This window comes from Arthrobacter livingstonensis (assembly GCF_003219815.1).
GTDB classification, from domain to species: Bacteria; Actinomycetota; Actinomycetes; order Actinomycetales; family Micrococcaceae; genus Specibacter; species Specibacter livingstonensis.
Genome location: NZ_QJVD01000001.1, coordinates 1 through 229,070, shown reverse-complemented (window position 1 = coordinate 229,070; position 229,070 = coordinate 1). Strand labels below are relative to the sequence as shown.

The following is a 229,070-nucleotide window of genomic DNA, read 5'->3' as shown; positions in this document are numbered from 1 at the left end:
CGCCACAGCCAGAGGGCCACGATGCCGCCGGCCAACAGGGTGCTCAGCACAAAGGCCCCCGGGGACGCCCCGTTGCCGCCCTGGGCCATCATGCTGACGGCCCCCGTGAACAGGAACAGCACCGACAAACAAAGAAGGGGGACCCAGTTGTTCCCCACATGCCGTGTCTGCACCGCGCCTTGCCTTCCCCGATGGACCAAAAAATTTCAGGACGCCGTCCGGGTGCCGACAACCGGCCTGGAACAGCAAGGGCAACCATTGCCACTCCTACCGATAGATTACCGCGCCGCCCTGACACTTTAGGCCGCAGTTCGGCGCCCCGGGTGAATCGTTACCGTCTCGCATCAATGCCGGTGGGTGTGCGTCAGGAATATAGGTGGTCGCCTTTGAACCTGTGATCACGCTAGTCTGGTTGTGTATTCCATAACCACACAAAAGGTGGCAGTGATGAACCGGTCTTTGGAACAGATGGTGGCGGAGCGTGCCGGGCTGTATGAAGAGCTGGCTGCTACCGGTGATTTCCGCCGTGGCAGTGTGAGTGTGAATTACCGCCGGTGCGGGAAGGCCAATTGTGCGTGCGCGGCGCCGGAGCATCCCGGGCATGGGCCCAGGATGTTGTGGACGCGTACTGGTCCGGGAGGCAAGAGCCGGGGCCGGCAGTTGGCGGCGTTGGAGGTGGAGAAGGTCCGTGCCGAATTGGACGCCTACTCCCGGTTCGCGTCGTTGACCGCGGCGATCGTGGAAGTGAACGAGGCCATCTGCGAGGCCCGGCCGGTCACAGCGGCCACGGCCGCTGCCGCAGGGTCACCACCGGGTGTGGGTTCGCTCCAAGACCCCGCCGCGACAGACGGGGAAAAGGGGGCTCCTAAGCCGGATCCGGGACGACTTTACCACTGAGGTTGAGTCCCTGGCGGCGCTGGCAGCCCGCGGCGTGGGCGGCGTTACCGGTGGTGGACTGCCGGTGTTGGAGGAGGCGATCCGGGCCGGCATGACAGCGCTGGGTGCTTCGTTGCTGGAGGGTTTGCTCGCTGCCGACTCCGGCCACCGCGGCCCCCGGATCGAGTGTGGTTCCGGGCATCTGGCCGAGTTCGTTTCCTACCGGACCAAGGACATCGACACCGTTCTTGGTACCGTCCAGGTTCAGCGGGCGTACTACCACTGTCGGAAGTGCCGGGCCGGGGTGGTGCCACGCGATGCGGAACTGGGCGTGTGCGGCTCATCGATCTCGGGTGGGCTGGCCTCGATGATTGCCACCGCCGGTGCTGCGGTGCCCTTCGCCCAGGCGGCCGGGCTGATCAAGGACCTGGCCGGGATCGCCCTGGGCACTAAACGGGTCGAGCGTGCTGCCGAGGCCGTCGGCGCCGCGGCAACTGCATCGTTGAAAGCTGACACCGAGGCGGTCCTCGCCGGCCGAGTCGTGCCCCTTCCACCACCAGCCCCGCCACCGGAAATCCTATATCTCGCCGTGGATGGGACAGGGGTGCCGATGACCTTGGCCGAAACAGAGGGCCGGGCCGGGAAAGGCCCCGACGGGCGTGCCCGCACCCGCGAGGCGAAACTGGGTTGCCTGTTCACCCAAACCGGCCTCGACGATGAGGGTCGGCCGGTCCGGGACGAAGACTCCACCAGCTATTTCGCCACGCTGGAGCCGGTGGAGAAGTTCTCTGACCTCGTGGCTGCCGAAGCAAAGCGCCGGGGGTACGAACATATCCGCCAATTCGTCTTCCTCGGCGACGGTGCGCATTGGATCTGGAACATGGCCACCGCCCGCCTGCCAGAAGCAACCCAAATCGTTGATCTCTTCCACGCCCGCGAACACCTCCACGAACTCGCCAATCTGCTTGCGTTCATCATCACCGAGGACCCAAACGACTGGTACCAGGCACGACGGACCGAGCTGGACAGCGGCGACATTGACGCCATCACCAACGCCGCCATGATCTACCCGCTCGTCGGCTCCAAAGCTAAAGAACGCACCAAGGCGCTGGCCTACTTCCAGAGAAACGCCCACCGCATGCAATACGCCCGATTCCGCCGCTTGGGCATGTTCGTTGGCTCCGGCACCGTCGAAGCCGGCTGCAAAGCCGTCATCGGCCAACGGCTCAAACTCTCCGGCATGCGCTGGTCCGACCCCGGCGCCACCAGCATCATCACCCTGCGCTGCCAACACGCCAGCACCCACCGCAACCAGACCACCGCCGCCTAAACGCCACCCACAGCCCCAGCAACATGCCACAGCTCAATTACCTACAAATCTGACGCACACCCAATGCCGGTCCCGTACGCCCGGAATGTCGGTCCCGTGCGGCATGATGGAGCCGTGAACGCATTTTCGGACAAGGCCGCCCTGGACCTGTTCGCGGCACCCACCCGCGAGTGGTTTTTGGGTGCCTTCGGCTCCCCCACACCTGCCCAGTCCGGCGCCTGGACGGCCATTTCCGGCGGCGCGCACTCCCTGGTGGTGGCCCCCACCGGCTCCGGCAAGACCCTGGCCGCCTTCCTGTGGGCCCTGGACGGCCTGGTGGCCGGCGGAGGCTCCGCTCCGGCAGGCACGACGCCGGACTCCGGCCCGGGTGCCCCGTCCGGCAGCAAGTCCGGGGCCGGGTCCGAAAAGGCCGGCACGGTAAAGGGCGGCACCGGGGTCCTCTACATTTCCCCGCTGAAGGCCCTCGGCGTGGACGTGGAACGCAACCTGCGTGCGCCGCTGGTCGGCATCACGCAGACTGCCAGGCGCCTGGGCCTTGAGGCGCCGCACGCCAGTGTCGGCGTTCGTTCCGGGGACACCCCGGCCAATGAGCGGCGCCGACTGCTCAGCCACCCGCCGGACATCCTGATCACCACTCCCGAATCCCTGTTTCTGATGCTCACCTCCAAGGCCCGCGAAACCCTGACCGGTGTGCACACCGTCATCATCGACGAAGTCCACGCCGTGGCCGGCACCAAGCGCGGCGCCCACCTGGCCGTGTCGTTGGAGCGCCTGGATTCCTTGTTGGACAAACCGGCCCAACGGATCGGCCTCTCAGCCACCGTGGAACCGCGCGAAACAGTCGCCCGCTTCCTCGGAGGTTCAGCGCCGGTGACCATCGTGGCCCCGCCCGGCACCAAGAACTGGAACCTGACAGTCACGGTGCCCGTGGAGGACATGACGGAGCTGCCGGCGCTGGCCTCCGCGCACGAGGCCGGCCCTGCCTCCGGCCTGGCGCCCAACGCGTCGATCTGGCCGCACGTGGAGGAGAAAATCGTAGATCACGTACTCGCGAACAAGTCCACCATCGTCTTTGCCAACTCGCGCCGGCTCGCGGAACGGCTCACGGGCCGGCTGAACGAGATCTACACGGAGCGCCTGGAACTGGCCGCTTCCGAGCCGGGGTCACGCGGGGTCTGGACCAGCGGAGGCAGGGGGCCTGTGGGGCTCGACGCCGTTTCCCCCGACGCTGAACCGTGGCGGACCGCCCCGTCCCCCACGGCATCGGGCACCCCCGTGCCGGCTGGCACCCGGGCAGCCCATCCGGCGTCGCACGTGGGAGTCGCAAATAGGGCCAGCCCGCCCCGGCTGCCTGCGGAGATGATGGCCCAGGCAGGTTCCGTTTCCGGCGCGCCGAACGTGTTGGCCAAGGCGCACCACGGCTCCGTGTCCAAGGAGCAGCGGGCGCTGATCGAGGATGACCTGAAGTCCGGGCGGCTGCGCTGCGTGGTGGCGACGTCGAGCCTGGAGCTGGGCATCGACATGGGCGCCGTGGACCTGGTGATCCAGGTGGAATCGCCGCCGTCGGTGGCCAGCGGGCTGCAGCGGGTCGGGCGGGCCGGGCACCAGGTGGGCGAGATTTCCCAGGGCGTGCTGTTTCCCAAGCACCGGGCGGACCTGCTGCATTCGGCCGTTACCGTGGAGCGCATGCTGGCCGGCCACATCGAACCGCTGTTCATCCCGGCCAACCCGCTGGACATCCTGGCCCAGCAGACCGTGGCCGCCACAGCCCTGGGCTCCATCGACGTGGACGAGTGGTTCGACACCGTCCGGCGCAGCGCCCCGTTTGCCGCGCTCCCCCGTTCGGCCTACAACGCCACCTTGGACCTGTTGGCCGGGCGCTACCCGTCCGACGAATTTGCCGAACTGCGCCCGCGAATCATCTGGGACCGCGTGGGCGGCACCATCACCGGCCGGCCAGGCGCGCAACGGCTGGCCGTCACCTCCGGAGGGACCATTCCGGACCGGGGCCTGTTCAGCGTGTTTATTGTTGGCTCAGACGACGCCGGGTCCCCTGGTTCCGCCGGAAAGGCAGCCAAGGGCGGGCGGCGTGTGGGCGAACTCGACGAGGAGATGGTCTACGAATCCCGCGTGGGCGATGTCTTTGCGCTCGGCGCCACCAGCTGGAAGATCGAGGACATCACCTTTGACCGCGTCCTGGTCACCCCCGCGTTCGGCCAGCCGGGCAAACTGCCGTTCTGGAAGGGCGACTCCCTGGGCCGGCCCGTGGAACTGGGCCGGGCACTGGGCGCGTTCATCCGCGAGGTAAGCGCCGCACCGAAAAAGGAGGCCCTGGCAAGGTGCCAGGCCACGGGCCTGGACGCCTGGGCGGCCAACAACCTGCTCGGCTACCTGGAGGAACAAAAGGCCGCCACCTCCCAGGTTCCCGACGACCGGACCCTCATGGTGGAACGCTTCCACGACGAGCTGGGCGACTGGCGCGTGGTCCTGCACAGCCCCTTCGGCATGCCCGTCCACGCACCGTGGGCCCTGGCCGTCGCCGCGCGGCTGCACGAACGCTTTGGGCTGGACGGCTCCGCCATGGCCTCCGACGACGGCATTGTCCTGCGTGTTCCGATGATGGACGACGAACCTCCCGGCGCCGAGCTGTTCATCTTTGAGCCGGATGAACTTGACGGCATTGTCACCGGGGAGGTGGGCGGCTCGGCCCTGTTTGCCAGCCGCTTCCGCGAATGCGCCGCACGGGCCCTCCTGCTGCCGCGCCAAACTCCCGGCAAGCGCTCGCCCCTGTGGCAGCAGCGGCAACGCTCGGCCCAGCTGCTGGACGTCGCACGGAAGTACCCGCAGTTCCCCATCGTGTTGGAGACCGTGCGCGAGTGCCTGCAGGACGTCTATGACCTGCCCGCGCTGAAGGACATCGCCGCGTCCATCGAGCGGCGCGAACTACGGATCGTGGAAACCACCACGCAACAGCCCTCCCCGTTTGCCCGCTCGCTGCTGTTCGGTTACGTGGCGAGCTTCCTGTATGAGGGCGATTCCCCCCTGGCCGAGCGCCGTGCCGCAGCCCTGTCCCTGGACCCGGCGCTGTTGGACGAGCTGCTGGGCCGGGCTGAACTGCGCGAGCTCCTGGACCCGAAGGTCATCGCCGCCACGGAGTCAGAACTCCAGCGCCTGTCCGGCGGCAGCCAAGGCTCAGACCGGCGCGCCCGCGGCCTGGAGGGCGTGGCGGACCTGCTGCGCCTGCTCGGCCCGCTGGACATCGCCGAGGTTGCGGACCGCCTGGTCCCCGAGCCCTCCCCCGCCACCGGCTCGCCGGACACGAGCCCGCCCGTCACCATCCACGACGCCGGACCCGCGCCGGCGGCCCGGACGGACGATGCGGGCCTGACGGACGATGCGGGCGGGAATGAACCGGAGGGCACTGCGGTGGAACCGGACGCGCACGCGGAGGGCCGGAAACTCCATCTCGCCACGGCCGCCACGCACCTGGCGCAGCTGGTCGCCGCGAACCGGGCCCTGCGTGTGAACGTGGCGGGACAGGAACGCTTCGCGGCCGTCGAGGACGCCGCCCGGCTGCGGGACGCGCTGGGCATCCCGCTGCCCATGGGCGTTCCGCTGGCCTTCATTGAGCCCGTCGCCGACCCCCTCGGCGACCTCCTGGGCCGCCATGCCCGCACCCATGGCCCGTTCACCGCCGCGGAAGTCGCGGCAAGGCTGGGACTGGGCATCGCCGTCGTGCATTCCGGGTTGGCCAGGCTGGCGGCCGACAAACGCGTGTCCGAAGGCGAGTTTTTGCCGAACAGGGCCGAGTCCGGGGTGCCGGAGTGGTGCGATGTCGAGGTGCTGCGCCGGCTGCGGAGGCGGTCCCTGGCAGCCCTGCGGGCGGAGGTGGAGCCGGTGGATGCGTCCACCTTTGGGCGTTTCCTGCCGGCGTGGCAGCACGTGTCCGCCGCATCGGGATCGCCGGCGCTGCGCGGGCTGGACGGCCTGCTCACCGTGGTGGACCAGCTGGCGGGCGTGCCCGTTCCTGCGTCGGCATGGGAGCCGCTGGTGCTGGCCCAGCGGGTTGCGGACTACCGGCCGGCCATGCTGGACGAGCTGACGGCGACCGGGGAGGTGGTGGTGTCCGGGGCCGGCGCGCTGGGCGGGAGCGACGGCTGGCTGAGTCTCCACCTGGCCGAGTCCGCCGAGCTGACGCTGAATCCTGCCGACGACTTCGCGCCCACCGGTTTCCAGCACCGGCTGCTGTCCGGGCTGTCCGGCGGAGGTGCGTACTTCTTCCACCAGCTGCGGGAAATGGCGGCTGACGGGCCGGATGAGGTACCCGGTGACGACGAGCTGACCGCTGCCCTGTGGCAACTTTTTTGGGCCGGCCGGATCAGCAACGACACCTTCGCGCCGGTGCGCGCGCTGCTGGCCGGCGGGCATTCGGCGCACCGGCAGCGGCCCGAACCGTCACGCCTGAGGCCCGCACGCGCCGGACGGTACGGCCGGCTGCCCGGCCGCGCGCAGTCGGCCCAGCGCGGCGCGCCGCCGCTCGGTGCCGGGCGCTGGAGCCTGCTTCCGGTGACGGTGCCCGAAACCGGCCCGGGAGTCACCTCCGCCGCGCAGACAACCGCTGCCCAAACAACACTGCGCAGCCATGCCCTGGCCGAGCTGTTCCTGGACCGGTACGGTGTGGTGACGCGCGGCTCCGTCATGGCCGCAGGTCTGACGGGCGGATTCGGGCTGATGTACAAGGTGCTGGCGCGGTTGGAGGAGACAGGCAAATGCCGTCGCGGGTACTTCATCGAACACCTCGGTGCCGCGCAATTCGCGGTGCCGGCCACGGTGGACCGGCTGCGCACCTTCAGCGAGGACGCGGCGCTGAACCCGCGCCCGCCACAGGCCCTGGCGCTGGCAGCCACGGATCCCGCCAACCCCTATGGCGCAGCGCTGGCGTGGCCGCCGCTGGATTCGGGCCACCGCCCGGGCCGGAAGGCCGGTGCCCTGGTGGTGATGGTCGACGGCGCCCTGGTCCTGTACGTGGAACGCGGCGGCAAAACGCTGCTGTGTTTCAGCGACGACGGCCCTGCGGTTTCCCTGGCGGCCGGGGCCCTGGTGCAGGTGGTGAAGCGGGGCGGCGTGGACAAGCTGGCGATCGAAAAGGTCAACGGCGCCGGCATCCTGGACACCCCGCTGGCCGCTGCCCTGCTGGCCTCCGGCGCTTACAGCTCCCCGAGCGGGGTGCGGATCCGTGCCTGAGGGCGACACCGTCTGGCGGCAGGCCCGCGATCTCAACGCCGCCCTGGCCGGGCAGTTACTGACCGGATGCGACTTCCGCGTGCCGTCCCTGGCGACCGTGGATTTCGCCGGGTCTACGGTGCAGTCGGTGCAGGCACGCGGGAAGCACCTCTTGATGCACGTCCGCGGACTGTCCCCGGATGCCGCCTGGGTCATCCATTCGCACCTGGCCATGGAGGGCCATTGGGACATCTACGGATCCGCGGCCAACGGCAGGCCGCCCCGGTGGCGGCGCCCCGCCCACACCGCGCGGGCCATCCTCACCACGGAGCACGCTGTCGCCGTCGGCTTCTCCTTGGGCACGCTGGACGTCCTGACGGAAAAGGAGGCCGGGAACGCCGTCGGACATCTGGGGCCGGACCTGCTCGGGCCGGACTGGGACGCGGCGGAGGCTCTCCGCAGGCTCACTTCCGCTCCCGAACGGCCGGTCGGGCTGGCCTTGCTCGACCAGCGGAACCTGGCCGGGATCGGCAACATTTACCGCAATGAACTGTGCTTTTTGGGCCGGGTGCACCCGGACACCCCAGTGGCCGACGTGCCGGGGCTGCCGCGGCTGGTGGGCCTGGCGAAGCAGCTGCTGGAGGTGAACAAGGACCGCGCCGTCCGCAGCACCACCGGCGGGCCGGCGCGCCGCGATGCCGCCTTGTGGGTGTACGGGCTGGCGGGCAGGCCGTGCAAGCGCTGCGGTGCCGTGGTGCGGCACGGCAGGCAAGCCGACCCGGCCGCACCGACGCATGCCGCGCGGGACATTTATTGGTGTCCGCACTGCCAGCCGGATCCACCTCCGCCGGCAAGCAGTTGAGATGTCAGAAAAGTGGCTATCCCCGTATCTGGCGTGATGTAGGAGTTTTGCTTGGCCACGGTTAGCGGGCTCGTCGCCTGAAGGGTGTGCCCTGATGTCCTCAAGGGGTGTAGTACGTCAACGAGCATGGCAAGGGGTGCGTTGTGGTCATTCGCTGGCGTTGCGAACACCCCTGGTGGTTGCGGGGGTGGTTATTACCATTCGCGCACGGTGCACCGGGGGCCAATGACCACAGCTACCCCATGCACCCAAAAAGAATGCTGCCTGCTCGTTTTCCGGTCCGGATCCGGCGCCAAATGGCGGAGTGAAACCATGCCGGACCACCTGCATCACGCCAGACACATGGGCGGCCACTGTCAGAAAATCAGCTGCCCGCAGGTGCTTCCGGTCCGGATATCCGTTTCCTTCCCGGCCCATCCGCCGCGGGATCACGCAGAAAGGCGGACAGGATAAGGGCCAGGGCCGGCAGCCCAATGAGCACCACGAGGGTGAAGTGCAGGCTCGTGGCGTCGGCGAGCGCACCGAGCAGGGGATTGAACAGGCCGCCCACGGTGACTGCCAGACCAACGGTGACCCCGCTCGCCGTGCCGATCCTGTTCGGAAGGTAGTTCTGCCCCAGGATGACAAAGACGCTGAACGGCACGAAGACGCCCATCCCCGTCAGTACGACGAAAATGAGCGCAATGTGCCACTCCTGGGCCAGAACCAGGCCGACCATGGCGGGGATGCAAAAGGCAAAGCCGTAACGGATGGAGACCAGCGGACCGAAGCGGTCCGCGAGCCAGCCACCCAGCAGTGTCCCGCACGCCCCCGCCGCCAGGAACACGGTCAGGGCGGCCCCGCCGACCGCTGGCGAAGTTCCCAGCCCGTGGATGAAGTACAGGGCAAGGAACGAACTCAGCCCAAAAAAGACGATGGAACGCACCACGACGACGGAGGTCAGTTTCAGGAACTCCGGCCAGTTGTCCGTGCCCTTGGGCATGGTGGCCGGACGGCGGGCACCAACGGGTCCGTCGAGCACCGGGCCGAGCCACTTCACCAGGACCAACGCCATGACAACGGCCGGCAGGATCAACAGGGCGGTGCCCCTCAGTCCCATCCACAACAGCACCGGTGTTGCCATCAACGTGCCCAGCGCAAACCCGACATTTCCACCCAGCGCAAAGATACTCATGCCACGGTTGCTGTCGCCGGAGGCCCGCCGCGCCGCGCTGGCCGCCGACGGGTGGAAGGCTGCAATGCCCAGCCCGGAGATGGCGATCATCACCCAGGTCACCGCATATCCGGGGAACAGGCCCGCGGCGCCAACGCCGAGAGCCGCCGTCGCCATGCCGGCCGGAATGAGCCAGCGGCGCGGCTTCCGGTCAGTCCACACCCCAAATGCTGGCTGGACGACGGAAGAAAGCATGGTGGCGGCAAGGGTCAGTCCCGCCACGGCGGCGTAGCTGTAATGGCGCTCGGAGACGAAGAACGGCAGCATGGCGGGCACCACGCCCTGGTACAGGTCGTCGACCATGTGGGCCGAGGACATCATGGCAACACCGCGCCGGTTCACTGTCCACCCCATTTTCAAGTCCACCGGCCGCGAATACGCCGCCGCAGCGTCACCGGCCGTCACGATCGACTTTACCCCCGGCTCAGACCGGTACCGGTACCGGGCGGCCGTGGCCGGGGCGGCCGTGGTCCGGGCGGCCGTGGTCCGGGCGGCCGTGGTCGGGGCGTTCCGGAACGCTGGGTACCCTTGAAGGGTGATGAAATCCCCGCTTCCCGTGCGCAACGGGGTCAATGCGACCCGCATGAGAATGCCGGCGGAAGGCCCTTGGGGCACCGCCATGGAGTACGTGCTGGACAAGTTCAGCCATGTGGACCCTGCGGGAATCGTTGACCGTTTTGTCCGCGGGGAGGTCAAGGCCCTCGGGGGCGAGACAGTGACCCCGAAAACTCCGTTGCACGAGCACCTGTTCATTTGGTATTACCGCGAACTTCCGGTGGAAACCCGTCTGCCGGTGGAGTTGTCCATCCTGCACCAGGACGACGACCTGGTGGTCGTGGACAAGCCGCACTTTTTGCCCACCACGCCCGGCGGCATGTACGTGCAGGAATCCGCGCTGGTCCGGCTGCGCGTGCTGCTGGACCTGCCGGACCTGGTGCCGATCCACCGGCTGGACCGCATGACGGCGGGTGTGCTGCTGTTCTCCGCCAACCCGGAGACCCGCGGCAAGTACCAGCTGCTGTTTGAAAGGCGCCGCATCCAAAAGTCGTACCGGGCGGTGGCGCCCGTCCGCCCGGAGCTCGCATTCCCGCTGGTGGTCCGCAGCCGGATGGTCAAGTCCCGCACCTATCTGCTGGCCGAGGAAGTCCCCGGGGAGCCCAACGCGGAAACGCGGATCGAGCTGATGGACACGCGGGTTGACCCCGCCTCAGGCGAAGTACTCGGTTTGTACGATCTCGCGCCGCACACCGGCAAGACCCACCAGCTGCGCGTCCACCTGGCCACGCAGGGCATCGGTATCCTCAACGACCCGTTTTATCCGGTCCTCCACGAACAGTCCCCGGACGACTACACCAAGCCGCTCCAGCTGCTGGCCCACAGCATATCCTTCACGGACCCGCTCACGGGTCAGCCGGCGTCGTACTCCTCCAAGCTGCAGCTCTCCGCCTTCCCCAGCTAGACACCGATCGCGGCAATTTCCACAGCGGCGACCACCTCCAGTTCCGGCCGCTCCCGGCCCACGAATTCGCGGATGGCCGCGGCCACTCCGCGGGCCAGCGCCGGGGCCGGGACGCCGCCGTCGGTGCCGATCCTGATCTGCACCGTCATGACGGGCGTTTCGCCGTCGCCGTCCACCCGGCACACCACAAACGGCACCTCGGCGGCCTCCTCGCCGGCCGAGAGCAGCGCACCCACCTGTTTGACCACCGTCAGCCACAACGGGTCGGCCGAATACACCGTGGCCACCCCGTCCAGGCCAAGGACCAATTCACGGAGCTGTTCTTCCAGGCTCATGCCTCGCCCCTTTCGGCCGTATCTGTTTCGACAGCCACTTCCCGCATGTCGGTAAACGCCACGTTCACCGTGGCAACGTTGAGCTCGGTCTGGACCAGCAGCTCGGCCATGACCACCTGGCGCAGCTCTTCGGCCAGCGCGGGCAGGGGGTGGCCGTACAGGGCGGAGACGTTGATGTTCACGTCGACGGGGGCGCCCGCAACGTCAACGTCACCGTCCAGGCGGCACTTGCCGATCAGCACCCCGCCCAGGGAGTCGCCCACGTTCCGCACCAGGGCAATCACTGACCCTTCCGTCTCGGTCAAGGTCTCGTGCGGGCCGCCGGTGAGCGGAATCGAGCGCCCGGCCCGGGTTTCCAGCCGCAGGTTGGCCAGCATGGCATCAAGCCATCCGGGTTCGTCGGCGGCCGCCGAGGTGACATCGTCGTCCAGCAGCTCAAGCGCCGCGGCGTGCAAACCGCGCAACCCGGCAAGCCGCGCCTGGCATTGCGGGCAGTACTCAATGTGCAAGGCGTCGTCGGACCTGCCCGTCTCCAGGTAGTCGCTGAGGTCTTCGATGCTCCGGCCGCAATCACGGGTGGGGTTCATCGCCATTCCTCCAATTCCGTCACAAGCGTTGTCCGTGCCCGCGCCAACCGGCCGCGCACGCTGGCGGTGCTGATGCCCAGGGTTTGGGCAATGTCGTCATACGACTGGCCGCCGTACTCCTTCAAGACCCAACATCGCCGTTGTTCCTCAGGCAACTTGGCCAGGGCCCGGCTGAGTGCCTGGCCGGCGGATCCACTGACGGCCGCCCGTTCGGGGCCGGGGGCCCGGTCGGGTAGCTCGTGCTGGTCGGCCACGTTGCTGTGGGATTTTCGACGCCGGCCGGCATCGACCGCCCGGTGCCCCACTACGCGCATGAGCCATGATCTTACGGCGGTTCCGTCCCGCAGGTTCCCAATCTCTTTCCAGGCCGTGATGAGCGATTCCTGCACCACGTCGTCGGCCTCGGCCGGCGAACTCATCAGGCGGCGTGAATACGCCCGCATGAGCGGACCGTGCCGGCGCACGAGCGTTTCAAAGGCGGCCACGTCACCGTCGCCGGCACGCTCTGCCAGGACGGCGTCAGGGGCGTCGGCGAGCCGGTTGGCTGACGAATTGCTGGGCGTCATCGTCTTGCGTCCCTTCCGGGGTTCGGGTCCCGCGCTCCGCGCTGCTGGGCGGAGCGCAGACAGTGGTCCACAGGGGTGGTTATGAGCATATGCGCACTGTTGGCGCCGGAGTGAATGACTCCGCCGGCCAACAGTGGCAGCCTTGATTGCGACGCTTAGTTACGGCCCTTGATGGCGCCATAACCGAACGCCACCACCAGCCCGCCGACAATCGACAGCAGCCAGGTGCGCAGGTCAAAGAACGTTCCAAGGCTTGCGTGGAAGATGAGCGAGCCCAACAGCCCTCCAACCAGCGCCCCGACAATGCCCAGGATCAGGCTGGTGCCCCATCCGCCCCCGACCTTGCCGGGCATGAGGGCCTTGACGATGGCTCCGACAATCAGGCCAAGAATGATAAATCCAAAGAAACCCACGGTGTTCTCCCAAGGTGTGTGATGCTGCGTGCGTGATGTCCTGTGCGCTGCTGCGCGGAGCGTAGAGATGGAGCCTAGTGCTTGGTAAAGCCGTCCTTGAGCTTCTGGGCGGCGTTCTTGATGTTGAAGCCTGCCTCGGCGGCTGCATCCTTGATCTTCTCGCCTGCCTGCTTGGCTTCAGCGGATGCCTGCTCGCGCTGGCCTTCGTGTATCAGCTCGTCATTGCCGACGAGCTTGCCGGCCTCTTCCTTGGCCGAGCCGAGGCCCTTTTCCGCACTGTTGCCGATCTTGTCGTTCAGTCCCATGACGTACTCCTTATTAGTTGTGTTGTGTCTCCGGCCACACGTTTTTTACGTAACACGTTCGGTGCGGGCAAACCGTGACCGGGTGCCTGCCTTGATGCGGATCAAGACGGGGATCTCTTCGCCCAGAAGGACGTCTAGGCCGCCGACAAGTTCATCGAGCACCGCCATCAGCTCCCTGGGAGAGGCTCCCTTGCGGGCCTGCAGGCTGATCCTCAGTCCGCTGCCGCCCTTGAGCTCCCATGCCTGGACCGCGGTCGAGAGGACCTGCTTGTTGTCGGCCAGTGCCGCCTTGATGGCTTGGCCGGCGACGGCGGTTTCCACCGTGGTGGTGCCGGCGTCGTCGTCGCTGGTGCACAGCTGCTTGGTGCGCCCGCCACCCTGGGAGGCGATCCAGCAAACCAGCAGGACGCCGGCCACCAGGAGCAGTCCCATGACGGCCAGGGTCCACCAGCTGATGTCCTGGCCGGGAATCTTCGCCGATGCCAGCAGGTCCTGGATGCGGGCCCACCAACCGGTTCCGGTCCGCGTCCAGGCCTTCGCAAAGTCCGGCCCGGTTCCGGCCAACACGGCGAGTGCGCCCAAAGCGATGAGGACCAGTCCGAACGCCCCCAACAGTACGCGGTTTAGTCCGCGGCGGGTGCCGTTCATACGCCCACCGCCCCCTGCGGGGCAACCACGACGGTCACCTTCAGCGCCCGGGCCAGGGAATATCCGGAGACTTCCCGGTCCACGGCTTCCTGGATGGCCTGCTGGTCCACGGGCTTGCCCGAAGTGGGGTGAACCCGGACCTGAACGTCCCGGTGTCCCACGCTTGCCGTGACTTGTTCGGGTGCCAGGCGGGCCATGGTGCGGGCCGTCCGGGCCAACGCCGAAGCGAGCACTTCACGTTCCACCACAACGGCGGAACGCGGGTTTTCGATCACATGGCGGGGTTTGGTGCCGGGCAGGATTGCGGTCAATACATAGGCCACACCGGCCACGGCGATCACGATGCCGGCGGCGGTCAGTGCCGCCGGTACGGTAGCCGTTCCCAACGACGCGGTCCGCTGCATCAGCTCAGCCGGTGCAATCAGGAGCGCGGCGTTGCCTGTCGCGGACAGCACCAGCTCCAGGGCCAACCACAGCACTGCGGCCAGCAAGACGACTGCCGTCACAATGGACAGTGCCGAGCGGGGCGAATGTGTCTCCCGCCGGCCCGTGCGCCGCATGAATGGTGTCTGGCTCATTGGACTCTCTCCCTGTTTTCCACGTGCACTCCGGTAAAGCGGATGTCCACCTGTCCCACACTGCTGCCGGACAGGTCCTGGACGCGCCGGACAATGGTCTCCCGTGCGGTGGCCGCCCGGGAGAACACGGCCTGGTCGACGCCCGCCCGGGCACTGCCGGCCAGCTCGGAAAGCGGCACGGTGGCCAGCGCCAGTGCGAGCGAGACGCTGAGTTGTCCCTGCCCGTCACGCACCCCGGCACGCACCTGATTCATCGGCACCTTGAAGGCGTCGGCCGCAATGGCGGCGACCAACCGTTGCAAGGTTCCGGCGGAGATGGCGGTGTGCCCGGCACGCGTGTTTTCCAGCGTGCCCGCACTCATGACGAGGTCCGCTTGCCGCGCAGTGCGTCAAAGGCGCCGCGCAGGTCCAGCCGGCCCTCCATGGTCCGCCCGACGACGGCCCCGACAGCCATGAACAGCGCCACCAGGAGCATCGCCCAAAATCCGAACGCCAGGGCCGAAATCGCCAGGGTTGCCCCTACGGCGACGCCTGTGGTTGTCGAGCTCATGAAACGCGGGCCTCACGCGTCCGGGGCTCCACGGCGTCGTCAATGTTCCTAGTGTCGACGCGGCTGTCCTCGGCCTGCTTCTCTTCCGGCTCATCACCCGAGATGTGGATGTCGGTGATGGAGACGTTGACCTCGGTGACCTCCATACCCACCACGTCTTCGACGGCGGCGTAGATGGCGTCACGGACGTTGTCCGCGACCTTCTGCAGCGGGTGCGGGTACTCCACGACGAGTGTCACATCGACGGCCACCTGCGTCTGGCCGACCTCGACGCTGACGCCCTGGGTGAGGTCCCTCTGGCCCACGGCCTCGCGCAGCGTGCCAAGGGCACGGGCGGCGCCGCCACCGAGCGCGTAAACGCCGGCGATGTCCTGGGCGGCAATGCCGGCAACCTTGGCGACGACGCCGTCTGCCACCGTGGTGGTTCCGCGGCCAGTGGCCGTGGTGCTGGCGGCCGGCTTGGTGGCCGTGGCCTGTACTGTTGCCGGGGTCTTTCCCTGAGGCTGAGTAGTCAAAATAATCACTCCCGAAATTCTTCGTGTCCGATATTTGCTCAAGCTCGGTGCCGTGTGGCGCCTACACAAGTAAGGCGTGCCGGGGACTGCAATCGTCACGGTCAATTTGGAGTGATCTGCGTCACATTCACAGTGGGGTGAGTGCGCACTTAACGCGGCTTTCTGCCGCGGAAGGCGGCAATATGTGCGCACTCGACGTCGCATAGCGACTCAGGGCCAGGTTTTATGGGTGATCGCCGTATTAGAGGACGAGCCACTTTCCGGCCGAGCGGCGGAAGGTGCGCAGGGCACCTGTCAGGGCCACGGAGCGCAGGCCGTGCTGCAGGGAAACCGCGGCGTCGCGGGCAAGGCGATTCTCGGCGTCGTACTCGCTGGCCTCCACCATGAAACGCACTGTGATCCGCGGAATCCCGGCCACGACGTCGAGCTGGTTGGCTTCCACAACATGGGCGGACCCGACCACCGCGACGGCAGTGTCCATGACTTCTTCAGGGGCGTGGCCGGGACGCAGGCCGGTGATCTGGATCGTGGCGCGGAAGGAAGGCATTTGACCAGCTTAATGGGAAGCGGCCCCGCGCAAAAATGACACCGATCGCGCTTTCTGACACCGGGATCCCGGTGTCAGAAAGCGCGATCGGTGTCATTTAATCGGTGTCACATCGAAACGCCGCCTACCCGGTGTTGCGCAGGCCGGCGGCGACACCGTTGATGGTGATCAGCATGGCCCGCTGCAGGCGCTCGTCCACCTCGGACTTGCTGATGTCGGCCTCGCGGACGCGGCGCAGCAGCTCCACCTGCAGGTAGGAGATGGGGTCCAGGTACTGGTCGCGCACGTTGAGCGAGCGCTTGAGCAGCGGCTGCCTGTCCAGGAGCTCCCCCTCGCCGGTGAGCAGCCGGACCTCTGCGACGGTGAGCTCAAATTCGGCGCGGATGGTGGCGAAGAGGTGCTGCAGCGGTTCGGGCACCAGCGTGCGGACGTAGTGGGCGGCGATCTCCATGTCCGTCTTGGCGAGGGTCATTTCAACGTTGGAGATGGTGGAGGAGAAGAAGTGCCAGTGGTCCAGCATTTCCGCCAGCTCCGCACCCCGGCCGGCTTCGCGGGCCGCACGAAGACCGGAGCCAACACCAAACCAGCCGGGCACGATCTGCCGCGACTGCGTCCAGCCGAACACCCACGGGATGGCCCGCAGCCCGCCCAGCCCGGAGCCGGAGTCAGGGCGCTTGGACGGGCGGGAGCCGATGTTCAGGCTGCCCAGCTGCTCCACCGGGGTGGAGGCCAGGAAATAGGCGGGCAGGTCCGCGTCGTCAATCAGCGTCCGGTAGCCGGCGAAGGCCGCGTCGGAGACAATCTCCATGACCTCGCCGAAGCGGACCAGATCCTCCTCGGAGTGGCGTGGCGCCTGGTGCAGCGCCGAGCCCTGCATGACGGCGGCCAGCGAGAGCTCCAGGTTCTCGCGCGCCAACTCGGGCAGCGAGTACTTGTCGGAGATGACTTCACCCTGCTCGGTGAACTTGATGGCACCCTCAAGCACGCCGTTGGGCTGGGCCATGATCGCGTCGTAGGTGGGACCGCCGCCGCGGCCCACGGAGCCGCCGCGGCCGTGAAACATCCGCACGTTCACCCCGTGCTTGAGCGCCACATCCCGCAGCTTGCGCTGGGTCTTGTGGATCTCCCACTGGCTGGTCAGGACCCCGGATTCCTTGTTGGAGTCCGAGTAGCCGAGCATGACTTCCTGCACGTTGCCGCGCAGCCGGACCAGTTCGCGGTAGGCGGGGTCGGAGAGGAGTTCGTCGACGATTTCAGCGGAGGCGCGCAGCTCGTCGACGGTTTCCAGCAGCGGGGCAAAGCCAATCTTTGCGTACCGGTTTTCGCCCGTCAGCTGCACCAGCCCGGCCTCGCGCGCCAGCACGGCCGCTGCCAGGACGTCGTCCGCGCCGCGGGTCATGGAAATGATGTACGTCTCGATCACATCGGGACCGTAGGTGTGCAGGGCGCGCCGCACCACACGGAAGACGTCGTACGTGCCGTCCGCCCCGCCGTCGAGCTTGATCGGATGTCCGGAGAGCGGGCGGTGGCTGGCCAGCTCGGCAGCCAGGACCTTCATGCGCCCGGCCCGATCCAGCTCGGCGTACGGCGTGGCCAGCTCGCCGACGCGGTCCACAAGCTGGCCAACGGCGTCGTGGTGGTGGTCCGCGTGCTCGCGGATGTCCAGCGTGGCCAGGTGCAGGCCGAAGGAGGCGACGGCGCGGCGGACCGAGGCGAGCGCGCCGTCGGCCACGAGTGCGGCCGAGTTGTTGCGCAGCGAGGTTTCCAGCAGTGCCAGGTCCGCCAGGAGTTCGGCGGTGGCGCTGTAGTCGCGCCCGGGCTCGTGGTAGCCGTCCGCGGCCACGCGCCTGCGGGTGTTCAGCAGCTTGGCCTTGATGCACGTGAGCTTGAGGCGGTACGGCTCCTCGGCGTTGAGCTCCAAAACACGGGAGTCGATCCCGGGCAGCTTCGCCAGGTCCACCGCGATGGACTCCGTCAGCTCCGCGGCCGCGCCGTACAGCGAGCTGGAGTTGGAGAGGATGGATAGCAGCTCGTCGATCATGGCGATGCTGATCTTGACCGCGTTCGCATTTTGCAGGACCAACACGTCGCGGGTGACCTCGGAGGTGACGTTCGGGTTGCCGTCGCGGTCGCCACCGATCCAGGACCCGAAGCGCAGGGGCACGGCGTTCTCGGAAAGCGTCACGCCGTGTTCGCCGAGCAGCCCGCTGAGGTCGTTCAGGACCTGCGGCATGGCGTCGGTCAGGATGTTGCGCAGGTAGTAGATGGCGTTGCGGGCCTCGTCCAGGGGGGTGGGGCGGACCTTGCGGAGTTCGTCCGTCTGCCACATCTGGTCGATGATCTCCGCCAGTTTGCGGTCCTGGCGGCCGCGCGCGCTGCTGCCTTCCTCGGACGGCGTGGCCAGGATGTCCGAAAGCTTGCGCACCTTGTCCAGCACGGAACGGCGGGACGCCTCGGTGGGGTGGGCGGTGAAGATGGGGCGGACGTCGAGTTCGTTGACCACTTTTTGGAGCGCCCCGGGACCGGCCTTCTCGGCAATCTCGGTCACGGCCTTGGCCAGCCAGCCGTCCTTTTCGGGGCGCGTGCGCAGGCTGCGGACCCTGTGCACCTGCTCGGCCGCATTGGCCAGGTGGAAGTAAAACGCGAAGGCGCGGACCAAGTCGGTTGCCTGCTCCAGCGGCAGGGAGGCGAGGACCTCGCGGACCTGCTCCGCGACGTCGTTGGCGCTCCACGGTCCAGTGCCGGTCTCCCCGCGCGCCGCCTCCTTGGATTCCTTGGTCAGCAGGCGCACCTGCTCCACCATGGCCAGCAGTTCCGGGCCGTGCTGGCGGACCAGGGATTCCCCCAGGAGGGTGCTGACGCGGCGGACATCGCGGCGCAGATCGGTATCCTCCGCAGGGTCCGCGGCGTTGTCCGCGTTGTCCGCGGCGTTTCCCTGCGGGGCGAATGGCAGTTCAGAGCTCATGAGTCAGCGTCCTTACGGTCTGTGATTCTTGGTTGCTCGTATGCGGCGTTGAATACGGTGGGGGCGATGGTGGGGCCCGTTGGATACTACTGCGCCGGCTCCCACGCCCGCCAGTTTGTCTCAAAGCGTGTCAGTCGGCGGCGGTGTAGGCGGCGTGGATTTCCTCCCAGCAGGGGTAAAAGTCGTCCCACCAGTGCTGCCAGTCAACGCTTTTCCCCTCCAGCGCCTCCTGCAGGTGGTCCAGGTGGACGTGCCAGCCGGCCATGGACATCAAGATGACTTCCTCCGGCACGGAAATGACGTTGGTGAACACCAAGCGGGTACCCGTGCCGTTGGCCGTGAGCTCGGCGCGGATGGTGCCGTGCATGGCGTTGGTGATTTCCAGGACGTGCGGCGCTTCAGCTGTCACGACCCGCCCGTTCCACCAGTCGGTCTCAATGCCGTGGCCTTCGTCCTTGACGTTGAGCCACTTGAGGTCAAAGGAGGAACCGGTGCGCGCCCTGCCCCTCACCCGGCACCACCACATTTCCGTTTTGGCCGGATCCGTCAGCATGGCCCAGAGCTGCTCGACGGGCGCCGCAAAGTCTCGCGTGAGCGTCAGCTGCGTGCGGTCGCCATCCAAGGGAGTCACTCTACCCAATTCGAAACGGGACATATCCTTGTTCATCTCGGTATTGCTTGCCATCCCGCCATTCTTTCACCAGTTCGTTCCGGTGACGGCGCCTTCGGGTCATCGCCGCCCGGGAAGGTTTCCTTGTTGTGGCACGGACCACGACGCCACCAGGGTCACCGCCAACAGTCCACCCGTCGACAAGAGCCACATCGGGGTGCCTCCGATATCACCGCTTGCGCCATACCTACTGCCGTATGAAAGCATCAGCGAACTTGCAGCGACGGAAAGAATGGCCAGGAATCCGGAGCCGATGACCAGCCACCGAAGCTTGCGGTCTTGTTTCAACAACCGCCCCGTGACCACCAAAGTGAACGCCAGAGGAGTCGCCACGGCAAAGACAATTGATGCCACGAACCCTGGAACCCACCAGTGCCCAGGTTCATCCACAGGATCGAATTGCGGGAGGATCAGGCCGGCGACAACCGTCAAGATGGCGCATGCGGCGGGAAGCCCGCGGACCATGGATGGTGGTGAACTGTAATCGGCCATCGTTGCCCCCAGTGTGATCGCCTAACGTAGGGAAGCGGATACACCCCCACATTCAGGTCCACGTGCAAGCTATCCCGAATGGACGCCGATATGTGGGTTCGCTCAAATCTTGTCACCTTCGTTATGGAACCCAACCCGTCCGTGGCCGGCCAACGCCGGAATACGCCCCCGCCTGCCGCCGTTGTGGCAATTGTGGATCCACCGCTGATCCGCCGACAGGAGGACCATGAGCACGCAAACCCCGGAAGTCACCCGCCTGACCGAGCGCTGGGACCGGTTCCGCGCCGGCCGCAACACCGCACTTGCCTCCGAGCACGGCTGGCTGACACTCACCTCCTTCCAATGGCTTCCCGACGCGCCGTCCACCGTGGACGGCCTTCCCGGCCTGTGGAGCACTGATGGTACGACGGCGGCCCTTACGGCCGGTCCGGACGACTCCCTCACGCTGGTGGAGGGCGGCGCCCCGGTTTCCGGCATCATCACGGCCACCTTGCAGGATGAGGAGTCGCTCCTGTGGGTCCAGTCCGGCTCCGTGGTGGTTGAACTGGGCATGCGCGCCAACCGCTACATGATCCGCACCCGCGACTCCCAGTCCGCGACCTTGACGCAGTTCACGGCCGTGCCGGTGTTTGGCTACAACCCGGAGTTGGTCTTCACGGGCATCTTTGAGCGCTACCCCGAGCCTCGGGAAGTGGACATCACCACCGCAAATCCCGAGGTGCCCGGCACCGCAGTGCTGGTGGGCGACGTCGTGTTTGAACTGGCTGGCACCACTTACCGCCTCGCCGCTGAGCAGGGCCCGCTCGGCTCCCTGATAGTCACGTTCTTCGACGACACCAACAACGTCTCCAGCTCCCACTGGCGCAAGGTGGAACTCACCCGCCCGCGCCCCGACGGCACTGTCACCGTGGACTTCAACCGCGCCATCAACTACCCCAGCGCCTTTACCGACTACGGCACCTGCCCTGCACCCATGGACGGCAACCGCATTAACGCCACCATCGAGGCCGGCGAGCGCAACCCGCGGTAGCCCGAACCGCGGCGGTCCTGAACGGCTTCGCCGGGGCGAGCGACGACGGCAGGGCCGCCATTTCCTCGGCGACTTTCCGGCGATCGGCCGCGGGCGGCCTTTGGTCTCCCTGACGTCGCCTACGGAAACACCAGCTCTACCGCCTGGGTGCCCCTGTGGACGTTGCGCGCTACACGATCGCGGAGACGCCAGTGATCGCCCGGCCTGCGATCAGGGTGTTGATCTCATGCGAGCCTTCATAGGTATAGATGGCCTCGGCGTCGGCGAAGATCTTCGCCATGCGGTAATCGGTGACAATGCCGTTGCCGCCCAGGATCGACCGGCCCAGCGAGACAGTCTCCCGCATGGCCGCCGTGGTGTGCGCCTTGGCGAGCGCCACCTGCGCCATGGTCGCGTCGGCATCGCCGCCCCGGTCCTGCAGCCCCGCAATTCGCACCATCATGGCCAGGGACGACGTCGCGTTGCCCAGCATCTTCACCAGCTGCGCCTGGATCAATTGGAAGGACGCCAGCGGCTTGCCAAACTGTTGGCGTTCGACGGCGTACGCCCGGGCCACATCGAAGGCCGCCAACTGCTGTCCCACGGCCTGCCAGGCCACCGAGATGCGGGAGGCGCGCAGCAACTTGTTTGTGTCGCTGAAGGAGCCGATCCCGGAGAAGCGGTCCCGCTCCGCAACGCGCACGTTGTCCAACACGATGTGCGCGTTCTGCACGGTCCGCAGCGCGATCTTGTGTTCGATCTTGGTCCGCGTGACACCGGGCAGGGAGGCGTCGAGGATGAAGCCGCGCACCTCCCCGGTCCCGGCATCCTTCGCCCAGAGCAGCATGTGGTCGCAGAACGTCCCGTTGCCGATCCAGCGCTTGGCGCCGTTGAGCACCCAGGAGGTGACGCCGTCGTCCTCCACCCTGCGCGCGGTGGTGACCATGCCGCCAGCCACGTCGCTGCCGTGGTCCGGCTCCGTCAAGGCAAAGGCGCCAGTGGAGTTCAGCGCGATGGCGTCCTGGAGCAGACGTTGCTTTTGATCCTCGGAGCCAAAATCAATGAGGGCCTGGACGAAGAGGTCGTGGTGGACCAGGAAAAACGTGGCCAGCGAGGTGTCGGTGCGCGTCATCTCCGCCACCACCAGGCCCGTGAACAGGTGGCTGTACCGGCGGCGGTCCGGGGCCGCGAGACCCAGCGCCGCAATCTTGGGCAGGATGTGCGCCGGGAAGTCGGCGTTGTTCCACCACTCCGTGGCGTAGGGGGCCACCTCGGCGGCCAGGAACTCGCGCAGCTGCGCCAGCTTGGCGGCCTCAGGCTCCGTCAGCGCGGATTCGAAGTCGTAAAAGTCCGCCTTCGGCAGGCCAGGCACGGCGTCCATCATTTGGGCTGCATCCGGATGGCTCCGTCGAGCCGGATGGTCTCGCCGTTGAGCATGGCGTTCGCGGCAATGTGCTCCACCAGCGCGGCGTACTCGGCCGGCTTCCCCAGGCGCGACGGGTGCGGCACCTGCTGCCCCAGCGAATCCTGCGCGGCCTGCGGCAGCCCGGCCAGCATGGGCGTCTCAAAAATGCCGGGCGCTATGGTGACCACGCGGATCAGCGAGCGCGCCAGTTCACGGGCCAGGGGCAGTGTCATCGCCGCCACGGCACCCTTCGACGCGGCATAGGCGGGTTGTCCGATCTGTCCATCAAAGGCCGCCACGGACGCGGTGTTCACAATGACGCCGCGCTCCGGGCCGTACTCGCCGGCGAGCGGTTCGGCGGCCGCCATGGCCTCGGCACACAGCCGCACCACATTGAAGGTGCCGATCAAGTTGACCTGGACCACTCGGCTGAACTGCTCCAGCGGCAGGACGCCCTCGCGCCCCAGCACCTTGCCCGGCGTCGCGATTCCGGCACAGTTGACCACGATGCGCAGCGTGCCCAGTCCGGCCGCAGCCTTGATGGCCGCACGCACCTGGTCCTCATTGCTGACGTCCGCGGGGGCAAATACGGCGCGTTCGCCAAGTTCCGCGGCCAGCTCCGCACCGCTGGAGCTTGGCAGGTCCACCAGCACGACGCCTGCCCCCGCCGCATGCAGTCGCCTCGCCGTGGCGGCACCCAGGCCGGATGCGCCGCCGGTGATGAGCGCGACGGTGCCGTTCTGTGAAATTTCCATGTTTCCTCCTCGTTGAGGTCCGCCGGCCCGCTGCGGGCCGTGAAACTGCGTTAATGCATACTAACTGAAATCCACTGGATTCACGGCAAACAGTACGCTTTGTCTATGAGCGGCAACAGTGTGGGGCACAATGACGGCTCGGTGGGGCCCGAGGACTGGGACGTGCTCGCCGGCGACGCGTCCACCGCCGTCCACGCCCGCTTCGGACACCGGCTCATGGGACTTCCCGGCACGTGGATCGGTGCCATTGCAAGTCCCACCGCACAGGCTCCCGCTCCGTGGTCTGAATGGCACTACTGGTGGCAGGCGCACTACCTCGACGCCGTCGTGGACTCCGGGTTGCGCAACCTCCGCCATGGCAACAGTGGGGCCGCGGCGGTGGCGCTGTCACGGGCCGGGGCCCTGCTGCGCGGCATCATGGTCCGCAACTTTGGCCGCTTCCCCAACTACTATTACGACGACATGGCCTGGCTGGCACTCGCCGCCGGCAGGCTCAACGAGCTCCCGCGGGCAGCCGCTTGCGGGTCCGGACCGAGAGGCGGGTCCGGACCGAGAGGCGGGTCCGGACCGAGAGGCGGGTCCGGACCGCCAGTCCGGCACGCGGCGCTCGCCGGTTTCGCCTCCTCCACGCTGACCCACCAGCTGCACTCCGGCCACGACTACGTCCTGGGCGGCGGCATCCACTGGTCGCGGAAGCGGGACTACAAGAACACGCCGGCGAATGGTCCCGCGGCGCTGCACTTTGCGCGCATCGGCGAACTGGACCGGGCGCGGGCGGTGGCGGACTGGCTGCGCGCCGAGCTGTTCGACCCGGAACTCGGGCTGTACCTGGACGGAATCCACCCCCCCGCCTCGGGCCGCGACGTGGAGCGGACCATCTACACGTACAACCAGGGCCCCATCCTGGCCGCCCTGCTGGAACTGGACCACCCAAGGTATGCGGGCCAGGCCGCGGACCTCATCGACGCCGTCGAGCTTCAGCTGCGCGTGCAGGGAGGCGGGCTGCGGCTGGAGCCCGGCGGCGACGGCAGCCTGTTCACCGGAATCCTGTGCCGCTACCTGGCCATCGCGGCGGGGGACGAACGGCTACCGGCCCACGGCCGGGACACGGCGTCCCGGCTCGTGCGCGAAACTGCGGGACGCCTCATTGGCGCACCGGATCCCCGCAGGCTCTCCGCCGCCGTGCAGCGCTGGACGATCTTCGAGGCCGCCGCCACTCTCGGCAACTAGGTAGCTAGCAGTAGACGCAGATTTGACGCCTTGGACAGCGGTTTCTACTGCTGCCTGGTTGTTCAGGGGCGGCGCTTCTGCGGGTAGGGAGTCTCGCCCGCTTCGAGCATCTGAACGAAACGCGCGATGTTCGCGGCCCGGGCGGCCGGGGTCTTGACGTTGGCGATGCGGTAAATAAACGAATAACGGTTGGTGGCGGTGAGGACATCGAACATGGCCTGTGCGCGGGGACTGTCTGCAATCGCGGCGGCCAGTTCGCCAGGAATCTCCGCGCTTGCCTGCCCGGCATAGGCGGCCTCCCAGCGGCCGTCAGCCTTGGCGGCATCAGCCGCAGCCACCCCGGCTGGGGTCATCCGCCCGTCCAGTGACAATCTGTGGAAATGACCGACATTGATTTGGGACCACTTGCTGGACTTGGTGCGCGGGCTGAACCGGCGCACAAAGGATTCCTCGTCCCGCCGGCCCACCACGCCGTCGATCCAGCCAAAGCACAGCGCTTCATCCAGCGCCGCCGCGTAATCGAGCGCCGTGACGGTGCCGCCCTTCTTATGCAGCACCAGCCTGACGCCGGTGCTCGTCGTGTGGTTGCGTACCAGCCAGTCCCGCCAAGATGCCAGGTCGGGGACTAGGAGTTCAGGGAGTTCGGCCATGCCCCAAGCCTAGTTCCCGCCGGACGCAAGGCCGCCGGCCCGAGCGGGGCTGGCCCGAGCGGGGCAGGCCCGAGCGGGCTTGCTAGCCTTGGACACCACCGACCCTGGAGTTGCCATGCTGCGTGTCCGCCCCGTCCTTTTCACCTCCAGAATGGACGGCTATGCGGCGCTACTCGTTGCTTTGGGGCTGAAGTGCACGGAAAATTACGGCGACTGGCGCGTTTTTGACTGCGGCGACGGCAAGATTGGCCTGCGCAGGGTGGCCGAGGGTGAGCCCCGGGACGGCACCACGGCGATGAGCTTCGAGCTACGGGACCCGGACATCTTTGTCCGCCGCACGCTTGCCGACGGCACCCGCGCCACACTGCTTGACTCCGACCGCGACGCCGATGGCGGCCCTCTCGGCACAGGCACAGGTGCCGCGCTTGTCACCGCGCCCGGCGGCTTCAGCTTCCTGGCCGAGGCCGTCACAGATCTCGCGCCCCGCATCCCCGGCCCCCTGACCGTGGTTCAGTCGTGGCTCACCCCGGATGTCGACGCCGCGCGAAAGGTCCTCGCGGACATTGGCGCCCGGCCCACCGCCCGCCGACCCGACGGCCGCACCGCCTTCCAAGCCAGGAACGGCGGGCTGGTGGCCGTGCACCCCCACCAGGTGACCGGCGTCGAGCTGGGCCTTGAGTACGACGGCGACCTGACCGCCTTGGGTGCGCGGCTTACCCAGGAGGGCATTCAGGTGGCGTCGACTGCGAACGTTTTGACGGTGCGAACGCCCGACGGCGGCCGCCTGAGAATCCTGCGTTCGCCTGTTGTTTAGCATGCTGCGGAGAGGGGAGGATGTCCGCGCGGGGTTCATGGGGTAGAACTGATACATGAGTGTCCGTACCCCTGATCCGTATCCCGGCTGGCTGTCCAACGAGGACCTGTACGAGGCCCGGAACCGCCTTCCCATGGTCTATATCGAAGTGGTGCCCGTGCGCCTGGATCCCCTGGGCTACGTGAACGAGGTGGGCTTGCTGCTGCAGGCCGACGACGAGGGCAGCATGGTCCGCACCCTGGTGTCCGGGCGCGTGCTGTACCGCGAAACCATCCGGGCGGCCCTGGTGCGCCATGTGGAGAAGGACCTGGGACCGCTGGCCTTCCCCCAGCTGCCGGTCAGCCCCGTGCCGTTCACGGTGGCCGAATACCTGCCCTCCCCCTCGGAAACCGGGTTCACCGACGAGCGCCAGCACGCCGTTGCCCTCGTGTACGTGATCCCGGTGACCGGCGAATGCACCCCCCGGCAGGACGCACTCGAGCTGACATGGATGACGCCGGAGGAAGTGCTCAGCCCGGGCGTGCAGTCCGAGTTCGTGGGCGGCCGCGGCGCACTGGTCCGCCAGGCGATCTCCTACGCCGGGCTGGGACGGTAATCGAGCCCGCCGCCGGTGCCTGTCGATATCCAGGCCCGGCAACGCCCGGAGCCGTCGAAACCGCCATTACTGCCTTTGCCTGAACGTCATCGTTAATCACGTCCAACTGGCTGGTTGTCGACAATCTAGTGAAGCGGATCCGCATCGATCTGTATTGACCTGACAGTGCCGCTGACAAGTGTAAAGGTAACTTTGGTTCTCGGGCTTTGCACGTCAATAACGACCGCGTAAGCATGGTTCGCGTTCGGGTAGTAGGTCAGAATCCGCGAGGCGGACGGCTGGTCCTTCAGCACCGAAACGCCGTGTGTGCAATCGCGACTAAGGATCAGGAAGGTAGGCGTGTCCAGCACTAGATGCACCCTGTTACTCGTCGCAGCGTCTGCGATAACTGGGAGGTCGTACCCGGACGTGAAGCCGCAGTAGCGGTACGGCGTCGGGTACCTGCCGGGGACGGGAGTTGCCACAGCATCACCCGGACCGGCTGCTGTCGTTGGCACATTGGCTGGTCCAGCAGGGGAATGGCACCCCGCAACCATGCACACGATGCAGGCGCCAAGGGTCAAAGATGCTGCGAACCCCTTCATTCCATCAAATCTACCCTGCCACCCCGTAGGTCCTGCTGTGAGTTCACCGGGCCTGGCTGGGTCCGGTGCGTGGAAATCTGCGGACAATTTGAAGTGAGGGCCGGGACCTTCTGAATCACGGGGTCCGCGGATTGGCGCTATTCAACCTCCGGTGCCCAATTTAGATGAGACCGGACGGCAGGACGCACTTGAGCTGACATGGATGACGCCGGAGGAAGTGCTCAGCCCGGGCGTGCAGTCCGAGGTCGGGGACCGGGTGGCGAACTAGCCGGTTCCCCGGAACGGGCGTAGATTACGTTTCATGGACACGAATCAGCTCTCAGTCCTCGTCAATGCGGACGCGGAACAAGTATGGCGAATGCTGCGCGAACCGGCCAAAATCGCCCAGTGGCACGGCTGGGAAATGGAGGGCCTGGACGAGGAAATCCGGCAGATTTACTACGGCAGCGTCAAGGAAGGCGAAGACCACCTTCACCTTGACCTGTCCATGGGCGACGCCTTTACGCTCGAACCGCATCCGGACGGCACCTTGGTGACCATGACGCGCGGGAAAGCCACCGGGGAATGGGCCAAATACGACTCCGACATCACCGAGGGCTGGACCATTTTCCTCCAGCAGTTGAAGTTCGCCCTGGACCGCCATCCGCACACGCCCCGGCGCACCGTTTTCGTCGATGGCACCAGCGCCGCGCACACCAACCTGTGGGACGCCCTGGGGATCGACACCGGCTGGCTGCCCGATCCCGGCGAAGCCTACAAGGTCACGCTCAATACAGGCGCCACCCTCAGCGGCAAGGTCTGGTACCGCACCGACTCGCAGGTGGGGCTGACCGTGGCTGACTACGCCGAGCATGGCGACGGCCTGCTGGTCCTGGCCCAGCAGGCGCCCGTCGAGGGTCTCCGCGAACACCCCGGCGCCCAAATCATCGCCTCCACGTACGGCCTCGGCGCGGCCGCTTTGGCCGCCATTGGCGCCCAGTGGGACTCCTTCATGGAAACCCACTTCCCGGACGCGTAGCCCAGCCGGAACCCTTCGAACACCTTAATCAGGATGTACATCTCAAATGAAGAGACGTACATCCTTCATGTCAAACATCAACGTATCCGAGGCCCGCAAGCACCTGCCCGGGCTGATCGATCGGGCCCAGACGGAGGCCGTTTTCATTGAGCGTCGCGGCAAACTCGCCGCCGTCGTCGGCCCCGAGCAATACGGGCGGATGAGCCAAGCCCTTGAAGATGCTGACGACGTCGCCGCTTTCGACGCGGCCATGGCCGAGGCGGGCCCCGATATCCCTTGGGACCGGGTCAAGGCGGACCTCGGTGGGTGTGAGCCGCTACCGAATCGAGCTGCGTCCCGCTGCCGTCCGCGCCCTGCGGAAATTCGACCGGCGGGACAGGTCCAGGATTCAAGGGGCCACTGCATTACTTGGCGAAGACCCCCGTCCGCCCGGCGCGAAGGCCCGCAAAGGGCGCCCGGGACTGCGGGTGCGGGTCGTCAGCCATCGCATCATTTACACCACCGGGAACGACATACTTCGCATCGTCGTGGTCACCCCCGGCCACCGCAAGGACGTTTACGGGCGGTCGGAGCAGCGAAAAGGCGAGGGAACGACGGCGGCCAGCTGGCCGCCGTCGTTCCCTCGCCTTTTCTCCTTGAGCCAGTCGGGCTAAATCACCGGGCCGGCCCCGTCCACTGTCCTGGCGGCGAACGCCGTGACCTCGGGGTCGTCCTCGTTGGCGCCGAAGTCGGAGGGGCGGGTGATGTCCTTGCCGTCCGGAACCTTCAGCGCGCGCAGCACCAGCGTGACCACCACGGCCACGACCGCGTTCAGCACAAACGCCGTGATGGCTATGTACACCTTGGTGGTGGTGCCCGGAATGGCGGCAATGGATCCGCCAAAGTGAGCATGCGTGACGGGATTGACCACACTGTACGCGGTCCACGTGCCGTACACGATGCCCACGGCCCAGCCGGCAAACAACGCCCACTTGTGGAACCAGCGCGTATAGAGGCCGGCAACAATCGCCGGGAACGTCTGCAGGATCCAGATGCCGCCCAGCAGCTGCATGTTGATGGCCGCCGAGGCATCCAGGCCGATCACAAAGATCAACGCGCCAAACTTCACCACCAGGGAGGCCAGCTTGGAAACCTTGGCCTCCTGCCGCGGCGTGGCGTCCTTCTTGAAGAGGTCCCTGTAGATGTTGCGGGTAAACAGATTGGCGGCCGCGATGGACATGATGGCCGCCGGCACCAGCGCGCCCACGGCAATGGCGGCCAGCGCAACACCGGCAAACCAGGACGGGAAGTTGTCCAGGAACAGCTGCGGCACCACCAGCTGCGGATTGATGGTCTTGCCGTTCAGCTCCACCGGATGGGTTCCGGCGGCGATGGCTACATAGCCCAGCAGCGCCAGGAAGCCGAGCACCAGCGAGTACAGGGGCAGCACGGCGGCGTTCTTGCGGATGGTGTTGCGGCTCTTGGTGGCCAGCACGCCGGTGATGGAGTGCGGGTACATGAACAGTGCCATGGCCGAGCCCAGCGCCAAGGTCGCGTAGGCCGCGTAGCTGTCCGCGCCCGGGATGAACGGGCCGGGGACCTTGCCGGTTGCCGGGTTCACTGTGGTCATCTTTTCCTGGGCGGCACCGAAGATGTGCTCCCAGCCGCCAAATTTCGACGGCAGGTAGATGATGGCAACGATGACGGCCAGGTAGATCAGCACGTCCTTGACGACGGCGATCATGGCCGGGGCGCGCAGTCCCGAGGTGTACGTGTAAACCGCGAGCACCACAAAGGCGACAATCAGCGGCAGGTCGTTGAGGAACCAGTTGTCCGGGTTGCCCACGCCCAGCACCGTCAGCACCGACTTGATGCCCACCAGCTGCAGGGCAATGTAGGGCATGGTGGCGATGATGCCGGTCAGGGCGATGGCCAGCGTCAGCGGCCGGCTGCCATAGCGCCCGCCCACAAAGTCGGCTGTGGTGACAAAGCCGTGGCGCTTGGACACCGACCACAGCCGGGCCATCAGCAGGAACACGATCGGGTACAGCACAATCGTGTAGGGAACGGCGAAGAAGCCGCTCACCGAACCGGCCGCCCACATGGCCGCCGGCACTGCCACGAACGTATACGCCGTGTACAAGTCGCCGCCGAGCAGGAACCAGGTGATCCAAGAGCCAAACTTCCGCCCGCCCAGGCCCCACTCGTCCAGCGAGTGCAGCCCGTCCGTTCCGCCGCTGCGCCAGCGGGCAGCGTAGAAGCCCAGGATGCCCACCAGGACAAACAGGACAATGACGACGACGAGGGCCGTCACGTTGACCCCGCGCGTTGCCGTCGGGGCCGTGGCCAGCGCGCCCGCCAGGGTGCCCAGTGCGGTGCTCATTTGGCCTCACCGCCGGCGTCGTGCTTGCCTCGGTGACCGGGCTCCTGCCGCACTGCGGCGCGGCGGCGTTTGTCCTCGGCCGTCACCAGCCAGTAGGAAATCCCGATCAGGATGGCACAAATGGGCACCCACATCATCTGGTACCAGTAAAAGAACGGGAAGCCGAATAGGCGCGGGCCGTCCTTGGCATACATCGGAACCACCAGCGGCATGATGATGGCAGCCGCCAGGAGGATGCCGCTGATGACGTACGGCAGTGGTTTTGCAGGTCCCCGGGTGGGTGAATCGTGAGTGATGTTCGTTGCGGACATGAGCAGCTCCTTTGGGCTCTGAAGTCCTTGATATTTCTTGTCTCGTTCATGGTAAGGACTCCTAATGAGCGATCGGCAGGTTATTCGCGAAAGAACTTTCCGTGTCGCAACTCACACTCCCACTGAAGTTCGAGATAATCCCCACGCCCTCCCACCACTCGCTGTCCCGACCCGCGGCGGGGCCCTCGGGCGCGTGGGCCCACACCCCTCCACCCAACCCAGGCTCGCGGCGCGGCCCTCGGGCGCGTGGGCCCACAACGATTTTTCCGCCGGGCGGACAGTACGTGCCGCAAACACTGGCAAAATGGAACCCATGCCTTCCCCCGAACCCGCCACGGACCTGCTCTCCACTGACCCTGCCGCACCCCAGCGCATTCCCGGGCCGCCGGCGTCGCAGGGGGAATTTGGGTTTAAGGTGACCACACGTATGGGTGAGAGTTGCGCGCCGTCGGACGCCGCCGTCGAACTCAATGGTGGCAAGTTTCAGGGCCGGACAGGCGTCATCACCACCCCGCATGGGACCGTCAAGACCCCGGCGTTCATCGCGGTGGGCACCAAGGCGACGGTCAAGGCCGTGCTGCCCGAATCCATGGCGGAGCTCGGTGCCCAGGCACTGCTGGCCAACGCCTACCACCTGTACCTGCAGCCGGGCGCGGAGCTGTTGGACGCGGCGGGTGGCCTGGGGAAGTTCATGAACTGGCACGGCCCCACCTTCACGGACAGCGGCGGCTTCCAGGTCATGAGCCTGGGGTCCGGCTTCAAGAAGGTCATCAACATGGACGCCGCGGCTGCCTCCCCCCACGCCGGCGCGGACGATTCCGTGGCCGTGGGCAAGGAGCGGCTGGCGCACATTGACGACGACGGCGTCTGGTTCAAGTCGCACCTCAACGGTGACATGCACCGCTTCACCCCCGAGGTGTCGATGCAGGTCCAGCACCAGATCGGCGCGGACATCATGTTTGCCTTTGACGAGCTGACCACGCTGCTGAACTCCCGCGGCTACCAGGAGATGTCGCTGGAGCGCACCCGGCTGTGGGCACAACGGTGCGTCGAGGAGCATTTTCGGCTGACCCTTGACCGGACGGGCAAACCCTATCAGGCGTTGTTTGGCGTGATCCAGGGCGCCCAGTATGAGGATCTGCGCCGCAAGGCCTCCCGCGATTTGGGCTCCATGGACTTTGACGGCTATGGCATTGGCGGGGCGCTGGAGAAGGAAAACCTCGGCACCATTGTGCGCTGGTGCGCGGAGGAACTGCCCGAGGACAAGCCGCGCCACCTGCTGGGCATCTCCGAGCCCGATGACATTTTCACGGCCATCGAGAACGGGGCCGACACCTTTGACTGCGTCTCCCCCACCCGGGTGGCCCGCACATCGGCGTTTTACACCCCGGACGGCCGGTTCAACCTGTCCGGCGCCCGCTACAAGCGCGACTTTGGGCCCCTCGTGGACGGCTGCGACTGCTACGCGTGCGCCAACTACAGCCGCGCCTACATCCACCACCTGTTCAAGGCCAAGGAGATGGTGTCCGCGACCCTGGTGTCGATCCACAACGAACGCTTCGTGGTGAAAATGGTCGACGACGCCCGGCTTGCCATCGAAGACGGCACGTTCTTCGACTTCAAGGCCGAGACGCTGCGCCGGTACTACCCAAACCGGTAGGCAGGCCCGGCCCCACGAAGCCGCCCTCGTAGGCCGCGATGACGGCCTGGACGCGATCCCGGACACCCAGCTTGCCCAGGATCCGGGCCACGTGCGTCTTCACAGTGGCCTCCCCCACCACCAGTTCCGCGGCGATCTCGGCGTTTGAAAGTCCGCCCGCGAGCAGCCGCAGGACCGTTTGTTCGCGTCCGGTCAGGGCCCCCAGCGCCCTGGGCATGACGCCGGACACCGGCCGCTGGACGTAGCGTTCGATCAGCCGCCGGGTAATGGCCGGGGCCAGCATGGACTCCCCCGCGGCCACCGACCGCACCGCGTGGACCAGCTGCTCCCGCGGCGCGTCCTTGAGCAGGAAGCCCCGGGCGCCGTCGCGCAGGGCCTGAAAAACGTATTCATCCAGGTCAAAGGTGGTCAGCATCAAAATGGCGGCCGTGGTGTGCACAGCCGTGAGCCGCCGGACGGCCTCCAGACCGTCCATGACCGGCATCCTGATGTCCAGAAGCACGACGTCGGGATGCAGCTGCGCAGTCAGGGCCAGCGCCGCCCTGCCCTCCCCGGCCTCGCCCACGACCTCCAGGTCCGGCTCAAGGTTGAGCATCAGCGTGAAGCCATCCCGAATCAGCTGCTGGTCATCCACTAGCAAGACGGTTGTCACCTAGATCGCCGCCGTCGCGGGACCCGCTGATTGGGTGGGACGCGGCGCGGGGACGCGCGCAAAAACCCGCCAGCCGCCATCGTCCGTGGGGCCCGCCTCGAGGATCCCGCCTGCCAGCTGCATCCGCTCGCGTAGGCCTTGGAGTCCGTATCCGGTGCCAGGATCTTCCCCTGCGGCGATGGCCGGCCCGTTGTGGACCTCCACCTCCACGCCGCCGTCGGAGGGTTGCACGGACACGCTGGCCGGGACCAGGCCGGCATGCTTCATCACGTTGGTCAGCGATTCCTGCACCACCCGGTACAGGGCCAGGTCCGCGGCAGGGTCCAGGGCCGGAAGGCCCGTGCTGATCCTTTGCGTCACGGGCAGACCGGCCAAGGCATTGCTGTCCAGCAGTGCCTGCAGCTGGCGCAGGCCCGGCGCGCCTTCCCCGTCGTCGCCGCGCAGCATGTCCAGCATGGTGCGGATTTCGGCCAGCGACCCCCTGGCCGTGGAGTGGATGACGCGCAACGGCTCGCGGGCCAGTTCGGCTCGGCTCTCCAGCGCAGCTCCTGCGGCGTCGGCCTGCACGGCGATCACGCTCATGCTGTGGCCCAGGACATCGTGAAGTTCCCGGGCTATCCGCAGGCGTTCGTTGGCCACGGCCAGGCGGGAGGCATCGCGTTCGTGCAGCTGCTGGAACGTCAGGCGGCTTCGCCAGAGGCGGCTGGCACGTCCGAGGAGCCAGATGCCGCCAAACACCAGGACGATGAACAGGTAGTCGGGTCCGCGCCTCAGCCATTCCCCTCCCAGCAGGGCAGCCAACAGCACAGCCCCGCCAACAGCCGCGGCACCTTCGGAACTCCAGGCTGCCACCGAGTACATGGCGACGGCGAACACCACCAGCGACCACAGAGACCCGGGCGTTTCTGCCAGCCAGCCCTGGAAGAGGTTTGCGGCGGCACCGGCCACAGCGGGAAGCAGCGGGATTTTGCGCCGCCAGCAAAGGGATGCGGTTATCACGACGGCGGTGGGCAGCGTGACTGACAGCGGACCTTCGTTTGGCTGCCCGGCGGCAGTCGATGCCACTCCAATCACGAACAGCAACGCGGCCAGCGCAACGTCCGGGACCGGGAACCCTCCCGGCCGGGCGTGCCACCATACAGCCTGGCTGCCTGCCATGCCCTCATCATAGAACCGCGACGCGTCCGCCGTCGTCCCCCATTTGGCGGACGCACGGACCGCATTTTAGCCCGCAGTGCGGACGCGGCCGGCCGCGCGGCGGGTGCATCCTGAAGGTCCAGTCTTCACGATTTCGTTTGAAAGGTGATTTACGATGAACATTCCCTGGCTGACCCGAAATGTTGCCTGCGCCAGCATGCTGGCAGGCACGGCCACCCTGGTGGCCGGAAACCTGCTGGCCCTGGTGAACCAGCCGGCGGACGGCAGCTTTGCCGCCATGCTGTCCATGGTCTCCGGGGGCCCCGGTCTGTGGTTGTTGGCCGCCACGCTGGCCATTGCCGGCCCGCTCCTCTGGATTCCCGGGCTCATTGCGGCCGGAGCGTTGCCCGGTGCAGCAAGGGCCGCTCGTTCGCTGCCTGCCGGAGAGCTGCCGGCCAGGTCTCTCCCAGCTGAAAACCCGGCCGCCGCGAACCGCGGCCCACAGCGGGGCCGCACGTTGGCCGGGCTCGGGTCACTGCTGCTGGCCGCCGGCATGGCCGTCGGAGTGGGTCACTTTGCCTTGTTCTTTGGAGTCTTCGGCTCGGCGGCGGACATCGGCCTGCCGGCGGGCACCATTGAACAACTGGTCACGGCCGAGGACGGCTACGTACTGGGAACCGTGCTGCTGTGGGTGTTCCTGGCCGGCCTGACGCTGGGGACGCTGATGCTGTCCGTGGGACTGCGGATGGCCAGGGCGGTGCCCGTGTGGGTGCCCGTTGCCGCACTGGCTTTCGCGGTCACCAACTTCATGGGCGGTCCCGTGGCCACCGTGGTGGGCGCGGCGGCGCAGCTGGCAACGTTTGTCCCCATGGGCCTCGCCCTGCGGGCCGTTGCCCGGAATGTGGCATACCCGGACGCAACAACACAGCCGGCACCGGGAAATCAGGTTGCCGATTCGGTCCCGGGGCGTGACCCACACACGGGATGGGCTCGAGGACCACCAAGGGCGTGCCAAGCTGGCGAGACTCGGCTATTTCGCGTACGTAGGTTCGTGCCGCTTAAACCAGCCGATTACCAGCGTGGTGACCGGGATCAACAGGTACTGCAAGCCGACCTTGTACACGAAGCCGACCAGCACATAGTTGGCGAACATGCCGAAGCCGACAATCCCGATCACCGGTGCGGCGATGGTGCAGAAGATGACCGTGTCGATGAATTCGCCCACGCCGCTGGAGCCCATGAGGCGCATCCACAACTTCCGCTCCCCTTGCCGGGCCTTGAGCCGGACCATGATGAGCGAGTTGATGGTCTGCCCGGCCAGGAAGGCGAGCAGGCTGGCCAGCACAATCTGCGGCACCGGCCCCAGTGTTTCCACGAGGGCGTGCTGCTTGGCCACGCCGTAGTCATCGGTGAAGCCGGGCAACGCAATGATCACCCAATAGCTCAGCGAGGCAAAAATGGACAGCGCAAACGTGGTGAAAATGGCCTTCCGTGCCATCTTGAACCCGTAAATCTCGCTGATCACATCGCCCAGGATGTAGGCGAACGGAAACAGGAAGAAGCCACCGTCAGTCACGATCGGCCCAAACATCACGCCCTTGGAGGCTCCGATGTTGGAGAGGATGACGATGACGGCCATGCAGGCGAGCAGGATGCCGTAGTAGCGGCTTCCAACGTCGGCAAAGCGGGGTGCGGCTTTGGGGACGGCCGCGGTTTCAGGGGTGGCACTGGTTTTGGGTGCGGCAGCATTGTTTTGCAGCGATGGCATGGCAGGCAGTCTCAAATCCGTAGGTAAGTGGTTCGCCCAGCCGCCACCTGCTTGGGGCGCGGCCGGCTGTATTATCACTGGGCCCGTCTGCACCCGGGCCACCATCAATTCTGCCATGTTTGACGGCGGGCCGGGCTGCGTAATCGCCGCCGCGCCCGCGCCATCGTCCCGTACCCGGGACCGCCGGCCCCACTTACGGCTGCTGCGCCAGCATGAGCCTTTCATTCTCGGCAAAGCATTTGGTGGTCTGCTCATTGAACGCGCTGCAGCGGCGCCCCACCAGCCGGTTCACGGCGTCCTCGATGCGGTCGGTCTCGGCCGCCTGCCCGGCGCGGATGAGCCCCTCGGGGCCGACCACCACGTAACCCCATTCATACAGGGCATCACAGCCCAGGGCACAGGTGAGCATGGCGCATCCGGCATAGTCCATGCGCTCTTCCTCGGAACAGTGCGACCTCGGCTTGATGTACCCGGCAATGAGCAACCGTGCCGGCAGCTCCGCCCCGCAGATGGCACACGGCGCCTTCAACCGGCCGCGCAGCAGGTTCTGGCGCAGGTAGGCCTGTTCCAGGCGGATGGTGGTGAGCGTCTGGTCGTCCGGCTCATCGGCGCCCCACGCACTGCCGGGCAGTCCGCGCAGGCTTCCGGCAGAGGTTTGCGGCGCCGTCACGCCGCATTCGTTCAGCAGCGCCTGCCCTTCCTCATCGGTCAGGGCGGAAATGTATCTGTGGATCGGCTTGCCGGCGGCGTTCAGCGGTCCGGGCGCACCGTCGGCCGTGATGCCCGCTGCGCGCTCGCGGTGCACCCGGAGGCCCTCGGCCAACGGTGTGGTGCGCACCAGCCAGCCGTCGTCGCCCTCGCCAAGCTGCTGTTCATAGCCTTCGGGGCGGGGCGCGTCCTGCCATTTCTCGCTCACCACGCTCACGGCCCGGATATAGGGGCCGAAGTAGTTGAACACCACGTCGCCCCTGCGCATTTCCTTCAGGAATACCCTGTCGCCGTGCTCCTCACCAACGGGTCCTTGGCTGTTCCACAGCGTCCCCTCGGTGATGGCTTGTTCATAGTTCCGACCGTGGCTGGCCCACCAGTAGTGCATCTGCCGACTCCTTGCATGGACTTCGCTGTGTTGCTGATTTCCCAGGTATGCATGCCAATTCAGGGTAGCCCGTTTGCGCCGCACTCCGAAAGGGGCCTACGCACTCCGTCCGCGGCCCATTCCGCCAGTTTCCACGTACGACGCCGGACGCCCGCCTCCCATAGCGGCCTCCCCTGGCGCTTCTGCGCCGGGCCCGGCATGGGTTAGGCGCAGAAGCAAAACAACCCCTCAGTTTTGCCGGACCCGCCGCGCATCCCGTGCCACCGCCACCCATGCGCAGGCCCCGGCTCGACCGTCGCGCATAACTTAACTCCACTTCCGTTATGCGCAAGGCTCGGGGGCTGGCCCTGCGCAGGTGACCAAGCTGCGCAAGGCTCGGGGGCTGGCCTTGCGCATAGGCTAACTCCACTTCCGTTATGCGCAAGGCTCGGGGGCTGGCCTAGCGCATATGCGAAGTGCCTCTGCGCAGAAAACGCGGGCCCGGCCACCAGCCGGCACGGCCGCCGCTCACGCCCGGGCGACTGGCTCCTGCAGTTCGGTGATCCACTGCTCCGGATCCGCGCCCATGCCGTAGTCCAGGTACAGTTCCCGGTTCGGGCCGGTGGAAACCCAGCCGTTGGCGTCAATCCAACGGGCCAGGGCCTGCACTGATGGCATGACGTTGTCCATGACCCCGCGGTGGATCAGCGTCGCCGCCTGCTCCACCGCGGGCAGCTCCACCACGTCAAAGGCGCCACTGCCCTCGGAGGAGGGGATCTGGGCTCCGGCGTGCACCCGGACGCGTCCGCCGTCGAGCTCGTCGTAATAGGCGACGCCGGGCCCGGTGGGCGTGATGCCGGCGGCAGCCAGCGCGCCATACAACTTCTCATAGAGCGGCTGGATCACCGGGCTGATGGACTGCGGCTCGAAACTCTCCGCCTCCGCTGACAGCTCTGCGAGCCGGACGGCCGGGACAGGCTTGATGATGACTTCGTATTCAGGCATGGTGCCCTCACTTTCGATGACGTGGAGCCTCGCCTCGACCGACGTCAGCCGTGCCGAATCCGCTGCCAGCTGCTCTTCGAGCTCGCTGCGGCGCAACAGCAACATGCCGCGCAATTCCTCCACGCCAAGGCTGGAATCGAGAATCCGGGACACTGTTTCCAGCGTGAACCCCAGGTTCTTCAACGCCACAATCCGGTTCAACCGGGCCAGCTGCGGCCCTTCGTAAAACCGGTAGCCGGTGGAATCGACGCGGGCAGGGTGCAGCAGTCCGATGCTTTCGTAGTGGCGCAGCATGCGCACCGACACCCGGCCGACCCTGGCGAAATCTCCTATTTGAAACATGACATCTTCCGTTGTACGGCCTCACACCGTGTCAGGGTCAATCCCCAGCCCCTCCCAGAGCTCGCGAGCTCGCTCCGGGCCCCTCGGGGCTGTGGGCCCAACCAGCCATCCCAACTGCTCGCGAGCTCGCTCCGGGCCCCTCGGGGCTGTGGGCCCAACCAGCCATCCCAACTGCTCGCGAGCTCGCTCCGGGCCCCTCGGGGCTGTGGGCCCAACCAGCCATCCCAACTGCTCGCGAGCTCGCTCCGGGCCCCTCGGGGCTGTGGGCCCAACCAGCCATCCCAACTGCTCGCGAGCTCGCTCCGGGCCCCTCGGGGCTGTGGGCCCAACCAGCCATCCCAACTGCTCGCGAGCTCGCTCCGGGCCCCTCGGGGCTGTGGGCCCAACCAGCCATCCCAACTGCACGCGAGCTCGCTCCGGGCCCAGCCACCCGCACCCCAACCTCGTTCCTCAGCCGGTGTCACCGGGTAAAGGTGAGGATGTCCGCCGCCTTTGACCAGCCGTCGACGGCGGCAAAACGTTCGGCCTGGGCGGCGTCGGACACCAGGAACAGCACGTCGGCGCCGTGCAGGAAGGCCTCCTCCGCCAGGGCGGCTGCCATGGCTTGTTCAAACACGCCCTCGCGCTCCCCATGGCCGTCGTCGACGTGCAGCCCGCCCAGCACGGCCAGTCCCTCCGCCAGCTTGATGCGGCCGCCGGCCACGGGGCGGTCAAAAAGGGCCACCTCGACGGCCTCGTAGTTTTCCATGGGCGCTTCGGCCACATACGCATCGGCGGGCAGCGACGGCACCTGCTCGAGGTCGTCGGTTTGGGCGGTCAGCAGCACCAGTGCCCCTGCCGGCCGAAAGCCGAGCGACTCGGCAAACTGGCCGGCCGACTGTGGATCTTCGGTCACCAGCTGCAGCACCGTGCCCTCCGGGACGGAGCCGGCGTGTTCCTCGGCGCCGTCGCCGGGCCAGGGGGCCAGGCGTTCGGACACGAAGCCGGTGATGGCCACCGAGTTGTCCGCCGCAACGCCTTCCAGTCCCCGCACGGCGGCCCAGGCAGGGCCCCACACCATCAAAGATTCCTGCCAATGCGCCATTTTGCTCATCCTTTGCCTAGGTACCAGGTGTGGCCTTGGGCCAATACGGGCGGTCCGGGGGCCGCCGGTTTCGGCACTTCCAGCATAGGCACAGCGGGACCGGGGACGCAGCCCGGTAGCATCGGGCCATGACCCCATGGCAACAGGACGTCCTTGGACCGGACTTTGAGCAGCTGACACTCGAGTTGCCCACAAACTCCCCGGCCACGCTGGTCCGCTATTGCGGCAGCGCGGCGCAGCGGGCGCCCTCGGCCGTCACCGGGGCGGATGTGCTGTACGTCCACGGCTGGTCCGACTACTTCTTCCAGCGCGAACTTGCCGAGTTCTGGCACAAGGCCGGCGCTAACTTTTACGCGCTCGATCTCCACAACTACGGCCGCAGCCTGCGCCCCGGACAGCTTTGCGGACAGGTGTCCACACTGGACGAGTACGACGGCGACATCGCCGCCGCGCTGGACGCGATGGGGCGGCGCGCGGTTGGCCCGGTGGCCGGTGGTGGCTTTCCGACCGGTTCTTCCGTGAAACGCCCGGAGGAACCGGCCGCGGATCCGGAACCGGCAGCCGACCCGGTCGCGGAACAGGCGGCCTTTGAACATGACTTTTTGGCCACGGCAAGGCACCGCCTGGAGGCTGCATTCACGGCCCTGACCGGCCGCGACAATCCCGCACCACCGGAGGAAGCCGGTCGGCGCCCACTGGTGCTGCTCGGGCACTCGACCGGCGGGCTGACGCTCAGCCTGTGGGCCGACCGGCACCCCGGTGCGGCGGACGCCGTCGTCCTTAATAGCCCCTGGCTGGAATTCCAGGCCACCGAGGTGGGGCGCGCCATGGTGGCGCCGCTGATCCAGGCACGCAGCAGGTTCCGGCCGCTGGCTCCGCTCCCGCCGATCGATCCGGGGTTTTACACGCGGGCTGTGTCCTCGCGCTTTGACGGCGAGTGGGACTACGAGCAAAAGTGGCGTCCGGACCACGGCTTTCCCGTGATGCCCTCATTCCTTAGCGCCGTTTTCCAGGGCCAGTCACGGCTGGCGCGCGGCCTGGCGATCGAGGCGCCCGTGCTCGTGATGCTTTCGGACAAAAGCTACCTGCAGCCCAAGTGGTCGTCCGTGGCGCTGGCGGCGGATGTGGTGCTCAATGTCGATTCCGTCGCACGCCGGGCGGTGGATCTGGGGCCGGACGTCACCCTGCACCGCATTGCGGGCGCCTTCCACGATATCTTCCTCTCCCCCGCGGCCATCCGGGCCCGGGCGTTCGCCGGCATGGGCCGCTGGGTGGAGGCTGCCCTGGACTCCGCGGCGCAACGGCGCTGGGCAGGGCGCTGCTAGCTTCCGATCTCCGTGCGGACGGCGTACAGCTCCGGGAAGAACGTCAGGTCCAGGGCACGCTGCAGGAAGCCGACGCCGGAAGAGCCGCCCGTGCCGGACTTCATGCCGATAATCCGCTTGACGGTGGCCACGTGCCGGAACCGCCACAGCTGGAAGTTGTCCTCCAGGTCCACCAGCTCCTCACAGGCCTCATACAGGTCCCAGTGGTCGGCTGGCCGCTCATATACAACGCGGATCAGCTGCACGAGTTCGGCGTTGAAAACATGCGCCTTCGTGAGGTCCCGCTCCAGCAGTTCCGCGGGGACGGCTAAGCCGCGGCGCGAAAGCAGGGCCAGGAATTCGTCATAGATGCTGGTCTGCTCCAGGATCTTCGCCAGCATGGCCCGGGCCGGCGGGTTCGCCGCAAACACCTTCAGCATGCCGGCGTTCTTATTGCCCAACATGAACTCCACGGCCCGGTACTGGTATGACTGGAACCCGGACGCCGAGCCCAGGTCCCCGCGGAACTGCGCGTATTCGCTGGGCGTCAGCGTGGCCAGGACGCTCCATTGCTCCGTCAGCGAGCGCTGGATGTGCTTGATCCGCGCCACGCCCTTCATGGCCGCCCGCAGGTTGTCTGACGCCAGCTGGAGCCGCACGGCCCGCAGTTCGTGCAGCATCAGCTTCAGCCAGAGCTCGGAGGTCTGGTGCTGGATGATGAACAGCATCTCGTCGTGGTGCGAGCTGACCGGCTGCTGCGCGCTGAGCAGGGTGTCCAGCGCAAGGTAGCTGCCATAGCTCATCTTGTCGCTGAAGTCCGTCTCGATGCCGGACTCGATCTTCCGGGTGTTCTCTGACATGGCCGTTCCCCTTCGTCAAGCGGTTTGAACACACACTACGCCCGCGCCAACAACCCCAAGACCAGGTCCCGGCACACGGCATAGGCGCCGCTGGCCGGGTTGATGAGGTCGTAATGGTCGCCGGGAACGTCGATGAACTCCGCCTGGCCGCCCGCCGCCACTACGGCATTAACGTAACTTTGGCTTTGGGAGGCGGGGACGTCGTCGTCGTCCGCGGCCTGGACGGCATATACGGGGACGGGCAGCGGAATGGCGGCCATGGGATCCACCAGAGCCACATCATTGCCCAGTAGCGCCGTCACGGCATTGTTGCTCAGCCCCAGGTGCTGCGCCTGGGTCAGGTTGAGCAGCCCCGACTGGCTGACGACGCCGGAGACCTCCACCGCGGGCGCCCCTCCCACCGCCGTGGCCGGGAGGTCGGCACGCCCGGCCGCCCAGACGCCGAGCTGCCCGCCAGCCGAATGGCCCAGCACCACCACGCGCGAGAGGTCCAGGCCGTGGTCCCCTGCGGCCCGGGCCAGGGCGTCGATCCCGGCCGCGACATCCAGGAACGTTTCCGGCCAGCCGCCGCCATTGCCCATGCGCCGGTATTCCAGGTTCCAGGCGGCCACCCCGTGCGAGGCGAGGTCGCGGGCCAGCGGGGCGCCCAGGTCCGCCCCGTAACGGCTGCGCCAGTACCCGCCATGGATCACCACCACCACCCCGGCATGCCGCGGCACTTCCGGCAGATACAGCTCCGCCCACTGGGAAGGGTCTGGGCCGTAGGCATAGCGTTGGGGGGTCATGGAGGAAGCGTACCGTTGTGCGCCGGGAACGCCACGACCGCTGCGCAGAACCGTGTCCCGCGCAGCGCAGGGTCAGTCCGCGGCACAGGACGGTACGGGAATCTTCAGCGGCCGGTGCGGGTTGGTCCAAGGGAGAGCATTCCATAACCAGTAAAGGCGGATTACCCATGAAGGCCATGAGCTATGCACGCTACGGCGGCACCGAAGTCCTTGAACTCACCGAACGGCCCGCGCCGAAGGTGTCCCCGGGATCGGTCCTGATCCGGGTCAGGGCCGCCGGCGTGAATCCCGTGGACTGGAAGGTCATGGCCGGCTACCTGGACCCCATCATGGACGTGACCTTCCCGGTGGTGCCGGGCTGGGACGTGGCCGGCGTGGTGGAGGCGGTGGGCCTTGACACGCCGGAGTTTGCCGTGGGCGACGAGGTGTACTCGTACGGGCGCCGCGACACCATCCATGGCGGCACCTTTGCCGAATTCGTGGCGCTTCCCGCCGGCGCGGTCTCCCGCAAGCCGGCATCGCTGAATTGGGAGCAGGCTGCGGGGCTGCCCTTGACGGGGCTGACAGCCCTGCGCACGCTGGACGGACTTCAGATCCGCACCGGCGACACACTGCTGGTCCACAACGGCTCCGGCGGGGTGGGCCGTACGGCCATCCAGCTGGCCGTCCAAGCAGGCGCCCGTGTCATTGCCACGGCCTCCGCCAAAAACCACGAGCGGCTGCGTGAGCTGGGCGCCGAGCCGGTGGAGTACGGTGACGGCCTGGTGGCACGTGTCCGTACGCTGGCACCGGACGGGGTGGACGCCGTGGCGGACTTCGCCGGCGGCGTGTTGGAAGAAACACTGGCCGTGCTCAAGCCGGACGGCCGCCACGCCTCCATCGCCGACGGCTCCGTCAACGAAAACGGCGGCCGCTACGTGTGGGTCCGCCCCGACGCCCGCGGGCTGGACCGGCTCAGCGCACTCGCCGACGCCGGCACACTCACCGTTGACGTCTCCGCCAGCTATCCCATGGAGCAGGCGGGGGCCGCGTTCGAGGCCAGCATGTCCGGCCACGGCGGCGGTAAGATCGTGTTGACGCAGTTCAGCTAGGCCATAGGTGCAGAAAATCGGTCCGGACCCGCTAAAAAATTTCAGCTTCCGCCCCCAGGTTTTCAACGGGCCGGTGACGTATGACGCCGGGAGGGGCCTTCCCGGCACAGGTGCCCTCACGGCGTCGTGCTGCAGGCGGCTACGGTTAAGGGGATTATTTCCCTCCGACCGCAAGGAACCCTGTGGCCAAGAAGTCCAAGCAGTCCCGATTCGGCAACCCTGCCAAGGCTGCCGCCGATGTTGCGGCGCGGGCAAATGCGATGTCCCTGCGGGATGCTCGGCTGGACCGCGCCATGGAAGCGCTTTCGCCGGGATTTGCGCTGTGGCTCGAATCCCAAGGCAGCGACGATGCCGGCATTGACATGAGCTTGATGAACCTTGACGACTTCTTCGACATGTACCGCATCCTTGAGCCGCAAACCGATGCAATGTCGCTGGCGCCCGAGGCGGTGGGGCAAGTCTTGGACGCCGCAACCGCCGCAAGCCCACAGTCCACCTTTGCGTTGCGGAGCGCTGTTCGGGACTATGTGGGCTACCTCGCCCAGGCTTCACTTTGGACGGGGACGCACGGCGAACTGGAGGAGCTTGCGGAACTGTTCAAGCAGCCCGCGTGGCCCGGTTTGGACCCCACCCCCAACCGTGACGCCTTGGTGCCGCCACTTGAAGGCGCCGGCAATGACGACCTCCTTGAAAGGGACAGCGCCACCGACGGCGATTTGGTTGACCCCGAGGATTATGACTTTCCCGAGGTTTACGTCCCGGAGCTGACGGCTGAATTGGTCGCCGCCACCGTGGATGGCTCCCCGCTCTGGAAAAACATTGAATCGATCCTGGCCTGGGTTGGCGGCGGCAGGGACGTCACCACGAAGGGAGCCCTGCGGAAGAAGAACAGGGCGGAAGCTGCCGCGGCCCTCACCCACAGCGGTGCCGGGATCCTCGACGAGGCCATCAGGTCATCCGCCACCCCCGCCGAACTCGAGGCTGAAACCCTGAACAGGCTCAAGCTGTACTGGTACCTGCTGAGCAGCCTGGGGCTGATCAAGTTCGACGCCGGCCGAGCGGTCCTCCCGTCCCACATCAAGGAGCGCTTGGAATTTGAGGAATCCAGGCTTGAGCTGTTTCGAGACGTGCTTGGCCAGTTCATCTTCATCTCCACCCTGGCAGGATCCGAGCCCGGCAGCTACACCGGCTGGCATGTCGACATGGCCTCCTTCATGGCTGAATGCGCCACCGAAAACCCGCCCGAATCGGCACTGCTCGTCCATGCCCTGGAATCACCTGAAACCGTCCATCCGGACCTGTACATCCTCGCCAAAAACGTCGCAAGCTGGGCCGCGGAAGGGCTCGTCGCCGTTGACGACCACGTTACGGTTCCGCCCGCATTCCGCCCGGATCTGGTTGAAATGTTGAAGGAGGACTTTCCTGTCAAGGCTGTGGGCCCCGGCGCCGGCCTGGACCTGGCGGAACTGCGCAGCGCGGGCTGACCTCTGCCGCCCAAACGTTCGACGGCGGCGCCTGCCCTTCGAGCGAAAAACAAGTGCCGCCGTCGTGCTTCCGGCCCGGCGCTTCGGCCGGCGCGAGTGGCACAGCCGGACTGGATAAGGTGGAGCCATGACAGCTCATGGTGCCTTGCCCGGCATAAAGGGGCAGATTCGGCAGTTCACGGTTCAGGCACTCCTGTTCGACCTGGACGGAACCCTCATTGATTCAACCGCGGCCACCGAACGGGCGTGGCGGCGCTGGGGCGAGATGATGGGCCTCGACGGTTTTTCCTACGGCAGCCACGGCGTGCCGGCGCAGGCACTGGTGGAACGGCACGTTGCCGCTGACCGGCATGCCGAGGGCTTTGAACTGATCAAGTCGCTGGAAACCGCCGATACCGCCGGGATTGTGCGCAAGGCAGGGGCAGCGGAGCTGCTGGCTTCACTGCCCGATGACGCGTGGACCATTGTCACTTCCTGCACGCAGGGGCTGGCCGAGGCCCGCCTGGAAGCAGCAGGCATCCGCGCCCCCGCCCACATGGTCACGGCGGACCAGGTGGCGAACGGCAAGCCGCACCCCGAACCTTTTTTGTTGGGCGCCTCCCGGTTGGGTGCCGACATCCGGCATTGCCTGGTGGTGGAGGACGCCCCGGCCGGGCTGGCCGCCGGCAGGGCCTCCGGTGCCGTGACGCTGGCGGTTGCCGGCACCTCGGCTGTGCAGGACCTTGACGCGCACTACGTGGTGGACAGCCTGGCCGGCGTATCCGCCGTCGCGCTGCCGCACGGCCGGATCCAGGTCACGCTGCCGGGACTTTAACGCGCCCTGACGGGTGGTTCCAGGCATCCCGTTTGTGCCATCCGTCCCGCTGATTCCCGGCCCGGCGCCCTAGAGCCGCCCGGCCTCGTGCACGCGCAGCTGCATCTGTGCCAGGTCAATCAGCGGAGTCTCCAGGCCCAGCTCGCGGGCGCGGCGGGCAAAGTCGCCCAGGATGGGTTCGGCCTCGTTCGGCAGACCGGCCGTGACATCGCGGTAGAGCGAAGACGTGAAGGTGGAGCCCGGCAGTGTCAGGAACCCCAGCGACTCCGCGATGACCGGGTCCGGCACCGGAAAGCCGGCCTCGGTGGAGACGGCGATGGCCTCGGCCAGGGCCGCGTGGACAAATTCGATGCCGCCCGGGACGGACACGATGGCACCGACCGGTCCGCGCATCAGGCACGTCACCACCCCCGCCGTGGCGATGAAAACCCATTTGTGCCACATGGCGGCGAGCGCGTCGGGGACGGCCTGCGCGGCATAGCCGGGAACATCGATCTCGGCGACGATCCGGCGCACGCGTTCGGACGGCCCGCCCCGCAGCTCGCCGACGTCCCAGGTGGCCAGGGGGTTGAGCTGAAGGATGCCGCCGTCGCCGTCAAGGGTGGTGACCACCTTGACGACGCCGCCGAGCAGCCTGTCCTCCCCGAATGCCGCGGCGAGCGCATCCATGTGGGCCATGCCGTTGAGGAAGGGGATGATCACGGTGTCCGGGCCCACCGCCGGAGCAAGGTCGGCGATGGCCGCGTCAAGTCCGGCCGCCTTGACCGTGACCACGACGACGTCGAACGGGACGTCCAGCTGCCCTGCCGTGAGAAGCTGCGGCTCGAGTCGCACGTCCTGGCCCAGTCCCGAAATCCGCAGGCCCCTTTCCCGCAGCACAGCCGCGCGGCCCCCGCGCACCAGGAAGGTGACGTCGCGTCCGGCCTGGGCCAGTCGTCCGCCAAAGTAGCCGCCCGTTGCCCCGGCCCCCACTACAAGAATTCTCATGCCATCTCTTTTCCTCGTCTGCGGTGCCTGCGGTATTCGTGCCAGGTCAGCACCACGATCAGGATATCGAACACTGTCAGGACCACCAGTCCCAGCGACGGGGTGAGAGTGAGCTGGTAGAACTGGTACAGGATGAAGATGACCAGGACGCCGATCATCCACGGGTACGCCCACAGTTTGTCCATCAGCAGCGCCGTCACGAGGACCACTTTTACAATGCCGTGGGCGAGCAGGTAGACGGCGGTGAAGGTCACGACGTGATCGCTAAGTCCGGTGGCTGTGCGCAGCACGTGGGTGGCAATGAAGTCGTTGGGATCCTCGGAAAGCTCCGGCTGGGTGACGAGGACGGCGAGCTGGTGGATCCTGTCCGGTGCGATAAACAGCAGAAGGGTCCCTGCCACCAGTTCAAGGACGCCGTCGAGTCCCTTGAGAATGATGCCGATGGCGAAGAACCTGTCCCACCAGTCCGTAAACTTCAGTACGGCCACGCCGCCTCCCAACCAAAATGCTGTTTGGAGCGTAGCACTGTCAGCCGGAGGGCGGCTGTGTTCCAGGGTTGCTGAACGTATCGACGGTGAAGTCGAGAAGGGCCTGTGCCCGCGGGCTGAGCCGGAGGTGTTCGGGCCAAATGCCGGCCATGGTCGTCTGGCTGGCCGGCGGTTCGAGGGGGCGCACGGCCACGGGCAGTCCCTCCAGGCTGACCGGGGCCCAGTTGGGACGGGACATCAAAAGGCCGTAGCCCAGGCCACGGCCCACCAGGGCCTGGACCAGGATGATCTGCGGCATGTTCGCCACGATGGTCGGACTAAGCCCGCGGTCCGCAAAGACGCGGTTCGTGTTGGCCGTGCTGGGGCTGGAGTCGTACATGATCAGCGGTTCCGGGGCCAGCTGGGCGAGGTCGACGGTCTCCTGTTGCGCCAGCGGATGGTCAACCGGCAGCACCGCCTGCAGCTCGGTCTCGTAGATGGTTCGACGCCGGAATCCCGGCGGCAGTTCCATGTCGTAAACAATTGCCAGGTCCAGCCGGCCGTTCTCCAGCGCGGGCAGCAGCTCGTCGTGGGTGCCGACCACAACCTCCACGTCGACGCCTGGATGGAGCCTGGGGAAGCCATCCAGGATGGCGGGCAGCACGCTGGCGGCGAAGCTGGCGAAGCAGCCCAGCTTTACGGGCCCCTTCAACTGCCCCGTGGCGCCGCTCATCTCCGCCACCAGGTCCTCCGCCTCGTTCAGCAGTGCCCGGGCCCGTACCGCAAAGTATTCCCCGGCAGGGGTCAGCTTCAGCCCCCTCGCCTTGCGGCGGATGCACAGCTGCTCACCCACGGACCGTTCCAGCCGCGTGACCGCCTGGGAGAGCGCGGATTCGGAGAAGTGCAGGGATGCGGCTGCGTCGCTGAGCGTGGGAAAGTCCGCGAGTGCCACAAACAGCTCCAGCTGGCGGAAGGTGAACTTGGACAAGAATCTCTTCTTTCATAAAGCCGAATAAGTATGCCTATTTTTATAAGTTTACTCACGGAAGTTTTACTGTGACACTGACTACACCCCGTCAGCCCGGTCTACCGGCGCGTCCCGCGCGCGCAGGGCCGGCCGTGATCCCCGGATCAAAAAATCAAGGACTTTCGACCCATGAACACCACAGCAGCCGTTGACACACGGCGCACGCAGCGACGCGTCGCGTTTGCAACCCTCATCGGCACCACCGTCGAGTGGTACGACTACTTCATCTACGCCACGGCCGCCGGACTGGTGTTTGCCCACCTGTTCTTTGAGCCGGCCGGCGCCCAGATCGGGCTGCTGCTCGCCTTTGCCTCCGTGGGCATCAGCTTCCTGTTCCGCCCGCTCGGCGCTTTCCTGGCCGGCCACTTCGGCGACAGAATCGGCCGCAAGGCCATGCTCGTGCTGACTCTTTTACTGATGGGCCTGAGCACCATGTTGATCGGCGTGCTGCCCACCTTTGAGACGGCCGGCGTGCTGGCCCCGGTGCTGCTGCTGGTCCTGCGCATCCTGCAGGGTGTCTCCGCGGGCGGCGAATGGGGCGGGGCGGTCCTGATGGCTGTCGAGCACGCGCCCGCCAACAAGCGCGGGCGGGCAGGCTCGTTCCCGCAGCTCGGCGTGCCGCTGGGGCTGCTTCTGGCCTCCGGCATCATGGCGCTGATGACCGGCGTCATCGCCCCCGGCGAAGCATTCCTGGCGTGGGGCTGGCGCATCCCGTTCCTGCTGAGCTTTGTGCTGATCGGCGTGGGCTACTTTGTGCGCCGTGCCGTGGAGGAGAGTCCGGTGTTCCTGGAGATCGCGGAAAAGAAGCAGCAGCCCAAGGTTCCCATCGTCGAACTGTTCCGCAAGCACTGGCTCCTGGTCATCCTGGCAGCGCTGGTGTTTGTGGGCAACAACGCGGCCGGCTACATGGCCACGGGGGGCTTCATCCCCAGCTACGCCACCAACCCCGACGGCATCGTCGGCCTGGCGAAGACGCCCGTGTTGATCGCCATGACCTTTGCCGCGGCCATGTGGCTGGTCTTCACGGCGCTCGCCGGTTCCATGTCGGACAAAATCGGGCGCAAGCGCACCTACATTGTCGGTTACATCGCCATGGCCCTGACAGTGTTCCCGCTCTTCCTGTTGATCAACACCGGCGAACTCTGGGCCCTGTACCTGGCGCTGCTGCTGCTCACCTTTGGCCTGGGCCTGACCTACGGCCCGCAGGCGGCCTGGTACAGCGAGATCTTCCCGGCCTCGGTCCGCTTCTCCGGCGTCTCCATCTCCTACGCCATCGGCGCCATCCTGGGCGGCGCCTTCTCCCCCTTGATCGCCCAATGGCTGCTGCAGGCCACCGGCACCAGCCTCGCCATCTCCGGCTACCTGCTGCTCACCACGCTCATCGGACTGGCCGCGGTCTTGATGCTCAAGGACCGCTCCGGGATCAACCTCAGCATCACCAACCAGGCCGAACAGGAGGTTGGTGCCACCGTCTTTGACAAGCGCCAGCCCTCGGCCGCGGCGGCTCCCGGGCAGGCTTGACGCAAGCAGGAAGCACGACGGCGGCACCCTCCTTGGGTGCCGACGTCGTGCTGTGATCGCGGACCCATCGCGCCGGCAGGGCGCCAATCGGCGGGCGGGGTAATCTGGAATCGAGGTAAGGAGAAAGCCATGCCCGCGTTCGGAACACCGTCCCACATCGACCTGTCAGTTTCCGACGCCGAGGCGAGTGCAGCTTGGTACTGCCGGGTGCTGGGCTTAAGGCGCGTGCGCCGGGTCGATCTGGACAACCGCGCAATGATCGTGCTTTCGCATGAGCCAACCGGTCTGGTGATCGGCCTCAATCAGCACGCGGTGGTACCGATCGCCCGGTTTGACGACCGAAACGTCGGCCTGGACCACATAGGATTCAGTGTCAGTTCCCGCAGGGAGCTGGATGTCTGGGAAAAGCACCTTGCAGACCAGGACGTTTTCCATTCCCCGGTGGAAGAGACCCCCCATGGTGCTGCACTGGTGTTCCGTGATCCGGACAATATCCAGCTTGAATTCTGGTGGCCCCGCCGGCACTGAGCATCAGCCGTCCGGGGCGGGCGGACCGGTCCGGGGGTCAGGTCCGTACAACGACGTTCAGCGGCTCGTCACCGCGAAGCATGCCTTCGGCCTGACGGCGCAGCAGGCGCGCCATCCTTGGCAGCATGGCACTTGACGCGCCGCCAACGTGCGGGCTAATCAAGACGTTTGGCAAATCAAACAACGGGTGTCCGTCGGGCAGCGGCTCGGGATCCGTCACGTCGAGGGCGAACCGCAGCCGGCCGCGGCGGGCATGGTCAAGCACGGCGCGGGTATCAGCGACGGCACCGCGGGCGATGTTCACCACCAATGCGCCATCACGCATGAGTGAGAGGAACCCATCGTTGATCAAGTGCGTGGTGTCGGCGCTAAGCGGGACTCCGACCACGACGATGTCAGCCTGGGGCAGTAGCGACGGGAGCTCGTCGATGCCGTGCACGTGCCCGCCGGCTTCCTCGCGGGCACGTGTGGCGACACGCACCACGGTTGTCTCGAACCCGCGGAGCCGCTCCTCAATTGCCTTGCCAACGCCGCCGTGACCGACAAGCAACACGGTGCGGTCGGCGAGGGACGGCCGTCGCAGCGGCGCCCAGGTGCCCTGTCCGGCTGACCTGACAAATTCAGGCAGGCCACGTTGGGATGCCAGAATGAGCGCCACCGCCAGCTCCGCCGTCGAGGTCTCGTGCACGGAGACCGCGTTGGCGAACACGTTCCCCGGGGGGAGCGCGTCCGCAACGCCGTCGAAGCCAATGGACTGGCTTTGCACGAGCCTGGCCGTGACACCATTCAATGCTGCCAGCAACCCCGTTCCGCCCATGTATGGCGGCACCACGATGTCGATCGAGGCAGCGGGCGGAGGGCCGGCCATGTCCCATTCGACGATCTCGACACCCTCGGGCACCGCTCCGAACGCTTCCCGCAAGGCCGCATCGGGAACACTGACAAGTACGTGTTTCTGTCCCATCCCTTGAGGATAGCCCAGAGCGGTCGTACGATCAGGATAAGTCCCCACGCCCTCCCCGGCTTCGTTCCTCAGCCGGGGCCCCGCGGGCGCGTGGGCCCAACCACGCGCTCGCGGCTTCGTTCCTCAGCCGGGGCCCCGCGGGCGCGTGGGCCCAGCCAACAGGAAAGAGGTGGCCCGTGGAACTTGCGGGACGTTTAGACCGGCTCGGCACCGAGACCGCGTTTGCGGTCTCCCAGGCTGCCGCCCAGTGGGCTGCACAGGGACACCAAGTTTATCCATTCCACCTCGGTGACATCGATCTTCCAACTCCGCAAAACATCGTCGAGGCCATGGACAAGGCCATTGCCGACGGCTTGACGGGTTATTGCCCTGCGGCCGGAATACCGCTGTTGCGTGAAGCACTCGCCGACGACATCGGCGCCAAGCGCGGGATGACAATCGGCCCGGACCAGGTGACCGTGCATCCGGGAGGCAAGCCGGTGATCAACCGGTTCATCCAGGCGCTCATGGATCCGGCGGACGAGGTCCTCTACCCCAATCCGGGCTACCCCATCTATGAGAGCCAGATCGAATACTTCGGCGGCGTCGCCCGCCCGTACCGCTACATCCCCACGGACGACGGCTTCGCCATCGATCTTGGGCAGCTCGAGTCAATGATTGGCCCCAAGACCAAGGCCATCATCTTCAACGACCTGCAAAACCCCATGGGGGCGGAATCCACCGAGGCCGAACGCCGGGCCATTGCCGAGCTGGCCCTGCGGCACAATCTGTGGGTGCTCTCCGACGAGGCCTATTTTGAGATGCGCTATTCGGGTTCGTCCCACTCGATTGCGGCGCTGCCCGGCATGGCCGAGCGCACGGTCATCCTATACACCTTCAGCAAAAAGTTCGCGATGACCGGCTGGCGGCTCGGGTGTGCCGTTGCCCCGCGGAAGGTCTCCGAGGCGTTCGCCAAGCTCAACATCAACGACGAGTCCTGCACAGCCCACTTTGTCCAGCGCGCAGGGGTGGAGGCCATCCGCGGCGACCAGTCGGGCCCGCGGGCCATCCTCGCCGAGCTGGAGGCCCGCCGCGATGCCACCGCCGAACTGCTCAACTCCATGGCGGGAATCAGCGTTGCCAAACCGAACGCCACGTTTTACCTGTTCCCTGACGTCACGGGAGCCATGGCGGTGAAAGGCATCAAGGAGTTGCCGGATTTCGCCACGGAGGCACTGCATGCGACGGGCGTGTCGTTTTGCACCCGCCTGCATTTTGGCCGGCCCCAGCCAGGGGAAGACCGCTCCCATGCCCGGTTCGCATATTCCGGTCTGCCGGTCGCTGACATTCAAGAAGGTCTGGGTCGGCTCAAGGCGTGGCTTGAAATGTGAGCGACGGCGGCCGGCGGGTTCCCGGCAATAAAGCCGCGCACCCGCTTGGCGCCGCCGCTATTTCCCGTCGGACGCCCCTTCGGCGGACCCATCGGCGGCCAGGCGCACGAGTTCGTCATCGAGGTCCTCCACGTGCAGGTTGTTCCCGCGCGTCTCGCCAACCCACAGCACGGCGGCGACCGAGACTACCGTCAACGCCATGATGTATAGCGCGATGGAGCCGGACCAGCCGGTCTTCTGCAGCAAAACCTCGGCGACGGTGGCGGCGAAGGCCCCGCCGAGGATGGCGCCGATCGCGTAACCAATGGAGATGCCCGAGTAACGGATGTGCGCCGGGAACATCTCGGCGTACATGGCCGACTGCGGGCCGTAGGACAGACCCAGTCCGATCGTCAGGACAAAGACGCCCAGTCCGTAGAAGAACACGCTGCCGGTATCCACCAGGAGAAACATCGGGATCATCCAGACGAACACCAGCGCGTACCCGGCCAGGAACGTGGCGCGGCGCCCGATCTTGTCCGAGAGCCAGCCGCCGACCAGAGTGAAGATCAGCCAGCCGACGGAGCCGATGGTGGTGGCCAGCAGCACGGGGGCCACCGGCATGTGCAGGACCTTGGTGGTGTAGGCGATGAAGAACGCGATGACCAGGTAGCCTGCGGCATTGTTGGAGACGAAGATCAAGGCCGCCTGAATGACCTGCTTGGTGTTGGTCTGGAACAGCTGCTTGAGCGGGGTGTGCTCGGAGGCCTTGCGGAGCGCCAGCTGCTTGAAGATAGGAGACTCTTCCACCGCACGGCGGATCAAGTACCCGACAATGACGAGCACCACCGAGAGCAGGAACGGGATGCGCCAGCCCCAGGCAGTGAACTGCTCCGGCGTCATGATGGTGCGCAGGATGAACAGCATGCCCGTGGCCAGGATCATGCCCAGCGGCACACCGATCTGCGGGTAGGCGCCGAAGTAGCCGCGCCGGCCGGCCGGGGCGTGTTCGACGGCCATCAGCGCGGCACCGCCCCATTCACCGCCGGCGGAGAAGCCCTGGATGACCCGCAGCAGCACCAGCAGCAGCGGCGCGCCCAGGCCGATCTGGTCATAGGTCGGCAGCAGGCCGATCAAGGCGGTGGCCGCACCCATGAGGATCAGCGTGAGCACCAGGATGCGTTTGCGGCCATATTTGTCTCCCAAGTGCCCGGCAACGATGGCGCCGAGGGGACGGAAGAGGAAGGAGATGCCGATCATGGCGAACGCCAGGATCTGGCCGAGGCCGGGGTTGCTCTCGCTCAGGGGCTTGAGGAAAAGCGGGGTCAGCAGCGTCGCCGTGAGCTGGGCGAAGATGAAAAAGTCGTACCATTCGATGGTGGTGCCGACCAGTGTTCCGGCGAGGACCCGGCGGGCCTCGGAACGGCGGGTTGGTGTCGTTGTCGATGAGGGGGGCATGCGAACTCCATCGTTCGGCGCGGGTGCGCGGATTCTTCAGGTGGTAAATTACCGACCGTTCGGACGGTAATAAAGTTCGGGCCAGCGTACCACGAATTGTGGGCAAACTCACAACAAACCGTGGTAGCTACAGGCCACGGCCGGTCTGCCGGGGCTGATCCGCCCGGAGCCTGAGCGCCTGAGCCCAGTCAATCCGCGGCGCAGGCCCGCGAGCGCCGCATCACCCACGCGGCCAGCATGGCAACGGCCAGCTCCACGGCAACGATGCAGAGCATCGAGGTCGATTGCGGCATCGCGCCGACCATGCCGCCATCAGCCATGGATGACGTGGCGTCCATGGAACCCATGCCACCGTGGCCGCGCCCTTCCATGGAGCCCGGCGCCAGGAGCAGGACGGCATGCACGGCCACCATCGTCAGGGCCATCCCGTAGAGCAGCCGCACGCTCCGGCCGTGGCCGCGGCGCCACACGGCAACGGCACACGGCAGGCAGGCCGCGGCCATCAGGAGCATGAGCATGCCTTCCCACGGCATGGCACGGTGCTCCCACCCCATCCACAGGTGCGCTCCGACGGATGCAAGGGCAATGGCTGCGCACAGGCGGGCAGGCATCCCGGCGTCGGCCGGCCCAAGCACTCCGACACGGTTGCCGGCATCAGCAGTGGCAGTGGTCATCGCCCTCGGCCCCGCTGTGGTGGCTGGCGCCGGATTGGCTGCTGGCCGGCACGTCCAGCACCGGGCTGCGGTCAAAGAAGCCTTCGGGGCGCAGCTTGAACCCCACGGAGTCCACAGGCATGATCGGCCAGTCCTCCACGCGCGGGAAGTGCGTCAGGCCGAAGGTGTGCCAGAGTACGATGTCCTGGCCGTCCAACTCGCGGTCCGCCGCGATGTAGGCGGGCAGTCCGGCACCGCCGCCGTGCTGGTTGACGAAGTCGCCGGTCGGGTAGTGCTCGCCTTCGGCAAACTGTGTGACCCAGAGGTCCTTCGTGGCAAAGGCGGCGCGCCGGGCCACCGACGACTCCGGGTCGGCCAGCAGCATGGGCTGGCCCTGGGGGTGCAGCTTGTAGCCCACGGGCTCGCCCAGTCGGTTCAGGGACGTCGGGTTGGTGACCACCCACGTACGCCCCGCGCGCATGTCCGCCTCCCGGACGGCGTCGGACTCCCTGGCCAGGATGGTCCGCTTGCGGGTAAACGCGTTGCCGCGCTCGTTGCCCTCGCCCATGGGGACGCGCACCACGTCCTCCTCCTCGACGCGGTTGGCCAGCCCGTCCAGGGCCATGTCCAGGCGCGCCCCGAACAGGTGCTGGTGGTACGGCGCGCCCAGGCCGGGGGCGAGTTCCGAGGCGTAGGGGTAGCCCTTGCCGGGGTAGGCGCTGGTGAAGACGACGCCGGTGGCCTTGGCCTCGAACTCGATGGTGCCGTCCAGGTAGAGGTACCAGTAGAAGCCGTAATCGTAGTTGCCGATGGTGGTGAAGAAGGAGACCACCAGGCGGCGGTTGCGGCGCGTGTAGTCGATCCCGGTCCACAGGTCGGAGTGCTTGGAGAGGATGGACCAGTCCTCCTCGTGCATGCAGATGCCGTTGCGGATCTCGCGGGGGTTGCCGAAGGCGTCGCTGATGACCGGGCTCAGGTACGTGATTTCGCCGAGGCAGTCGCAGCCCAGTTCCAGGGAGTTGGCGTACTGGCCCACCAGGTATTCACCGGTGTCGAAGTAGTTTTGCCAGGACCGCACCGGGGAGGGGTCCCCGTAGGGCACCACCATTTCGGCGATCGAGGCGCGCTTGATGATGGAGCGGCGGCGGCCGCCGTCGTCGAACGCCAGGTTGTGCAGGATCACACCTTCGCGGGCATCAAAGCCCACATCAAGGCTCCACTTCTCCCACTCGATGTGGTTGCCGCCCGTGACGGTGAAGCTGGGCCCTTCGGACTGCGTGATGCTGATCGGCTTTTGCGTTTCCCGCAAGGGGCCCGTCAGCTCCGGGTCGGTGTAGTTGCCGTGCTCGGCCGGAACGGGGACCACGCCGTAGTCCAAAACGGCGTCGACGCTTTTGTTGGTGACGTCGACATACGCCACCAGACCATCCACCGGGTGCGCCCACGGGCTGTCCTCCGGGAAGTCCTGGACAAAAGCGAGCCCGCGCAGGATCCGGCGGCCCAACTCCAACGGGTACTCAAAGACGCCGGCGGAGAGCGGGGCCACGCGCACCTTGGCGACATCGAGATTCCGGGCCCCGAGCGCCTTGAGCCAGTCAGGATGCGTGGCAAGGATTTCCTCCACCACCGCGAACTCCTCCTCGAGCACGGGCAACTCACCCGTGACGGCCGTGTCAAGTTCGACGGCGGATTCCACGGTTCCGCGGGTCACGGAGACCACCACGTCCTTGGGGGCGGCGCCGGAAACGTCGTGCAGGAACACGCGGTAACGGCGGTTCACCGGCGAATCCTCCTGCTGTCCCCGGGGCGGGTCCAAAAGCCCCAGGTAGGCGATGCGTGCGGACTCCCCCAGCAGTCCGGCGTCGTGCAGGATGTCCCGCACTGAGATAATTTCGTCGGCGGAGGCCAGCGAGTGGGGTGCGACGTCGACGTCGGTGGTGGCTGTCATGGCTACTCTTTCCGTGGATGGCGGCCGGGATCCGGACGCCCGCATTTTTTATTCTATGATTGTAGAGAATACTCGCACGTAAGATGCATCACAAGGGGTCGGGCCACTTCGCTTGGCCCGCGCCGCCCGTCTGGAGAATTTAAGTGCCGAAGATTGTCAACCACGACCAGCGGCGGCTTGAGCTGGTCGACGCCACCTGGCGCATCATTGCCCGGCACGGGATCGAGGGCGCCACCATGCGCGAGATCGCGGCGGAGGCCGGCTTTGCCAACGGCGCATTGAAGCCCTACTTCCCCACGAAGGACGAGCTACTCACCTTCGCCTTCGGGCACGTCTTCAACCGGACCAATCAGCGCATTGCGGACATGTCGGCCGGCAAGGTCGGGATGGAGGCGCTGCGCGCCTTTTGCCAGGAGGTCCTGCCCCTGGACGAGGACCGGATCAACGAGGCCCGCATCGTCATCCCGTTCTGGCAGAAGGCCCTGACCGACCCCGCCAAGGCCGAGCTGCATGAATCGTCCATGAACCAGTGGCGCGCCGCCATGGAGGGATACCTTCGCCAGGCGCGGGACCGGGGGGAGGTCACCGCCGCCGTCGGTGACGAGGACATCGTCAACCAGCTGATGAGCATGCTCCTCGGAGCCCAAATCATCGCCGCCATGTCCCCCGGGGAACATCTGCCGGCCCAATTGAACGCCCAACTGGACGCCTATCTGCTGCTGCTAAACCCTGCGGATGAAACCGCACGGCGGCAGGGACAAACTTTTTATTCGACAATCGTCGAAAATAAGTGACAGCCGCCACGCAAGCAACTAGAGTGATTCAAAAGTGTTGTCCGCCACAGTTCCGCCCGGCCGCCGCCACGGCGCCGGGACGTCCGACGGCGGACAGCAAATTCCCGCCCACAGGCCTGGACCACACTAGGGACCTCGAATGCCCGTCACCGCCGCACCCGAAACCGCCGACGCCGTCCAAACCGCCGTCGCCCACTCCTTTTCCGCGTGGCACGATCTCATCTCCGAATCCTTCGTGCCGTTGCATGTCCGCTCCAGCGACCCCGACCATTTTCACGGCCGGCTGCGCTCCCGGCTCCTGGACGAGCTGGCCATCGTTGAGGTCACGGCCACGGGCCACAGCGTCCACCGCACACCGTCGCTGATCGCCCGTTCGGACCGCCCGTATTTCAAGCTCAACCTGCAGCTGGCCGGCAGCGGGATCCTGGTCCAAGACAACCGCGAGGCCGTCCTGCGCCCCGGCGACCTTGCCGTGTATGACACCCACCGTCCTTACACGCTGGCCTTTGAGTCCGATTTCCGCACGCTGGTGCTGATGTTCCCCCACGATGCCCTCGACCTTCCGGCCGGTTCGGTGGGCCGGCTAACGGCCACGCGGATGGCCGCCGACAAGGGACTCGGACGGATGATCAGTCCCTTCATGACCCAGCTGGCGGAAAATCTCGACGTGCTTTCCGGCCCGAGCGGGCACCGGCTGGCCCACAACACCGTGGACCTGCTGAGCACCCTGTTTGCCGCGGAGCTGGACCAGGCACCGGACGACCCAAGGCGCCCGCATGACGAACTTCTGGGCAGCATCCGCCGCTTCATCGAGGCAAACCTGGCCGACCCGGAACTGTCCCCGGCAGGCATCGCGGCGGCACACTTCATCTCCACCCGGCACCTGCACAACGTCTTCCAGGAGGCGGGGACAACGGTGTCCCACTGGGTCCGCACACGACGGCTGGAGAATTGCCGGAGAGAACTGCGCGACCCCCTCCTGGGACACCGCCCCGTCAGCGTCATCGCCGCCCGTTGGGGCTTCCTGGACGCGGCGCACTTTAGCCGCATTTTCCGCGCCGCCTTCGGCGAAACCCCCAGCACGTATCGCAGCCCTTCCGGGACCTGAAGCTGTTCGGCGCACGGCGGCAGGGTTGTTCGCCTTGGGACAACAGGCTTTCGCGCAATGACAAGACAGCGGGCCGGCGGTCAATCAAACTTGAGGCATCAAGGAACCACAGCATTGCCCCCACGGGCTTTGCACCTACCGATTCGGAGTGGAGTTTTCATGGAAACGTACGCTGACCTTCTCACGGCGATTGCACCGGCCTCCGGCGAAACCCGGACCATATTCGACCCGGCCACCGGTGATTCGGTGGGCGAGGCGCCGGTCCACACCGTTGAGGACCTGGAGCGAGCCGTCGACGCCGCCACTGCCGCCCAGCCCGCATGGGCGGCACTAAGCCACGAGGCACGCAGCGCGGCGCTGCTTTTGGCAGCCGACGCCGTCGAACGCAATGCCGAAGAGCTCGCCCGGCTGCTCTCCCGCGAGCAGGGAAAGCCACTCAACGGCCCCAATGCCCGCTTCGAAGTCGGTGCCTGCTCCGCCTGGCTGCGCACCGCCGCCGGAACCGAGCTGGCCGCCGAGACCGTGGTGGACGACGGCGAAACGCACGCCGAGATCCACTACCGCCCCATCGGCGTCATCGGCGCCATCGGCCCGTGGAACTGGCCCATGATGATCACCATCTGGCAGATCGCCCCGGCACTGCGCATGGGCAACGCCGTGGTCGTCAAACCGTCCGAGTACACCCCGCTGAGCGTGCTGGCCCTGATCCACGTACTGAACCAGGAACTTCCCGTGGGCCTGCTCTCGGTGGTCAGCGGCGGCAGGGAGGTCGGCGCCCGCCTGGCCGAACACCCCGCGATCGGCAAGATCATGTTCACCGGCTCCACGGCAACGGGGAAGGCCATCATCAAGTCCTCGGCCGGGACCGTCAAGCGCCTGACCCTGGAACTCGGCGGCAACGACGCCGGCATCGTGCTCCCCGACGCCGATCCCAAGGCCATCGCCGAGGACCTCTTCTGGGGCGCGTTCATCAACACCGGCCAGACCTGCGCGGCGCTGAAGCGCCTCTACGTCCACGAGGACATCTACGACGCGGTCTGCGAGGAACTCACCAAAGTCGCCGCTGCGATGCCCATGGGCGTGGGACTGGATGAAAACAACGTGCTGGGCCCGCTGCAGAACAAGGCGCAGTTCGACATCGTTGCCCGCCTTGTGGAAGCTGCCAGGAACTCCGGCGCGCGCGTGCTGTTGGGCGGCAACCCGGAGGCGGGACAGCCCGGCTACTTTTACCCCACCACGCTTGTTGCCGACATCGACAACAACAACCCGCTCGTGACCGAGGAACAGTTCGGCCCGGCACTGCCCATCATCAGCTACAGCACCGTCGACGAGGCAGTGGAGATGGCAAACGGGCTCGACGTCGGACTCGGCGCTTCCGTCTGGTCCTCCGACCTGGACCTGGCCCGCAGCGTCGCGGCACGCATCCAGGCCGGCACCGTGTGGATCAACAAGCACGGCGCCGTGGACCCCCGCATCCCGTTCGGCGGGGCAAAGCAGTCCGGCTACGGGCTCGAATTCGGCGTCGAAGGCCTCAAGGCCCTCGGCGTGCCCCAGGTGATCAACGGCTAAGGGCACCACCCAACCCTGCCGGGCCCACAGCCGAGGAGCCCGTTGCCCGGGCCCGCGTGGCCGGGGACTTGCGGGCCATGGGGGCGCCCGGGGAGGGGCCACCGCTGTGGCGGCGGCCCCTCCCCTGCCGCGTCCCGCGGCAACCCCGCCGTTGATGGGCCCGCTGAAGTCCTGCACTGACAGTCAATGGCGGTGCCGGGAATAACAAGCCACCACCTGTGATGGCTGACACACTCGGTGTATCGTTATTCTCCCAATGGAGGTTTTAATGTCACACGAACAAACCCTCCCGCCCACCGGCACCGTCGCCGGCGGCGGAAGCAGCAAAGGACTAAGCAAGCGCACGCTCGGTGTGCCCGCGCTCGTCTTCATGATCATCGCCGCATCCGCCCCGTTGACCGTGGTGGCTGGCGGCATCCCCAGCAACTTCGCCGTCACCGGAAACGTCGGGATCCCCCTGTCCTTCATCGTCCTCGGCGTGTGCCTGGCCCTGTTCGCGGTCGGCTACGCGGCCATGAGCGCCCACATCCGCAATGCCGGGGCGTTTTACGCCTACATTGCCCAGGGCATCGGCCGCGCCACCGGGGTTGGCGCCGCCTGGGTGGCATTGATCTCCTACAACGCGATGCAAATCGGGATCTACGGCCTCTTCGGCTTTGCCTCGGCGTCCTTCGTCAATGCCAAATTTGGGCTCAACGTCCCCTGGTGGGTCACCGCGCTGGTGGGCTTCGTCATTGTCGGCTGGCTGGGCATTAACAAAGTGGACTTGTCCGCCAAGATCATCGGCGTCCTCGTGGGGCTGGAATTCGTGGCCGTCATCGTCTTCGACGTGATCGCGTTCACCGTGAGCCCGGAAGGTGTCAGCGGTGCCGGATTGGCGCCGTCGAACTTGTTCACGGCCGGAGTCGGTGCGGCCCTGGCCTTTAGCATGGCTGCCTTCATGGGCTTTGAATCGGCCGCCATCTACAGCGAGGAGGCCAAGGATCCTGCCCGGTCCATTGCCCGGGCCACCTATATTGCCGTCGGCATCATTTCGCTCTTCTACGCCTTCTCCGGCTGGGCCATGACCATCGGTACGGGTCCGGGCCAGATCATTGCGGAGTCGCAGAAATTTGGTCCGGACCTGCTGTTCGTCTTCCTCTCCGGCCACGGCGCCGTGATCGTCTCCGACATTGCCCAAGTGCTGTTCATCACCAGCCTCCTGGCGGCGCTGATCGCGTTCCACAATGCGGTGGCCCGGTATGTGTTCTCGCTGGGCCGCGAAAGCGTGCTGCCACGCGGCTTTGCCCGCGTCAACGCCCGGCACGCCCCCGTGGCCGGATCGCTAACGCAGTCCGTGCTGGCCCTGGTCATGCTGGCCGTGTTTGCCATCGCAGGGATTGGCTCCCCGCTCGGGGAACTGTACCCGGTCCTGACGTTCTTCACGTGGCTGACCAACACGGCGGCCTTCGGCCTGGTGCTGCTCCTGGTCCTGATCTCGGTGGCGGTCATCGGCTACTTCCGCAAGCACACGGCCGGGTATTCCCTGTGGACCCGGGTCGTCGCGCCGGCCCTGGCCGCGCTGACGCTGGGCACGGTGTTCGTGCTGATCGTGGTGAACTTCAACGTCCTGATCGGCTCGGACGGGTTCTCCCCCCTTTCCTGGATCCTGCCGGCGCTGGTGGTGGTGCCCGGCATTGCCGGGCTGTTCTGGGGCCTCCGGCTGAAGAAGCACCGTCCTGAGATCTACCGGGGCATCGGCTTTGGCGGGGCGCCGGACACCTCCGCCTGACGCTTCATTCCACGCTGCCAAGGGCGGCCCGGCCTATGCCGGGCCGCCCTTGCGCGTCTTGGCGCATTCCACCTGACATGCCACAATCATGGCCTGCCTGCATGCGGCCAAGCTGACTGCACACGTCGCGGAAGTTCAATAGTTGAACCGGGTGTCCCAATACGGAACAATTGCAGCTGGGACCGCAGGCATCGCAGCCTGCCGGCCGGTCCCTGAAAAGGATGACGACGTGAGCACAGACGCAGTAGAGAGCCGTCCCACGAACGTGCCGGCCCACTCCCAGACACTTTCACGCGGCATCCGTGCCCTGGAAATTCTGGCCGAGGCCCAGTCCCCCATGACCATCGCCGAACTGTCCGCGGCACTGGGCGTGCACCGCTCCATCGCCTACCGGATCGTGCGCACGCTGGAGGACCATTCACTCTTGGTCAGGGACGACGCCGGCCGCGTCCAGGCCGGCCCGGGGCTGGCGGCACTCGCCCGCGGCGTGAACCGCGACCTCCAGACAGCAGCACTGCCGGAACTGACCGAGCTGGCCAACGAGCTGGAGATGACGGCTTTCATTGCCGTGTGGGACCACCGCGATTCCGTCACCCTCCTGACAGTGGAGCCCAGGCATTCCGGAGCCACGCTTGCCCAGCGTCCAGGGACCCGCCATTCCTTCAGCTCCGGCGCACCCGGCATCGCCATCCAGTCCGCCATCAGTGAGGACACGTGGGCGCGGCTGGCACCGGGCCTGCCCTACCGTCCCGAGGCGCGTGCAGCCCGGTTGACCGGATTTGCCACCAGCCACGACGAGGTCCTCCCCGGGGTCTCCGCGATCGCCGCTCCGATCCACAACCCCGGCGGCATGCCGGCGGCCATCTGCGTGATATCCCTGGGGCCAAGCACGGATCCAGTGGCCATCGGCTCACGGCTGGCCGCAAGCGCACGCACCATCGAGGCACAACTCCAGTAGTCCCGGACGCTTCGGCGCCTGGCTCGCCCCCGAATTGAAAAGACAGCACATGCGGGTGTCCATCCTGTCCGCCGAATTGAAAAGACAGCAGATGCGGGTAAGTTGACCACCAACCCACATCTGCTGTCTTTTCAATCGGCGCAATGATCCACGCGCCCAGTGGCGGCTCCGAAAAGACCTCCAGCCAGGGGTTGACGTGACCGGGACAACACGGCTAGGCTGATCGTATACGATTTCGTACTCGATATCCGGGGCCGCATGCAGGGGCCACACAGCAAAACCATCACAGGAGCGTTCCGTGGAACAAGTCACCGCAGCCACCGTCAAGCAGGCCGGCAAGGTCGTCGCCGTCCATCTGGCGTACCGGTCGCGTGCGGAGCAACGCGGGCGCATCCCGGCCAAGCCGTCCTACTTCCTGAAGGCGTCGTCGTCCCTGAGCCTGAGCGGTTCGGAGATCGAGCGTCCGGCCGGCTGCGAGCTGCTCGCCTACGAGGGCGAAATTGCCTTGGTCATCGGCACCGCGGCACGCCGCGTCAGCCCCGGGGACGCCTGGTCCCATGTCGGGCACGTCACCGCCAGCAACGACCTGGGCGTCTATGACCTCAAGTACGCGGACAAGGGTTCCAACGTCCGCTCCAAGTCCGGCGACGGCTTCACCCCGTTCGGCCCCGGCCTGATCCCGGCGGCCGACGTCGACCCGGCGGGCCTGCGCGTGCGCACCTGGGTCAACGGCGAGCCCGTCCAGGACGACACCACGGCGGGATTGATCTTTCCGTTCAGCCAAATCATTGCGGACCTGTCCCAGCTCATGACGCTGGAACCAGGCGACGTCATCCTCACCGGCACCCCGGCCGGATCCTCAGTTGCGGTCCCCGGCGACGTCATCGAGGTTGAAGTTGATGCCCCGGCGGCCGGGCTGAGCAGCGGACGGCTGCGCACCGCCGTCGCCCAGGGCACCACAGAACTGGCGGACTTTAGCAACGGGCCAAGGGCCACCGACGCCGACCGCGAAGATGCCTGGGGTTCCGCCGAAGCGGCGGGCCTGGCACCGAAGGGCCTCAGCGCCGAACTCAAGCGCAAGCTGACCAGCGTCGGCACCGCCACCCTGAGCGCCCAGCTCCGCAAGCGCGGGCTGAACAACGTCAGCATCGACGGCCTGAAGTCGACCCGCCCGGAGTTGCGGATCGCGGGCACCGCCCGCACCCTGCGCTACGTGCCCAACCGCGAGGACCTGTTCAAGACGCACGGCGGCGGCTACAACGCCCAAAAGCGCATCATCAACACCTTGAACGACGGCGACGTCCTGGTCATGGAGGCCCGTGGCGAGCCCGGCACCGGCACCGTCGGGGACATCCTGGCCCTGCGCGCCCAGATCAACGGAGCGGCGGCCATCGTGACAGACGGCGGCGTGCGCGACGTGGCCGCCGTGGCGGCACTGGACATGCCCACGTTCTTCACCGGCGCGCACCCCGCCGTCCTGGGCCGCAAGCATATTCCGTGGGACACCGACCTGACCATCTCCTGCGGCGGCGCCACCGTCCAGCCCGGGGACATCATCGTCGGCGACTCGGACGGCCTGCTGGTGATCCCGCCGTCGTTGGCGGAGGAAGTGGCCGACGACGCCATCGCCCAGGAGCACGAGGAAACCTACATTGCCGAGATGGTCGCCGCCGGCAACGGCGTGGAGGGCCTGTACCCGATGAATGCGGCATGGAAGGCGAAGTTCGCCGAATGGGCCGCCACGCACCCGAACCCGGCGGCGCAGCCGTGACCACGCCGACCGCGGGCGAAACGGCCGGCAGCAAGTCGGAGCGGGCCTACGCCGCCATCAAGGAGAAGATACTCGGCGGCGAGTACACCCCCGGCTACCGGCTGGTGCTCGCCAAGCTGGCCGGGGACCTCGGCTTCAGTGTGGTGCCGGTGCGCGAGGCCATCCGCCGGCTCGAGGCCGAAAACTTCGTCACGTTTGAGCGCAATGTCGGCGCCACGGTGGCCGGAATCGACCCCACCGAATATCTGTTCACCATGCAGACACTGAGCATTGTGGAGGGCGCCGCCACAGCGCTGTCTGCCCCGCTGATCACGGCGTCCGACATTGCCCGGGCCAGGGCCGTGAACGCCGCCATGCGCGAAAGCCTGGACCATTTCGACCCCATCCGCTTCACGGCCCTAAACCTGGAATTCCACAGCGTCCTGTTTGAAAACTGCCCCAACCCGCACATTCTGGACCTGGTCCACCGCGGCTGGAACCGGCTGCAGGCCCTGCGCTCCTCCACATTCAGCTACGTCCCGGGCCGGGCCAAGGAGTCCGTGGCCGAGCACGAGGCGCTGCTGGCCCTCCTCGAAAGCGGGGCCGGCGCGGACGACGTCGAACGCGCCGCCCGCGCCCACCGCGCCGCCACCCTGGACGCCTACCTGGCCCGCCGCAGCCCCGAACAGCGGGCCCATGTGCCCGTGTCCGCCTCCTACTAAACCCGACCAACCCGAGCACCCCCCAGCAAACCCCAGCAAAGGACATTCTCAATGGCTGAGCATTACCTTCCGGACAACCTGCCCACCCACATCCAGCACTACATCGACGGCAAAAAAGTCGATTCCGTCGGCGGCGAGACCTTCGACGTGTTGGACCCCGTGTCCAACAGCAACTACGCCACTGCCGCCGCCGGGCAAAAAGCTGACATCGACCTGGCCGTGGCCGCCGCCACGAAGGCCTTCAATGACGGCCCGTGGCCGCGCATGAAGCCGCGGGAACGCGCCCGCGTCCTGAACAAGATCGCCGACGCCGTCGAGGCCCAGGAGGGCCGGCTGGCCGAACTGGAGACGTTCGACTCGGGCCTGCCGATCACCCAGGCCCGCGGCCAGGCGCTGCGTGCCGCCGAAAATTTCCGCTTCTTCGCGGACTTGATCGTGGCCCAGTTCGACGACGCCATGAAGGTCCCCGGCGCACAGATCAACTACGTCAACCGCAAGCCGATCGGCGTCGCCGGGCTCATCACCCCCTGGAACACGCCGTTCATGCTCGAGTCCTGGAAGCTCGCACCCGCGCTGGCCTCCGGCTGCACCGTGGTGCTCAAGCCGGCCGAGTTCACACCCCTGTCCGCGTCCCTCTGGGCCACCATCTTTGAGGAAGCCGGCCTGCCGCACGGCGTGTTCAACCTCGTCAACGGCCTGGGCGAGGAGGCCGGCGACGCGCTGGTCAAGCACCCGGACGTGCCGCTGATCTCCTTCACCGGCGAAACCACCACCGGCCAGACCATCTTCCGCAACGCCGCCACTTCCCTCAAGGGCCTGTCCATGGAACTGGGCGGCAAGAGTCCCTGCGTGGTCTTCGCCGACGCCGACCTTGACGCGGCTATCGACTCCGCCCTGTTCGGCGTCTTCTCCCTTAACGGCGAGCGCTGCACGGCCGGCTCCCGCATCCTGGTGGAGCGGTCCATCTACGACGAATTCTGCGAAAAGTACGCCGCCCGGGCCAGGAACATCGTGGTAGGCGACCCCCACGACCCCAAGACCGAGGTGGGCGCGCTGGTTCACCCCGAGCACTACAACAAGGTCATGTCCTACGTGGAGATCGGCAAGTCCGAGGGACGCCTGCTCGCGGGCGGCGGCCGCCCCGAGGGCCTGGAGACCGGCAACTACGTGGCCCCCACGGTCTTCGCGGACGTCAAGCCCGACGCGCGGATCTTCCAGGAGGAGATCTTCGGCCCCGTCGTCGCCATCACCCCCTTTGAGAACGACGACGAGGCGCTCGCCTTGGCGAACGGCGTCAAGTACGGCCTGGCCGCCTACATCTGGACGCAAAACCTCACCCGTGCCCACAACTTCGCCCAAAACGTCGAGGCCGGCATGGTGTGGCTCAACAGCCATAACGTCCGCGACCTGCGCACCCCCTTTGGCGGCGTGAAGGCCTCCGGGCTGGGCCATGAGGGCGGCTTCCGCTCGATCGATTTCTACACCGACCAGCAGGCAGTGCACATCACGCTCGGCCCTGTCCACACCCCCAAATTCGGCGCCTCCGCCGCCAACTGACCACGCCACTCAAAGAGGAGTACCCCATGACTGACTTCATCCCCACCCCCTCCGTCCCGGCACCGGACATCGTCCGCTGCGCCTACATGGAAATGGTTGTCACCGACCTGTCCAAGTCCCGCGAGTTTTACGTGGACGTGCTGGGTCTCCATGTCACCGAAGAGGACGAGAACACCATCTACCTGCGCTCCCTGGAGGAGTTCATCCACCACAACCTGGTGCTGCGCAAGGGCCCGGTGGCTGCCATCGCGGTTGCCGCCTTCCGCGTGAAATCCCCGGCTGAGGTGGACGCCGCCGAAGCATATTACAAGGAGCTGGGCTGCCGCACCGAGCGCCGCAAGGACGGCTTCGTCAAGGGCATTGGCGACGCCGTCCGCGTGGAGGACCCGCTGGGCTTCCCCTACGAATTCTTCTACGAAACCACCCACGTGGAGCGCCTCACCCAGCGCTACGACCTCTACAACGCCGGCGAGCTGGTCCGCCTGGACCACTTCAACCAGGTCACCCCGGACGTGCCGAAGGGCCGCAAGTACCTGGAGGACCTGGGCTTCCGCGTCTCCGAGGACATCAAGGACTCCGACGGCGTGAGCTATGCGGTGTGGATGCACCGCAAGCAGACCGTCCACGACACCGCCCTGACCGGCGGCGACGGCCCCCGCATGCACCACGTCGCCTTCGCCACGCACGAGAAGCACAACATCATCCAGATCTGCGACAAGATGGGCGCCCTGCGCATCTCCGACCGGATCGAGCGCGGCCCCGGCCGCCACGGCGTCTCCAACGCGTTCTACCTGTACATCCTGGACCCGGACGACCACCGCGTGGAGATCTACACGCAGGACTACTACACCGGCGACCCGGACAACCCCATCATCACCTGGGACGTGCACGACAACCAGCGCCGCGACTGGTGGGGCAACCCCGTGGTCCCGTCCTGGTACACCGAGGCATCCCTGGTCCTGGACCTGGACGGCAAGCCGCAGCCCGTCGTCAAGCGCACCGAATCGTCCGAAATGGCCGTCACTGTCGGCGCCGACGGCTTCTCCTTCACCCGGGAACCGGGCGAGGAACGCGGCTTCAAAATGGGCAACCAACTCTAGATCCAAATGCATCCACCGGTACTGCAGCCGCCTTCGCCGGTGGGGCATTTGCCCCCCGCCCGCTTCGCGGTGCCCGAAGCCACTCCCTGGGGCAAAATGCCCCACCGGCTCCCGGCGGTTGCAACGCCGGGAGGCGGCACTAGGATCTAAGCCTTCGAATTTGAGGAGACACACCATGCTTGATGACGACACCATTGCACGCATTGCCGATGACCTGGTTGACGCCGGACGCACCCGGACGCCGATGCCGCGGCTGACGACGCGGTACCCGGAAATGACGGTGGAGGATTCCTACCGGGTGCAGAATCTGTGGCGGCAGCGCGGCGAGGCTGCCGGCCGGGTGCTGGGCGGCCACAAGATCGGCCTGACGTCCAAGGCCATGCAGGCGGCCACGGGCATCACGGAGCCGGACTACGGCATCATCTTCAAGGACATGATCCTGGAAAACGGCTGCACGGTTCAGTGGAAGCAGTATTCGCATCCACGCATCGAGGTGGAGCTGGCGTTCCTGCTCAAGGAGGACATCAGCGGACCGGACGCCACCATCTTCGATGTCCTCCGGGCCACCGAGTACGTTGTGCCGGCGCTGGAAATCCTCGATTCCCGGATCGAGATGGCGGGCCGGACCATCGTGGACACCATCAGCGACAACGCGGCCATGGGCGCCATGGTGGTGGGCGGAACGCCCGTCAAGCCGGACGCATTGGACCTGCGCTGGGTCTCGGCCATCCTGTTCAAGAACCAAACGGTCGAGGAGACCGGGGTGGCGGCCGGCGTGCTGAACCACCCGGCGCAGGGCGTGTCCTGGCTGGCCAACAAGATCGCCCCGCACGGGGACTTGCTCAAGGCCGGGGAACTCATCCTCGCCGGCTCCTTCACCCGACCCCTGTGGGTCAATGCGGGAGACACCGTTTTCGCCGACTACGGAAAGCTGGGGACCATCACATGCCAGTTCAACTGACACCGGAGCCGTCCTTCAAGGACACCCTGGCCGCGTCCGCCCGCCCGCTGGCCGGCATGTGGGTATGCTCCGGCAGTCCGCTGGTCGCTGAGATCTGCGCGGGGGCCGGGCTGGACTGGCTGCTCATCGACGCCGAGCACAGCCCCAACGGCCTGGAGGGGATCCTCGCGCAGCTGCAGGCCGTCCACGGCTACCCGGTCACGGCCGTGGTGCGCCCGCCGGCCAACGACACCGTGCTCATCAAGCAGTACCTGGACCTCGGTGTCCAGTCGCTGCTGATCCCCATGGTCCACACGGCCGACGACGCCGCTGCCGCGGTGTCCGCCGCCAACTACCCGCCGCGCGGCGTCCGCGGCGTGGGCTCGGCCCTGGCCCGCTCCGCCCGCTGGAACCGCATCCCCGGCTACCTGGCCAACGCATCGGAAACCATCACCGTGATCGTCCAGATCGAGTCGCGGGAGGCCGTGGACAACGTAGCGAAAATCGTGGCCGTGGACGGGATCGACGCCGTCTTCATCGGCCCGTCCGACCTCGCCGCGTCCATGGGCGTGCTGGGACAGCAGGAACACCCGGACGTCGTGGCCGCCGTCGAGCATTGCATCAAGGTCGCCAAGGCGGCCGGCAAGCCGGTGGGCGTCAACGCCTTTGCCGAGGCGACGGCGCGCCGCTACCTGGCGGCGGGCGTGGACTTCATCCTGGTCGGCGCGGACGTGGCCCTGCTGGCCCGGGGCAGCGAAGCCCTCGCCGCCAGTTACCTCCCGGCGGCCGGACCTGGACCCGCCACCAGCTACTGATCCCCAGCTCCGCTCACGTTCGCAGCGCTAGGGCGCTGACCACGAGGGGGCGCTCGGAGCTGTGGGCCGCACTGCTGTGGCGTGCGCTGCGGTAGCGTGGAAGGACAGGCGCCCGGCGACTCCGGGCCCGGAAGGAGCACCCATGTCCATCGTTGTCATTAATGCACTCAAGGTTCCCGTCGAAGCGGGGTCTGAACTGGAGGCGCGCTTCGCCGCCCGCAAGCACTCGGTGGACGGCTCCCCGGGCTTCGAGGGATTCCAGCTCCTGCGCCCCGTCGCCGGGGAGGACCGCTATTTTGTCTACACGCAGTGGGCCACCCGGGAAGATTTTGAAAATTGGCGTGCCCAGCGTGCCGGACACGACCACTCCGCCCAGGCACCGGTGGCCAGCGGCATGGACCTGCTCGAGTTCGAGGTCGTCGACCTGGGCTAACGCGGCGCGGACCTTTGAAGCTGCGCACCGTTCACCGCCAACACCGCGGCACTTCTCAAGTGGCACGGGCCCCACGGCCAACGGTGCGCAGCTTCAAAGCCCCTTTCGGAATAATGCCGGCAGAACGCCGGTTGGCTCGAATATGACGCAGATAACACATGGTGCTTCCGCACCGACCATCGACATCAAGGATCTCGGCACCGTCCAGCGGCTGGGGTACGGCGCCATGCGGATTACCGGGGAAGGCATTTGGGGCGAACCCACCGACCATGCGGCAGCCGTCGCCACGGTCCGCCGGGCCGTGGAGCTGGGCGTCGACTTCATCGACACCGCCGACTCCTACGGTCCCGACGTGTCCGAGCGCATCATCGCCGAAGCCCTCCACCCCTACCCCGCGGGTCTCCACATTGCCACCAAGGCCGGGCAGGCGCGGCCCGCACCCCACAAGTGGGTTCCCTTGGGCCGGGCCGAATACCTGCGCCAACAGGTCGAACTGAGCCTACGCAAACTCAAGGTGGAAGCCCTGGACCTGTTCCAGCTGCACCGCATCGACCCCAAAGTGGACGTTGAGGAGCAGTTCGAGACCATGCGCGCGCTGCAGGACGAGGGCAAGGTCCGGGCTCTTGGCCTCTCCCAGGTTTCGGTCGCGGAGCTGGAAACCGCGGCCGGGTACTTCACCGTGGCGAGCGTGCAAAACCGGTACAACCTCACCGACCGGTCCTCCGAAGACGTGCTGGACTACGCGGAGGCAAACGGCATTGCCTTCATCCCGTGGGCCCCCATTTCCGCGGGTAGGCTGGCCGGCCCCGGCGGCGCGGTTCAGGACGCCGCTGAGCAGTTGAGCGCCACATCCTCCCAGGTGGCCCTCGCCTGGCTCCTCCATCGCTCCCCCGCCATGCTCCCGATTCCGGGAACGTCCTCCGTAAAACACCTGGAGGAGAACCTTGGCGCTGCGGCGCTGCGCCTGGATGAGGAAATGTTTGCCGCATTGGACGCCGTAGGCCGTGCCGAACATGAGCGGTCGGCCACAACTTAAAGCACTCAAGGCGGCCCCGCCGTGAAATCACTGGGGGCCGCCTTTTTCGGCCGGACACGGCTAGACGCGGGCTCCCGAGTGGATCCGCGCGAAGAATTCGCCAAGCTCCGCGGTGGCCGTGAGCGGCAGGATGTTCGCCACGTACTGGTCCGGGCGGACGACGACGACCACGCCCTCGCGGGAGAGGCCCCGCTCGTCGAAGATGTTATTGCCCGGCACTGTCCCGTAGACCTTCTCCAGGTTGGTCAGCCTGAACGGGCCAACTTCCGGCTTGAAGGCATTGGGGACGGCGTTGATGTCGATGTCCTCGTGCGGCTGCTGGTAGATGACCTTCACATCAAACCAGGCATCGTCGTCAAGCCCGTCGGGCATGGCGGCCAGCGGCGAGTCCGGCGCGGCGGAGAGCCATTGCGCGAACCCGGCGACTGGTGAGGCGGCACCGGCGGGGGACGGGTCAGCGAAGACGTAGATGCGCCACCGGCCGTCAGCTGCGGCCTGGTGGCCCAGGTGCAGCGGGTTGGTGTCGCAGACGCGGCACGCGATCGCCGACTTGAAGCGCTTGCCCAGTGGGAAGCCTGTGGCCAGCCCCTGGTGGGTGGCTGCGCCTGTGATCAGCGAGGGGGCGTACTCAGTCATGAAGCCGGCCGGGAACTCCGCGGTGCGCACGTAGAAGTCCTCGAGCTCGGACGGATCGTCGAATTCCTCGGGCTTCTTGGCCATCATCGTCGACCACGTCTTGTCGAAGTCGATGAGGTTCTTGGCCACCACCTGGCGTTCGGCCGAATACGTCGACAGCAGGGACTGCGGGCTGCGGCCCTCGAGGACGTGGCCCAGTTTCCAGGCGATGTTGAAGCCGTCCTGCATGGACACGTTCATGCCCTGGCCGGCCTTGGCGCTGTGCGTGTGGCAGGCGTCGCCCGTGATGAAGACGCGGGGCGTCCGGGCGCCCACGTTCTCAGGCACGACGTCGTCGAACCTGTCCGTGAGGCGGTGGCCCACCTCGTACACGCTGTGCCAGGCAACGTTGCGGACTTCCAGGGTATAGGGGTTGATGATGGCGTTTGCCTTGGCGATGATGGCCTCCATGCTGGTCTTGCGCACCTGGCCGTTGTCGTCGTCGGGCACCACACCGAGGTCCACGTACATGCGGAACAGGTACCCACCCTCGCGCGGGATGAGCAGGATGGAGCCGCCGTCGTGGGATTGAATGGCGCACTTGGTGCGGATGTCGGGGAAATCGGTCTTGGCCAGGACGTCCATGACGCCCCAGGCGTGGTTCGCCCGGTCGCCGGCCATGGTGCAGCCGATCGAGGCCCGGACCTTGCTGCGCGCGCCGTCGCAGCCAACGACGTACTTGGCGTGCACGGTCTTCTCGGTGCCCTCGTCGGCGCCGGCGCTGCGGACCAGCGTGACTTTGACGGGATACTCACCGTCCTCGGCGACCTCCAGAGTCTGGAAGTCCCAGCCGTAGTCCGGACTCACGCGGGCCGGCGCGTGGGCCGCGACCTCGGCGAAGTAGTCCAGGACGCGGGCCTGGTTCACGATGAGGTGGGGGAACTCGCTGATGCCGGTGGTGTCGTCGACGGCGCGGCCGCCGCGGACAATGTTGTGCGGGTTTTCGGTGTCGGGGCGCCAGAACGCCATCTCGGTGATCCGGTAGGCCTCCGCGATGATCCGCTCGGCAAAGCCGAAGGCCTGGAAGGTTTCCACGCTGCGCGCCTGGATGCCGTCGGCCTGGCCGATGGCGAGGCGGCCGTCGCGGCGCTCGACGATGCGGGTGGTGATGTCCGGGAACTGGGCCAGCTGGGCGGCGGTCAGCATGCCCGCGGGGCCTGAACCGACAATGAGCACGTCCACCTCGTCGGGGAGCTCCTCGGGACGGTCGACGCCGGTCCCCGCCGCCGGTTGGATGCGCGGGTCTCCGGATACGTATCCGTGGTGGTGGAACTGCACGTGAATCTCCTCACTTCATTGTGGGCGGCGCATTCACCACCACTCCTTGGAATTCGCTATTTGAACACGTAGTTCCAATAACGCACACTAAGCATAATTGTGTGCGCCATCTCACGCAAGCCTGCGACAAGTCAACTAAAGTGCTCGCGAAATCTCTGCTCAGAGTCGGGCTGCTGGGATCACGGTGGACGGGTATCGGGATATCGATGGTGACCAGACGTGAGATAACGAAGAAGTTCGTTGCGGAGTATTCGCGGGCGTCGAAGAAAGACAAAGGCAGGATCCTTGGCGAACTGTGCGAAACGGGTGAAGTCCACCAAGACCGATCCGGAAATCGCTACCTCTACGGCATCCTGGGCGTCACCGACCTGTCCATTACTGGACACCCCAAAAACAGCTTCCTCGGGACACGCTATTAGCGGATGGTGGCAGGCCGCACCAAGATGAAAGCCATCGTCGTCACCGCCGTCTGGCACATGCTCGCCCAAGGCAAATGTTACCTTGACCCCGGACCGGACTTCTTCACCAAAAGGACCCCATCCGAACCAAGAACAACCCCGTCCACCCCCTTCAAACACTCGCCTGCAACCTCTCCTTGGGCACCCGGGAGGGTACCCGTGCACCCTATTTTCGTATTTGGTGCAGAATCAACTTCTCGACTGACCTCACAGCGCCGACACGATAGTGAACCCGCTCGGCCGGACGGGAATGTCCACGGTGCCAGCACGCACCACGTTCGTCGCCACCGGTTGCCCGGTGCTGTTGTATTGCCGAACCCTGGCTGCGGTCGCGAGCGTAGTGTGCACGTTTTGCGACAGACTCGACGCGCTCACGGACAGGTCACGTCCGGCCGGGCCCTCGACTCGCAGATGCGAGACGACCGGCTGGATGAGAAGGGCATCCAATTGGGCCGATCCGAGAACGAACGCCGCGATTGTTCTCGTTCCGGGTGTGATCGTCCGCTTGAGCGAGAGCGGTAGCAGCACGGAAGTGGTCCCAGCAATGCCCTGGGTACCGGCGGACCCATTCTGCGTCGAGCCAAGAAATGTCGGTTTGTGGTGCGGGGCGAATGCGGTCCAGAACGTCCGCCCCGAAGGGCCGGACGTTCTGCTCACCACAGGGTACACGTTGGACTCCCCAGCTGTCGTAACCGGAATCGAAACACTTGCCCGAAGCAGCGCGTTGACGTACGCACCACCGGACCAATTCGCGGAACCGGTCCACGCTTGCGGCGGTGTGACCACCGTGGCGCGTCCGGACAATCGTCCGGACTCTGCTTCGACCGTCGTGATGCCTTCAACCGCGGAGCGCGATGTCAGTCCGGTTGCTGTCGCACGCAACTGCGGATGTGAATCCAACGCCAGCATTGTCAGCTCGGTATGGATGGCCGATTCGGCGCCATAATTGTGGTTGACCTGCGCAGTCGCGGAAATGCCGTCGACGCAGACCCCGGTTGCGGCATCGTAGACGGGAGTGTTCGCGGGGTTGGCTCCGAAGAACCATCCAGCGGCGATGGATGCGAGGGCGAGCATCCCGCTATTGCCCGTGTTGTCGCCGACGGTAACGAGAGATTCCACGAGTGAATCCGCGCCGTACGCGATCTGCGTGCGCTCGAAGGGAGTCGGCGTCCACGCATTGTCCGGGCCGCCGGTCGTGAGTACCTGCGCCATGAACTGTGCCGTTGCCGCTTCGGCGGTGAGTTGCCAGTCACTGCGGTTCAGGGCGACGGCGGCGTTCGAGAGGGCCGCAGGCGCCATGCCGGCCCAGGCGTTCCATGTCGAGCGAGAGGTCGTGGTCGCGAGAAATGCGCCGTATGGCCATTTCTGCGCGCCCCCGCTCGCCATAGCGGCGATGCCACCGGCCTCTTCACTCAACGCGTTGCGGACGGTAGAGTTTCCGGGATCCGCCTTCAGATAGGCGGCGAGGCCGAGGGCGGCCTCGGCGGATGCGCCGGTGCTGTCACTGATGAGCCAGCCCGGTACTCTGGCACCGTTGGCGATCTGCCACACGCCGTAATGGGAAAGGGATTCGCGATTCAACGCGCCGATTACGAGCTCCAGCCGGTCCTTGAGGAAGGAGCCGAACGCGGGATCGCTTGCGCTGAACACGGGTATGACTCTCCCAGCGCCCAGATGGTGCGGGCAAGCCAGAACGAGTCGCTCGCGTCGCTCGGGTTGGGGGAGTCCGGCGGTGTCGGAGTCGCGTTGAGGCTGCCGTCTGATTGCTGCCAGAGCACTACGTTGCCCGCGTCGGGTCCGCTCGAGGTCTGCAGATAGGTCAGGTCGCGGAGGAGCCCATAGGCGTGTTGGCGGCTAGCCTCCGAGTGCGTTTGCTGCCAATCGCGCACGTAGACGACGACGGCACGCGCGATGTCGTCCGCGTCGAACGCACCCTGCGCGTAGTAACCTTTGGCGGCATTCGTCACGTCACCGCCGCCAACCCGGGTGAAGCTGCCGTTTTCGTTCCGATTCGCGTACACCCATAGTGCCTCAGCGGTCGGCGCGGCGGCCTGATCGTAGGTCCCGTGGTCTGGGACGCTAGGCACTAACGGTACAGAGTCGAGCAGAAAGTCGAGATGCGCAAGGTTGGTAACCGGCGCATTCGAGGTTGTGCTTGACGTGGCTGATGCCGCAACTCTTGCGGATGCCGACGGAGCAATCACTGCTTGTGTTGTGATGGTCGCCGCGGCCGCGCAACCAGCAAGCACGGCAAGCCGAAGGCGATGTGAGCGGTGCAAGTGCCGTGCTGTTCGACGGATGCCCTCAACCGTGTCTGGTGATGTCATTCGAGTCGCTCCAACCGTGCGACGCCGATCTTCGAGTCGGCCATTCCGTAGAAGACAAAGTGCGTGCCGTTTACTTCCTCGATTGCGGTCGGAAAGACCACGTTCGGCACGGTGCCGCTGCGTTCATCCGAGGTGTGCGCCGACAACAGCGGTGCGGGTGTGCGCTGCAGGATGCGCCAGGGCTCGTCTGCATCCAGAATCATGCCGCCGGCGGCGTAGTTGACGTTCTTTTGCTGCTCGATCCCGCGGGTGAGCGTTCCGGTCACGCCGTGGTGCAGCAGCAGCCACCCTTCCGGCACCCGCAGCGGGGGTGGGCCACTGCCGATCTTTAGTGCCTCGAATGCGAACTCAGGGGCCGCGAAGAAGCGGTGCTGGCCCCAACGGGTGAGCAAGCGCATGTCTTTTCGCACTGCATTCAGCGGCACGAAGCTGATCCAAATGCTGGGGCGGTCATCGGGTAACCACGACGGCAAAATGGGTGACTCGCCCTCGCGAATATCGCTCAAATCCCAGGACGGGCGGTGTAAAACCGCAAGCGATTCCGCCCCATCAGGCGCCACGATCGGCTCTGGGAAGAAGGTGGTGTCCTTGTTGTGGTAGAGACCGAGGTCCACATCAAGCGTATCGTCGTAGTCGAAAGTGACAGGGCCCAGTCTTCGCCAGTGGTGCAGATCCTCACTCGTCGCGATCGCCGTGTATGGCCCGAGCGGGCCGAACGCCACATAGGTCATCACGTGGAGGCCAAGTGCGGCAATATGGGTGACCCGCGGATCCTCCACCCCGGCGTTCTGTGCCCCGCGCTCCCAGGTTCGGTCGGGAGAGAGCACCACACCCTGCCGCTGGACAGAGGTGGGAACACCGTCCGTCACGACGACGCGTGCGATCGCGACGCGTGAGACGTTACCGGCCGCGACGATCCGCGGCAGCAGGTAAAGCCCGCCGTCCGGCCCACGACCACTGGCTGGATTGAGCACCCCTTCCGCCTCGAGCTTGTTGCCAGGCTCGGGCTCCATCAGCACGCCAACGCGCGTCAGTCGATAAGGGAAATCAGTGGTGGTCACGACAGCCTCCGGTGTATTTGAATGGTTGCGATGTCCGGCAGACTAGGCGCCGAGCTGCAGTGTAATTCGAGCGGTGTGATTTACCCCTTCACCGACGAGCCGAGGTCGGCTGAGATGAAGTAGCGCTGACCGAAGAGGAACACAACTACGACGGGTGCAGCCAGCACGCACGCTCCGGCGAGTATCGCGCCAAACGGGTTCGCCGCAGAGGATGCCACGTTGCTGATGTAGTTGGCCAACGAGACGGCGAGCGGCTGCATGCTCGTCTCTTTAGTTATGAGGAACGGCCAGAGGAAATCATTCCACGGCCCGATGAAAGTGACGAGCAACGCGGTCACCAACGCCGGACGCACGAGCGGAAGTGCCACTCCCCAGAGCAGCCGGAGTTCACTGGCCCCGTCGATGCGTGCCGCGTCGAACAGTTCGCGAGGCAGTTGCATGAAGTACTGGCGGAAGATCAGTACCGCCACCGAACTGATAGCAAAGGGCAGAATCATCCCCAAATAGTTGTCCGCCAGTCCATAGTCTCGGGCGATGAGCACATAGAGCGGAATCATGAGCAGCTGGAACGGCACCACCTGCACGAGTAGAACGAGCGCGAACGTCGCATCGCGTCCGCGCCACTGCAGTACCGCCAGCGCATACCCGGCGAGCACCCCAAACACGACGGTACCAAGCAGCACACCGCCGGTGAAGATGCCCGAGTTGACCAGCCCCGTCAGTAGCCCGATCCGGCTGTTGATCGCGGCGTAGTTGGCGAGTGTCAGGTTCCCTGGCTCCGGGAACGCGCCAGCGATCGTCGTATCGGGGCTGGTCTGCAGCGACCCGATGAGCATGTAATAGAACGGGAACAGGAACACGAACGCGCCAATGATCAGCACGACACCGCGGAGCAACGTCTGCCCTCGGCTGAGCGAGTTGGCGGGTCGGTGCTTGCGCTTACGCCTTAGAACTGGACGGGACGCTGCACTATTGGTGCCGTTTTGATCTGGGATGGCGGTAGGCTGGCCCATCATTCCCTCCCTCCGGCGAAGCGGTTTTGCAGTAAGGCGATGATCAGTACGAACACCACGAGTACGATCCCGATCGCTGCGGCATAACCGGGATGTCCTTGTTCGATTCCCTGTTGGTACATCAGCAGAACGGGCGACGTCGACGCCCCGTTCGGGCCACCACCGCCAGTCAGCAGATAGGGCTCTGTGAACAGGTTTGCCCCGGTGATGGTGGCCAGTAGCAGCACAAGCACTGTCGCCGGCCGCACACCCGGAACTGAGACCGAGAAGAATTGGCGCACTTTGCCTGCGCCATCTGTCGCCGCCGATTCGTACAACTCGCCGGGGACGCTTTGGAGCGCTGCCAGGAACAGCAAGATGTAAAATCCCAGCCCTTTCCAGGTGACGAAAAGGGCGATTGTTGGCATCGCCAGCACTGGGTTGATCAGCCAGGAGGGATCGGGGGCCAGTGGGCCGAGCAGCTGATTGACGAGTCCGTTCTGGTTGAGCAGGAACAGCCACACCCCGATGACTGCGACGCTTGCGGTCACGTAAGGAATGTAGAAGCTCACGCTGAAGAATGCCCGCGCGTGCACCACTGAATTCAGCGCCGACGCCAACACGATTGACAGCACAACGGTCAGTGGCACGTTGATCACGAGGAACACAAGCACGTTCAGGAACGACTGCATCACCGCCGGGTCCGTGAACACTTGCACGAAGTTGGCCAGACCGACGAATGGGCGGTTCACGTGAGCACCGGGTGCCGTGAAGAAGTAGTCGAAGAACGACATGTAGACCGCGAACCCGAGCGGGTAGGCGAACACAATGGCCACGAACACCAAGTAGGGCGCGCTGAACAGCGCACCTAGTGGGTTTCGCCCGAAAAGGCGGATGTGTAGCGGGTGTTTGGATCCACCCGTTCGGATACTGCTATCAGGCGCATGGCGAGCCCCGACAACCTCGCCACGTTCAAGCTCACCCTGACTCCGCTCGCCATCGCGGCCGGAGTCAGGGTGCGTGCCAGGACGCGTCATGGAATCACTTCCTATTCCACTCCGCCGTCATTGTCGCTGCCGCCTGGTCCAACCCCGACTTCAAGTCGCCTTGGCCCGAGATGACCGCCTTGGAGTAAAAGTTGCGGAGGTCCTGGAGGGTGGCAATCGCGTTGGGGCCATTGGGGTCATCCACGGTCCTGGAGGTCTGCGACGCGAACAGGTTGTATGCCGGATTCTTCGCAAAGAAATCCGGATAGTCACTCTTCAGGTCCGGCCGGATCGGCATCTGTCCGGTCACCTGCAGAAGGTCCCCGTCCTGGGCCTTGCTGGTTGCGAACTGCACCACATCCCACGCGGTCCCCTGGTTCTTGCACGAGGTGTACATCCCGATGTTCTTTGCATCCGGGAAGGTCCAGGTGTTCTCTGCGCTCGTTCCGCTCTTCGTAGGAACGGGCACTGATCCCCAGTTCACCTTCTTGTACACCGGAATTGCCCATGGCCCGACAATCGCCATAGCGGCCTTGCCGCTTGCGAACACGTCGCTTTGCACGGGATCCTTGCCAGCGAGATTGTCAGCGTAGATCGTCTTCCAGAAATTGGCGACGTCGTATCCTGCCTGCCCATTGATGGTGGCCTTGCCGTCCTTAATGATTGACTGGCCCTTCGTTTCCGCAGCGTACAGCGGGAGGAAGTCGAAGTTGGGCTGGAAGAACTCGCTCGTGGGTGAGGGGTAGATCGCATACGGTGCGGCACCACTGGAGACGAGCTTCTTCGCGGTGGCGAGGAAGTCGGTGTAGGTCGACAGCTTCGGGTTGGCAGGGTCCAGGCCTGCCTTGGTGAACAGGTCCTTGTTGTAGAAGATCACGACCGGGTTCGACTTCCACGGCATTTGGTAGAAGTCGCCGTCCGATGACTTGTACTGGTCAGCGGATGCTCCGCTCCGATCGGTGATGTACTTGTTTGCCCCCGGGAACTTCGACAAGTCAACCAGGCCACCCTGCTTCTGGAACTGGCCTGTCGCTGCGGGGAGGTTGTTGAAAACGAGACACGGGGTGGTACCCGCAGTGATCGCGGCGCCGATCACCGCCTCCGTCGTCTTGCCAGCCGGAACCTCCTGACCCTTGATCTGCTCCTTCGGATGCGTCGAGTTCCAGGAGGCCACCATGGCCTTGCCCCACTGCAGTTCTTGTGCGTTATTCGAATACCAGACAGTGATTGGTCCGTGCGCCTGCATGGCGTCGGCGCCGCCACCGCTTCCACCAGAGCATCCGGTAAGCGCGAGCGTTGCAACGGCCAGGGTAGCGATTCCCGCGATCCACGTGCGTCTTTTCATCATTGCTCCTTTGTCTTTCTTAAGGCCTTGGTACGAATCGATGAGTGGGAGCGGGTCTGTGCGCGGAAATACGCGACCGACGCAGCACGTGGAGCGCTATGGAGCGGCGCCGTGGTTGATTCGCGCGATGGGCGCTGCTGCCGGCAATGCGATGCCGTCGGCCCAGCAGCACTCCACGGCACGAGTGAGTCAGCGGATGCGCTACCCCAGCCCCCAGGTTCATTTTCGAGCATGGTCAGCGTCGGGTAGGTGTGGCGGCCTGTTTCCGCAGCATCCGTTCCCGCGGCCGAGGGCTCTCCAGACAGAATGGGCCCGCGTTCGTCCGCTATCCTCATACGAACGATTGCCATCGGATAGTTGGCGTGGAGCACAGCGGTGGCCGGATGCGCCTTTTTTTGCAACCGCCGGTGCGCGTTAGAACCCCGTTCCGGTGAGAAGTTGCCGCAATCGGCGATCGGCTCGACATCGAGCTCGTTGATGACTGAACGAAAAAGAGCGAGCCTGGCCCGCGTATGCCCAGTCGCAGGCAAGATGCGATGCCGACCGAGCGAGGCTGGGCGGCCAACAAGGTTGTAAACATCCGCCTCATACTCGCGCGTAATCGCGGGAGACGGGCTGACGGCATCCGGCCAGCGGAGGATGACCGCCGCGGCACCGAGAGAGTATGCACGGCGAGTGCTAAGGCCAAGCATGCGCCGTTTAGGTCGCCGCCCGAGAACCACCGCAGCTGCCCGGATGCGACTCCTCGTTAGACCTCCCACCGGGTTGGAACGCATCGTTACCGGCGACGACCCGACGTCCGTGGACAGTTTCGCTTCGGTCCGTCTGGAACCGTAGCCAATGAACCATAGATCATTTTCCACGCTGTCCCCAAGACAAGCTCTAGTAGCAGGCTGTCCCCAAGCCAAGCTCTAGCATTTAGGGCAACATGGTCTGGGGGAAACCAAGTAGAAATGATGCTACGCGCTCGGATAGCCGGTTACAATAGGCCGATTTGGCGATCACCTTGACATGATGCACCATGAGGGCGTGCAGCCTGAACGGGCCATTGGGGCATTCTCACGGAAACCTCCCAGCCGGCGGTTGGAGAATGCAACCATGCTCGAGGACTTTTCGCCGGATAAGACCATGCCCGCCGCCACGCGCACGCGGGCCCGCGCCCTCGTTTCCAAGGTGCCGGAGATTACGGCTTTGTTTTGGATCATCAAGGTGCTGACCACCGGGATGGGCGAGACCACCAGCGACTACCTTGCCCACACCCTCGATCCGGTGGTTGCCGTGGCCATTGGCAGCGTGTGCTTTGCCGCAGCGCTGGTGCTTCAGTTTTCGGTCAAGCGGTACATCCCGTGGGTGTACTGGCTGGCCGTGGCCATGGTCAGTGTCTTCGGCACCATGGCCGCCGACGTGCTGCACGTGGGGCTGGGCGTCCCATACCTTGTTTCCACCATCTTCTATGCCGTGGTCCTCGCAGCAGTGTTTTTCCTGTGGCACCGCACGGAGAAGACGCTGTCCATCCACAGCATCCACACGCCGCGGCGTGAAGTGTTCTACTGGGCCGCGGTGCTTTCCACCTTTGCATTGGGGACTGCGGCCGGAGACCTCACCGCCGTCACGCTAAAACTGGGATATCTGGGATCCGGCGTGCTTTTTGCCGTCGTCATCGCCGTTCCGGCGCTCGCGTACTGGAAGTTCGGGCTGAAGGCCATCTCCGCGTTTTGGGCCGCCTACATTGTCACGCGCCCGCTCGGGGCGTCCTTTGCGGACTGGATGGGGGTCTCCCATGAGCGCGGCGGGCTGGGTTGGGGCACCGCACAGGTCAGCATCGGCTGGGCCGTGGCGATCATCCTGCTCGTGGCTGTGCTGGCGGCCAGGCAGCGGCGGGCCAAGGCGCCGGCGGCAGTCAACCGATAGCCGCCCGGCACAATGCGTGCGCAGTTAGTGCCGTTTCCGGCGCTGGGAACAGCACTAACTGCGCACGCGATCAAGCGTTTGCTGCGGCGCTCCACCGCTACAGCCGCGCGGCGAAACCCTCGGCCGCGTCCAAAAGCCGGGGCACACCCTGCTCCAGCACGGCACCCAACCCCTGGCCGCCGTCGTCCCGCTCGCCGTTCATCCAGCGCGCGTAGATCGCCTCGCTGAAAATCGCGGCCTTCCACAGCGCCAGCGCCTGATACCAGGGCAGCGCGGACAGGTCCAGCCCGAACGACTGGTTGTACCGCTGCACCAGTTCCTCCCACGTCAGGTAGCCCGGCTGCGCCGTCACACCGGTCAGTTCCATGAAGGTCCCGGCCGATCCCGCCTGCGCGTAGGTGGCCGTCAGGTAGCCCAGGTCGGCCAGCGGATCGCCCAGTGTGGCCATCTCCCAGTCCAGCACCGCCTGCACGCGCACCGGGCCGGAACGGCGGAACATCAGGTTGCCCACCCGGTAGTCCCCATGGATCAGGGACGCCCGCTGCATTTCCGGCCGGTTGGCCTCCAGCCACGCCGCCAACGCCGCGACCTGCGGCAACTCCCTCGTGGCACCCTGCTCCCACAGCCCGGCAAACCGCTTGACCTGGCGTTGCAGGTAGCCGTCCGGGCGGCCGATCTCGGCAATCCCACCCTGCCGGATGTCCACCGAATGCAGCCGCACCAGCATGTCCGCCACGGCTTCACTGGTCTCACGGCGTTGCGCCAGCGCGTCCAGGTGTGTGGGAATCGTGTCCGTGACCACATCACCGTCCAGGAAATTCATCAGGTAGAACGGCACCCCCAGCACGTGGAGGTCCGCGCAGACGGCAAGGATCTTGGGCACCGGAACACCCAGTGGCGCGAGCAGGTGCTGGAGGTGGGCTTCGCGGACCATGTCGTGGGTGGACGGCGGCAGCGGCGGCCGGGGCCCGCGCCGAAGTACGACGTCGGCCCCGCGCCTTTTGATCCGGAAGGTCACGTTGGACTGCCCCCCGCCAATGCGCTGCCAATGCAGGGGCCCGGTGCCGATCCCCGAGGCGTCCAGGTATTCCTCCAGCCGGTCCACCACCAGCAGCGGCGGACGCTCCATCCGCTCCGCTTCGGCTGAAGTCCGGGCCACGTCCTGGCTGTCTGTCACTGCTGTTCCCCTTCGTCGATGCGGGCCGAGCCCTGAAACGGTTCGCCGGCCGCAACGTCGCGGCGGCGGGCCGAGGAGGCACGGCGGGCGATGGCCCACTTGTGGGTCTCGGTGGCGCCGTCGTAAATCCGGAACGGGCGCACCTCATTGAGGTACTGGGCCAGCGGAAGGCCGTCGGAGACCCCGTCGCCGCCGCACAGCTGCACGGCCCGGTCGATCACCCGGTAGACGGCCTCGGAGCAGTGCACCTTGGCCACGGAGGACAGTGCGGAACCGGCCTTCGCATCGATTCCGAGGAGCACCGCGCACTTGCTGATGATGGCGTCGGAGGTCTCAATGTCAATCACGGACGCGGCGATCATTTCCTGGGCAATGCCCAGCTGCGAGATGTGGCCCCCGAAGATCTCCCGGGTGTTGGCGCGGTCCAGGGCGATGTCCAGGGCACGGCGGGCCAGCCCCAGCCAGCGCATGCAGTGCGTCAGCCGCGCCGGGCCCAGCCGGAGCTGCGCATGCGGGAAGCCGAGCCCTGCCTTGCCCAGGACCGCATTTTCCGGGACGCGGACACTGTCGAAATGCACGTGCGGGTGGCCGCCGGGCAGGTACTTGTCCATGGTGTGGATGGGCGCCCCGAGCCGGACCCCGGGTGAGTCCATTGGCACCAGGAACATGGTGGCGCCGGCCGGGTCGGCGCCCTCCGCGGCGGTCCTGGCCATGACGATGGCAAAGCCGGCAAAGGTGGCGCCGCTGGTGAACCGCTTGTGGCCGGTGACCACCCAGTGGTTCCCCTCGCGGACTGCCGTTGTGGCCAGCGCGTCCGGGTCCGACCCCGCACCGGGATGCGGCTCGGTCATGGCAAAACAGGAGCTGACATCACCGGCGGCCAGCGGCACCAGGAAGCGGCGTTTTTGTTCCGGCGTGCCGATCAGGCTCAGCATGTGCATATTGCCCTCATCCGGCGCCATGCAGTTCAGCGCGGCCGGGCCGATCGGGGAATATCCCGCCTCCTGGAACACCGGGGAGCAATGTGCCAGGCTCAGCCCCTGCCCGCCAAATTCGCGCGGCACGTGCGGGGCGTAGACGCCCGCGGCCTTTGCGGCTTCGCCCAGTTCCCGCCGGACGGTCAGGTTCAACGCCTGCCCCGGGCGCGGTTCGGCGGGAATGACGGTGCCGCGGATGAACTCGCGCGTACGCAGGCGCAGCTCCTCGACGTCGGCCGGATAGAGGCTGGCCGGAGGGGGTGTGCTGATCATGCGGGGCTCCTTCGCTGGTTGGTTTATCCGAGTCCGCCGGTGTTGAGCAGACCGCCGTCGAGGGTGAGCACCTGGCCGGTCACCCAGTCCGCGTCCGGGGAGGCGAGGAAGGCGACGGCTGCGGCAACGTCGTCGGGGGTTCCCAGGCGCTTCAGGGGGTAGGCTGCGGCCACTTCTTCCTCGCGCCCCTCATAAAGGGCGCGGGCAAACTTGGTCTTGACCACGGCCGGCGCCACGGCGTTCACGCGGATTTCCGGCGCCAGTTCGACGGCCAGGGTCCGGCTCAGGTGGGAGATGGCGGCCTTGCTGATGCCGTACAGGCCCAGCCCCGGCGCCGGCACCTCGCCGCTGACGGAGGACAGGTTCACCACGTTGCCACGCCGCCCGCGGAACGCCAGCCCGGGGTGGGCCAGCACGGCCTGCGTCCAGGCGAGCGTGGCCAGCACGTTGACGTCAAAAATTTTCCGGGCCGCGTCCAGATCCGCCGTTTCCAGTGGGCCGTAGACCGGGTTGATGCCGGCGTTGTTGACCAGGACGTCCAGCCCGCCCCATTCGCGGGCGACGGCGTCGAGCACCTCCGCGCGGTGGCCGGGGTCGTCCGCGTGCCCGGCAAAGGTGACGGCCGAGCCTGCCGGAAAAGTCGCGGCCGCTTCGCTGAGCTGCTCCTCCCCGCGGGCGGTGATGGCGACTCGGGCACCCTCTGCCACCAGTCGTTGGGCGATGGCCAGGCCAATCCCCCTGCTGGCGCCGGTGACAATCGCCGTCTTGCCGTGCAGACGTTGGCATTCCCCGCCCATGATGTCCTCTCCGCCGTCCGGACCGCTTCCGGCCGGTAGTTGCCAGCATGCTGGGGATTGCGGCCAAGGTCAAGGGATCAGGGCGAGGCAGCACTCTCGTCCGCTACCGGTGGGGGAGTCCGTTGCAGGCGCTGTTGCCAATTTCGCCACTGCGGGTATTTAGCCTTTGTCACGAAGTGCGCCGCGTTGCGCGGCTGCGGCAGCTGCCGAGACGTGCAATTGCTCGGGCGTGTGGCCGTCGCGGTTCAAGGGTGGGCAAAGTTCGGCCCTCATGGCGTCTTCCAAACCGGCCACCAGTTCCAATTTTGGCACCACACAAAATGACGTGCCAAGGTTGCTGACCATCCAAGCACTGAGAAGTTCCTCGTCGGCATCCGTTAGCCGGGGATGCGCGGATTTTCCATGCCACTGAGCTTGGAGCCCCAGGATGGCCGCCAGGGAACGGCGAAAAGTAGATTTAGACGTTTGTACGTCGTGGTGCCGGGCCCGAATTTTCAGGTTCGTCGCCCGTCCCATATAGATCAGGTCCCCGCGCTTCAGGGGCTTCAATTCAGCGGGCCACTCCACGTTTTTGGGCAGTCCACCCGTCAGGTAACACTTGTAGATGCCGGGGGCGAAGGGCATCGCCGACCAAGCGGTTTTAGCAGGCGCCGTGACGGTCCATTTGAGTTCATCCATGCGTTGACCTTACGACACCTGGCAGCGACAATCCCTTTCCCGGTGGCCGGTGCCCCATAACTACGCGTCGGCGAGCTCGCCTGCCTCTTCAAAGTCGATGGACGCGATGATTTCGCGGGTTGACGGGTGAATCATGATGGCCTCGTCGGCCCCTTCAATCATGATGAAATCGCCATGATCGGTGGAAAAGTGCCAGGCCAGGACGGTGGCACCCCCGTGCGGGAAGTTGGGGTCGCCCATCGTGATCCTGACCAGCTCGTAACCGGCCATGTCACAAAGTTCCCGGATGAGGAACTCAAATTCAGGGGCGTCCTGGCGATCGGCTTCGGCGGCTTCCGCCTGCCGCTCGGCCAAGTTGGGGATCAGGGCCACGCGCTCTGCGATGTGCTCGTTGAGTTCCGAACCGCTGACCACAAGCAGCCCGTCCTGGCCGCGGAGCCACGCAGCGTTGAGGCCCGTCACGTTCTCCGCTTCAAGGAGCGTCTCAAACTCCCCGTCCAGCGTTTCCATGTTTTGGACTCCCTCGGAACGCCGGCCTTCCCCGTCGAATTCCCCGTCAAGATAGGCCTCGGCGTCGTCCTGGGACAGCGCGTCGAAGAGCGTGGTGGTGCGAATGAAAAGCTCCAGGTGCCCGTTGGCTCCCATGCCCTTGAAGCCCTCCCGGACATAGGCGTCCAGTTCGGCGCGGTCCGGGGACATGAAGACATACTGGGCGAATCCGCCGTCGAGCACCTGCGTCAGGTAAAAGTCGACGAAGTAACTGCTCAGGGCATTCGGGGCGATTTCCTCGAAACCGAGCAGCGCCCGGTACATGGCATTCACCACGGAGACATTGGCATTGACAATGTCCTCATCGCTGGCAGCGGTGTTTTCAACGGTCAAGACGACGGGGTACTGGATATCGGTCACGAGTATTCCTCACTGCAGGGAACCGGTGGTGCTGACGGACAACTCCACGCTACGTCCCTCGGGAGGCGCCTGCAGTGCTCATCAGATGAACGTCGGGCGACGATTGGGAAACCGTTCGCAGCTGCCGCCCCTCGTGCGCCGCCAGGAACTTGTACACCTCGGTCTCGTCCACCCCGGGGAACGCCCCCTGCGGCATGGCGGCCAAAAGGTGCGAGTACGCCCGGGTGAAGGGCCACACATTGCCGGCCCATTGGGCGGACAGGTCAGCGGGCGGGCGCCGGCAGTTCCGCGGGCCGAAAAATGCCAGCGTGCTGTGGAAGGGCTGTGGCCTAAGGTATGGGGGCGCTCCGTAAGGGCCGGTCAAGGGCTGCGCCAACGGGTGGGAAAGGCTAGAGCCAACCGAAATTGCCCGTGTCCGCCAGGGACAGGATCAGCAGCGCCGGAAGCGCCTGGGGCCCTGCCCCGGGAATGCTGAAAATTAGCTGGTCGCTGGCGGCGTCGGCCAACGACGTGGTCACGGAGTATTCGCTCTTCCATGTGCGAAGGACCACACGAAGGTGGACCTGGTTTCCGGCGATGGTTAGAAACATTTGTTCAGTGTCACTCTTGTCCTTGATGAACTGCTGGGTGTCCATGGGCGGTCCGGTGGGGTTGACGCCGCCCCGATCGCTGAACCAGACGTAAATGGAGGGAAACTCAAGGCCGACGGGAACCTGGGACGGCCCGTTGATGACTGCGCCGTCTATGCCCCAGCCGTAGCTGACGATGCCGGGATTCCAATGTTGCACCCCAACCCCCGGCCAGTGTTGCGCGGTAGTACGGGTGATGCTTGGCGCGCGCACGGCTGCTTTTCCGATCCATCGATTCAGGTAGTCAGTCGCCGTTGACATTTGGTCCCCCTAACGTTCGGCATTCCAACGTGGAGTTGCCCACGAACGGGAATCGCCTTCAGTGGCCCCGGAAGTTCCTGCCCCGCGGGATCCCAAGAAAACGGTAGCCAATCATGGCAGTTGCCGCTGACAACAACCACGTGGATTTCCCAACACCCAATAACTGGTTGGTTAATTCACCGCACACATGAATCGTATTTCTGGCTTCCCCACCGGGCATGGGCGCGCGTTGGCTCCTGGCATGCCCGTGCCGAGGCGGCGGTATCCGATTCTGGGCCGGGCACGGAGCTACCATGCCGTCACCGCCCCTCGTGCGCCGCCAGGAACTTGTACACCTCGGTCTCGTCCACCCCGGGGAACGCGCCCTGCGGCATGGCGGCCAAAAGGTGCGAGTTCGCGCGGGTGGAGGGCCATGCATTGCCGGCCCACTGTGCCGATAAGTCAGCGGGCGGGCGCCGGCAGCAGTCCGGGTCCGGGCACTTGGACTGCGAGCGCTCGGTGGTGTCGCGGCCGCGGAACCACTTCACGTGCTCGTAGGGCACGCCAATGCTCAGCGAATACTCCCCCGAGGAATGCCGCTCCGTCCGGGCCGTGCACCAAAACGTTCCCACCGCAGTGTCCGTGTACTGGTTGAAGGCACGAAACTTGTCCGGCACGTCAAACACCGCGCGGGAGGTCCAAAACCGGCAGACGGCCTGGCCCTCGATGGCTCCGGTGTGGTCGGCGGGGAAGTTCACGCCGTCGTTCTCATAGGCCTTGTGGATGATCCCGGATTCGTGCACCTTTTGGAAGTGCGTGGTGATGCCCAAGTGTTCGGTGGCCAGGTTGGTGAAGCGGTGGGCCGCAGTCTCATAGGACACGGCGAACGCGTCCCGAATGTCCTCGATGGCCAGCTCCTTGGCGGCCTTGGCCTCCTTCAGGAAGTCCACGGTGGCGCGTTCGGGCATCAGCAGCGACGCCGCAAAGTAGTTCGTGTACACCCGCTGCCGCAGAAAATCCGCGTAGTCGCGCGGCGTCTCATGCCCCAGGACGTAGTGCCCCAGCGCCTGCAGGAGCACCGACCGGGGGTCATGGTCGGAGCGCTGGCCGTGCGTGAGATAAATTCGGTGATTCTTCAAATCCGTCACCGAGCGGGTGGAATGCGGCAAGTCCCCCACATAATGCAGGTCGAACCCCAGGTGCTCGGCAATGTCGGCGGCCACGTGGTGGGACAACGGGCCACGGTCGTGGCCCACCGCTGCCAGGAGGTCCTGGGCCTGGTGCTCAATCTCCGGGTAATAGTTATTCCGCGCCTTCATCTCGCCCCGCAATTCCGAGTTGGCCCGCCGCGCCTCCTCCGGTGTAGCCGACTGCTCATCCAGGCGCCGCTCCAGTTCATGCTGCAGGCCCACCAGGGACTCCAGGATTTCCATGGAAAGCCGCGAACTTACGCGGACGGCGGGCAGTCCCAGTGACTGATACAAGGGTCCCCGCTGCGCCCGTTCCAGCTCGATTTCCAGGGCGGCCCGCCGGCTTGGCGGCTCGGCTCCGAGCATCTGTTCAAGCCCCACGCCAAGTGCCCCAGCCAGGTGTTGGAGCAGGGTCAGCTTGGGCTCCCGCTTGCCGTTTTCAATCAGGGACAACTGCGACGGCGCGGCGCCCACCTTGGCGCTGAGGTCATCAAGGGTCATGCCCAATTTTTTGCGCAGGTGCCGCACCCGCCGGCCCAGCGCAATCAAGTCCAGTTCTCCGTCGCCGGCAGGCCCTTTGCCGTCTCGGTCGCTCGCGCCACTTAGATTCCAACCCGCATTGTTCATTTCTTGATAATACGGGAAGAATTGCAAATCTTTCCACCATTTTACCCTAGAAACTCTTTGAAAAGCCCTGAATAGTAGAAATCACGAAGAAGGAACAAGGAACCATCGCAAGGGAGCGACCAACATGAGTGCAGCATTTGAACCCGCAACGACGCCGGAGCAGACCAACGCTGAGGCAGCCGCCGCCCTTCAACTCGAGTGGGAAGCCAACCCCCGCTGGGACGGTATCGAACGCTCCTACCCGGCCGCCGATGTCATCAAGCTCCAAGGCCGTGTCCAGGAGGAGCACACCCTGGCCCGCCGCGGTTCCGAAAAGCTGTGGGGCCAGCTGCGCAACGCCGGCACAGAGGGATACACCAACGCACTTGGCGCCCTGACCGGCAACCAGGCCGTGCAGCAGGTCAAGGCCGGACTGAAGGCCATCTACCTCTCCGGCTGGCAGGTTGCCGCGGACGCCAACTCCAACGGCAACACCTACCCGGACCAGTCGCTCTACCCCGTGGACTCGGTGCCCAAGGTGGTCCGCCGCATCAACAACGCCCTCCTGCGGGCCGACCAGATCGAGTTTTCCGAAGGCAAGCAGAGCGTTGAGGACTGGCTGGTGCCGATCGTGGCCGACGCCGAGGCCGGCTTTGGCGGCCCCCTGAACGCCTACGAGCTCATGAAGTCCATGATCGACTCCGGTGCCGCAGGCGTGCACTGGGAAGACCAGCTGGCCAGCGAGAAGAAGTGCGGCCACCTGGGCGGCAAGGTCCTCATCCCCACGGCCCAACATGTCCGCACGCTTAACGCAGCACGCCTCGCGGCCGACGTCGCCGGCGTCCCATCCGTTATTGTTGCCCGCACCGATGCAGAGGCAGCCACGCTGATCACCTCCGACGTCGACGAGCGCGATCAGCCGTTCCTCACCGGCGAGCGCACCGCGGAGGGTTTCTACAATGTGCGCAACGGGATCGAGCCGTGCATTGCCCGGGCCCTGGCCTATGCACCCTATGCCGACCTCATCTGGATGGAGACCGGCACCCCGGACCTGGCCCTGGCCAAGAAATTTGCCGACGCCGTCCACGCCCAGTTCCCCGACCAGATGCTCGCCTACAACTGTTCACCGTCGTTCAACTGGAAAAAGCACCTGGACGACGCCACCATTGCCAAGTTCCAACGCGAGCTCGGCGCCATGGGCTTCAAGTTCCAGTTCATCACCCTGGCTGGCTTCCACGCCCTGAACTACTCGATGTTTGACCTCGCCCACGGCTACGCCCGCAACGGCATGAGTGCCTACGTCGAACTCCAGGAGCGCGAATTCGGCTCCGAAGACCGCGGCTACACCGCAACCAAGCACCAGCGCGAAGTGGGCACAGGCTACTTCGACCTGGTGGCGACAGCGCTGAACCCGAACAGCGGCACCCTCGCACTGGCCGGCTCCACCGAAGCCCAGCAGTTCCACTAACCTCTTTCACATCTGTGTTGCAGCTGTTGGACCGATTTGCCCGGAAACGGTGGATTTTCGTCCAACAACTGCAACACAGATGAACCAGACTTGGAGCAACCCCATGAACTCAACGAACAGCCTGAACGGATTCACGTTCAACGGCATCACCTTGACCGCACCGCCCATCCACCGCCAGGACGAGATCCTGACCTCCGAGGCCCTGGACTTCATTGCCGCACTTAACCGTTCGACGACGGCGCGCCGCCAGGAGCTGCTGCAGGCCCGCCAGACGCGGCGGCGCCAGATCCTCAGCGGCACCGACCCACGCTACCTGCGTGAGACCTCCGGCATTCGCGAGGATCCCCGCTGGCGGGTGGCACCGCCGGCCCCCGGACTGGAGGACCGCCGCGTGGAGATCACCGGGCCCGTGGATGCAAAGATGACCATCAATGCCCTGAACTCCGGCGCCAAGGTTTGGCTGGCGGACATGGAGGACTCCTCCACGCCGACATGGGGCAACGTGATCCGCGGCCAGGTCAACTTGATCGATGCGCTGGAACGCCGCATCAACTTCACCAGCCCCGAGGGCAAGGAATACCGGCTGGCGCCTGCGGAGGAACTGCCCACCATCGTGGTCCGCCCGCGCGGCTGGCATCTGCCGGAAAAGCACCTGCTCATCAACGGCAAGCCGATGGCCGGCGGGATCGTCGACTTCGGCCTGTTCTTCTTCCACAACGCCCGCCGGCTGATCGCCCAGGGCAAGGGGCCGTACTTTTACCTGCCGAAGATTGAAAACCACCTCGAGGCACGGCTGTGGAACGACATCTTCGTCCAGGCCCAGGATTTGCTGGGCATCCCGCAGGGCACCATCCGCGCCACCGTCCTGATCGAGACCATCACCGCGGCCTTTGAGATGGAGGAAATCCTCTACGAACTCCGCGACCACGCCGCCGGCCTGAACGCCGGCCGCTGGGACTACCTGTTCTCGGTCATCAAGAACTTCCGCACCCGGGGCCCACGCTTTGTGCTCCCGGACCGCAACCAGATCACCATGACCGCACCGTTCATGCGCGCCTATACCGAACAGCTGGTCCGTGCCTGCCACCGCCGCGGCGCCATGGCCATTGGGGGCATGGCCGCCTTTGTGCCCAACCGCCGCGACCCGGAAGCCAATGCCAACGCCATGGAAAAGGTCCGCGCGGACAAGACCCGCGAGGCCAACGACGGCTTTGACGGCTCCTGGGTGGCCCACCCGGACCTGGTCCCCGTGGCCATGGAGGTCTTTGACGACGTCCTGGGCTGGAACCCGAACCAGATCAGCCGCCTGCGCGAGGACGTGGAACTGGACGACCGCGCACTGCTGGACGTTGCCGGCACCAAGGGCACCATCACCGAGCAGGGCATCCGGGACAACATCTGGGTGGGCATCCAGTACATCGAGTCCTGGCTGCGCGGCCATGGCGCCGTTGCCCTGAACAACCTCATGGAGGACGCCGCCACCGCGGAAATCTCCCGCTCGCAGATCTGGCAGTGGATCCACAGCCAGGCCATCACCGATACGGGCGAACTCATCACCTTCGACTGGGTAACGGAGATGCTGGAGGAGGAATTTGCCAAGATGCCCCGCTTCGACGCGGATCGCTTCGAGGACGCCCTGGAAATCTTCGAGGCCGTGGCCCTCGGCGAGGAGTTCCCCACCTTCCTGACCCTGTCCGCCTACTCGAACTACCTGGACGAGACCCCTGAGCGCGAACCCGCAAGGACCGCCCAGCTCGCCGCCGCCTGAAACAGGCACAAGTTTGGCTGGTTCCGCCGGACGCGTCGCCACTGCAGGCCCGAAATCCGGGTCCCGGCGGGCCAGCCTTAGCTTTCACCACGAAAAAGTACGACGGCGGTTGGCAGGTTTCCCACGAAACCCCGCCAACCGCCGTCGTACTTGTCCCCGGAATAACTGCCATCCGTTCCCCGTTGGCGCAAGTATGAAGATTGAGATTTGGTCCGACGTCGCCTGCCCTTGGTGCTACATCGGCAAGCGCCGCTTTGAAACCGCGCTGAACGCCTTCCCGCACAAGGATTCCGTGGAGGTGCAGTGGCGCAGCTACCAGCTGGACCCCACGCTCCCGGAACACTATGACGGCACCGAGATCAGCTACCTGGCCGAGCGCAAGGGCATGGACCCCGCACAGGTAAAGGGCATGTTGGCCCACGTCACCGAGCAAGCTGCGGGCGAGGGCCTGCACTACAAGTTCGACGACATGGTGGTTGCCAACAGCTTCAACGCCCACCAGCTGCTCCACCTGGCCGCCGCCCATGGGAAGGCCGACGCGGTCAAGGAAGCCCTGCTGTCGGCCCACTTTGAGCACGGCGAAGACATCGGCAGCCGCGAATTCCTGGTTCGCACCGGCACCTCGGCCGGCCTCGACGCCGCCGAAATCAACGATGCCCTGAACACTGACAAATACGCCGATGAGGTCCGCAATGACTTTGCCGAGGCCCGCGCGATCGGCGTCACCGGCGTCCCGTTCTTCGTCATTGACAGGAAGTACGGAATCTCCGGCGCCCAGCCCGCCGAATTGTTTGGCCAGGCCCTCGACGAGGCGTGGCAGGAAGCGAACCCGCTCACCATGGTGGCCGCAGCTGATTCCGAGGGCGCCGAGGTTTGCGGCCCGGACGGCTGTGCAATCTAGTCTCCCTCACTGGGAGTCGGAAAATGCATCAAAATCGTTGATTTTGGCGCATTTCACGCGGTTCCCGACCCACAGTTTTATTGGGTCGAAGGGCAGCACGCCGCCCCGTGTCGCAGCATTGGGAACCACACCGTAGTGCGGTTTTCCTGACGGGAGTACGCTCATGCCCCCACGTGTCCCCACTGCTTGGTTCCTACGGCACCGGATCGCGTGGATGATCGCGGCCGCAGCAGTGTTGATCGTCCTGGCGGGCTTCGCAGGTGGGTTGGCCGGCCACTCATGGGCGCGCCCCGTCGCAGCTTACGGCGGAAGCTGCGACGCCGTTCAAGTCGCCAGTCAGGTACTGCCCACCATTGTGACGGTGTCCATCAAGAACGGGGCCGCGAACGGTGTCGGCAGCGGCGAGATCATTCGAGCCGACGGACACATCCTAACAAACAACCACGTCATCTCGGCCGCCGCCGACGGCGGCACCATCACGGTCGTGTTCAGCGACGGCCACGGGACAGAGACGATATTGGTGGGCCGCGACCCCCAGTCTGACCTGGCCGTGCTCAAGGTGAGCGATCCCAAGCAGCTGCCGTTCATCGCGCACGGCGGCTCTTCCACACTTCACGTGGGGCAGCCGGTGGTCGCCCTCGGCGCACCACTGGGGCTGTCCAGTACCGTCACGGCAGGCATAGTCAGCGCCCTGGGCCGCAACGTGCCGGTCCCCAGCGACAACAACACGACCGCCACCCTGGTTGGCGCGCTCCAGACTGACGCATCCATCAACCCCGGAAATTCCGGCGGCGCCCTGGTCAACTGTGCCGGCCGGCTCGTGGGCATCAATACGGCCATTGCCACAGTGCCCAATGCGGAAGGCACCGCGGGCGGTGGCAGCGTTGGCATCGGATTTGCGGTGCCCGTCAACCTGGCGATGCGCATTGCCGGGCAGCTAATCGACACCGGCAAGGTCGCCTACCCCTACTTTGGCGTCACAGCCACTCCCCTCCCGCCCAGCGCGGCGAGCCGTTTTGGCGTTGACGACGGGTTGTATCTGCAGGCGGTGACACCTGGCGGCCCGGCCGACTCAGCGGGGCTGTTGCCCGGCGACGTCGTCACGCGCCTCGACGGCCGCCCGGCCACGGATACCGGGGTGCTCACGGAGGTCACCCTCGCCCGGAAAGCCGGCGACACCGTGGAGGCCACCTATGTGAGGGGCGGCAAGAGCTCAACCGCCACCATCACGCTGGGGGCAATTCCCTAAAGGAGCGCCGGGGTAGGCGAAGCGGACGGCTGCACGGCCCGGACCGCTGCAGCCAAACGGCGGCGTGCCAAACCGTCCAGGGCGTATGAAATTTCATACGCCCTGGACGGTTTGGCACGCCGCGACTTTTTAAAGCATCGGCGCTACTTCACGGCGCCGGCTGCTGCCACTGCCACCGGATTCTCCGCGTCAGTGCCTGAGCTCAAGCACGGCCACGCCGTACGGAGCCAGTGTCACAAATTCGACGGCACCGCCGTCGAGGGTGGAAATGGTGGAGCCGGGAACGGCCGCGGCCAGGGGCACATCCACGTCCTGGCCGTGCTGGCTGGCCAGGAACACAAACTCCCGGCCGTCGGCATGCGTCAGCGAATCCGCAAAGACCACCGGATCGCCCAGCTTGAGCGGACCCTGCACCCCGGCCACCTGCGCCAGTGCTCCATAGAGCTTGTAGGTGTCCTCGGGATTGATGCGTCCCTGCACCGACGCCATGTATTCCAACGGGTAGGTGCACAGCACCGTGCGCCCGGAACCGTGTTCCTTCACGACAATGGCCGGGTTGCCGTGCGCGTCCACGGCCACAACCGTACCGTCGGTGGCCGTCACGGGCAGGAACGCGCGCGCGTGCTCATTGCCGGCCGCCGCAAACCGCAACACCTCGCCGGTCCGCAGGGTGCCGAAATCGGCCGTGAAAGTCAGTTCCACCACGTCGTCGTCGATCGGGTTGTTCAACCCGTAGACCAATTCCCGGCGCACACCGAAGATTTCCTCCGTGTTGATCCACCAGGGGCCGCGCTGCGCCCCGGTCTCCCCCACGCAATATGAGGCGTAGATGGTGGCACCGGCGGCGGCCAGCCGGGGCAGCTGCGTCCACGACGGGCCCGCCAGCGCCTTGATCGAGGGCAGCAGGTACAGCGAATACCCCTCCGGCAGGCCGCCGTCCTCCGCCTCCCGCACCACGCCGACGGGCAGGTGGGCCTCGTGCGTTGCAACGTAGGCCTGCTCGGCGGTTTGCACCACCAGCCTGCGTTCCCCTTCCACCGTGAACGGGTAGTCCGCGGCCAGGTATGAGGTGAGCACCAGGGCGGCCGACACCTCGGTCCGGGCCGTGTTCGCCAGATCGACAGCCTCCAGGGTTCGGGCAAAGGAGGCCAGCTCCCGCAGGGCCGGCTTTGGCGCGCCGGCGGCGTCCGTGATGCCAAAGTGCAGTTCGAACGGGTGGTGGCTGTAGGGGCGCTGGCCCATGATGGCGTCGTAGTCAGTGTTGTTCCAGGCGATCCAGCCCGTGGCGCCGGCCAACAGCGTGTGGTGCAGCAGCTGGCGGTAGTAGTGGCCGGCGTTCTCGTCGGAGACGAAGTCGCTGGAGAGCCCAAATTCCTCCATCACCACCGGCTGGCCGGTCATGGCCGACATCTCGCACACGAACGCCGCCTTCAGGTGCTGGCGGATGACGTCGCTTTCCATCCGGTACACATGCGGGCCCACAAAATCCGTGAACGGTGCCAGGTCCATGAGGGAAAACCCGTTGTCGTGCCCGGTGGTCTCCAGGCCCCACGCGCCGTCGCCGATGGACACCGGCTGGGTTCCGCCGCCGGCGCGCACGGCGTTGACCATCAACTCGGACCACGCCGCAACCTGGTCCCGGGACGCCTCCCCGCCGTAGATGGGGACCTCGTTGGTGATGAGCCAGCCGGCGATGGCGGGGTGGCCGGTGAAGCGGGTCACGAGCTGCTTGACGTACCAGGCCTGCCGGTTCACAAACCACACGTCCGTGTACAGGTTCCGCCCGGCCCGCCACGCCGGATCCCAATTCTCCCCCGACATGTGCCCCACAATGAAGGTGGGAATCGTGGTCATGCCCGCCGCCTCGTGGGCGTCCAGGAAATCTGCAAAGTGTGCGCAGGCATCCTCGCTGATCACATCGGGTTCGGGCTGGAAGTCCGGCCAATAGTAGAACGACCGTGTCATGTTCAGTCCGTGCCGTGCCAGCACGTCGAGTTCCTCGCGGACCACGGCGGGGTCATAGTTGCGCCACATCAGCGGTCCGCCGGTGCGCGACCAGAAATTTGCGCCAAGCCAGTTCTGCTTCGCTCCTGGTGCGCCGACCATGCCAAAATTGCGCTTCATGCCGGACATTCCGTTCTGTTCGTTGCTTGAGTCTGTCGAAACCTGGATCGGCGGTGCAGCTCTTGCGGGTGCCGGTGCCTGAAACCACTGGTGCTGCACCGGCGGCGCAAGTGAGTCTGAAAAAGTACGACGGTGGCATCTGGATGAGCGGCAAGACTCACCCAGGTGCCGCCGTCGTCCGGGACTGGAAAACTCCACCGCCGGGGCGGGCAGCCGGCTCCACCCCAAGGGGAGGCTACTTGACGGCGCCCGCGGTCAGGCCTGCCACGAAGTTCTTTTGCAGGAGCAGGAAGCCGATGACGATCGGGATACTTACCACCACGGAGGCAGCCATGATCTGGTTCCAGTACACGTTGGTCTGCGTCGAATAAAGCTGCAGGCCCACGGCCAGGGTCCGGTTGGCGTCGGTGGTCATGACGGAGGCGAACAGGACCTCGCCCCAACTCGTCATAAAGCTGTAGATGGCGACGGCGACCAGACCTGGCCGGGCGGCGGGCAGGATGACCTGGATCAGGGCGCGCATCGGCCCGCAGCCGTCCACCTTCGCGGCCTCGTCCAGTTCACGCGGGATGCCGTCAAAGTAGCCGGCCAGCATCCAGATGGAGAACGGCAGCGAAAAGGTCAGGTAGGTGATGATCAGGCCGATGCGGGTTCCCACCAGCTGAACGCCGAAGTTTGTGTTGATGTTCACGAAGATCAAAAACAGCGGCAGAAGGAACAACACGCCCGGCAGCATCTGCGTGGCCAACACGGTGTTGGAGAACAGCGAGCGGCCGCGGAAGTTGTAGCGGGAAATCGCGTAGGAGGCGAAGATGGCGATGATCAGCGAGAGGACTGTCGCGGCGGAGGCCACGATCACCGAGTTCACAAAGTAGCTGGCCAGTGGAACTGTCCGCCACATGTCGATGTACGGCTGGATGGTCAGGGTGCTTGGCCACCAGGAGAAGGCACCCTGGACGTCCTTGAGGGGCTTGAGGCCGGAGATCACCATGACGTACACGGGGATGACGGTGAAAACGGTCAGGACTGCGATGACGACGATCCGGAAGGATTTGGCCGATGTTGTTTCACGCACGCTTGGACCTCCGGTTCATGACGAGCAGGTAGACGCCGCTGACCAGCAGCAGGAAGAGCAGAAGCAGCACGGACATGGCCGCTCCGGAGCCAAAGTTCCAGGTCAGGAAGGAGGCATTGTAAATATGGAACGAGATCAGATCGCCCGCCGGAGGCTGGGAACCGCCAAACAGCACGAACGGGGTGTTGAAGTCGTTGAAGGTCCACAGGAACATGACCAGCAGCAGGACCATGTTCACGGGGCGCAGCATGGGCAATGTGATCGCCGACCACTGGCGCAGCGGCTTGGCACCGTCCACCGCGGAGGCCTCGTAAACGTCGTTGGGGATGGACTGGAGCCCGGCCATGAGCATGAGGAAGGCGAACGGCCACAGGCGCCAGATGGCCACGATGACAACCGCCCAGAAGGCGTTGTCGCCGATGAGCCAGAACGGCTTGTCCCCCGGCAGGCCAAGGTTGTCGTACAGAAGGTGGTTGAGTGCGCCCGTGTCCTTTTGCAGCATGAACTTCCAGGCGATGACGCCGGCGTACATCGGCAGCGCATAGGGAATAAGGAACAGGGTGCGGAAGAAGCCGCGGCCAAAGAAGGATTTTTGGAGTGCAACTGCGGCGGCCATGCCAAACCCCCAGGAGATCCCCACCACGAGGATGGTGAAGGCCACCGTGATCAGGAAGGACTTGAGAAGTCCGGCTCCGACGGCGGAGTTGAAATCAAGGGCAACAGCATAGTTCTTGAGCCCGATAACGGGCGCGTTCCCCCAGTTGGAGATGAACATCTTGGTGAGCTTGAGGAAGCTCATCCAGATGCCGGTCGCCATGGGAATGACATGGATGACAACTTCAAAAATGATGGCGGGGGCAAGCAGTGCGTAGGGCAGCCACCAGCCGGCACGGCGCGGTTTGCGGGGTTTGCCCTTGGGCGGGCCGGCCGAGGGTCCGGACTTTTTTGTGGCGGTGGTTGCAGACACTGCGCTCACTCACCTTTCTTTCATGGTTGTTGGGAAAGCCGCAGGCCGGGTGCCGCATGGTGCGGCACCCGGCCTGCGGACTTTCATCAGCTCGAAGAGAGGGTCAGCCGGCCGCTTCAACCTGCTGCTGTGCCGTGGTCAGCGCGGTCTTGATGTCTGCCTTGGACACCGTGCCGCCGGAGGCGATGGTGGCGAACATCTGGTTCATGGCCTTGCCAACTGTGCTTTCAAACTGGTCCTCGGAAGGGACCAGGGGCAGTGGCTTGGACTTGTTGGCGTAGATGTCGCTGAAGGTCTTGGCTTCCTCGACATTGTCGGTGAATACTGCCTTGGCACCGGCGAGTACCGGCAGCGACGCAAACGGCTTGCCGAGTGCGGTTTGCGTTTCCGGGCTCGTCATGAACTTGACGAATTTCAGCGCGCCGTCCTTGTTCTTCGTGTTCTTGAAGATGGACAGGTTGATGCCGGCCACGTGGCTGGCCACATCCTTGGCGCCTGCCGGTGCGGGGAAGGCCACCACGCCGTACTCATCATTCTTCATGCCGTTGGCGACGATGCTGCTGTCGGCATTGTTTTGATTGAGGATCATGGCAACCTTGCCGGCTGCGAAGTCGTTGACGGCCTTAGTGCCGTTGTCGTACTGGGCGTTGCCCACGTTGACTACCTTGTCGGCCTGCATCAGGTCAAGGTAGCGGGAGATGCCGTCCACGACGCCGTCCGAGGTGAAGGTCGGCTTGCCGTCGGCGCTGAACAGATCGGCGCCGTTCTGGGCTGCGTTGATGAACGCAAAGTGTGCGTTTTCGGTGTAGCTTCCTGCGGCCAGGGCGAAACCGTACTTGCCGCCGGTGGTCAGCTTCTTGGCGTCAGCGACCATGTCGGCCCAGTTGGTGGGAGGGGTCAGGCCGGCGTCCTTGAACATGGCCTTGTTGTAATACAGTCCGTAGGCCAGCCCGTACAGGGGCACCGAGGTGGGATCCTGCCCGGGAACCCCGCCGGTGTCCATCGCCGTCTTGACGAACTTGTCCTTGCCGCCGATGGCGTCGAAGGCTGCCGAGTCAAACGGCATGAACGCACCGGTGGACTGCAGCGATGCCGCCCAGGTGTTGCCAATGTTCAGCACATCCGGCGCCTGTCCCGAGGTGACAGCCGTCTGGATGCGCGTCTGGAGGTCGTTCCAGCCAATAACTTCAAGGTTGACCTTGATGCCGGTCTGTTCCTCAAACTTCTTCAGCTGCGGGGTGAGGACCTCCTTGTCGTTGTCAAGGCTGGTGCCCTGGTTGCTGGCCCAGTAGGTGAGGGTCTTTCCGCCGCCGTCCGAGGAGCCGGAATTGCTGGTGCCGCCGCTACAGCCCGTGGCGGTAATTGCAAGAGCTGCGATTGCCGCCGCTGCGGCAAAAGTACGAATTTTCACTTTCGCGACTTCCTTGTCATTGTCGTTGGATACCCGAAAAATTGTTGATTGAGCGTTTCGGGCGGACTCGTTTCTCATCGTGAAACCAAACCTAGATGAACTTATGGCGAAGGTCAATCAAAAGTTGCCACAAGTTTTTCTGGCTATTGAAGCCTTGTCAACAGATCTTCCAGCAGCCGGTCGGCCTAAAATGCGAAAACGTCGTAAAAAACCCTTACAACACGTGAGCTTTAGAGCATTCAGCCGCACTCCTTGACTGTGACGATCCCAACTGAACCGGTTCAGTTAAGCTGGATTGTTACCGCTTTGTTATCACTTTACGGGCGCTTCCAGGCAGCCTCGGCCAGGCTTTCCCGGCTCTTCAGCACGCCTGCAGGCATGGCCACGTTAGCTGATTGGTGCCCCGCCAGCGTGTCCAGCAGCAAGGCCGCCGAGCAGCGCCCCAGCTCCATGGTGTTCCTGGCCAGGGCCGCCACCGTGGGGGAGCTGAGCTTGCACAGGATGGAATCATCCCAGCTCAGGATGGACACCTGGCCGGGGACGGAAAAACCCAGCCGCTTGAGGGACTGGAGTCCGCCAATCGCCATGAGGTCATTGCCATAGACAATGGCGGTCGGAAATTCCGGGGACCCCGGCGCCACCCCGGCAACGACGGCGATGGTGGCCTTGCCGCCGTCGTCCGCGGTGTAGTCCGAGGCGCTGAAGACAACCGTCATCCCGAGGCGTCCGGCATGGGCCAGAACCCCTGCGCTGCGGGCCGCCTCGTGCGTGAGCGCCAGCGGTCCTGAGATGTGGGCAATGTGCCGGTGGCCCAGCCGGTGCAGGGCCTCCACGACGGTGGCCGCGTCACGGCCCTGGTTCACGGTGGTGTTGGCGCCGAAGGGGGCGCTGCCAGCGTCCTCGGCGGCGCCCACCAGGACATGCGGCAGCCGCAGCCCGGCCAGCACCTGCGGGCGCGGGTCGTCGCTAATGTGGTCAAAGACGATAACGCCGTCCACGCGCCGTTCACCGGCCCAGCGCCTGTAGACAGCAAGGTCGCGGCGCGGCCCGGGTGTCCGCTCCGGAGTGACCATGCGCAGCATCAGGTTCATGTCGTGGTCGCTCAGCTCGGACTCAATACCGGCCAGCACGTTCATGTAAAAAGACTCCGAGCCCACCTCTTCCGGGGAGCGGCCCAGCACGATTCCCACGGCGTCGCTGCGCGATTGCGACAACGCGCGGGCGCTGGAGCTGGCGTACCAGCCAAGCTCGGCGGCGAGGGCCAGGACGCGGGCGCGGGTGGGCTCACTGACCCCCGGCTGGCCGTTCAGCGCGTAGGAGACGGATGCCTTGGACATGCCGAGACGGTCGGCAAGGCCGGCGATGGTCACCTTGCCAGCCGCCCCTCCCCCCGGACTGGTCACGGCTGCTGGTGCTCCGCCACCAGGCGCTCGACGCCGGACGGGGCCAGCACGTGGTCGATCACCATGCGCCCGGCCCCCAGGACACCGGCATGGTCGGCCGCCATGGACTGGACGATCCTCAGCCGCGCCGTGGCCAGCGGCAGGGAGCGCTGGTAGACAATCTCCCGGACGCCTGCCAGCAGATATTCGCCGGCGGAGGAGAGCCCGCCGCCGATGACAATGACGGACGGGTTGAGCAAATTCACGCAAGCGGCCAGTACGTCGCCCACGTCCCGGCCGGCCTGGCGCATGGCCGCAATGGCGGCGAGGTTGCCGCGACGCGCCAGCTCCAGCACGTCTTCGCCGGTTGATGCCGGGACGCCGCCGGCAGCCAGTGCGGCCGCCACGGCGGGTCCCGACGCCATCGCTTCCAGGCAGCCGTAGTTCCCGCACCGGCACAGCACGTCGCCGCCGCGGGGAACCCGGACGTGGCCGATGTCCCCGGCGGTGCCGTCCGCGCCGCGCTGGAGCAGGCCGCCGCTGATGATGCCGGCGCCAATGCCCGTGGCCACCTTGATGAACAGCAGGTTCTCGTCATCTGGCCAGTACACGGCCCGCTCCCCCAGCGCCATGATGTTCACGTCGTTGTCCACGAGCACGTTGGTGGCGAAACGCCGCTGGACATAGGCGGGCACGTCAAAGCCGTCCCAGCCGGGCATGATGGGCGGGCTGGCCGGCTTGCCCGTGGAGTGCTCCACCGGACCCGGCAGGCCGATGCCGATCCCCACCAGTTCGCGCTCGTGCCGGCCGGCCTGGACCAGCAGTTGTTCGCAGTGTCCCAGCACGGCGTCCAGCACGGGCACCGGCCCTGTGGAAATGTCAATGGATTCGCGCAGTTCGCTGAGCACCTTGCCACTGAGGTCCGTGAGCCCGATCAGCACGTGCGTGGCGCCGACGTCGACCGCCAGGATCACGCGCGTGGTGGGCAGGAAGGCAAAGCGCGAAGGCGGCCGCCCGCCCGAGGAGACTGCCTCGCCTGCCGGGCCGATGAGCCCCGAGGCCGCCAGCGCGTCAAGGCGTGCCGCCACGGTGGAGCGGGCCAGGCCGGTGATGTCGGCCAGCTCGGCCCGGGTCCTGGCATGGCCGTCGCGCAGCAGCTGGAAAACGTCACCGGCCCGCGAGGTTCCGACACCTGCCGAAAGGTTACCGCCGTTCAATCCGGAAGGTGCTGTGCTGGGCATTGCTGGTGACATCGACATCAACAATAAATAACACACAGGCTTCTATCTGTCACAATTCCGATGAAAGTGATTTCTTGCGCATCTTTTGCTTGACGCTCGTCAAAAGTTCCCCTAGCTTGGAGTAATCACCCATCCCGTGTTCTAGCAGGAGACCTCAATGACGTATTCACTACAGCTGTACACCGTGCGGAAACCACTGGAAGATGACCTGGCCGGCACCATTGCCAAGGTTGCCGCCATCGGCTTCACCAATGTGGAGCCGTACAACTTTGTTGCCACCGCGGATGAACTGGCGTCCGCACTGAAAGCCAATGGTCTTGCAGCCCCCTCCGGTCACGCGCCGCTGCTGCGCGCGGACCAGGATGAAATCTTCGCCGCAGCCAACAAACTGGGCATCGAAACAGTCATTGACCCGCATGTGGACAGCTCCCAGTGGAACACCGAGGAAGACATCAAGGCCACGGCCGCCGCGTTGAACGCAGCAGCCGTCAAGGGTGCCGGCTACGGCGTCCGGGTGGGCTACCACAACCACGAATTCGAACTCGAAGCGCAGATCAATGGCCGCTCCGGCCTGGAGATTCTTGCCGAGAACCTCAACCCGGAGGTCGTGCTGGAAGTTGACACCTACTGGGCGGCAGTGGGCGGCGAGGACCCCGTGGAACTGCTCAAGCGCCTGGGCGACCGGGTCCGCTTCATCCACATCAAGGACGGCCCGCTGACCAAGGTCGACAAGGACCAGGTCGCCGTCGGCTCCGGCAAGGTGCCGGTATGGGATGTCATCTCGGCAGCCTCGGCCCTGGAAGTGGGCGTCGTGGAATTGGACGACTTCACCGGAGACATCTTTGAGGCCGTCACCGACAGCCTCAACTACCTCAAGGCGGGAAAAAAATGAGCACTGCATCGGGTCCCGTCGGCGTAGCCCTCATTGGTGCCGGCGTCATCAGCAAGGAATACCTGAGGAACCTCACCAGCTTCCCCGACGTGAAGGTCCACATTGTGGCCGACATGTTCGAGCAGGTGGCCGCCGAGCGCGCGGACGAGTTTGGCATTGCCGCCTCCGGCAGCGTAGAAGACGCCCTCAACCACCCCGACGTCGAGATTGTGGTCAACCTGACCATCCCCGCCGCCCACGTTGAGGTGGCCACAAAGGCGATCAACGCCGGCAAGCATGTGTGGAGTGAAAAGCCGTTCTCCACGGACCGTGAAAGCGGCCTGGGCCTGCTGAAACTGGCCGACACCGCCGGGCTCCGCCTTGGCTGCGCCCCCGACACCTTCCTGGGTGCCGGTCTCCAAACGGCCCTCCGCCTGATTGCCGACGGCACGATCGGCACACCCCTGACCGCGCTGACACTGATGCAGTCCCCCGGACCCGAGTCCTGGCACCCGAATCCGGCGTTCCTGTTCCAGGAAGGAGCGGGCCCGCTTTTCGACATCGGCCCGTACTACCTCACCGCGCTCGTCCAGTCCTTTGGGGCCATCACCAAGGTTGCGGCCCTCAGCTCCAAGTCGAGGGAGACCCGCGTCATTGGTTCCGGCCCCAAGGCGGGCGAGGAATTCGACGTCACGGTGCCCACGCACGTCAGTGCCATCGCCCAGTTTGCCGGCGGTGAATCGTCCCAGAGCATCTTCAGCTTCCAGTCCCCCCTCAAGCGGGCCGGCTTCGTTGAAATCTCCGGCACGGAAGCCACCATCGCCTTCCCGGACCCCAATAATTTCGACGGGGACATCACGCTCCACCGCCTGGGATCCGACGAGCCGGAAATCATCCCGGCCGTCGGTGCCACCAGCACGCGCGGCTCCGGGGTGCTGGAAATGGCCCGGGCCATCCGCGCCGGCCGGCCCCACCGGGCCCAAGGTTCCATGGCCTACCACGTCCTGGACGCCATGGTGGCAATTTCCGAGTCCTTTGAAACGGGCGAGTTCGTGACGCTGCAGAGCACGGCAACCGCCGCGGATCCGCTTCCCGCGGACTGGGACCCCACCGAAGCAACCCTCTAGGAACCCTGCGATGACCTCCCTCCCGATACCGAACCGCCAGCCGGGCACGCCCCGCCCGCTGGGTGTGGCCGCGATTGGCTATGCCTTCATGGGCCAGGCACACTCCAATGCCTGGCGCACCGTGGCCAACCACTTCGATGTGCCGGCCTTTGAACAAAGGGTGCTGGTGGGCCGGCATGCGGAGGCCGTCGCCACGGCCGCCAAAAAGTATGGCTGGAGTGAAACCGCCACGGACTGGCGGGAGGTCATCGCCCGGGACGACATCGACATTGTCGACATATGCGCCCCCGGCTGGCTGCACGCTGAAATTGCGACGGCGGCCCTGGCCGCGGGCAAGCACGTCCTGGTGGAGAAGCCGCTGGCCAACTCCCTCGCCGAGTCCGAATCCATGGTCCGCGCCGCCCAGGCCGCCCGTGCCCTCGGCGTGCGCTCCATGGTGGGCTTCAACTACCGCCGCATTCCCGCCCTTACGCTGGCCCGCCGGCTGATAGCGGACGGGCGCCTCGGCACCATCCGGCAGGTCCGCGCGTCGTACCTGCAGGACTGGCTGGCGGACGAAGAGTCGCCCATGACCTGGCGCCTGCGCAAGGAAACCGCCGGCTCGGGTGCGCTGGGCGACATCGCCTCCCACGCCGTCGACCAGGTGCAGTACCTGCTGGGCGACACGGTCACGGAGGTCTCGGGCAGGCTGCACACCTTTGTCACCGAGAGGCCGGGACCCGATGGTCCTGAGCCGGTAACGGTCGACGACGCTGCCTGGGCCACGCTGTCCCTCGCCGGCGGCGCCGTGGCCAGCGTGGATGTCTCGCGGGTGGCTCTCGGGCAGAAGAACGCGCTCCGCGTGGAGGTTTATGGCACAACCGGATCATTAACATTCAACCTGGAGAACCCCAACGAGCTGTACTTCCTCAACGGCACCGAGCCCATCGAGGTTCAGGGCTTTCGCCGCATTCTCGTCACCGAACCAGAACATCCCTACATTTCAGGCTGGTGGCCGCAGGGTCATGTGATTGGCTGGGAACACAGTTTCACGCACCAGATCCGCGACTTCCTGCTGAACATCCAAAGCGGGACCGATCCGTCGCCGTCGTTCGAGGAGGGGATGGGCGTCCAGCATGTCCTGGCCGCCATCGAAGCCTCCTCCGCGGCTGGCGGCGCCACCGTGGCAATCCCTGCCCTCATCCCTCTTTCAAAGGACTGACGCCATGCCCCGCCCGTATACCCTGTTCACCGGCCAGTGGGCCGACCTCCCGTTCGAAGAAGTGGCGCGCCTGGCCTCGGGCTGGGGCTACGACGGGTTGGAGATCGCCTGCTCCGGCGACCATCTGGACCCGTGGCGCTGGGACGAGCCCGGCTACGTTGCCGGCAAGCTTGCGGTGCTGGAACGCTACGGTCTAAAGGTCTGGGCCATCTCCAACCACCTCAAGGGCCAGGCCGTGTGCGATGACCCCATCGACTTCCGCCACCAGGGAATCGTCGGCTCCAAGGTATGGGGCGACGGCGACCCCGAGGGTGTGCGCCAACGTGCCGCCGAGGAAATGAAGTTGACGGCCAAACTTGCCCAGGCGCTCGGCGTGAAGACAGTGGTGGGCTTCACCGGCTCCTCGATCTGGCAGTATGTGGCCATGTTCCCGCCCGTGCCGGCCTCCGTGATCGACGCCGGCTACCAGGACTTCGCCGACCGCTGGAACCCCATCCTGGACGTCTTTGACGAATGCGGCGTCCGCTTCGCCCACGAAGTCCACCCCTCCGAGATCGCCTACGACTACTGGACCACCGTGCGGACCCTGGAGGCCATAGGGCACCGTCCCGCGTTTGGGCTGAACTGGGACCCGTCCCACTTCATGTGGCAGGGCATCGACCCGGTCTCCTTCATCTGGGACTTCAAGGACCGGATCTACCACGTGGACTGCAAGGACACGAAGCTGCGCATGACCGGCCGCAACACAGTCATGGGTTCCCACCTGCCCTGGGGCGACCCGCGCCGCGGCTGGGACTTCGTCTCCGCCGGACGCGGCGACGTGCCCTGGGAATCAGCCTTCCGCGCCCTCACTGCCATCAGCTACGACGGCCCCATCTCCGTCGAATGGGAGGACGCCGGCATGGACCGCCTCCAGGGCGCCCCCGAAGCACTGGCCGCGCTGAAAAAGTTCAACTTCGCCCCGTCCGCACTCTCCTTCGACGCGGCCTTTAGCAACCAGGACTGAATTCTTGGTTTTCGACACCGATCCCGCTTTCGGACCCCGCGATCCCGGGCGCCGAAAGCGGGAACGGTGTCATTTTCGCGCGAAGGCACGGCTAGAGTGGATGGCACCATGAGCATTCCCAAATCTGCACCGGCAGCAGTGCGCATAGATGCGTGGCTGTGGGCCATTCGCGCCTACAAGACCCGATCCGCGGCCACCGCCGCGTGCCGCGCCGGGCATGTGAAACTCAACGACGTCAATGCCAAGGCCGCGCACACCGTGGTCCCCGGCGACACCATCCGCGTCCGCCAGCCCGGCTGGGAACGCATCCTGGAAGTCCGGGGCCTGATCAACAAGCGCGTGGGGGCCGAGGCGGCGTCGCACTGCTTCACCGACCACACCCCGCCCCGCCCGGTCCTGCCGGCTCTCGGCCTGCCCCAGCGCGACCGCGGCACAGGCCGGCCCACCAAGAAGGACCGCCGCGAGATGGACCGGCTCCGCGGCGAGGACTGACGCACTGCCCGGGGCAGGTGCCGGACGCAGGTGTTTGACGGCGGCCGCGGGGTTTAAGTGCGCGTGGCCGGTTACGCGCCGGCCGGCGTCCAGCCAATCGCCGGGGCGATGTATTTGGTGATGTTTTCCAGCATCTTGACGTTGTAGTCGACACCGAGCTGGTTGGGGACGGTGAGCATGAGCGTGTCCGCGGCCTGGACGGCCGCGTCGGCGGCGAGTTCCTGCGCCAGCACCCCGGGGTCCCCCATGTAGCTCTTGCCAAAGCGGGAAAGAAGCCCGTCGATCATGCCGACTTGGTCGCGGCTGTCCGTCTGCGAGCGCAGCCCGAAGTACATGCGGTCGGTGTCGTCGACCACGGGAATCACGCTGCGGCTGACCGAGACGCGCGGCGTGAAGCCATGGCCGGCCTTGGCCCATTCGTCACGGAACAGCTGGATTTGTTCGGCCTGCAGCTGGTCGAAGGGAACGCCGGTGTCCTCGGTGAGCAGCGTGGAGCTCATGAGGTTCATGCCCTGCTGTGCGGCCCAGACGGCGGTGGCACGGGAGCCGGCGCCCCACCAAATGCGCTGGGCAAGCCCGGGCGACTGCGGTTCGATGCGCAGCAGCCGTTCCCCTCCCATGTAGGCGTGTTCGCCAGGCTGGGCAACGCCGGCGCCGGAGATGGCATGCCGGAAGGCGGCCGTGTGGCGGCGGGCCATGTCCGCCGCGGTCTCGCCGTCGTCCGGGTAATAGCCGAAGTCCGCCGCACCGTTCAGGGCCGGCTCGGGTGAGCCGCGGCTCACGCCCAGTTGCAGCCTGCCGTCACTGATCAGGTCGGTCGCGGCGGCCTGCTCGGCCATGTAGAGCGGATTTTCATAACGCATGTCGATCACGCCCGTGCCGATTTCAATCCGGCTGGTGCGGGCGGCTATGGCAGCCATGAGCGGGAACGGCGACGCCTGCTGGCGGGCAAAGTGGTGCACGCGGAAGAAGGCGCCGTCGACGCCGATCTCCTCGGCGGCGACGGCCAAGTCAATCGCTTGGTGCAGCGAATCCCTGGCGGATGCCGTTTGCGAGCCGCGGCCGGTGCCGTAGTGGCCAAAGGACAGGAATCCTATGCGCTTCTTGAAATTTGTGTCCATGCCTGTCACAACGTGGCCCCGCTACGGGCTATTCCATGCATATGCATGAACAGCCAGTGCGGCGCGTTGCTGTGCATCTCGCCGCCGGGCGCACGCCGTCTGGCCACCGGCTCGCCGCCGGGCGCACGCCGTCTGGCCACCGGCTCGCCGCCGGGCGCACGCCGTCTGGCCACCGGCTCGCCGCCGGGCGCACGCCGTCTGGCCACCGGCTCGCCGCCGGGCGCACGCCGTCTGGCCACCGGCTCGCCGCCGGGCGCACGCCGTCTGGCCACCGGCTCGCCGCCGGGCGCACGGCGTCTGGCGCCCCGCCCCGCTGGGCACCGCGGCTCAATGCTTCTTGGTGATGTGCGCTACGGGATCGGCGCTCTCGTCGGTGGCGCCGCGGGCCTTCTTCTCGGCGCGCTTGGCCTTGATGGCGTGGCCCTTGTCCAGCTTCTTGTGGTCGTGGTGGTGTGGTTGTTTGTCAGGCATGGTGAACACTCCCTGTCCATAAACGGTGCCGGTCCGGGCCGTGCGGTCCAAATCGTTCCCCTCCTTGAACGTTACGCCGATATCAAGCGGTCCAACAGTGCCGGTGTGCCGGCGTCCACGGTCCTGTTATGCGCTGCGGTCGGGCTCGCCGTGCCGCACAACACCGTCCTGCGCCACAGCCGCCACGGCCGGTGCGCAGAACAGGTCACCGCCGGACCCGGTCAGGACTCCTGGCGCCAGGAATTCCACAGCGCGGCGTACGAACCGCCCTGTTCCAGCAGTTCATCGTGGGAGCCCAGCTCGGTGATGCGCCCCTTGTCGACCACCGCCACCCGGTCGGCGTCGTGCGCCGTGTGCAGGCGGTGGGCGATGGCCACCACGGTGCGCCCCTCCAGCACGGCGCTGAGTGAAAATTCCAGCTCGCGGGCCGCGGCGGGGTCAATCAGCGACGTGGCCTCGTCCAGCACCAGCGTGTGGGGATCGGCCAGCACCAGCCGCGCCAGCGCCAGTTCCTGCGCCTGCCCGGGCGTCAGGGTGTGGGCACCGGAGCCGACTTCGGTGGCCAGCCCGTTGGGGAGGGCACGCGCCCACGCCAGGGAGCCGACGTCGGACAGGGCCTTTTCCAGCTCCGCGTCCGTTGCGCCGGCCTTGCCCAGGCGGAGGTTGTCCGCCAGGGTGCCCACGAACACGTGGTGTTCCTGGGTCACCAGCGCCACCTCGCCATGGAGCTCATCCAGCGGCCGGTCCACCAGCGGCACCCCGCCCACCTTGACGCTGCCTCCCGTGGGCGGATGGATGCCGGCGATCAGGCGGCCCAGGGTTGACTTGCCCGCCCCGGACGGGCCCACCATGGCCAGCCGCTCCCCCGGCCGCAGCGTGAGGTCGATCCCGTGCAGCACGTCATGGCCCGGGCGGTAGGCGTAGCGGGCGGAATCGACCACCAGGTCCTCCCCGGCCGGGACGGCATCCGTGGCCGTCCTGTCCGCCTCGACGTCGCGGATGCCCACAATGCGCGCCAGCGACGACGCCCCGACCTGGATCTCGTCAATCCACATGATCAGCATGTCCACGGGGTCGATCAGCTGCATGGCGTACAGCGCAACGGTGGCCACCATGCCGGCAGTGACGGTGCCATGGGAGGCGAGCCAGCCGCCCCACAGCAGCACGGCCGCCACGGGGAGCCAGAAGGAAAATTCGGCCGCCGGGAACAGCACCGTACGCAGTCCCAAGGTGTATTTCTCGCGCTCAAAGCAGCCGCGCAGGGCAGCGTCAATGCGGCTGCGGCGGTGCTGGCCCAGGCTCAGCGCGTCGACTGTGCGGGCCCCTTCAATGGTTTCGGTGATGGCGCCGTTGAGCACGGCGTAGCTTTCGCGCTCCAGCAGGTAGCCGGCCGTGGCGCGCTTGAGGTACCAGCGGGTGACCGGTACCAGCAGAGGCGCACCGATGAGCAGGGCAAGGGCCAGGACAGGGCTGGTGAAGACCGCCGCCGCAATGGTCAGCACGATGGTGGCGACCGAGACCAGCACCTGCGGCACGCCAAAGCGCACCGTGTGGGAGACCGCGTCGACGTCGTTGGTGGTGCGGGAGACCAGGTCGCCGGTGCCGGCCTTCTCCACCGTGGACAGCGGCAGGGACGTCACCTGCTCCATGAATTCCTCGCGCAGCTGGGCGAAAACCTTCTCGCCCAGCACCATGCCGGTGCGCCGCGCCCAGCGGGACAGCACGCCCTGGACCAGGACAAAGCCGGCCAGGCCCAATGCCACCATGGCCACAAAGCCGGGTGTGGTGCCGTGGCTGATCGCATCGACCAGCCGGCCCAGCAGGAACGGGCCGGCCAGCCCTGCGACGGCGGCCAGGATGTACAGCCCCACCACGAAGGTGAGCGGCCTGCGGTGCTGGCCCATCAGGCGCAGTCCCTCGGCGCGGACCTTGGCGGAGTCCGCCACGGGAAGCTTGGTTTCACTCATTGCTTGGCCCCTTCCTGGACTGTTTCGTGGTTTTCGGCGGAAGGTTCGACGCCGGTCCTTGCCTTGGCGGCATCCGTTGCGTTGGTGCCGCTGGCGTCTGGCGCGGCGCCGTCATGGGCCGCGGCCGGGTCATTGGTTCCCGCGCCGTCAGGTGCCCCGCCGTGGCCTTCCATGCCTTCGCCGCGGATCACCACCCTCCGGTAGGCGGGGAGGCTGTCCAACAGTTCCCGGTGGGTCCCCTGGGCCCGGACGGTTCCGTTCTCCAGGAAAGTGACGGTGTCCATGGCGCCGAGCAGCAGCGGGCTGGCGGTCACCACCACGGTGGTGCTGCCGGCGGTTCCGCGCTTGCGGCGCAAGGCCGTGGCAATGCGCGATTCGGTGTGGGCGTCCACGGCGCTCGTGGGTTCAATCAACACCAGCACCTCCGCATCGGTCAGCATGGCACGGGCCAGCGTGAGGCGCTGGCGCTGGCCGCCGGAAAAGCTGCGGCCCTTCTCGGTCACTTCGTCGTCGAGCCCGTGTTCAAGCCCGTCGAACACATCGGCGGCGCTGGCCACCTCAATGGCGGCCATGATCTCCGCGTCGCTGTGCCGTCCCGCAGGGTCCAGTTCCTCGCGCAGCGTCCCGGTGAACAACTGCGGCTCGGCGTCGGAGACCACAATGCGCGAACGCACCTCGCGCAACGGCACCAGGTGCAGGGCGGCCTCGCCCCAGCGGACCTGTGCCTCTCGCAGCACTGCATCCTCAAACCGGCCCAGCCGCCGGGCCAGGTCCGCCGACTGTGCCGGGTCGCCCGAGACAACGGCGCTGAGCGTGCCGGGGGCAATCACCACGCCGGTGACCGAGTCCACCAGCGCGCTCGGTGAGGAGGGTCCTGGAACTGTCGTGCCGGCGTCGTGCACGGCGGACGGGGTGGCCAGGACATCGATGATGCGGCGGGCACCGACGTGGGCGCGGATGAAGCGGGACACGGCGTCGGCCGCGGTGCGTATGGGCGAAACCAGGAAGACGGCGTAGCCGTAGAGTGCCACGAGCTGGCCCGCCTCGATCTGCCCGGACACTGCCTGCAGGGCACCAATCCAGGTAAAGGCAACACTGAACGCACCCACCACCAGCACCTGCACGGCGTCCAGGTCGGCCAGTGAATAAGCCACCTTGTTGCCCGCCAGCTGGGTCTCCCGCGAACGCTCCCGGTAGCGTTCCACGAAGATGTGTTCGCCGCCGATGCCGCGCAGCACGCGCAGCCCGGCCACGGTGTCCGCGCCCAGGGCAGTCATCTTTCCGGCAGCCTCGCGCTGATCCTTTTGGCGCCGCTGCAACGGCCGGATGACGAACAAGAGCATGGCGCCGCACAGCGGCACGCCTAGCAGGACCACCAGGCCCAGTTGCCAGGACGTCTGAAAGACCAGGAACGTCACCAGCAGGTATCCGACCACAGAACCGGCCAACCGGGCGCACACATCGTAGATCTCCCCGATCCGCATGGCGTCGGAGGCCGAGGTGGAGACCACCTCGCCGGTGGAGAACTTTTGCGGGAGGGCGTCGCCGCTGCGCGTGACCTTGTAGCCGACCAGTTGCGCGGAACGGTACGCGGCCTGCATCCAGCTGCTCACGGCGGTCCGGTGGCGCAGGGTTGCCGAGGCGGCCTGGACCAGTGTCAGGCCCACCAGCAGCACCACCCAAAACGTCAGGCGGGAGAAATTGCCGGCCACAATCCCCTGGTCCACGGCACTGCCGAGCACAAACGGCGTCAGTGCCTGGCAGGCGGTCCACACGGAGCCGAACACAACGCCGGCCAAAAGCGTGCCGCGCTCGGCACGGGCCAGCCACCACAGGAAGCGGGCGGGCGAACGCAGGTCCGGGGAACCGGCGTCGGGATAGGGAAATGCACGCACAAGGGCCTTCTCATTAAGTGGTGGGGGCAGGCGGTCCGGACGCGATCCAGCAATCCGCAGGCGGCGGTACGACCAGGCGGCGGTACGACCAGCAGGCGGCGCGATCAGCGTTCAGTGGGGGACTGCGGTTCTCTATCTCACAATTACTTACCCTAACGCAAAATATCCTCCAGCGGGAAGCCCTTTCCCGGCCCCTTGACGGACAATCCGGCGGCCGTCTCCTAGAATCGTGGGTAGGCAATGGCGGAAAAGCCATCTGCGCGACCGGGAAAGGGGCACTGCCTTGGCCACAGACCACGCCCTGCGCCACGACCAGCTGGTACAAAAGGTGGCGCACCTCTACCACATGTCCGGCGCCACCCAGTTGGACATTGCCTCCTCGGAAAACCTGTCACGGGCCACGGTGTCGCGGCTGCTGGCGGAAGCCAAACGGCGCGGCGTGGTGCAGATCAGAATCGGCCCGCCCGTGGACAGGATGCCCGAGCTTGAGGCCCGGCTGCGCTCCACTTTCAAGCTGGCCGACTGCGTCATCTCCATGGACCGGCCCCGCTCCCTGTACGAAAAGAACAACCGGCTCGGCTATGTTGCCGCCCGCTATTTGGAGACCCACCTCGACGGCGTGAGGCAGCTGGGCGTGGCTGCCAGCCGCACGCTTTCGTCCGTGGCCAAGTCCCTGGGCCCCGGGGTCCGCAGCGGGCTGACCGTGATCGACCTGCTCGCCTGTCCGTCCCGCCTGGACCGCTCCGGCGACGAACGCATTCACGTCGGCGAGCACATCTGCCAGCAGCTGGGCGGAAACTTCATCCCCGTTTCGGCCAATTTCCTGTACCGCGACCCTGCCGCGAGGCTGAAGGCGCTGGAGACCCCGGAGGTGGCCTACGGGCTGGAGCTGGGTCCGCGCAGCGACCTGGCGCTGATCGGGCTGGGTTCCATGCAGCGCTTTGACGGCACCGGCACCTACAGCCCCGTCTCCCCCGCATCGCTGGCGGAGTTGGCAGCCGCCGGTGCTGCCGCCCACCTGTGCGGCCACTTCTTCGACCACGATGGCCGGGAAGTGGAATCGGAGGTGACGGACCAGCTCATTGGCATCACCCTGGCGGGCCTGCTGAAGATCCCGCGCCGCATGATGGTCACGGCAGGGCCGGCCAAGGTGGCGCCGCTGGCTGCCGCCATCCGCGGCGGCTTTGTGAACGAGCTCGTCACGGATGAATCCACGGCACGCGAACTTCTGGCCACACAGTAGACCCGCCGGCCCCGTGTCGGCGCCTGCCGCTTTCCGGGAGGCCGGTCGGACCTGCAGGCGGTGACCCGCCCTGCAGGCCGCCCGGACGGGAGGGATCGCAGGTACGACGCCGGCCCGGCCCGTTTCGCGGGACCCGCGCCACGGTGCAACCTGGGTTGGCGGCGGCAGGCGGGTGTCCGGCGTCGTGCTTGGGGCAGTTGAGCTTGGGGCCGTTGGGCATGGGTCAGCGGAAAAGCCCGCTGTAGGCGTTCAGGGCCAGCTGTCCGCCCAGGTGCGCGTATAGGACGTTGCTGGTTGCCGGGATTTCCTTTGTGCGCACCAGCTCGATCAGCCCGGCCATGGATTTTCCTTCGTAGACGGGGTCGATGATCATGCCTTCGAGCGAGCCGGAGAGGCGGATGGCCTCCATGGTGGATTCGACCGGGATGCCGTAATGGTCCCCGGCCCAGCCTTCCCTGACGTCGATTTCCTCGTCGCGCAGCTCGCGGTCCAGGCCGATCAGCTCCGCGGTGTGGCGGGCAATCCTGCCCACCTGATCCCGCGTCTTTTCGATGGTGGCGGAGGCGTCGATGCCGATCACGCGGCGGGGGTGGTCCTGGCCGGCGAACCCGGCGATCATGCCGGCGTGGGTGGAGCCGGTGACGGTGCAGACAATGATGGTGTCGAAGAAGATGCCCAGCTCCTTTTCCTGCCGTTCAACCTCGTAGGCCCAATTGGCGAAGCCCAGGCCGCCCAGGTGGTGCTCGGAAGCGCCGGCCGGGATGGGGTACGGCTTCCCTCCGGACTCCTCAACGTCCTTGATGGCCTGTTCCCAGCTGCTGCGGATGCCGATGTCGAAGCCGGCTTTGTCGAGGCGGACGTCGGCGCCCATGATGCGGGAAAGCTGGATGTTGCCGACGCGGTCGCTGAGCGGGTCGGGCCAGTCCACCCAGTTTTCCTGCACCAGGCGGGCCTTCATGCCGATCTTCGCGGCAACGGCGGCCACCTGGCGGGTGTGGTTGGATTGGTAGCCGCCGATGGAGACCAGCGTGTCCGCGCCCTGCGCGATGGCGTCAGGGACAATGTATTCGAGCTTGCGGGTCTTGTTGCCGCCGAACGCCAGTCCGCTGTTGCAGTCTTCCCGCTTGGCCCAGATTGTGGCGCCGCCGAGGTGCCGGCTCAGCCGGGGCAGGTCGTGGATGGGGCTGGGGCCAAAGGTCAGCGGGTAACGTTCAAAGTCGGTGATTGCCATGACGTCCTTCTTGGTTTGGGGTGCATCGATTGCAGTATGCAATATATTGCATCCCCGATTTGTGGTCTTGTCAAGAGATTCGCGTCCAGCCCGCGTGCACCCGCGGCCCGTTCATCCGCCCGCCACCCGCCCCGGCGATATATCCTATGTTGCATGCCCACTCCCCTGCCCCACGGAATCCACAAGCGGTCCCTGCTGCGTGACGATGTGTACGAATCCATTCGCGACGCCATAGTCGACGGCACTTTGGGCCCGGGCGAGCGGCTGCGTGATCCGGAACTGGAGAAATGGCTCGGCGTCAGCCGCACCCCCATCCGCGAGGCGCTGCTCCGGCTCGAACGTGCCGGGCTGATTATCGCCAAGCCCGGCCACGCCACCATCGTGGCCCCGCTGGACCCGGCCTCCACCGTCAGCGCGCAGCAGGTGGTGGCCGCCATGCACGAGCTGGCCACCCGCCTTGCCGTACCCTCCATGGCCGGAGACCAGCTCGCCGCCATGACCGAGGCGAACGGAAGGTTTTCGGACGCCCTGGGGCACGACGACGTCGAACTCGCCCTGGCTGCCGACGACGACTTTCACGCCGTGGCTGTCGGCGCGTGCGGCAATGACATGATTCCGCTCGTTTTGGAACAGGCGCTTCCGCTGCTGCGTCGTGTGGAGCGGCAGCGCTTTGGTTCCCAGGCTGCGCGGCACTCGGTGTCGGCGCACGCCGAGATCATCCGGCTGGCCGGCATGGGCGATGCCGAAGGCGCGGCACTGGCCACCCGCGAAAACTGGCTGTCCCTGGGTGCTGGCGCGGAACGCTGACCCGGCCTTGTTTCCGACATACCCGGCCCGGCGCGGGGAGTACCGGATGCTCTACCGCATCAATGCCCATGAAATAGTGATTGACCTCGTGAGCATCCAGCACCGCCCCCATGCCTGTCGAAAGCAGCTTCCGGCACGGAAAAGCCCTGCAACCAGCTGACTGCGGGCCTTTGGCAGGTGGATCTACTTAATTCCCGCCGCCACCGAGCATCTGCTCCACGGCCGCACACGCACCGAGGTCGTGGCTGCCGGGCTCCGGGGTGTGGCAGGCCACGCGGCGCAGGAGGGTACGGAAAACCTCGCGCTCTCCCGCGTCCAGCGCGGCCAGGACCACGTCCTCAACCTGTGCCATGCTGCGTTGGAGTTCAGCCAGGGCCTCCCCGCCCCGGGCCGTGGCCACCACAATGCGGGCCCTGCGGTCCGTCGGGTTGAGCTGGCGCTCCACCAGCCCGGCCGTCACAAAGTCATCAATCAGGTACGTCATGACGGTCCTGTCAATGCCCAGATGTTGGGCCAGGGCAAGCTGGTTGGGCAGTTCGCCGCCCACCACCGCCACAAGGACCTGATAGCCGCGGGCGCCATGCGGGAATCCGCCCATGACGGCGCCGGAGGAGTTTTGGTAGTTGCGTACCAGCACGCCCAATGTCCAGCCAAAATCCTCCTGGGCCCGTGCGGGCGCCGCCTGCGACGCGGAACTGTTACTCATAACACCCATCATAAGGCATCACAACGCTTTACAACAGATCATATGAGAGTAATATCGTCTGTATGACAACGTATACGGAAAGCGAGCCCCAGACCATCGGCATCCTCGGCGCAGGCAGGGTGGGGACCGCTGTCGCCCGCCAGGCTCTCCTGGCAGGCTACCGGGTCCTGATCGCCGCGTCGGGCGACTCGAAAGACATTGCGCTGATCATCCAGATCATGGCCCCGGGCGCCATTGCCGCCTCCGCGGAGCAGGTCATGGCCGAGGCTGACCTTGTAGTGCTCTCCGTGCCGCTGCACAAGTTCCGCACACTGGACCCCGCGGGCCTGGCCGGGAAACATGTCATTGACACCATGAACTACTGGCGCGACACCAATGGTGACATGCCCGAGCTGGAGGATGCGCCGTCGAGCTCGGAATTGGTGCACGCCCACATCCCCGGGGCGCACCTGGCAAAGGCCCTCAACCACATTGGCTACCACGAGCTGGAACTGGACGCCCGCCCCGCAGGCGCCCCGGTCCGCCGCGCGCTCGCCGTTGCCACGGACGACGACGGCACCCGCGCCCTGGTGCTTGAATTCATTGAACGCCTGGGCTTCGACGCCGTGGACGCCGGATCGCTGGCCAACGGCACCGCACTTGAAACCGACACCCCGATCTTCATCGGCTCCTATGACCGCGCAGGACTTCAGGCACAGCTGGCCGCACACGCCGCAGCGAAAAACGGGCTGGAGCTCGCCGGCGCCAGCTGAAAGCAACGGCGGTCAATTAACCGCCGCGGTTAGACCTTCGCCACCACGGCACTGACCGGGGTCAGGTTCGCGAACAGGTCCTGGACCGGGCAGCGGGTCTCAACGACGCGGGCCAGCTCCTCGTAGCGTTCCTGCGTTTCAGGCCCGGAAATGTTCACGCGCAGGCGGATGTCCGTGAAGCCGGAACGCACGGACTCGTCAATGCCGAACAGTCCGCGGACGTCCAAATCGCCCTCGGCCTCGATGCTGAGCTCGTCAATCTCGATTCCCAGCTGGTGGGCGTACAGCCGGTACACCACCACCTGGCAGGAGATGAGCGCCCCGAGCGCGTATTCGACGGGGCTGGCGGCGGCGCCGTCCCCGGCCAGTCCGGCCGGTTCGTCCACCGTGAACTGGTGCTTGCCGGCGCTGATGCGGGTGGCCACGGAACCCACGGCCACGCCTGTCGCCTTGTACGTCAGCCTGGCGTTGCCCGGGTCCTTGGCGATCCGCCCGCCCCAGAATTCGCCGGCCCCGGAGAGCCTGCCCGCCCGAATGTCGGCAAGGTCGGTGGCTGTGTTGGTTTCAGACATGTTGTTCCTTCGGTTTGAGGGCGCGGGAAGCGCCGTGGACTGGGGTTGCCGCCCGGCCGGTGCCGCGTGGCCGGGCGGCTTGATGCTGGGCACCAGTCTGACCTCCATGCCGCTGCCGCCCCAACGGTTTTGTCACCTGCCGCAACAATTCCGTGAATGTACGACGCCGGCCCCTTGCGTTGTCCCCGGCACCCTCCCCCGACGCTCCCCCAGCGTCGGGGCGTCTTTTGACGACGCTCCCTCACCTTCGGGGGTTGAACCACCGACGCTCCCTCACCCGGAGAGGGAGCGTTCCCGAATTTGATGCAAAAGGTGAGTGAGCGTTTGACGTCCCGCCGCGGCGGTCCGAACGGATCCGGAATCAAAATAGGATTGGTCCATGACCGCAACACTCGTGGCCAAGGACCTTTCCGGAGGCCACGCCCACCGAACCTTGTTCACCAACCTCAATTTCACCGTCGCCCCGGGCGACGTCGTCGGCGTGGTGGGCGCCAACGGCGCGGGCAAGTCAACGCTGCTGCGGCTTCTGGCCGGGGCCGACAAGCCCCAGGCCGGCACGGTCACCACAGCACCGCAGGACGCCTTCATTGGCTGGCTGCCCCAGGAACATGAGCGGATCGAGGGCGAATCCGTTGCCGCATACATTGGACGGCGGACCGGCAGCACCCAGGCAACGGAGGCCATGGAGTCCTCGGCGGAGGCGCTCGGCTCGGGTAATTCCGCCGACGACGACCGCTACGCCGCGGCCCTGGACCACTGGCTGGCCTGCGGCGCCGCCGACCTGGACGAACGCATCCCCGTAACCCTCGCCGAACTGGGCCTCGATGTGGGCCCGGACGCACTGATGACCGGCCTCTCCGGCGGGCAGGCCGCCCGCGTTGCGCTGGCCGCGCTCCTGCTGAGCCGATTCGACGTCGTACTGCTGGATGAGCCCACCAACGACCTTGACCTGGCCGGGCTGGCTCGCCTGGAGGAGTTCGTCAGGGGGCTGCGCGGCGGCGCGGTGCTGGTGTCCCACGACCGCGAGTTCCTCTCCCGCTGCGTCACCACCGTGGTGGAGCTGGACCTGGCGCAAAACAAGGTGGCCATGTACGACGGCGGCTACGACGCCTTTTTGGAGGAGCGGGCCATCGCCAGGCGCCACGCCCGCGAGGCCTATGACGAGTTTGCCGACAAGAAGGCGGACCTGGTTTCACGGGCCCGCACGCAGCGGGAATGGAGCTCCCAGGGCGTGCGGAACGCCATGAAGAAGAGCCCGGACAATGACAAGATCCGCCGCCGCGCCAGCATGGAGTCCTCCGAAAAGCAGGGCCAAAAGGTGCGCCAGATGGAATCCCGGATCGCCCGGCTGGACGAGGTGGAGGAGCCGCGCAAGGAGTGGGCGCTGCAGTTCACCATCGGCACGGCGCCGCGGTCCAGCTCCGTGGTGGCCACATTGAACGGGGCCACCGTGAAGCAGGGCGGATTTACCTTGGGCCCGGTCTCCGTGCAGGTCACCGCCGGGGAGCGGATAGGCATCACGGGGCCCAATGGCGCGGGCAAGTCCACGCTGCTGCGGCTCCTGCTTGGCCGCACGGAACCGGACGACGGCGTTGCCTCCCTGGGCGCGAGCGTCGCCGTGGGGGAGATTGACCAGGCGCGCAGCCAGTTCCCGGAGGCTGTGCCGCTGGGGTTCGCGTTTGAAGAACTGGTGCCCGAGCTGAACCAGGGCGAGGTACGCACGCTGCTCGCCAAATTCGGCTTGAAGGCGGATCAGGTGACCAGCCCCGTTGGCAGCCTCTCCCCCGGCGAACGCACCCGCGCGTCGCTGGCCCTGCTGCAGGCCCGCGGCGTGAATGTTCTGGTGCTCGACGAACCGACCAACCACCTGGACCTGCCCGCCATCGAGCAGCTGGAAGACGCGCTGGAAAGCTACGACGGCACGCTTTTGCTGGTCTCGCACGACCGCCGGCTCCTGGAAAACGTCCGCCTCGACACCCGCTGGGACGTGCACAACGGCCAGCTCACCGAGCTTTAGCCGGCAGCTAAGGACTCCGTACCCGCGATGGCGGGGCCAAACCGCGAACGCACCGACAAGATACACCGCCGTCGCGGGCTGGCCCCGTTTTCGGCATCCGGCGCCCCAGTGGCCGCGGGTTGGCCCCGTCGTCGGAGACCGGAAGCACACCATTTTGACTCACGCCGCGAAGGCAAACCGCGGGGCATGGAAAGCGGCCTGAATCCGACGCTTCACGTCCTCCGGATTCGACAGATCCCTCCATTCAAGGCGCACAAACCGCCAGCCGTCTTCCATGAGCCGTTTCTCGCGTTTGCGTTCCTCAAGAATTACCTCCGCCGTAGGCCGGTAGACGAAATACTTGTAGTCACCGTCGAATTCGACAATGAGCTTTTGCTCTTCCCACACAAAGTCTGGCCGGTAGACACGTCCGCCTGCGGTCAACTTCACCTGCAATTCGGGCTGCGGGATGTCCATTTCCGCGATGATCAGCCTGGTGCGTGTTTCGCCGGGCGACTCGCTCCGGCCATCCAGTGCCCGGAGCACCCCCCTGGCGCGGCGGACACCACGGCGGCCGGGCATCGCATCGACCATGCCGCGCATGACCTCGATTCTGGCGCCCTTGTACAGCGCGTGGTCGCCGATGATCACGGCTTCAGCAAATCCGCCGGTCCGGGCACAGGCAACAACGGTCCACTCCATGGTCGTCACCTGAACAGACCGGCCGTTGCGCAGGCTGAGGGACTGGACGTCGCAGGCTGCCAGGTCCTCGCGGTGCCCCATGACGTCCTTCGGATTGGAAGTTCCCGACACCGAAGACGCCGCGGTTAGGTGGACCCCGGGTCCGCAATGCCAGACAAACAGGCCGTGGAGACGGGCCGCACTGAAGTGCGAGTATGTCGGCGTTCCACGGACGGTGACGAGGTGGGCCAGCAGCCGCAACTTGTCCTGGTCCCAGGGTTTCAGTCCCCGCCAATGCTCGGCCTGGACGTAGGCTCCCCTGCGAAGCCGGTACACGATCCCATGTTTCAACGCCGCCGCAATGACGCGGTCGGCCAGGCCGGCCCCCACCAGCTGCGCGGTGGTGGCAACCGGTGTATTTGCCGGCCAGGCCTGGGCAAATCGTTCTTTCGGCGCTTGCTGTCCCATGGATCGAGTCTTGCCGGAGCACGCGGCCGCTACAAGGCCCGTCCCCGAGGCTGTGGATAACTCCATCGGCCACGGGCATGGGCGTCGAGGGCGGGGCCAACCCGCAGTGGTTTTCGCGAGGGCGGGGCCAAACCGCGAACGCACCGACAAGATACACCGTCGTCGCGGGTTGGCCCCGTTTTCGGCATCCGGCGCCCAAGTGGCCGCGGGTTGGCCCCGTTTTCGGCATCCGGCGCCCCAGCGGCCGCGGGTTGCCCCGTTTTCGACGTCCGGCGCCCCAGCGGCCGCGGGTTGACCCCGCCGTCGCGACAAGATGAGTTAGCTGAACTTACGGGTTGATTGACTTTGACTTGTGATTACTGTGATGTTGCAATGGGTAACAAGTGCGTTGCCGTTTTGGATCTGCCGCGTACTGCTTTCGAGTCCGGGATGCCCAACCCTGCGAGCATCCCCGCACCAGGCCTTTCTCTCCCCCAGCGGGATTGAGTCCACAGGCCTGGACGCCCACGGGGCCGTCCGCCACCTGCCGCAGATAATTCCTGCCGCCCGCGAACTACGCGCTTGAAGCTCCGCCACGGCGTGCCACCCGGGCCGCCCCTTATCGGGAGCGTGAACTCGCAGCGTCGCACAAAAGCGACCCCGAAGATCCGATGGATGAGGAGAGAGACATGGCATTACGAGTCGGAATCATTGGTGCGGGCCCCAGCGGCATGGCACAACTTCGGGCGTTTGAATCGGCACGCCAAAAAAGCGCCGCCATCCCCGAGATCATGTGCTTTGAAAAGCAGAACGACTGGGGCGGCCAATGGAACAACAGCTGGCGAATCGGCCTGGACAACCACGGCGAACCCGTCCACAGCAGCATGTACCGGCACCTGTGGTCCAACGGCCCCAAGGAATGCCTGGAATTCTCGGATTACTCCTTTGACGAGCACTTTGGACGCGCCATCTCCTCCTTCCCACCCCGCGAGGTCCTCTTCGACTACATCAAGGGTCGCGTGGAAAAGTCCGACGTCCGCAAGTACGTCCAGTTCAACACCGTGGCCCGCTTCACCAGCTACAACGAGGACACGCAGGAATTCACGGTGACCGTGGAGGACCTCAACACCGGCGCAACAAGGACCCACGTGTTCGACAAGCTCGTGGTCTCCACCGGCCACTTCTCCGTCCCCGCGGTCCCCGAGTTCAAGGGCATCAAAACCTTCCCGGGCGAGGTGCTCCATGCGCACGATTTCCGCGGCGCCGAGCGCTTTGCCGGCAAGCGCCTGCTCATGATCGGCAGCAGCTATTCCGCCGAGGACATTGGCATGCAGGCCCACAAGATGGGCGCCAAGTCCATCACCCTTAGCTACCGCACGGCACCCATGGGCTATCACTGGCCTTGGAACACGGTGGAGCGCCCCCTCGTCACGCACTTTGACGCCAGCACCGCGCACTTTAGCGACGGCAGCCAAGACGACTTTGACGTCGTCGTGCTCTGCACCGGATATCAGCACAAGTACCCGTTCCTGCCCAGTGACATGTCGCTGAAGTCGCCGAACGTGCTGTACCCGGCAAACCTGTACAAGGGCGTCGTCTGGCAGCAGAACACGAACCTGTTCTACCTGGGCGCACAGGACCAGTACTACACCTTCAACATGTTTGACGCGCAGGCCTGGTTTGCCCGCGACGTCATGACCGGAGCGATTGAGCTGCCGTCCCTGGCCGAACGCGAGGCGGACATCCAGCTCTGGCTCGAACGCCTGGCCGCACTGCCAGACCACGACGCCGAGGCCGACTACCAGTCCGACTACCTGCGTGAACTCATCGACGCCACCGACTACCCATCCTTTGACCTGGACGCCGTCTCCCAGCTGTTCAAGGACTGGATGCGCAACAAGCACAACGACATCCTCGGCTACCGCGACGCCGTCCACCGCTCCGTCGTCACCGGCACCGTGTCAGCCAAGCACCACACACGCTGGCTCAACGCCATGGATGACTCCCTGGAACGGTACATGCAGGGCCCTTCGCAGGACGTGGAAAACGGCACGCTGGCCGCTGTCACCGGCACCGTGACGGCCAAGTAATTCCAGGCACGACGGCGTGGGCCGGGGCGGGTGCCCCGGTCCACCTTGCGTTTGGGAGCGGATGGGCCCACAGCTGCGAGGGACCCTTGGCCGGCTCGCTCAGCGGGCCGGCCAAGGGAGAGCCTGGGGATTGCGGGCAGATGGGGATTGACAGGAGGACAATTCAGGCGCATTCTAAAAACATAACTTACGTTTTTAGATGGAGGAGTCATGGCTGCCAGTTCAATTCACGCCGCGTCCACCGGATGGACCTCGCACACCCTGCAGCGGGCCAAGGCCGAGCCCGCGTATGGGGCATTCCTGATGCTGTGGATCGGTTTCATCGCGATCCCGCTCATCATGGGCCTGGACAAGTTCACCAATGTCCTGACAAATTGGGTCGATTACCTGGCGCCCTGGATCGCGGACATTTCCCCGCTCAGCGCCCACGGCACCATGATGGCCATCGGCGTCGTTGAAATCATCGCTGCCATTGCGATGATTCTGCGGCCGCGCTACGCGGCATTCGTGGTTGCCCTCTGGCTGGCCGGGATCATCGTCAACCTGCTCACGTACTCAGGCTTCTACGACGTCGCCCTGCGTGACTTCGGCCTGCTGGTCGCTGCCCTGGCACTGGCCGTCCTGGCCCGGACCTACACCAAGCCGGGACTTCGCAAGGGCGGCATGAAGTAGACCCGCCCCCGGAGAACGGAGATGATGCCCCCATGAGGAACGAATGGGGGCATCATCTCCGTTCTCCGTCGGTCTTGCGTGCAGCGCCGTCGCGCGTAAAGATTGTAGGTGAACAGCACGTGGCTGATTCACAACTCGCAGAGGAGTTGTCATGCTCCCTTTGGACGCCATCGACCTGGACACCCTGGTGATGGCACTTGAAAACCACTTCATGGACTCTGACACGTTCTTCTGGCTAGACCCGGAGACGGGCCGGGTCGAACTGTGGGGCGAAGAGGTCTCCGACGAAGCCGATGCGGAGGGATGGGACGTCGATGAGCGCGGCGGCATCCGGATCGAACCGGTTGAATCCTTCGAGGGCTACCGTGACATGGAGGTCTACATCGGCAGCGTGAACGATCCCAAATGCCGGGACCGCCTCCAACAGGCGATCGACCGCAGCAGCCCGTTCCGCCATTTCAAGGACGCCCTCTACGAGTTCCCCGAGCAACAAACCGCATGGTACGAATTCCATGACGCCGTCATGAAGCGCCGCGGCATTGAGTGGCTGGCCGAATGGGACGTGGTGGACCCGGCCGAGGCCGAGGCGGCCATCGCCAAGCTGAACACCAGCACGACGGCGTGACGCCGAGCCGGGCCCGGGGCGCAAGTTTGCGTGCGCCGCGCCTGAGGCGCAAGTTTGCGTGCGCCGGGCCTGAGGCGCAAGTTTGCGTGGGCCGCGCCTGAGGCGCAAGTTTGCGTACGCCGTGGGAAGAAGGAACGCCGGGGCGCACCAAACGGTGCGCCCCGGCGTTCTGTCCAGTCCATGCAGGGACTGAACTCCCTGCGGGTCAGGCTTCGACGATGATGACCGTGTAGACCGGCTTGCGGCGCAAGGCACGGTCGGACCAACGCAGCAGTGCCTCGCCGATCGCCTTTTCAGCAACGGGGCCGGTCTTCTCGCCGCGGAGCCCGGAAATGGTTTTTTCCACGATTCCGGTGGCCTTGGCCATGTCCTTCTCGGTCAGGTTGAAGCCGACCGCGAAGTACTCGGGGTCTTCCTCGATCTTGCCGGTGTCCGGGTTGACGATCAACAGCACGGTCACGGCGCCGTCCTCGGCGAGCCGGAGGCGGTCCTGCAGGGATTCCTCCGTTGCCGCCCCTGGGATCATGTTCTCGACATAGACGTAGGCGGCCGGCACGGAACCGCTCACCTTGACGACGCCGTCCTTGAGGTCGAGCGAGGTGCCGTCCTCAACGATGAAGGCGTTCTTGGGGTCGACGCCGGTGCGAACGGCCAGTGCAGCATTTGCCTTCAGGTGCCGGTATTCACCGTGCACCGGCATCACGTTGCGAGGGCGGACCAGGTTGTAGCAGTAGACCAGTTCGCCGGCACTGGCATGGCCGGAAACGTGCACCTTGGCATTGCCCTTGTGAATCACATTGGCGCCCTGCTTGGTGAGGTCGTTGATGAGACGGTAGATCGAGCTCTCGTTGCCGGGTACCATCGAGCTGGCCAACAGGACGGTGTCGCCTTCGGTCAGGTTGATCTGGTGGTCGCCGTTGGCCATGCGTGCCAGCGCGGCCATGGGCTCGCCCTGTGAACCGGTGCAGATGAGGACGGCCTTGTTGGGTGTCATCTTCTCCAGTTCCTTGGCTTCAACGAGCATGCCGCGGGGGATCTTGAGGTATCCGAGCTCGCGCGCGGTGGTCATGTTGCGGACCATGGAGCGACCCACAAACGCGACCTTGCGGTTGTACTTTTGTGCAGAGTCGATGATCTGCTGGATGCGGTGCACGTGGCTGGCGAAGCTGGAAACCACCACGCGGCGCGGCGCCGTGCGCATGACCTGGTCAATGGCAGGAATGAGATCTGCTTCGGCCGCCAGGAAGCCGGGGACCTCGGCGTTGGTGGAGTCGGGCATGAACAGGTCCACGCCTTCCTCGCCCAGGCGGGCAAAGCCGGCAAGGTCGGTGATGCGCTTGTCCAGCGGGAACTGGTCCATCTTGAAGTCGCCGGTTTCCAGCACCAGGCCTGCGGGCGTGCGGATGGCCACGGCCAGGCCGTCCGGGATGGAGTGGTTGACGGCCAGGAATTCAACGTCGAACGGGCCGAACTTGCGGCGGTCGCCTTCCTTGACCTGGATCATCTTGCCCTTGATGCGGTGCTCTTCAAGCTTGGTCTTCAGGAAGGCCAAGGTCAGCTTCGCGGAGATCACGGGGATGTCGTTGCGGTGCTTGAGCAGGTACGGGACACCACCAATGTGGTCCTCGTGGCCGTGGGTCAGCACCAGGCCGACCACGTCCTGCCAGCGGTCCTTCAGGTAGGAGAAGTCGGGCAGGATCACGTCCACACCCGGGTGGTGCTCCTCCGGGAAGAGGACGCCGCAGTCAACGATCAGCAGCTTTCCCGCAAACTCGAAGACTGTCATGTTGCGGCCGATTTCCCCCAGCCCTCCGAGGGCAACAATGCGCATTGCCCCATCTTCAAGGGCGGGCGGGGTCTGGCGGGCGGTTCTTCTCATGGGTTCCGTTCTCTATATATATGGGCGGCAGGTGGCGCCGGGTTGGCGATGATGCACTGCCTTTTGTTGCGCAACGCGGTCGGCCTCGAGGCGGATCCAGCATCACTAAAAAATTATGGGCGTACTTACGTGTGATTTTACCACCGTGGCCGGCCATGAATTCCCTCTGGCGGCCCCGGCGCGCTTCCCGGCATACCGGGGTGGCGTGGGCCGCACGGCCGGGCAGCCCCCGGTGCGCCGCCGTCGCGCCTTGACAAATGAGGCACGACGGCGGGAACTCCCGCCCTAGGACGGACTTCTGTAGCGGTTCTCAGGCCGGCCTGCCCCGCCGTACCGCGGAGTCAGCGTGGCACGCCCGATGTCGACAAGGTGTTCCAGATAACGCCGTGCGCCCACGCGCGACATGCCCACACGCTCGGCCAGCTCGGCGGCCGAGAGGTCGGTGCCGGCGGACTGGAGGGCGATGTGCACACGCTGCAGGGTCGCATCCGAGAGGCCCTTGGGCGGCGGAGCGTACCGACCGCCGGTGCTGGCAATGATCGCGTCAACGCTGAGCTGGTCCAGGAGTTTCCCCCGGGAAGACCGGCGCATGGTGTCGAACTGCTTCAGGACTTCATCGAGCCGCTCAAACAAGGCGGAGGCCATAAACGGTTTCACCAAATAGTGGCGCACGCCCTTCGCCCGGGCCTCCCGCACGCTGTCCAGGTCCCTCGCGGCCGTGACCGCGATGACTTCCAGCTGGCTGCTGCGGTCCAGGCTGAGCCGGGAGAGGACCTCCAGGCCCGAGAAGTCCGGCAGGTAAAAGTCCAGCAGGACGACGTCGGGCCTCAGCTTCTCGATGAGGGCCACGGCCTCCGTGCCCGAGTGTGCCTCGCCCACAACGGTGAAGCCGGGGTGCGAGGCAACAAACTCCCGGTTGATCAGCGCCACGGCGATGTCATCTTCGACAATGACAACCCTCAGGTGGGCGCTCATGGCATTCCGCCTATGGACGATTCGATCCGCTCGGCCGACGCAATGTCCCCGCGGCTGACCGGCAGGGTCACGGTGATCCTTGCCCCGTGCGTCGCGCACCCCGCACCTGACTTGCCGGCCGCGGGCAGGCCGTCGCCGATCTCAACGGTGCCACAATACCGCGTCGCGATGCGTTTGACGAGCGTCAGGCCGATGCCGCGGCCGGTGGAAACCGCCCCCGGACGTGCAGCCTTTGACGAATACCCGGCGGTGAAGACCCGCTTCCGCAGCCCGTGCGGGATTCCCTCGCCGGAGTCGGCGACGGAGATAACCAGCGCCCCCGCGCCGTTGGCTGCCGCCTGCTCATGGACGGACACCGAAATCCGGCCGCCGGCCCCCGTGGCTTCAGCGGCGTTGTCGAGCAGGTTGCCGATGATCGTCACCAGGTCGGCGCGCAGGATTTCCGCCGACGGCCGCGATGTCAGCAGCGGCAGTGTGGAGTCCGGTTCGATGGTGATGGCGATGCCAAGCTCCTCCGCGCGCGTCTGCTTCATGAGCAGAAGCGCCGCGACCTCAAGTTCGCGGATGCCCGTCCGCCCCGTCACTCCGAGGAGCGTCCCGCCGCTCCGCTCATGCGAAATGAAGGAAACGGCCTGGTCCACCCGGCCGAGTTCAAGGAGTCCGGAAATCACGTGAAGCTTGTTGGCGAAACCGTGCGCCTGGGCGCGGAGACCGTCAGCCAGGCCCTGCACGCCGTCGAGGTCGCGGAGCAAGGTGTGCAATTCGGTGTTGTCGCGCAGGATCAGGATGGTGCCGATGGGACGGCCACCTATTTTGGCGACGTCGCGGCGCACCAACAGCACACGCTCCCCGGAAAGCGCCAGGGATTGCTCGGTGTCGCCGTCGTCCAGCAGCCCCACCAGCACATCGTCGAGGTGTTCCTTGGCGAGCGTGCCCACCAGGTCCGGCTCGTCTTCGAGGGAGAGCAGGCGGACGGCGGCGTCGTTGATCAACACGATGCGGCCAAATTCATCAACGGCGACCACGCCTTCCCTCACGCCGTGAAGTATGGCCTCGCGCTCCTCCAGCAGCCCGGCAATCTGTTCCGGTTCCAGGCCAAAGATGCGCTTGCGGATGACCACTGTCACCCAGGCGGCACCGATCACACCAAAGATCGCCGCGATCGCAATGGTCACAAACAACCACACGGAATTCGACAGGTACTCGCTGCGCAGGTCCGATTCCAGGACGCCGACGGAAACCGCACCGATCACGGAATGGCGGGTGTCGAAAATGGGCAGGCACCTTGACACGCCAGGACTCACCGAGGGTGCCCGTTTGGGTACCGACGTAGGTGTCCCCTGACAGCACTTCCGCTGGATCAGTGGAGACGTGTTTCCCGATCTCGTCGGGATCGGGATGCGAATAGCGGATTCCTTCCTGGTTCATGACCACCGCGTAAGCGATCCCGGATGCCTTGCTGATCAATTCGGTGATCGGCTGGATGGTGTGGCTTGGATCCTTTTCGGCGAAGGCATCGATGATCACCGGATTCGTCGAGATTGACTGGGCAACCCCAATCATCCGGTCGCGATAATTGGCCCTAAGCTGGTGCTCCTGCGTCAAGCTGGCGACGGCGCCCGTCCCCACGATGGTGATGAGCACGATCACGACCTGAAGCAGCAGCAACTGCGCCCGCAATGTCATCCGTCGTCTCATACCCCCATTTTGCCAGAGGAAGGGGCTGGGCCCACTGCCGCGAGGGACCCGCTGCGAGCTTGCGAGCAGTGGGAGCGGCTGGGGACTTGCGAGCAGTGGGAGCGGCTGGCTGGGCCCACTGCCGCGAGGGACCCGCTGCGTGGGCCCACTGCCGCGAGGGACCCTCTGCGAGCTTGCGAGCAGTGGGAGCGGCTGGGGACTTGCGAGCAGTGGGAGCGGCTGGGTGGGCCCACTGCCGCGAGGGACCCGCTGCGAGCTTGCGAGTAGTGGGAGCGGCTGGGGACTATTTGCTGGCTGGTACATCGTCCTCTTCCTCGCGTTCGGCCTCGCCGACGGCGGCCCCGGACCAGGCGCCTCCGAACAGCATGATGCCGGTTGCGACAAAGACGCCCGCTGCCCCTGTTGCGGCCGAAAGCGTCCCCAACAGGGACGGCAGCACGGTTTGTCCCAGGCGGTTGCTGGCAAGCCGCAGTGACATCGCCAGCCCGCGGGTGCCGGGGGTGGCCAGTTCGGCGATCCACGACATCGTGATGGGTTGGCAGGTGCCGATGGCGAATCCAAAGACGGCCGCGAGCACCATCAACATGGCGACGGGAAGGGGAAGGGCGAAGGCGGACAGCACAACGGCCGAGGCCGCAATGGTCCACACCATCAGCCTGCGTCGGCCCAGCAGCTTAACCATGCGGCCAAGGAACAGGCGCGAGAACATCGAGAACATCGACCGGACCACCAGCAGTGCGCTGATGACGACGGCCGCGATCCCGCGTTCGTGGCCGAGCGCCGGCAGGTAGGCCAGGAACAGGTCGACCGAAGCCAGCACGATGCTGCCGGCCAGGAGAGCGCGCACCAGGCCGGGGATGCGCAGCAGCGCCGCGGCCGCCGGCAGCATCCTGGCCCGTTTCCCCGTGGCGGACCGCTCAGAGCTTCGGACGAAGAAGGAGATGCCCAGCAGGACGACGCTAAGCGCGCCGCATACCATGAAGATGAGCCCCACGGGAGGCGTCTCCACGGTTCCTCCGGGCAGTGCCAGCAGGAGCGGCCCGATCGTTTGGCCGAGCGCCGAGGCAAACGTAAAGTACCCGAACTTGGAGTCAAACTGCCCCCGGCTCGTGGTATTGGCAACCATGGCCTGCTCCCCGATCACGGAGAGCAGGTGGCCCATGCCCAGGAACATGGTGGCCAGCAACAGCACGCCCACCGAGCTGCCGCCAAAGGAAGCGATCAACGCCGCTACGATCAGCGCGGCCGCGCCGGTGAGCAGTGCGGCCCGTTCACCGATGCGGTCTATGACGTGGCCGGCCGGCAGCGCCAGCAGGAGCGCCGGCACGGCAAAGGCGGCGACCACCACGCCCAACAGTGCCTGCGAACCGCCCACGTCCAGGACGGCATAGGACAGCGTTGGCCGCATGGCGAAGGTGATGACCTGGAGGACGACGGCGTGCGCCAGCACGAACATGACCGCCCGCGGCCGCCCCTTGCGCTCCGTCACCTTCGGTCCCCTCACGGTTGGCGGGTCACGAGGCGACCGTCATGAGTTCCTGGGCTTCGGCCGAGGGAACATTGGACCCCGCATAAAGGAGTGCGTCGTCGGCGTCGAACACGAGCCGGACATCGCCGTCGAGGTTTCCGGTCGGTGAGATGACCTGAACCACATTGGTGCCCAGCTTGAGTCCGTACTCGTAGCGGGAACCGACATAAGAACGGGTCAGCACCGAGGTGTCGAGCACATTGGCCCCCGTGACGTCCGCCGACGCCGGTGTGATGGTCAGGCGCTCGGGCCGTACCGCCACCGTCACGGCATCGCCAGGGCTGAGTGCAAGGGTGCTGGCGACTTTCACGACGAGCCCGGTGTTGTCGAGGCGGACGCGCGCGATGCCTCCCCGCGTCTCTTCCAGGCGCCCGGTGAAGAAATTGCAGCTTCCCACAAATGCGGCGACGGCGGCCGTGGCGGGCCTCTCGTAGATTTCGGCCGGCGCGCCGATCTGGGTCATGTTTCCCTCGAACATCACGGCGATCCTGTCGCTCAGGGACAGGGCCTCGTCCTGGTCGTGGGTCACGTACACGGTGGTGATGCCGAGCTCCACCTGCAGGCGCTTAAGCCACGCCCGGGACTGCTCGCGCAGCTTCGCGTCCAGGTTGGACAGCGGCTCGTCCAGCAGCAGGACCGACGGCGAATACACCAGTGCGCGTGCGAGTGCCACACGCTGCTGTTGGCCGCCGGAGAGCTGGTGGGGGTAGCGGTCCTTCAGGTGTGCCAGGCCCACGGTGTCAAGCGCCTCATGGATCCGTACGGCCTTTTCCTCCTTGGAGACCTTGCGGATGGCCAGCGGCATCACCAGGTTCGCCTCCACCGTCATGTGCGGCCAGAGGGCGTAGGACTGGAACACCATGCCGAGGTTGCGTTCCTCGGTGGGTACGTAAAGCTTCTTGGCCGTGTCGACAAAGGGCACGCCGTCCACGGTGATGCTGCCCGCTGTGGGCGACTCCAGCCCGGCGATGCAGTTCAGCGTGGTCGACTTTCCGCAACCGCTGGGGCCCAGCAGGGTGAAGAACTCCCCTTCACGGATGGTGAAATTGATGTCGTTCAGGACTGTTACGTCGCCAAACTTCTTATGCAGCCCTGAGACCTGTACTTCAGGCATCGGTATGTCCCTTCATGAACAGGTTCGCCACGGCGACGAACACGGCGGTGATTGCAATTTGGATGGTGGCCAGCGCGGCGACGGAACCGGTGTTGCCCTGCACCCACAGGTCGAGCATGGTGGTTCCAATCACGCCGGTGTTGGCCGAGGACAGGAACAGTGCGGCGGAGTATTCCTTCATCATGGTGACAAACACCAGGATGAGCGCCCCGACAAAGGCCGGGCGCAGCAGCGTGCGGAGGATGCGGAAGAAGGTCCCAAACCAGTCCGCGCCGGAGGTCCGGGCGGCGTCGTCGAGCTCGCGGCCAATCTGCATGATGGCCGGGGCAATGGAGCCGAACGCCGTGGGCAGTGCGCGGAGGCCAAAGGCGATGATGACCGCCATGAGCGTTCCCTGCACCCAGCCTCCGCCGGGGGTCAGGGCGAAGGCCCAGAAGAAGCCGATGCCCACGATGATGCCGGGCATCGCCTGGGGGGCCAGGGCCAGGTATTCCACGCTGCGGGCAAACTTGAACGGCGAACGCCGCGCAACCAGGACGGCAAGCAGGGCCAGCACGCTGACCAGGACCGCCCCCACCGCAGCCACCACAACGCTGTTCGTGATGGATTGGACGTAGACGGGGAACGTGAACACGCGCTGGTAGTTGGACAGCGTCAGGGTATCAAACGGGTTCTGCAGCGGGGTGAAGATCATGGTGAACGACCTGAAGACGAGCCCCAGGATCGGCAGGAGGGCGCCGAAGATGATGTAAATGACGATCGCTGCCGCAGCTACCCAGCGGATCCAGCCGAGGTCAAGCAGCCGCGGCCGGGTGGCCTTGCCGCGGACGGAAATAAACCGTTGCGCGTTTTTAAGGACCTTCGCCTGAATGGCCACGGTGCCAATCGTCACGGCCAGGATAAGGGTCGAGGCGGCACCCAGGATGCCGTAGTCGGGCGAGATGGATTGCAGCCCGTTCGTGTAGAGGAAGGTGGAGAACACCTCGATGCGCACCGGCGTGCCGTAGAGCAGCGGCACGCTGAGGGTTTCCAGCGACATGCTGAAGATCAGGATGGAGCTGTAGACAATCGGTGGCCGGAGCATCGGCACCACCACCTGGAAGAGGATGCGGACCGGTCCGGCACCGCAAACGCGGGCGGCGCTCTCCAGCGACGCATCCGACTGACGCAGGGCATTGGCGCAGAAGACATAGGCGATGGGAGCCAGCCCCACGGCCTCGGTGACGGCCATGCCACCCAGGGAGTACAGGTTCCACGGCACAAACCCGAAGACCTGGCGGAGCTGGACGCTGATGAAGCCGGCGGGCCCGTAAAGGGTGATCCAGCCGAAGCCGAGGATGAGCGATGAGATGAAGAAGGGCCACTGCATGGACAGGCCGAGCAGCCGGCCAAACGGCAGGCGGGTGCGGACGACGAGTACCGCCATCGGAATCGCAATCACGAGGGTCAGCACCGTGGTGCCGACCGCGAAGATCGCGGTGTTCAGGACGACCTGCCCGAAGCCGGCATCCGTGAACAGCTTGACGTAGTTGCCGGCCGTCAGGAGTCCGCCGGCCTCATACAGCGGCCTGTCGCGGAAGGACTGGTAAAGAATCGGGACGATCGGCGCGAGTACGAAGAGCGCCAAAAGGATGAAGATGCCGTATTGCACGAGCCGTCCCCGGCCGACGCCGAAGACCCGGGGGTACTTCGGCGCCGGAAGGATGGATCGGCCGGCCGGCGGCTGGACTGCCTTGTCCGTGCTGGTGGTGGTCATTGCTTAGCCTGCCTGGTCACTGTCGGGGGAACGGATGCTAGTTGCCGAGCTTGGCGTTCCACTTGGACACGAAGGCCGTGACTTCGGCTTCCGGGACCACCTTGTAGGGCACGCGGATGATGCCGTCCTTCCCGGCCAGCTTCTCCACTTCCTGATAGGTGTGGCGTCCTTCCGTCAACTCAACATTTTCCCGGTAGGAACTCAGGCCACCTTCTGCGACGGCGTTCTGGCCGGCCTCGGACAGGACAAAGTCAAGGAACAGCTTCGCCGTCGCGGGGTGCGGCGCCTTGGGCGTGATGCCGATTCCGCGGCCCAGGACAACGGTGCCGTCCTTGGGCAGGACAAACTTAATCAGTCCGCCACTGGCCTTCTCTGCCGGGTAGCCAACCGCGGAACTGATGAAGAATCCGGCCAGGTATTCCCCGGAGAGGATTTTCTCCTTCTGGGTGCCGGAGGATGTTTCCGGTCGGGCCGTCGGCAGGATCTCGTCAAGGCCGGTCCAGGCCGCGGTGTTTCCTTCCGTGAAGGCATGGGAAACGCTGAAGCCCCACGCGCCCTTCACGTCGCGGGTGGTGATCTTGTTCTTGTACTTTCCGGTGTCGGCGGAGACGGTCTTGGCCAAATCGGCGATGCTCGTCGGCGCTTCCTTCATGAGGGCGGAGTTGTAGGCAATGCCCACCGGATCAAGCGACATGGCCCAGACGTTGGGCATCAGCTGGGCGAGCTCAGGCAGTTCCTTGGTTTCCGGGGAGTCATAAGCCATGAGGGAATCCGGCTTTGAGGCATAGCTCGCCCACGCCTGGACAGCGTTGGAAACCAGCATGTCGGCCGGGGCCTTGCCGGTGGCCGATTCGCTCAGTTGCCGCTGGAACACCTCGTCGCTGTCGAGGTTGTCAGCGGAGACCTTGGTCCAGGGGTACTTGGCCTTGAAGTCGCGAAGGATCGGCGCCCAGTTTTCCTGGTCCGTGTTCGAGTAGATCGCGAGGGCGCCGCCCTCCGCTTTCGAGGCATCGATGAGTTTTGAGTAGTCTGCGGGGTAGTAGCTTGGCGTGTCGGATCCGGCGGCCCCCGGTGCCGCCTTCTCGCCTGTGGAGCTGCCGCAGCCGGCCAGGGCGGCCGCCAGGCCGACGGCGCCCAGCGCGCCAAGGCCGACAACGCTCCGGCGGCTAAGCGACGCGGAATTAAAAGTGGAAGTACGGAACATTGCTCACTCCTTTGTGATGTAAAACACGAATGGTGCTGAGTTCATGTTCCGGGCAGGGGCAAGGGACATCAATCTTTTGGTCGTATTGGTACAAAGCCGCCGGCTTCTGATCGTATTGGTCCCCATTCCGGCTCGGGCGGCAGGAATTCCCTTATGCGCAGCCGCAGGCCCCGGCCCTTGCGCACCTTGTCCACTGGCGCAGTGCGCCTGCCCGCCATTGCGCATAGCGGAACTGCACAAACACTATGCGCAGCCGCAAGCCCTGGAGTTGCGCATGTTGTTCACGCCGGGCGGCAGGAATTTCCTTATGCGCAGCCGCAGACCCCGGCCCTTGCGCACCTTGTCCACTGGCGCAGCGCGCCGGCCCGCCATTGCGCATAGCGGAACTGCACAAACACTATGCGCAGCCGCAAGCCCTGGAGTTGCGCATGCGGGAACAAAAATAGTCCCGCAGCCCTGCGAACGCGCATTAAACGCCTGCGGGCCCGGACCAGTGGTCCGGGCCCGCAGGCACCATGCTTCTTTCCGCTTCTGTCGCGCCCGCCAAGCCAACGGGCTGGGCGGCTGGCAATGCCGCTATGCCCGGCGTCGTCCAGTTCGCCGCAGGAAGAGCAGCACCATGAGGAAGGCGATGACCAGCGCGCCCAGGATCGCCAGGATGGGCGCCGAGGCCGGTGAGGAAACCGCACCTGCCGGGGTGACTGCGGAAACGCCGGAGTAGAGCTCCGCACTCCCGTCTGCCACCTGTCCGTTGCCGTCGGCCAGGCTGGCCGCACCGGTTTTCAGCTGACCGGTTCCGTCGGACAGGTCAGTGGCGCCGGAGGCGATGGCCGTGTTGCCTTCAGCCAGTTTGGCGTTGCCGTCAGCCAGTTTCGTGGCGCCGTCGGAAAGCGCCTTGCTGCCAGCGATGAGCCCGGAACCGGCCACTCCTGGTGTTCCGGCGACGCCTTCGTTGAGCTGTTGTGTACCGTCGGAGAGCTTGGCCGTACCGTCCTGCAGGTGGGACGTTGCGAAGAGCAGGCCCGGATGCTCGGGGTCGCCAGGGACGCCGTTCATGCCCGTGACCAGCTGGGACGTTCCAGCGGAAAGCTTTTGCGAACCAGCTGACAGGGCCGAGCTGCCGGCGGCAAGGGCCTTGACGCCGCCGATCAGGCCAGGCGCATCCTTTGTCCCGGTCATACCAGCGGCAATCTGTCCTGTGCCATCGGCGAGTCGCGCTGTGCCCTTGGACAGTGCGCCGGATCCGGTGGCGAGCTGCTTAAGCCCGGTCAGGAGCCCTGGGTTCGCGGGATCATTCGGGACACCGTTGACGCCAACGGCCAGTTTCTGGGTTCCGGCATGCAAGGCCGTGGATCCGTCTGCGAGCTGCTTGGTACCGGCGGACAGCTTGGTGGCGCCGGCGGAGAGCTGCTTGGTGCCGCCCACCAGGCCCGGATTGGCCGGATCATTGGGGATGCCGTTCAACCCGTCGGCCAGCTGCTTGGTCCCCGCAGCGAGCTGCCCGGAACCTTCGGCTAACTGCTTGGTGCCAAGAACCACGCCGGGGTTGGCCGGATCCTGGCTGTTCAACTTCTGGTCCAGGACACCAAATCCGGCGGTCATGGCATGGCTTCCGGCGTCCAGCTGCTTGCTGCCGTCGGCGAGTTGCTGACTTCCGTCGGACAACTGCTTGAGCTGGGCCAACATCAGGCCGACCGGCACCAGCGGGTTTTTCTTGGCGAACGTTTCCAGGTCATGTGTGCCCTGGTTGAGTTTCACCATGCCGGCATCGAGCTTGGTGGTTCCGGCGGCAAGCTGGTTGGCACCGTCCGCCAGGTTCTGCGGACTAGTACCGGAGTCCGACGGCGTGAGCGCCGCCGAAAGCTGGGTTGCACCAGCTGCAAGATTCTGGGCACCGGCAGAAACCTGCTCGGCTCCTGCGTTCGCGGCTGTTGCGCCGGCACCGAGCTTGGCCGCGCCGTCCGCTGCGGTGGCCAGACCAGTATCCAGCTGCTGGGCGCCGGCATTGACCTGTCCGGCTCCGGCAGCCAAAGCCGACGCGCCATTGTCCACAGCATTCACGCCCGGCACTAGCTGGGTTTCGACGCTGGAGGCGATTTTGTTGGCACCGTTGTTCAAGGCCTTACCGCCTGCAAGAAGTTTGATCGCGCCGTTATTGGCGGCGAAGATGCCCGGGGCCAGCTGATGCTCAACACCGTTGGCCACCTTGGCTGCGCCGACATCCAGGGCTGCCCCGCCGCTGGCCACTTGAGTGGCACCGTCGGCTACGGCAAAAACACCGGGGGCCAGCTTGTTGTGGACGTCGGTGGATGTTTTAGCCGCGCCTTCGGCCAGCGACTGGGCGCCGTCGTTGGCAGCGGAGAGGCCGGGGCCAACTGATCTTGCACGCCGTAGTGGAGCAACGTTGCCCCGGCTGAGAGTTTGCCGGCGCCGGCGCTGGCGTCGGAAGCGCCCTTGGCCGCCTTTTCCGCTCCCGCTGCCAGCTGGTGGGCACCGTCATCAACCTTGCCAACCCCATCCTGGAGTTTTACGGCACCGGCGGACGTGAGCTTGCTTCCGTCCTGGAGCTGCGAGGCCCCATTGGCGATCTTGGTGGTGGTCAGGGCGAAGAACGCAATGAGCGCCAGCACCACCAGGATCAGGACGATGTGGGCAAAGTAGTGGTGCTTGACGTTGCGGTGCACGGATGTGACTGAGGCGTTGGACGACATTGGCTGTTCCTCACGGAAAGACGGTTGTGTGATTTGCGTAACACTTAAACCTACTGACGAGTAACATACAGCATTGGCTACCGTCCGCGTCAACCTTTTCGTCGAAACCCAACAAAAACGACCGCCGGCCGCCGCGACACATGCGGCAGCCGGCGATCGGTTTTAACCTTCTTTTTTACCTTCTCCGGGCACCCTCGGGGAAGATCTGCACAATCGACGGACGGGGCGCGCGCACCTGGCCGCGTGCCGGCGTCGAGCCATCAGCCACGTAGTCCGGGAAATACGAATTCGGCGCGGCGTACGTCCCCTCCTCACCCGGGTGCTGGACGGCCACAAAAGCCATGGATTCGTCGTCGTGGATGACGGGTCCGCAGGTCTCGGCGTTGCGTGGCATGGAGGCAAACTGCTGCACGTTTCCGCGGTTTTTCCCTTCCAGGCCCACCTTGAAGAGACCGTCGTTGTACCCAATGGTCGACGGCGCGCCGTCCGTTGAGATCCACAGGTTCCCTTGGGTGTCGAAGGCCAGGTTGTCGGGGCAGGAAATGGGGCTCACCTGGGCGGCCGGGAAGCCGCTGAAGTAGGTCTCGGTGTTCTTGGCCGGGTCCCCGCAGAGCATCAACAGGTTCCAGTTGAACGTGGTGGCGGTGGCGTCACCGCGGCGCTCGGTGAGCTCCACAATGTGGCCGTCACGGTTTTCCGCGCGGGGGTTCGTCTCATCTGCAGCCGCCTGTCCGGGAAGGCCGCGCTTGGTGTTGTTGGTGCAGGCCACGTACACCTTGCCGGTTTGCAGGTTCGGCTGAACGTCCTCGCAACGGTCCATCTTCGTGGCGCCGGCCTTGTCCGCGGCCAGGCGAGTGTGGACCAGGACCTCCTGGACGCTCATACCGGAAATGGCGCTCCTGCCGTTGACCACCAGGGGCAGCCAGGTGCCGGAGCCGTCAAATTTGCCGTCGGCGGGGACCGTGCCCGAGCCGTCGATCTCCGAAGCCGAGTTGCCGGCAAAGTGTGCCACGAAGAGGTCGCCCTCGGTTAGCAGGGTCATGTTGTGGGCCTTGTTGTTCTTCTTGTACTTGTTCTTGGAGACGAACTTGTACAGGTAATCGAACCTCTCGTCGTCGCCCGAGTAGGCCACCACCTTGCCATTGTCGGCGACGATGACATTGGCGCCTTCGTGCTTGAAGCGGCCCAGGCTGGTGTGCTTGCGCGGCATGGAGTTCGGGTTTTCCGGATCGATCTCCACGATGTAGCCGAAGCGGTTGGGTTCGTTGCGGTAGTCCTCGCCACGGGCGTCGAAGCGGGGATCGTCCAGCTCCCAGCCCATGGCCGTGGCCTTGTCCTCGAGCCCGTAACGGCGGTCCTCGGCGGAGGTGCCTTCCGTGCGGAAGAAGCCGTTGAAGTTCTCCTCACCGGAAAGGATGGTGCCCCACGGGGTGGAGCCGCCGGAGCAGTTGCCGAGCGTGCCAAGGACGTGCCGCCCCGCGGGATCGGCAGCGGTCTTGACGAAGTCGGAACCGGCCAGCGGACCGGTCAGCTCAAAGGTGGTGTTCGCCGTGATGCGGCGGTTGAGCTTGCCGCCGCGGACGTAGTCCCAGGGCTGGCCCTTGTGCCCGCGTTCCAGTTCCACGACGGTCATGCCCACGGCGTTGCGGAAGATGGCGCGGCGCTGGGCCTCTTCGGCACCGGACACAGGGGCGGCCGGGAACATGATCTGCGGGTTGACGTATTCGTGGTTGCAGACCAGCAGGCCTTTCTTGCCGTTGGGCTGGCGCAGGATCTCGGTGTAGTCGTTGTTGTAGCCGAACTGGCCGGCCTGTGCCGCCGGCGTCTGCCGGGCGAAGTCAAAGTTCGGCGCATCCTTGAACAGCGGGTCGCCCCAGCGGATGACCGGCTGCCAGCTATAGCCCTTCGGCACGTTGAAGGCGTCAACGGCGGCATCCACAGGCTTGATCGGAGCGAAAGGCAACTTGCCCCCGTGGCCCTTGTGGCCGGCGTCGTGCTGGCCCTGCCCGGCTTGGGCGGGCTCGGCACCCTGGACCATGACGGCGGCGCTGAGGGCACCGGCCAGGCCAAGTCCCAGGGCCGAGCGGCGGGAGAACTCCGCCGAGGCGATGTCGCGGAAGTAGCTGTTGGCGGAGGTGTTGCAGACGGCCTTGGAACAGGCGTTGTCGCATTTGAGGCTGCAGGTGACGGCGCTGCGCTTGCCGCGGGTGTGGCCGAGCATGGGCAAAAGCTTTTTCAGATCGTTCATGGCGTGCCTTCCAGATGCGGGTGCGATGATGCCTTCCACGCTGCCAAGGCCGAAGGACCTCTTGGAGTGTTCCACCTGAACGGCACATTAACCGGAGGCGAACCCTCCATGGGAGAACGCCCGACGCCGGCACCCGGGTTGCGCCGCCCGGTGCGCCTGGGTACCGGATGGCTTGAGGTGGACAATTCGGCCCCTCTCCTACCGGAGCGACGGATGCCGCGCCCGAAACTTCATGCGGGCGCGAAACCCGTGATGGGTTTTGCGCCCGCATTGCCATGCGCGAAACTCACCACGAGTTTGGCGCATGCCTAAACTGTTCCGCGACGCGGGCGCCAAACCGAGGGCGCAGTTCCGCGCATAGGGGCAGAGTTACTTCTTTTCCTCGATCTTGACCGTCCAGGAGTCGAGGTTGGCTGCCCGCACGTCCAGGAAGTACTTGCCCGGCTTTTTGTGCAGCGCGGTGGTGCTGGCGCCGGGCTTGGACAGCATGACCACCGGAATGCCGCCGTCGGTTGCGATGTCCGTGCCTTCGGGTTCCAGGTACACGGCGGCCACGGCCATCTCCGGGTCCGAGCCCTTGAACTCGTAGCTCAGCTGGGCGTCTGCCCCTGTCAGTTCAAACACCTGGCTCGCCTGGTCCGCGGAGCCACTCAATGCCACGACCTCGGTCCATTTTTTCTCGGCTGGAGCGGCCGGCACCTTCTCGGCGGCCTTCGCAGCTGGCGCGCCCGGAGCAGCCGGAGCGGCCGGAGCGGCTTTCACGGCCGGCGCCACCACGGCGGAGTCAACCGCTTGGCCCGCGGAGTTCACGGCATTCGCGCCTCCCACTCCACCGATGACCAGCAGCACGGCGGTGACAATCAACGCCACCAGTTTGTTCTTGGAGTATCCGGCCAGCGGGCGGCCGGCCTTGTCGGTCTGCTTCCCGGCCAGGGTGATGATGAGGTCGACGAGCACCCACACGCCGAAGCCGCCAAACGTGAACAGCTTCAGCAGGCCGGTGCCCACCTTCCCGAGGTAGAAGCGGTCCACGCCAAAGCAGCCGAGGAACAGGGCGAGCAGCCACGTGGCCAGGAACGACTTGTTCCCTTCCAGGCTGCCCGGCTTCGACGCGAGCTGCTGGGGTGCTTGCATGTACTGGGTCATGATGATTCCTTTCGGGCACGGCAAGGCTGCCGCGCCCTTAATAGATAGGTGGTTAGGTGCCGCTGGATGCGGCCAATCAGGCTGGCTACTGCTTTTCCCAGGAGCCGCAGCGGGTGGAGTTGAAGTCCTGCCCCGCCGAGAGCACCACGGAGGGCCGTCCGCCGCCGGGAATGTCGTTGTTGATGATGTCGTCCCCGTTACTGCCGGTGCGGTAAATGCCCCAGTAGCAGGTGGAGCCGACGTCGGCCTTGGCCCGGTAGGTGCCCGGTGCAACGTCGACGCCCACCGTCCAGGTGCCGTCGCCAACGGTGTTCGCGGCCTTGGCCTTCTCGGCTCCGGTCACGGCGTCTTCGCGCTTCTTGACCGCGGCCTCGCGGGTTTTTAGCGCCGCCTCCGCCGTCTTGACGTCTGCCTCGTGCTGGCCGGCTGCCGTCGACTTGGCGTCCGCAGCTTCCTCCCGGGTGGTGAGTTCGGATTTCAGGCTGTCGAGTTCATCGCTGACCGCCTGCCGGTCCGTGAGGGTCCGGGCCAGGTCCTGCTGCGCCGTCTGTGCCGTGGCGTCCAGGGCGGCATATTCCTCGCTGGCCGTGGGGTCCGTGACGGCCGTCCCCAGCCAGATTCCCCCGCCAAGAAGTACGACGCCGGACACCACCAATGCGGTTACCCTCGGGCCGCGCCGTTTGTTTGGTGTGGGTGACTTTGGGGTTTGCGGAGCCTTTGCTGCCCTGACCGGTTTGGTCGGCTTGGCGGCGCGGCCGGGCTTTGCAGGACCGCCCGGCTTGGGCGCCTCCGGCGGAATGGCCGGCATAGCGGGTCGGAGGGGTTGTGTGGCTGGCGCGTTGCCCAGCCCCGGACGCTGTGCACCGGCGGTTGTGCCGGGTCGGGGAACTTCTGGGTTGTTCATGGCTTCTCCTGACAATGAATCTGAACTATTTCGCTGATTCGACAATGATGTTGAGGCCGTTGTCCGGGTGATAAGTCCAAGAGGCCGTGTAGCCGTCCCATGCTGCTTCCCGGGTGCCGTCAAGAGCTCGCGTGGAATCGATCCGGGAGAAGAGGCTTTCCGGGGCCCCAAGTTCATTGAGGATGCACACCACCGTGGTGATGGACGTCCCGGTGGAGTCCCCTCCGGAAGATTTCATGTCCAGGCTCCGGCCCTTGTCCATGACCGTCACGCCCTCGGAGCCCTCGGCGGAGCAGGCCTTCACGGAGTCGTCGATGCGGTTGGACGCTGAAAGCGCGTCCCCCACGGCGCCGCCAACGGCGCCCAGCAGCAGCCCGACGATGAGCCCGGCGACCAGGCCGCCGGCGCCGAAGTACAGGTGCTTCCTGCTGTGCGCGGGCTTGGTGGGCAGTCCCGGCCCCTGTGCATCCGTGCGGGGATCAAGAGCCGGCATTGCAGCCTCCGGGACAGTGGAATAAGGCGGAACAGCCGGCGGCGTCGGAATGGTCATGACCGCTCCCCCGCCGACCAGGGCCAGGGCGCCGAACAACCCGCCAGCGGACCCAGCGTTCCCGGGCGGATGCGCCGCACGGCAGGTGCTTCCGGGTCCCGGGCGGTGCCGTCTGCGTCCGGCTCGGGCTTTTCCGCCGCCGGCTGATCTTCACTGCATTCTGCTGTGTCCTTCATGACTTGCCTCGCCTCATTCAATGCGGTCCGCCGGTTGCCCGGCCGTCCGTTTAGTTTGGGTGCCTCCGGATTGCCGGTCGGCGAGGCCACCCCCAGCGTGGTCTCGACGCCGGGTTCCCCTCGGGCCATGGAATGAAGCTATTGGCACCCCGAAGCAATTTGTAGAAAACGACTGATAATGGGCGTTATCACCGAATGCGGGCTGGACGCCACAAACGCCCTTAGGCTGTAACCAGCAGCATCCAAGCCAGGAAGGGGACCCGCATGAGCAGCACGCAGGAACTACGCATCACCCTTCCGGACGTCGCCCTCCTGGCGAAGGTGAAGCGCCCCGTGGTGTCCATGTGGCGTTCGCGCAGCAGGAACACGGCCACGCCGTTTCCAAGCCCCGCCGCACATGACGGCAGCCAGGAGCTGTTCAACGCCAGGGACGTCACGGACTGGCTCGCATCCACCGGCCGCGGCAACAACCCGCACGCCGCCGACGACGCCGCCGCGTTCGCCGTTCCTGCCGGCCCGCACACCCGGCGGACGCACTTCGCCGGGCTCACGGCGCTGCTGGCCCTGCGCTGCCTGACGGACTCCCCGCTGGGCAGGCAAGGCGCCGACGAACTCCTGGACTCTGCCGACGAACTCGACCCGGACGACGCCTTCCTCTACACCGAGCTCGAAGCGCTCGGCCCGGAACTGTCCCAGCTGGCCACCTACGCGGACCTGCTGACGGACGCCTCCTACACGGCCGAGGCCGCCTTCGAGGCGCTCCTGGCCGACCGCTTCCGCACCGGTGCCCAGGAACAGGCCGCCACCGCGCTGACCGATGCCGCCGTCGAGCTGGTGGCCGCCACGGCGCTGGAGCTGGCCGCCGGCAGCGCCACCCCTCCCGTGTTCATGGACGACGGCGGGAGCGACTTTTTGCGCGACGTCGCCGACATGCTGGGCGAGGTTGAGCCGGCCGTCCTGGCCGCGGGGACCGGCGACGATCCTGCCACCCGGCTCGCCCGGCGGCGCCTGCTGGTGCATGGGCGAAACAAGGAAAACCTCCAGGTGCTGGACTCCCCCGTGCCCGATGGGCGCGGGACTTTGGTCCGGCTGGCCCAGTTTCCGTCGCCGGCCGTCCCGGACATGGACGCGGCGCAAATGCTGACGGCCGTGGACAACATCGCACTTGGCATGGATGGCACGCAGTCCGCCGTGGTGCTCGCTCCGGCATCGGTGCTGACGGACTCGCTGTCCGGCACGGGCACTGGGCCGGCCCGGAACCGCGCTGCGCTGGCCATTCGTTCGGACGTTTTGCGCTCCGGCCGCGTCCGGGCCATTGTTCGGCTGCCGCAGGGCTTGTTGCGGTCCAAGCCACGACAGGCGCAGGCCCTGTGGGTGTTGGCGCCGGCCCATGCCGGGGTTGCCATTGGCGAGCGGTGGACCATGGTCGCCGACCTGACAGGCCTGCAGCTGTCCGCCGACGTCCGGCAGGACCTGGTCGGCGACCTTGCCGCCTCCATGGGCGGCCGCGAAGAGATCCGGGCGCACGCGTTTCGTTTCGCCCGGCTGGTCCCGACCCGGACACTGCTGGCAAGTTCCGGATCCCTAACGGCCTCACTTCCGGGCCCGCCGCCCGCTGCCATGGCGGCCGCGGCACCCGGGTCACCGGCCGAGGAACTGGTCAGGGCCGAGGAACAGATCGCCAGGCTGAACAGCTCCCCGCAACCATCCCTGGCCGTCGGACTCCAACCGGGCACGGGACAGCCCTTGACGCCGGCCGTCATCGGCTCGCTGCTGAAGGACGGCTGTTTGAAATACCTGCCGGGCCACCGCATCACCGGCCCCGATGTGGAGGCGGCCATTGCCGGGCGCGCCCAGTTCCGCGTCATCGGCGTGGACGAGCTCACCGGTGCCAGGGACCACGGCAGCCGGGCGGTCAGCCAGCTCACCTTCGCCAGTGAATATCCGCAGGGCCGGCTCACGGAGCCGGGCGACGTCATCTTCTGGACCGGAACGCAAGGCACCGCCCTGGTCGACGAGGTGGGGGCCGGCGTCGTACTTTATCCGGCAAGGATCCTGCGGATCAGCACGCGGGATCCGGACGGACTAATTCCGGAGGTGCTGGCTCAGGACATCCGTGCGGCCACGGCGGGAAGCTGGCGGCAGTGGCCGGTGCGCAGGCTTGGCGGCCCGGGCCGCGCGGCGCTGCAGCGGGCACTGGCGGACGTGGAACGGGAACGTCGGAGGGCCGCGGTACGGTTGCAGCGGCTGGATGTGCTGGCCGGGATGCTGATGGATGGGGCATCGGACGGCAGTTTTGAAGTTTTGGATAATGACACGGCGACGGAAGGAACCAGCTAGTGGCTGCGAAGAAGGCAAAGGTGGAGGCGTTGCCGTCCACCATGAAGGAACTGAAGGACACGTTGTGGAAGGCCGCTGACAAGCTGCGCGGTTCCATGGACGCGTCGCAGTACAAGGACGTGATTTTGGGGCTCGTGTTCCTGAAGTACGTCTCCGATGCCTTTGACGAGCGCCGCGGCCAGATCCGCACCGAGCTGGCGGCGGCCGGCCTGAATGAGGACCAGATCGGCCAGCTCATTGACGACGTGGACGAGTACACCGGCCGCGGTGTGTTCTGGGTCCCTGAACGTGCCCGCTGGACGTATTTGGCGCAGCATGCCAAGGGCACACAGGCCTCGCTGGATGAGCACGCGAAGACCATCGGCGAGCTGATCGACGACGCCATGGCGTACGTGATGGGCTCCAACCCGTCGCTGGCCGCGACGCTGCCGATGATCTTCAACCGCGACAACATTGACCAGCGCCGCCTGGGCGAGCTGCTGGACCTGTTCAACTCGGCCAAGTTCACCGGGCAGGGCGCCACGAAGGCGCGCGACCTGCTCGGCGAGGTGTACGAGTACTTTCTGGAGAAGTTTGCCCGCGCCGAGGGCAAGCGGGGCGGCGAGTTCTACACGCCGGCCGGCGTGGTGCGCGTGCTCGTTGAAGTTTTGGAGCCCACCCACGGGCGTGTGTACGACCCCGCCTGTGGGTCCGGCGGCATGTTTGTCCAGGCCGAGAAGTTTCTGGAATCGCACCACAAGGAGGGTTCGGAGATTTCGGTCTACGGGCAGGAATTGAACGAGCGCACCTGGCGGATGGCGAAGATGAACCTGGCCATCCACGGGCTGAACGGCAATCTGGCGTCACGCTGGGGCGACACCTTTGCCCGCGACCAGCACCCTGACATGCAGGCCGATTTCATCATGGCGAATCCCCCGTTCAACATCAAGGATTGGGCGCGCTCGGAGTCGGACCCCCGCTGGCGCTATGGCGTGCCGCCGGCCGGGAACGCCAACTATGCGTGGATCCAGCACATCATTTCCAAGCTGGCCCCCGGTGGTTCGGCCGGCGTGGTCATGGCGAACGGCTCCATGTCCTCGAACTCCGGCGGCGAGGGCGAGATCCGCGCGCAGCTGGTGGAGGCCGACCTCGTCTCCTGCATGATCGCGCTGCCAACGCAGCTGTTCCGCTCCACAGGCATCCCGGTGTGCACCTGGTTCTTCGCGAAGGACAAGACTGCGGGCGCTCATGGTTCCGTTGACAGGACCGGGCAGGTGCTGTTCATCGACGCCCGGAACCTGGGCCACATGGTGGACCGCGCCGAGCGGGCTCTGAGCGATGAGGACATCGCTCGCATTTCAGGGACGTTCCACGCCTGGCGTGGCTCTGCTTCCGCTGTTTCTGCCGGTCTGACGTACGACGACGAGCCCGGCTTCTGCAAGTCCGTCACCTTGGCGGAGATCAAGGCCGCCGACTACGCGTTGACCCCTGGTCGCTACGTTGGCGCCGCCGAGGTTGAGGACGACGGCGAGCCGATCGAGGACAAGATCGCCCGGCTCTCCGCTGAATTGTTTGCCCAGTTCGACGAGTCCGACCGCCTCGCTGCCGTGGTCCGCGAACAACTAGGGAGGGTCAATGTTTAAGGAGACGCACTGGGGTGAGGTTGCGACACTCAAATACGGGAAGGCATTGGGCGGCTACCGAGACGATCCCGCTGCGAGCGTGCCCGTCTTTGGGACAAATGGGCCTGTTGGATTTACGCAGACCGCCCAGGTTCCACGAGCCGGAGTAATAATCGGTCGCAAGGGCGCCTATCGTGGCGTTCACTATAGTTCAGTCCCGTTTTCGGTCATCGATACCGCGTATTACCTCGAGCCAGCAGACTTTGTCGATAATCGCTGGGCCTACTACGCCCTTCAACTGGCCGATATCAACGGATTGGATTCAGGCTCAGCAATCCCGTCGACGACTCGTGACGCGTTCTACTCGCTGCGTGTCTCAGTCCCATCCGTTGATGAACAGCTAGGCATGGTCGAAGTCCTGGGCGCCCTCGACGACAAGATCGCCGCCAACACCAAACTCGCTGGAACTTTTGAAGCCCTCGGCGCCGTAAAGTTTCAGGCCTTGGGCATTAACACTGAACCCGATATAGATTCGGTCACGCTCGATACGCTCTTCGACGTAAATCCACGCCGCACACCGGGTACGGACCCCGTGCCGTTGATTGACATGCAGGCGCTGCCAACTTCTTCGCCCCTGATCGAGACCTGGTCTGCCGGCCCGAAGAAGGGAGGCACACGGTTCATGAACGGCGACACACTCTTGGCCCGCATCACCCCGTGCTTGGAAAATAGGAAAACGGGATTCGTCGATTTCTTGGAGGACGGTCAAGTAGGCATCGGTTCAACGGAATTCATTGTGATCCGCTCCCGAGAAGGGCTTCCTCTGGGACTGTCATACTTCATGGCCACGAGCAACAGGTTCAGAGACTTTGCCATTCAAAACATGGTTGGCACGTCAGGTCGTCAACGGGTAGCTGCCTCCGACATTGCACGGTTCGAATTCAACCCAATCTGTGCCTCAGAATTGGAGGAGTTCGGCACGTGGGCGGACACAAATCTCAGCCTCCTCGGTTCACTTCGAACTGAAAACAATATGTTGGCCGCAACGCGCGACGCGCTGCTCCCCCAGCTGATGTCCGGCAAGCTGCGCGTCAAGGACGCCGAATCGCTCGTCTCAGCCGCAGTCTGACCATCACGGACGAGGGACCTTGAGGCAGTTATCCGGAGTTGCCGGATAACTGCCTCAAGGTCCCTCGTTGACATTTCCTGCAACACCTCTACACCGCTGCCCAGTGGCCCGTGATCTGGCACTGATGCCGGGCCACCGCTGCCGGACATGATGACCGGCAATCATCGCGGCTGCAAGACACGTATATGACGCTAAATTTGGTTTGACTGATTGGCCCGGCAGGTCAGACCCGCAACCGATTTTCCATGCCGTCGACCAAGCTGCGCGCTATTTCCAGCAGCTGTGCCGCCTTGCCATCGCCGATCAAGATCCGGCTGTATTGCGTGGTTGTCTTCACATCCAACAAACGCTTGAGCTGCGCTGCCGATCTGTCCCCCACTGCGCTGCCCCGACGAAGCAATGCAACTGCATCCGAATGGTTCTCGCCGGCGGCCCGCTCCCCCAGCGCATGGCCGCATATGGCGTCGGCAGCCGCAATGCCTGCAAGGACTGCGAGTGAACCGATCAGGTTGCTGGTGTGTTCAATTCCAGCATCCGAACCGAGCCCAACAATCAAATCCGCCGCATTCAGAAATGCCCGTGCGTGTTCGGCACGCATCTCCACATCAGCCTGGACATTTTCACCAATCGGGCGCTCATGCTGCCGCGTTCTTTGCAAGCGACTTGATATCCGGTCCGACCGACAACGTTTTGGCTTCCCGCTTCCAAGACTCAATCAGCGGATCGTTGGCGGCGACGAGGCGGTGTAGGTCGGAAAGGGACAAGTCCACAATCTCAACGCGGTTACCCGTGGCGTTTTCAAGTTGGTCGTTCAGTTCATCAAGGAGGGCCGCCTGATCGTCTGTGGAGATGCCCGGCTCCCACACGATGAGTACGTCCAGGTCGCTGTCCGGGCCGGCTTCACCCCTGGCGAATGAACCGTAGACGGCCACGGTCGCGGAATTGCCGGCATGGCGGTGAACAATTTCGGCGATGAGCCGCTCAAGCTGCAGCGGCGCGTTGAGTGCAGCGGCAACCACCGGCCACAAGACGTGGCCCCGACTGAGGGAGTAGATGATGGCCCGACCTGCCGGTTGGGCCACAACCAGGCCCGTTCTCTCCAAGTGTGCCAACGCTCGCTGGGTGCTGCCAAGTGGCACGTCCGAAAGTTCACTGATGCGACGCCCGGTCAGGCCGTCCTTCACGAGCGCCAACCGCTGAAGTATCCGGGTTGCATTACGGCCGAACAGATCGTAGGCCGGATGGGACAGATCCATGACACACCTCCTATGAACCAAATATAATTCATATGAGCCATTTTTGGGTAGGTTCATCCGAAGACAGGTGAGCAAAACAGCCCGGTCGCTTCTAGGCAACACGGTCGCTTCCAGACAACGCGGCCGCTGCCGCAGCCCATCATGTGGCTCCAGGGCGATGCCGACGGCACCCCGTCTGGTGGCCAGTTGGGCCAGTCCGCGCTCCGGGCCCGGCGTCGTGCATTAAGAATCAAGGCACAGAACACCTGCCAAACGACTCAGCCAGACGTGCAGACCGCCACGTTCAGTGAACGTGCGTCTTGTGTCCCCCGTAGATGGCAATGATGCTCATGATCACTGTCACGACGATCATGCCGAGACCTATGTAGCCAAGCGTCAACATGTCCATGGCCCATCAACTCCTTAGTCCACGCCGGCATCCCATCCGGCAGGCAGACGGTTCACTGGAGGTTCGCCCTGATGTCCGCCTACCTCCATCATGCACCCGCGGGCCGAATGTCTCCAGAGTGTCCCCTCGGCCATCGCGCTCCCCATTCCACTCCGGCACGGTAGCCTGACAGGCAGTACGGCTCCCCCATTGACAGCGCACGGAAGCAGGCCCCATGCCCCACTTCGACCTGGTCATCATCGGCACAGGCTCCGGCAACTCCATCCCCGGACCGGAATTCGACGACTGGTCCATTGCCATCGTCGAGGACGGCCTGTTCGGCGGCACCTGCCTGAACGTCGGCTGCATCCCAACCAAGATGTTCGTCCATCCCGCAGAACTGGCCGACGCCGCCCGGCACGGCAGGACACTGGGCATCAACGCGCAGCTGAACTCCGTGGACTGGCCGGGCATCCGCGACCGGATCTTTGGCCGCATCGACGCCATCGAGGCGGGCGGGCGGGAGTACCGAGAAGGACCCGAATGCCCCAACATCACCGTCTTTGCCGGTCGCGGTCGGTTCACCGGGCCCAAGGCCCTGCACGTGGACCTGCACGACGGCGGCACCGCCCAGGTGACCGCGGACAGGTTTGTCCTTGCTGCGGGTTCGCACGCCGTGGTCCCCGACGTGCCCGGCCTCGCCGACGGCACCGCCCCGTTCCACACCTCGGACACCATCATGCGCCTGGCGGAACTGCCGGCCAGCATCGTCATTTTGGGCGGCGGCTACATCGCCGCCGAGTTCGCGCACGTGTTCTCATCATTCGGCGTGCACGTCACACAGATCGCCCGGGGTTCCCGGCTGCTCAAGTCCCAGGACGCCGACGTCTCCGCCCAGTTCACCCGGGAGGCCGCGGCGCGCTACACCGTCCTGCTCAACACCAAGGTGGGCGGCGTGGCCAAGGCGGGCGACGGCGTCGAACTTCAGGTGGAGGGGCCGGACGGTCCGCGGACCGTCAGTGCCGGACTGCTGCTGGTGGCCACGGGCCGGCGCCCCAACGGGGCCGGTTTGGACGTGGAGAAAACCGGGGTGGGGCTGGACAGCCACGGCCGCGTGGTGGTCGACGAATTCCAGCGTACCGCCGTCGACGGCATCTACGCGCTGGGCGACGTGTCCTCCAAATATCAGCTCAAGCACGTGGCCAACCATGAGGCCCGTGTGGTCAGGCACAACCTGGCCCACCCGGACGCGCCCATCAGCTCCGACCACCGCTTTGTGCCGGCGGCCGTGTTCTCCGATCCGCAGATCGCGTCCGTCGGCATGACTGAAGCCCACGCGGTCAAGGCGAACATCCCGCATGTTGTGAAGACGCAAATGTATGCGGACATCGCCGCCGGCTGGGCCCGCGAGGACAACGGCCACTTCCTGAAGGTGCTGGCGGACCCCGCGACGGGACTGCTGCTGGGCGCGCACGTCATCGGCCCGGAGGCGGCCACGGTCATCCAGCCGCTGATCCAGGCCATGCACTTTGGCCAGGCCGCCCGCGACGTGGCCCAAAACCAGTACTGGATTCACCCGGCCCTCTCCGAGCTGGTGGAAAACGCGCTGCTGGGCCTCCCGGTTCCCTCGGGACCCCAGTAGGCGGACCGCGGGGCCAGGACGACGCCGGGCCGTGGGGTCAGTTGCCGACGGGGCGCCGCCCGTGGCGCTCATTCCCCCTTGGCAAGGTAGGCAAGGGCCGCCACTGCCTGGGCGCGGGTGGCCACCCCGAGCGTGGGGTCGATGGCGGGAGCAAAGAACGGCGAATGGTTCGCCGGGATGTCCTGCGCCACGGTGCCGTTCGCCACGGCCTTGCGGTAGACGTCGGAGGGCACGGAGCCCACCGTCCAGTACGTGTAGGGCACCGCGAACGCGTCCGGCAGCCGGCTGAAGTCCTCCGACGCCGTCGCCGGGGCCGTGTGGTAGACCGTCCCGGGCGCAAAGTGGGCCGTGAATGCCTCGGTCACCCTGGCGTTCACGCCGGCGTCGTTGGTGGTCAGCGGGTATTGGTCGTAGTACTCAAACTCGGGCTCCTTGGGCGAGCCGGACGCGGCGCACTCGCCCCGCACAATCCGCTCGATCGAGGCAATGACGCGTCCGCGCAGTTCCGTGTCGTAGGTGCGCACGTTCAGCAGGAGCACGGCGCGGTCGGCGATGATGTTGGACTTGGAACCGGCGTTGGACGCACCCACGGTCACGACGGCGAATGCCCCCGGCATGGTCTCCCGCGAGACGATGGTCTGCAGCCGCAGCACGATCGAGGCGGCCAGCACCACGGGGTCCACGGAATTGTGGGGCATGGAGCCGTGCGCGCCGCGGCCGTGGACGGTGATCTTGACCGAGTCTCCGGCGGAGAGAACGGGCCCGGCGGTGGTGCCGATGGTGCCGGCGTCTGTTGCCATGACGTGCTGGGCCAGCGCGACGTCGGGCCGGGGCACCTTGGCGAGGAGTCCGTCGTCGAGCATGGCGCGGGCACCGGCGGCGGTCTCCTCGGCTGGCTGAAACAGGGCGATGTACGTCCCGGACCAGGTGCCGCGCTGGTCAGCCATGAACTTGGCGGTGCCGAGGAGGGCGGTGATGTGCATGTCGTGCCCGCAGGCATGCATGACGCCCACCGTCGAGCCGTCGGTGTCAGTGCCCGTGGCCGTGGAGGCGTAGTCCAGGCCGGTGGCCTCGGTGACGGGGAGCGCGTCGATGTCCGCCCGGGCCAGCACGCACGCGCCGGCGCCGTTCTCCAGGACACCGACGACGCCGGTGCCACCGATGCGCTGGACGGCGTAGCCCCAGCCGGTGAGCTTGTCCTCGATGGTCTTTGCTGTGGCGAACTCCTGCAGGCTCAGCTCGGGATGGCGGTGGAAGTCCTTGTAGAGTTCGCGCTGCCAGTCAAGCTCCTTGTCCAGCGTGGCGAGAACCGTTGTGGCGTCTGGCATGGGCCTACCTCATCTACTTGGCCGAACCGGCCCCCCGTGGCGGTTCAGCTGCGGCATTTTGGACGTTCACCTCAGCACATGCGAGTTCACTGCAGCGGAACGGGCCCGCAATCGCAACGCTATTCCGTGCCCGGGGGACGTGTCCAGAGCAGCGTGAGGTTGTGGACACGAAGGCGGTCCCAGGCAGGGGCGTCGCCGCTCGCGCCTCAGCCCGGCGCCAGCACCTCCGCCAGGCCCCTCATGGGTATGCCCGGAAATTCGGCCCTGGCCCGGGCGTAGTCAAACTCAGCCGCGCCGCTTTCCATCCACAGGCTTGCCCGGGCCATGCGCGCCATGAACGGCGAGAACGGCCGGGCCGCGACGGACATCATGCGGAGCCCGGCGGCTGGGACGTGCTGCACCGAGCCGCCGCCGGCCCGCCCGATCAGTGCCTGCGCCAGGGCGTCGAGCGTCATTGTTTCCGAGCCCCACTCGACCGTACGGCCGCGGAGCGCCGGTTCCGCGAGCGCCAGCAGCACCAGCGCGGCGGCATCGGCGGCGGCCGTGAAAGTGATGGGCACCCGGCCCGAACCGAACACCAGGGCGTTCCCCTTGGCCGCGAGGGGCGCCCCCACCACCTCGAGAAATTGTTCGAGGATGGGCCCGATCCGGATCGCCGTCCCTTCCATTCCCGAGGAGCTGAGCGCCTCCTCCGCCGCGTGCTTCATGCGCAGGAACTCCAACGGTGCGTCCGCGGCTGCCCCGTGCATCGACATCATGACAACATGCTCGACGCCGGCACGTCCTGCCGCCTCGATGAGCCGCGCCGCGCCGTCCCGGTCAACAGTGCGGGGGTCCCCGGTTCGGCGCAGCCCAAATCCGGAGGCAGCGAAGACGACGCTGCGGCAGCCTTTTACGGCTGTGGCACAGTCCAGGGGGGAGGCGAGGTCGCCGCGGACGCGTTCGACGCCGTCGGCCACGTCGGTAGCAAACGGCACCGACGTACCACGGGCCATGAGACGGACCGGGCTGCCGCCGTCGGCGAGCCGGCGGACCACCTGTGACCCCAGCCTCCCGGTTCCCCCGGCCACGAGGATCATGACAGTCCCCCAGGCTGCGTGCCGCCGCGGATGCCCGTGGCGACGGAGCTTACTGCGGCGTCAACGTCGCCCGATCCGTGTTCCACGGGCTCGAGGTAGAACCGGGCGGCAGTGATTTGGACGGTCGTGACGGTGAAGATGACCATCCCCGCCATGGAGACCGTGCCGCCGTCGGGCCTGGTGCCCCCGGTGCCCCATTCAACCCAGATCCGCCCGTCCGGTCCGGTGGCTGCACCAACCACGTGGGCGTGCAGGTCGGGAACACCGGCAAAGAGGGCCGACCAGTTCTTTTGCACCTGCCCGCGGCCGGTAAAGCCGCGGTCCGGATGGTTGGGCGTCTCATTGACGTAGTCTTCCGCAAAACACGCCACCAGTGCCTCGATGTCGTGCCGGTTGGTGGCCTCGAACATCCGGCGGACCGGGCCGTCCGGCAGGATACTGAGGGATTCCGAGGTCTTCATGTCGCGCTCCTTGGCTCCCGCCGGGGCGGCGGAACCTGATAGCATCAATTTAAATACAGTTAACTGTATTGATTGGAGTTTAGATCTAATGACTGAGGCGGTCAATGGTCCGCGGCCCTACAATTCCAGCCACCGGAGGGAACGGGCGGAGTTGTCCCGGACCGCGGTGCTCGGGCACGCCCGCGCCCTGTTCCTGGAGCGTGGATTCGGCGCCAGCACCATCACGGACATAGCCCGTGGTGCCGGGGTTTCCCCGGAATTCGTCTACAAGAACTTTGGCGGCAAGCCGGGACTGGTCCGCGCGATCCAGCAGGCCAGCCTCTTGGGTTCCGGCGGCACCCCGGCCGAGGAGCGTTCGGACCTTGCCCAGTCGACGGCGGCCACCGGCTCTGGGCTCATGCAGCAGCTTGGGCGGTTTACGGCGGAAATCGCGCCGCTTGCCGCGCCCATCCTCCTGCTGATTCGCGATGCCGCGGCCGGGGGCGATGCCGACATGGCGGCACTACTGCAAGAGGTTGATGCCGCCCGCCATGACCGGATGCTGCACAATGCGCGGCAACTTGCCGCCCGCGGATTCCTTGCACCCGGAGTGGGCGTCAGGCACGCCGCGGACATCATGTTTTCCTGCACTGCACCTGAGCTGTACGAGAGCCTCGTGATCAAGTGCGGATGGCCGTCCGAGGAATTTGGGGCATTCATCGCCACGACACTCTCCGCCACCCTGCTCCCCTAACGGAGCGCCGCCCAACCCTGGAGCCGCGGGAGGCGACAGGACGCTGGGACACAGGTGCCCGGCGTCGTACTTTTGAGGTGGGCGGCGCCGCGATCCGTCGTTAGAACAGGTGGGAGAGGTGCTCGTTGAGTTCGGCCCTGTCGAAGGCCTTGGGGTCGAACGTCTCGCCGCGCGACAAGCCCAGCCAGTCGCGGTAGTCCAGGTGCTCCGGGTGACTGGGGTTGCTGACCGCCTCCACGACATTGGCCCAGCCCCACGCGCCGCCACTATCCTCGGCCGGCCCCCGGCCGCGCCCGCCCGTGCAGCGCACGACTGTAGCGTTAGGGTCGGCGGGCAGGACTTTTTCGACCTTGATGAGGTGTTCCCAGTCGTCGCCAAAGTCGTAGGTGTAGACCATGGAATCACCCTCCGCCGGCAGGATCTCGCCCAGCGTGTAGGCGTTCTCGTCCCGCTCCTGGGGACCGTAGGATTCCACGTCCGGCGGGCCGTAAGTCAGCCCGCCGCGCCCACCGACCTGGAAGCCGTGCAGGTGGGAATCATCCCACTCAAACGAATTCTGAATGATGCTGTGCATGTCCCCCAGCGTCACGTCCGAACGCACCAGCAAGCGGCGCCAAATAGGCGGTGAAGCCTGCTGGATGGACACCTTCAGCTGAAGGATCGGGTCCGTGGGATTGGCCCGTGGCCTGGAGTTCTTCCGCTTTGCGGCCGGCCGCATGGCGGTGACTGGCTCGGGCTGGGGCAGTTCAAGCTCATACTCCGGTTCGTCGCCAAAACGGAGAATGTCCTCCATGGCTGCGGCGACACTGCCGACGACGGCCGGCGGCACCTGCACATGCGTGCCGATTGTCAGCAGTCCAAGCTCCGCCAGGTAGTCCAGGTAGCCGAGCACCAGCTGGCCCACCAGTCCATCTACGCCTGATGACCCTGCGGCTTCGGACGCGGTCCGGATCCGCTCCAGCTCCGGCGGCGTGTCCGTGGTGGCGGCCACCAGGACCGCTGTCTGCGCCATGGAGGCCTGGAGGGTCCACGGATCCCATGCGTCTTCATCCCGCATCGACAATTTAAGGAAATCGGCAGTGAAGTTTCGCAGCGCCGTCAGACTGAAACCGTCCTCCCCAGCCAGCAACCTCTCGGCCAGCGCCGTCAGCCGGACCCGGGTGGATCCAACCTCGATGAGCTTCGCTGACTGCAGCGCCGCCCAGAACAAGGCCAGCTTCGGCTCGTCCTTCATGGCCTTGACGGTGCGCACCGGCTCGCCCGCCCGGGTGCCGCCGTCGTCGTTACCGGACAACACGTCCTGTTGCTTCTTGACCGATTGCACGGCGCCCATGGCGGCCACGCCGATTGCCGCGGCCGCACCTTCAATATCCTTCAGGCGGAGCGAACCGGTCGACGTAACATCCTTGCCCTTGCCAATCCACTGCAGGAGGGCGTTCAAACGACGGGCCAGCTCGGTTCCGGCCAGTCCCGCCGTTTCCTCCTCCTGCGTCAACTCCGGGGCCACGATGTCCGGGATGCCGTCTTCGTCGTCGTCTTCGTGGAACAGGTCGTCAATGGCTTCGAAGTCAACATCGGAGCCGGTCCACGCGTCCGCCTCACTGAGGAACTCAAGATACAGGTGGACGGCCTCGTAGATGTAGGCGGCCACCTGCTCGTTCTCTTTGTCCACCTCGCCCAGGACATCGGCCAAGGCCAGGCCGAACGGAACCGGTTCGAAACTCGTGACATCGGACGCCGGCGACGCTTCAAAATAAGCGGCGGCAACTGCCTTCACGGGTTCCAGGATCAGCATCGCGCTGGCGGCGGGCAGCTCGTGGTTGCTCGCTACCCAGCGGACGAATGCCGGGGTAATGGCGTCGACTCCGCGCTCGGCCCGCAAGGCGCTGACGGAAGTGGCGCCGCGTGCGGCCTTGGGGCGGTGCTTGGTTTTCTTTGCCATGTCCCCATGTTTCCATGTCGCGGGCCGGTCAAGCCACTTGATGTCTCCCTGTCGCAGTCCCCTCAGGCGAGAGGGCGATGTCTTCCCCCGGTGCAGCTGCACCGAACTGTTCGCCGACGGTTGACCGCTTTTTACACCTGGTCTCGGTCTTTATCCACAGATTCTTCCGGGACGCCGGCCACGGAACTGGAATGTCAGAGTCTCCCGATAACTTGGACGGCATAGGAAGAACGCAAAATTCGAAAGAGGTTTGCTCATGTCCACGCTCAACAGCCCCAACGAACACGACGCTTCTTTTCCGGCCCCGCCGGCAAGGAGCGGGATGCCGGACTGGTATCCCGAAATGCTGGCGTCGGTCTCCGACAAAGTTTCCACTGGCAGGGTCCGCGCCGTCACGGCCGTCAACCAGGAACTTGTTGCCACATATTGGGCCATCGGCAGAGAGATCCTTGGTCGGCAAGGCCAGGAGGGTTGGGGCGCCAAGGTCATCGACAGGCTCTCGGCTGACCTCCGAGACAAGTTTCCGGATGCCCGCGGTTTATCTCCCCGCACACTGAAGTACATGCGTTCATTCGCCGAGGCCTGGCCCCGTGGGGCAATTGTGCAACAGCCTCTTGCACAATTGCCCTGGGGCCACAATGTCACGCTGATCGAGAAGCTCAGCGATCCGGAAACCCGCCTCTGGTACGCGGCCGCCGCCGTCGAACATGGATGGTCGCGCAATGTCCTGGTCCACGAAATCGAGACGCGTCTGCATGAGCGTTCCGGACAGACCATCAGCAATTTCAAGGCCGTGCTGCCCGCCGCCGACTCCGATCTCCTGCAACAGGCCATGAAGGACCCCTACGTCTTCGACTTCGTGGCCATGACGGACCGGCACAACGAACGCGAGCTTGAAACCCAACTGGTTGACCATGTGGAGAAGTTTCTGCTGGAGCTCGGCCAGGGCTTCGCGTTCGTGGGCCAACAAGTCCGGCTTGTGGTGGGCGGCGACGAGTTCTTCGCGGACCTGCTCTTCTACAACTTCCGGCTGCGCAGCTTTGTGGTGGTCGAGCTCAAGGCTGGCAAGTTCGACCCCGGTTATCTGGGCCAGCTGGGCATGTACATGGCTGCCGTGGACGAGCTGATGGCGCACCCCGATGACAAACCGACCATAGGCCTGTTGCTGTGCAAGACCAAAAATAATGTCGTGGCCGAATACGCGTTACGGGGCTACAGCGCACCCATTGGGGTGGCGGAGTGGAAAACGCAAATCGTGGACTCGTTGCCGGAAGAGTTCGCCTCCAGCCTGCCGAGCATCGAACTGCTGGAGGCGGAACTTGGCGAGCACTGATTTCAACGCAATTGTGCAAGGACCACTTGCACAATTGCGGAGTGGTAGCGGTCAGCCCGCGGCTTATTCGACGGCGACGTTGACCTCGTGCGAGACGGCCGTGCCGCGCTCCACGGTCCGCGACACCGTGCAGTACTTGTCATGCGACAGGGTCACGAGACGCTCCACCATGCCGGCCGCCTTCCGCCCGTCCGCGGTGTCGGGGAAGGCCACGTTGAAGTTCAGGTGCAGTCCGTCCACCCTGTTGGCGCCGTCCTCGACCACCTTATTGCCGCTGGCCACAACTCGGAATTCGGTGGGCTCGCAGCTGCGTGCCGTCACCGTGTCGACGTCGATCGACGAGCAGCCTGCAATGGCTGCCAGCAGCAGCTCGACGGGGCTCAACAGCCCTTCGCCGTGCCCGAACTCGATTTCTGCGCCCGCGGCGTTGCGTGCGGTGTAGCGGGCGGTGGCAGTGCGGTTCAGCTCGACGGAACGCAAGGTGGAGTCTTCGTTTTCAGTCATGGGCCCATCATCCCACCAACAGGTCATTCCACCAGCCGGAGGCTTCCATGTGCAGCCGTCCGTCAGTGGCGTGAAGTGGCATGATGGGCCCATGGATGCACAGGCTTCTGCCCCGGTGGCCGGATCGCTGCGGCGCAGCATCTCGTTGGGCCAGCTCATCTTCTTCGGTCTCGTCTTTATCGGGCCCGCCGCGGCGGTGGCGATCTTCGGGACGTTGGATGCGAAGTCCTCCGGCGCGGTGGCCACCGTCTAGACGAATGTCAGGCTATTTGAGTGACGCGTCGATCCGGACCGCTTCGGAGGCTTCCTACCCCACGGTAAACTTTGAGAATGCCGCAAATAGACCACGCTTGCCGTGAGCCGCAACAAACAAGGGTAACTGCCTGATATGGCCCCTTACGAAGTCTGCGACATCTCTACTTGGCTCATCATGGCCCCCGAACCCGGGGGCGACGACGACAAAGACTGGATGGCACCGAATACGGCAGAGGAGACAAAGCGATCAGACTGGTGGCTCTTTAAACCCGCTAAGTATGGTCAAGTACTACTTAAGGGCGGAGTGGATGGTGGGCAGTACAGGCGTAGAGACGACCTGGCCGAGAAAATCTGTTCCGAACTCGCAAAGCTAATTGGTCTCCCGGCGGCAGACGTTCGGATCGCCATCAGGCACGGCGAGGAAGGCATCATTTCCGGCAATGTGGCACCCGCGGGGTGGAACCTGCAACCAGGAAACACCCACCTCTTCGAGTTCCCGGGCTATGTGAACTGCGATGTAGACCCTCGCCCCCGCGCGCGCGCCGGTCATAACCTCGAGAACATATCCTCCTTGCTGAATGGAAAACTAGGGCCGCCAGGATCACCGATGGAGGACTGGCCGGCCCTAGAGGTGTTCATCTGCTATCTCATATTCGATGCCTGGATCGCCAATACAGACCGCCATGCTCTCAATTGGGGGCTACTGGATATGAGCGGAGAGCACCGTCTGGCCAAGTCATACGACCACGGAAGCGCTTTGGCATCCGGCCTCAATGAGGCTGATTTGCCTATCATTCTGGCCGGTGGACTTGGGCCGTGGTGTCAGAAGGCATACGCGGGTCGTTTCGAAAATGGTAGCAAGAGGACCCTTGTGGAAGTAGCCTTAGAGGGACTACAGATGTCTTCGGGTCCTGCGCGAGAGTTCTTGGATCGACTTGCAAGCTTAAAGCAAGGATCTTGGGCTGACGTCCTTGCGTCGATGCCGTCAATGTCAGAGGGTGCCCGTAGCTTCGTAGATGAGCTACTCGCCGAGAATAGAAAGAGGTTGTGTGATGGTCACTAGTATCCTGAACAAACCAGCACAACAATCACCCGTCGTCGCGGCTAGTCGGTTGCTCGTTACACGCCAAGACGACACCCGGTTGTATCGGTCAATCGGCTTTCTAGGCTTCGAGGACGGCGAATACACTTTCCAGTATCTTAAGGACTTCGTTGAGTCTGAATGGTTCTCGCCGCTGCCGGGCATGACCGACGTCCGCAAACGCTATTCATCCAGCCAGCTCTTTCCGCTCTTTGCCGAACGAGTAATTTCCGCGCGGCGTCCAGACCGGACGGAATCACTGAAAGCTCTAGGCTTGCCCACTGAAGCGGCACCTTTTGAAGTGCTTACCCGCACTGGAGGTCGCCGAGTCGGAGATACCATCCAACTCGTGCCAATGCCGGTTATTGCCGAAGATAATGCGTTTACGCATCTATTCCTCGTCCACGGCGTTCGCTACCGTCCAGAAGAGGCTCAATCCAGGATCAGTAGCTTGAAGAAGGGCGATAAACTTCGGCTCGCCGCTGATCCTGAAAACACCGTCAACCCTTTAGCTGTTGAGGTTGAAGATTTAGAGGAACTAACCCTAGGTTTCGTGCCAGACCCCCACGCAGCTTTTGTCCAAGAAGTCCTGGCAGATACACGTGGATACAAACTCACTGTAGAGCAGGCCAATGGGCCTGAAGTCGGATTTCACTTCCGGCTGCTTGTTCGTCTCGAGGGTTATTCGCGGTCCGGCATTCAGCCGTATACAGGCTCGAATTGGGAGTTTTACTCCTAAGGCACTGAGCAAGGCCCGGCCAGCCATTGACAACCGGCTAGGCCTTTATGTCCTGGCGGCGCACGGGCCTACCAGGTCTTGGTTGAGCCCCTTCACCGGCGTCGGCGGCTTCTCGTTTGGGGCAGTGTTGGCTGCGGTCTCTGTGGCCGTGCTCTCCTTCCTTGGCTTCGACGCCCTGGCCACCTTCGCGGAAGAGGCGAAGGGCAGTGTCCGGCTGATCGGCAGGGCGACCATCCTGTGCCTGATCATGGCCGGCGTCCTCTTCGTGGCACAAAGCTACGTCGGGGCCCTGCTCTCCCCGACCACGCCCGCAGAGCTTGCCGCCAACCCCGGGCTGGAAGGCGCCGCCTACTACACCGCCGTCGGTGACAGCATCAGCCCCTGGCTGCATTGGCTGCTCGCCCTGTCCAAGGCCGCCGGCGCCGCCTTTGCCGCCATGGTCGGCCAGAGGGCCGGCAGCCGGATCATCATGGACATGGCCCGTGAACGGCGGCTGCCCCGAGCGCTGGCCCGGGTTTCCGTGCGCACCGGGGTGCCCGTTCGCAGCATCCTGGTCACCGCTGCCGAGAACATCGTGGTGGCCCTGTGGGCGGCCACCCGCGGCGACGGCCTTGACGTTCTCAGCTCGGCGGTCAACGTCGGGGCACTGACCGCCTTCATCCTGCTCCACGTGTCGGTGATCGGCTATTTCCTGGTCAAGAAGCTTGCCCCGGGAAACTGGTTCCTCCATGACGCCGTCCCGGCGGTCGGGGCGGTCCTGCTGGTGGTGGTGCTGGCCTCCGCCACACCCCTTGCCCTGGGAGTGGGGCTGGCCTGGTTTGTGCTGGGGCTGGTGGTGGCCTTCATCATGAACCGGCGACGGGCCACCGCTGATAACCCCTCATAACGGCCTGCAGATCCGTCGAGGGAATCCGCTGCTGATAGCGTCATGATCAATCACGGACCATTCGCAGGGGAGATCATCATGACACTGGCCGCCACCGGTTTTTCGGAAGCCGACTGGGAGGGCCTGGCCCTAGAGCAGCTCGGTGAGCTGGGCTGGAAGCCAACCCGTGGTGAGGACATTGCCCCGGGCACCGACGAACGAGAGTCGTGGTCCGAACTGTTGATCCGGCGTCGGCTGCTCATTGCCCTGCGCAAGTTCAACCCGGCGGTCCCGGAGCAGTACCTGCGCCAGGCCGTCGCGGAGATCGCCTCCCCCACCTCCAACGATGCGCTGAGTGAAAATTACCGCATCCACAAGTACCTGGTGGACGGCTACCGGCTCAGCTACATCGACACGGACGGCACCGAAAAGAACCCCACCATCCGGCTCGTCAGCACCGCCGCCGACGACAACGACTGGCTGGCCGTCAACCAGGTGACGCTCATGAGCCGGGAACACACGCGGCGCTTTGACGTGGTCCTCTATCTCAACGGCATGCCGGTCAGCGCAATGGAGCTCAAGCGCGCCGGAAGCGAATCCGCCGACGTCGCCGCCGCGCACGCCCAGCTGCAAACGTACCTGCGCGAGTTCCCCATGGCCTTCCGCTTCAACGTCCTGAACCTGGTCTCCGACGGCGTCATCGCCAAGTACGGCACCGCCTTCACCCCGCTGAACCACTTCAGCCCGTGGAACGTGGACGACGACGGCCTGCCTGTCCCAGCCGACGCCATGGTGGACGGGGAAGCCCTCACCGCCCTGGACGTTGCACTTGACGGGCTGTACAACCAGGTGCGCTTCCTGCAGCTGCTCGAATCCTTCACCGCCTTCGATTCCGGCGCCGAGGGCCTGAGCAAGAGGATCGCCAAACCGCACCAGTACTTTGCCGTGACCAAGGCCGTGGGCAACACCATCGAGGCCGTGCGGTTCAACGGCAAGGCCGGAGTTGTCTGGCACACGCAAGGCTCCGGCAAGTCCATGGAAATGGAGCTGTACACCAACCAAGTGATGCGCCGGCCCGAGCTGCGTAACCCCACCGTGGTGGTCATCACCGACCGCAACGAGCTGGACGGGCAGCTGTTCGAGGCGTTCAACAGGAGCCAGCTGCTGCCCGAGGCACCCCGTCAGGTCCGCCGCCGCTCGGAACTGCGCGAGGAACTGAGCAACCGGGTCACCGGCGGCATCTACTTCACCACGCTGCAAAAGTTCGGCCGCAGCCAGAGCGAGAAGGACGCCGGCTTTGACCACCCGCTGCTCTCCGACCGCCGCAACATCATTGTGGTGGTGGACGAGGCCCACCGCAGCCACTACGACAACCTGGACGGCTACGCCCGCCACCTGCGCGACGCCCTGCCGCACGCCACGCTGATCGCGTTCACGGGCACGCCCATTTCCTTCGCAGACCGGGACACCCGAGAGGTGTTTGGCGGGTACATCGACATCTACGACCTCTCCCGCGCCGTGGAGGACGGCGCCACGGTCCCCGTCTACTTTGAGCCGCGCCTGATCAAGGTGGCCCTGGCCGACGGCGTCACCGAGGAGGAACTGGACGAGTCCGCCGACGAGGCCACTCTCGGCCTGGACGAGACGGAACGGGCCCGCGTCGAGGCGGGTGTCGCTGTCGTCAACGCCGTCTACGGCGCGCCGGAGCGCATTGCCGCCCTCGCGGAAGACCTGGTGGCGCACTGGGAAAACCGCAGCAAGCAGATGGCCAAGTTCATCGAGGCGCCGGGCAAGGCCATGATTGTTGGCGGCACACGGGAGATTTGCGCCAAGATCTACGCCGCCATTGTGGCGCTGCGCCCGGTGTGGCATGCGGACGAGCTGAACCGCGGCAAGATCAAGGTGGTCTACTCCGGCACGGCCTCGGACACCCCGCCCGTCTCCGATCACGTGCGCCGAGACTCGGAAAATGCCGTCATCAAGGAGCGGCTCAAGGACGTGGACGACGAGCTGGAGCTGGTGATCGTCAAGGACATGATGCTCACCGGCTACGACTCTCCGCCGCTGCACACCCTGTATCTGGACCGGCCTCTCAAGGGCGCCCTGCTCATGCAGACGCTGGCCCGCGTGAACCGCACCTTCCGCGGCAAGGAGGACGGCCTGCTGGTGGCGTACGCGCCGCTGGCCGAAAATCTGGCCAACGCACTGGCCGAGTATTCGGACTCGGACCAGGCCAAGAAGCCGGCCGGCAAGAACATTGACGAGGCCGTGGCGCTGGTCCACGAACTGGTGGCGAAGCTGCGGGACATCCTGGCCGGCTACGACTGGCACGCCGTACTCATGAAAGGCGGGCCCAAGGCGTTCCTGAACGCCACCTGGGGCGCCGTGAACTACCTGAGGGACCCCCTCACGCCGGGAAACGCCGTCGTACCTGGCTCCCAGGGGGATTCTGGGGACGACGCCGGAGCGGAGACTTTGGCGGCCCGGTACCGCCGGGATTCCTCCCGGCTGGCGCGCGCGTGGGCGCTGTGCTCGGGCACCGACGCGCTGGCGGCTTTGCGGCATGAGATCGCGGTGTACGAGGAGATCCGCGTATACATGGCCAAGTTCGACGCCGACGAGCGGCAGTCGCGCGGGGAGCCGATTCCCGAGGAAATCCAGCGCATGCTGGGGCAGCTCATCGCCCAGGCGACCGCCACCGGGGAGATCCTGGACATTTACGACGCCGCCGGGATGCCCAAACCGAACCTGAACGACGTGCGCCCGGAAATGCTCGCCAAGATCCAGCAGGCCAAGCACCCGCAGCTGGCCATCGAGGCGCTCCGGAAGCTGATCACCGACGAGGTTTCGCGGACCACCCGCAACAACGCCATCCGGCAGCGGGCGTTTTCCGAACGCATCGCGGAACTGATGTACAAGTACACCAACCAGCAGCTCACCGGCGCCGAAGTGATGGCGGCGCTCTTCGAGGTGGTGGAGGAGGTGGCCGTCGAAGGGCAGCGCGGCCAAACCTTTGAGCCGCCGCTCAGCCCGGACGAGCTGGCGTTTTACGATGCCGTCTCGGAGAACCAATCGGCCGTGGACCTGCAAGGCGAGGGCGTACTGGCCGAGATTGCCCGCCAGTTGGTCCAGGTGATGCGCAGGGACGTGCGCACGGATTGGACCGTGCGCGAAGACGTCAAAGCGAAGCTGCGCTCCTCCATCAAACGGCTGCTGGTCATCAACGGGTACCCGCCGGACAAGCAGCCGGCCGCCATCAAGCTGGTCATGGAGCAGATGGAGTCCATGGCGCCAAGGTACGCGGAGGAACGTTCCTCACCCGCGGGGTGATGTAAGAAGCCTTGCGGCCGCCGCCCGCATGGACGAGGGTGGAGCCATGACTGAGCTCCCAACTGACAGCGGCGTCAACGCCCTGCTGACCGCGTGCCGGAACGTCTCGACGGACCCGGATGAGCGGGCCCGTGCCAGCATTGACCGGTCCGGCTATGTGCCGGGCGGCATTCCGGACGGCATCGTCTACGCGGAATCGGTGGACGACGTCGTCGAGACACTGCGGCTGGCCAGCCTCTACCGGGTGCCCATCGTGCCGCGCGGGGCCGGCACGGGCCTGGCCGGCGGGTCCGCGGCCACGGCAGGGAACGTGGTGCTGGATGTCAGCCGGCTGAACAGGATCATTTCGATTGACCCGGTGGAGCAGCAGGCCGTGGTCCAGCCGGGTGTGCTCAACGCGGAAGTCAATGCCGCCACGGCCGAATACGGCCTGTTCTACGCCCCGGACCCCGCCAGCACGGCGATCTGCTCGATCGGCGGCAATGTGGCCACCAATGCCGGCGGGATGTGGTGCGCCAAGTACGGGGTGACCCGCGAGTCAGTGCTCTCCCTGCAGGTGGTGCTGGCGGACGGGCAAATCCTGAAAACCGGCCGGAACACCATCAAGGGGGTCAGCGGCTACGACCTGAACGCGCTGATCATTGGCTCCGAGGGCACCCTGGGCGTGGTGGTCGAGGCCACGCTGCGCCTGCGCCCCAAACCGTTGCACACCGCCACGGTGGCTGCCTATTTCGCGAATCCGGCAGCGGCTGCCCAAGCCGCCTCGGCCATCATCGCGGCCCGGATTCAGCCCGCCATCCTGGAATTCATCGACGGGGGGACCCTTGCCGCCGTGGATGCGATGATGGGCACCGACCACAGCAGCCGGGGCAACGCCTTTCTGCTCGCCCAGACCGACGGCTACGGTGCCCTGTTGGAACAGCAGGTGCTGATCGAGGCAATCACCCCTTTCGCCTTGTCCATTGAACAGACGGACGACGACGGACGGGCAGCCGAACTGGTCGCCGCGCGGCGCAACGCCATCCCTGCCCTGCAGCTGCTGGGCCGGGTTTCCATCGGGGACATCGGGGTCCCCCGCAAACGCCTGGCCGACGCGGTCCAGGGGCTGGCCGAGATCACGGCGCGGACCGGGGTGAAGATCTTCGTGATCGCGCACGCCGCGGACGGCAACCTTCACCCGATGGTGGTGGTGGGCCACAACGAATCCATCACCGAGGGGCCGGCCAAGGTTGCCCTGGGCGAGATGTTCCACCTGGCCCAGCGGCTCGGCGGCACGTTGACCGGGGAACACGGCATCGGGCTGCTGAAGCGGGACTGGCTCGAAGAGGAAGTCGGCAGCCTCTCGCTCGAATTGCAGAAGAAGATCAAGGCCGTCTTTGACCCGCTGGGCATCCTGAACCCCGGCAAGGGGATCTAATCCGTGAGTGGACAGTAGTGGCTGCTTTGGGTGTCCAGAGCAGCCACTACTGTCCAGTCAGCGCATGGGCGGGCATCTCGCCCGCGTGCGCTCAGCTGAGGCCATCATCATCACAGACAGGGGCACTCCCATGGCCCAAGTGGTTCCCATGAGGGGCGACGAGGCGCTTGAACGTCTGGTCGCCGCGGGCAAGGTCACGCGTGCGGCGAACCCAAGCATCCCGCCGGGGATCCCCTGGACGTGGGCGCACCGCTCAGCGACTTGGTGGACGAGCAACGCGGATGATCACGCCCTGGGACACGCCGGCATTTGTTTCCTTGCTCATCGCCGAGGCGGGATCCGTGCATTCACGTCTGCTTGGTGCGTGGTTCTCTGCCGGAGCGGCGACGGCGGTTGTCTCCCGGGTGGGCGGCGGCGAGGATGAGGCGACACAACCGCCGTCGTCCGCAGTAAACGTTTGTCACCCCATGCACCTACGATTGTTCGAGTAAGCAGTTGAAGCCTTTGGAGCGGCGCTATGGACTATTTTTCAATCAATTCCCTGCGTGAGAACCACGCGGGATGGTCGCTGCTGCGCGCCCAAAACGCACCGTTGGCGCTGACGTTTTTCATGACCGCATTCACCGGCCCCAACCAGCGCAACCTGGGCCGCCAGGACCTGATCGATGTCCTGGACGACGTCCTGTTCAGCCTGCGGGATTCCCTCGGCGAGGACAAGTTTCCGCGCTCCGCCGCCGAGTACCTGGACGACTGGGCGGAACCGGACAAGGCCTGGCTGCGCAAGTTCTACACCGATAACCGCGACGAGCCTGTCTACGATCTCACGGCCGCCACCGAGGACGTGATCCGCTGGGTGGAAGCCCTGCGCGGGCGGGACTTTGTGCCGACGCAGTCGCGCCTCTCGAGCATCTTCAACCTGCTCAAGACGCTGGTTCACGGCTCGGAAACCGACCCGGAAGCGCGTCTTGCCGAACTGCAGCGCCAGCGCGACGACATCGACGCCCAAATGGAACGGATCCGTTCCGGCGAGGTCCCCGTCATGAGCGGCCCCGAGGCGGTGGACCACTTCCACCAGCTCACCACCCTGGCCAAGGACCTCCTGGCCGACTTCCGCGAGGTCGAGGCGAACTTCCGCAAACTGGACCGAAACCTGCGCGAACAAATTTCAATGTGGGAAGGCAGCCAGGGCGACCTGCTGGAAAACATCTTCTCCTCCCAGCAGGACATCAGCGGTTCCCTCCAAGGCCGCACCTTCCAGGGATTTTGGGACTACTTGATGTCCCCACAGCTCCGCTCCGAACTCCACGAGCTGCTGGAGCGCGCCACCGCGATCGAGGCCCTCGCCAAGCAGGACGGCCTGCACTCCATCACGTCCATGCAAAACGACTGGCTGCCCGCCGTCGAACAAACCCAAGCCACCGTTCGCCAGCTGTCCGCCCAAATCCGCCGACTGCTCGATGACAAGGTCTTCCTGGAAAACAAGCGCATCATGGCGTTGATCCGCAACATTGAATCCAGTGCGGTCGCCGTCCGGGCCACACCGCCGTCGGGCCCGTTTGCCGAACTGCCCGGCCACGATGTCCCTGTGGCGCTCCCCTTTGAGCGGCCCCTCTACGAGCCGAGCAGGCAGGTGGCCATCCACGACGGCGTCGAGGTCGCCGAGGACCTGGACGTGGACGCCAACGCGCTTTTCATCCAGTTCCATGTGGACCCCCACCGGCTGGAGGTCAACATTGACGCCGTGCTGGCGGCCGCCGAACAGGCAACGCTGGCGGACATCACCGACGCGTACCCGCTCAGCCAGGGGCTGGCCGAACTTGTCAGCTACTTCCAGCTGGCCACCGAATCCACCTGGGCCACCATCGACTCGGACCGGTCCCAAACACTGTCCTGGACCCTTCCCGACGGCAGCCTCCGCGAGGCAACCGTCGACCAAATCATCTTTGTGAGGCCATCATGACCACAGCCCCCTTCGATTCCGACGACCAGCTGGAAATCGCCAAGGCCCCCGACGGACTGCCCCTGGCCATCACCAAGCTGTTCAAGGGCGTGGTCTACCGCGAGGCGGACGAGAAACTGTGGCAGCGGCTCACGGAGCTCTCGGCGCAGGCCCGCGACTACGTGGCCGTACTGGGCCTGGAACTCGTCCTCGACGACACGGAGGGTTACGCGTTCCTGCGCTCCAGCCCGGACGCCGATCCCGAACTGCCCCGGCTCATCCCCCGCCGCCAGCTGACCTTCAACGTCAGCCTGCTCCTGGCCCTGCTGCGCGCCCGGCTCGCCGAGTTTGACCAGCAAAACAGCGAGACCCGGCTGATCATGACGGCCGAGCAGATCGGGGACATGGTCTCCGTCTTCCTGCCCGAATCCAGCAATGAGGCCCGCATCCAGGACCAGCTCGCCACCAACATCAAAAAGGTCACAGAGCTGGGCTTCCTGCGCAAACTCCGCGGCCAGGACCAGACTTATGAGGTGGCCCGCATCCTCAAGGCCTATGTGGACGCCCAATGGCTGGAAGAATTTGACGCCCGGCTCGCCGACTACCGCTCGGCCCTCACAGGGGACAAGCCCGGCTCGGCGATCAACGATATGAAGGAAGGGTCCACGGCATGAGCACCCAGGCCGGGCTATTCAGCCTCGATGACCTCACCGAGGACGACGCCGGTACCCGCCCGGGCTTTCGGCTGCACCGTTTGGAGCTGCTGAACTGGGGCACCTTCAACAAGAGCGTGCGCACCTTCCGGCTCGACGGCGAAAACAGCCTGCTGACCGGCGACATCGGCTCCGGCAAGTCCACCATTGTCGATGCCATCACCACGCTGCTGCTCCCGGCCAACCGGATCGAGTACAACAAGGCCGCCGGGGCGCAAAAGAAGGAACGCAGCCTCATGTCCTATGTGCGCGGCTTCCACAAGAGCGCCCGCAGCGGCCTTGGCGACACCTCCCGCCCTGTTGCGCTGCGCGGGCCGGGAACCTTCACTGTGGTGCTGGGCGTCTTCCACAATGCGGCCCTGGACAAGACCATCACCCTGGCCATCACGCTGTGGGCCACCCAGGAGGCGGGGCAGCCCACCCGTTTCTACTCCATCGCCGAGGGCGAGCAAAGCATCAAGGCCGATTTCTCCGACTTTGGCACCGACATGGCCAAGCTGAAGCGGCGCCTGCGCAATGACGGCGTCGCGGTCTTTGACGTGTTTGAAAAGTATGGGGCCGCCTTCAAGCGCCACTTTGGCATTGGCTCGGCCCAGGCAATGGACTTGTTCCACCGCACGGTTTCCATGAAGCAGGTGGAAAACATCACCCACTTTGTGCGCACCAACATGCTGGAGGAAGACGATGTTGAAACGCGCATCAAGAACCTGCTGCACCACTTTGACGATCTGAAGAAAGCCCACGACGCCGTGCTCCGGGCCAAGGACCAGATCCGGATGCTGGAGCCCGTCCGGGACAACGCCGCCCGCCATCACACCCTGACAGCAGGCTATGACCGCGCCCACGAGCAGCGCGAACAGCTCTCACCCTGGTTCACCACCAAAAAGTTGGAGTTGAGCGAGGCCCACCTGCAGGAGATGGAACGCGCCGCTGTCCGGGTGGCAGCTGAGCAAAACACGCTGACCGCCGACGTGGGCCGGCTCAACCGTGAACTGGCCGACCTCCGCGACGACATCCGCAACAGCGGCGGCGGCCGGATTGCCGCCATTGAGGGCGAGCTGGCCCGCCTGGCCATCGAGTCCGGCGCCCAGCGGGAACGCTACACATCGTATTCGGAGTCGGCCACTGTCCTTGGCCTGTTTGACCCGGAAAACCAGGTGGCCTTTGATGCCAACGCGGCGGCTCTCCCCGGCGTGGAAAAACGGCTGGCCGAGGCCAACACGGAACTGCAGGGGCAGCGCACCGCGCTGGACCGGCAACGCTCCGAGGCTTCCGAGCAAGCCGGCGACCACAAGACCGAGTTGAAGAGCCTGCTGAACCGGCAAAACCTGCTCCCCGGCTGGCTGATCGCGCTGCGCCAAAAGCTGTGTGCCGGCACGGGCATCGCGGAATCCGAGCTGCCGTTCGCCGGGGAGCTCCTGCGCGTGCGCGAATCCGAGGCCGCCTGGGAGGGCGCCGCGGAGCGCACCCTGCACGGCTTTGCCCTGTCCCTGCTGGTGACCAATGATCACTATCCCGCCGTCAGCGACTGGGTGGAGCGCAACAACCTGCGGGCCCGGATCGTCTACCTGAAGGTGGGCGAAAACCCCACCCCGCGCCCCGCCGCGCCGGACACCCTGGCGGGCAAGATCGGCATCAAGCCGGGGACACCACTGCGCGAGTTCCTGCTCGACGAGCTGGGCCGCCGCTTTGACCACCAATGCTGCGAAACCATGGCGGAATTCCGGCGCTATCCCAAGGCACTGACCATCAACGGCCAGCTCAAGGGCGGCGGCGGACGCCATGAAAAGGACGACCGGAAGGAACTCACCGACCGTTCCAGCTACGTCCTGGGCTGGGACAACCACGACAAGATCGCCCGGCTCCGCTCAGCCTTGGAAGAGGCCGAGGGCCGGATGCGCACCGCCGCGGACGGGCTGGGCCGCATCGACACCCAGCTGGGCAATTTGGGACGCCAGCAGAGGCTCATTGGCACCGTTGCCGCCGTCGCCGGTTTCGCCGGCCTGGATTGGCGCTCCACGGCCCGGGCCATGGAGGACCTGGCCCAGGAAAAGGCTGTCCTGGAGTCCTCCAGCGACATCCTGCGCGAACTCACCGAACGGGAGTCCGCCACCGGCGCGCGCCTGGAAAAGGCCAGCGGGAAACTCAGCGCATTGGACCGGCGCATCGGCTCCAACGAGGCCGAAATCAAGGGCATCACCGAGCAGATCGCCGACTGCCGCGAATCCCTGGCCGAAGCGCCGCTGACGTCCGACGCCGGCCTGCTGGCCGAGCTGGGCACGCTGGCCCGGCAGGCACTCGAGTCCGAGGTGCTGACCTACAAGAACACCGCAAAGATTGAAAGCAAGGTCCGCGACAAGCTCACGGGCGCCATTGATGCCCTGAACAAGCAGGTGATTCGGGCAGCGGAGACCACCATCCGCTTCATGTCCGATTTCCGCAACAAGTATCCGGCCGAAACCACCGAGCTGGACGCGTCACTGGAGGCCGCCGGGGAGTTCAACACGATCCTGCAACAGCTGGTGGAAAACGACCTCCCCCGGTTTGCCGAGCGGTTCAAGGAATCCCTGACGCAAAACACGATTCACGAGATCGTGGCGTTCAATGCCTTCCTTGACGCCCGCAGGCAGGACATCGTCTCGCGCATCGGCGAAATCAACGAATCCCTGGCCCGGATCGAATACAACCCGGGCCGGCACATCCAGCTGGAACCGCAAGCCACCTCGGATGCCGAGGTGCGCGAGTTCGGCAGCGATCTGCGTGCGTGTTCGGAAGGTTCCATCGGCGCCCAGGAACAGTACTCGGAGCAAAAGTTCCTGCAGGTTGAGGCCCTGGTGGAGCGCTTCCGCGGCAGGGCGGGCCTGACCAACCTCGACGAGCGCTGGACCGCCAAGGTCACCGACGTGCGCAACTGGTTCACCTTCTCGGCCTCGGAACGGTGGACGGAGACCGGCGAGGAGCACGAGCACTTCACCGATTCCGGCGGCAAGTCCGGCGGGCAGAAGGAGAAGCTGGCCTACACCATTTTGGCGGCTGCCCTGGCGTTCCAGTTCGGCATCGCGGCGGGTCCGGGCAACCAGCGCTCCTTCCGGTTCGTCGTCATCGACGAGGCATTCGGCCGCGGCTCCGACGAATCCGCCAAGTACGGGCTGGAACTGTTCAAGCGGCTCAAGCTCCAGCTGCTCATAGTCACGCCGCTGCAAAAAATCCACGTCATTGAACCGTTTGTGGCCAATGTGGGTTTCGTGGCCAACGAGGCCGGCGACGATTCCCAGCTGCGCAACATGACCATCCACGAGTACCGGGCCGAACGGGACAAGCGTGGCAGCTAGGACGCTCCTGTCACCGTGGACCAGCCCGGCGGACGTGCGCGCTGCGTCGCTCCGGTCCTGGAACAGCGGCGAGCTGCTCCGCGAGGTGAGTGCGCCCTCGGGGCTGCATCCCCGGCGTCGTGCCATCAAGCACCCGAGCGCCACGCAACTGCGCACGGACTACGCCCGCGCCACCAGCTGGGCGGCACTGTGGGACCCGGCACCGCGGGGCTGTTCGCTGGAGCACGCCAGCGTAGGGGCAAACACGATCGGCGCCAACACGCTGCCGAGTGCGGCGGTTTTCGCTTCCGCCGCCGATGAGATTGCCTTTCTGGGGCTGGGGCGTGAGGCCGCCAGCTTCGCGGAGCTGGCCCGCCGCGTGGCGACCCTCGACGCCGGACTGGAAGCATGGGCGCTGCGCCGGCCGCTGGAACTGCTCAGGCATGGCGGGGATGCCCTGACCGCCGCCCGGGTCGCCATTTGGCTGGCCGCCAACCCGGCTCCCGGGATCTACCTGCGCCAGCTTTCACTGCCCGGCGTCCACACCAAGTTTGTTGAAACGCACCGCCGGCTCATCGATGAGATGCTGGCGGCGCTGGCCCCGGAGCGGCTGTTCGCAGGCAAGAACTATGCCCGGCGGCACGGCTTCCTGGCGGCGCCGGAGCGGGTCCGGCTGCGGTTTTTGGACCCGTCACAGGCGCCCGTGCCCGGCATGACGGACGTGGAGGTGACGGCTGCCGCCTTTGCTGCTTTGGACGTGGACGTGGAGCGGATCATCACCACGGAGGACCTGGTCAACTTCCTGGCGCTGCCCAATGCGCCGCGGACGCTGGCCGTGTTTGGCGGCGGCTACGGCTTCGAGGGCCTCCGCGAGGCTGCCTGGCTGCGCACCACGGAAGTGCTCTACTGGGGCGACATCGACACCCACGGCTTCCACATCCTGGACCAGCTGCGCGCCCACCATCCGCACGTGCGCAGCATCCTGATGGATGAGGAAACGCTGCTGGCCCACCGTGATTTTTGGGGCCGCGAGGACACCCCCTCCCGGGCAGCGCTCAGCCACCTCACAGCTGCTGAAGCGGCCGTGTACGCGGAGCTGCAGGCCGGCACGCACCAGCCGCTGCTGCGCCTGGAACAGGAGCTATTGCGTTGGGACCACGTACTGGCGCGGCTGCCCTGACCGAGATGTTCCACCTGGCCCGGCGGCTCCAGGCACCCGGACCGGCGAATGCAGGCACCGTGACTGGACGTTAGTGGCGGGTTTGGGCGCTCAGAGCAGCCGCTAATGTCCACTCAGCGGAGGGGCTGGCCTTTGATTCCCCGGCGGCGGCGCTGACCTCCTTGCGGAGGGCGGCAAACCTGGCGCTTTCCTTCTCAATGCTGGCTACCTCGCGCGGCAGGTACCCGGCCGCTTCGAGGTCGCCTCGGAGCGTCTCAAACGCCTGCTGGAAGCGGTCAATTCCGGCATAGAAGGCCTGGCGTCGGGACGCCTTGTCCCTGGCTGACTCCTCGCCGGCGCCGACAAAATACGCAATGTACTGCGCGGCCTGCATGGGAACCGACACATCCTCGCACAGCTCGCGGAGGTCTTCCGTGACCTGGTCCAATTCCGTACGGCGTGCTGCCATCCCAAGTTCAGTCATGCTTCCATCATCCACCCCGCGCAGGTCCGTCCCGGCCACGCACGGCCGGGGTCGCGGCTACTTCGGCGGCCCGTCCACCATGCCCATGAACATGGTCCGGTGCAGGGTGTCCACGTGCCGGCGGGACACTTCCACCGCCTCCTGGACATGCCCTGCGCGAAGGGCGTCCACCAGTTGGATGTGGTCCTGGTTTGAGCCGCGCAGGCTCTCGATGGGATACGGGATGAAGTACTCATACAGGTCCGTGAGCACCTCAAAATAGGCGTCCACGGCGGCGCCAAGGCCAGAGGCATGGGCCACCAGCCGGTGGAACTCCTCGTCCAGCTGATGGTAGGCAGACCAACTGGCCGCAGCGGCCATCCGTTTCGTCAAGGCCTCCAGCTGCGCCACCTGCGACGCCGAAATGGCCAGCGCCGCAAAGTGCGTCACGGTGCATTCGCCCAGCAACCTGCGGTCCACGAGGCGGTGCACACGGCCGAATTCGGAGGGCGGAGCCGCGAGGGCCTCCAGGACGTCCCGGGGCGGCGCATCCGCCACGAACGTTCCGCCGTTGCGGCCGCGGCGCCGCACCACCACGCCCTCCAGTGCCAGACTGGTCAGCGCACGGCGGGCCGTAATGGGGCTGACTGACAGCCCCAGCGCCACCTCGTCCTTGTCCGGCAGCCTTTCGCCCGGTTTGAGCAGGCCCAGGAAAATTGCCGTGCCGATGCGCAGCCGGACGGCATCCATGGCGCTGCGACGGTCGAGGCCGGCAAGAGCCGCACCGTCAATCGGCGAGGCCTCCCCGCCCATTTGGGAATCCAAGCTCATAGCATCACTTTAGGGGACTTTGCCCAAACCCTTTCATTAAGAGATCAATATGATCTATTATGAATCAGGTCACAACCCCAAGCATGGAGCTCCACATGTCCCGTATTTTGCCCCTTATCGCAGCGCAAGCCGCGCCACGGCTCATTGGCGATCCCCTCGGAGCCTTTGAAACTGAAGTGCGGACTGCGCTGGCCCACCAGCCGGACGCAAAGCTTGTCGTGTTTCCCGAACTTCACCTTTTTGGCGACGGGGCCCCTGACCAACAGCGCGCCGAGGCGCTGCAGGACTCCGCTGAACCGCTCACCGGCCCGCGGATCAAGGGGCTCCGGGAAATCGCCGCGGACCTCGGCATCTGGCTGGTGCCCGGCAGCATCTGCGAGCGCGGAGAGGGCGGCCAGCTGTTCAACACCCAGGTGGTGATTTCTCCCAAAGGCGGGATTGCGGCGCATTACCGCAAAATCTTCCCTTGGCGCCCCTTTGAACCGTACGATCCCGGGCACGAGTTTGTGACCGTGGATCTGGATGGTTTCGGCCGTGCCGGGCTGAACATCTGTTACGACGCATGGTTCCCCGAAGTCACCCGCCAGCTGGCCTGGATGGGTGCCGAGCTGATCATCAACGTGGTCAAGACCACCACGGCAGACCGCGAACAGGAACTGGTGCTGGCCCGGGCCAACGCCATCATCAACCAGGTCTTCATGGTGAGCGTGAACTGTGCCGGGCCCACGGGCCGGGGTCGAAGCGTCATCGTTGACCCCGAAGGCCACGTCATCACGGAGGCGGCCTCGGCGGATCCCACCGTGCTCACCGCCCAGCTGGACCTGTCCGCCGTCGAACATGTCCGCAACAACGGAACGGCGGGCCTGAACCGCATGTGGTCCCAGTTCCGCCCCGGCGAGCCCGCAATCGAGCTCCCCGTTTACCAGGGCCGCATCGACCCGGCCACCTGGACCCCCGTTCTCCGCTCACCGAGGAGCTCCGCATGACAACGCAACCAGCACTTATCCGCACGCTCAACCTCAGGTCCCTGGTCCTCTTCGGACTGGCCTACCTGACGCCCATCATTGTGCTCGGCATCTTTGGCATCATCGCCGAAACCACTGGCGGCGCCTCCCCGTCCGCCTACCTGGTGGCCATGGTGGCGATGCTGTTCACCGCCCACAGCTACGGGCGCATGTCCGTGGCGTACCCCGTGGCCGGCTCCGCGTACACCTATGTCCGCAAGTCGATTGACCCGCGCGTCGGCTTCCTGGTGGGCTGGGCCATCCTGCTCGACTACCTGTTCCTGCCCATGGTCATCTGGCTCATTGGCGGCTCCTTCCTCAGCGCCCAGTTCCCCGGCATCCCCATAGCCGTGTGGATCCTGCTGTTCATCGCCATCACCACCTTCTTGAACATCCTCGGCATCAAGGTGGCCGACAAGGCCAACTACGTGCTCATGGCGTTCCAGATACTGGTCATCGTGTTCTTCGTGGCCCTGTCCATTGGCCACGTCATCGGCACCTCCGGGGCGGGTGGCCTGGCCAGCTCGGCCCCGTTCTTCAACGCCGGCTCCAGCCTCGGCACCATCAGCGCCGGAGCCGCCATCGCCGCATACTCCTTTCTGGGGTTCGACGCCGTCACCACCCTGACGGAGGAAACCATCGAACCAAAGAAGAACATGCCGCGGGCCATCATGCTCATCGCCCTGATCGGCGGCGGCATCTTCGTGGTGGTTGCCTACTTCACGCAGCTGGTCCACCCCGGCGGCGTGTTTGCCGACTCCGCGTCGGCCGCCAGCGAGATCGCCCTGCAAATTGGCGGCACGTTCTTCGGCGCCGTGTTCCTGGCCGGCCTGGTGGCCGCACAGTTCGCCTCCGGCCTGGCCGCACAAGCCAGCGCCTCCCGCCTGATGTACGCAATGGGCCGCGACTCCGTGCTCCCCAAGGCCGTGTTTGGCCGGCTCAACGCCAAATACCACACCCCCGTTGCCAACATTGTGATTGCCGGGATCATCGGGCTGATCGCGATCTTCCTGGATGTGGCCACGTCGACGTCGTTCATCAACTTTGGCGCCTTCACGGCCTTCACGATGGTCAACCTGTCCGTGATTTTCCACTACGTCCGCCAACGCAGGGCCGGCAACCGCCTGAACCGGCTCAGCTATGTGGGCATCCCCGCAGTGGGTGCCATTATCTGCGGCTACCTGCTCTCCCAGCTGGACATCCACGCGGTCACGCTGGGCCTGTCCTGGCTGGCCGCTGGCATCGTGGTGCTGCTGTTCATCACCAAGGGGCTGCGCAAGGCCCCGCCGGAAATGGCCACGCTGGAGGAAGCTGTAGTCTAGGCGCACCACACCAACCACCACACTGACGAAAGGCTTCCCACGTGCGCATTGCCATGGGCCAGCTGGCATCCGGCACGGACACGGCCGCGAACCTGCATGCCATTGATGGCTTTGCTGCCAGGGCCGCTGCCGGCGGCGCCGCCCTGGTCGCCTTCCCCGAATATGCCACGTATGAAAAGAAAAAGATCGATGCCACCTTCCCAACCGTGGCCCAGCCGTTGGACGGGAAGGTCGGCACCGAACTCGCACGCATCGCCGCACACCACGGCATTGCCCTGGTGGCCGGCATGGTGGAGGCCTCCCCGGACCCCGCCCGCGCATACAACACGCTCGTCGCCTTCGGCCAGGACGGTTCCCAGCTCGCCGCGTACCGCAAGGTGCACCTGTTCGATGCGCAGGGCTTCCGCGAATCGGACTTCGTGGCGCCGGCGCCGGCCACGGAACCCGTCACCTTCGACGTGGACGGTGTCCGCTTCGGGCTCATGACCTGTTACGACCTTCGTTTCCCGGAGCAGGCACAGGCATTGTCCGACGCCGGATCCCAGGTCTTGCTTGTCTGCTCCTCGTGGGTGCCCGGGGAGTTGAAAACCAAGCAATGGCGCACGCTGCTGGCCGCCCGTGCCATTGAAAACAGCCTTTACGTGGCCGGCGTGTGCCAGTCGCCCCCGGTGTCGGTGGGCCATTCGCTGCTGGCCGGTCCCATGGGGGAGGTGGTTGCGGAGCTGGGAACCGTGCCGGACGTCTTGGCGGCGGATCTTTCACCTGCTGCCGTGGCCGAGGTCCGGAAGCACTTCCCGACCCACCGCCAGCGCCGGATCCGGTAGGCACGCGGCCCTACCGCTTGTGGGTGCCCTGGTGCTCCGACGGCACGGAGTCAACGGCGGAATCCTCAATGTAGCGTTTCGGGTTGATCATGACGGCGCCGGTCATCATGACCAGCAGGCACACGCCCAGTGTCGCAAAGGACGCAGTCCACGACCCGGTGGCGTCGTGAAGGCTGCCAAAGAACAGGGGAGCTATTCCGGCGCCGGCATAGCCGACACCCTGGCTGAATCCGGACAGCACCGACGAGCCGTGTGTGGTCCGCGAGCGCAGGTTCACCATGAGCAGCGCTGTTGCAAAGGTTCCCTGGCCCAGGCCGGCAAACGTCACCCACAGCCACGTGCCGTCCATCGGCGAGAGGTACAAACCCAGGTGCCCGGCAGCCCAGAACGCAGCAAACATGGCAATGGCCACGATCGGGTTCTTCATGCGCGGCACCCACAAGGGCACCAGCAGGCTCACGGGCAGGCCCAGGATGGCGAAGTAGGCCAACGCCGATCCGGCCGTCGCCGCGTCAACGCCCTGGCCCGACAAATAAGGGGGCAGCCAGGTGAAGTAGACGTAGGTTTGCGCCGAGTTGCCAGCCAGGAAGATGGCCAGTCCCCACGCCACCGGCGAACGCCACGCCGCCAGCTTCGGCACTGCGCCCTGTGCCGCTCCCCCGGCGGAACCCTGGAAAGCAACGCCGCGTGCGCGGCCGGCGTCGTCCCCGACACTCCGGCGGTCCCGCAAGGCCTGCGCGGCCCACGGCAGCAGCACCAGGAAGCTGACCGAGGCCCACATCCCAATCGACACACGCCAGTTGCTCAGCCCGGCGACCGGCACGGCCAGCTGCGGGCTGACGGCCGTGCCCACCGCCAGCAGCGTCACATACCCGGCGGTCACCACGCCCACACGGTCCGGGAAGTACTTTTTCACCAGCGGCGGCAGCACAACGTTGCCAATGCCGTAGCCGGCCATGACCACGGCAGACCAGCCCAAAAATGGCCAGACCTGCCCGCTCGCGGCCCGCACCAGCTGCCCCGCCACGGCCAGCACGACGGCGGCCGCCAGCACCCTTTCAAGGCCGAAGCGGCGGATCAACACCGGCGTCAACAGTCCGAACACGGCGAAAATGAGCGGCGGGAGCATGGCCAGCAAGCCGATCGTGCCGGCGTCGAAACCCAGCTCGCCCCGCAACTCGCCCAGCAGCGGGGGCACCACAGACACGGCAGCACGCAGGCTCAAGGCCATGACCATGATGCCCAGCAGCGCGCCAATGCGTCCGGTCCACGGCCTCTTCACAACAAAATTACTCACTTGACAACAGTAGCCACCCGCCGGGCCGCACAGGCACCGGCGTCCTTGACGCTGCCCAAGTGCGGCCATGGATGGGGAATTGGCCTGCACTTCCCCACCCGCGGCCCCCGGCCGACCCCAGCCAGCCCCACCAGGGACGCCCCATGGACGCAGTACCGCAGTCCGCACCGCCCACCACCCGGGAAGCCTGCCGGGCCGCCGATCCCCTGCGCGTGGAGCATCCGCTGGAGCTGGTCACGCCGCGGGATCCCACCCTTCGCCTCCCTCGAAAGTACAGCTTCGGCGACTTCTTGAATTGAAAATTCGCCCAGGGTACGGCTATGGCGAGCTGGGCGACCGCCGAGCCGCCGTTGCTGTACTTTCGGGGGGACGCGGCGCCCGCCAACCCGCCAGAGCTGTACTGTGAACGACCGAAGCCCCTGCGCAACGGGACCGGCGCCGGACAATCTGCAGGATCGTGCCGAAATCAGCGCTCCAGGTCCTAGAATGGAAACAGGAACCCCGGAATGACCCCAAAGCGGACCCGGAAGGAGGCGCACGGCATGGACGCAGCCCAGCTTGGCGCCGCACTGCGGACCAGGCGCCGCGAACTGGACCTGACCCAGAGCGAGACGGCGGACCTGGCGGACGTTTCCATCCGCGTGCTCAGCGACCTGGAAAACGGGCGCGAGACGGTGCGCCTGGACATCCTGTCCGCCGTGGCGGATGCGCTGGGCCTCAGCCTGAACTTGGGCGTGCAGCGCCCATGAGGACGTACCCATGAAACGCCGGCCATGAAAAATCCCGAGGACGCCAAGAAGATCCACCATGCCGCGGTCTACAAGCAGGGCCGCGCCGCCGCCACGCTGACCCGGCACGCCCGGGACGGGGTGGTCTTTTCCTATCTGCCGAACTATCTTGGCTCCGGCGGGCCTGCCATCGCCTCGACCCTGCCGGCGCTGGACGTGCCGGTGACGCTGGGCCACGGCCGCATCCCGGCGTTTTTTGCCGGTCTGCTGCCCGAGGGAGAACGGCTTGCCAAGCTGCGCTGGGCCGTGAAAACCACCATCACCGACGAATTCTCGCTCCTGCTCGCAAGCGGAGCAAACCCCGTGGGCGACGTCCGGATTGTCCCCGCCGGCGAGCCGCTGGAGGACGTCCCGCCGCTGTTGGCCGTCACCAAGACCATGGACCACCTCCGCTTTTCCGACTTCGCCGCCATTCCGGGCCCCGTCGACCCGTCCGCGCTGGCCGGCCTGCAGGACAAGGCCACGGCGTCCTACGTCCATGACAAGGACCCGTCGCGGGCATACATCCTCAAGTTCAACGACGGCAGCCACACCCGCCAGGTGGAAACCGAATACCTGCTGCTCGGCAAGGCGAAGGGGCTGTCCATTCCCGTTGCCACCTCCCGTCTGGTGTACGACGCCGTTGGCCAGGCCGCGCTGCTCGTGTCCCGTTTTGACCGGTCCCCGGCCGGGCCCCTGGCAGTCGAAGACGGCGCCCAACTGCTCGGTCTGCCGCCCTCGCGCAAATATGCCATTCCCACCGAAGCGGTGGCCGCGGCCGTGGTGGCCGTGTGCCCGGCACACATTCTGGCCGCCCGCAACGTCTTCCTGCAGTTCCTGTTCGGATGGCTGACCGGCAACGGCAACCTGCATGCCAAGAACATTTCCGTGGTCCAGCAGCGCGACGGCGAATGGTTTGTGGCACCCGCCTACGATCTCCAGTGCACGCTTGCGGCGGAGATCGAGCAGGGCTTTGCCGCCGGCGTCCCCGGCGGCATCGTCACGGAGCTGACCGACGGGGACCCCTCCCGCGACCCCGGCATGGCACTGCCCATCGGCGGAAGCGCCGGCAGCCGAACGGGGCTCGTCCGTAATGACTGGCTGAGGTTCGCCCGGACCCTCCACCTGCCGGAACGGCTGGCGGCAAAGTGCATTGACAAGGCACTGGCCGCCTCCGCCCTGACCACGGCGGAACTGCCGTTCGAGCGCGACGTGAGCGCCGCCGTCGTGCGTGTCCTGGGCATTAGGCGCGCCGCCATCGGCGCGTAAGAGACCCCACACGGCGCAACAGTATTTTTACTGACGGTTTGACGCTAAAATGTCTGTATGCCACGAATAGCCGCCCCCACCAACGCGGCGCAGCGCGAGCAGACGCAGCGCAAAATCCTCGATGCCTTTGGCGAACTGCTTTTCACCCACGGACTGCCCGGCCTCACCATGACCGACGTTGCCCGATCTGCCGGCGTTGGCCGCACCGCCGTTTATAACTACTTCGCCGATCTGGAACAGCTCTTGGTGGCCTACGCGCTGGATGAGACGGGGCGTTTTGTCACAGAGCTGAAGGCCGACCTTGACGCTCTTGACAACCCGGTGGACAAACTCTCGCTGTACGTCCGCGCGCAGCTGGAGGACCTCACCCGCCGCCACCTGCCGCCCGGGCCGGCCATGCGCTCGGTGTTGTCAGGGGAGTCGTTCGCGAAGCTGGCCGTGCACGTTGGCGAGCTAAACCAGCTGCTGGCGGACATCCTTCGGGACGGCATGGACCAGGATTTCCTGCCATTGGCCGACGTTGAGGGCCTGGTGCAGCTGATCCACGGCTCGCTGACGGCCAGTGCGTCGCGGCGCAATCCCGACACCCCGGATGAAGAACGCATTGCCGCCGCCGTGCGGTTCATCCAGGCCGGTATCGGCGCCGTCTTTGACAGCGACGGGCGCCCCGCCACGATCCGGTAGCGACACTTTCGCGGCGCGTCCCCGAAAGGCGCGGTCCGGACACCGGGTCCGAGCCCCAGGCGCAATTCGGGAACGGTTCAGCCTGCCGTGGCCGGCGCTTTCGGCGTCGGACTCAACCGCGGGCAGGACAAGGCTCCGGGGGTCTGGTCCACCTTTTTGGCGTCCACCAGGCCCGTGAACGCGCTGGTGACAATGAAGTCCACCGTGGCACCCTTGCGGTCATCCTGGACGTATTCGGCACCGGCCACGTTGCGCTGGAGGTTGAAGGCGGCGGCCCGGCCTGAGATCCCGGAGACGACCACCACCGGGGCGTCATAGGTGGTGGAGCCGTTCGCGACGGTCTTGACCGCATAGCCGCGCTTTTTCAACTCCGCGGCAATCGTCCCCGCCATGCCCTCCTTCCGTCCGCCGTTGTAGACGTTGACGGACACGGACTTGTTCGCGGGGTAGTCAAAGGGTCCGGACGGGCACGACTCCGCGGCAGCGGTGGGCTTGGCCGGCCCGAATTTGAGCACCAGTTCACCGCGCTGAACCATGCCCGCCAGAACCACGCCGGCCACGACCAGGCCGAGCAGCAACACCAAGGTGACGCCGTGGGTGATGCGGCGCCGGACGGTGCCGGGATCATAGTCGGCCGTCTCCGGCTCGGGAAACGCCTCCGCCAGCCCCTCGGTGTCAATGACGTGGTGTCCATGCAGGAAGTGGACATCCTTGGACCGCTTGCGGGCGAGGCGCTCTTCATACGCCGCGTCCTTGGCCTGGCGTTTTGCTTCGCGCGCCGCCGCGCGGGCCTGGCGTGCGGTGGGCTGCACGTCGTCGTCCGGGGCGCTGTCAATCATCGATCACCAGTACGCGCGCGTGGAGGATGGTGCGCTGGTGAAGGGCGGTGCGCACAGCCCTGTGCAGCCCGTCCTCAAGATAGAGGGTGCCGCGCCACTGCACGACATGGGGAAACAGGTCACCAAAGAACGTGGAGTCCTCCGCCAGCAGCGCTTCCAGGTCCAGCTGCGTCTTGGTGGTCACCAGATCGGACAGCCGGACTTGGCGCGGCGCCACGGCGGCCCAGTCCTTGGGCGTGACATAGCCATGGTCCGGATAGGGTCGCTTGTCGCCAACTGCTTTGAAGATCACCTATACAGACTAGGGATTGGAGGCCCCCATGGGAACTGCCGCCCCTGCGAGCCGCGGGTGTGTTGCCAAATGGTTACAGTCACGTTCGGCTCCCGGCGTGAAGACTGGGATCATGGAACCATGACGAGAGAAACACCGCCACTGGCCCTTTTGCTGGACGTGGACGGCCCCATTGCCAGCCCCGTGTCCCGCAACGTGTCCGCCGAAATCATTGCCACCCTGATTGCCCTGGTGCGTGAGGGCATCCCGGTGGTCTTCAACACCGGACGCTCCGATGCCTTCATTGCCGCGCAGGTCATGGAACCCATGATCGACGCCGGCCTGCCCGCCCGTTCCGTGGTGCATGCCGTCTGCGAAAAGGGCGCCACGTGGTTCAGCTTTACGGCCAACGGCCCCGGCACGGTCCACCTGGACCGCGGGCTGGCCATGCCGGCGGCATTCGGCGACGACGTCCGCGCGCTCGTGGCCCGCTCGTATTCCGGCCACATGTTCTTCGACGAGACCAAGCGGGCCATGGTGTCCGTTGAGCAATTGGTCAGTGTTGACAACGCCGGCTACCTGGCCCAGCAGGACCGTTTCGACGCGGACGCCCTTGGGCTGTTGGCCCGCCACGACCTCGGCGCCGTGCGCCTTGACCACCGCGCCCCGGCCGCGTCCGGCCGCATCGAGTACCGTGTGGATCCGACCATCATTTCCACTGACATTGAATCCGTCCGTCTCGGCAAGGACCTTGGTGCCAGCCGCGCCGTGGAGCTGCTGGCCGGGCAGGGGATCGTGCCGGAGTCGTGGCGGACCATGGGCGATTCCCGGCCCGACTACGCCATGGCGGACTGGCTCCATCACCGGGACCACGACGTCAAGCACGTTGACGTGCGCCCGGCCGACGGCGTTCCAGACAAGCCGTACCCTGTCCTGACCTCCGTGGACCTCGGCCTGGACCGGGATGTCATCCACGACGACGCCGGCGCCGCCTTCCTGAAGGCCTGGCTCGACGCCGTCACCAGCTAACGGCCCCGCGGGTCGGCCCCGGCCGTCGATACCCGGCTGCTACGCCTGCGCTGCTGCGAGGGCCGCCTCCACCGCTGCCACCAGCTCCGGCGCGTCCGGCGAGACGGAGGAGGCAAAGCGGGCCAGCACAACGCCGTCGCGGTTGACCAGGAACTTCTCAAAGTTCCACGCGATGGGTTCGGCGCCGCCCTTCGTCAACGCGACGTAAAGCGGGTGCGCGTCCGGGCCGTTGACGTCGGTCTTGGCGGTCAGGGCAAACGTCACGCCGAAGTTCCTGCGGCAGAAATCGGCGATCTCCCCGTCCGTGCCGGGCTCCTGCCCGCCAAACTGGTTGCTGGGCACGCCCAGAATTTCCAGTCCGCCCGCCCGATACTTTTCGTAGAGCGCTTCGAGGGTGTCGTACTGCGGCGTGAATCCGCATTTCGAGGCGACGTTGACCACCAGCACGGCCTTGCCGCCAATCGCGCTAACGCTGCTTTCGGTGCCGTCGTTGAGGATCAGGGAAATAGTCTGCAAGGTTGGGGTAGCCATCCTTGCAGTCTAATCTCCCCGGCAGGTCAGCTGTTCCTGCCCCTCGCAGCCACGGCCCAGGTCCCGGCCGGAGCGCCGTCCCTGACCACCACCAGTTCTTCGGCCAGGTTGACGGCGGCGCACACGTGGTTGGGCACGAGCTGGAGGATGTCGCCACGCCGGGGCAGGGGCACGCTGTCGGGGACCGCGACGGTTGCATGGTGCTCCGACAGCGCCGTGATCCTGGCATCCGGCATCCCCAGGATCCGCCCGCCGCCGGTGGCCCATGCCGGCTGGTCGGCGCCGAGGACCTTGCTGCCGGCATCGACGATCACGTTGCGGCCGGTGCTGCTGACCACGGTGCCGACGGCGGTCAGCGCCACCGCCTCCCATCCGCAGGTGCCCAGTTCCACCTGCTGGGAGTCATTGAACACGTACACGCCCGGGCGGATTTCGTTGAGGACGCTGGCATCGGCGTCCGCCGCGGTGGGCGTGGAGCCGCCGCTGACGGTGTCGGCGTCCACGCCGACGGCAGCCAGGGACGCCACCGCCGCTGAGAGCGCAGCGGCTTCCTGCTCAGCGGCCGGCCCCCGTTTCCCAGGGCCATAGCCGTGGCCGGGAAACGTAAAGACACCGGCTACGGCCAGCCCATTGTCCAGGGCAGCCTGCGCGACGGCGCCGGCGTCGTCGGGGCGGCAGCCGCTGCGGTGGTGGCCGCTGTCCACCTCGACCATCACCTGCACCGCACTGCCCGCAACCGCCTGGCCCAGCTCGCGGGCGCCTTCCACGGAGTCAACACCAATGCGCAAGGCGGCACGCCCGGCCAGGGACTTGATCCGGGCGGCCCGCGCAGGGGTAACCCACAGGGGGTAGGCCAGGAACAGGTCGGTGCAGCCGGCGTCGGCGAACACCTCTGCCTCACCCAGCGTTGCAACGGTGAGTCCGACGGCGCCCAGCTCGAGTTGCCGCTGTGCGATTTGCGGGACCTTGTGGGTTTTGACGTGCGGCCGCAGGGAAACGCCGGCCGTTGCGGCCCGTTTCGCCATGGCGGTGAGGTTGCGGTCCATGGTCCCGGCGTCGACGCTCAAGAAAGGCGTGGAGGGAAAACCGGGGGCGGCAAAGTTGGTCTGTTCCATGGTTTCATGATGCCACTGCGGACAGCGCCCTGGGAGGCGGCCCCGCATTGGACAAAAAAGTAGCCCCGGACAATGCTGACGCAAGTCCGGGACTACTTTTTGTGGCGGAGGATGGGGGATTTGAACCCCCGAGGGCGTTAACCCAACACGCGTTCCAGGCGTGCGCCATAGGCCGCTAGGCGAATCCTCCAGCTTGCCGTGGCGAACACGGCAGGTTCAAGAGTACCTGACGAAATGCCCAAGTCACGAATCGCACCCCGGAGAGCCAGGAAATAAGGGTAGTAGGGCCCCGTTCAAGCCCTACTACCCTCATCTTCCTTGCGGTCCATCGGAAGGCAGACCTTCTTGCGGGGGACGGACACCCAAGGTGTCCCTCCCTGCACACCGCCGCGGTGCTCCCTCCGCGGGTGGCGTGCATTCAGAACTTTACAACATTGTCACGCGAGTGTGACATTTACCTCCGTATATTTCGGACATTGAAATATTCGTGTTGCCGTGCGACAGCTGAAAGTCCTGGCCCGCCGCCAACCCGCACGGTTACCTCAGTCCGTGGCGCACTGCCAGGACGGCAGCCACGAATCCGGCCACGGCAAAGACGGTGGTCAGTATCCAGAGGACCGCCTGCTGGTCGGAGTGGTGGTGCACCCGCTGGGTGCTGTGGGTGGAGTAGGACTCAATGCGCACCAGTGCGGAAATGCCGCAAATGAACGCAAGTGCCAAGAACACCCATTGAAAGATTCCGTAGATCATTTTCGATCCAACCTCTCCTCATGGCCTCGGGCGGCGGGGCGGCCCGGGGCTTTTATCGTGGCTATTAATGAGGCGCCCCTTCTTTGCCGAACGTACCACCACGGTCCTGAAATTGATATGGTCCGCGCGCGTTCAGCGCCCCTGGAACGGATTCGCCCGTCCCGGCTCCGTCGGGTAAGCTGATTCCCGGCCCCTCATGTGGCGTCACCCTGTGAACTCCCCCAGGACCGGAAGGTAGCAAGGGTAAGCGGGCTCTGGCGGGTGCATGGGGGGTCTTTACTTTTTCCCGGACTTATCCCCAGATCCGCCCGATCCGCAGCAGCGACCGGCACTTTGTCAGGCAGATTAGATAGGGTTTTATCTGTGAGCGCACCAACAGCCCTTTACCGCCGATACCGTCCCGACTCCTTCACGGACGTGATCGGCCAGGAGCATGTGACCGCGCCCCTGATGGCCGCCCTGGAGAAGAACAGGGTCAACCACGCGTACCTGTTCTCCGGTCCGCGCGGCTGCGGCAAAACCACCTCGGCGCGCATCCTGGCCCGCTGCCTGAACTGCGCCCAGGGGCCCACCTCCCATCCCTGCGGGAGCTGCGACAGCTGCGTTGAACTGGCCCGCGGCGGCACCGGCTCACTGGACGTCATTGAAATTGACGCCGCCAGCCACGGCGGTGTGGACGATGCCCGAGACCTTCGTGAACGCGCCACCTTTGCCCCCATTAGGGACCGCTACAAGATCTTCATCATTGACGAGGCCCACATGGTCACCTCGGCCGGATTCAATGCCTTGCTGAAGATTGTTGAAGAGCCGCCGGAACACATCAAGTTCATCTTTGCCACCACCGAACCGGACAAGGTCATTGGCACCATCCGCTCGCGCACGCACCATTATCCATTCCGGCTGGTGCCGCCCGAGCCGCTCATGGCGTATTTGGCACACTTGTGCGAACAGGAGAATGTGCCCGTGGCCCCGGGGGTGCTGTCCCTGGTGATCCGCGCCGGCGGCGGGTCCGTCCGTGATTCGCTATCGGTGCTGGACCAGCTGATGGCCGGCGCAGGCGCCGCAGGCCTTGACTATGATCTCGCCGTTGACCTGCTGGGCTACACGCACGCGTCCCTGCTGGACGACGTCGTGGAGGCACTGGCTGCCGCTGATTCCGCCACTGTGTTCAAGTCCGTGGACCGCGTCATCCAGACCGGTCACGATCCCCGCCGCTTTGTTGAGGACCTGCTGGAGCGCTTCCGCGACCTCATTATCGTCCAGGCCATGCCGGAAAGCGCCCACGCCATTTTGCGCGGCACCCCGGATGAGCTCATTGCCCGCATGCAGACACAGGCCGCCCAGCTGGGCGCTGCCGAACTCTCGCGGGCAGCCGACGTCACGAACACCGCGTTCAACGAGATGACCGGCGCCACCTCTCCGCGCCTGCACCTGGAACTGCTCGGCGCCCGCCTCCTGCTGCCCGGCGCGGACACCTCTGCCCGCGGCATGGCGGCCCGTCTTGATCAGATGGAACGCCGTCTCAATTACGGCGGCGCACCGACCACAACGGAGGCGCCCGCCACCGCGGCCGCCGGGCCTTCGGCTGACCTTTCTCCCAGCACGACGCCGTCCCTTGCGGACACGCGCCCGGTTGCGGAGGGCGGCGGGCTGGCTGCGGTCCGCGCCCAGCTCGCGAAGGCCAAGGCCGAAGCAGGGGCACAGGTGGCCAGCCGCCACCAGGGCGGCAACCCGGGATCGCCGGAGCAGGACGACAACCCGGGATCGGCGGAGCAGTCCGATCCTGCCGCGCAGCCGCCGGCGGCAGGGGCCCAGGACGCGCCGGATCAGCACGCTCCGGTCCAGGCCACCCCTGAGCCGGCCTCGCTGCTCCCTGCCACGCAACCGTCCGGCGCCCCGCCCACGGCTGCGACGACCACTGATGTCAGCCCGACTTCAGCCCCGTCCCCTGCGGCGCCGGCACCAAACCGGACACCCACGTGGGATGATCTGGAACCCGCGGCTTCCGCAGCTCCGCCTGCCATCCCGGCCGGGCCCGCAGCATCGAACGCCACGCAGGCTGTCCCCGCCGCAACGAACGCCGTGGCGGGGCCGGGCGGAGACGCCCCGACCCCGGTTCATGCGCCCGAACCCGCCGCGCCGGCAAAGCCCGCAACGCCAGCACCCCAAGATGCCGCCGCCCCAGCCGGCCAGGCCGCCGGCGGGACCACGGGGATCGAAGTCATCCGCCGTGCGTGGCCCGAAATCCTGGCCAACCTCAGCAACATCCGCAAGGTGTCCTGGGCCATGGTGAACCAAAACGTGGTACCCCGCGCATTTGACGGGGAGACGCTGCGGGTGGCGCTGCCCACCACGGCGCTAATCCAGACATTCAACAACAGCGGCCATGCCGAGAACCTGCGCCAGGCCATTCACACCACTCTGGGAATCACCTGCCAGCTTGATCCAATCACCGGGGACGCACCGAACCCGGGATCGAGCGCTGAGCCAAACCCAAAAGGACTGGCTGACCCGCGGCTTACCGGCGGGGCCGGACGGCCGCCATCCGGTGCCGTTCCGGCCGGCGGCGCGCCAGACCGGCAGGCACCCGCATCCGCCCCGGTTGCCGCCTCCGCGCCCGCGGCTGCACCCGCCGCTGGGCTGGCACCGGAGACTGCACCCGCCGCCGAACGGGCACAGCCACCGGCCCGCGCCGTCGGCCCGGCGGAAGCACCGGCCCACGCTGCGACAACGACGGCGACCCCAACACCAACACCAACACCAACACCAACACCAACACCCAATGCTGCGGCTCCAGCACTAGCCGCTGCTGCCGACGTCCCGTCGGCTCTGCCGTCCCAATCTGCGCCGAACTCTGCGCCGGAGGCCATCAACGTCCCGGCAACTCTGCAGCCGCACCCCAGCGCGCGCTTCTCAGAATGGGACGGCCCCATTCCGGAAGAGCCCAGCTGGGTGAACGAGCCCCCACACGGCGACTGGGCGGAACCCGCCCCGGCATATTCAACGTCAGGCCCTCCAGCCGACGGCGGATCAGACCGGGGCGCCGCATCACCGGTGTCCGGCCACGCACAAATCCAGGGATCACCGCGGGGCACCGGAGATTCGCCTGTGGCGGTCCAGCATTCCGAAACGAAGGCGCCGGGACCAAGCCGTGATGTCCCGGACATTGCGCCGGCATCCAAGGAGCAGGCGGCAACCGGCGCACCGGCGCAGCCCCCGGCAGTTGGGACAGGGAGTCCGGCCCCTGAGCCGAGCCAGGCAGCACCGGAGCCGGTCCAGGCGGCCGCCCCGTACCGTCCCAAGGTGTCGCCCATTTCAGCGTGGACCTCGGGGTGGGACCTGCCCGAGGACAATAAGCCCGACGCCCCCGCGTCCGCTTCCGAGGAGCAGGCTGCGCCGCGGCGCAGCCAGCTGCTGGCCGCGCAGGCCCAGCAAAACGCGCAGCCAACCCCACAGCAGGAGTCCCCGCAGGACTGGGGCGTCTCGTTGGGAGGGCCGTCGCGTAACAATGTGGCCGACCCCGGCTGGGGTGCCCCGGCAAACGCCCCGGACTGGGCCCAGCCGGCGGCAGCCCCGTCGGGCACTTCGCCTTCAGCCGCTTCCCCGTCGGGAAGTTCCACATCAGTCGCTTCCCCTTCAGGAGTTCCCTCGCCGGACGGTGCCCGTGCCGGCAACGGCGCCCCCGGTGCAGCCCATCCGGGCACCACTCGTCCGGATCCCGGCCTGCCGGGAGCCGCGCTGGCGGATGGTGGCCAGCCGTCCGCCCAGACGCCCGCCAGCCCGGTACAGGAAGGTGCGGCAACAGTGTCCCCAGGAACGGCGTCGAACGCTGCTGCGGAACAGCCTGCCCAAAGCGCCGGCGAAAAGATCAGCATGTACCAGCGCCTGTCCAACAGTCCGGAGGCACGGGCCGGGCGAACCCAGGCGCCGGCACGGACGGCCAACGTCCCCTATGTGGAAGACGTACCCAGCCCGGACGACGTCACCATTGAGGAGTCGGGCGTGGCCGGCCAGGCTGCCGTGGAGCGTATTCTTGGCGGAGCGCTCATCGAGGAAAAACCGCTGAACGGCAGCAGCTTCTAATCCCAGCCACCGCGTTTGTCCAACCCAGATTTTGAACCAGTAGAAATGAGCCAAAAGTGTACGAGGGAGCAGTTCAGGAGCTCATCGATGAGCTGGGACGCCTGCCGGGCATCGGCCCCAAATCCGCCCAGCGGCTTGCGTTCCACATCCTGGACGCGGACACCGAGGACATGCAGAGGCTGGTCCGTTCCATCATCACGGTCAAGGAACGGGTGAAATTCTGCACCATCTGCGGCAACGTCACCGAGTCCGAAACCTGCAACATCTGCCGCGATGAACGCCGGGACCCCACGGTCATCTGCGTGGTGGAGGAGTCCAAGGACGTGATGGCCGTAGAGCGCACCCGTGCCTTCAAGGGCCGGTACCACGTGCTGGGCGGCTCCATCAATCCCATTGCCGGCATTGGCCCGGACCAACTGCGCATCCGCGAACTGCTGACCCGGCTCAACGACAGCCGGATCGAGGAAATCATCATCGCCACCGACCCCAACCTGGAGGGCGAGGCCACGGCAACCTACCTCTCGCGGATGCTGAAAACCATCGGCATCGCCGTCACGCGTCTGGCCTCCGGCCTGCCCGTGGGCGGCGACCTGGAATACGCCGACGAGGTCACCCTGGGCCGGGCCTTTGAGGGCCGGCGCAACGCGCTGACGTAGGCCGGGCCTACCGCGCCGAAAGCCCTGCCAGCCGTTCACGGGTGGGGGTGCCCGGCGTGGGCGCATAGAGAACAAAATGCAGTTCCGGGGCCTCCGAGGGCACCAGCCGGTGCTGTTCAAAAACCAGCTCGCCCACGCCCGGATGCAGGAAGACACGCTGCCGTGAGGCAAACCCCTCGACACCCCGCTCGGCCCAGATCTTCGCGAAGTCCGGGCTTGCGCCCTGCAGCCTGGCCACCAACGAGGCATGCGCGGCCGATCCCAGCCGGGGCCCCGACTCAGCCCGGAACTCGCCCACAAAGTGCCGCGACGTCTCTTCCCAGTCGGGCAGCATCCGGCGCAGCTGCGGATCCGTGAAAATCAGCCACAGCAGGTTCCTCTCCGCCGTGCCCACCTCGGCAATCCGCGAATACAACAGCGTGTAGGCAGTGTTCCAGCCGGCGATCCCCCAGTCCGGGGCCACGGCAAACGCCGGAAAATCCAGGGCGTCCAGCAGGGCCTGCAGGTGCGGCGGCGCTGCCTCGATTGGCGCAACCTCCGCCAGGGGGACCGGGGCATATCCGCCCATCGCCAACAGGTAGGACTGCTCGGCGGCGGTCAGCCGGAGCACGCGGGCAATCGACTCAAGCACCTGGCGCGAGGCATTGATGTCCCGCCCCTGTTCCAGCCACGTGTACCAGGTGACACTGACGGCCGCGAACGCGGCAACCTCTTCTCGCCGCAAACCCAAGGTCCGGCTGCGGCCAATGGGCGGCAGGCCCAGTTCGGCACGGACCAGGTTGGCGCGGCGGTCGCGCAGGAACTGTCCCAGCTCCCGGCGTCGTTCTTCATTCACCTACGTAAATCTAGCACTGCCACTACTAGTACCGCCACCGTCTTCCACGGCAGGCACCCAGCTGATTAACTGGTTCCATGCCTCCTTTACGCTCACGCACCGTCACCCACGGCCGCAACATGGCAGGCGCCCGCGCCCTCATGATGGCCTCCGGCGTCGCCAAGTCCGACATCGGCAAGCCGATCGTTGCCGTCGCCAACTCCTTCACGGAGTTCGTCCCCGGCCACACGCATCTCGCCCCCGTGGGCCGCATCGTCTCCGACGCCATCCATAAAGCCGGCGCCATCGCCCGCGAATTCAACACCATCGCCGTGGACGACGGCATCGCCATGGGCCACGGCGGCATGCTGTACTCGCTCCCCTCCCGCGACCTCATCGCCGACTCCGTGGAGTACATGGTCAACGCCCACTGTGCCGACGTGCTGGTGTGCATCTCCAACTGCGACAAGATCACCCCCGGCATGCTCATGGCGGCCCTGCGCCTGAACATCCCCACCGTGTTTGTCTCCGGCGGCCCGATGGAAGCCGGCCGCGTGACCATGACCGACGGCTCGATCCGCACCTTGGACCTGGTCAACGCCATTTCCGACGCCGTGGATGATTCCATCTCCGACGCCGACATCGACCTCATCGAGGCAAACGCCTGTCCCACCTGCGGATCCTGCTCCGGCATGTTCACGGCCAACTCCATGAACTGCCTGACCGAGGCGATCGGCCTGTCGTTGCCCGGCAACGGCTCGCTGCTCGCCACGCACACCGCCCGCAAGGAGCTGTACGAGCGCGCCGGTGCCACCGCCGTTGAGATCGCCAAGCGCTACTACGAGGACGACGACGAGTCGGTCCTCCCGCGCTCCATCGCCAGCTTCGAGGCGTTCGACAACGCCATGGCCCTGGACATCGCCATGGGCGGCTCCACCAATACGATCCTGCACCTGCTTGCCGCAGCACAGGAAGCAGGGCTGAAGTACGACCTCGAGGACATCGACGCGAAGTCCCGCCAAGTGCCGTGCCTGGCCAAGGTGGCCCCGAACGTAGCGGGCAACAAGACGTACTACATGGAGGACGTACACCGCGCCGGCGGCATCCCCGCACTCTTGGGGGAGCTGAACCGCGGCGGGCTGCTCCACACGAACGTCCGCTCCGTCCATTCCAGCGACCTCACCGGATGGCTGGACGACTGGGACATCCGCGGCGGCAAGGCCACCGAAGCCGCCCAGGCTCTCTGGACTGCCGCACCCGGCGGCCAGCGCTCCTCCACCGCATTCTCACAGTCGGCCGAGTGGACGTCCCTGGACATCGACGCCGCCGAGGGTTGTCTGCGCGATGTTGGGCACGCGTTCTCCAAGGACGGCGGGCTGGCCGTGCTGCGCGGCAACATCGCCATTGACGGCGCCGTGGTCAAGACCGCAGGCGTGGACGAGTCCATCTGGACGTTCGAGGGCCCGGCCGTGGTCTGCGAGTCCCAGGACGAAGCCGTGGAAAAGATCCTGAGCAAGACAGTCAAGGCCGGCGACGTGGTGGTCATCCGCTACGAGGGCCCCCGCGGCGGCCCGGGCATGCAGGAAATGCTCTACCCCACCTCATTCCTGAAGGGTCTGGGCCTGGGCAAGGTCTGCGCACTCATCACCGACGGCCGCTTCTCCGGAGGCACCTCCGGCCTGTCGATCGGCCACGTCTCCCCCGAGGCTGCCGCCGGCGGCACCATCGCCCTGGTCCAGGACGGCGACATCATCCGCATCGACATCCCCAACCGCTCCCTGGAACTTTTGGTGGACCCGGTTGAGCTGGACGAGCGCCGTGACCTGCTCGAATCCACCACCGGCTACCAGCCTGTTGGCCGTGAGCGCGAGGTCTCTGCAGCCCTGCGCGCCTACGCCTCCATGGCCACCAGCGCCGACAAGGGTGCCGTGCGCCAGATCCCCGACGACGTCGTGCTGATGCGGGCGCCGCGGGCAAAAGTGTCCGTCTCCTAAACAGTCCTCACATCTGTGTTGCAGTAGTTGCACCGGAAAGCGCTTTCGACGCGCTTTTTCGTCCAACTACTGCAACACAGATCCTGACGGCGTGGCGGTCGCGGGAGCTATGCGACCCGGGTGCCTTTCGGCAGCCTCCCGGCCGGGGTGCGCAGTGCCCGCCACCCGAGCGCCAGTATTCCGGCGGTCAATGCCAGCTGCAGTCCCAGGCCCAGCGGCCACAACGGTGCCTTCTGGCCAAGGTACAACGGCGTGATCTTGCCTCCCGCGCACTGGTATGTTGCATCCGGCCCCGCCTGCACGTAGCGGGCGCCCTGGCTGATGGATTCGAACACACCCTGGGAGTAGGAGCCCTGCGTGGACCTGTCCGGGTACGGGATGGCATCCGCCACCACGACAAACGGGTTCATGCCGAGCAGCCACGCCACCCGGTCGGACCGGACGGCCTGCTGCTCGGTGAGGGGTCCGTAACACGCATAGTCGTTGTTCTGGTCTGTGATGCCGCTGGGCATTTCCGGGTAGCCCGGGGCGGGGTCGGAACCGCCAGACCCCTCTTGCACGTACGTGTTCTTGTAATAGGCCTGGTTCGCCTGGACTGTCCCTTGGCTGACCAGCGATCCCAGTCCGAAGGCGATTAGCGTGCCAACCCCCAGCGCGGCCACCACCAGGTACGTGACCACTATGGAGAACAAGGGACGGCTGGCCAGGGCGGAGATGCCCACCCCGATGGCGCACACCACCCCCAATTCGACCGCCATCATCAGCAGGGCAACGAGGATGTGCCCCATGCCCAGCCCGCCCTGCAGGAATCCGAACAGAAGGAACGGAATGCTGACCACCAGGAACGCCAGGCCGGCAAGCCAGGACGCCAGAAATTTTCCCCACAGTATTTGCCCCGGGCGCAGCAGCGTCACCTGAAGTATGGCCAAGGTGCCGCCCGCACGGTCGCCGTTGACGGCGTTCGCGGAGAACGCCGGTGCCACCAACAGCCCGAAAAGCAGCACGAAGGCCAGCACAATCTCAAAGATCAGCGACCCCGGGGCCTGACCCGCGGCGCCCGGCGCCACCACGCCAAAATCGCCCTGGGCCTGGACTTGCACCTTCCAGCTGGACCAGGTCAATGCCGTCACAAAGCCAATGACCACCACCCAGATGGCCAGCAGGATGTACCAGCCGCGCGAACGCAGCCGCTGCCGCACTTCCAGGGCGACCACGGCGCTGATGCCTTCCCAGTAGGCACCAAGGCCGCCCGCATGCCTGCCGGCGTCCGTTGTGCCCGGCGTTGGGCCCGGCCCCTCCACCTCGGTGCTCATCGCTGCTCCACATCCATGCTCATGTAGGTTTCTTCCAAGGCCCCGGCGGCCGGGGCAAAGGCGGTGACCGCCACGCCGGCCCGCACCAGATCTGCCAGCAGCTGCGCGGAATCCCGTTCCGTTCCCACCATCACGGTCACGGAGCCGCGCCGGCCGCTGCCGCTCTCAAACTGCACGCCCAGCCTGGCCAGCTCCGCGGGTAGTGTTGCCGGGTCCAGTGCGGAAATTGCGTAGCGGCGCCCCTGGGCTGCGGCCTGCTCCACGCTTTGGGCCAGGACGGAGCGTCCGGCGTTGACAAACACGGCCCGATCCGCGATTTCGTCCAGCTCGGCGAGGACATGTGAAGAGACGACGACGGCCTTCCCTTGCGCCGCCAGCCCACGCAGGATGTGGCGCAGTGCCACCCGCGATCCAGGATCCAGTCCGGACGCCGGTTCATCCAGAAGCAGCACGTCGGGATCGTGAATCAGCGCCCGGGCCAGGCTGAGCCGCTGCTGCTGGCCGCGGGAGAGTACCCGGGCGTGCTGGTCTGCAAGGTCCGCAAGGTTCACCAGATCGAGGAGTTCGGTGACCCGGCCGGCAATGGCGGCCTTGGGCAGGCGGTAGAACCTCCCCATGAGCGTGAGGATCTCGCGGGCGGTCAGGGAATCCCACACGCCAAGGGTGTCCGGCATCCAGCCGATCCTGGCCCGGGCCGCCGACGGGTCCTTGGACGGGTCGACCCCCATGATGCGCACCGTGCCGGTGTCCGGCGCCAGCAGCGAAGCCAGAATTAACAGCAGCGTTGTCTTGCCGGCACCGTTGGGCCCGATCAGGGCCGTGACCTCCCCGGCAGGTGCCCGCAGGTCCATGCCCGCCACTGCGTGGACTGCGCCAAAGCGGCGCGAGACCCCCACAGCGGAAAGCCCGTTAAATGCTTCCAAATCACGTGCCACGATGCACCTTCCCCAAGCGGCCCCGGGCGGGCCTTTGCCCCATCCTAGGGTGGGACGGACGCCCAAGGCATCATCCCGTCGTCGGACTTTCCACAAAGGGCCGGCGGACCCACAGCGGCCGGATGGCGGTGGTCGGGTGTCCGTCATGTGGACTTCCCAATTCCAGATCGGCAGGGCCCGGGGCTAAACTTGCTTCAACTGCCCTCCGCGCCAAATATGCCGCACCGGCCGCGCGCGTGGCGCTGTTCGGGAGCGAACGGCAGCGAAAGAACTTTGAAGATGTTGCGTTAGGTTAGCCGATGAGTGTGCACCCATGAGCTTGATCGTCCAAAAGTACGGTGGATCGTCCGTGTCCGATGCCGCGGGCATCCTCCGTGTTGCCCGCCGCGTGGTGGAAACCCAGAACGCCGGCCACGAGGTGGTGGTGGTGGTCTCCGCGATGGGCGACACCACGGACGAACTCCTGGACCTTGCCAGGGAAGTGGCCGAGCACCCGCCGGCCCGCGAGCTGGACATGCTCATGACTGCTGGCGAACGCATTTCCATGGCGCTGCTGGCCATGGCCATCAGCGCCCAGGGAGGCGTGGCCCAGTCGTTCACGGGCAGCCAGGCCGGCATGATCACCGATGGCATCCACGGCAAGGCCCGCATCATCGACGTGGACCCACACCGCGTGCGCACGGCCCTGGACAAGGGCAAGGTGGCCATTGTGGCCGGCTTCCAGGGCATGAGCCGCACCACCCATGAGATCACCACCATGGGCCGCGGCGGTTCCGACACCACGGCCGTCGCCCTGGCCGCAGCATTGAACGCCGACGTCTGCGAGATCTACACCGACGTCGACGGCGTCTACACGGCCGATCCGCGCGTCGTCTCCAGCGCCCAGAAGATCAGCAAGATCTCCAGCGAGGAGATGCTGGAAATGGCTGCCTCGGGCGCCAAGATCCTGCACCTGCGCTGCGTGGAATACGCCCGCCGCTTCGGACTGCCCATCCATGTGCGGTCCTCCTTTAGCGACAATGAAGGAACCTGGGTGCTGCCCAGCCCCGACGACAAAATCAAGTTCACAGAAGGAGTTGCCTTGGAGCAGCCCATCATCTCCGGCGTGGCGCACGACCGGTCCGAAGCCAAGGTCACCGTTGTTGGCGTGCCGGACATCCCCGGCAAGGCCGCCATGATCTTCGGCATCATTGCCGGCGCACACTCGAACATCGACATGATTGTGCAGAACATCTCCACGAAGGGCACGGGCAAGACGGACATCTCCTTCACCCTGCCCATGGTGGAAGGTGAGGAGGCGCTGGCGGCCCTGCGCGGCCGGCAGCTGGATGTGGGTTTTGAGGACCTGATCTACGACGACGAGATCGGCAAGCTGTCCCTGATCGGCGCCGGGATGCGCTCCAACCCGGGAGTGTCCTACAGCTTCTTCCAGGCCTTGTCCGACGCCGGGGTGAACATCGACTTGATCTCCACTTCCGAGATCCGCATCTCCGTCGTCACCCGCGCCGACCTGCTGGACACGGCGGTCCGCGCAGTGCACCAGGCCTTCGGGCTCGACGGCGAAGACGAAGCCACCGTATACGGGGGCACCGGGCGCTAGCGTTCGCCGCCCGACGCAAGAGTTGACGCAAAAAAGGGTGCCTGCCGCATGTTCCGCGGCGGACACCTTTCTGCGCTGCACCCGGCCTCATTCCACGGGTTCTTCATTCCTGTGAATGGCGTAGTGATGCCCGTCCGAATCGGTCCGCTGCTCCATGTGTGCCAGCTCATCGTCGCTTTCGTCCTCAAAGGCGTCGTGCCGATGCACCACGGGAGCATCCATGTCGCCCTGGTCGGCGGGACCGAAGACCGTCTGGAACTTTTCCGTCGCATGCATGAACTTGGTAACGAACTTGTCGCCGCTTGCCATCATCAACATCTCCTCTCCACACTCAACCCGATGTGATGGATATCCCACCATCTTAGTTGACTCCCGCTCGAAAAGATAATAAAAACATGTCCTAATTATCGGCCTTGGACGCCAAAGCGGCGGCTAGCGCAGGGACTGGTCGGTGGGGTCCTTCGGAACCAGATACGTGGTCCCGTCGGCGCGCGTAACCGTGGCCCACTGCGCCGCCGCGGCCTGCTGCCGGGCCAGGAGCGCCTTGTTTTCATCGGTCATCTCATGGTCCAGCGGGCTGCTGTGGGCCGGGCCGAAGATCGTACGCAGGCGGCCGGTCAGGCGCATGAACCTGTGGACCAGACGTTCGTCTGACATGGGAAATCCTTCAAGGTTGTGGGCAACGATGGGATTCATAGTACCCTGTTGATTAGTGCACTAACTAATTTTCGGCCCACTGACTTTGGGAGGAATTCGTGACCGTCCAGGACAACGACCTGCGCCTTGATCGCCAACTCTGCTTTGGGCTCAGCGTCGCCTCCCGCAGCGTGGTCGCCGCGTACAAGCCTGTGCTAGCCGAGCTTTCGCTGACCCACCCGCAATACCTGGTCATGCTGGCACTCTGGGAACAGGCGCCTCGCCAGGCCAAGGACATCAGCGGGGCCCTGTTGCTGGAACCGGCCACCCTTTCGCCACTTCTCAAGCGCCTCGAAGCACTGGGCTACGTGAGCAGGCACCGTTCCGCGGCGGACCAGCGCGCCCTGGCCGTGGACCTCACCCCCGCCGGTGCCGCCCTGCGTGAAAAAGCCTTGTCGGTGCCAGGCACCATGCTGTCTCGCCTGGGCCTGGACCGCGATTCCGCCTCAGCCCTGCACCACACCATGATGGCGCTGATCGACGCCGCCACCCGCGCGGACGATGCCCCGCCCGCCCACGCACAGCTCCATGCCTGATAATTGAACGCATGACCTCCTCCGCCACGCCGCTACAGCAGCCCGCCGAAGGAGGCGCTGCCCCGGAACCCGCCGGCCTTGTACATCTTGACCAGGACACGTGGCGTGCCCGCGAGGCGGCATACCGGGAACGTGTGGACCGCTACGCCGCCCCTTACCTGGCGCGCCGCTCCGCCGGCCTGAAGCATCCGGTGGAGGACTTCCTGTTCACCTATTACACGCAAAAGCCCGGCCAGCTGCGCCGCTGGCACCCGGGGGCGGGCGTCGTTTTGCAGGGGACGGGGGCTGCGGAGCGCCTGGAGTGGAAGTTTTACCGCACTTCCCCGTCGGCCGGGCACGACGGCGACACCCGGGTTCCCGGGGCACCCCGCCCGGGTGCCGGCGTCGTGCTTGACGCCGGAGCGTTCATGGAAAAGCGGAGGGAAGCCGTCGATTTTGCCCGCATAATCCTGGGAAGGACGGCAGCGCGCCCCGCTCAGTTTGGCTGCTTTGGCCTGCATGAATGGGCCATGGTTTACCAACAGGAGACCAACGCGGTCCGGCACGACTATCTGGAACTGCGGCTGGGCTCCGCCGGCACGGACGCGGTGGTGGAGGAGAACAGGATCCGCTGCACGCACTTTGACGCCTACCGTTTTTACACGCCGCAGGCCACAGGACTCAACGAATTGACGCCCACGCGTGAAAATCAGCGGGATCTGGAACAGCCCGGCTGCCTGCACGCGAACATGGACCTGTACAAGTGGGCGTACAAGCTTTCGCCCGCGCTGCCCAGCGAACTGGTCATGGACTGTTTTGACTTGTCGTGGCGGATCCGGGCCATGGACATGCAGGCCTCACCGTATGACTTGGCCGAGTGGGGCTATCCACCCATTCCCATTGAGACGGCTGCCGGCAAGGCCGACTACGTTGCCCACCAGCGGTCCTTCAGCGCCGAGGCCGCAGTGCTGCGCGGCCGGCTGCGTTCAGCGCTGGGAGTGCTCGACACGGCGGCGGCTTCGGAGCCGCGCTGACGGAGGCAAAGCACGACGGCGGGAACCCACCACCCCGGCGCTCCCTCACCTTCGGGTGGCCTTCCCCCGTAGCTCCCTCAGTGAAGCGAGGGAGCGTTCACTGATACAGCCCCGAGGGAGCGTTTGTTAGTGCCGGAGGATGGCGGCGAGTTGGGGTGCGAGCCGGGCGGCCATGAGGGCGTAACCGGCGGTGTCCGGGTGCAGGGTGTCGGGCAGGCGCTCGAGCGCCTCCTGCGCGGTGAACACCGCGGCGCCGTCGATCAGGTGGATCCAGGCATCGCCCCTGCGCTGCAGTTGCGCCACGACGTCCGCGGTGGCCCGCCGGTAGTTAGCCAGGGACCAGCCGACGGCGTTGGGTTTGTCCTCCCGCGGCAGGGACAGCACCGGCGTGATCACCGCGATCGGCACGTGCGGGTGTGCGCGGCGGATGGTGGCGACAAAGCCATGGATGGCGCCCGCGTAAGTCCGTTCGGAGAACGTTGCGGCGTTGTAGCTGTTGATGCCCACGCAGAGGGAGATCAGCTCGAGCGGGGTTTGGGCGATGGTGTCCGCCGCCACCGGATCCAGCTGGCATTCCCCCGCCAGCCCCAGATTGAACGACTGCCAGCCGTTGCGCCGGGCCACCAGCGCCGGCCACGTCTGGGTGGGACCGTCGGCCTGCTGGCAGTGCGTGATGGAACTGCCGTAGCTGAGCCAGCGCGGACCTGACTCCGTGGCAGGCACCGCGCCAACGCCGTCGTACCTGGCCGCCTTCAGGCGGAAGTCGCCAAAGTGCGGCAGCCACACCTCGACCAGTGAATCGGGGACCGGTACGTCCAGTTCGACGACGTGGCAGTGTTCGCCCGCGGCGGGCAGCCGGTGGGCCAGCTCTCCGTTGACCAGCACGTCATAGGGTGCGGCGTCGGGCGAACCCTCCCCCTCAAGCCTGAGGGTGCCGCTGCCGGCGCGCCAGCCGGCCCGGATTCCTGCGGCCATGGCTGCGCGGTTGGCCAGTCCGCCGGTTGACGGCGGCAGGTAGCCGGACGCGTCCAGGCGAACGAAGCGCTGCGCGCCGCCGCAATCCGAATCAACCCTGAACATTCCCGACCACTGGGCCGCAACTGAAACCATGCGTTAAACCTATCGAGCAGAAGGCCGGAGGCTGCCCGCCGCAAGACAGGCAGCCTCCGTGATTGAAGCCGAAGCTACAGTTGCTTCATTGGCTACGGGGTGACGTGGAAGGACCCGAAGGAGACCCTTTCGCCGTCCTTGTCCAGGAGCACCAGCGTGTCCTTGCCGTTCTTGGTGCCGGCCGGGACCGTGAAGGTGATGGTTCCGTTCGCGTCGGCCAGGAACCAGCCGAACCGCTGCCCGTGCTGGTTCAGGTAGACGTAGCCCCACTGGTTGGCGGGGGCGCCGTGCACGGTGACGGTGTCGCCAACGCTGTACTTGCCGGCATCCAGCCCCAGGTCGACGGGCGGCTGGCCCTTGAGGTTCGCCCGGTCCACGGCGGGAGTGCCGGCCGGCTCGGCCGGGACGACCGGAAGCTGCAGGGCCGCCAGTGCCAATGCGGCGCTGGCCGTCCGGACGCCGTTGTGCCCGCTGGCCGCAACGGAAGTGCCGTGGATTTCGCCGGCGGCAAGTTCCGCCGCCGTAACGTTCCGTGTCGCGGTGAAGGTGGCCGACTCCCCGGGCGCCAATGCCTCGGTGGAAGAGCCGACGCCGGCCGCCGCCACGTCCGTGAGTGTCACGTTGCCGGAGTTGGTCACCGTGGCTGTGGTGGTGACGGTGTCACCGGTGTTGGCGAATCCATTGCCGTCGGCGTCGTCCCACACGACGGCCGCCGTGCCGGACAGTGCGGGCTTGCGCACCAGCAAATCCACCTCGTCACCGGTGACGGTGTAGTTCTGCGTGGTGGCACCTGTGCCGGTGACCTGCCAGGTGGTCACCGGGACAAAGAAGCCGTTCGCGGCTTCGGAGGCGGTAACCACGTGTTTGGGCGTGGTGCAGTTGTAGCTGCCCCAGACCGCCAGGGTCATGAACCGGCAGTTGCCGGCGCCCGGCGGCAGGAAGGGTGCCACGTTGCCGGACTGCGGCACCACGGATTCGGCGATGTTGCCGGTGCTGGCCACGGCGAAGGAATACGGCACGGAATCACCAGCCCCGTAGGGGCTTGTGGCCAGGTCCCGGCCGGCATCATTGCGGGCGCCGGTGATGGTGGCACCCACGATGGTCTCCGTGGCGCCACCGGTGATCGTGACGGGGACCGAGGCGCTCAGCACATGGCCCAGCACCGTGGCCCGGGCTGTGATGCTGGTGCTGCCTGCCTTGGCGTAGGCCGGGATGGTCACGGGAACGGAAACCACGGCCTGTCCGCCCGCGGGGATGGTGGGAAGCTGCGTGGAACCAAACTCCCAGCCTGTCTGCGGGGCAAACGTTGCCGTGGCTCCCTCAATCGGTGCGTCGGACGTGTTGGTGACGGTAAGTGAAGCAGACACCGTGGCTCCGTTGTCGCCCGTGACGGGCACGGCCGTCAGGCCGGCGTCACAGAACGCATTGATCCAGTCGGCGTTGAATTTGCCGAAAGTCATGGTGTTGTTGTCGCCTTCGTAGAACACGCCAAAGGTGCCGTCGGAAAGCGCAGTAATGGTGGAGTAACTCATGGCGCCGGACTTGAATTGCTTGCCGGCGCTCCAGGTGGCGCCGTTGTCGCAGGAGTAGCGGACAGTGCCGTTGGAACGGCTGGAGCGGTTGTTGGCGTTGGAAAACAGCAGCACCTTGGCCGCGGCTGACCCCTCGGCGGCGTCGGGGTACATGTGGGTGATGCCTGCGTTGTTGGTGGGGTCCACCAGTGCGGAGTCGTAGCGAACGGCCCCGTACGTGGCGCCGCCGTCGGTGGAGATTGCTACCTTGCGGCCGCCGCCGTTGGCGCTGTCACGCGAATTGAGCATGACCCGTCCGTCGGAGAGCTCAACGACCTTGTTTTCATCCATTCCTGTGCCCACGAAGGCCCCGCGCTGCCAAGTCCTGCCGTGGTCGTCGGAATAGACACTGTAGGCCTGGATGACCGTGCTGCCGTCGGCCTGCTTGACCTTGCCGGCAAATTGCTGGATCAGCCGGCCCTTGTACTGGCCGTACTTGAGCTGGATGCCTTCTCCGGAGGAAGCGAACATTCCGGCGACCCCGCCCACATTGGCCACGCCGTTGACCGTGGTTCCAGCGGGCTTGGCCACGGTGGTGGCCAGCGGACCGGCAAAGCCGGCATAGGCGGATCCGGCCGGGTAGGTGGAGGGGACGGGCGGCGCGGGGATGTTGGCCGGATCCGTTGACCAGCTGAGCCCGCCGTCGGTGGAGACGGAAACTTCCGTACTGATGACTTGGCGGTCGGCGTCGTCGTTGCCGAAGGTGCTGCCGGCGAAGCCCTGGTCCTTGGAGTAGACGTGGAAGTTGAAGACCGTGCCGGTTTCCTTATCCACCACATAGCTTGGATCGCTGAAGCCGTACCGGAGCGCTCCTGCGGCCGCGAGCTGGCCGCGGGCCACGTAGCTGGGCGCACCCCAGGTCTTGCCGCCGTCGGTGCTGCGCCGCTGCACAATGGAATTCGCCGACGGCGAGTCCCCGCCATCGGGGCGGCCGTCGTAGGCGGCCAGCACCACGCCGTTGCCCAGGTCCGCCAGGGCCGGGATGCGGTAGTACTTGCCCAGCACTGGGTCAATGGCGTTGTCGCCGTTGCTGGCGAGCACCTGTTCGGAGTAGCTGGGTGCCGATGCGGGCGCCTGCGCGGCGGCTGGGACGGTGGCTGGGACAGTGGCTGGGACAGTGGCAAGGGCTGGCGAAACCATGGTGGCGAGCAGGCCTGCACTCAACATGCCCGCTGCCGCTATCCCCGGCCCGCTCTTCCATCGGCGCAATTTGTCGGTGGACTTCATGTGATCCTTTCGGGCGGCCCTCATTGGCCGTAAAGAAGTGGACGAAAGCACATCCCGCCCAAGATACCCAGTCCCCACGTCCTGGGAGGTGGGACGTGCTACCACCGTACTATGTGATGGATCACATTGGTAGTGTCTGTCCCAACTCTCAGTCGTGTTTCACACGCAAAGCCGTGTTTCGCGCCCAAGTCCCATGCGCCTGGACGGTCACGCCAGGTCGGCAAGTCTGGAAGCTGGCTGCGCCGTGGCACGGCCGCCCATGCCCCGTCACCGGTGGATTCCGGGAGTTTGCAAACACTCGGTAGAATGGAGTTGCAAGCTCGCGGAGCGCTTCATCGTTCAGGTTCTCTTTGGCCTGGCCAAGGACGGCGTAAGACGGCAATCCGTGGCCACCCCCTTTTTTCAAACAGGAGTCCAACGGATGCCCCGGATCGTTGTCGATGTCATGCTCAAGCCCGAAATCCTTGATCCGCAGGGAAAGGCCATTGTTGGTGCCCTTCCCCGTCTGGGATTCACCGCATTCTCCGCCGTCCGCCAAGGCAAGCGCTTTGAACTGACCGTTGACGGCGAGGTGACGGACGAGATCCTGGCCCAGGCCCGCGAGGCCGCGGAAACGATGCTTTCCAACCCGGTGATCGAAGATGTGGTCAACGTGGAAGTTGTGGCGGACCAGCCATGACTGAAACTCCCCTGATTGGCGGTGCCACCCTGGCGCCCGTGGATGCCCGTCTGGCAGGCGCCCGCATCGGCGTGGTCACCTTCCCCGGCACATTGGATGACCGCGACGCCATCCGCGCCGTGCGCGTCTCCGGCGCCACGGCCGTGGAACTCTGGCACGCCGATTCCGGCCTGGGTGGCGTGGACGCCGTCATCATCCCCGGCGGCTTCTCCTACGGCGACTACCTGCGTGCCGGGGCCATTTCCCGCTTTGCCCCGCTGATGTCCACCATCATCAAGGCAGCTACAGGCGCCGCATCCTCGAATCCTTTGCCCGTTTTGGGCATTTGCAACGGCTTCCAGATCCTCACCGAAGCGCACCTGCTTCCCGGCTCGATGATCAAGAACGACCACCTGAAGTTCCTGTGCCGTGATCAGGTGCTCCGCGTGGAAAACAACACCACCGCCTGGACCAACGCCTATTCGGCCGGCCAGGACATCACCGTCCCGCTGAAGAACCAGGACGGCCAGTACATCGCCGACGAGAAGACCCTCGATGCCCTCGAGGCCGAGGGCCGCGTCGCCTTCCGCTATGTGGGCGGCAACCCGAACGGCTCGCGCCGCGACATTGCCGGCATCTCCAACGCCGCCGGCAACGTGGTGGGCCTCATGCCGCACCCGGAACACGCCGTGGAGGCCGGCTACGGCCCCGGCCACACCGGCACCGACGGGCTGGGCTTCTTTACGTCTGTTTTGAACACGCTTCTGGGAGGCAACTAAATGTCCGAAACTTCCACGAAGAAGTTCAACATCGACACTGTTGAAAATGCAGCCGTAACCCCGGATGTCCAGCTGCCCTGGGCCGAGCTGGGCCTGAAGCAAAACGAATTCGACGACGTCGTGAAGGTTCTGGGACGGCGCCCCACCGGCGCCGAGCTCGCCATGTACTCGGTCATGTGGAGCGAACACTGCTCCTACAAGTCCTCCAAGAACCACCTGCGCCAGTTTGGCGAGAAGGTCACCGAGGAAATGAAGAAGGACATGCTGGTGGGCATTGGCGAAAATGCCGGCGTCACCAACCTCGGGGACGGCTGGGCGGTAACGTTCAAGATCGAAAGCCACAACTCGCCGTCGTTCGTGGAGCCCTACCAGGGTGCCGCAACCGGCATTGGCGGCATTGTCCGCGACATCATCTCCATGGGCGCACGCCCTGTGGCCGTCATGGATCCGCTGCGCTTTGGCGCGATCGGCCACCCGGACACGGCCCGCGTGATGCACGGCGCGGTGGCCGGCATCGGCGGCTATGGCAATTCGCTGGGCCTGCCGAACATTGGCGGCGAGATGGTCTTTGACTCCGTCTACCAGGGCAACCCGCTGGTCAACGCGCTGGCCGTGGGCGTCATGCGCCACGAGGACATCCGCCTGGCGAACGCCTCCGGCCTGGGCAACAAAGTGGTCCTGTTCGGCGCACGCACCGGCGGCGACGGCATTGGCGGGGCCTCGGTGCTGGCCAGCGAGTCCTTCGATTCCACGAAGCCCTCCAAGCGCCCCGCCGTCCAGGTGGGCGACCCCTTCGCCGAGAAGGTGCTCATTGAGTGCTGCCTGGAACTGTTCAAGGGTTCCCTCGTGGAAGGCATCCAGGACCTGGGCGCCGCGGGCATCTCCTGCGCCACCTCGGAACTGGCCTCCAACGGCGACGGCGGCATGGAAGTCGAGCTGACGTCCGTGCTGCTGCGCGATCCCACCCTGACCCCGGGCGAGATCCTCATGTCGGAGTCACAGGAACGCATGATGGCCGTGGTCTCCCCGGAAAACGTGGCCGCGTTTGAGGCCGCCATGGACAAGTGGGCAGTGGAGTACTCCTGGCTCGGCGAGGTCACCGACACCGGCCGCCTGATCATCAAGTGGGAAGGCGCAGTGATTGTCGACGTCGACCCCCGCACCGTGGCGCACGACGGCCCGGTCTACGACCGCCCGTTTGCCCGCCCGGAATGGCAGGACGCCCTGCAGGCGGACACCTTCACCGGTTCCGTCCAGGACGCCGCCCGCCCGTCGACGGCGGAAGGGCTCAAGGCCGCGGTGCTGGAGCTCATCGCCTCCCCCAACATGTGCTCCAAGGACTGGATCACCAACCAGTACGACCGCTACGTGGGTGGCAACACGGCCATGGCGTTCCCCGACGACGCCGGCGTGATCCGCGTGGACGAGGAAACCGGACTGGGCGTCGCCCTGGCCACCGACGCGAACGGCCGCTACACCTTCCTGGACCCGTATCACGGTGCCCAGCTGGCCCTGTCCGAGGCCTACCGCAACGTCGCCACCTCCGGCGCGATCCCCATGGCCGTCTCCGACTGCCTGAACTTCGGCTCCCCCGAGGACCCCGACGTCATGTGGCAGCTGGCCGAGGCCATCCGCGGCCTCTCCGACGCCTGCATGGAACTGGGCATCCCGGTCACCGGCGGCAACGTCTCCCTGTACAACCAGACCGGGACCACTCCCATCCACCCCACCCCCGTGGTCGCCGTCCTGGGCAAGTTCGACGACGTCGCCCGCCGCACGCCGTCGGGCTGGGCCGAGGACGGGCAGGCCATCTACCTGCTGGGCACCACGGCCGCCGAGCTGGACGGCTCCGAATGGGCCAACCTGCGGGGGCACCTGGGCGGCGCCGCGCCAAAGGTTGACTTGAAGCGCGAACGGGAATTGGGAGAGATCCTGATCAACGCCTCCCGCGACGGCATGATCGACGCCGCGCACGACCTCTCCGAGGGCGGCCTGGCGGCCGCGCTGGTGGAGTCGTCGCTGCGGAACAACGCCGGCGCCCGCGTGGCCCTGGACGAGGTTGCCGCGCGGGACGGCGTGGACATCTTCACGCTGCTGTTCTCCGAGACGCAGGGCCGGGCCATCGTGTCCGTCCCGCGCAGCGAAGAGGTCCGCTTCAACGACATGTGCACCGCCCGCCGCTTCCCGGTCTCCCGGATCGGCGTAGTGGACGCGGCCGGCGGCGCCCTGGACGTGCAGGGCCTGTTCACCGCCCCGCTGGACGAACTCCGCGAGGCCCACGAAGGGACGCTGCCGAAGTACTTCGGCTGACGTTCCCCCGTCTATGTTGCAGTTGTTGGACCAAAATCGGTGATTTCACCCGTATTTGGTCCAACAACTGCAACACAGATTTAACGGCTATTTAAGACACCAGTGACCTGGCGGCGTGGAGGTAAGACCTGGTGACGTTGCGCTGGGTCAGCTTCGTGACCGGCGAACCCAGCCTGAACAACAGTCCCGAAGGCCGGCTGAAGGCCAGGAGACGGAAGTACACGCCGCCGTCGGACGCCTTCATGGCCAAAAAAGCCTCCTCGCCCAACGCCGGATGCCCGGGGAGCGTGCCGTAGCCGAACCCGGCCAGATCCACTTCGGTGCCGTCGCTGCGCAGCACGCCGGTGGGCTCCAGCGCCCAGACCACCTCGCACGGAACCGGCAGCCGGAGATCGCCGACGCCGAACCCGCTCACCACCCGCGCCCCGACCACGGCCCGTGGCGGCGCAGTAACCCGCAGGCCCGCCCGCCGCTGGATCTGCCACGTCATGATGCCCTCGGCCAGCGCCTTGAACGCGGCGTCGCCCGCGCCTACCCGGATTTGCCGGTCCACGTGGTCAAAGCCGACCGGCCACGAGCCGGAGCCCGTGGGCTCTTCGGCATTAAGGCGGGTCCTGCCCAACTCCGGGTAGTTCAAGCCGCTTCGGCTATTTTTTTGCAACACGGGTACTCCAGTCCAAGGCAATTTGTTGTTTTTGCGAGAGCCCTGCCACTACCAGATCGTAGGAATCCTCCAGCATGTCCAACACCATGTCCGGGGCCACCACGGAACAGTCAACGGTGTTCCAGTGCCGCTTGTTCAGGTGGTAGCCCGGGATGATGCCCGGGTTGGCGGTGCGCAGCTGCGCAGCCAGCAGGGGATCGCACTTCAGGCTGATGGACAGCGCTTGCAGGTTGAGGTCGCCCAGTGCAAACACCTTTCCCGCCCACTTGTCACCGCCGCTGCTGGGCGCCTTGACCTTGAATACGGAGGTTTCCGGGCCGAATGGAAAGTCCTCGTAGGCGCCGGGGAATGTCAGCGCCGCCGCCCGGAGCCCGTCCGCCGAGAGGTTCACGACCGCTCCGCCGGGGTGGAGGCTGCCGGCTGCGTCATTGTGGGGGCATCTGCGGCGGCCGGCATCTTTCGCACACCATATGTCAGCTGCGCGAACTGTCCGTGCCTGCCTGCAGAGAGCAGTTCCAGGCGGTCCGGGCCCAAGCTGCGCGGGAGCAGCGGGACGCCGCCTGTCAGGACCGCGGGGGCAACGGTGATGACCAGTTCGTCCAGCGCGCCAATGTCCAGGAACTGGCCGGCAACACCGCCGCCGCCCACCACCCACACGTCCAATTCGCCGGCGGCCACCAGAATTTCCGGCAGGGCGTCAGCGACGGATCCACGGACAAACCGCACGTCGGCGCCGTCGGGCACGGGCAGTTCGCGGGACGTGAAAACGTAAGTGGGCCTGTTCCCGTAGTACTGCGGCCACTTTTCCGGGTTCTCCAACAGCTTTTCCTCCCGCAGCACCCATTCGTAGGTGGTGGAGCCTTCCACAAAGACGCCCATGCCTTCCATGAAGGCCGCAATGTCCGGGGCGCCGGCGTCGTCGACGGCAAAGAGCCAGGCGAGGGAGTTGTCCGCATCGGCAAGGAAGCCGTTGAGCGTGCTGGCCGTGTAGTAAACAATCCTCGTCATGGGCCCAACGCTACCGGACTCCGGCCGTCGGGGCCGCGAAAATCACCCGATGCAAAGCTGGCCCAACGGCGTCCATTACTTCACGCCCAGGTAGTCCTCCAGCAGCACAGGCTTCAGCCCGGCAGCCTTGGCCGCCTTGACGAAGGCCCCCAGGTCCGCCGGAAATTCGGGCCGGAAGTGCATCAGCACAATCTCTCCCGGGCGCAGCGCGTCCCCTACCTGGTACTGCATGGACCGCGCATTCGCCTTCGCTTCCCAGTCCACAATGGCCTTCATGCCGCATTCCGCCGCGGCCCTGCGCACCGCCATCGTGTACGGGCCTCCCGGCGGGCGGAACAGCACGGGCCGCCGGCCGAAATACTTTTCCTCGTAGTCCGCCATGCCGCAGATCTCGGCCTTCACCTGGCCGTAGGGGAGGTTGATGAAGCCCAGGTTGTGGGTCATGGTGTGGTCTTCGATGAGGAACCCGGCGTCGAGGTAGGCCTGGTAAAAGTCCGAGTGCCCGGCAATGAAGGTGTGCGCCAAAAACAACGACGCCTTGATGCCGTTCTTCTCCAGCAGCGCCAGGTCCGATTCCCGCTTCACCGCGCCGTCGTCGATGGTCAGGAACACCACCTTTTGCTCGGTGGGAATCTTGGTGATGACCGGGACCATGCCGTCTTCAATGGGCGGCAGCGTGTAGTCGGGCACCAGCCCGCCCAAGGTGCTGCGGCGGCCGGTTTTCGGGTCCACCGCAGCGGCCGTTGGCGTGTTCGACGCCGGAGCGCCCGTTGCGCTGGCGCCCCCGGGTGCCGCCGTGGTTGCGGAAGACGCCAAAGGCAGGGGGGACGTGTCGGTGCCGGCCGGCGTCGTGGTTCCGCTTGCAAAGTGCAGGGCCCCAAAGACCAGCGCAGAGAACACCACCAGCACGGCGGCCAGTGCTATCCACCGGGGGGTGTTGGATTCCGTGTGGAGGTGACGGGGCATGGGTGCTTTCCTGTGGGAACTTACAGGCCCATCGCTGCGGCCTCAATTTTCGGGCAGGTGTCCATGACGACGTCGAGGCCGGCATCCGCTGCGCGCCGGGCGGCGGCTTCGTCGATCACGCCCAGTTGCAGCCAGACTGCCTTGGCACCGACCGCAATGGCCTGGTCCACCACCGATCCTACTTTTGTCGAGTTCACAAAGCAGTCAACGACATCAAGGTGTCCCGGGATTTCTGCCAGGGTCTTGTATCCCTTGGCGCCATGGACGTCGTCGCCCTTGAGGCTGACCGGGATGATCTCCTGGCCCAGATGCTGCTGCAGGAACAGGGACACCCCCACCGCCGCGCGTAGCGGGTTGTTGGACAGCCCGACTACCGCCCAGCGGGCCGGCGTGGCCAGCAGGCGGCGGATGGTGGCGGGATCGTTGACGTGTGCCATGGACCGAGTGTATGCCCTCCGGCGGCGGTCCGGCCGGAGGGCTTGTTACGATTCGCGAACCGCCCGATTTCAGCCGGTCGGAGAGGGGGCATAGGCTGGTTCCGACCATCCCGAGCGGCCGAGAGATCTGGCTCAGCGACGCCGCAGCAACCCTGGTCGGCACCATTTTTTGGGCGCCGATGCCGGCAAGGTGCTACCGCCAGGAGTCGATGGAGTGTTGCCATGTCTGCCTTGCTGTTGCCGCCCGCCAGTCCCACCTTGCTGGACCCGCAGGGAACGCCCGACTTGGGCCTGGCCGAGAAGTGGGCGGTGCGCCGATGATCCTACAAGGAGCGCTTGACGAAGAAAACCGCCTCGATTTTTGGGCGGCCGCGGCGGACAGGCTCGAGTGGGCCGAACCTTGGCACACCGTCCACGACTCCACGCCGGCGGACCCGACGGCCAGGCGCGGACCGCAACTGCGCTGGTTTGACGGCGGAAAACTCAATGCGGCAGTGAACTGCGCTGACCGGCACGTGGCGGCCGGCAACGGAGAGCGGATCGCACTGCATTTCGAGGGTGAACCCGGAGACCGCCGGAGCGTCAGCTACCTCGAACTGACCGGGCTTGTCAGCCAGGCCGCCAACGCGCTCGAAGCCCTGGGCATCGGCCGGGGCGACCGCGTGGTCATCTACCTGCCCGTGCTGGTGGAAACCGTGGTCATCACGCTTGCCTGCGCCCGGATCGGGGCCGTGCACTCACTCGTGTTCGGCGGCTTTTCGGCCGAGGCCCTTAAATTCCGCGTCGAGGACACGGGCGCCAAGCTGCTCGTCACCACCGACGGCCAGTACCGCCGCGGCACGGCTGTGCCCGTCAAGGCCAACGCCGACACGGCTGTGGGTGGGCGCAACGCCATCGAACACGTGCTGGTCATCAACCGCACCACCGCCCCCGACGCGCTGGACTCCGTGCCGTGGACGCCGGGCCGGGACATCTGGTGGCACGACGCCGTCGACACGGCTCCGCGCACCCACCGTGCAGAGGCGTTTGACGCCGAGACCCCCCTGTTCATCATGTACACCTCCGGCACCACCGGCCAGCCCAAGGGCCTGGTCCACACCACCGGCGGCTACCTGGTCCAGGCCTCCTGGAGCCACGAGTTCCTGTTCAGCAACCCCGACCCGGCCCAGCGTGCCGGCGACGTCCACTGGTGCACGGCGGACCTCGCCTGGGTCACGGCACACACCTACGAGATCTACGGACCGCTGTCCAACGGCGTCACCCAGGTCATCTACGAGGGGGTGCCCAACGCCCCGCACCCGGGCCGCCACTTTGAAATCATCGAACGCTACAAGGTCACCAGCTACTACACCGCACCCACCCTGGTGCGCTCCCTGATGGGCTGGTTCCCCGAGGGCATCCCGGCAAAATACGAGCTCTCCTCCATCCGGCTGGCCGGAACAGTGGGCGAGGCCGTCAACCCGGAGGCGTGGCGCTGGCTGCGCAGCCAGGTGGGGCGCGATTCACTGGTCCCCGGCGATCCTTCGCGCGGCATCCCCATGGTGGACACGTGGTGGCAGTCGGAAACCGGCGCCACGATCCTCTCCCCCCGCCAGGACGACACGGCCTTCAAGCCGGGCTGCGGCACCCGTGCGCTGCCCGGCGTCGCGGTGGATGTGGTGGACGACGGCGGCAGCACCGTCCCAGCCAGCGTGCAGGGGAACATTGTGCTCACCTCACCAGCACGGGCCCGGCCATGGCCCGCACCGTCTGGGGCAACCCGGAACGGTACTACAGCTCCTACTGGGAAAAGTATGCGCAGCAGGGCTGGTTCCTGGCCGGCGACGGCGCCCGTTTCGACGGCGACGGGGACATCTGGATCCTGGGGCGGACGGACGACGTCATCAACATTTCCGGGCACCGGCTCTCCACGATTGAAATCGAGTCGGCGCTGGTATCCCATCCCGGCGTCGTGGAGGCAGGGGTGTGCCACACCGTCGATGCGAAGACGGGGCATGCGGCAACGGCGTTCGTGGTGCCGCACGACATGTCTCTGATCGGTGGGGGCACGGCTGCTTTGACGCCGAAGCAGCAAACCACGGCCGCGGAGCTGCGGGCTCACGTGGCCTCGCAGATCGGTCCCATCGCGAAGCCGCGCGACATTGTGTTTGTTCCCGACGTGCCCAAGACCCGGTCCGGAAAAATCATGCGCCGGCTGCTGACGCAGCTGTTTGAGGGCGCCGCCCTGGGTGACACCACGAGCCTGCAAAACGAGGACTGCATCCCAGAGATCCAGCGGATCTGCGGGGCTCGGTAGACCCGTCCCCGGCCAAGGGGCAGGAATCCGCTGCGGGCAATTTCCAAGGTCTACACGGACCAGCCCCGCCGGGAAGGGACGGGTCAGCGCATAGTTCGGGCCGGAACCCAAATAGCGCAATGTGGCTAAACATTCTTTGGCGTAACCGACTTATGTTGTCACAATGAATGCAACCATCCCGAGCGGCCGAGAGATCTGGCTCTTTGACGCCGCAGCAACCGCCCACAGTCCGTGCAGGTGAGGTGCTACCGCCAGAAACGATGGAGAGCGCATTCGCTTTTCCTTCCGCGAGCACACCAAGAAGGAGCATGCCATGACCCCCATAGCCGCCTCGCCCGAAGCCCTGGCCACACCGCTGAAGTTTGCCTACTGGGTGCCGAACGTCTCCGGCGGCCTGGTCGTCTCCACGATCGAACAGCGCACCGGCTGGGACTTTGAGTACAACAAGAAGCTGGCCCGCATCGCGGAAAACTCCGGCTTCGAGTACGCCCTGACGCAGGCCCGCTACGCGGCCAGCTACGGCGCCGACCAGCAGCACGAGGCCACCAGCTTCTCGCTGGCACTGCTGGGCGCCACCGAACGGCTGAAGGTCATCGCCGCCGTCCACCCCGGCATGTGGCACCCGGGCGTGCTGGCCAAGTTCATGATCACCGCCGACCACCTCTCCGGCGGGCGCGCCGCGGTCAATATTGTCTCCGGCTGGCTCAAGGACGAGTTCGTGAACTTTGGCCTCGACTGGCTGGACCATGACGAGCGCTATGTGCGCACCGAGGAGTTCATCCGCGTGCTGCGGGGGCTCTGGACCGAGCAAAACTTCTCGCAGTCCGGCAAGTACTACAACATCAACGACTTCACCCTCAAACCCGCCCCCATTGACGTGCCCGGACGCCCCCACCCGGAGATCTTCTTTGGCGGGAACTCCACCGCCGCCCAGGCCACGGCGGGCCGGGTGGCCGACTGGTACTTCTCCAACGGGCGGACGCTGGAGGGCTATGCGGAAAACGTCAACGGAGTGCTGGCCGCGGCTGCCGAGTCCGGGCGCACCCCCCGCTTCGGGCTCAACGGCTTCGTCATTGCCCGGGACACGGAAAAGGAAGCCAGGGACACGCTGCGCGAGATCGTCGAAAAGGCGCACCGCCCCGCCGTCGAAGGCTTCGCCGCCTCAGTGAAGGAGGCCGGCGCCTCCACCAAGGACGGCAAGGGGATGTGGGCCGACGCCTCCTACGAGGACCTGGTCCAGTACAACGACGGCTTCAAGACCGGCCTGATCGGCACACCCGAACAGATCGCCGAGCGGGTTGTGGAGTACAAGAAGTCCGGCGTGAACCTGCTGCTGACCTGCTACCTGCACTTCCAGGAGGAGGTGGCCTCGTTTGGGCGCGACGTGCTGCCGATCGTCCGCGAGCTCGAAGCCGGCCTCGCCCGCAAGCACGGCACCGAGCTGGACACCTCCCTGCTCCCCCTCAGCCCCCTCACCTCGCAAGCCCGGCCAGGGAACCCTGCCGACGTGGCCCCAGCGGTTCCGGCAGGGGCACTCGCCTGATGGCCGAGCACCAGTTTGGCTTCCGCACCCGCGCCCTGCACGCCGGCGGCACGCCCGACGCCGTGCACGGCGCCCGTGCCGTGCCCATCTATCAGACCACCTCGTTCGTGTTCAAGGACACCGACGACGCCGCCAACCTGTTTGCGCTGCAAAAGTACGGCAACATCTACTCCCGGATCGGCAACCCCACCGTGGCCGCCTTCGAGGAGCGCATCGCGTCGCTGGAGGGTGGCATCGGGGCGGTTGCGACGTCGTCGGGCATGGCCGCGGAATTCATTACCTTTGCCGCGCTGGCCGGGTCCGGCGACCACATCGTGGCGTCGTCAAAGCTGTACGGCGGCACCATCACCCAGCTCGACGTGACCCTGCGCCGTTTCGGGGTGGACACCACCTTCATCGACTCGACCGACCCGGCCGATTTCGCCGCCGCGATCCGGGAAAATACGAAGGCCGTGTACACGGAGATCGTGGCCAACCCTTCCGGGGACATCGCCGACCTGGAGGGGCTGGCTGCCGTGGCGCACGACGCCGGCGTCCCCCTGGTGGTCGACGCCACGCTCAGCACGCCATACCTGATCAGGCCGATCGAGTTCGGCGCAGACATCGTCATCCACTCCGCCACGAAGTTCCTCGGTGGGCACGGCACCACCCTGGGCGGCGTCGTCGTCGAATCCGGGCGATTCAACTGGGGCAACGGCAGGTTCCCGTCCATGACCGAACCCGTCGCCTCCTATGGCAATGTGTCCTGGTGGGGAAACTTTGGCGAATATGGATTCCTGACGAAGCTGCGCTCCGAGCAGCTGCGCGACATCGGCCCGGCTCTGTCCGCCCAGTCCGCTTTCCAGCTGCTGCAGGGCGTGGAGACGCTGCCGCAGCGCATGGACGAGCACCTGCGCAACGCCGCCGCCGTCGCCGAATGGCTCGACGCCGACGAGCGCGTGTCCTGGGTCAACTTCGCCGGACTGCCCGGCCACCCCCACTACGAGCGAGGCCGGTGGTACCTGCCCAACGGCGTCGGCTCCGTGTTCGCCTTCGGTGTCCGCGGCGGGCGGGCGGCGGGCAAGGTGTTCATCGACGCACTGCAGCTGGCCAGCCACCTGGCCAACATAGGCGACTCGCGCACCCTGGTCCTGCACCCCGGCTCCACCACCCACCAGCAACTCTCCGCCGAGCAGCTCGACGCGGCCGGCGTGCCCGAGGACCTGATCCGCATTTCGGTGGGCCTCGAGGACATTGCCGACATCCTGTGGGACCTGGACCAGGCGCTCACGGCCGCCCAGGAATCGCAGGCCGACGTCAAAGACACCGGACGCGCAGACGCGGCGTCCTCCTGCCGGATCGGGGCAACCGCATGAGCACCACAGAACGAAGCTGGGAGGGCCCGTCTGCCCCTGAACGGCTGGCCATCCTGCGCAAGACGCAGTCCATCGCCATTGTGGGGGCCTCGGACAAGCCGTCCCGCGCCAGCTATTTCGTGGCCACGTACCTGCTCTCCTCGAGCCGCTACCGGGTGTATTTTGTGAACCCCGTGGCGAAGGAAATCCTGGGCCGGCCGGTGTACAAGTCGCTGGCAGAGCTGCCCGAGGTCCCGGACCTGGTGGACGTTTTCCGCCGGCACGACGACCTCCCCACCGTGCTCGAGGAGACACTTGCCGCCGGCGCCAAGACGCTGTGGCTGCAGCTGGGTTCCTGGCACGAGGAGGTCGCCGCGACGGCCGAGGCCGCCGGGCTGGACGTGGTCATGGACCGCTGCGTGAAGATCGAACACGCCCGCTTCCACGGCGGGCTGAACCTGGCCGGCTTCGACACCGGCGTCATCTCGTCCAAGCGCCAGCTGCTCGCCTAGGAGTCACCCATGTCCTTAAACACAGACCACATCCGCACCACGCATGCCGGCTCCCTGCCCCGCACCCCGGCCCTTCTCGCGGCCAATGCCGAGCGCGAGGCCAGTGGCGACACTGCCGAGTACGGGGTCTTGGTAGTAATGGAACAGGATTGAACGCTAAGCCTCGTGGTTCGGTAATGTGAGGGCATGCCGGTGGAATTCCTCAGCGATGAACAGGCCGCTCGGTTTGGGCGGTTTAAGGGCGAGCTGTCGCAGGCGGATCTGGAGCGGTTCTTCCATCTCGATGATGCCGACCGGGATTTGATCACCGTTCGACGCGGTGATCACAACAGGCTGGGGTTCGCGGTGCAGCTGGGGACGGTCCGCTTCCTGGGGGCGTTCCTCTCTGATTCGCTTGACGTTCCGCGGGGCGTCGTTGACTATCTCGCAGCCCAGCTCAAGATTACGGATCCCTCGGTCGTAAAGAAGTACCCTCAGCGGGCGCCGACGGTCCACGGGCATGCACGCGAGATCCGGACGGCCTACGGGTACCGCGACTTGGCGGGAGAGTTGACCGAAGAACTGACGCTGTTCGTATATTCCCGTGCCTGGACGTACGGTGAAGGGCTGGCCGTGTTGTTCGATCACGCGACGGCATGGCTTCGCCGGGAGCGGGTGCTGCTGCCCGGCGTGAGCGTGCTGGCGCGGCTGGTGGCAGCGGCACGTGAGCGGTCCATCGCCCGCCTTCACGAGGTCATCGCGGCGGCTTCCGCTGCCAAGGATCCGGGGTTGCCTGCGGTGCTGCGGGGTCTGCTGAGCGCTGACCAGGGTGAGCGGACGAGCCGGTTGGAAGTGTTGCGGGTAGGGCCTGTGAGGGTGTCCGGTCCGGAGCTGGACAAGGCGCTGCAGCGGGTTGCCGCGGTGCGGATGCTCGGTACAGGTGAGGTCGACTTATCCGGCCTGCCGGTGGCGCGGGTGAGGGCTTTGGCCCGGTACGGGTTGGGCGCGAAGGCACAGTCGTTGCACCGGTTGGCCGAACCACGGCGGACGGCGACGCTGGTCGCGACTGTGGCGGCGTTGGAGGCCGACTCCGTCGATGACGCACTGGACTTGTTCGATTTGCTCATGGCCACGAAGGTCCTAGGACCCTCGCGCCGTGCAGCGGCCGCGGAGCGGTTGGCGAAGTTGCCGGAGTTGGAGAAGGCCTCCAGCGTCCTGGCCCGGGTCGGGCAGACTCTGTTGCGCGTCCTTGCGGAATCCGGGGAACAGATTGGTGTTGCGGCAGCGTGGGCAGCTCTGGAACAGGTCGCTGGCCGTGATCGGATCGCCGACGCGGTGGCGAGGGTGGATGAACTCGTCCCTGACGCTTCCGGCGCTGAGGGCGCGATGCGCGAGCAGATGGCACGCCGGTTCCGCACCGTGGCGCCGTTCCTGCAAATGTTGTCCACCACGATCCCGTGGGGTGCGACCGCTGCCGGGCAGCCCGTTCTCGACGCCCTGGCCACCTTGGACACGCTGCGCGGTCGGCGAAAGGTCCGGCGGGAGGAAATCGAGGAAACCCTCGTGCCGGCCTCGTGGCGAGCCGCAGTGTTCGGTCGCGCCGAGGAGGTCACAGTGGACCGGGACGCGTGGGTCGTGTGCGTGCTGGAGCTGCTGCGCTCGTCCCTGCGTCGCCGGGACGTGTTCGCCACGACCTCGAACCGGTGGGGCGACCCGCGCGCACAGCTGCTCGACGGCCCCGCATGGGACGCGGCTCGTGGGCAGGCGCTACGGTCGTTGAGCCTAGACGGCACTGTGAGCGGGCACCTGGCTGGCAAAGTTGAACTGCTGGACGCCGCCTGGCGGGCCCTGGCGGACGCGATCACCGACGCTGGCCCGCCAGGCGGCGTGCGGCTGACGGAGACCGAAGACGGCAAGGTCAAACTCTCGGTCGCACGGCTGGACGCCCTTGAGGTACCGAAGTCCCTGACCCGGTTGCGGACACAGGTGGCGGGCTTGCTTCCTCAGGTGGACCTACCCGAGATCCTGCTCGAGGTGCATTCCTGGACCGGATTCCTTCACGCCTACACCCACGTCTCAGGTGCCGGCTCGCGCATGAGCGACTTGCCGGTCTCGGTGGCCGCGGTGCTGATCGCCGAGGCCTGCAACGTGGGGCTGACACCGGTGGCTGCTGAGGGGCACGCGGCATTGACTCGCGACCGGCTGGGGCATGTGCAGGCGAACTACGTGCGCACCGAAACCCACGCAGACGCCAACGCACTGCTCATCGAGGCGCAGGCCCTGGTACCGATCGTGGGCTGGTGGGGTGGCGGACTGCTGGCCTCGGTCGACGGGCTGTGCTTCGTAGTCCCCGTGCGGACGATCAACGCTGCCCCGAACCCGAAGTACTTCGGCCACGGTCGTGGCCTGACCTGGTTCAACGCCGTCAACGACCAGGTCGCCGGCATCGGCGCCCTCGTCGTGCCAGGTACGGTGCGTGACTCACTCTACGTGCTGGACACCATACTCAACCTCGACGGTGGACCCAAACCCGAGATGGTCGCTTCCGACACCGCGTCCTATTCCGACATGGTCTTCGGGATCTTCACCCTGCTCGGCTATCGGTTCTCACCACGGATCGCCGACCTCGCGGACCAGCGACTGTGGCGCGCCACCGTTCCCGGCCGGGCACCTAGCGACTACCGGACGCTGAACGACGTCGCCCGGCACAAGGTCAACATGGACAAGATCACCACTCACTGGGAGGACATGACCCGTGTGGCGGCGTCCTTGGCCACCGGAACGGTCCGCGCGTACGACGTGCTGCGCATGCTCACCCGGGAGAATGGGTCGCCGAATCCGCTTGGCGCCGCTATCACCGAGTACGGGCGTATCGCCAAGACGCTGCACCTGCTCGCCCTGGTTGATCCCCTGGACGAGACATACCGGCGTTCGATCAACACCCAGCTCACCGTCCAAGAATCCCGCCACCGCCTGGCCAGGGCAATCTTCCACGGCCGGCGCGGACAAATCTACCAGCGTTACCGCGAAGGCAAGAAGACCAGCTCGGCGCACTTGGCCTCGTGCTTAACGCCGTCGTTCTGTGGAACACCCGCTACATCGACTTCGCCGTGTCAGCCCTGCGCGCTGCCGGACAAGAGATGTCCGAAACTGACATTGCCCGATTGTCCCCGCTCGGGGACGTCCACATCAACATGCTGGGCCGCTACGCCTTCACCACTCCAACTCCCAACACGCTACGGCCCCTGCGGGAGGAAGCAGCGCATCCCAGCGAAGACTGATCGGATGCCGCCCTCGTTCAGAAAACGTTCGATAACTGAACAACCAGCCCTGCCCGCCTCAACCGGCGCAAAATTCGGTCCCGGTGTTCAAAAACCCGTTCAACAACATGTAGACTTCAGCCTACTTGTTGGACACATTTATTGAACAAATCGGAGACGTTATGGCGCTGGTGGGACTGGTGCGAGTCAGTACGAGCAGGCAGGAGACCGCGCGCCAGCACGACGCCCTCGACCCGATCTGTGAGCGCGTCTTCGAGGAGAAAGTCAGCGGCAAGCTTGCGATCGACGCCCGTCCAGGGCTTACAGCAGCGATCGACTACATGCGGGGCGGGGACATGCTCACCGTGCAGGAAGTCGACCGACTTGGCCGCAACCTCCTCGAGGGACTGATCGTGCTCACCGATCTGTTCTCCCGCGGGATCGCAGTCAAAGTCCTCGAGGGGATCGCCGCCGGAGAACACACCGAACGCAACCTCATCCTCGATCTGGCACTCGCCCTGGCCGAAGACCGCCGACGCGACATCGTCCGCAAAACCCGCAACGGACTCGATGCAGCTCGCAGACGCGGCCGGACCGGAGGTCGGCCCCGCGTAGTCGACGCGGACAAGCGCCGCATCATCATCGCCCGCCACCTCGACGGCGAGTCCATCCGCACCATCGCCGGTGCCACCAAGCTCTCCATCGGCACCGTCCACAACGTAGTCACAGAACACAGGGACACTACAGCACCGAGAGCTTAGCGTTCAATCCTCTCCATTACTACCAAGACCCCCACATCCCCAGCGGAACGGGGACAAACAGCCCGATCTGATGCCAAGCATCGGCTTCAGGCTGGGCATGTTTGGACTCGGACTTCGGTCTGGATCGGCAGCGCAGTCAGGGAATTCGTAAGGTCGCACCGGTTTTTGATTGGCGCTCCGAACCTACATGGCGACTAGAAAGGTGTTCCACCTTTGAATGAAGCGATTTCCCCAGACCATTTTATACTTGGGAATTGACGGTTTAGCGCATCGAATAGTTCGTGGTCAAATTTCTTGCCCGGGGGTGACGGCTCGATCAAGTCACCCAAGATAAACCCGCTGGACGCTTCAACTTGATTAGATTGGTTTTGAAGCCCCTGTTCAAGGGCTGTGACCGAGTAGATGCGGCCAGCAAGGATCCCGAAATGATCTTTATAGATCACCGCAACAAAATCTTCATTAAGGGCAACTGCATGAATGAATCTTACGCGGCCCAAAATCTTGGGATCGATAGAAGCGAAAGCTGGCTCGAAAGACTCAGCCCACGCAGTAGATCTTGGCGGGTGGGAAACTTCTTGAGGTATGGTTTCAGGACTCAACTCTTGACCGTCACTTCCTCGAGGCGAAAGATTCGTTAACTACCTTGAAGTCTTGCTGCTGCTTCATGTAGGACTTACTGTCGACCACGCTTCCGAGTTTCATGGGCTGGTAGCTTAGGTATGACTGGTCTGAAGTGGTCACAGGTTGACTCTCCGGCAATGTACCCGGATTTGCCATCGACGAGGGTGCCGCCGCACGGGCTGACCCACCATTAGCAAGCCCGATCGTAACCCAGCTGGGACATTTGATGTACCCAATGCAGTATGCCGTCTTAAGCCCAAGAACTCCGCCAACAGGCTGATTGTAGTAGACCGAGTAGGAGCCCTTATTGGAAACGGTGAGGACCTTGATGCTCTCCGTTACTTTACAGGTGCTGCCGGAGCAAACGATCTTATTCGCATATGCCGATGTGGCCCAGTCATTTCCCTGCCATGCGCCTGGACCGCCCATGGCAAACTGAATTGCGGCGATGCTGGTGATGTTGTGCTTCCAGTAGACTTTGTCCCAACCGAACCCTTGGTCCGCAGTGGCGTCATAGAATCCACGGCGGATAGGAAACTTAAACCCGCTGCCATAGGCGTAGGCCATGACCTGATTGGTTGGGTATCAGGGCGGTGGTGGAGCCGCCGAAGCGGGAGAGGTAACCACAAGTGGTGAAGCCAGGATCAGCATCGCGAGACTGGCAGTAAGTATTTTTCGAAAAAACTTCACAATATCCCCCATGGTTTGAATTGCAATTCGTGCACTTGGCCCTGCAGACGCACGAATCTGAGCCAAGATAATGCAGGCTAGCACGTACCTCCACGTCCAAGATAGGATTACGTGCTTTTCGGCTCGAAAGACGTCCTGATGGTCCTCAATGCCGAGCACCGAAAGCTTAGCGTTCAATCCTGTTCCACTACTACCAAGACCCCAGTACCAGGCACTGCTCGCAGAGTCCGTAGTGGACATCGTGGCGCGCCAACAGGCCGCCGGAATCGACATCCCCAACGACGGCGAATACGGCCACACCATGTCCAGTTCCGTCGACTACGGCGCCTGGTGGAACTATTCCTTCAGCCGACTCGGTGGACTTGAGGCAACCACCGTGGACCGCTGGGCCGACGCTGCCGTGCACCGCTCCACGCCCGGCAACGTGGTGTTGACCTCCTTCCCGGACCGCCGCGACCGGCAGAAGTTTATCGACGCCTACAGCGATCCCGCGTCGGGCATCCTGACCCACCGCAAGGCCACCACACAGCCGAAGATCGTTGGGCCGCTCACGTACACCGGCCACGCCCAAGTCGCCTCTGATGTGGCCAATCTGGGCACGGGCCTGGCCGGGGCGGGCCTGGCCGAAGGCTTCATGGCCGCCTTGTCGCCCGGTTCCTGCGCCCGGCTGGCCAACGAGTACTACGCCACCGATGAGGAACTGCTGTACGCCTGTGCCGACGCCATGCGCGAGGAGTACAAGGCAATCATCGACGCCGGCCTGACGGTCCAGCTCGATGACCCGTCACTGGCCGAAAGTTGGGACCACATCAACCCGGAACCGGCACTCGCGGACTACAAGAAGTTCATCCAGTTACGGGTCGAGGCCACCAATTACGCCCTGCGCGGCCTGCCGCAGGACAAAATCCGGCTGCACGTGTGCTGGGGCTCCTGGCACGGGCCGCACACCACGGACATCCCCTTTGCCGACATCCTCGAGGAGGTGCTGGCCGTCAATGCCGGCGCGTACTCCTTTGAGGCCGCAAACGTCCGCCATGAGCATGAATGGAAGATTTGGCGGGACACCAAACTGCCGGAGGGAAAATCCATCATTCCGGGCGTGGTCTCCCACGCCACGAACGTGGTGGAACACCCGGAACTGGTGGCGGACCGCATAGGGCGCTTTGCCTCCGTGGTGGGCCGCGAGGCCGTCATCGCGTCCACCGACTGCGGCCTGGGCGGCCGCGTCCACCCACTGATCGCAGAAGCCAAGCTGGCGGCACTGGGACAGGGCGCGCAAATCGCCTCAAACCGCCTCTGGAAGTAGGCTAGGCGACGCTGAACGACTCGTCGGCGCCGGGGCGGTCGTTGTCGCCGGTGTCGGTTACCGGCTCGTCCTCTTCCTCGTCCTCGAGGTCGTCGATGTCCACATAGTCGCCGCTGGTCAGTTCCTCCGTGTAGAGGGACCAAAACTCGTTGGGGCCGGCAGCCGCGGGGTCGATCACCTTCAGCTGCGATTCGAACGACTTCCGGACCTCGGAGAACTCTTCGTCGTCCTCAGGCCCGGGCGCATCACGGTCAATGGAACCCCACGCGGCAACAATTTGCGCCAAGGCATCCAGGTTGGAGGCGATGAGGGATTCGTCGTCTTCGCAGACAAACAACACCGCGCCCTTCTTCCGGTCAACCACCACAAACTGGAAGTCGCCGTCGTTGCACACCACGGCGCGGCCGGCCGGATCATTGATGTAGGGCGGTCTCAGCCATGTGCCATCCATCGGCATGTCTTCCAAGGCCGATGGGTGCATCGGCTCAAGTGCCGCCCAAATCCTGGAATCGTTCATGACTTCCTCCTGCCCTTAATCCCGACACTAACCACACTGGCGCGCGCCGTCAATGGAACATCGTTACCCCGCCGGCACCACCACGGCATTGTTTTCAAACCGGCGGTTGCGCAGCACCGGCAGGAATTCGCGCACTTCCTCAATGCGCTTGTGCGTGACATCCGCCGTGGCCACGCCCTCGGCCTCATCGGCCAGGAATTCCTGCGGTATGCCCATGGGGTCCAGCACCGCCGAATGGCCGATGCAGTGGTCGCTGGAGGTGCCCGCCGCCGCGATCCACACCGTGTTTTCAATGGCGCGGGCCTTCAGCAGCGTCTCCCAATGCTCCACCTTGTGGTCCCCCTTGAACCAGGCTGCGGCAACGCAGATCAGGTCAGCCCCCGCCAGCGCCAGCGCCCGGGCCTGCTCCGGGAAGCGGATGTCGTAGCAGGTCATGATGCCCACCTGAAAGCCGCCGATTTCCACCAGGGTCACGCCGTCGTCGCCGGGCTTGATCTTGCGTGATTCCTGGTAGGAGAACGCGTCGTAGAGGTGGAGCTTGCGGTAGGTGCCCAGAATGGCGCCGTCCTCGTCCACGGCCACCAGAGTGTTGTAGGGCCGGGCCTCGCCGCTGGATTCATATCCGCCGGCTATGACGGCGATGCCGACGTCGGCGGCAATGTGGGAGACGCCCTGGACAAAGGTGGTCCATTGCGCGTCCACGGCCGCGACGAAGGCGCCCGCCACCCGACCCACGGAAAACATGGATTCCTCGGGGAAAACGATCAGGCGCCCGCCGTCCGCCCGGGCTTCCGCGGCCAGCCGACGCATCACGGCGAGGTTGCCGGCAACCTCCCCGCCCGGGTTGAACTGTCCGACACTGACCTTCATGGCAACTCCCTCACACCGTGGCTTTTTCTGATTCCAGCGTAGTCGCTTTCCGCCAACAAAAAGGGAGGGACGACGGCGGAATTTGCGTTCCGACGTCGTCTCTCCCAGGTGCCGCTGGTGTTGGCCCACGCGTCCGAGGGACCTAACAGGTGCTCGCTAGCGAGCTTCTGTTTGGGAGGACGTGGATGGGCCCACGCGTCCGAGGGGCCCGAACAGGTGCTCGCTAGCGAGCTTCTGTTTGGGAGGACGTGGGGATGAGCTCGTGCCGCACGATGGTCTGGTCGCGGTCCGGGCCAACACCAATGGCCGAGATCCGGGTGCCGGACATGCCCTCCAGCGCGAGGATGTAATTGCGCGCGTTCTCCGGCAGGTCCTCCATGGTGCGCGAGCCGGTGATGTCTTCCGTCCAGCCCGGGAAATACTCAAAGATGGGCTTGGCGTGGTGGAAGTCGGTCTGCGTCATGGGCATCTCGTCGAAGCGCACGCCGTCGACATCATAGGCGACGCAGACCGGGATCTGCTCAATGCCGGTGAGCACATCCAGCTTCGTGACAAAGTAGTCGGTGAAGCCGTTGACGCGTGAGGCGTGCCGGGCCAGGAGTGCGTCGTACCAGCCGCAGCGGCGCGGGCGTCCGGTGTTGACGCCGAACTCGCCGCCGGTCTTCTGCAGGTAGATGCCCATCTCGTCGAAGAGCTCGGTGGGGAACGGTCCGGCGCCGACGCGCGTGGTGTAGGCCTTGATGATGCCCACGGCGCGGGAGATGCGGGTGGGCCCGATGCCGGAGCCCACGGATGCGCCACCGGCCGTTGGGTTGGACGAGGTCACGAACGGGTAGGTGCCGTGGTCGACGTCCAGGAAGGTAGCCTGGCCGCCTTCCATTAGCACCACTTCGCCGCGGTCCAGGGCCTCGTTCAACACGTAGGTTGCATCGATGACCATGGGGCGCAGGCGCTCGGCGAAGGCCGTGAAATACTCCACGGTCTCGTCAATGTCCACGGCGCGGCGATTGTAGACCTTGACCAGCAGCTCGTTCTTTTGCTTGAGCGAGCCTTCCACCTTTTGGCGCAGGATCGATTCGTCAAACACATCCTGGACGCGGATGCCCAGGCGTGCCACCTTGTCCATGTAGGCCGGGCCGATGCCGCGGCCGGTGGTGCCAATGGCGCGCTTGCCCAGGAAACGCTCGGTCACCTTGTCCAGCACCTGATGGTACGGGGCAACCAGGTGCGCGTTGGCGGAAATCCGCAGCTTGGACGTATCCGCGCCGCGCGCCTGCAGGCCCTCGATCTCCTCAAACAACGCCTCCAGGTTCACCACGCAGCCGTTGCCGATGATGGGTGTGGCGTTGGGGCTCAAAATGCCGGCGGGAAGGAGCTTGAGCTCGTACTTCTCACCGCCTACGACCACGGTGTGCCCGGCGTTGTTGCCGCCGTTTGGTTTCACCACATAGTCGACCAGGCCGCCCAAAAGATCAGTGGCCTTGCCCTTGCCCTCGTCGCCCCACTGGGCGCCGACGATCACGATTGCTGGCATGGGATCCTCCCCCTTGCTCATAAAGTTGAGCCGGTCGGTGCAGGATTCGGCGGAACGTTCCGCCGTACACCGTCCGGACACGAAAATACCCCTTGGCCATCGCAGGCCGGTTCCAGCGTGGCTGTACCCGGGCAGGCGATCAAGGGGGTCTTGCGTCCTGAGTTTACCGGAACGGTGCGGCAGGCGCACCTTGAGTGGTGGAATGGACGACGCCGGCGCGCGCCTGTGCCTTGCGGCCCGCCTCTGCCGCGCGCGGGTTTGGGCACGCTGCGGGCCCAGACGGGGTGGTGGGATCTGAGGATGATCCGTACGGAAATTCACGCTAAGAGGATCAAGCGGCACGAAATGTACCGATTAGCACCCCTTCACCGGACAGGTCCTACGGGACGGTGCCAGTCCAGGGAACGCAACGACCCAGTTCCCGGGCCGTTGTGACCGGTGGAGGACCGGCATACGGACACTTTGCCAACGTCTATACGGGACACCCCTTTCGGGACGATGCGACTGCGCCTGTATGGTGAATTGAGATGGCGTAGTGTGCTTTCTGGTCTGGCGTTAGGGTGGGTTAATGACGACGATTATTTCAGCCCCTGGTGATCTCATTATTGCGACCAGCGATGGCATAGATGTGCGTTTTGCCGGTGTAGCTCCAACATTCCTACTTCCACCAGGAGTAGGCGAAGTTCCAGGAAGTGGAGGCGTTGTCGTGTATTTTGAGGGCGTGCCGAGCCTTGAGACTCGCCATCGGGACCAACGCCATCTCAAGGAAATAGATCAATGGGCGGAGCGTCGAAAACTTCACGGCACCGAGGCGGCCGGGCGATTCCCAATCATGCCCGGAGAGCCGGTTCTTGAACGGGTCAAAGTACGGATCTCGGACGATGTAGGTACTGAATACCGCTGGGTCGGTGGGAAAGTGGCCGGTACCGGGACCGAGTGGGATGGGTGCTGGGGTTACGCTCCTGAACCGCCGATGAGTGCACGGCTCCTCAATTTTGAGTTCACCCTTGATGGCGAGCCCACAGGGAAGCGCTGCCAGGTGCAGCTCAACTAAGTCTCACCCTGGTGCGCCCAGTCACGATTCCGTCTTGTAGGGAGGACTGACACGGCCCGTTTCAGTACGGCCGGACGACGTTGCAGTCTGTTGGCAGGGCCAGTTCGCGCGAGAAATCCGGACCACCATGCCGCCGCGCAACAGATGCTGCTACGAAGTCGGTGCTCAAGCATCACTGGCATCAGATAGCCACATCTGCCCCGCTCACCGTTCGGCTATCGAACACGAGGTGACGTCCGCTGCGGGCGCTAACTTGTGAGAGTTTTGTTATGAAGAGTGGTCTACCTTGCGATATGAAATGAGCACCCATGCCTCCCCCGTCTTCCCTCAATGTCAGCGATCAAGACATCGACGATCTGTACCACCGACTCCGGGGCACACGCTGGGCGGAGCGCTGGCCATCGACGAGTTGGGAAGCGGGCACTGACGATGGCGAGCTCCGTCGCTTAGTCGCCTACTGGCTGGACGATTTCAATTGGGATGCGCAACAACGGCGAATCGAGGCCCAGCCCTGGCGCACAGCCGATATCGATGGTACCGCCATCACGTACCTTCGATTCGACGCAGAGACCCAAGGGGACCTCCCGATCATCCTTACTAACGGCTGGCCAAGCACGGCACTCGAGCTCGTGGAACTTGCCCAGCGCTTGGCGACACCCTCACGTTTCGGCGGCGACCCCAGTAGCTCCATCACCGTGATTGTCCCAGCACTGCCAGGGCTGCCCTTCTCCCCGCAACGCCCCACTTTTGGCGAACAGACCCACGAGCTCTGGCATCAACTTATGACCGACCACCTCGGTTTCACCCGGTACGCCGCACATGGTGGCGACCTCGGGGCCGGCATCACCTCACGGCTTGCCCAAGCCCACCCCGAAGCGGTCGCGGGTATCCACCTCTTGGCAGTCGCAGCCCCACGCCACCTCGAAGCGACAACACTTACCGCACAAGAACGAGAACACCTGATCCGGGTTGACGCGTGGCTCGCAACAGAGGGCGCGTACCAACACCAGCAACAAACGCGACCGCTCACGCTTGCACCAGCACTGTCCGACTCGCCGGTGGGGCTACTATCATGGATACTCGAAAAGCACCGGGCCTGGAGCGACTGCGCAGGAGATGTCTCGACACGATTCAGCGACGACTACCTAATCACTCTCGCCTCCGTCTACTGGTTCACAAACTCCATAGGGACCTCATTGCGCCCCTACTACGAGTACGCAGCCGGCTTCACCACCCGCGTAGACCGCGTGATCGTTCCGACCGCCCTGGCCCTCTTCCCCCACGATCTTGCCAACCCACCCCGCAGTTGGGCAGAACGAACGTACAACGTAAAGCAATACACGCTCATGCCCCGCGGCGGACACTTCGCTCCCCACGAAGAACCAGCCCTCCTGGCTGCCGACATCATCGCCTTCCTGCAGACACTATGACCCGAGGGTGAGCGGCATGGGAACCCGAACGGACCATGCCGCAGAGGGTTCCGCATACGGACTGCGCTGCTGCCACCGCATCAATGGCATCGGACTTTCCCCTCCCCCTCCGGGAGGTCCTGCGTGGGGGCCG

The 229,070-nt window shown here is 65.8% G+C and carries 204 protein-coding genes, 1 tRNA gene, 1 other RNA gene, 5 pseudogenes and 1 riboswitch (1 of these 212 running past the window's edge); of the genes and pseudogenes, 97 read left to right on the top strand and 114 right to left on the bottom strand.

The window, feature by feature from the left end; all coding sequences use genetic code 11:
- Positions 1-173, bottom strand: partial view of a hypothetical protein gene (locus CVV68_RS01025; RefSeq protein ID WP_110499145.1) — the start only. The gene continues 409 nt to the left of window position 1, outside the view; 173 of the gene's 582 nt are visible here — the first part of the coding sequence; the start codon lies at positions 171-173; its stop codon lies off the left edge, out of view.
- Between the two features lie 274 nt (positions 174-447).
- Here CVV68_RS01025 and CVV68_RS01020 point away from each other — a divergent pair, with 274 nt between their 5' ends.
- The 4 genes from CVV68_RS01020 (at position 448) to CVV68_RS01005 (ending at position 8,291) form a co-directional block, all read left to right on the top strand.
- The gene (locus CVV68_RS01020) at positions 448-897 is read left to right on the top strand and encodes a DUF6788 family protein (RefSeq protein WP_146238790.1); all 450 of its coding nucleotides are present in this window, start codon (positions 448-450) and stop codon (positions 895-897) included.
- Between the two features lie 34 nt (positions 898-931).
- Complete coding sequence (locus tag CVV68_RS01015) at positions 932-2,206, top strand: ISKra4 family transposase (RefSeq protein WP_110499143.1); 1,275 nt, start codon at positions 932-934, stop codon at positions 2,204-2,206.
- Between the two features lie 63 nt (positions 2,207-2,269).
- A complete protein-coding gene (locus CVV68_RS01010; RefSeq protein WP_110499142.1) occupies positions 2,270-7,450 on the top strand; it encodes an Lhr family ATP-dependent helicase in 5,181 nt (1,726 codons plus the stop codon).
- A complete protein-coding gene (locus CVV68_RS01005) occupies positions 7,443-8,291 on the top strand; it encodes a DNA-formamidopyrimidine glycosylase family protein (RefSeq protein ID WP_110499141.1) in 849 nt (282 codons plus the stop codon). The genes CVV68_RS01010 and CVV68_RS01005 overlap by 8 nt, the downstream gene beginning before the upstream one ends.
- Positions 8,292-8,655: 364 nt before the next feature.
- Here the strand turns inward: CVV68_RS01005 and CVV68_RS01000 are convergent, their stop codons facing one another.
- A complete protein-coding gene (locus CVV68_RS01000; protein WP_211320678.1) occupies positions 8,656-9,846 on the bottom strand; it encodes an MFS transporter in 1,191 nt (396 codons plus the stop codon).
- On the opposite strand from CVV68_RS01000, the gene CVV68_RS00995 reads away from it, so the two are divergent.
- Together CVV68_RS00995 and CVV68_RS00990 are read left to right on the top strand one after the other, a co-directional pair.
- Positions 9,824-10,036, top strand: a complete 213-nt coding sequence (locus CVV68_RS00995) for a hypothetical protein (protein ID WP_110499139.1) — start codon at positions 9,824-9,826, stop codon at positions 10,034-10,036. The two genes, CVV68_RS01000 and CVV68_RS00995, sit on opposite strands and share 23 nt — an antisense overlap.
- A 6-nt stretch (positions 10,037-10,042) precedes the next feature.
- Positions 10,043-10,963: a pseudouridine synthase gene (locus tag CVV68_RS00990; RefSeq protein ID WP_110499138.1), complete on the top strand. Its 921-nt coding sequence runs from the start codon at positions 10,043-10,045 to the stop codon at positions 10,961-10,963.
- Here the strand turns inward: CVV68_RS00990 and CVV68_RS00985 are convergent.
- From CVV68_RS00985 to CVV68_RS00920, 14 genes are all read right to left on the bottom strand, one after another.
- The gene (locus CVV68_RS00985; RefSeq protein ID WP_110499137.1) at positions 10,960-11,298 is read right to left on the bottom strand and encodes a hypothetical protein; all 339 of its coding nucleotides are present in this window, start codon (positions 11,296-11,298) and stop codon (positions 10,960-10,962) included. The genes CVV68_RS00990 and CVV68_RS00985 overlap by 4 nt on opposite strands.
- Entirely contained in the window at positions 11,295-11,885 is a 591-nt protein-coding gene (locus tag CVV68_RS00980; protein WP_170133041.1) for an Asp23/Gls24 family envelope stress response protein, read from the bottom strand. The genes CVV68_RS00985 and CVV68_RS00980 overlap by 4 nt, the downstream gene beginning before the upstream one ends.
- Entirely contained in the window at positions 11,882-12,451 is a 570-nt protein-coding gene (locus CVV68_RS00975; protein ID WP_110499135.1) for an RNA polymerase sigma factor, read from the bottom strand. Before CVV68_RS00975 ends, CVV68_RS00980 begins: the two co-directional genes overlap by 4 nt.
- 155 nt (positions 12,452-12,606) lie before the next feature.
- Positions 12,607-12,864 (bottom strand): GlsB/YeaQ/YmgE family stress response membrane protein, encoded by a 258-nt coding sequence (locus tag CVV68_RS00970; protein WP_110499134.1) that lies wholly within the window; start codon positions 12,862-12,864, stop codon positions 12,607-12,609.
- Between the two features lie 74 nt (positions 12,865-12,938).
- Positions 12,939-13,169: a CsbD family protein gene (locus CVV68_RS00965; RefSeq protein ID WP_110499133.1), complete on the bottom strand. Its 231-nt coding sequence runs from the start codon at positions 13,167-13,169 to the stop codon at positions 12,939-12,941.
- Positions 13,170-13,214: 45 nt separating this feature from the next.
- The gene (locus CVV68_RS00960) at positions 13,215-13,817 is read right to left on the bottom strand and encodes a hypothetical protein (protein WP_110499132.1); all 603 of its coding nucleotides are present in this window, start codon (positions 13,815-13,817) and stop codon (positions 13,215-13,217) included.
- On the bottom strand, positions 13,814-14,395 hold the full coding sequence (locus tag CVV68_RS00955) for a hypothetical protein (RefSeq protein ID WP_146238789.1): 582 nt from the start codon (positions 14,393-14,395) through the stop codon (positions 13,814-13,816). Before CVV68_RS00955 ends, CVV68_RS00960 begins: the two co-directional genes overlap by 4 nt.
- Positions 14,392-14,757, bottom strand: a complete 366-nt coding sequence (locus CVV68_RS00950) for a hypothetical protein (RefSeq protein WP_110499130.1) — start codon at positions 14,755-14,757, stop codon at positions 14,392-14,394. The genes CVV68_RS00955 and CVV68_RS00950 overlap by 4 nt, the downstream gene beginning before the upstream one ends.
- Positions 14,754-14,945 (bottom strand): DUF2273 domain-containing protein, encoded by a 192-nt coding sequence (locus tag CVV68_RS00945; RefSeq protein WP_110499129.1) that lies wholly within the window; start codon positions 14,943-14,945, stop codon positions 14,754-14,756. The genes CVV68_RS00950 and CVV68_RS00945 overlap by 4 nt, the downstream gene beginning before the upstream one ends.
- Positions 14,942-15,460: an Asp23/Gls24 family envelope stress response protein gene (locus CVV68_RS00940; RefSeq protein WP_110499338.1), complete on the bottom strand. Its 519-nt coding sequence runs from the start codon at positions 15,458-15,460 to the stop codon at positions 14,942-14,944. The genes CVV68_RS00945 and CVV68_RS00940 overlap by 4 nt, the downstream gene beginning before the upstream one ends.
- A gap of 241 nt (positions 15,461-15,701) precedes the next feature.
- Positions 15,702-16,007, bottom strand: a complete 306-nt coding sequence (locus CVV68_RS00935) for a hypothetical protein (protein ID WP_110499128.1) — start codon at positions 16,005-16,007, stop codon at positions 15,702-15,704.
- A 124-nt stretch (positions 16,008-16,131) separates the two neighbouring features.
- Positions 16,132-18,972 carry a phosphoenolpyruvate carboxylase gene (gene ppc, locus CVV68_RS00930; RefSeq protein ID WP_110499127.1) on the bottom strand — a complete coding sequence of 947 codons (2,841 nt, stop codon included), beginning with the start codon at positions 18,970-18,972 and terminating at the stop codon, positions 16,132-16,134.
- A 130-nt stretch (positions 18,973-19,102) separates the two neighbouring features.
- Positions 19,103-19,657: an SRPBCC family protein gene (locus CVV68_RS00925; protein ID WP_110499126.1), complete on the bottom strand. Its 555-nt coding sequence runs from the start codon at positions 19,655-19,657 to the stop codon at positions 19,103-19,105.
- Between the two features lie 45 nt (positions 19,658-19,702).
- Complete coding sequence (locus CVV68_RS00920; protein WP_146238788.1) at positions 19,703-20,074, bottom strand: hypothetical protein; 372 nt, start codon at positions 20,072-20,074, stop codon at positions 19,703-19,705.
- Positions 20,075-20,360: 286 nt separating this feature from the next.
- Here CVV68_RS00920 and CVV68_RS00915 point away from each other — a divergent pair, with 286 nt between their 5' ends.
- On the top strand, positions 20,361-21,164 hold the full coding sequence (locus tag CVV68_RS00915) for a DUF1684 domain-containing protein (protein ID WP_110499124.1): 804 nt from the start codon (positions 20,361-20,363) through the stop codon (positions 21,162-21,164).
- A 169-nt stretch (positions 21,165-21,333) separates the two neighbouring features.
- Here CVV68_RS00915 and CVV68_RS00910 read toward each other — a convergent pair whose 3' ends face one another.
- On the bottom strand, positions 21,334-22,524 hold the full coding sequence (locus CVV68_RS00910; protein WP_110499337.1) for an acyl-CoA dehydrogenase family protein: 1,191 nt from the start codon (positions 22,522-22,524) through the stop codon (positions 21,334-21,336).
- Positions 22,524-23,303, bottom strand: coding sequence for a 3-hydroxyacyl-CoA dehydrogenase (locus CVV68_RS00905; RefSeq protein WP_110499123.1), 780 nt, complete (start codon positions 23,301-23,303; stop codon positions 22,524-22,526). Before CVV68_RS00905 ends, CVV68_RS00910 begins: the two co-directional genes overlap by 1 nt.
- Positions 23,304-23,408: 105 nt before the next feature.
- Between CVV68_RS00905 and CVV68_RS00900 the strand changes: the two genes are divergently transcribed.
- Positions 23,409-24,533 carry a glycoside hydrolase family 76 protein gene (locus CVV68_RS00900; RefSeq protein WP_110499122.1) on the top strand — a complete coding sequence of 375 codons (1,125 nt, stop codon included), beginning with the start codon at positions 23,409-23,411 and terminating at the stop codon, positions 24,531-24,533.
- Positions 24,534-24,595: 62 nt separating this feature from the next.
- Here the strand turns inward: CVV68_RS00900 and CVV68_RS00895 are convergent, their stop codons facing one another.
- The gene (locus tag CVV68_RS00895; RefSeq protein WP_110499121.1) at positions 24,596-25,183 is read right to left on the bottom strand and encodes a YdeI/OmpD-associated family protein; all 588 of its coding nucleotides are present in this window, start codon (positions 25,181-25,183) and stop codon (positions 24,596-24,598) included.
- Between the two features lie 115 nt (positions 25,184-25,298).
- Here CVV68_RS00895 and CVV68_RS00890 point away from each other — a divergent pair, with 115 nt between their 5' ends.
- The 6 genes and pseudogenes from CVV68_RS00890 to CVV68_RS23760 all read left to right on the top strand — a co-directional run bounded on the left by CVV68_RS00890 (position 25,299) and on the right by CVV68_RS23760 (position 28,847).
- Positions 25,299-25,997 (top strand): VOC family protein, encoded by a 699-nt coding sequence (locus CVV68_RS00890; RefSeq protein WP_110499120.1) that lies wholly within the window; start codon positions 25,299-25,301, stop codon positions 25,995-25,997.
- A gap of 55 nt (positions 25,998-26,052) precedes the next feature.
- Entirely contained in the window at positions 26,053-26,592 is a 540-nt protein-coding gene (locus tag CVV68_RS00885; RefSeq protein ID WP_110499119.1) for an NUDIX hydrolase family protein, read from the top strand.
- A gap of 735 nt (positions 26,593-27,327) precedes the next feature.
- Entirely contained in the window at positions 27,328-27,444 is a 117-nt protein-coding gene (locus CVV68_RS24840) for a DUF4916 domain-containing protein (RefSeq protein ID WP_245933256.1), read from the top strand.
- Positions 27,445-27,477: 33 nt separating this feature from the next.
- Positions 27,478-28,194: an SRPBCC family protein gene (locus tag CVV68_RS00875; protein WP_110499117.1), complete on the top strand. Its 717-nt coding sequence runs from the start codon at positions 27,478-27,480 to the stop codon at positions 28,192-28,194.
- A 46-nt stretch (positions 28,195-28,240) separates the two neighbouring features.
- Positions 28,241-28,396 (top strand): annotated as a pseudogene (locus tag CVV68_RS25060) (type II toxin-antitoxin system Phd/YefM family antitoxin); the annotation flags it as partial.
- Positions 28,397-28,502: 106 nt separating this feature from the next.
- On the top strand, positions 28,503-28,847 hold the full coding sequence (locus CVV68_RS23760) for a type II toxin-antitoxin system RelE family toxin (RefSeq protein WP_211320677.1): 345 nt from the start codon (positions 28,503-28,505) through the stop codon (positions 28,845-28,847).
- Here the strand turns inward: CVV68_RS23760 and mctP are convergent.
- Together mctP and CVV68_RS00855 are read right to left on the bottom strand one after the other, a co-directional pair.
- Entirely contained in the window at positions 28,844-30,556 is a 1,713-nt protein-coding gene (gene mctP / locus CVV68_RS00860; protein WP_110499116.1) for a monocarboxylate uptake permease MctP, read from the bottom strand. The two genes, CVV68_RS23760 and mctP, sit on opposite strands and share 4 nt — an antisense overlap.
- Positions 30,553-30,867 carry a DUF3311 domain-containing protein gene (locus CVV68_RS00855; RefSeq protein WP_110499115.1) on the bottom strand — a complete coding sequence of 105 codons (315 nt, stop codon included), beginning with the start codon at positions 30,865-30,867 and terminating at the stop codon, positions 30,553-30,555. The genes mctP and CVV68_RS00855 overlap by 4 nt, the downstream gene beginning before the upstream one ends.
- Before the next feature lie 427 nt (positions 30,868-31,294).
- Here CVV68_RS00855 and tgt point away from each other — a divergent pair, with 427 nt between their 5' ends.
- Complete coding sequence (gene tgt / locus CVV68_RS00850) at positions 31,295-32,527, top strand: tRNA guanosine(34) transglycosylase Tgt (protein WP_438502605.1); 1,233 nt, start codon at positions 31,295-31,297, stop codon at positions 32,525-32,527.
- Here the strand turns inward: tgt and CVV68_RS00845 are convergent.
- The 7 genes from CVV68_RS00845 to CVV68_RS00810 all read right to left on the bottom strand — a co-directional run bounded on the left by CVV68_RS00845 (position 32,487) and on the right by CVV68_RS00810 (position 39,590).
- A complete protein-coding gene (locus tag CVV68_RS00845) occupies positions 32,487-33,179 on the bottom strand; it encodes a response regulator (RefSeq protein ID WP_110499113.1) in 693 nt (230 codons plus the stop codon). The two genes, tgt and CVV68_RS00845, sit on opposite strands and share 41 nt — an antisense overlap.
- Positions 33,180-34,337, bottom strand: a complete 1,158-nt coding sequence (locus CVV68_RS00840; protein ID WP_110499112.1) for a sensor histidine kinase — start codon at positions 34,335-34,337, stop codon at positions 33,180-33,182. It lies immediately after the preceding gene.
- A 642-nt stretch (positions 34,338-34,979) separates the two neighbouring features.
- A complete protein-coding gene (locus tag CVV68_RS00830; RefSeq protein WP_110499110.1) occupies positions 34,980-35,186 on the bottom strand; it encodes a hypothetical protein in 207 nt (68 codons plus the stop codon).
- A gap of 160 nt (positions 35,187-35,346) precedes the next feature.
- Complete coding sequence (locus CVV68_RS00825; protein WP_110499109.1) at positions 35,347-36,084, bottom strand: queuosine precursor transporter; 738 nt, start codon at positions 36,082-36,084, stop codon at positions 35,347-35,349.
- Between the two features lie 193 nt (positions 36,085-36,277).
- A complete protein-coding gene (locus CVV68_RS00820; protein WP_110499108.1) occupies positions 36,278-37,180 on the bottom strand; it encodes a hypothetical protein in 903 nt (300 codons plus the stop codon).
- A 507-nt stretch (positions 37,181-37,687) separates the two neighbouring features.
- A complete protein-coding gene (locus tag CVV68_RS00815; RefSeq protein ID WP_110499107.1) occupies positions 37,688-38,506 on the bottom strand; it encodes a MerR family transcriptional regulator in 819 nt (272 codons plus the stop codon).
- Between the two features lie 460 nt (positions 38,507-38,966).
- Positions 38,967-39,590 (bottom strand): hypothetical protein, encoded by a 624-nt coding sequence (locus CVV68_RS00810; RefSeq protein WP_146238786.1) that lies wholly within the window; start codon positions 39,588-39,590, stop codon positions 38,967-38,969.
- A 128-nt stretch (positions 39,591-39,718) separates the two neighbouring features.
- On the opposite strand from CVV68_RS00810, the gene CVV68_RS00805 reads away from it, so the two are divergent.
- Positions 39,719-40,915 carry an alpha/beta hydrolase gene (locus CVV68_RS00805; RefSeq protein ID WP_110499105.1) on the top strand — a complete coding sequence of 399 codons (1,197 nt, stop codon included), beginning with the start codon at positions 39,719-39,721 and terminating at the stop codon, positions 40,913-40,915.
- Here CVV68_RS00805 and kynA read toward each other — a convergent pair.
- Both kynA and CVV68_RS00795 read right to left on the bottom strand, forming a co-directional pair.
- Positions 40,912-41,754: a tryptophan 2,3-dioxygenase gene (gene kynA / locus CVV68_RS00800; RefSeq protein WP_110499104.1), complete on the bottom strand. Its 843-nt coding sequence runs from the start codon at positions 41,752-41,754 to the stop codon at positions 40,912-40,914. The two genes, CVV68_RS00805 and kynA, sit on opposite strands and share 4 nt — an antisense overlap.
- A 35-nt stretch (positions 41,755-41,789) precedes the next feature.
- Positions 41,790-42,539, bottom strand: a complete 750-nt coding sequence (locus CVV68_RS00795; RefSeq protein ID WP_110499103.1) for an alpha/beta hydrolase — start codon at positions 42,537-42,539, stop codon at positions 41,790-41,792.
- A gap of 167 nt (positions 42,540-42,706) precedes the next feature.
- Between CVV68_RS00795 and CVV68_RS00790 the strand changes: the two genes are divergently transcribed.
- The 3 genes from CVV68_RS00790 (at position 42,707) to CVV68_RS00780 (ending at position 45,928) form a co-directional block, all read left to right on the top strand.
- A complete protein-coding gene (locus CVV68_RS00790; RefSeq protein ID WP_110499102.1) occupies positions 42,707-43,630 on the top strand; it encodes an NADP-dependent oxidoreductase in 924 nt (307 codons plus the stop codon).
- Positions 43,631-43,812: 182 nt separating this feature from the next.
- Positions 43,813-45,114 (top strand): hypothetical protein, encoded by a 1,302-nt coding sequence (locus CVV68_RS00785; protein WP_110499101.1) that lies wholly within the window; start codon positions 43,813-43,815, stop codon positions 45,112-45,114.
- Between the two features lie 127 nt (positions 45,115-45,241).
- Entirely contained in the window at positions 45,242-45,928 is a 687-nt protein-coding gene (locus CVV68_RS00780) for an HAD-IA family hydrolase (RefSeq protein ID WP_110499100.1), read from the top strand.
- Between the two features lie 69 nt (positions 45,929-45,997).
- On the opposite strand, the gene CVV68_RS00775 is transcribed toward CVV68_RS00780, so the two are convergent.
- From CVV68_RS00775 to CVV68_RS00765, 3 genes are read right to left on the bottom strand one after another with little or no spacing between them, the layout of a single operon-like run.
- Entirely contained in the window at positions 45,998-46,915 is a 918-nt protein-coding gene (locus CVV68_RS00775) for a ketopantoate reductase family protein (RefSeq protein WP_110499099.1), read from the bottom strand.
- Positions 46,912-47,403: a DUF2127 domain-containing protein gene (locus tag CVV68_RS00770; RefSeq protein ID WP_170133040.1), complete on the bottom strand. Its 492-nt coding sequence runs from the start codon at positions 47,401-47,403 to the stop codon at positions 46,912-46,914. Before CVV68_RS00770 ends, CVV68_RS00775 begins: the two co-directional genes overlap by 4 nt.
- 40 nt (positions 47,404-47,443) lie before the next feature.
- The gene (locus tag CVV68_RS00765) at positions 47,444-48,370 is read right to left on the bottom strand and encodes a LysR substrate-binding domain-containing protein (protein ID WP_110499097.1); all 927 of its coding nucleotides are present in this window, start codon (positions 48,368-48,370) and stop codon (positions 47,444-47,446) included.
- A gap of 168 nt (positions 48,371-48,538) precedes the next feature.
- Between CVV68_RS00765 and CVV68_RS00760 the strand changes: the two genes are divergently transcribed.
- Both CVV68_RS00760 and CVV68_RS00755 read left to right on the top strand, forming a co-directional pair.
- The gene (locus CVV68_RS00760; RefSeq protein WP_110499096.1) at positions 48,539-49,930 is read left to right on the top strand and encodes an MFS transporter; all 1,392 of its coding nucleotides are present in this window, start codon (positions 48,539-48,541) and stop codon (positions 49,928-49,930) included.
- 129 nt (positions 49,931-50,059) lie between these two features.
- On the top strand, positions 50,060-50,458 hold the full coding sequence (locus CVV68_RS00755) for a VOC family protein (RefSeq protein ID WP_110499095.1): 399 nt from the start codon (positions 50,060-50,062) through the stop codon (positions 50,456-50,458).
- A 37-nt stretch (positions 50,459-50,495) separates the two neighbouring features.
- Here CVV68_RS00755 and CVV68_RS00750 read toward each other — a convergent pair whose 3' ends face one another.
- Complete coding sequence (locus tag CVV68_RS00750; protein WP_110499094.1) at positions 50,496-51,422, bottom strand: 2-hydroxyacid dehydrogenase; 927 nt, start codon at positions 51,420-51,422, stop codon at positions 50,496-50,498.
- A 176-nt stretch (positions 51,423-51,598) separates the two neighbouring features.
- On the opposite strand from CVV68_RS00750, the gene CVV68_RS00745 reads away from it, so the two are divergent.
- Entirely contained in the window at positions 51,599-52,792 is a 1,194-nt protein-coding gene (locus CVV68_RS00745) for a pyridoxal phosphate-dependent aminotransferase (RefSeq protein WP_110499093.1), read from the top strand.
- A 57-nt stretch (positions 52,793-52,849) separates the two neighbouring features.
- On the opposite strand, the gene CVV68_RS00740 is transcribed toward CVV68_RS00745, so the two are convergent.
- The 3 genes from CVV68_RS00740 to CVV68_RS00730 all read right to left on the bottom strand — a co-directional run bounded on the left by CVV68_RS00740 (position 52,850) and on the right by CVV68_RS00730 (position 56,830).
- Positions 52,850-54,229 (bottom strand): MFS transporter, encoded by a 1,380-nt coding sequence (locus CVV68_RS00740; protein ID WP_110499092.1) that lies wholly within the window; start codon positions 54,227-54,229, stop codon positions 52,850-52,852.
- 188 nt (positions 54,230-54,417) lie between these two features.
- A complete protein-coding gene (locus tag CVV68_RS00735; protein WP_110499091.1) occupies positions 54,418-54,903 on the bottom strand; it encodes a hypothetical protein in 486 nt (161 codons plus the stop codon).
- Positions 54,884-56,830: a primary-amine oxidase gene (locus CVV68_RS00730; protein ID WP_110499090.1), complete on the bottom strand. Its 1,947-nt coding sequence runs from the start codon at positions 56,828-56,830 to the stop codon at positions 54,884-54,886. The genes CVV68_RS00735 and CVV68_RS00730 overlap by 20 nt, the downstream gene beginning before the upstream one ends.
- Before the next feature lie 143 nt (positions 56,831-56,973).
- On the opposite strand from CVV68_RS00730, the gene CVV68_RS00725 reads away from it, so the two are divergent.
- From CVV68_RS00725 to CVV68_RS00665, 13 genes are all read left to right on the top strand, one after another.
- The gene (locus CVV68_RS00725; protein ID WP_110499089.1) at positions 56,974-57,624 is read left to right on the top strand and encodes a TetR/AcrR family transcriptional regulator; all 651 of its coding nucleotides are present in this window, start codon (positions 56,974-56,976) and stop codon (positions 57,622-57,624) included.
- Between the two features lie 139 nt (positions 57,625-57,763).
- Positions 57,764-58,732: an AraC-like ligand-binding domain-containing protein gene (locus CVV68_RS00720; RefSeq protein WP_110499088.1), complete on the top strand. Its 969-nt coding sequence runs from the start codon at positions 57,764-57,766 to the stop codon at positions 58,730-58,732.
- A 159-nt stretch (positions 58,733-58,891) separates the two neighbouring features.
- Positions 58,892-60,301, top strand: a complete 1,410-nt coding sequence (locus CVV68_RS00715) for an aldehyde dehydrogenase family protein (protein WP_110499087.1) — start codon at positions 58,892-58,894, stop codon at positions 60,299-60,301.
- A gap of 268 nt (positions 60,302-60,569) precedes the next feature.
- Positions 60,570-62,072 carry an APC family permease gene (locus tag CVV68_RS00710; RefSeq protein WP_110499086.1) on the top strand — a complete coding sequence of 501 codons (1,503 nt, stop codon included), beginning with the start codon at positions 60,570-60,572 and terminating at the stop codon, positions 62,070-62,072.
- Positions 62,073-62,301: 229 nt separating this feature from the next.
- The gene (locus CVV68_RS00705; protein WP_110499336.1) at positions 62,302-63,030 is read left to right on the top strand and encodes an IclR family transcriptional regulator; all 729 of its coding nucleotides are present in this window, start codon (positions 62,302-62,304) and stop codon (positions 63,028-63,030) included.
- A gap of 298 nt (positions 63,031-63,328) precedes the next feature.
- Positions 63,329-64,801, top strand: a complete 1,473-nt coding sequence (locus tag CVV68_RS00700; RefSeq protein WP_110499085.1) for a fumarylacetoacetate hydrolase family protein — start codon at positions 63,329-63,331, stop codon at positions 64,799-64,801.
- Positions 64,762-65,502, top strand: coding sequence for a GntR family transcriptional regulator (locus tag CVV68_RS00695; RefSeq protein WP_110499084.1), 741 nt, complete (start codon positions 64,762-64,764; stop codon positions 65,500-65,502). The genes CVV68_RS00700 and CVV68_RS00695 overlap by 40 nt, the downstream gene beginning before the upstream one ends.
- 51 nt (positions 65,503-65,553) lie before the next feature.
- Positions 65,554-67,059, top strand: coding sequence for a 5-carboxymethyl-2-hydroxymuconate semialdehyde dehydrogenase (gene hpaE / locus CVV68_RS00690; RefSeq protein ID WP_110499083.1), 1,506 nt, complete (start codon positions 65,554-65,556; stop codon positions 67,057-67,059).
- A 26-nt stretch (positions 67,060-67,085) separates the two neighbouring features.
- Complete coding sequence (gene hpaD / locus CVV68_RS00685) at positions 67,086-68,159, top strand: 3,4-dihydroxyphenylacetate 2,3-dioxygenase (protein WP_110499082.1); 1,074 nt, start codon at positions 67,086-67,088, stop codon at positions 68,157-68,159.
- Between the two features lie 175 nt (positions 68,160-68,334).
- The gene (gene hpaH, locus CVV68_RS00680; RefSeq protein ID WP_110499081.1) at positions 68,335-69,120 is read left to right on the top strand and encodes a 2-oxo-hept-4-ene-1,7-dioate hydratase; all 786 of its coding nucleotides are present in this window, start codon (positions 68,335-68,337) and stop codon (positions 69,118-69,120) included.
- The gene (locus CVV68_RS00675) at positions 69,105-69,914 is read left to right on the top strand and encodes an HpcH/HpaI aldolase family protein (protein WP_211320676.1); all 810 of its coding nucleotides are present in this window, start codon (positions 69,105-69,107) and stop codon (positions 69,912-69,914) included. The genes hpaH and CVV68_RS00675 overlap by 16 nt, the downstream gene beginning before the upstream one ends.
- A 142-nt stretch (positions 69,915-70,056) precedes the next feature.
- Positions 70,057-70,347, top strand: coding sequence for an antibiotic biosynthesis monooxygenase family protein (locus CVV68_RS00670; RefSeq protein ID WP_110499080.1), 291 nt, complete (start codon positions 70,057-70,059; stop codon positions 70,345-70,347).
- Positions 70,348-70,489: 142 nt separating this feature from the next.
- A complete protein-coding gene (locus CVV68_RS00665) occupies positions 70,490-71,383 on the top strand; it encodes an aldo/keto reductase (RefSeq protein WP_110499079.1) in 894 nt (297 codons plus the stop codon).
- Positions 71,384-71,443: 60 nt separating this feature from the next.
- Here the strand turns inward: CVV68_RS00665 and CVV68_RS00660 are convergent, their stop codons facing one another.
- The gene (locus tag CVV68_RS00660; RefSeq protein WP_110499078.1) at positions 71,444-73,336 is read right to left on the bottom strand and encodes an FAD-binding monooxygenase; all 1,893 of its coding nucleotides are present in this window, start codon (positions 73,334-73,336) and stop codon (positions 71,444-71,446) included.
- A gap of 209 nt (positions 73,337-73,545) precedes the next feature.
- On the opposite strand from CVV68_RS00660, the gene CVV68_RS00655 reads away from it, so the two are divergent.
- Complete coding sequence (locus CVV68_RS00655) at positions 73,546-73,755, top strand: hypothetical protein (protein WP_146238785.1); 210 nt, start codon at positions 73,546-73,548, stop codon at positions 73,753-73,755.
- Positions 73,756-74,001: 246 nt separating this feature from the next.
- On the opposite strand, the gene CVV68_RS00650 is transcribed toward CVV68_RS00655, so the two are convergent.
- The 6 genes from CVV68_RS00650 to CVV68_RS00630 form a co-directional block, all read right to left on the bottom strand.
- Positions 74,002-75,444 carry a hypothetical protein gene (locus tag CVV68_RS00650; RefSeq protein ID WP_245933254.1) on the bottom strand — a complete coding sequence of 481 codons (1,443 nt, stop codon included), beginning with the start codon at positions 75,442-75,444 and terminating at the stop codon, positions 74,002-74,004.
- Positions 75,384-75,815: a hypothetical protein gene (locus CVV68_RS24060; protein ID WP_245933253.1), complete on the bottom strand. Its 432-nt coding sequence runs from the start codon at positions 75,813-75,815 to the stop codon at positions 75,384-75,386. The genes CVV68_RS00650 and CVV68_RS24060 overlap by 61 nt, the downstream gene beginning before the upstream one ends.
- Before the next feature lie 302 nt (positions 75,816-76,117).
- Positions 76,118-77,134 (bottom strand): glycoside hydrolase family 130 protein, encoded by a 1,017-nt coding sequence (locus CVV68_RS00645; protein WP_110499334.1) that lies wholly within the window; start codon positions 77,132-77,134, stop codon positions 76,118-76,120.
- Between the two features lie 128 nt (positions 77,135-77,262).
- Positions 77,263-78,018: a carbohydrate ABC transporter permease gene (locus CVV68_RS00640; protein WP_245933273.1), complete on the bottom strand. Its 756-nt coding sequence runs from the start codon at positions 78,016-78,018 to the stop codon at positions 77,263-77,265.
- A gap of 176 nt (positions 78,019-78,194) precedes the next feature.
- Positions 78,195-79,211, bottom strand: coding sequence for a carbohydrate ABC transporter permease (locus tag CVV68_RS00635; RefSeq protein ID WP_110499075.1), 1,017 nt, complete (start codon positions 79,209-79,211; stop codon positions 78,195-78,197).
- A 4-nt stretch (positions 79,212-79,215) separates the two neighbouring features.
- Complete coding sequence (locus tag CVV68_RS00630; RefSeq protein ID WP_211320675.1) at positions 79,216-80,505, bottom strand: ABC transporter substrate-binding protein; 1,290 nt, start codon at positions 80,503-80,505, stop codon at positions 79,216-79,218.
- A 1,098-nt stretch (positions 80,506-81,603) separates the two neighbouring features.
- Between CVV68_RS00630 and CVV68_RS00625 the strand changes: the two genes are divergently transcribed.
- A complete protein-coding gene (locus tag CVV68_RS00625; protein ID WP_245933252.1) occupies positions 81,604-82,416 on the top strand; it encodes a COG4705 family protein in 813 nt (270 codons plus the stop codon).
- Between the two features lie 97 nt (positions 82,417-82,513).
- Here CVV68_RS00625 and CVV68_RS00620 read toward each other — a convergent pair whose 3' ends face one another.
- The 8 genes and pseudogenes from CVV68_RS00620 to CVV68_RS00585 all read right to left on the bottom strand — a co-directional run bounded on the left by CVV68_RS00620 (position 82,514) and on the right by CVV68_RS00585 (position 89,940).
- Positions 82,514-83,593: a phosphotransferase family protein gene (locus CVV68_RS00620; RefSeq protein WP_245933251.1), complete on the bottom strand. Its 1,080-nt coding sequence runs from the start codon at positions 83,591-83,593 to the stop codon at positions 82,514-82,516.
- Positions 83,590-84,843 (bottom strand): acyl-CoA dehydrogenase family protein, encoded by a 1,254-nt coding sequence (locus tag CVV68_RS00615; RefSeq protein WP_110499073.1) that lies wholly within the window; start codon positions 84,841-84,843, stop codon positions 83,590-83,592. Before CVV68_RS00615 ends, CVV68_RS00620 begins: the two co-directional genes overlap by 4 nt.
- Positions 84,844-84,866: 23 nt before the next feature.
- Positions 84,867-85,640: an SDR family oxidoreductase gene (locus CVV68_RS00610; protein WP_110499072.1), complete on the bottom strand. Its 774-nt coding sequence runs from the start codon at positions 85,638-85,640 to the stop codon at positions 84,867-84,869.
- Positions 85,641-85,799: 159 nt separating this feature from the next.
- On the bottom strand, positions 85,800-86,318 hold the full coding sequence (locus CVV68_RS00605; protein ID WP_110499071.1) for a GIY-YIG nuclease family protein: 519 nt from the start codon (positions 86,316-86,318) through the stop codon (positions 85,800-85,802).
- 60 nt (positions 86,319-86,378) lie between these two features.
- Complete coding sequence (locus tag CVV68_RS00600) at positions 86,379-87,227, bottom strand: DMP19 family protein (RefSeq protein WP_110499070.1); 849 nt, start codon at positions 87,225-87,227, stop codon at positions 86,379-86,381.
- A gap of 127 nt (positions 87,228-87,354) precedes the next feature.
- Positions 87,355-87,519, bottom strand: a pseudogene (locus CVV68_RS00595) (XRE family transcriptional regulator); the annotation flags it as partial.
- A gap of 97 nt (positions 87,520-87,616) precedes the next feature.
- Positions 87,617-88,117, bottom strand: coding sequence for a hypothetical protein (locus CVV68_RS00590; protein WP_146238784.1), 501 nt, complete (start codon positions 88,115-88,117; stop codon positions 87,617-87,619).
- Between the two features lie 299 nt (positions 88,118-88,416).
- On the bottom strand, positions 88,417-89,940 hold the full coding sequence (locus CVV68_RS00585) for a helix-turn-helix transcriptional regulator (RefSeq protein ID WP_110499068.1): 1,524 nt from the start codon (positions 89,938-89,940) through the stop codon (positions 88,417-88,419).
- Between the two features lie 97 nt (positions 89,941-90,037).
- Here CVV68_RS00585 and aceA point away from each other — a divergent pair, with 97 nt between their 5' ends.
- The 4 genes from aceA (at position 90,038) to CVV68_RS00565 (ending at position 95,278) form a co-directional block, all read left to right on the top strand.
- Positions 90,038-91,360: an isocitrate lyase gene (gene aceA, locus CVV68_RS00580; protein WP_110499067.1), complete on the top strand. Its 1,323-nt coding sequence runs from the start codon at positions 90,038-90,040 to the stop codon at positions 91,358-91,360.
- 103 nt (positions 91,361-91,463) lie between these two features.
- Complete coding sequence (aceB, locus tag CVV68_RS00575) at positions 91,464-93,128, top strand: malate synthase A (protein WP_110499066.1); 1,665 nt, start codon at positions 91,464-91,466, stop codon at positions 93,126-93,128.
- Positions 93,129-93,321: 193 nt separating this feature from the next.
- Positions 93,322-94,029 (top strand): DsbA family oxidoreductase, encoded by a 708-nt coding sequence (locus tag CVV68_RS00570; RefSeq protein ID WP_110499065.1) that lies wholly within the window; start codon positions 93,322-93,324, stop codon positions 94,027-94,029.
- A 163-nt stretch (positions 94,030-94,192) separates the two neighbouring features.
- Complete coding sequence (locus tag CVV68_RS00565; protein WP_110499064.1) at positions 94,193-95,278, top strand: S1C family serine protease; 1,086 nt, start codon at positions 94,193-94,195, stop codon at positions 95,276-95,278.
- 189 nt (positions 95,279-95,467) lie between these two features.
- Here the strand turns inward: CVV68_RS00565 and CVV68_RS00560 are convergent, their stop codons facing one another.
- The 6 genes from CVV68_RS00560 to CVV68_RS00535 all read right to left on the bottom strand — a co-directional run bounded on the left by CVV68_RS00560 (position 95,468) and on the right by CVV68_RS00535 (position 103,478).
- Complete coding sequence (locus tag CVV68_RS00560) at positions 95,468-97,402, bottom strand: glycoside hydrolase 5 family protein (RefSeq protein ID WP_110499063.1); 1,935 nt, start codon at positions 97,400-97,402, stop codon at positions 95,468-95,470.
- A 235-nt stretch (positions 97,403-97,637) separates the two neighbouring features.
- On the bottom strand, positions 97,638-98,477 hold the full coding sequence (locus CVV68_RS00555; RefSeq protein ID WP_110499062.1) for a carbohydrate ABC transporter permease: 840 nt from the start codon (positions 98,475-98,477) through the stop codon (positions 97,638-97,640).
- A complete protein-coding gene (locus CVV68_RS00550) occupies positions 98,470-99,444 on the bottom strand; it encodes a carbohydrate ABC transporter permease (RefSeq protein WP_211320673.1) in 975 nt (324 codons plus the stop codon). Before CVV68_RS00550 ends, CVV68_RS00555 begins: the two co-directional genes overlap by 8 nt.
- Positions 99,445-99,547: 103 nt before the next feature.
- Positions 99,548-100,855, bottom strand: a complete 1,308-nt coding sequence (locus CVV68_RS00545; RefSeq protein WP_110499060.1) for an ABC transporter substrate-binding protein — start codon at positions 100,853-100,855, stop codon at positions 99,548-99,550.
- Between the two features lie 317 nt (positions 100,856-101,172).
- Positions 101,173-102,258: a LacI family DNA-binding transcriptional regulator gene (locus CVV68_RS00540; RefSeq protein WP_146238783.1), complete on the bottom strand. Its 1,086-nt coding sequence runs from the start codon at positions 102,256-102,258 to the stop codon at positions 101,173-101,175.
- Positions 102,255-103,478, bottom strand: a complete 1,224-nt coding sequence (locus CVV68_RS00535; protein ID WP_245933250.1) for an ROK family transcriptional regulator — start codon at positions 103,476-103,478, stop codon at positions 102,255-102,257. Before CVV68_RS00535 ends, CVV68_RS00540 begins: the two co-directional genes overlap by 4 nt.
- 157 nt (positions 103,479-103,635) lie before the next feature.
- On the opposite strand from CVV68_RS00535, the gene CVV68_RS00530 reads away from it, so the two are divergent.
- The 5 genes from CVV68_RS00530 (at position 103,636) to CVV68_RS00510 (ending at position 108,175) form a co-directional block, all read left to right on the top strand.
- Positions 103,636-104,370, top strand: coding sequence for a sugar phosphate isomerase/epimerase family protein (locus CVV68_RS00530; RefSeq protein WP_110499057.1), 735 nt, complete (start codon positions 103,636-103,638; stop codon positions 104,368-104,370).
- On the top strand, positions 104,367-105,476 hold the full coding sequence (locus CVV68_RS00525; RefSeq protein ID WP_110499056.1) for a Gfo/Idh/MocA family protein: 1,110 nt from the start codon (positions 104,367-104,369) through the stop codon (positions 105,474-105,476). The genes CVV68_RS00530 and CVV68_RS00525 overlap by 4 nt, the downstream gene beginning before the upstream one ends.
- A gap of 10 nt (positions 105,477-105,486) precedes the next feature.
- Complete coding sequence (locus CVV68_RS00520) at positions 105,487-106,677, top strand: Gfo/Idh/MocA family protein (RefSeq protein ID WP_110499055.1); 1,191 nt, start codon at positions 105,487-105,489, stop codon at positions 106,675-106,677.
- A gap of 4 nt (positions 106,678-106,681) precedes the next feature.
- Complete coding sequence (locus CVV68_RS00515) at positions 106,682-107,683, top strand: sugar phosphate isomerase/epimerase family protein (protein WP_110499054.1); 1,002 nt, start codon at positions 106,682-106,684, stop codon at positions 107,681-107,683.
- Between the two features lie 108 nt (positions 107,684-107,791).
- Positions 107,792-108,175, top strand: a complete 384-nt coding sequence (locus tag CVV68_RS00510; RefSeq protein ID WP_110499331.1) for an RNA-binding S4 domain-containing protein — start codon at positions 107,792-107,794, stop codon at positions 108,173-108,175.
- Between the two features lie 71 nt (positions 108,176-108,246).
- Here the strand turns inward: CVV68_RS00510 and CVV68_RS00505 are convergent, their stop codons facing one another.
- From CVV68_RS00505 to CVV68_RS00490, 4 genes are all read right to left on the bottom strand, one after another.
- The gene (locus CVV68_RS00505; RefSeq protein ID WP_110499053.1) at positions 108,247-109,296 is read right to left on the bottom strand and encodes an LLM class flavin-dependent oxidoreductase; all 1,050 of its coding nucleotides are present in this window, start codon (positions 109,294-109,296) and stop codon (positions 108,247-108,249) included.
- A 327-nt stretch (positions 109,297-109,623) separates the two neighbouring features.
- A complete protein-coding gene (locus tag CVV68_RS23325) occupies positions 109,624-109,767 on the bottom strand; it encodes a hypothetical protein (RefSeq protein WP_170133039.1) in 144 nt (47 codons plus the stop codon).
- 221 nt (positions 109,768-109,988) lie between these two features.
- Positions 109,989-111,734, bottom strand: a complete 1,746-nt coding sequence (locus CVV68_RS00495; protein WP_110499051.1) for an ABC transporter ATP-binding protein — start codon at positions 111,732-111,734, stop codon at positions 109,989-109,991.
- Positions 111,731-113,629: an ABC transporter ATP-binding protein gene (locus CVV68_RS00490; RefSeq protein ID WP_110499050.1), complete on the bottom strand. Its 1,899-nt coding sequence runs from the start codon at positions 113,627-113,629 to the stop codon at positions 111,731-111,733. Before CVV68_RS00490 ends, CVV68_RS00495 begins: the two co-directional genes overlap by 4 nt.
- Before the next feature lie 283 nt (positions 113,630-113,912).
- On the opposite strand from CVV68_RS00490, the gene CVV68_RS00485 reads away from it, so the two are divergent.
- Positions 113,913-114,872 (top strand): sugar-binding transcriptional regulator, encoded by a 960-nt coding sequence (locus tag CVV68_RS00485; RefSeq protein WP_110499049.1) that lies wholly within the window; start codon positions 113,913-113,915, stop codon positions 114,870-114,872.
- Positions 114,873-115,095: 223 nt separating this feature from the next.
- Here CVV68_RS00485 and CVV68_RS00480 read toward each other — a convergent pair whose 3' ends face one another.
- Positions 115,096-116,103: a 1-aminocyclopropane-1-carboxylate deaminase gene (locus CVV68_RS00480; protein ID WP_110499048.1), complete on the bottom strand. Its 1,008-nt coding sequence runs from the start codon at positions 116,101-116,103 to the stop codon at positions 115,096-115,098.
- 153 nt (positions 116,104-116,256) lie between these two features.
- Here CVV68_RS00480 and CVV68_RS00475 point away from each other — a divergent pair, with 153 nt between their 5' ends.
- Positions 116,257-116,910, top strand: coding sequence for a GntR family transcriptional regulator (locus tag CVV68_RS00475; RefSeq protein WP_110499047.1), 654 nt, complete (start codon positions 116,257-116,259; stop codon positions 116,908-116,910).
- Between the two features lie 187 nt (positions 116,911-117,097).
- Here CVV68_RS00475 and CVV68_RS00470 read toward each other — a convergent pair whose 3' ends face one another.
- Entirely contained in the window at positions 117,098-117,616 is a 519-nt protein-coding gene (locus CVV68_RS00470; RefSeq protein ID WP_110499046.1) for a MarR family winged helix-turn-helix transcriptional regulator, read from the bottom strand.
- A 62-nt stretch (positions 117,617-117,678) separates the two neighbouring features.
- On the opposite strand from CVV68_RS00470, the gene CVV68_RS00465 reads away from it, so the two are divergent.
- Positions 117,679-118,368, top strand: a complete 690-nt coding sequence (locus tag CVV68_RS00465; protein WP_110499045.1) for an NADPH-dependent F420 reductase — start codon at positions 117,679-117,681, stop codon at positions 118,366-118,368.
- A gap of 29 nt (positions 118,369-118,397) precedes the next feature.
- Here CVV68_RS00465 and CVV68_RS00460 read toward each other — a convergent pair whose 3' ends face one another.
- On the bottom strand, positions 118,398-118,940 hold the full coding sequence (locus CVV68_RS00460) for an OsmC family protein (RefSeq protein WP_110499044.1): 543 nt from the start codon (positions 118,938-118,940) through the stop codon (positions 118,398-118,400).
- A gap of 379 nt (positions 118,941-119,319) precedes the next feature.
- On the opposite strand from CVV68_RS00460, the gene CVV68_RS00455 reads away from it, so the two are divergent.
- A complete protein-coding gene (locus tag CVV68_RS00455) occupies positions 119,320-120,957 on the top strand; it encodes an ABC-F family ATP-binding cassette domain-containing protein (protein WP_110499043.1) in 1,638 nt (545 codons plus the stop codon).
- Positions 120,958-121,116: 159 nt separating this feature from the next.
- Here the strand turns inward: CVV68_RS00455 and CVV68_RS00450 are convergent, their stop codons facing one another.
- A complete protein-coding gene (locus tag CVV68_RS00450) occupies positions 121,117-122,085 on the bottom strand; it encodes a type IV toxin-antitoxin system AbiEi family antitoxin domain-containing protein (protein WP_110499042.1) in 969 nt (322 codons plus the stop codon).
- Between the two features lie 668 nt (positions 122,086-122,753).
- On the opposite strand from CVV68_RS00450, the gene CVV68_RS00445 reads away from it, so the two are divergent.
- The 3 genes from CVV68_RS00445 (at position 122,754) to CVV68_RS00435 (ending at position 125,451) form a co-directional block, all read left to right on the top strand.
- Positions 122,754-124,154, top strand: coding sequence for a trimethylamine monooxygenase (locus tag CVV68_RS00445; protein WP_110499041.1), 1,401 nt, complete (start codon positions 122,754-122,756; stop codon positions 124,152-124,154).
- Positions 124,155-124,364: 210 nt separating this feature from the next.
- Positions 124,365-124,826, top strand: coding sequence for a hypothetical protein (locus tag CVV68_RS00440; RefSeq protein ID WP_110499040.1), 462 nt, complete (start codon positions 124,365-124,367; stop codon positions 124,824-124,826).
- Positions 124,827-124,977: 151 nt separating this feature from the next.
- On the top strand, positions 124,978-125,451 hold the full coding sequence (locus tag CVV68_RS00435; RefSeq protein WP_110499039.1) for a UPF0158 family protein: 474 nt from the start codon (positions 124,978-124,980) through the stop codon (positions 125,449-125,451).
- 205 nt (positions 125,452-125,656) lie between these two features.
- On the opposite strand, the gene CVV68_RS00430 is transcribed toward CVV68_RS00435, so the two are convergent.
- The 15 genes and pseudogenes from CVV68_RS00430 to CVV68_RS23030 all read right to left on the bottom strand — a co-directional run bounded on the left by CVV68_RS00430 (position 125,657) and on the right by CVV68_RS23030 (position 143,340).
- A complete protein-coding gene (locus CVV68_RS00430; RefSeq protein WP_211320672.1) occupies positions 125,657-127,282 on the bottom strand; it encodes a ribonuclease J in 1,626 nt (541 codons plus the stop codon).
- Positions 127,283-127,615: 333 nt separating this feature from the next.
- The gene (locus CVV68_RS00425) at positions 127,616-128,305 is read right to left on the bottom strand and encodes a response regulator (RefSeq protein ID WP_110499037.1); all 690 of its coding nucleotides are present in this window, start codon (positions 128,303-128,305) and stop codon (positions 127,616-127,618) included.
- A complete protein-coding gene (locus tag CVV68_RS00420) occupies positions 128,302-129,597 on the bottom strand; it encodes a sensor histidine kinase (RefSeq protein ID WP_245933249.1) in 1,296 nt (431 codons plus the stop codon). Before CVV68_RS00420 ends, CVV68_RS00425 begins: the two co-directional genes overlap by 4 nt.
- A gap of 40 nt (positions 129,598-129,637) precedes the next feature.
- Positions 129,638-129,868, bottom strand: a pseudogene (locus tag CVV68_RS24835) (sensor histidine kinase); the annotation flags it as partial.
- Positions 129,869-130,286: 418 nt separating this feature from the next.
- Entirely contained in the window at positions 130,287-131,492 is a 1,206-nt protein-coding gene (locus CVV68_RS00410) for an MFS transporter (RefSeq protein ID WP_146238781.1), read from the bottom strand.
- Between the two features lie 25 nt (positions 131,493-131,517).
- Positions 131,518-132,645 (bottom strand): ABC transporter ATP-binding protein, encoded by a 1,128-nt coding sequence (locus tag CVV68_RS00405; protein ID WP_110499033.1) that lies wholly within the window; start codon positions 132,643-132,645, stop codon positions 131,518-131,520.
- Positions 132,638-134,401, bottom strand: a complete 1,764-nt coding sequence (locus CVV68_RS00400; protein WP_110499032.1) for an ABC transporter permease — start codon at positions 134,399-134,401, stop codon at positions 132,638-132,640. Before CVV68_RS00400 ends, CVV68_RS00405 begins: the two co-directional genes overlap by 8 nt.
- A gap of 37 nt (positions 134,402-134,438) precedes the next feature.
- Positions 134,439-135,605 (bottom strand): ABC transporter substrate-binding protein, encoded by a 1,167-nt coding sequence (locus CVV68_RS00395; RefSeq protein WP_110499031.1) that lies wholly within the window; start codon positions 135,603-135,605, stop codon positions 134,439-134,441.
- A 576-nt stretch (positions 135,606-136,181) separates the two neighbouring features.
- On the bottom strand, positions 136,182-137,852 hold the full coding sequence (locus CVV68_RS00390; RefSeq protein ID WP_110499030.1) for a YhgE/Pip domain-containing protein: 1,671 nt from the start codon (positions 137,850-137,852) through the stop codon (positions 136,182-136,184).
- 17 nt (positions 137,853-137,869) lie between these two features.
- Positions 137,870-138,316, bottom strand: a complete 447-nt coding sequence (locus tag CVV68_RS00385) for a hypothetical protein (protein ID WP_110499029.1) — start codon at positions 138,314-138,316, stop codon at positions 137,870-137,872.
- 175 nt (positions 138,317-138,491) lie between these two features.
- A complete protein-coding gene (locus CVV68_RS00380) occupies positions 138,492-140,564 on the bottom strand; it encodes a PhoX family protein (RefSeq protein ID WP_110499330.1) in 2,073 nt (690 codons plus the stop codon).
- Positions 140,565-140,933: 369 nt separating this feature from the next.
- Positions 140,934-141,710 carry a TM2 domain-containing protein gene (locus CVV68_RS00375; protein ID WP_110499028.1) on the bottom strand — a complete coding sequence of 259 codons (777 nt, stop codon included), beginning with the start codon at positions 141,708-141,710 and terminating at the stop codon, positions 140,934-140,936.
- 85 nt (positions 141,711-141,795) lie between these two features.
- The gene (locus CVV68_RS00370; protein WP_146238780.1) at positions 141,796-142,614 is read right to left on the bottom strand and encodes an Rv1352/Rv1906c domain-containing protein; all 819 of its coding nucleotides are present in this window, start codon (positions 142,612-142,614) and stop codon (positions 141,796-141,798) included.
- 25 nt (positions 142,615-142,639) lie between these two features.
- The gene (locus CVV68_RS00365) at positions 142,640-143,164 is read right to left on the bottom strand and encodes a hypothetical protein (RefSeq protein ID WP_146238779.1); all 525 of its coding nucleotides are present in this window, start codon (positions 143,162-143,164) and stop codon (positions 142,640-142,642) included.
- Positions 143,161-143,340 carry a hypothetical protein gene (locus CVV68_RS23030; protein WP_146238778.1) on the bottom strand — a complete coding sequence of 60 codons (180 nt, stop codon included), beginning with the start codon at positions 143,338-143,340 and terminating at the stop codon, positions 143,161-143,163. Before CVV68_RS23030 ends, CVV68_RS00365 begins: the two co-directional genes overlap by 4 nt.
- Before the next feature lie 264 nt (positions 143,341-143,604).
- Between CVV68_RS23030 and CVV68_RS00360 the strand changes: the two genes are divergently transcribed.
- From CVV68_RS00360 to CVV68_RS00350, 3 genes are read left to right on the top strand one after another with little or no spacing between them, the layout of a single operon-like run.
- Positions 143,605-145,680 carry a hypothetical protein gene (locus CVV68_RS00360; protein ID WP_110499025.1) on the top strand — a complete coding sequence of 692 codons (2,076 nt, stop codon included), beginning with the start codon at positions 143,605-143,607 and terminating at the stop codon, positions 145,678-145,680.
- 41 nt (positions 145,681-145,721) lie between these two features.
- On the top strand, positions 145,722-147,302 hold the full coding sequence (locus tag CVV68_RS00355) for a class I SAM-dependent DNA methyltransferase (RefSeq protein ID WP_110499329.1): 1,581 nt from the start codon (positions 145,722-145,724) through the stop codon (positions 147,300-147,302).
- Positions 147,295-148,410 carry a restriction endonuclease subunit S gene (locus CVV68_RS00350; protein ID WP_110499024.1) on the top strand — a complete coding sequence of 372 codons (1,116 nt, stop codon included), beginning with the start codon at positions 147,295-147,297 and terminating at the stop codon, positions 148,408-148,410. The genes CVV68_RS00355 and CVV68_RS00350 overlap by 8 nt, the downstream gene beginning before the upstream one ends.
- A 223-nt stretch (positions 148,411-148,633) precedes the next feature.
- Here the strand turns inward: CVV68_RS00350 and CVV68_RS00345 are convergent, their stop codons facing one another.
- Entirely contained in the window at positions 148,634-149,014 is a 381-nt protein-coding gene (locus CVV68_RS00345) for a hypothetical protein (RefSeq protein WP_110499023.1), read from the bottom strand.
- A gap of 31 nt (positions 149,015-149,045) precedes the next feature.
- Positions 149,046-149,666, bottom strand: a complete 621-nt coding sequence (locus CVV68_RS00340; RefSeq protein ID WP_170133037.1) for a nucleotidyltransferase domain-containing protein — start codon at positions 149,664-149,666, stop codon at positions 149,046-149,048.
- A gap of 602 nt (positions 149,667-150,268) precedes the next feature.
- Here CVV68_RS00340 and CVV68_RS00335 point away from each other — a divergent pair.
- Positions 150,269-151,675, top strand: a complete 1,407-nt coding sequence (locus CVV68_RS00335; RefSeq protein WP_110499021.1) for a mycothione reductase — start codon at positions 150,269-150,271, stop codon at positions 151,673-151,675.
- Positions 151,676-151,743: 68 nt separating this feature from the next.
- On the opposite strand, the gene CVV68_RS00330 is transcribed toward CVV68_RS00335, so the two are convergent.
- The 3 genes from CVV68_RS00330 to CVV68_RS00320 all read right to left on the bottom strand — a co-directional run bounded on the left by CVV68_RS00330 (position 151,744) and on the right by CVV68_RS00320 (position 154,543).
- The gene (locus CVV68_RS00330) at positions 151,744-153,003 is read right to left on the bottom strand and encodes an amidohydrolase (protein ID WP_110499020.1); all 1,260 of its coding nucleotides are present in this window, start codon (positions 153,001-153,003) and stop codon (positions 151,744-151,746) included.
- 206 nt (positions 153,004-153,209) lie between these two features.
- On the bottom strand, positions 153,210-154,082 hold the full coding sequence (locus tag CVV68_RS00325; protein WP_110499019.1) for an SDR family oxidoreductase: 873 nt from the start codon (positions 154,080-154,082) through the stop codon (positions 153,210-153,212).
- The gene (locus tag CVV68_RS00320; RefSeq protein ID WP_110499018.1) at positions 154,079-154,543 is read right to left on the bottom strand and encodes a nuclear transport factor 2 family protein; all 465 of its coding nucleotides are present in this window, start codon (positions 154,541-154,543) and stop codon (positions 154,079-154,081) included. Before CVV68_RS00320 ends, CVV68_RS00325 begins: the two co-directional genes overlap by 4 nt.
- 88 nt (positions 154,544-154,631) lie before the next feature.
- Between CVV68_RS00320 and CVV68_RS00315 the strand changes: the two genes are divergently transcribed.
- Positions 154,632-155,276 (top strand): TetR/AcrR family transcriptional regulator, encoded by a 645-nt coding sequence (locus tag CVV68_RS00315; protein ID WP_110499017.1) that lies wholly within the window; start codon positions 154,632-154,634, stop codon positions 155,274-155,276.
- A gap of 100 nt (positions 155,277-155,376) precedes the next feature.
- On the opposite strand, the gene CVV68_RS00310 is transcribed toward CVV68_RS00315, so the two are convergent.
- The gene (locus CVV68_RS00310) at positions 155,377-157,218 is read right to left on the bottom strand and encodes a plasmid pRiA4b ORF-3 family protein (protein ID WP_110499016.1); all 1,842 of its coding nucleotides are present in this window, start codon (positions 157,216-157,218) and stop codon (positions 155,377-155,379) included.
- A gap of 256 nt (positions 157,219-157,474) precedes the next feature.
- Here CVV68_RS00310 and CVV68_RS00305 point away from each other — a divergent pair, with 256 nt between their 5' ends.
- Positions 157,475-158,551, top strand: a complete 1,077-nt coding sequence (locus CVV68_RS00305; RefSeq protein WP_110499015.1) for a PDDEXK nuclease domain-containing protein — start codon at positions 157,475-157,477, stop codon at positions 158,549-158,551.
- A 63-nt stretch (positions 158,552-158,614) separates the two neighbouring features.
- On the opposite strand, the gene CVV68_RS00300 is transcribed toward CVV68_RS00305, so the two are convergent.
- A complete protein-coding gene (locus CVV68_RS00300) occupies positions 158,615-159,055 on the bottom strand; it encodes an OsmC family protein (protein WP_110499014.1) in 441 nt (146 codons plus the stop codon).
- Positions 159,056-159,146: 91 nt separating this feature from the next.
- Here CVV68_RS00300 and CVV68_RS00295 point away from each other — a divergent pair, with 91 nt between their 5' ends.
- From CVV68_RS00295 to CVV68_RS00255, 10 genes are all read left to right on the top strand, one after another.
- On the top strand, positions 159,147-159,308 hold the full coding sequence (locus CVV68_RS00295; protein ID WP_211320671.1) for a hypothetical protein: 162 nt from the start codon (positions 159,147-159,149) through the stop codon (positions 159,306-159,308).
- Between the two features lie 135 nt (positions 159,309-159,443).
- Entirely contained in the window at positions 159,444-160,373 is a 930-nt protein-coding gene (locus CVV68_RS00290; RefSeq protein ID WP_110499013.1) for a HipA domain-containing protein, read from the top strand.
- A complete protein-coding gene (locus tag CVV68_RS23025) occupies positions 160,363-161,130 on the top strand; it encodes an HIRAN domain-containing protein (RefSeq protein ID WP_146238776.1) in 768 nt (255 codons plus the stop codon). Before CVV68_RS00290 ends, CVV68_RS23025 begins: the two co-directional genes overlap by 11 nt.
- On the top strand, positions 161,024-162,016 hold the full coding sequence (locus CVV68_RS00285; protein ID WP_110499012.1) for an APC family permease: 993 nt from the start codon (positions 161,024-161,026) through the stop codon (positions 162,014-162,016). The genes CVV68_RS23025 and CVV68_RS00285 overlap by 107 nt, the downstream gene beginning before the upstream one ends.
- A 78-nt stretch (positions 162,017-162,094) precedes the next feature.
- Positions 162,095-165,325, top strand: coding sequence for a type I restriction endonuclease subunit R (locus CVV68_RS00280; protein WP_110499328.1), 3,231 nt, complete (start codon positions 162,095-162,097; stop codon positions 165,323-165,325).
- Between the two features lie 46 nt (positions 165,326-165,371).
- The gene (locus CVV68_RS00275; protein ID WP_110499011.1) at positions 165,372-166,742 is read left to right on the top strand and encodes an FAD-binding oxidoreductase; all 1,371 of its coding nucleotides are present in this window, start codon (positions 165,372-165,374) and stop codon (positions 166,740-166,742) included.
- Between the two features lie 517 nt (positions 166,743-167,259).
- Positions 167,260-168,702: a DUF3375 domain-containing protein gene (locus tag CVV68_RS00270; protein ID WP_110499010.1), complete on the top strand. Its 1,443-nt coding sequence runs from the start codon at positions 167,260-167,262 to the stop codon at positions 168,700-168,702.
- Positions 168,699-169,355 carry a DUF4194 domain-containing protein gene (locus CVV68_RS00265; protein WP_110499009.1) on the top strand — a complete coding sequence of 219 codons (657 nt, stop codon included), beginning with the start codon at positions 168,699-168,701 and terminating at the stop codon, positions 169,353-169,355. Before CVV68_RS00270 ends, CVV68_RS00265 begins: the two co-directional genes overlap by 4 nt.
- The gene (locus CVV68_RS00260; RefSeq protein ID WP_110499008.1) at positions 169,352-172,726 is read left to right on the top strand and encodes an ATP-binding protein; all 3,375 of its coding nucleotides are present in this window, start codon (positions 169,352-169,354) and stop codon (positions 172,724-172,726) included. Before CVV68_RS00265 ends, CVV68_RS00260 begins: the two co-directional genes overlap by 4 nt.
- A complete protein-coding gene (locus CVV68_RS00255; protein ID WP_110499007.1) occupies positions 172,716-173,885 on the top strand; it encodes a Wadjet anti-phage system protein JetD domain-containing protein in 1,170 nt (389 codons plus the stop codon). The genes CVV68_RS00260 and CVV68_RS00255 overlap by 11 nt, the downstream gene beginning before the upstream one ends.
- Positions 173,886-173,955: 70 nt before the next feature.
- On the opposite strand, the gene CVV68_RS00250 is transcribed toward CVV68_RS00255, so the two are convergent.
- Positions 173,956-174,348, bottom strand: coding sequence for a hypothetical protein (locus tag CVV68_RS00250; protein WP_110499006.1), 393 nt, complete (start codon positions 174,346-174,348; stop codon positions 173,956-173,958).
- A gap of 57 nt (positions 174,349-174,405) precedes the next feature.
- Positions 174,406-175,158, bottom strand: coding sequence for a FadR/GntR family transcriptional regulator (locus CVV68_RS00245; protein ID WP_110499005.1), 753 nt, complete (start codon positions 175,156-175,158; stop codon positions 174,406-174,408).
- Between the two features lie 95 nt (positions 175,159-175,253).
- On the opposite strand from CVV68_RS00245, the gene CVV68_RS00240 reads away from it, so the two are divergent.
- From CVV68_RS00240 to CVV68_RS00230, 3 genes are read left to right on the top strand one after another with little or no spacing between them, the layout of a single operon-like run.
- Entirely contained in the window at positions 175,254-176,144 is an 891-nt protein-coding gene (locus CVV68_RS00240) for a carbon-nitrogen hydrolase family protein (RefSeq protein ID WP_110499004.1), read from the top strand.
- Positions 176,141-177,484, top strand: a complete 1,344-nt coding sequence (locus CVV68_RS00235) for an APC family permease (RefSeq protein WP_110499003.1) — start codon at positions 176,141-176,143, stop codon at positions 177,482-177,484. The genes CVV68_RS00240 and CVV68_RS00235 overlap by 4 nt, the downstream gene beginning before the upstream one ends.
- A gap of 41 nt (positions 177,485-177,525) precedes the next feature.
- Positions 177,526-178,308 carry a carbon-nitrogen hydrolase family protein gene (locus tag CVV68_RS00230; protein WP_110499002.1) on the top strand — a complete coding sequence of 261 codons (783 nt, stop codon included), beginning with the start codon at positions 177,526-177,528 and terminating at the stop codon, positions 178,306-178,308.
- Positions 178,309-178,318: 10 nt separating this feature from the next.
- On the opposite strand, the gene CVV68_RS00225 is transcribed toward CVV68_RS00230, so the two are convergent.
- Positions 178,319-179,605 carry an MFS transporter gene (locus CVV68_RS00225; protein WP_245933246.1) on the bottom strand — a complete coding sequence of 429 codons (1,287 nt, stop codon included), beginning with the start codon at positions 179,603-179,605 and terminating at the stop codon, positions 178,319-178,321.
- A 143-nt stretch (positions 179,606-179,748) separates the two neighbouring features.
- On the opposite strand from CVV68_RS00225, the gene CVV68_RS23320 reads away from it, so the two are divergent.
- The 4 genes from CVV68_RS23320 to CVV68_RS00210 all read left to right on the top strand — a co-directional run bounded on the left by CVV68_RS23320 (position 179,749) and on the right by CVV68_RS00210 (position 182,325).
- Positions 179,749-179,904 (top strand): hypothetical protein, encoded by a 156-nt coding sequence (locus CVV68_RS23320; protein ID WP_170133036.1) that lies wholly within the window; start codon positions 179,749-179,751, stop codon positions 179,902-179,904.
- 207 nt (positions 179,905-180,111) lie between these two features.
- Positions 180,112-180,354 (top strand): helix-turn-helix domain-containing protein, encoded by a 243-nt coding sequence (locus tag CVV68_RS00220; protein WP_245933245.1) that lies wholly within the window; start codon positions 180,112-180,114, stop codon positions 180,352-180,354.
- Positions 180,355-180,378: 24 nt separating this feature from the next.
- Complete coding sequence (locus CVV68_RS00215; protein ID WP_110499001.1) at positions 180,379-181,641, top strand: type II toxin-antitoxin system HipA family toxin; 1,263 nt, start codon at positions 180,379-180,381, stop codon at positions 181,639-181,641.
- A 57-nt stretch (positions 181,642-181,698) separates the two neighbouring features.
- A complete protein-coding gene (locus CVV68_RS00210; RefSeq protein ID WP_110499000.1) occupies positions 181,699-182,325 on the top strand; it encodes a TetR/AcrR family transcriptional regulator in 627 nt (208 codons plus the stop codon).
- A 77-nt stretch (positions 182,326-182,402) separates the two neighbouring features.
- Here CVV68_RS00210 and CVV68_RS00205 read toward each other — a convergent pair whose 3' ends face one another.
- Both CVV68_RS00205 and CVV68_RS00200 read right to left on the bottom strand, forming a co-directional pair.
- A complete protein-coding gene (locus CVV68_RS00205) occupies positions 182,403-183,164 on the bottom strand; it encodes a LytR C-terminal domain-containing protein (RefSeq protein WP_110498999.1) in 762 nt (253 codons plus the stop codon).
- The gene (locus tag CVV68_RS00200) at positions 183,157-183,456 is read right to left on the bottom strand and encodes a type II toxin-antitoxin system VapB family antitoxin (RefSeq protein WP_110498998.1); all 300 of its coding nucleotides are present in this window, start codon (positions 183,454-183,456) and stop codon (positions 183,157-183,159) included. Before CVV68_RS00200 ends, CVV68_RS00205 begins: the two co-directional genes overlap by 8 nt.
- A gap of 120 nt (positions 183,457-183,576) precedes the next feature.
- On the opposite strand from CVV68_RS00200, the gene CVV68_RS00195 reads away from it, so the two are divergent.
- A complete protein-coding gene (locus CVV68_RS00195) occupies positions 183,577-184,464 on the top strand; it encodes a Cof-type HAD-IIB family hydrolase (protein WP_110498997.1) in 888 nt (295 codons plus the stop codon).
- A 39-nt stretch (positions 184,465-184,503) separates the two neighbouring features.
- Here CVV68_RS00195 and CVV68_RS00190 read toward each other — a convergent pair whose 3' ends face one another.
- The 4 genes from CVV68_RS00190 to CVV68_RS00175 form a co-directional block, all read right to left on the bottom strand.
- Positions 184,504-184,995: a glutathione peroxidase gene (locus CVV68_RS00190; protein WP_110498996.1), complete on the bottom strand. Its 492-nt coding sequence runs from the start codon at positions 184,993-184,995 to the stop codon at positions 184,504-184,506.
- 26 nt (positions 184,996-185,021) lie between these two features.
- The gene (locus CVV68_RS00185; protein WP_110498995.1) at positions 185,022-186,110 is read right to left on the bottom strand and encodes an alanine racemase; all 1,089 of its coding nucleotides are present in this window, start codon (positions 186,108-186,110) and stop codon (positions 185,022-185,024) included.
- A 102-nt stretch (positions 186,111-186,212) separates the two neighbouring features.
- A tRNA-Ser gene (locus CVV68_RS00180) sits at positions 186,213-186,300 on the bottom strand.
- A 347-nt stretch (positions 186,301-186,647) separates the two neighbouring features.
- Positions 186,648-186,860, bottom strand: a complete 213-nt coding sequence (locus CVV68_RS00175; protein WP_110498994.1) for a hypothetical protein — start codon at positions 186,858-186,860, stop codon at positions 186,648-186,650.
- A gap of 185 nt (positions 186,861-187,045) precedes the next feature.
- Between CVV68_RS00175 and ffs the strand changes: the two genes are divergently transcribed.
- The 3 genes from ffs (at position 187,046) to recR (ending at position 191,599) form a co-directional block, all read left to right on the top strand.
- Positions 187,046-187,141: signal recognition particle sRNA small type (gene ffs, locus CVV68_RS00170), an RNA gene on the top strand.
- 82 nt (positions 187,142-187,223) lie between these two features.
- Complete coding sequence (locus CVV68_RS00165) at positions 187,224-190,943, top strand: DNA polymerase III subunit gamma and tau (protein ID WP_110498993.1); 3,720 nt, start codon at positions 187,224-187,226, stop codon at positions 190,941-190,943.
- Between the two features lie 56 nt (positions 190,944-190,999).
- Positions 191,000-191,599 (top strand): recombination mediator RecR, encoded by a 600-nt coding sequence (gene recR, locus CVV68_RS00160; protein ID WP_110498992.1) that lies wholly within the window; start codon positions 191,000-191,002, stop codon positions 191,597-191,599.
- 7 nt (positions 191,600-191,606) lie between these two features.
- On the opposite strand, the gene CVV68_RS00155 is transcribed toward recR, so the two are convergent.
- Entirely contained in the window at positions 191,607-192,434 is an 828-nt protein-coding gene (locus CVV68_RS00155) for a helix-turn-helix transcriptional regulator (protein ID WP_110498991.1), read from the bottom strand.
- A 77-nt stretch (positions 192,435-192,511) separates the two neighbouring features.
- Between CVV68_RS00155 and ilvD the strand changes: the two genes are divergently transcribed.
- Positions 192,512-194,407, top strand: coding sequence for a dihydroxy-acid dehydratase (gene ilvD / locus CVV68_RS00150; RefSeq protein ID WP_110498990.1), 1,896 nt, complete (start codon positions 192,512-192,514; stop codon positions 194,405-194,407).
- A gap of 107 nt (positions 194,408-194,514) precedes the next feature.
- Here the strand turns inward: ilvD and CVV68_RS00145 are convergent, their stop codons facing one another.
- Positions 194,515-195,720 (bottom strand): ABC transporter permease, encoded by a 1,206-nt coding sequence (locus CVV68_RS00145; RefSeq protein ID WP_110498989.1) that lies wholly within the window; start codon positions 195,718-195,720, stop codon positions 194,515-194,517.
- Positions 195,717-196,655: an ABC transporter ATP-binding protein gene (locus CVV68_RS00140; protein WP_245933244.1), complete on the bottom strand. Its 939-nt coding sequence runs from the start codon at positions 196,653-196,655 to the stop codon at positions 195,717-195,719. Before CVV68_RS00140 ends, CVV68_RS00145 begins: the two co-directional genes overlap by 4 nt.
- A gap of 313 nt (positions 196,656-196,968) precedes the next feature.
- On the opposite strand from CVV68_RS00140, the gene CVV68_RS00135 reads away from it, so the two are divergent.
- Positions 196,969-198,255, top strand: a complete 1,287-nt coding sequence (locus CVV68_RS00135) for an aspartate kinase (RefSeq protein WP_110498987.1) — start codon at positions 196,969-196,971, stop codon at positions 198,253-198,255.
- An 87-nt stretch (positions 198,256-198,342) separates the two neighbouring features.
- Here CVV68_RS00135 and CVV68_RS00130 read toward each other — a convergent pair whose 3' ends face one another.
- Positions 198,343-198,573, bottom strand: coding sequence for a hypothetical protein (locus tag CVV68_RS00130; RefSeq protein WP_245933243.1), 231 nt, complete (start codon positions 198,571-198,573; stop codon positions 198,343-198,345).
- Positions 198,574-198,687: 114 nt separating this feature from the next.
- Complete coding sequence (locus CVV68_RS00125; RefSeq protein WP_110498986.1) at positions 198,688-198,912, bottom strand: hypothetical protein; 225 nt, start codon at positions 198,910-198,912, stop codon at positions 198,688-198,690.
- A 98-nt stretch (positions 198,913-199,010) separates the two neighbouring features.
- Between CVV68_RS00125 and CVV68_RS00120 the strand changes: the two genes are divergently transcribed.
- Complete coding sequence (locus CVV68_RS00120) at positions 199,011-199,487, top strand: MarR family winged helix-turn-helix transcriptional regulator (protein ID WP_110498985.1); 477 nt, start codon at positions 199,011-199,013, stop codon at positions 199,485-199,487.
- 11 nt (positions 199,488-199,498) lie between these two features.
- On the top strand, positions 199,499-200,500 hold the full coding sequence (locus CVV68_RS00115; protein WP_110498984.1) for a 3-methyladenine DNA glycosylase: 1,002 nt from the start codon (positions 199,499-199,501) through the stop codon (positions 200,498-200,500).
- 126 nt (positions 200,501-200,626) lie between these two features.
- Here the strand turns inward: CVV68_RS00115 and CVV68_RS00110 are convergent, their stop codons facing one another.
- Complete coding sequence (locus CVV68_RS00110; RefSeq protein ID WP_110498983.1) at positions 200,627-201,610, bottom strand: GDSL-type esterase/lipase family protein; 984 nt, start codon at positions 201,608-201,610, stop codon at positions 200,627-200,629.
- Between the two features lie 92 nt (positions 201,611-201,702).
- Positions 201,703-204,408: an exo-alpha-sialidase gene (locus tag CVV68_RS00105; protein WP_110498982.1), complete on the bottom strand. Its 2,706-nt coding sequence runs from the start codon at positions 204,406-204,408 to the stop codon at positions 201,703-201,705.
- Positions 204,409-204,829: 421 nt separating this feature from the next.
- Between CVV68_RS00105 and purS the strand changes: the two genes are divergently transcribed.
- The 3 genes from purS to purL are packed head-to-tail and all read left to right on the top strand — an operon-like array spanning position 204,830 to position 208,155.
- Positions 204,830-205,087: a phosphoribosylformylglycinamidine synthase subunit PurS gene (gene purS / locus CVV68_RS00100; protein WP_110498981.1), complete on the top strand. Its 258-nt coding sequence runs from the start codon at positions 204,830-204,832 to the stop codon at positions 205,085-205,087.
- Positions 205,084-205,845, top strand: coding sequence for a phosphoribosylformylglycinamidine synthase subunit PurQ (gene purQ, locus CVV68_RS00095; RefSeq protein ID WP_110498980.1), 762 nt, complete (start codon positions 205,084-205,086; stop codon positions 205,843-205,845). Before purS ends, purQ begins: the two co-directional genes overlap by 4 nt.
- Positions 205,846-208,155, top strand: a complete 2,310-nt coding sequence (gene purL, locus CVV68_RS00090) for a phosphoribosylformylglycinamidine synthase subunit PurL (RefSeq protein ID WP_110498979.1) — start codon at positions 205,846-205,848, stop codon at positions 208,153-208,155.
- Between the two features lie 91 nt (positions 208,156-208,246).
- Here purL and CVV68_RS00085 read toward each other — a convergent pair whose 3' ends face one another.
- The 5 genes from CVV68_RS00085 to CVV68_RS00065 all read right to left on the bottom strand — a co-directional run bounded on the left by CVV68_RS00085 (position 208,247) and on the right by CVV68_RS00065 (position 211,230).
- The gene (locus CVV68_RS00085) at positions 208,247-208,792 is read right to left on the bottom strand and encodes a DUF1990 domain-containing protein (protein ID WP_245933242.1); all 546 of its coding nucleotides are present in this window, start codon (positions 208,790-208,792) and stop codon (positions 208,247-208,249) included.
- 10 nt (positions 208,793-208,802) lie between these two features.
- A complete protein-coding gene (locus CVV68_RS00080; protein ID WP_110498978.1) occupies positions 208,803-209,210 on the bottom strand; it encodes an MmcQ/YjbR family DNA-binding protein in 408 nt (135 codons plus the stop codon).
- Positions 209,207-209,827, bottom strand: coding sequence for a dihydrofolate reductase family protein (locus CVV68_RS00075; RefSeq protein ID WP_110498977.1), 621 nt, complete (start codon positions 209,825-209,827; stop codon positions 209,207-209,209). Before CVV68_RS00075 ends, CVV68_RS00080 begins: the two co-directional genes overlap by 4 nt.
- 75 nt (positions 209,828-209,902) lie before the next feature.
- Positions 209,903-210,793, bottom strand: coding sequence for a polysaccharide deacetylase family protein (locus tag CVV68_RS00070; RefSeq protein ID WP_110498976.1), 891 nt, complete (start codon positions 210,791-210,793; stop codon positions 209,903-209,905).
- 20 nt (positions 210,794-210,813) lie between these two features.
- Entirely contained in the window at positions 210,814-211,230 is a 417-nt protein-coding gene (locus tag CVV68_RS00065) for a CoA-binding protein (RefSeq protein WP_110498975.1), read from the bottom strand.
- A gap of 317 nt (positions 211,231-211,547) precedes the next feature.
- On the opposite strand from CVV68_RS00065, the pseudogene acs reads away from it, so the two are divergent.
- From acs to CVV68_RS00035, 7 genes and pseudogenes are all read left to right on the top strand, one after another.
- Positions 211,548-213,526, top strand: a pseudogene (acs, locus tag CVV68_RS00060) (acetate--CoA ligase).
- Positions 213,527-213,696: 170 nt separating this feature from the next.
- Positions 213,697-213,793: riboswitch (SAM riboswitch) on the top strand.
- 46 nt (positions 213,794-213,839) lie between these two features.
- Positions 213,840-215,069, top strand: coding sequence for a dimethylsulfone monooxygenase SfnG (gene sfnG, locus CVV68_RS00055; protein ID WP_211320670.1), 1,230 nt, complete (start codon positions 213,840-213,842; stop codon positions 215,067-215,069).
- A complete protein-coding gene (locus CVV68_RS00050; protein ID WP_245933241.1) occupies positions 215,069-216,424 on the top strand; it encodes an O-acetylhomoserine aminocarboxypropyltransferase/cysteine synthase family protein in 1,356 nt (451 codons plus the stop codon). Before sfnG ends, CVV68_RS00050 begins: the two co-directional genes overlap by 1 nt.
- On the top strand, positions 216,421-216,915 hold the full coding sequence (locus tag CVV68_RS00045) for a CoA-binding protein (RefSeq protein WP_110498974.1): 495 nt from the start codon (positions 216,421-216,423) through the stop codon (positions 216,913-216,915). Before CVV68_RS00050 ends, CVV68_RS00045 begins: the two co-directional genes overlap by 4 nt.
- Positions 216,916-216,924: 9 nt before the next feature.
- Complete coding sequence (locus CVV68_RS23315; protein ID WP_170133035.1) at positions 216,925-217,068, top strand: hypothetical protein; 144 nt, start codon at positions 216,925-216,927, stop codon at positions 217,066-217,068.
- A 33-nt stretch (positions 217,069-217,101) separates the two neighbouring features.
- Positions 217,102-220,175, top strand: a pseudogene (locus CVV68_RS00040) (Tn3 family transposase).
- 128 nt (positions 220,176-220,303) lie between these two features.
- Positions 220,304-220,915 (top strand): recombinase family protein, encoded by a 612-nt coding sequence (locus tag CVV68_RS00035; protein WP_245933240.1) that lies wholly within the window; start codon positions 220,304-220,306, stop codon positions 220,913-220,915.
- A gap of 194 nt (positions 220,916-221,109) precedes the next feature.
- On the opposite strand, the gene CVV68_RS23020 is transcribed toward CVV68_RS00035, so the two are convergent.
- Entirely contained in the window at positions 221,110-221,514 is a 405-nt protein-coding gene (locus CVV68_RS23020) for a hypothetical protein (protein WP_146238775.1), read from the bottom strand.
- Positions 221,515-221,524: 10 nt separating this feature from the next.
- Entirely contained in the window at positions 221,525-222,103 is a 579-nt protein-coding gene (locus tag CVV68_RS00030) for a hypothetical protein (RefSeq protein WP_110498972.1), read from the bottom strand.
- A 271-nt stretch (positions 222,104-222,374) separates the two neighbouring features.
- On the opposite strand from CVV68_RS00030, the gene CVV68_RS00025 reads away from it, so the two are divergent.
- Entirely contained in the window at positions 222,375-223,532 is a 1,158-nt protein-coding gene (locus CVV68_RS00025) for a cobalamin-independent methionine synthase II family protein (protein WP_110498971.1), read from the top strand.
- Position 223,533: 1 nt separating this feature from the next.
- On the opposite strand, the gene CVV68_RS00020 is transcribed toward CVV68_RS00025, so the two are convergent.
- From CVV68_RS00020 to CVV68_RS00010, 3 genes are all read right to left on the bottom strand, one after another.
- The gene (locus tag CVV68_RS00020; RefSeq protein WP_110498970.1) at positions 223,534-224,049 is read right to left on the bottom strand and encodes an SUKH-4 family immunity protein; all 516 of its coding nucleotides are present in this window, start codon (positions 224,047-224,049) and stop codon (positions 223,534-223,536) included.
- 63 nt (positions 224,050-224,112) lie between these two features.
- Positions 224,113-224,919 (bottom strand): carbon-nitrogen hydrolase family protein, encoded by an 807-nt coding sequence (locus CVV68_RS00015; RefSeq protein ID WP_110498969.1) that lies wholly within the window; start codon positions 224,917-224,919, stop codon positions 224,113-224,115.
- 223 nt (positions 224,920-225,142) lie between these two features.
- Positions 225,143-226,453, bottom strand: coding sequence for an adenylosuccinate synthase (locus CVV68_RS00010; protein ID WP_110499322.1), 1,311 nt, complete (start codon positions 226,451-226,453; stop codon positions 225,143-225,145).
- Between the two features lie 568 nt (positions 226,454-227,021).
- On the opposite strand from CVV68_RS00010, the gene CVV68_RS23015 reads away from it, so the two are divergent.
- Entirely contained in the window at positions 227,022-227,507 is a 486-nt protein-coding gene (locus tag CVV68_RS23015) for a hypothetical protein (protein ID WP_146238774.1), read from the top strand.
- Between the two features lie 308 nt (positions 227,508-227,815).
- A complete protein-coding gene (locus tag CVV68_RS00005) occupies positions 227,816-228,937 on the top strand; it encodes an epoxide hydrolase family protein (protein WP_110498968.1) in 1,122 nt (373 codons plus the stop codon).
- The last annotated feature ends 133 nt before the right edge of the window (positions 228,938-229,070 follow it).

What these genes read in the sequence shown, in the direction of transcription:
- CVV68_RS00280 (WP_110499328.1), top strand. Translation starts at nt 162,095, where the DNA reads ATGACACTGGCCGCCACCGGTTTTTCGGAAGCCGACTGGGAGGGCCTG.
- CVV68_RS00400 (WP_110499032.1), bottom strand. Translation starts at nt 134,401, where the DNA reads ATGACCACCACCAGCACGGACAAGGCAGTCCAGCCGCCGGCCGGCCGA.
- CVV68_RS00290 (WP_110499013.1), top strand. Translation starts at nt 159,444, where the DNA reads ATGGCCCCTTACGAAGTCTGCGACATCTCTACTTGGCTCATCATGGCC.
- CVV68_RS00070 (WP_110498976.1), bottom strand. Translation starts at nt 210,793, where the DNA reads ATGCCCCGTCACCTCCACACGGAATCCAACACCCCCCGGTGGATAGCA.
- CVV68_RS00360 (WP_110499025.1), top strand. Translation starts at nt 143,605, where the DNA reads ATGAGCAGCACGCAGGAACTACGCATCACCCTTCCGGACGTCGCCCTC.
- CVV68_RS00945 (WP_110499129.1), bottom strand. Translation starts at nt 14,945, where the DNA reads ATGAGCTCGACAACCACAGGCGTCGCCGTAGGGGCAACCCTGGCGATT.
- CVV68_RS00440 (WP_110499040.1), top strand. Translation starts at nt 124,365, where the DNA reads ATGGCTGCCAGTTCAATTCACGCCGCGTCCACCGGATGGACCTCGCAC.
- CVV68_RS00815 (WP_110499107.1), bottom strand. Translation starts at nt 38,506, where the DNA reads ATGTTTCAAATAGGAGATTTCGCCAGGGTCGGCCGGGTGTCGGTGCGC.
- CVV68_RS00885 (WP_110499119.1), top strand. Translation starts at nt 26,053, where the DNA reads ATGAGTGTCCGTACCCCTGATCCGTATCCCGGCTGGCTGTCCAACGAG.
- CVV68_RS00020 (WP_110498970.1), bottom strand. Translation starts at nt 224,049, where the DNA reads ATGAACGATTCCAGGATTTGGGCGGCACTTGAGCCGATGCACCCATCG.
- CVV68_RS00805 (WP_110499105.1), top strand. Translation starts at nt 39,719, where the DNA reads ATGACCCCATGGCAACAGGACGTCCTTGGACCGGACTTTGAGCAGCTG.
- CVV68_RS00470 (WP_110499046.1), bottom strand. Translation starts at nt 117,616, where the DNA reads ATGAGTAACAGTTCCGCGTCGCAGGCGGCGCCCGCACGGGCCCAGGAG.
- CVV68_RS00950 (WP_110499130.1), bottom strand. Translation starts at nt 14,757, where the DNA reads ATGAGTGCGGGCACGCTGGAAAACACGCGTGCCGGGCACACCGCCATC.
- CVV68_RS00010 (WP_110499322.1), bottom strand. Translation starts at nt 226,453, where the DNA reads ATGCCAGCAATCGTGATCGTCGGCGCCCAGTGGGGCGACGAGGGCAAG.
- CVV68_RS00915 (WP_110499124.1), top strand. Translation starts at nt 20,361, where the DNA reads ATGAGCACGCAAACCCCGGAAGTCACCCGCCTGACCGAGCGCTGGGAC.
- CVV68_RS00645 (WP_110499334.1), bottom strand. Translation starts at nt 77,134, where the DNA reads ATGGAGCCCGAGCCTGGCAACAAGCTCGAGGCGGAAGGGGTGCTCAAT.
- CVV68_RS00980 (WP_170133041.1), bottom strand. Translation starts at nt 11,885, where the DNA reads ATGAACCCCACCCGTGATTGCGGCCGGAGCATCGAAGACCTCAGCGAC.
- CVV68_RS00365 (WP_146238779.1), bottom strand. Translation starts at nt 143,164, where the DNA reads ATGACCATTCCGACGCCGCCGGCTGTTCCGCCTTATTCCACTGTCCCG.
- CVV68_RS00640 (WP_245933273.1), bottom strand. Translation starts at nt 78,018, where the DNA reads ATGCTCATCGGGTCGCTGCAGACCAGCCCCGATACGACGATCGCTGGC.
- CVV68_RS00130 (WP_245933243.1), bottom strand. Translation starts at nt 198,573, where the DNA reads ATGTTGATGATGGCAAGCGGCGACAAGTTCGTTACCAAGTTCATGCAT.
- CVV68_RS00395 (WP_110499031.1), bottom strand. Translation starts at nt 135,605, where the DNA reads ATGTTCCGTACTTCCACTTTTAATTCCGCGTCGCTTAGCCGCCGGAGC.
- CVV68_RS00515 (WP_110499054.1), top strand. Translation starts at nt 106,682, where the DNA reads ATGCCCCGCCCGTATACCCTGTTCACCGGCCAGTGGGCCGACCTCCCG.
- CVV68_RS00350 (WP_110499024.1), top strand. Translation starts at nt 147,295, where the DNA reads ATGTTTAAGGAGACGCACTGGGGTGAGGTTGCGACACTCAAATACGGG.
- CVV68_RS00910 (WP_110499337.1), bottom strand. Translation starts at nt 22,524, where the DNA reads ATGGACGCCGTGCCTGGCCTGCCGAAGGCGGACTTTTACGACTTCGAA.
- CVV68_RS00405 (WP_110499033.1), bottom strand. Translation starts at nt 132,645, where the DNA reads ATGCCTGAAGTACAGGTCTCAGGGCTGCATAAGAAGTTTGGCGACGTA.
- CVV68_RS00050 (WP_245933241.1), top strand. Translation starts at nt 215,069, where the DNA reads ATGGCCGAGCACCAGTTTGGCTTCCGCACCCGCGCCCTGCACGCCGGC.
- CVV68_RS00285 (WP_110499012.1), top strand. Translation starts at nt 161,024, where the DNA reads ATGGGCCTGAAGTCGGATTTCACTTCCGGCTGCTTGTTCGTCTCGAGG.
- CVV68_RS00240 (WP_110499004.1), top strand. Translation starts at nt 175,254, where the DNA reads ATGTCCCGTATTTTGCCCCTTATCGCAGCGCAAGCCGCGCCACGGCTC.
- CVV68_RS00110 (WP_110498983.1), bottom strand. Translation starts at nt 201,610, where the DNA reads ATGGTTTCAGTTGCGGCCCAGTGGTCGGGAATGTTCAGGGTTGATTCG.
- CVV68_RS00185 (WP_110498995.1), bottom strand. Translation starts at nt 186,110, where the DNA reads ATGGAACAGACCAACTTTGCCGCCCCCGGTTTTCCCTCCACGCCTTTC.
- CVV68_RS00215 (WP_110499001.1), top strand. Translation starts at nt 180,379, where the DNA reads ATGAAAAATCCCGAGGACGCCAAGAAGATCCACCATGCCGCGGTCTAC.
- CVV68_RS00675 (WP_211320676.1), top strand. Translation starts at nt 69,105, where the DNA reads ATGCCAGTTCAACTGACACCGGAGCCGTCCTTCAAGGACACCCTGGCC.
- CVV68_RS00955 (WP_146238789.1), bottom strand. Translation starts at nt 14,395, where the DNA reads ATGAGCCAGACACCATTCATGCGGCGCACGGGCCGGCGGGAGACACAT.
- CVV68_RS00875 (WP_110499117.1), top strand. Translation starts at nt 27,478, where the DNA reads ATGGACACGAATCAGCTCTCAGTCCTCGTCAATGCGGACGCGGAACAA.
- CVV68_RS00030 (WP_110498972.1), bottom strand. Translation starts at nt 222,103, where the DNA reads ATGGCCTACGCCTATGGCAGCGGGTTTAAGTTTCCTATCCGCCGTGGA.
- CVV68_RS00535 (WP_245933250.1), bottom strand. Translation starts at nt 103,478, where the DNA reads ATGCCCAGCACAGCACCTTCCGGATTGAACGGCGGTAACCTTTCGGCA.
- CVV68_RS00475 (WP_110499047.1), top strand. Translation starts at nt 116,257, where the DNA reads ATGCCCACTCCCCTGCCCCACGGAATCCACAAGCGGTCCCTGCTGCGT.
- CVV68_RS00370 (WP_146238780.1), bottom strand. Translation starts at nt 142,614, where the DNA reads ATGAACAACCCAGAAGTTCCCCGACCCGGCACAACCGCCGGTGCACAG.
- CVV68_RS00445 (WP_110499041.1), top strand. Translation starts at nt 122,754, where the DNA reads ATGGCATTACGAGTCGGAATCATTGGTGCGGGCCCCAGCGGCATGGCA.
- CVV68_RS23015 (WP_146238774.1), top strand. Translation starts at nt 227,022, where the DNA reads ATGACGACGATTATTTCAGCCCCTGGTGATCTCATTATTGCGACCAGC.
- CVV68_RS00145 (WP_110498989.1), bottom strand. Translation starts at nt 195,720, where the DNA reads ATGAGCACCGAGGTGGAGGGGCCGGGCCCAACGCCGGGCACAACGGAC.
- CVV68_RS00455 (WP_110499043.1), top strand. Translation starts at nt 119,320, where the DNA reads ATGACCGCAACACTCGTGGCCAAGGACCTTTCCGGAGGCCACGCCCAC.
- CVV68_RS00665 (WP_110499079.1), top strand. Translation starts at nt 70,490, where the DNA reads ATGACGCAGATAACACATGGTGCTTCCGCACCGACCATCGACATCAAG.
- CVV68_RS00615 (WP_110499073.1), bottom strand. Translation starts at nt 84,843, where the DNA reads ATGATCAGCACACCCCCTCCGGCCAGCCTCTATCCGGCCGACGTCGAG.
- CVV68_RS01020 (WP_146238790.1), top strand. Translation starts at nt 448, where the DNA reads ATGAACCGGTCTTTGGAACAGATGGTGGCGGAGCGTGCCGGGCTGTAT.
- CVV68_RS23315 (WP_170133035.1), top strand. Translation starts at nt 216,925, where the DNA reads ATGTCCTTAAACACAGACCACATCCGCACCACGCATGCCGGCTCCCTG.
- CVV68_RS00335 (WP_110499021.1), top strand. Translation starts at nt 150,269, where the DNA reads ATGCCCCACTTCGACCTGGTCATCATCGGCACAGGCTCCGGCAACTCC.
- CVV68_RS00565 (WP_110499064.1), top strand. Translation starts at nt 94,193, where the DNA reads ATGCCCCCACGTGTCCCCACTGCTTGGTTCCTACGGCACCGGATCGCG.
- CVV68_RS23325 (WP_170133039.1), bottom strand. Translation starts at nt 109,767, where the DNA reads ATGCCTGACAAACAACCACACCACCACGACCACAAGAAGCTGGACAAG.
- hpaD (WP_110499082.1), top strand. Translation starts at nt 67,086, where the DNA reads ATGACTGACTTCATCCCCACCCCCTCCGTCCCGGCACCGGACATCGTC.
- CVV68_RS00075 (WP_110498977.1), bottom strand. Translation starts at nt 209,827, where the DNA reads ATGACGAGGATTGTTTACTACACGGCCAGCACGCTCAACGGCTTCCTT.
- CVV68_RS00790 (WP_110499102.1), top strand. Translation starts at nt 42,707, where the DNA reads ATGAAGGCCATGAGCTATGCACGCTACGGCGGCACCGAAGTCCTTGAA.
- CVV68_RS00965 (WP_110499133.1), bottom strand. Translation starts at nt 13,169, where the DNA reads ATGGGACTGAACGACAAGATCGGCAACAGTGCGGAAAAGGGCCTCGGC.
- CVV68_RS00450 (WP_110499042.1), bottom strand. Translation starts at nt 122,085, where the DNA reads ATGGGACAGCAAGCGCCGAAAGAACGATTTGCCCAGGCCTGGCCGGCA.
- CVV68_RS00995 (WP_110499139.1), top strand. Translation starts at nt 9,824, where the DNA reads ATGGCAACACCGCGCCGGTTCACTGTCCACCCCATTTTCAAGTCCACC.
- CVV68_RS00330 (WP_110499020.1), bottom strand. Translation starts at nt 153,003, where the DNA reads ATGCCAGACGCCACAACGGTTCTCGCCACGCTGGACAAGGAGCTTGAC.
- tgt (WP_438502605.1), top strand. Translation starts at nt 31,295, where the DNA reads ATGGGTGAGAGTTGCGCGCCGTCGGACGCCGCCGTCGAACTCAATGGT.
- CVV68_RS00025 (WP_110498971.1), top strand. Translation starts at nt 222,375, where the DNA reads ATGCCGAGCACCGAAAGCTTAGCGTTCAATCCTGTTCCACTACTACCA.
- CVV68_RS00245 (WP_110499005.1), bottom strand. Translation starts at nt 175,158, where the DNA reads ATGAGCTTGGATTCCCAAATGGGCGGGGAGGCCTCGCCGATTGACGGT.
- CVV68_RS00425 (WP_110499037.1), bottom strand. Translation starts at nt 128,305, where the DNA reads ATGAGCGCCCACCTGAGGGTTGTCATTGTCGAAGATGACATCGCCGTG.
- sfnG (WP_211320670.1), top strand. Translation starts at nt 213,840, where the DNA reads ATGACCCCCATAGCCGCCTCGCCCGAAGCCCTGGCCACACCGCTGAAG.
- CVV68_RS00695 (WP_110499084.1), top strand. Translation starts at nt 64,762, where the DNA reads ATGGGCCGCCACGCACCCGAACCCGGCGGCGCAGCCGTGACCACGCCG.
- CVV68_RS00270 (WP_110499010.1), top strand. Translation starts at nt 167,260, where the DNA reads ATGGACTATTTTTCAATCAATTCCCTGCGTGAGAACCACGCGGGATGG.
- CVV68_RS00605 (WP_110499071.1), bottom strand. Translation starts at nt 86,318, where the DNA reads ATGGATGAACTCAAATGGACCGTCACGGCGCCTGCTAAAACCGCTTGG.
- CVV68_RS00115 (WP_110498984.1), top strand. Translation starts at nt 199,499, where the DNA reads ATGACCTCCTCCGCCACGCCGCTACAGCAGCCCGCCGAAGGAGGCGCT.
- CVV68_RS00465 (WP_110499045.1), top strand. Translation starts at nt 117,679, where the DNA reads ATGACAACGTATACGGAAAGCGAGCCCCAGACCATCGGCATCCTCGGC.
- CVV68_RS00235 (WP_110499003.1), top strand. Translation starts at nt 176,141, where the DNA reads ATGACAACGCAACCAGCACTTATCCGCACGCTCAACCTCAGGTCCCTG.
- CVV68_RS00900 (WP_110499122.1), top strand. Translation starts at nt 23,409, where the DNA reads ATGAGCGGCAACAGTGTGGGGCACAATGACGGCTCGGTGGGGCCCGAG.
- CVV68_RS00525 (WP_110499056.1), top strand. Translation starts at nt 104,367, where the DNA reads ATGAGCACTGCATCGGGTCCCGTCGGCGTAGCCCTCATTGGTGCCGGC.
- CVV68_RS00105 (WP_110498982.1), bottom strand. Translation starts at nt 204,408, where the DNA reads ATGAAGTCCACCGACAAATTGCGCCGATGGAAGAGCGGGCCGGGGATA.
- CVV68_RS00820 (WP_110499108.1), bottom strand. Translation starts at nt 37,180, where the DNA reads ATGCACTACTGGTGGGCCAGCCACGGTCGGAACTATGAACAAGCCATC.
- CVV68_RS00310 (WP_110499016.1), bottom strand. Translation starts at nt 157,218, where the DNA reads ATGGCAAAGAAAACCAAGCACCGCCCCAAGGCCGCACGCGGCGCCACT.
- CVV68_RS00855 (WP_110499115.1), bottom strand. Translation starts at nt 30,867, where the DNA reads ATGTCCGCAACGAACATCACTCACGATTCACCCACCCGGGGACCTGCA.
- CVV68_RS00135 (WP_110498987.1), top strand. Translation starts at nt 196,969, where the DNA reads ATGAGCTTGATCGTCCAAAAGTACGGTGGATCGTCCGTGTCCGATGCC.
- CVV68_RS00260 (WP_110499008.1), top strand. Translation starts at nt 169,352, where the DNA reads ATGAGCACCCAGGCCGGGCTATTCAGCCTCGATGACCTCACCGAGGAC.
- CVV68_RS00530 (WP_110499057.1), top strand. Translation starts at nt 103,636, where the DNA reads ATGACGTATTCACTACAGCTGTACACCGTGCGGAAACCACTGGAAGAT.
- purS (WP_110498981.1), top strand. Translation starts at nt 204,830, where the DNA reads ATGCCCCGGATCGTTGTCGATGTCATGCTCAAGCCCGAAATCCTTGAT.
- CVV68_RS00430 (WP_211320672.1), bottom strand. Translation starts at nt 127,282, where the DNA reads ATGCGCATTGTTGCCCTCGGAGGGCTGGGGGAAATCGGCCGCAACATG.
- CVV68_RS00355 (WP_110499329.1), top strand. Translation starts at nt 145,722, where the DNA reads ATGAAGGAACTGAAGGACACGTTGTGGAAGGCCGCTGACAAGCTGCGC.
- CVV68_RS00340 (WP_170133037.1), bottom strand. Translation starts at nt 149,666, where the DNA reads ATGGATCTGTCCCATCCGGCCTACGATCTGTTCGGCCGTAATGCAACC.
- CVV68_RS00315 (WP_110499017.1), top strand. Translation starts at nt 154,632, where the DNA reads ATGACTGAGGCGGTCAATGGTCCGCGGCCCTACAATTCCAGCCACCGG.
- CVV68_RS00895 (WP_110499121.1), bottom strand. Translation starts at nt 25,183, where the DNA reads ATGGCCGAACTCCCTGAACTCCTAGTCCCCGACCTGGCATCTTGGCGG.
- ilvD (WP_110498990.1), top strand. Translation starts at nt 192,512, where the DNA reads ATGCCTCCTTTACGCTCACGCACCGTCACCCACGGCCGCAACATGGCA.
- CVV68_RS00520 (WP_110499055.1), top strand. Translation starts at nt 105,487, where the DNA reads ATGACCTCCCTCCCGATACCGAACCGCCAGCCGGGCACGCCCCGCCCG.
- CVV68_RS00480 (WP_110499048.1), bottom strand. Translation starts at nt 116,103, where the DNA reads ATGGCAATCACCGACTTTGAACGTTACCCGCTGACCTTTGGCCCCAGC.
- CVV68_RS00570 (WP_110499065.1), top strand. Translation starts at nt 93,322, where the DNA reads ATGAAGATTGAGATTTGGTCCGACGTCGCCTGCCCTTGGTGCTACATC.
- hpaH (WP_110499081.1), top strand. Translation starts at nt 68,335, where the DNA reads ATGCTTGATGACGACACCATTGCACGCATTGCCGATGACCTGGTTGAC.
- CVV68_RS00125 (WP_110498986.1), bottom strand. Translation starts at nt 198,912, where the DNA reads ATGTCAGACGAACGTCTGGTCCACAGGTTCATGCGCCTGACCGGCCGC.
- CVV68_RS00830 (WP_110499110.1), bottom strand. Translation starts at nt 35,186, where the DNA reads ATGGGGACAAACGTTGCCAGCTGCGCCGCCGCGCCCACCACGGTGGCC.
- CVV68_RS00720 (WP_110499088.1), top strand. Translation starts at nt 57,764, where the DNA reads ATGCCCGTCACCGCCGCACCCGAAACCGCCGACGCCGTCCAAACCGCC.
- CVV68_RS00960 (WP_110499132.1), bottom strand. Translation starts at nt 13,817, where the DNA reads ATGAACGGCACCCGCCGCGGACTAAACCGCGTACTGTTGGGGGCGTTC.
- CVV68_RS00925 (WP_110499126.1), bottom strand. Translation starts at nt 19,657, where the DNA reads ATGGCAAGCAATACCGAGATGAACAAGGATATGTCCCGTTTCGAATTG.
- kynA (WP_110499104.1), bottom strand. Translation starts at nt 41,754, where the DNA reads ATGTCAGAGAACACCCGGAAGATCGAGTCCGGCATCGAGACGGACTTC.
- CVV68_RS00190 (WP_110498996.1), bottom strand. Translation starts at nt 184,995, where the DNA reads ATGGCTACCCCAACCTTGCAGACTATTTCCCTGATCCTCAACGACGGC.
- CVV68_RS00905 (WP_110499123.1), bottom strand. Translation starts at nt 23,303, where the DNA reads ATGGAAATTTCACAGAACGGCACCGTCGCGCTCATCACCGGCGGCGCA.
- purQ (WP_110498980.1), top strand. Translation starts at nt 205,084, where the DNA reads ATGACTGAAACTCCCCTGATTGGCGGTGCCACCCTGGCGCCCGTGGAT.
- CVV68_RS00795 (WP_110499103.1), bottom strand. Translation starts at nt 42,539, where the DNA reads ATGACCCCCCAACGCTATGCCTACGGCCCAGACCCTTCCCAGTGGGCG.
- CVV68_RS00975 (WP_110499135.1), bottom strand. Translation starts at nt 12,451, where the DNA reads ATGACGCCCAGCAATTCGTCAGCCAACCGGCTCGCCGACGCCCCTGAC.
- CVV68_RS00495 (WP_110499051.1), bottom strand. Translation starts at nt 111,734, where the DNA reads ATGAGTGAAACCAAGCTTCCCGTGGCGGACTCCGCCAAGGTCCGCGCC.
- mctP (WP_110499116.1), bottom strand. Translation starts at nt 30,556, where the DNA reads ATGAGCACCGCACTGGGCACCCTGGCGGGCGCGCTGGCCACGGCCCCG.
- CVV68_RS00985 (WP_110499137.1), bottom strand. Translation starts at nt 11,298, where the DNA reads ATGAGCCTGGAAGAACAGCTCCGTGAATTGGTCCTTGGCCTGGACGGG.
- CVV68_RS00740 (WP_110499092.1), bottom strand. Translation starts at nt 54,229, where the DNA reads ATGCCCCCCTCATCGACAACGACACCAACCCGCCGTTCCGAGGCCCGC.
- CVV68_RS00710 (WP_110499086.1), top strand. Translation starts at nt 60,570, where the DNA reads ATGTCACACGAACAAACCCTCCCGCCCACCGGCACCGTCGCCGGCGGC.
- CVV68_RS00715 (WP_110499087.1), top strand. Translation starts at nt 58,892, where the DNA reads ATGGAAACGTACGCTGACCTTCTCACGGCGATTGCACCGGCCTCCGGC.
- CVV68_RS00630 (WP_211320675.1), bottom strand. Translation starts at nt 80,505, where the DNA reads ATGAAAAGACGCACGTGGATCGCGGGAATCGCTACCCTGGCCGTTGCA.
- CVV68_RS00505 (WP_110499053.1), bottom strand. Translation starts at nt 109,296, where the DNA reads ATGGACACAAATTTCAAGAAGCGCATAGGATTCCTGTCCTTTGGCCAC.
- CVV68_RS00590 (WP_146238784.1), bottom strand. Translation starts at nt 88,117, where the DNA reads ATGTCAACGGCGACTGACTACCTGAATCGATGGATCGGAAAAGCAGCC.
- CVV68_RS00300 (WP_110499014.1), bottom strand. Translation starts at nt 159,055, where the DNA reads ATGACTGAAAACGAAGACTCCACCTTGCGTTCCGTCGAGCTGAACCGC.
- CVV68_RS01010 (WP_110499142.1), top strand. Translation starts at nt 2,270, where the DNA reads ATGCCGGTCCCGTACGCCCGGAATGTCGGTCCCGTGCGGCATGATGGA.
- CVV68_RS00635 (WP_110499075.1), bottom strand. Translation starts at nt 79,211, where the DNA reads ATGACGCGTCCTGGCACGCACCCTGACTCCGGCCGCGATGGCGAGCGG.
- CVV68_RS00735 (WP_110499091.1), bottom strand. Translation starts at nt 54,903, where the DNA reads ATGACCACTGCCACTGCTGATGCCGGCAACCGTGTCGGAGTGCTTGGG.
- CVV68_RS00825 (WP_110499109.1), bottom strand. Translation starts at nt 36,084, where the DNA reads ATGCCATCGCTGCAAAACAATGCTGCCGCACCCAAAACCAGTGCCACC.
- CVV68_RS00325 (WP_110499019.1), bottom strand. Translation starts at nt 154,082, where the DNA reads ATGATCCTCGTGGCCGGGGGAACCGGGAGGCTGGGGTCACAGGTGGTC.
- CVV68_RS00810 (WP_146238786.1), bottom strand. Translation starts at nt 39,590, where the DNA reads ATGGCGCATTGGCAGGAATCTTTGATGGTGTGGGGCCCTGCCTGGGCC.
- CVV68_RS00625 (WP_245933252.1), top strand. Translation starts at nt 81,604, where the DNA reads ATGCTCGAGGACTTTTCGCCGGATAAGACCATGCCCGCCGCCACGCGC.
- CVV68_RS00210 (WP_110499000.1), top strand. Translation starts at nt 181,699, where the DNA reads ATGCCACGAATAGCCGCCCCCACCAACGCGGCGCAGCGCGAGCAGACG.
- CVV68_RS00380 (WP_110499330.1), bottom strand. Translation starts at nt 140,564, where the DNA reads ATGAACGATCTGAAAAAGCTTTTGCCCATGCTCGGCCACACCCGCGGC.
- CVV68_RS00005 (WP_110498968.1), top strand. Translation starts at nt 227,816, where the DNA reads ATGCCTCCCCCGTCTTCCCTCAATGTCAGCGATCAAGACATCGACGAT.
- CVV68_RS00320 (WP_110499018.1), bottom strand. Translation starts at nt 154,543, where the DNA reads ATGAAGACCTCGGAATCCCTCAGTATCCTGCCGGACGGCCCGGTCCGC.
- CVV68_RS00610 (WP_110499072.1), bottom strand. Translation starts at nt 85,640, where the DNA reads ATGGGCGGGGAATGCCAACGTCTGCACGGCAAGACGGCGATTGTCACC.
- CVV68_RS00435 (WP_110499039.1), top strand. Translation starts at nt 124,978, where the DNA reads ATGCTCCCTTTGGACGCCATCGACCTGGACACCCTGGTGATGGCACTT.
- CVV68_RS00510 (WP_110499331.1), top strand. Translation starts at nt 107,792, where the DNA reads ATGAGCATTCCCAAATCTGCACCGGCAGCAGTGCGCATAGATGCGTGG.
- CVV68_RS00750 (WP_110499094.1), bottom strand. Translation starts at nt 51,422, where the DNA reads ATGGGACAGAAACACGTACTTGTCAGTGTTCCCGATGCGGCCTTGCGG.
- CVV68_RS00305 (WP_110499015.1), top strand. Translation starts at nt 157,475, where the DNA reads ATGTCCACGCTCAACAGCCCCAACGAACACGACGCTTCTTTTCCGGCC.
- aceB (WP_110499066.1), top strand. Translation starts at nt 91,464, where the DNA reads ATGAACTCAACGAACAGCCTGAACGGATTCACGTTCAACGGCATCACC.
- CVV68_RS00015 (WP_110498969.1), bottom strand. Translation starts at nt 224,919, where the DNA reads ATGAAGGTCAGTGTCGGACAGTTCAACCCGGGCGGGGAGGTTGCCGGC.
- CVV68_RS00375 (WP_110499028.1), bottom strand. Translation starts at nt 141,710, where the DNA reads ATGACCCAGTACATGCAAGCACCCCAGCAGCTCGCGTCGAAGCCGGGC.
- ppc (WP_110499127.1), bottom strand. Translation starts at nt 18,972, where the DNA reads ATGAGCTCTGAACTGCCATTCGCCCCGCAGGGAAACGCCGCGGACAAC.
- CVV68_RS23030 (WP_146238778.1), bottom strand. Translation starts at nt 143,340, where the DNA reads ATGAAGGACACAGCAGAATGCAGTGAAGATCAGCCGGCGGCGGAAAAG.
- CVV68_RS00935 (WP_110499128.1), bottom strand. Translation starts at nt 16,007, where the DNA reads ATGCCTTCCTTCCGCGCCACGATCCAGATCACCGGCCTGCGTCCCGGC.
- CVV68_RS00730 (WP_110499090.1), bottom strand. Translation starts at nt 56,830, where the DNA reads ATGACAGCCACCACCGACGTCGACGTCGCACCCCACTCGCTGGCCTCC.
- CVV68_RS00385 (WP_110499029.1), bottom strand. Translation starts at nt 138,316, where the DNA reads ATGTCGTCCAACGCCTCAGTCACATCCGTGCACCGCAACGTCAAGCAC.
- CVV68_RS00295 (WP_211320671.1), top strand. Translation starts at nt 159,147, where the DNA reads ATGGATGCACAGGCTTCTGCCCCGGTGGCCGGATCGCTGCGGCGCAGC.
- CVV68_RS00045 (WP_110498974.1), top strand. Translation starts at nt 216,421, where the DNA reads ATGAGCACCACAGAACGAAGCTGGGAGGGCCCGTCTGCCCCTGAACGG.
- CVV68_RS00175 (WP_110498994.1), bottom strand. Translation starts at nt 186,860, where the DNA reads ATGATCTACGGAATCTTTCAATGGGTGTTCTTGGCACTTGCGTTCATT.
- CVV68_RS00780 (WP_110499100.1), top strand. Translation starts at nt 45,242, where the DNA reads ATGACAGCTCATGGTGCCTTGCCCGGCATAAAGGGGCAGATTCGGCAG.
- hpaE (WP_110499083.1), top strand. Translation starts at nt 65,554, where the DNA reads ATGGCTGAGCATTACCTTCCGGACAACCTGCCCACCCACATCCAGCAC.
- CVV68_RS00195 (WP_110498997.1), top strand. Translation starts at nt 183,577, where the DNA reads ATGACGAGAGAAACACCGCCACTGGCCCTTTTGCTGGACGTGGACGGC.
- CVV68_RS00205 (WP_110498999.1), bottom strand. Translation starts at nt 183,164, where the DNA reads ATGATTGACAGCGCCCCGGACGACGACGTGCAGCCCACCGCACGCCAG.
- purL (WP_110498979.1), top strand. Translation starts at nt 205,846, where the DNA reads ATGTCCGAAACTTCCACGAAGAAGTTCAACATCGACACTGTTGAAAAT.
- CVV68_RS00460 (WP_110499044.1), bottom strand. Translation starts at nt 118,940, where the DNA reads ATGTCTGAAACCAACACAGCCACCGACCTTGCCGACATTCGGGCGGGC.
- CVV68_RS00990 (WP_110499138.1), top strand. Translation starts at nt 10,043, where the DNA reads ATGAAATCCCCGCTTCCCGTGCGCAACGGGGTCAATGCGACCCGCATG.
- CVV68_RS00755 (WP_110499095.1), top strand. Translation starts at nt 50,060, where the DNA reads ATGCCCGCGTTCGGAACACCGTCCCACATCGACCTGTCAGTTTCCGAC.
- CVV68_RS00890 (WP_110499120.1), top strand. Translation starts at nt 25,299, where the DNA reads ATGCTGCGTGTCCGCCCCGTCCTTTTCACCTCCAGAATGGACGGCTAT.
- CVV68_RS00760 (WP_110499096.1), top strand. Translation starts at nt 48,539, where the DNA reads ATGAACACCACAGCAGCCGTTGACACACGGCGCACGCAGCGACGCGTC.
- CVV68_RS00775 (WP_110499099.1), bottom strand. Translation starts at nt 46,915, where the DNA reads ATGAGAATTCTTGTAGTGGGGGCCGGGGCAACGGGCGGCTACTTTGGC.
- CVV68_RS00250 (WP_110499006.1), bottom strand. Translation starts at nt 174,348, where the DNA reads ATGACTGAACTTGGGATGGCAGCACGCCGTACGGAATTGGACCAGGTC.
- CVV68_RS23320 (WP_170133036.1), top strand. Translation starts at nt 179,749, where the DNA reads ATGGACGCAGTACCGCAGTCCGCACCGCCCACCACCCGGGAAGCCTGC.
- CVV68_RS00265 (WP_110499009.1), top strand. Translation starts at nt 168,699, where the DNA reads ATGACCACAGCCCCCTTCGATTCCGACGACCAGCTGGAAATCGCCAAG.
- aceA (WP_110499067.1), top strand. Translation starts at nt 90,038, where the DNA reads ATGAGTGCAGCATTTGAACCCGCAACGACGCCGGAGCAGACCAACGCT.
- CVV68_RS00065 (WP_110498975.1), bottom strand. Translation starts at nt 211,230, where the DNA reads ATGGCACACGTCAACGATCCCGCCACCATCCGCCGCCTGCTGGCCACG.
- CVV68_RS00275 (WP_110499011.1), top strand. Translation starts at nt 165,372, where the DNA reads ATGACTGAGCTCCCAACTGACAGCGGCGTCAACGCCCTGCTGACCGCG.
- CVV68_RS00220 (WP_245933245.1), top strand. Translation starts at nt 180,112, where the DNA reads ATGACCCCAAAGCGGACCCGGAAGGAGGCGCACGGCATGGACGCAGCC.
- CVV68_RS00670 (WP_110499080.1), top strand. Translation starts at nt 70,057, where the DNA reads ATGTCCATCGTTGTCATTAATGCACTCAAGGTTCCCGTCGAAGCGGGG.
- CVV68_RS00840 (WP_110499112.1), bottom strand. Translation starts at nt 34,337, where the DNA reads ATGGCAGGCAGCCAGGCTGTATGGTGGCACGCCCGGCCGGGAGGGTTC.
- CVV68_RS00560 (WP_110499063.1), bottom strand. Translation starts at nt 97,402, where the DNA reads ATGAAGCGCAATTTTGGCATGGTCGGCGCACCAGGAGCGAAGCAGAAC.
- CVV68_RS23025 (WP_146238776.1), top strand. Translation starts at nt 160,363, where the DNA reads ATGGTCACTAGTATCCTGAACAAACCAGCACAACAATCACCCGTCGTC.